The organism is Indolivaga macrotermitis, from assembly GCF_900128985.1.
Taxonomy (GTDB): Bacteria; Bacteroidota; Bacteroidia; order Bacteroidales; family Dysgonomonadaceae; genus Dysgonomonas_A; species Dysgonomonas_A macrotermitis.
In genome coordinates this window covers 57,672-283,998 of record NZ_FQUC01000004.1, presented here as the reverse complement: position 1 = coordinate 283,998, position 226,327 = coordinate 57,672, and the positions used below count along the sequence as shown (strand labels likewise).

The following is a 226,327-nucleotide window of genomic DNA, read 5'->3' as shown; positions in this document are numbered from 1 at the left end:
GGGTGATTCGGTGTTGATGCCTACCTGGGCTTCGAGTACAAACATCGTACTCATGAGCACGAATAATAATAGCAGTTTCTTCATTGTTGTGGATTGAGCATTATTTTATTGTTACTGTTTTTTTCTTATAAGAATGAATGGTTTTAGCTTAAATATGTACTGTTCGAAAATACGTACGGGCAGAAGGATATGATACCCTCGATAGATTTATATTCGAGAGTGAAATGTTTCCACATACGTAAACATAGGTAAAAGCAATGCTGTTGTCTTTCGCAAAAATCACATTAATTTGAATTTATATATCCCTGAATACCTTAATAAAATATCCCCCTATAGTGTATGTAATACACAATTGTGTTTTTTTATAACCATCTAGTATATGAGCTAGGATAACTCTATTTTTTAACCTATATATAGTTCAATACTATTATCTTATTTTTCAGAGTGCGTTATATAGACACACAAAGGTAATGCAATTTTCATTACATGAAATAGGTTAGGTTAAATTCTATGAATTTATAATGTTAATTAACAGGTGTAGGTTTAATGTTTCTTAAAATTCTGTAATTTTTTCTGTTATTGCTTTTCGATTTTTTTTACACGAGGAATAACCAGATTGTCTTCGATGTAAGTGTGTGCAGCCAGTTCTTCTTCCGACATATATAACTCCATCAGTATGTTAGTCATTAAATTCTGGTCTTTTACACCCGAAACATACTTCATTAATATACGTTTCAGGTCAGTCATTTTGCCTTCAATATCATTGTGTCTTTCCTCAAAGATGTTAATAGAATAGATATCCTTGTGCGAATTATCAATTAAGGAATGTACGTAAGGGAATACGGTATTATCTTCATACAGCATGTGCTCCTGTACCTCTTTCATATAATTGTCGAAAAAGTTAAGGACAACTTCTTCGAGTCCTGCTTCTGTTTCGGTAAAGATAAGTTTCAGCTTACGTCTGATATTAGGCAGCCTGTTTTCTAAAAAATATTCGTGCGAACATTTTAAATAGTGGAGGAAAGGTGCTAAAGGTAATTTGTCGAATGCTTCGTGTATGTCGACAATCGGTTTGTTCGATTGGAAATTGGCTAAAAACAAAAAGCATTCTGTGTCGAAATTATATTTTTGACATACTGCATCTACACTTTTATCTCCGAAACCAAGTGTAAATTTGAGACGAGTCAATAACAACAGTAGTTTGTAGTCGGCGTCAATAAGATCCGACATTTTCATTTTCTTATTATACGTTACTGTAATATTACTCATAGCTTTATGTCTTTAATGTCAACTAATTTGTTTAGAATAGCGTAGATTGTAAGTCCCGATACACTGTGTATCTCCAGTTTCCGCCCGATATTACGGCGGTGTGTTATAACTGTATGTATGGATATATTATGAAATTCGGCAATTTCTTTATTACTCATGCCTTTAACTATGCTGATAAGGATCTCTTTTTCCCTATCGCTGAGTTCTTCCTGATCGGCTTTCTTGGAGTGCTCTTTATTGAGGGTGGTAGATAAGACTTCTTCTATTTTGGATTCAGAGTCATTGATTCTTATCAAAGCGTCGTATGATTGATAAAACCGTTCGTCGATAAGATTATATACAAGAGCTATGATTGGGGTATTTCTTTCCAAATCGAGATGTTGTCTGATGTCTCCTCTCACCGAATGTCCCAGAAGCATGGGGTTTATAAGCAGAGCGTCGGGCTTGATGATGCCCAGCTGATAATTGATATCCTCCAATTCTTTAAGTTCTACTACTTTTGCAACAATCGGTAACTGTGAAAGTACATACACTAAACCTTTACGGATAATATATGATGTCTCTGCAACGGCCAAAACTTTGTTCATACTTGCCATGTGCTCTTGCTCTTATCTAGAATCATTCTTTATAGTTACAAATATAAGAGATAAATAGTCAATCACACAAAATTTAACTGTTAATAAAATATTATGTAAAAACCGGAACATCTGTTTATCTATTTTGCTTTTTAAGCACCTTTTAGTTTTTTTTCTGAAAATCCCGTAAATCAATTTTGAGGTTCTCTGCGTTATACATATAGATACTAAATATGATATTATAGATAAGTGCTTATGGAAAGTCAAAATATATTAGTAGTACCAAGTGTGGAACTACGCCGCGATTATCATAAAGGATGTTATTCATCGGTAAGTTATGTCGATAATAAAGATGAATTTAAAGTCGAATTATATGCTCCGGGGTTTAAAGAGCAGGATTTCAATCTGCAAATAGCCGATCAGATGCTGAGTATTTATGCAGAGCAACGGGGAACGGGAAATTGTTTCCGGAGGAATATAAAATTACCGGATACAATAGATGTAGCTTCCAATAGCCTGTATTATAAGCATGGGAGCTTTAAGGTTACTTTTCATAAAAATGTATAGTTGAACCTGGAGTGAGGTAATAAGAAGCGGGATTTGGAATTTCAAATCCCGCTTCTTTTCGTATCATAGGCCGATGTTCTGTAGACTGAATAAGTCCTAGGTAATAAAATCTTTCATTCGGTTTTAATTAGTGTTGTTTATACAATAAATAATTATATTTTTGTATTTACCATTAAATTAATCAATACCCATGAAAAAGATTTTTATCACCATTTATTCGATTTTGTTTTCATTAGCGGTTTTCTCACAGGGGACGGACGTCTCAATCAGGATATATCCCGAAAGAGGAAACCAAGTAATAAGCAAGCACATATACGGACATTTTGCCGAACATCTCGGCTCATGTATCTATGGCGGATTATGGGTTGGCGAAAATTCGCCTATTCCTAATACCCAAGGTTACAGGACTGATGTTCTTGAGGCACTGAAAAAATTACAAATACCTAATCTTCGTTGGCCGGGCGGATGTTTTGCCGATGAATATCATTGGATGGACGGAATCGGGCCCCGCGAGAACAGACCCAAGATGGTTAATAACAACTGGGGCGGAACTGTTGAAGATAATAGCTTCGGTACCCATGAATTCCTTAATCTTTGCGAATTATTAGGGACAGAACCATATATCAGCGGCAATGTCGGAAGCGGCACTGTTGAAGAACTGGCTAAATGGGTCGAATATATGACTTCGGATGGAGATAGCCCGATGGCAAACCTCCGTCGCAAAAACGGTCGCGACAAAGCATGGAAGATTAAATATCTAGGTGTAGGTAACGAAAGCTGGGGATGTGGAGGAGATATGCTTCCCGACTATTATGCCGATTTGTATCGTCGTTATGCAGTATACTGTCGTAATTATGACGACAATAAACTGTTCAAGATAGCCAGTGGAGCAAGCGATTATGACTATAACTGGACAGAGGTTCTGATGAAAAAAATCGGAAATAAAATGAATGGTTTATCGCTGCATTATTACACAGTAAAAGGATGGTCGCCCGGAGTGAAAGGCTTCGCCACGGAATTTACAGACGAAGATTACTACTGGACTTTAGGAAAGTCTCTTGAAATAGAAGAGGTACTGCAAAAGCATATGGACATAATGGACAAGTACGATAAGGATAAAAAAGTAGGTTTGATGGTAGACGAGTGGGGGACATGGTTTGAGGTTGAACCCGGAACCAATCCCGGATTTCTTTATCAACAGAATACAATGCGTGATGCCTTTGTTGCTGCTTTGACATTAAATACCTTCAACAAATATGGAGACCGTATTCATATGGCTAATATAGCACAGGTTGTAAATGTATTGCAGTCGATGATCCTTACAAAAGACGATAAGATGGCGTTAACACCCACTTACCACGTATTCGATATGTATAGAGTGCATCAGGAGGCAACTTCTTTGCCTTTGGATATAATATCGGAAACAAAAGAGATCAGGGGACGTAATGTATCCGTAGTAAATGCATCGGCTTCTAAAAAAGACGGGCTTATACACATAACTTTAGCCAATATTGATTTGAATAAGGCTCAAAATATAAGTATCGACCTGTCGAATACAAAAGTATCAAACGTAAACGGACGTATCCTGACATCTAAAGATATACATGACCACAACACATTCGAGAATCCTAATTTGGTACAACCCCAGTCTTTCAGCGGGGCGAAAGTTGAAAACGGTAAACTGCGTGTACAGTTACCTGCCAAGTCTATCGTAGTACTCGAAATTAAGTAATAGTATGAAAAAACTGCTTGTTAACTTTCTTGCAGTATTGATGTGTGCCGGTACTATTGTTGCTAAAGTACCCGGTGAGAAAGATATGAAAGCGTATCTGCTTGTATATTTTTCCGACGATACCCATAGTCTGCATATGGCGGTAAGTACTGATGGCTATAGTTTCACATCATTGAACGACGGTAATCCGGTAATCGCCGGAGATACTATCGCTGTTCAGAAAGGAATCCGTGATCCGTATATCATGAGAGGTCCCGATGGACAATTTTATCTGGCTATGACCGATCTGCATATTTTTGCACAGAAAGCCGGATATCGAACCACCGAGTGGGAGCGCGAAGGAGAAAAATATGCGTGGGGTAATAACCGGGGGCTGGTATTGATGAAATCGAAAGATTTGATCAATTGGAGCCGTATTAACCTCGATGTGAGCAAATCTTTTCCCGGTCTCGAAGATATAGGTTGCGCATGGGCGCCCGAAATTATTTATGACGAAGATCAAGACCGCTTGATGTTGTACTTTACAATGCGTTTCGGGAATGGTAACAATAGGCTCTATTATGCCTATATGAATAAAGAGTTCACAGCTATGGAAACAGAGCCGAAACTCTTGTTCGAATATCCGAAAGACATATCATATATTGATGCCGATATTACCAAAGTAGGCAATAAGTACCATATGTTCTATGTGGCACACGACGGAGGAAGTGGAATAAAGCAGGCTGTATCCGAATCTATAAATGGTGGATATCAGTACGATCCGGAATGGTACGATCCTGAACCGAAAGCCTGCGAAGCTCCTAATGTATGGAAACGGATTGGTGAAGATAAATGGGTGCTGATGTACGATATATTCGGTATCAAGCCCCATAATTTCGGATTTAGTGAAACGAGCGATTTTATCAACTTTACCAATTTAGGGCACTTTAACGAAGGAGTAATGAAAACAACTAACTTTTCTTCGCCTAAGCATGGTGCAGTTATACATCTGACCGGAGAGGAGGCTCAGCGGCTAGCCGATTATTGGCATACAGCCATATCGTTTTAAAGCTAAACTTCCTCGGATTGTACTGTTTATCCTTAATTGAAGAACCTGCCTGAATTTCAACAAGGTTTTTTACATAACCAATAAAAAGGTCTGAGACCTTAAAGTATAAGATATTATGAGAAAGATTTTATTCTTTATAACAGCTCTTGTCTTATTTATTATGCCATCGATAATTATGGCAGCCGTATCTGAGACTAAAGATGAACCCCGAAAGGCTTATATATTCGCTTATGCCACAACAAAAAATCAAGGGCATAACGGACTTCATTTTGCATGGAGTATCGACGGCGAAAACTGGCATCCGATAGGCCCCGAACATAGTTACATGAAAAGTGATTATGGCCCTTGGGGCAGCCAGAAGAGAATGCTGACTCCGTTTCTTTTTCAAAGTAAAGACGGAATGTGGCATTGCATCTGGAGCCTGAATGAAAAAGATGATGTGTTTGCACATGCTTCATCGGTAGATTTAGTTAACTGGAAACGGCAATCGTATCCAGTGGCATTGAAAGGCAGTAATTGCCTATTGCCCCAAATATCGCTTGGTCGCTCAGGAGCAAATTACATTGTTTCGTGGGCAACCGAAACACCATCCGGAAAACAGGTTTATTCCCGTTCCACTAAAGATTTTAAGAATTATACAGATGCCAATTCTGTGGGGGACGAATTGTCCGATGAAAGGCAGACGGTAATAATAAACGCAGTACCCGAACTGGGCACTATCTATCAGGTCGATTGGGAGACAGTAGACCGATTGATAAAGGCGCAACAAGTATCGGCTTACAGGGCTTCTTTGCATGGCGAACTGGCGAAAGACGATGTAACCCGTTTTGCTTCACTGAAACCTGTTGACGCTACAATAATAATCGATAAGTCGAAACAGAAGAAAATCAGCGAGTTACTTATAGGCGCTTTCTTCGAAGATATAAGCTATGCTGCCGATGGCGGATTGTATGCAGAGTTGGTGCAAAATAGAGGCTTCGAATACGCTCCGAGTGATAGGGCAGGGCGCGAACCTGAATGGAACAGCAAGAAGGCTTGGTCGGTATCGGGCACGGGAATGGAATTTGATATTGACACAATATCTCCGGTGCATGTAAATAATAAGCATTATGCAGTGCTGGGCATTACTACTTCCGGAGCTGCTTTAGTAAATGAAGGCTTTGATGGTATTGCTGTAAAAAGAGGTGATAAATATTATTTTACAGCATTCACTAAAGTCTTAGACGGAAAAGGAGGAAAGATCACAATCCGCCTTAAAGATAAAGAGGGAAAGATACTCGGCGAAACCTTTATAAAAGCAGCTTCAAAAGACTGGAAAAAGCAAGAGGCAGTTTTGCTTGCGAAAGGAACTTCAGCGAGTGCTTTGTTGGAAGTAATGCCCGAGTTTACAGGGAAACTGGCTTTGGATATGATTTCGTTGTTTCCTGAGAAGACATTCAAAGGGCATCGGAATGGTTTGCGTACCGATCTGGCTCAGGTGATAGCCGATATTCATCCCCGGTTTGTACGCTTCCCGGGAGGATGTGTTGCCCATGGAGATGGGTTACATAATATCTATAACTGGAAAAATACAATAGGGCCTTTAGAAGAACGTATTCCTCAGGGAAGTATCTGGCGTTATCATCAATCGATGGGATTAGGATATTTCGAGTATTTCCAATATTGTGAAGATATGGGAGCCGAACCTCTTCCTGTAATAGCGGCAGGTGTACCCTGTCAGAATTCGGGTACAGGTAGAGCCGGTCAACAAGGTGGAATTCCTATGGAACAAATGGGGCAGTACGTACAGGATATTCTGGATTTGATCGAATATGCAAACGGTGATATTAAAACCACATGGGGGAAGAAACGTGCAGAAGCAGGACATCCCAAACCGTTCAATCTGAAATATATCGGCATCGGTAACGAAGACCTGATAACCGATGTTTTCGAGGAACGTTTTACGATGATTTATAATGCAATAAAAGAGAAACATCCAGAGATTACTGTCATTGGTACAGTAGGTCCATTCTCGGAAGGTACCGACTATGTCGAAGGCTGGGATATCGCCACTAAACTAGGTGTACCTATGGTCGACGAACATTATTATCAGCCTCCCGGATGGTTTATACACAATCAGGACTATTATGATAGATACGACCGTTCGAAATCGAAAGTGTATCTTGGAGAATATGCTTCGCATGTTCCCGGAAGGCATAATAATATGGAGACTGCTTTGTCCGAAGCTCTTTATCTGACTTCGGTAGAAAGAAACGGTGATGTGGTAAGCCTTTCTTCGTATGCTCCGCTATTGGCTAAAGAAGGACGTACGAACTGGAATCCCGACCTTATATATTTCAATAATACCGAAGTGAAACTCACTACCGGATACTATGTGCAGCAATTATACGGACAGAATTCGGGAGACTATTATCTACCGTCTGCAATAACATTGTCTAATGAACAGAACAATGTAAAGCTTCGTATTGGTAAATCGGTAGTACGCGATTCGCGAACCAATGATGTGATTATAAAATTAGTGAATATGTTACCAGTACCGGTCAACGCGAAAATTGATTTGGGGGATATTGCAATTTCGGATACTAATGCAGTAAAAACCGTTTTAAAAGGTACACCCGATGATAAAACGGCTAAGCCGATAGTGTCATCATGTACAGTAAGTAAAGAGTTTAGTGACGAATTACCTCCTTATTCATTTACTGTAATAAGGATTAAGGTACAATGAAATATTTATAATTTAGAGAAGGAAAGGGGGGCATCGTATTGGATGCCCTTTTTCTTTTATGAAAATTAAATAGTGAATCTATCAACTGTTTTCAATATTTTCTAACTTTAGGTAATTTATTAAACGATATTTGTGGATAAACTAAGGCATTACTTGAATCAACCTTTTCCTTATAATAATCAACCATGGATTATTGTAGCATTGTCTACAATTATTGTTGTTTTTGTTTTATGGGTATTTCGACCATTTGGGCTTGATAGGATTGTGACTGACAGGTTTCTTGTCTTATTGGGTTATGGTATGGTTACAGCAATCGGAACATCAGTTGTATGTGTTATTTTTCCAATGGTATTTTGTCGGTTTTATGCTGAGAAAAAGTGGACTATATGGAAAAACATACTCAATTTACTGATAATTCTAATAGTGGTATCATTAGGGAATACTTTGTTTGACTATTTTACCTATCATCGACCTGCGGGAATGATACCTTCACTAATAAAAATGTATGTTGTCGCAACAGTTTCAGTAGGAATCTTTCCTATAATTGTTATTACATTTATTGTGCAGAATCAATCATTAAAATATAACCTGAACAAGGCAAAAGAACTAAATTTAACATTATCCTCTCATGCCAAAGAGGACGAAAATGCAGAAAGAATTAAAGATCGTCTGACTTTCATAGGAGATACCAAAGAGTCGCTGACTTTATTGGCAGATAATGTGCTTTATGTAGAAGCAGCTGGAAATTATGTATCCGTCTATTATACGGAAGATGGTATTGCCCGAAGTAAGATGATCCGTTCTACCGTTAAGCAAATGGAAGAGCTTTTGATACGGTATCCTTTGTTTATACGTTGTCATCGAGCCTTTATCGTTAATACTAAACATATTCAGGATATCAGCGGTAATGCTCAAGGCTGTAAGCTGTCTCTGCGTTATGTAGAAATGCAAGTTCCGGTTTCCCGTTCGTATATAAAATCACTAAAAGAACATTTGGTGCTCTGAGAGCTTTGTTATTCGTCCCAAACGATGTGCTTATATCCCACAAACTTTTGAGAGAATATCTTTCCATTTACTTTTGATTCAAAATTTAAAAGTTTATTATGGAAAAGAGTTTGAAGAGAGAATGCTTTAAGAATTATATCCCCCTACTAATAGGAATATTTGTTGGAATTTCGTTATACATAACAGTCGGATGGTGGGGATTCCTGATTATCTTCCCTTGGATTGGCGGCTCTATCAGTATTGGGCTCCATGTATCGAAAGATAAGAAAGGGAAGGGAAAGGATTTAGGAAGAAGGATAACTATTTTAATGATTTTACCTGTCTTTTTGATATTCTTGGGTGTAATACAACGAGAAAATTTACAGTTGGAAGAATCTGTGTTCTATGTGCTTTTGTTTCTTTCTTCGGGATTGTTTATACGGGTGCTGATTCATTACGCTGTAGCTAAATTATGTGGACCTCTAATTTGGGGGCGAGGTTTTTGTGGATGGGCTTGCTGGACTGCGGCTATTCTGGATTGGCTCCCGATTAAAGAAAATCGTGTTATACCACAAAAATATACAAGGATCCGTTATTTGACATTTACTTTGTCTATTTTTGTTCCTATTTTATTTATCCTTGGGGGATATGATTGGAAATATCAACATGTTAACGAGTCAGGAGGAATAATTCAGGAAGGAAAACAGGGTGCTTTAATCTGGTTTTTTGTGGGAAATGCATTATATTATGTTGTAGGAATAATACTTGCTTTTTCGTTTAAAAAGAAAAGAGCTTTCTGTAAAATAGTATGTCCGGTATCATTGGTGATGAAACCTCAGACCAGAATAGCCCTCATTCAACCTAAACCCACCGAAAACAAATGTATATCATGTAATCTTTGCAATAAAAATTGCCCGATGGATGTAGATATTGTGAACTATATTTCGGAGGGAAAGAAAGTCCGCTCAAGCGAATGTATATTATGTGGTATGTGTACACATGTTTGTCCTGAAATGGCAATAAAGATATAAGAAATGCTATAATCGACTAGTTGATTATACTTACCTTTGTACCGGAATCAAAATAACCAAAGTAATGAAATTAAATAAAGTGCATCATATAGCTATTATTTGTTCCGATTATGAAAAGTCAAAAGCTTTCTATACTGGTGTTTTGGGTTTTTCGGTAGAGAATGAATATTTCAGAAGCGAGCGGAATTCTTATAAAACAGATCTGTCTTTGAACGGGACTTATGTTATCGAATTATTTTCATTTCCCGATCCACCGAAGCGTCTGTCTTTTCCTGAAGCAACAGGGTTGAGGCATCTCGCTTTTGAAGTGGATGATATTAATACAGCCATTGCAGAGTTAGATATAAAGCAAATTGTACACGAAAATGTCAGGGTAGACGAATATACCGGAAAAAAGTTCCTTTTCTTCACCGATCCTGATGGTCTCCCTATCGAGTTGTACGAAAAGTAAGTAAGATAGAGTTATTCAGTTTTTGTCTGTATTAGCTCTTTTAGGCTTTGGATCGTATTGTTTTGCTCTTGATTTTCTTTCTTAAGATCAATGACATATAAGGTCAATTCCTCTATTTTTTGTAGAAGTTTTGCCTGCATTTCTCCCAGACTTATACCATTCTCTTTCACTTCTTTTTCAGATGGAATGTCTGGTAGATGTTTGTACTCATTTATATGGTTTTCTACTTCCTGAAGTGTAGGGAGTTTATAGTCTTTATCGAAAACGAAATCCGCCCATCCTGTTTCTACTTTTACTTCTTTTGCACGAATAGTGCCGTTTACATCGAGTTTGTTTTGAGGTGTGTCGGTACCAATACCGACATTACCGAAGCGACTTATCGAAAAGCGTAATGATCCGCCAGTAAACATCTTTATACCGGCATAACCGCTTTGCCAGAGAGTAAACCCTTCCTTGTCCCACGAATCCCAACCCCATTGTAATCCATAATGAAACATATTCTTGCTATCATATGAAAATATATCACTATCCTTCAAGGTCAATATACCAGACGAAAGGAGTAAACGTCGGGTTCTTAGGTCTCCTGCAATATCTAATTTATAAGCAGGGCTTTCGGTTCCAATACCTATATTTCCAGATGGGTTAATAACCAGTCCGTTTAATCCATCTGCACTATTTCGGCTTATGACAAAATTTAATTTAGGAGATCTGCCCACCAGCCAAGAGTCAGTACTTGTTCCTGTGTTACCAGCTGCTCCAAACAATACAAGAGACCACTTATCCGGTGCTTCTTTTATTCTCATTCCTTGAAGATAAGATCCTGATAGTTGAGGGTTTAATGTGAGTGTTCCATTTATTGTTTGATCCTGAGCTGTGATAAACTTTGTAAATAATAGAAGAATTGTCAAGAAGATAACTTTTTTCATATTATAGATTTTGTGTTATTAATAAAATAGATTGATATATCTGAGCCTGTTAGTCTATAAAGATTGGTGTTTTATTTAATATGTAAGGTTGTGCAAATGTTGTACAATTTAAAAATAAAAGAGCCATAAGTTATTGTCTTACAGCTCTTTGTTTGGTTTTAAAAGTGACCTCGACAGGATTCAAACCTGTAACCTTCTGATCCGTAGTCAGATGCTCTATTCAGTTGAGCTACGAAGCCATTGCTTAATTGCGATGCAAAGATAAGATGCTTTTTCTTGTTTTGCAAGCGTAGAGCGCGCTTTTTTTGTAAAAATATTAAACAGGGAACTTAATTGTTTAGTAATTCAATATTTATACAAAAAGAAAGTGGAGTATAATTTTATACTCCACTTTCTTTTTATAAGCTAATAGTTATACATTGTAGGTTGTAGAAGCAGTATCACCACCATGCCCTGTCCAGTTTGTATGGAAAAATTCGCCACGAGGTTTATCTATTCTTTCATACGTATGTGCGCCAAAGTAGTCTCTTTGTGCTTGAAGTAAGTTTGCAGGTAGGCGATCGGAACGTAAACCATCAAAATAGTTAAGTGCAGCAGCTAATGCAGGAACAGGAATCCCGTTAAGAACTGCGTTAGCTATTACCCGTCTCCATCCGTCCTGAGCTTGTTCTATCTTTTCTTTAAAGAAAGAGTCGAGTATTATACTTGGTAACTGAGGATTCTTATCGAAGGCCTTTTTGATATCTCCCAAGAATGCCGAACGGATAATACATCCACCACGCCACATAAGAGCGATACCTCCGTAGTTGAGGTTCCATTTATATTCTTTCGCAGCTTCCATCATCAGGTTGTAGCCTTGAGCATACGATATGATTTTTGCACCATATAAAGCCATTTTCAGGTCATCAACAAATTTTTGTTTGTCACCATCAAAGTTGGGCTTTGTACCGGATATTTGTTTAGAAACCTCTACGCGGAATTCTTTTTGAGCCGAAAGGCAACGTGAGAATACCGATTCTCCGATTAAAGTAAGAGGAATTCCCAGTTCAAGAGCCGAGTCTACAGTCCATTTTCCGGTTCCTTTTTGACCTGCTGTGTCGAGAATAGAATCTACAAGAGGTTTGCCGTCTTTGTCTTTGTATGCAAGAATATCAGCTGTAATCTCTATCAGGTATGAATTTAGTTCTCCGGCATTCCATTTTTTGAAAACTTCATGTTGGGCATCTGCACTCATTCCTAGTAGGTCTTTCATTAATTGGTATGCTTCGGTAATGATTTGCATATCTCCGTATTCGATACCATTGTGTACCATCTTTACGAAATGGCCGGCACCGCCTTCGCCAACCCAGTCGCAGCAAGGAGCACCATCTACTTTAGCGGCAATAGACTGGAAAATCTCTTTTACGTGAGGCCATGCCGCAGGAGAACCTCCGGGCATCATTGAAGGGCCATTCAATGCTCCTTCTTCACCACCCGAAACGCCAGTACCTACATATAATAGCCCTTTGCTTTCAACGTAAGCTACACGACGGTTTGTATCTGTGAAAAGACTGTTTCCTCCATCAATAATAATATCACCTTCTTCAAGGTGTGGAAGTAGCAGTTCTATAAAATCGTCTACAGGTTTGCCTGCTTTTACAAGCATCATTACTTTACGGGGACGTTCTAGCGAAGCAATAAGTTCTTCTATAGAATGTGTTCCAATGAAATTCTTTCCGGCTCCCCTGCCGTTTACAAATGCATCGACTTTTTCTACAGTACGGTTATAAACTGCTACAGTATAACCCTTACTTTCCATATTTAATACGAGGTTTTCACCCATCACGGCAAGACCTATTAATCCGATGTCTGCAAGTTTCTTCATGTTTTATAAATGATATATGTTTATTTATTATGTAATAACGCTTTAATGATGCGATGTGTTTAATCTTAATTTATAAGCCAGCATAAAGTTAAGTATTAGTTTTAAAAGTATACAGAGTATCGTATATAGAATATATTTATATCAAGAGGTTAGATATAGTATTTTTTTGAATTTGACCTGTAATTATAGTGGTCTATATAATGTAGTGAATATATGTGAATGTGTCTTGTGTGTTTGCTTGTGTTAAAATGAAAATATAATATCGTATTTTTGTGTCATATTTATTATTTATATTACATTTGTATGATAATTTGATTTTATTTAATTATTTAATATGTTCTTTTGTTTTTAATGAGTGATCTCTTTTAGCTGCTATGGAAATAGAATGTGTAGTTAATTTAGGTTATAGATAGAAGAGTCTCTTGATGATAATGTAATCCGATTGTCATTGAATCGTAACATCATACAATTTCTTTTGCATCCAATTAAATAGATTAAATTATTTAAACTTATGAGAAAAGTTAGTTTTCTGTTGCTAGTGTTTTTTATCGGACTCTTTACGTCTGTATATGGACAAATTACAACATCCTCTTTGTCGGGTCGGGTTCAAGACGACAGAGAGACTTTACCGGGCGCTATTATTGTAGCTAAACATGAACCTTCAGGAACCACTTATCAGGCTGTAACCAATGAGGATGGCCGTTTTCAGATTCAGGGAATGAGAACTGGAGGACCCTACACTGTTTCCATCTCATTGATTGGCTTCAACAAGTACATCCAGAATAATGTCGGATTGAGATTAGGTGAAACGTATGATATTCAGGCAAAATTGAATTCTTCGGATCAGGAGTTGGGCGAAGTCGTTGTTACTATTGACCGGAATGCCATTTTTGAAGGAAAGAAGACCGGCGCTGCATCTAATTTTAGCACATCGCAAATCCAAAATACTGCATCAGTTTCAAGGAGTGTCTATGATATAACAAAACTAGTGCCTCAGGCTTCAGTTACTGGTTCGGGTATGTCGTTTGCAGGTTCGAATAACCGTTATAACAGTTTTCAGATAGATGGAACAGTGAACAACGATGTATTCGGGCTATCTTCAAGCGGAACGAATGGAGGACAAGCAGGAGCTAATCCTATATCGTTGGATGCTATTGAAGAAATACAGGTAGTAATTGCTCCATTCGATGTTCGTCAGAGCGGATTTACGGGTGGTGGAATCAATGCAATTACTAAATCGGGAACCAACACTTTTCATGGTTCGGCATACGGATATTATAACAATGAGAACTTCATCGGAAAAACTCCCGGAGATGCTAGTGAAAGGTCAAGATTGGGTAAACAGTCATCGAAGACATACGGTGCTACTTTAGGCGGGCCTATTATCAAGGATAAACTATTCTTCTTTGGTAATGTGGAACAGGTAAAAGAAACTTATCCTTCTTCAAATAATATCGGAACTGAAAGTTCGAGCTTAAATGTTGGTGAAGTAGACCAAATTGTAAATAAGATAAAAGACCTGACTGGCGGTTACGATGGTGGTGGCTACGGCCCTCAGGATATAGATACGAAATCGACAAAAGTATTAGGACGTATCGACTGGAATATTAATAGTCATAATAAATTAACCGCACGATATAGTTATCTGGATGCCCGTAAACTGGTATTCTCTAACAAGCCTGCTGCCGCTCTATTAAATAACAGCGGGTATTACATGAACAATAAAACAAATTCGTTCGTCGCAGAATTGAATTCGGCATTTAGCTCGGGATGGTCCAACGAATTGCGTGTCGGATTTACGAGGGTAAGAGACTCTCGTGATGCAGTTGGGCAGCCGATGCCATATGTAACAATTAAGAACTTATCAGGTGGTACATCATTGTCTTTTGGTACCGAAACTTACTCTACAGCTAATAGCCTTGACCAGGATATTTATACATTGACAAATAACCTGAGTTGGGTGAAAGGTAACCATGTATTTACATTCGGAACTCATAATGAGTTATTCAATATGAAGAACTTGTTTATCAGTAATAATTATGGTTCGTATGTATACAGTTCGTTGGCCGATTTCCTGACAGTGGGTACAGCAAACGAAGTTGCCCCCGAAAGTTATAACTACTCGTATTCGAGAGAAGATATAACCGGTACAACTAAATGGGCTCCCAAATTTGGTGCAGCACAATTAGGCTTTTATGTTCAGGACGATTGGAATGTAACAGACCGGTTTAAATTGACATACGGATTACGCGCGGATATTCCGTTGTTCTTTGATACGCCGAGAGCTAATGATGTGTTCAATAGTTCAGATATTGCAAAAGAATATGGACTGGCAACTGACCAGATGCCAAAGACCCGTGTATTATGGTCGCCACGTGTAGGTTTTCGCTACGAAGTAGATCAGGAAAAGAAGACCATTCTGCGCGGTGGAGTAGGTATCTTTACCGGACGTGTTCCGTTTGTTTGGATATCAAACAGCTTCTCAAATACAGGAGTCGAATTTAGCCGTACATCGATAAACAGGACTCAGGAAGGGCAACTTGCCGGCGATTTTGCAGATGGATTCAAGTTTAATGCAGATCCTAATCAACAATATATAAGTTCCGGAAATTTCACATCGGAAGTGGATGTTATGAACAAGAACTTTAAGTTCCCTTCTGTTTTCAGAGCCAATGTTGCAGTCGACCAGATGTTACCGGGAGGAGTGAAAGGTACATTGGAGGGTATGTACTCCAAAACATTGAATAATATTCTTTACGAGAATATCAACTATCAGCAATCCGGTACACTGAACCATGGAGGAGACAATCGTCCGGTGTATACAAAAGCGGATAAGAACTTCACTCAGATTGTATACCTAAAGAATACCAACAAAGGTTTCACTTACAATGTAACCGCTAAATTGGAGAAGGAGTTCGATTTCGGTTTGGATGTCATGGCTGCATATACTTACGGTATGGCCAAATCTTTGAATGATGGAGGTTCTTCGCAAGCATATTCTAACTGGAAGTACAATCCTACCTATTATGGAGACGCAAAGCCTGAATTAACTTATTCCAGCTTTGATGTGCGTAACCGTATCGTTGCTTCTGTTTCCTACACAAAAGAATACGCCCGTAACTTTGCTACTACTGTCAGCTTATTCTATAATGGACAGAACGGAGGGCGCTACTCGTTATTATACAGTAATGATATTAATGGTGATGGCTATAGCGGAAACGATTTGCTTTATATCCCTACCGAAACGGAAGTTGCCGATATGACCTTTACTGATATATCGAATGGAGCTACTGCCGCCGAGCAAAAAGAAGCGTTTACTACTTGGATCAATGCTAATAAGGAATTGAGAGAAAACAGAGGCTCCCACATAAAACGAAATGCAATGAGAATGCCATTCGAGCATCACTTCGATTTCCATATTGCACAACAGTTCTATATGAATGTTGCAGGTCGTAGGCATACTCTGGAAGTAACATTCGATATACTGAATGTCGGTAACCTCTTCAACAAGAAATGGGGAATGTATAACCAGACAACTACCGGTTATGACTTAACTCCGGTTAAGACAAGCACAAATACTGCCGGTGTAACAACATACAATTTCTATGATCCGGGTAAGATGTATACAAATACAGACATAACATCTCGTTGGAGATCACAAATAGGACTTAGATATATATTCTAATTGTTATTATAGTAGTTAAGCAGAAAAGCCGGTAATCAGTAATGATTGCCGGCTTTTCGTATTATTATATTCAAGAATCAACACTTAATATTCAACTCATTAAGTATCAGTCTTATCTTTTCAAATGTAGTGATACGGGTAGGAACAAGCGGTAGCCGGAGTTTGTTCTCGATATAACCCATCATGTTCAGCATCGATTTTACCCCTGCCGGATTGCCATCAACAAACAACAAGCTGAATAATTCGCTGAATCCGTGGTGAATAGTAAGGGCACTCTGGTAATCGCCTTCCAGAGCCAAGCGGGTCATTCTGCTGAATTCTTTCGGAAAAGCATTGGCTATAACAGATATAACACCTACAGCACCCAATGTAATAAGGGGGAAGGTAATTCCGTCGTCTCCCGATATTACATCGAAGTTTTCGGGCTTACGTTTTATGATGTCATCCATTTGGGTCATATCACCTGAGGCTTCTTTGATAGCAACCACATTACTGAACTCGTTAGCTATACGCAGTGTAGTTTCGGCAGACATATTCACCCCTGTGCGCCCCGGAACATTGTATAAAATGACCGGAAGTCTGGATGCTTGCGCTATAGCTCTGTAATGCTGGTATATGCCTTCCTGAGAGGGCTTGTTATAGTATGGCACTACAGAAAGAATAGCATCGATTCCGTCAAAATCCCCATTTTTAAGGTAGTCAACTATTGCTCTTGTATTGTTTCCTCCGACACCGAGTATAACAGGGATACGTCCGTTAACCCGGTTGATGACTGTTTCGACAATCACCTTTTTTTCATCTTCAGTCAGGGTAGGGGTTTCGGCTGTAGTTCCCAATACAACAAGATAATCGGTATTATTCTGTAATTGGTAATCAACAAGTCTGATAAGAGCATCAAAATCAACACTCTCATCCTCTTTGAAAGGGGTTATTAAAGCAACACCTACGCCTCTTAGATTTATTCTTGACATAATTATATTTTGTCTGTTTGCTTGCTGATTGAAACTAAGGTCTCAGACCCTTTTTATTGATTTAGTAAGTAAAGCAGCAATAACCGGTTATACTCCGAAAATGTGTCATTAAATACTTGCTTTTACTTATAAAGTATCGTAAAGTTAAACAATATTTAAAATTACTGTATATGTGCCAGATAAATTTTTAGCTGTTCGTATGTTTCCGCTAACGTTTTATCATTTTCGTGGAAAAGTGTAAAATCATATAATTTCTCATACTCGGCTTCGGTAATACCGATACAAAAGCGGCTTTTGTTGCGTACCAAAAGTGACAATATATATTTATTTTCCTGAGTCGAGAGGTCGATTAATGTATCGTACCTTAAGTTAGCGAACTCATTAAAGACTTCAGGGCGGAGTACCCGCATCCAGTTCAGCTCTTTATTCAGATCCACAGCTTTTACCGTTTCCGGAAGATCGGTCGAATGCGTTTCCCCTTTAGCTAGCTTCGGTAATACAGTCCAGGCAAGTACATTTTTTCCGTTTTGTTCCAGATCGGCAATAATTGGCTGTACATCTTTCCAGTCTTTCGAATCGAAAAGGATGAGCACATTTTTCATACCATCGAAATTCAGGAATTGGTGTTCCCGTTTGTTATTCTTGAATCCCGATTCTATATTCTTTTGTATAAAGCGTTCTAACATATACAGATATTATTCTATCATTTTCAAAAAATCCTCTTCGTTGAGAATCGTTATTCCTAATTTTTCGGCTTTCTCCAGTTTGGCCGGTCCCATATTTGCCCCTGCCAGTACATAATTGGTCTTGGCAGATATAGAGCCACTGTTTTTTCCGCCATTAGATTCAATCAGGGCTTTGTATTCATCTCTCGAATATTTCTCGAAAGTTCCGCTGATAACTATGGTCAGCCCTTTCAGCTTATCGGAGCCTTGTTCATTCGATGTTTGTTTTGATTCAAACTGGATTCCGAATGACTTAAGCCTATCTATAATCTCAAGGTTCTCTTCCTTATGGAAGAAGTCGACTACACTTTGGGCAATTCTTTCGCCAATTTCGTCTACTTCAGTTAGCTGTTCTACCGTAGCTTCTTTAAGTAAATCGATAGACGGAAATGCCGAAGCTATCTTCTTGGCAACAGTTTCGCCCACATACCTGATACCGAGAGCGAATAAAACTCTGGAGTAAGGAACCTGATTAGAATTGGTTATACTTTCAATTAGGTTTTTAGCACTCTTTTCCGCCCAGCGTTCCAGATTGGCTACTTCTTCCCATTTCAGGGTATAAAGGTCTGCTACATTGTGTAGCATTCCGGCATTGAAAAGGTGCTCTACAGTTTCCGACCCTCCGGCGATATCCATTGCCTTGCGGGTAAGATAATGCTCGATCCGCCCTTTTATTTGCGGAGGGCAGCCCATATAGTTAGGGCAATAGAAAGCGGCTTCGCCTTTGTCCCTGACCAGTGGTGTACCGCATTCGGGACATTCGTGTATAAATTCGACCTTAGTACTACCTGCTTTTCTGGCTGAGGTTTCGACTTTAGTCACTTTAGGGATAATTTCCCCTCCTTTTTCAACATAAACCATATCGCCTATATGCAAGTCGAGGGCTTCTATGGAGTCGGCATTGTATAACGAGGCTCTTTTGACCGTTGTACCCGATAGTTTTACGGGTTTCAGATTGGCTACGGGTGTAACAGTTCCTGTACGTCCTACCTGATAAGATACCGAGAGCAATTCGGTCAGTTCCTGCTCTGCCTGAAACTTATAAGCGATAGCCCAACGGGGGAATTTAGAGGTATATCCCAGATTCTTTTGTTGAAGCAGAGAGTTTACTTTCAAGACTATACCATCGGTAATAACGGGTAAATTCTTCCGTTCCACATCCCAGTATTTGATAAAATCGAATACTTCTTCTATAGTCGAGCATTTGCGTGTGGCGTCAGATATCTTAAAGCCCCATTCTTTGGCTTTCTGTAAGTTCTCGTAATGTCCGCCTGTAGGCAGGTCTTTACCTAGCATATAGTAAAAATAGGCATCGAGTTTACGTGCTGCTACCGTTTTGGGATCTTGTAGCTTAAGAGTTCCTGATGTAGCATTTCGAGGATTGGCGAAAAGAGGTTCTTCCTGCTCTTCTCTTTCTTTGTTAAGCTCTTCGAAGACTTTCCAAGGCATAAGGATTTCTCCCCTGATCTCAAATTCTTCGGGATAATCGTTTCCCCGTAATACCAAAGGGATACTGCGTATGGTTTTTACATTGGCTGTAATATCGTCGCCCTTTACACCGTCTCCACGGGTTACGGCCTGAGTCAGCCGTCCGTTTACATATGTCAACGAAATAGATGCTCCGTCATACTTGAGTTCACATACTATTTCAAAATTGTCATTTAAGTCTTTCTTTACGCGGTCGAAAAAGTCGGAGACCTCTCCTTCCGAATAAGTATTACCCAACGATAACATAGGGTACTTATGTGTAACCTGATTAAAGCTTTTGGTAATATCACTACCAACCCGCTGACTGGGCGAATTAGGATCGGCAAACTCAGGATGAGCAGCCTCCAGCTCCGTCAGTTCTTTCATCTTCATATCAAACTCAAAGTCTGAGATAGTGGGGGTAGACAATACATAATAATTATAATTATGTATATTCAGTTCGTCTCTTAGAGCTTCGATGCGGTGTTGGATAGATTCCATTGATTTTATTAAGATTTTATCAACAAAAATAAGAATTAATTTGGATTCGTTTTCATACAGTATAAGTCAAAACATAATCATCAGAGATAAAGTACTGTATGTTAAAGCAAAGCTGTTTTTCCGAAAAAGTTTCTTTGGCTGCAATTATACCGGAATCGGACGGGATAAATTTTTCTATAATAAAATCCTCATTCAATACTACACCCTCCCGGCTCAGGGCTTTATACATTGTTTCCTTTGCCGACCAGTGGAGTAGGAGGTGATTGATTTCATTATCAGGGTCGATATATTCTTTCGCTGAAATAAATCGGGATTGTATCCGCTTTACCCTATCTGATATATATTCGATATCGATACCTGAGCGCTCACATCCGGACAGGATAACAGCTGCATATCCTTTTGTATGACTAATGGATATATTCCGGCTATCGTTCTCCAGATAAGGCTTTCCGTTTGGTTTATATAGAATACGAACACTGCTTCCTATTAGTTCGTTGAGTAAAAGCTTCGTAGCTGCTTTTTCCAGCAGACGGTTTTCGGATGTATATATCCGGCGAAAATCTTCGCTGGTATCTTTATCGAGTAACGAAAGCAGGGTATCCGCAGATTCTTCTATCTTCCAGATACCTAATATGTAATTGTCATTTGTTTCTTTATAAATAAGCATAATTCAGAGTTTCTTCGAAAAGTGACAAAAGTGACACTTCTGTTTAGTTTGTCACCTTGTTAACTGTTTTATAACTAGTTGTTTATGGTGTATAAAGTGACAAAGGTGACACCAAAAACAAATTTTTATCACTCTACATTATTAATGTGTTTATTGTTAGCGAATTGTATGATTCTCGTGCTTCAAAAAGTAACAAACTATGTCACTTTCTTGTTTAGGTTGTCACTTACCCGGTTAGTCTGTAAAGATCGCTTTAGGTATAGATAAATATCCGCCGTGCACTGATTTTATTTTATAAGTCAGTAGTTGCAATAATTTCCTAACAAATATAGCCAAATATACCTCACAAAGAAAGGACGAAAGAGAGAAGATAAGCTTCAGCCTCTTTCGTCCACATGTAAAAAACGAAACTAACTTATGTGTTTATTACCTTTTGTGACTATATAGCCAGGGAGTAAGTTCTGTACTGTTGAATACATTGATCCAGCTGCCATGATTTACACCCGGATATTCGGTATACTTCACCTCATTACCGGCAGCTTTAACTTCGGTATACATATCTTGCGAAAATTGTACGGGAACAACACTATCATCATCACCATGGAATATCCATAGGGCTGTATTGGCAGTACTTGCGGCTACTTTTCGCGTATCACCACCTCCACATATGGCAAAAGCCGCGGCAAAAGTATCGGGCATACGCCAAAGCAATTCGTATGTACCCATTCCTCCCATTGAGAGCCCGCCTGCGTATACGCGGTGTGTATCTACTTTGCCCGATGCTACCCAGTTGCGGATCAGATAAGTCAGGGTTTGCATAGCAGGGGTAGGCGTATCGGTGAGTCCGAATGTAAATGTAGTTTTATTATCAACTGTACTTCTTTCCACATTTGCCCAATATGTATTGGCTGGACATTGGGGTGCGATAACTATAGCCGGATATGTTGACTGAAAGTTATTCACCAGAAAGTCTTTACCGTTTGCCAGTTGCTTTTGGTTATCATCGCCACGTTCTCCGGCTCCATGTAAAAATACAAGTAACGGATATTGCTTCGAAGCATCGTAATCTTTCGGATACATTACCAGATAGGGTAGGGTATAGCCGTTGATCATATACGATGCCGCTTCGAACTGAGCATAACACCATGTGCAACAAATAATAAATATCAGTAAAAAAGAAAATCTAGTCTTCATCATATAACTATTGTTTAAAAGGCTTCTGCCTTAGTCCATGTAGAAGTACCGTTTTCGTTAATAGCTTCGATGGCGAAATAATAAGGCTTGGTCCTGTCCATACCCTTATAATAATATTCGTTGGCATCATATACCATTACGCTACTGTATAACTTATCGGGTTCGATACCGATATATATATTATACGCATAAGCATTATCAACAGGTTTCCATTTCAACCATCCGCTACGCTTATCGGTTTCGGTACGGAGAACGATTAACTGCTCTACCGGTTGAGGCTTTTCGCCTTGTCCTAGTCCGAATGCACGGAATCCCGATATAGCGAACTTACCTGTCGGCATATGTATATTTTCGAGTTTCAGGAAACGGGCTTTTACCGGAGTGCTTAGCTCTACGTAATCATGAGGAACATCTGTTGTGTTCTTACTTTTATCGATAAGGATTTTCCAGTTTTTACCATCTAAAGAATACGATACGATGTACTGATGATACTTACCTAAGGTTTTACCCATAAATTCGGCATCCTGATCGGCATAGTTTATCTGAATAGCATGTACAGTCGATATATCACCTAAGTCGGAAATCAACCATTCGCCTTTGTTTGCAGTTTTGGCAGACCAGTATGTCTTGATATTTTCATCCACAATATTGTTGGCATTGAATGTACCCAGTGTAGACGATACCTGTACCGGCTTGTTATAGTTGAGCAGCATCCAGCCTGTAAACTGGCTTTTCAGGTGATCGGCTTTTCCGTTGGGCAGGTAATGAGGATAATCGCCGAATGCAGTGTTGCAGTACATATTATCTTCGGCATCGAATCCGGCAGGCCATAAGCCGATCCGGCGTTCGAAATTATTTTTGGTATTGATAACCATTGTAGAAGTATGCCAGTAATTTCCCCAGTTGTCCTGAAATGTTGCGCCGTGACCTGCTCCTCGGATAAATCCTCCGGCTTTCATACTCAATGGTAATGATGCATGTTCGAAATAACCGAGAGGTTCATTACTAACGGCATATCCGTCGGCATAATGGCTGAATTCTGTACCGGGACCTCCCCATTGAAGGTAGTATTTGCCGTTATGCTTGGTCATCCATGCACCTTCCATAAATGGTTTCAGGAATGTATTATCCATATATTCGCCAAACCGGTGCCAGCCTATGCGCTCGTCATCGGTCAGCAGCATTTCTTTGCGTGTGCCTATCGGCTGGAATGTTTTCCTGTCCAGTTCGATACCGTATAGCGGATATACATTGCTGCTACCGTTATACATATACAGGCGGTTGTCGTCATCTACAAAAAACGCAGGATCCCATCCGCCGATATCGAAATGCTCTACAGCTTTTTCCCATTTGTTTCCTTTGGGATCGGTGCTGATCCATATGGGGAATATACGCGAATAGGTAGATCCGAATACACATAAGGTATCGCCTTGTACCCATGCAGCCGGAGCGCAAAGGTCGTCCCATTTATTGGGTGTTTTTTCTATCGCTTCTTCGGTAAGGAAAGGGCGTGATACAAAGTGCCAGTCCGACAGGTCGCTGCTCCACCAATATCCGCTTTGGTTGGTGCCGAACAAGTAGTAGTCGCCTTTGAAATTGACTATAACCGGATCGGCCGATGTACGGTGTTTTCCCCATTCGGTAAAGTTGGGTATCGGACAATATCCATAATCGACATTGACCGGGTTACAGTATGTTTTTTGCTGGGAAAATACGGGAGCTATCCCTACCAAAAGGCTAAGTGAAAGTAATGTATGTTTTAAAAGGTGCATAAGGTATTGTTTTATTTACATTTAGGTCGGAGTGTTGTCTTTTGACCCAAAGAACTCCGGTAGTAATATTTTACAGCAAGTTATCCTTAAAGATTTGCACATTCTAAAAAACGGTAAGCTTGTAAAATAAAGACTCCGGAGTTCTTCCTTTCCAACCATGAAAAGTATTCTTTTACATCAGGTGGGGACTGTCAAATCCAAGTTTTTTCAATCCCTTCTGTACATCCGGATGACTCATAAAGAGTTTCCAGAGTAATTGAGTACGGTGGTTTTCGATCATTACGGCAATCGGTCCCTGATCTATAGCCAGATAACGTTGCGGATACCAGTTGTCGGTTTCGCTGTAAGCGTCATAAAAACCATATTTGCCCCATATCTTATCGCCCTTGTTATACAGATAACGCATAACCTGCATAGACTCTTTAGGAGTGTATACAATAGACGACAGAGCTGCGGTCGGAGAGATTACTCCCTGGTCTTCACTCTCGTTCGGTGCATGTGCCGCATATCCTTTAACAGAATAGCTGGCAGTAAGCCCCCAACTGTTTTCGCCATAGTTTTTATAACCTTTCGGGTTGCGGATACAGTATGCCCTGTTAACGAGAGTATAGTTTTTCATTTCGTCGAAGTAGTTGGCATATTTATCCTGTAACCCCGTAGGATCTAATCCAAGGAATGAGTAATGTGCCCAGAATAACGGACCGGCTTGAGTTCCCTGATAACGCAGTTTTAGTTCGTAACCTTCTACTGTATGAGGAGAAACGATAGCTCCGTTCTCTGCCCATCCTTCGGTATATACTTCTGCCGGAACACCGTGTGTTGGAGAGGCTGCCGCCAATACATACATAACCAGGCATTCGTTAAACCCTCTTACCGGGAAATTCATTTCCCAAGCGTATTCGGGGCTCCAGTGCCAGTAAAGAACATTCTGTCCGTTGCGGTACCAGTCCCATTCGACGGCTTTCCATAGCTTGTCGATACGTTCGGCCAGTGCTTTTTCAGCATCCGAACCGTTTACATAATACTGATGTACGGCAAGTAAACCTTGTATAAGAAAAGCTGTTTCGACAAGGTCTCCTCCGTTATCTTTCTGTCCGAAAGGTTTTACTTTTCCGGTTTCGCCATCCCACCAGTGGGGAAATGCTCCATGAAATTTATCTGCTCTTTCGAGAAATCCTACTATTTGGGTCATTCTGGCTAACCCGTCTTCGCGGGTAACATATCCGCGGTCGATTCCGGAAAGAACTGCCATGATTCCGAATCCGCTACCTCCGGATGTAACAATATTGGGTTTGTCGTCGCCAATATATTGTCCGTCTATATGGTAGCGTTCGCGTGCCATTCCACTGGTTGGTTCTGCTCCGTCCCAGAAATAATTAAATGTGCGGTATTGTACACTATCAAGTAGTGCTTCGTCCGAGATCTCAACTTTTGTAGAATCCCCGTCATTATCGCCATCCTGATTGTTGCTTGTCTTACAAGACCAGGTTGAGGCCAATAGGGCTAAAGTGAGGGTTGGTATAATTACTTTTTTCATAAACGATGGTATTATAAGTAACAGTAAAAACTAAATGATACATTCCTAACCATTATAAGTTATTGCTCTATGCTTATGCTAAGGAGGCTTGATACCTAAAAAAAGAAAAAGAGATTGCCGGACTTTCGAAGGTTCGACAATCTCTTTCGTCGATGTTATATATGGATGTGTGTTTAATCTGTAATATTCTTACTTTAATGTAAAGCGTGCGGTCTTAACGTCTTTACTGTCTCCGCCGATCATCACATCAAAGTCTCCGGGTTCGAATACATATTCCAGATCATAATTATAGAACTTCAAAAGTTCGGGATTGATCTTAAAGCTGACAGTTTTTGACTCACCGGCTTTTAAAGCTATTTTTTCGAAACCTTTCAGTTCTTTTACAGGGCGTGTAACACTACCTACTATATCTCTGATATATAATTGAACAACCTCTTTACCTTCCACTTTACCTGTATTAGTAACTGTTACACTGGCTGTGATTTCGCCATTTTCGTCAAGAGTAGCCGAACTTAAATTCACATCGCTGTAAGAAAACTGAGTGTAGCTCAATCCGTATCCGAAAGGATATAACGGATCGTTGCTTACATCAAGATAGTTGCTGCGGAATTTTTCGAACCATTTTCCTTCGGCTAATGGGCGTCCGGTATTCTTATGATTGTAGAAAAGAGGAATTTGTCCGACATTCTGAGGGAATGTCGCAGGAAGTTTTCCGCTTGGGTTTACATCTCCGAAAATAACATCGGCAATTGCAGGAGCAGCCATGCTGCCACCGAACCATACGTTAAGTATCGCAGGAACATTTTCGTTTTCCCAGTTAAGAGTCATAGGACGTCCTGCAAATAATACAAGAACTACAGGTTTACCTGTTTTTACAAGTTCGATAAGAAGTTCTTTCTGAACATCAGGTATTCCTATATCTGTACGGCTGCTGGCTTCACCACTGAATTCAGATGATTCGCCTAAAGCGGCTACAATTACATCAGATTGTTTAGCTGCGTCCAAGGCTTCTTTCAATAATTGTTCTTTTGTGCGGTTATCCCTGTTCAGTCCACGTCCGAACATTGTCGCATGGTTTTCCAGAGTAGCATCGGCAACAAGATTACTGCCTTTTGCATAAATAACTTTGCCGTTTTTACCAATAGCCTGTTCGATACTTTCTACTACTGTAGCTGATTTGTCTAATGGTACGGCAACACTCCATGTGCCTGCCATATTAACGGCGGACTTGGCAAGTGGGCCTACTACGGCAACTGTTCCTTGTTTCTTCAAAGGAAGCGTATTATTGGCGTTTCTAAGAAGAACATAACTTTCAGAAGCAATTTTGCGTGCTTCTGCTAAGTTGGCAGGAGTATATATTTCTGTTTTGGCTCTTTTAGTATCCATATATTTGTATGGATCTTTAAATAAACCCAATTTGTATTTTGCTTCCAGAATACGGCGGCAAGCCTGATCTATATCAGCCTGGCTGACTTTACCTTCTTTCAGAGATTTAGGTAATGTGGTAAGTAATCCTTCGCTTACCATATCCATGTCGATACCGGCTTTTAATGCACGTGCCGATACTTCCTGTAAATCGCCGATACCATGCTCGATCATTTCGCTGATTCCTGTATAGTCAGTAACCACAAATCCGTCGAATCCCCATTGTTTACGTAAAACATCGGTCATCAACCATTTGCTGGCGGTAGCTGGCACTCCGTCCACCTCATTGAACGAAGCCATAACGCTACCTACACCGGCTTCTACAGCAGCTTTGTATGGATACATATATTCGTTAAACATACGGATGCGACTCATATCTACAGTATTGTAGTCGCGTCCTGCTTCCGAGGCTCCGTATAGTGCGTAGTGTTTTACACAAGCCATGATGTGCTTGTTGTCTGAGTAAGTGTTATCGCCTTGATATCCTCTGATCATGGCTTTTGCTATTTGACCTCCTAGAAAAGGATCTTCGCCGTTACCTTCCGATACACGCCCCCAACGAGGGTCTCTTGATACATCTACCATCGGGCTGAATGTCCAGAAAATACCATCGGCACTGGCTTCGGTAGCTGCAATACGTGCCGATCTTTCGATAGCTTGCATGTCCCAGGTTGCGGCCATACCTAATGGTATAGGAAATCCTGTTTCGTAACCGTGGATAACGTCCATACCGAAAATCAAAGGTATTTTAAGACGGCTTTCTTCGACTGCTACACGCTGAACGTCTCTGATTTTGTCCACACCTTTTATATTGAACAAACCACCGACTAATCCTTGTTTGATCTTTTCGGCAATGTCGCTGCTCTTAGCCTGACCGGTAGTTATATCTCCGGCACTGGGCAGATTGAGCTGTCCAATTTTTTCCTCCAATGTCATTTTACTCATCAGGTCATCGATGAAACGGTTCATCTCCGCATTATTGGATGCGTTGTTCTGAGCCGACAGGGAAAGACTTAATAAGCAAAAAGCTCCGATAAATAGTTTTTTCATGATTCTATAGTTTCAAAAGTATTGCACTCAGTATTATCCAAGTGCAATACTTTTATCATTTATAAATAAACTCTGTCTTTTATTCCAGAAGTTCTTATTACCAACCCGGGTTCTGAGTGATGGTCGGAACTTCCAATATTTGTTTATTAGGAATCGGGAACAACTCGTGTTTGCCAACAACAAATGTTTTACCTGCTTTAGCCATTGCTTCAGCAGCTTGTCCGGTACGGATCAGGTCTGCCCAACGGTCGTGCTCCATAGCAAGTTCTAGACGGCGTTCGTTCCAGATAGCTTTACGTAAGTCATCTTTATTGGTTGTAGTTACGTTAGCCAATTTTACTCTGGTACGTACTTTATTCAAAGCTGTAAGAGCTTCACTTGTTTTTCCCAGTTCATTTGCAGCTTCAGCTTGGATCAGGTAAACTTCAGCCATACGAAGCATACGGATGTTTTTATCAGTATCATCCGATCCTGCATTTGCACTTGAATAAGCTTTGTAGTTATACATCGGATTTTCGGTGGCACCTACAACTCTTCCGTCCCACAGTGTAGAATTTCTGAAGATGATAGTTGCATCACGACGTACTACGTCACCTGCTGCGTTGAAAGCATCCAATAAGTTTTGAGAAGGAGTATTGAATCCCCATCCCCAACCGGTTTCACCACGGGCACCTTGTGTCTGAGAGTATTGTTGCACACCGTGAGCGATAGATTCACCTCTGGCTTGTATCTCGAACAACGATTCGATACCGTTCTCGGTAGAAGCACGCCAAACAGTTCCGTAATCAGCTTCCAGTCCGTAGATACCTGAGTTAGCTACAGTAGTTGCATAATCATATGCCTGTTGCCATTTGCTTTGGTACAAATATACTTTTGATAATAGCCCTTGTGCTGCACCTTTGGTTGCACGTCCAAGGTCTTTGCTTGCATATTCATTCTTCGCAGGAAGGACATCGATTGCATCCAACAAGTCTTGCTCTATGTAAGCATACACTTCTTCTTTAGGAGCTCTTGTACTAAGGTCTTTATCCTGAATTGGAATATCACCCCATCCTCTCACTAAATAGAAGTAACAAAGAGCTCTTAAGAATTTAGCTTCACCTATCAACCTGTTTTTATAAGCAGCGTCAGTTAAACCGTAGCTTTCAGTATATTCGATAGCCTGAGTCGCGCGTCCGATTGTTTTATACCAACGTTTCCACATAGACTCCAACGATCCTGCAGTACTTGTATATGTCAGGTCATCGAATAATTGTTTGTCACCTCCGGGGTCACCAGGAGAACTCCCTTTATCTGAATTATCAGAAACCATATCTGTTATAGCCAGATAAGAGAATGCATAATCCCAGTCGGTAAACATACCATAGGTACCGTTTATAAACATCTCGGGAGTATATACTTCATCACTATCCCCAGCGTCTACCTTTTCTCTGGAATCGGGATTAAGGAAGTCGCTACATCCTGACAGAAAAGCCAGACTTAGTATCGATAGTATTCCTATATATATTTTTTTCATGATTCGTTTTATTTAAGTCGTTTTTAGAATGATAGATTAACACCAAAAATAAAGTTACGGGTAGACGGATATGCTGCTAATTCGATACCGGCTGTACCGCTAGGGTCTCCGTTCGAGATAGTAGGATCTGTTGAGTATCCCGAAATTTCAGGAGAGAATCCAGAGTATCCTGTGATGATAAATGGATTTTGAGCAGTGAAATACAGTCTTAATCTTGATCCGGAGAATACAAGGTCATTGAAGGTATATCCTAATGTGATGTTATTCACACGGAAGAAAGCACCACTTTCAAGGAAATAACTTGATGCGTAAGAATCTCTGTTAGCACCCGGATTAGAGTTGCTTGTACCTTCGCCTCTCCATCTGTTTTTGTAAGTATCGTAAGTGATGTTTTCTCCACCATCTATTCTACCGTGTTTCAAACCATTGTAGATCTTATTTCCACCAACTCCGTAACCATCAATACTGAAATCGAAATTTTTATAACCTAAACCTAAGTGGATACCATAGTTGTAAGTTGGTAGATAAGATCCAAAGAATTTTTTATCTCTATCGTCAATCTCTCCATCGCCATTTTGGTCTTTATATCTGATATGACCAGGTTTAGGAGAACCCTTTTTCGCATTATTAGGATCGTCAATTTCTGCTTGGTTTTGCCAAATTCCGTCAGCTTCTAGCATCCACCATCCGTAGATAGGTTGTCCTTTTTGCAGACGTTTTGTGATTTCACCATCCGCAAGGCTACCTCCGGTTGCACCGTCGTAAGTAGGAACTACCGATACTACTTTGTTAGTATTGTGAGAGTAGTTTACTCCGATTTCGTAAGTCCATCCATCACCGAATTTATCGCTCCATGCAAGAGCTGCTTCGATACCACTGTTTCTAACTTTAGCACCGTGTGCATAGAAGTTATCTTCATAAGGAGAGTTAAGGGTAGGAGTTACTTTCAGGATTGCGTTGGTATTGGTTTTGTTATAGTAATCGAAATTACCGCTCAATCTGTTATCAAAAAGAGTGAAATCTGTTCCGAGACCCCATTCACGAGTAACCTCCCAAGACATAGGTACAGCTGGTGTTCCGAATGCCGATCCGAATACAAGACCTTGATCCGATCCGAAAACATAGTTGTAATTATTATTGCTTGATCCCGGATTAGTTAATATCTGCGATACATTTATTGGCACATTTTGGTTACCTAGTTTACCCCAGTTACCTCTAAGTTTCAAATAATCAAGGAACTTAACATTACTCATGAAATCTTCGTTAGAGATAGTCCATCCTAAACCGAAAGAAGGGAATGTTGCCCAATAGTCGCCACCTTCTCTGAAGGTACTTGAACCGTCTCTTCTTATTGTTCCGGTTACATAATATTTGTTATCGAAGTTATACTGAATACGTCCGAAGTAAGAAGCCAGAGTTCTTGGAGTATACGAATATTGACTAACCTCGTTAGTATAAGCGTCAGATGCCATACCTATGTTCCAGTATTGGCTTTTTGCAGGAACATCATAACCTTTCAATGTTGTGATATCACCAACACCAATCTTTTCGCGTGAAAGACCTGCTACCGCATCGATAGTGTGTTTGTCGAACTTCTTGTTAAATGTAAGGAAGCCTTCCCATACCCAACGGTAAGTTTCGATATCTTCAAGTCTCAAAGAGTTGTTAGCATATGTTGTAACAGAAGGATTTGCTTCTTTCAATGCATCAAATTCAGAATCAGTTCTGCGAGGGTCGGCATTTAACCAAGCGTTTCTAACATCAGTAAACTGACGGTCTTTGCTGTAATATTTAGTAGCACCGAAACGAGAGTTAACTTTCAAAAAGTCTGTTAGTTTAAATTCACCTTCGATACCTCCTTGTATAGTTAGGGTTTTTCTTCTTTGATTTGCATTGTCAAGAGTAAGAAGAGGGTTACCAATTGAATTCAGTTTACCGATTTCGTCTCCTGTGTTACCTTCGTAACCTACAACTCCGGTTGTTTTGTTTACGAATGATGCTCCGTATCTGCCATTTGCATATTTTGTAGGAACAAGTGGAGATTGACGGTATGCTTCATTGAACGCGCCATATGGTTTGATATCTTCGTTAGAAAAAGATATATTCATGTTTTGGCTGAATTTCAAACGATCGTTGAAGAATTTGTATGTATTATTATTACGGATAGTAGAACGTTGGTAGTTCTGTCCGTCTAATATACCGCCTTCATCGTAGAAGTTATAGCTGACGAAATAATCGACATTTTTTCCACCACCTGATAACGATACAACGTTATTTGTAGTGATAGCTGTTTTAATCAATTCGTCGTACCAATCAGTATTATAAGCCTGTTCACTTGCAGGTGCCAGATGATATGCACCCAATACATCCTGATTTTGATTGAAGTACTCAATATACTGAGATGCATTAGCCATCTTCACCTTTTTCAGGATAGACTTGATACCCACGTAAGATTCTACGCTGATTTTAGCTGCACCTTCGCGTCCTTTTTTAGTTGTGATAAGGACAACACCATTAGCAGCTCTCAAACCATAGATAGAGGCCGAAGAAGCATCTTTCAAGATGTCCATTGAAAGGATGTCGGATGAACTGATATTTCTGATATCGTCAACCGGAAATCCGTCTACTACATACAGAGGGTCACGTCCACCAAGTGCGGTACCAAGACCACGTATAGCAATACTCGGAGTTGATCCCGGAGCATCGTTACTGATAATACTTACCCCGGGTAGCTTACCTTGAACCGATTGAACAGGGCTTAGAGCAGGCTGTTTCATGATCACATCAGCAGTTACACTTCCGATAGAACCTGTTAAGTCTGCTTTCTTGGCAGTACCATAACCGATAACAACAGTTTCGGTTAGTAAATGGGTATCATCTTCAAGGATAACATTAATAGTGGTTCGTCCACCTACCGTCACACTTTGGTTTTTCATTCCTAAGAATGAGAACTCCAACACGTCAGATTGTTGGGCGTTGATAGTGTATTTTCCGTCGATGTCAGTAATAGTACCGTTAGTAGTACCTTTAACAACGACACTTACCCCTGGGAGCGGTTCTTTCGATGCGTCGGTAACAGTACCTGACACCTTTGTTTGAGCAAAAGCTCCAAGAAGCCCGACCGAGAAAGTAAAGAAAAGAAAAAGAAAATACTTTTTCCAAACACCTGTCTTAGGGATTGATTTGTTTTCTTTCATGGTTTTGTTTGATTTACTAGTTTGTTTAATGATAGAATTTATTCGATCATTGTCTCAAAATGTACTAGGTTTAAAGATTTGATTAGTTAGTAAATTGTTTAAATCCATTTTGGGACTAGATTCGAAACAAATGTAAAATAGTAACAAGCAATCCTTAAAAAAAGTTACTCATAACAAACTCACCACTATATGTTTTTAACAAATAATGCACCTCACAGTTACCTCTCATGTGGAGGTAATTTGTTGAAAATTAGATTTTTTTAAAATTGTAAAAAGAAGTCGCTCAAATGTTGGTTCTGTGGGATATCCAGCTTTTTTCTGAGCCTCGACCTGTTATTTTCGACTGCACGGACAGAAATGTTCATCAGTGATGCTATTTCTTTCGAGTCGAGATTTAGCCTCAGGCAAGCACAAAGTTTCAGATCATTTGAAGTAAGCTGTGGATATATTTCTTTTAATTTCTTAAAGAAGTTGGTATGTTTTTGTTCGAATTTGATAAGGAACATTTTCCAGTCTTCCTCTGCATCGAGGTCGCTGCTCAAAGCCGCAGATATTTTTTGATACAGGGGCTGCAGTGATTTGTTATTTTGTTTTCTGAAAAAGTCTTCGACTTCGTTTTTAATACCTATGATAATTTCGTTGCGCTGGATAATTGATGAAGTTTGAGTCAGAAGTTCCGCATTCTTTTCTTCCACTTGCTGTTGCAGTTCCTCATTCATCATGCTCAGGCGTTTCGATTCCAGCAGTCGTAGTTTTCTGATATGTATTTTGTTGTATCTGTATTGAATATACTTTGTTACAGCTGCGAATAATAGTATTGTAAACAGTATATATACAAGGATAGCCCATTTCGATTGATACCAAACAGGAAGGATTTCGAATTCAAATACTACTTCCGGAGAAGTTTGTCCGTACCGGTTTATCGACCGTATCATAAATGTGTAGTCGCCTTGTGCCAACCGTTCGAAGGTAATCTCATTGTCTTTATCTATTGTTTTCCATTCATCCGACAATCCTGATAACTGATACTGAAAAGTAATGTTACGGCTGAAAGTACCGTGTGCCGTAAACTTGAAAGAGATTGTATTATAGGAGTAATTAATCCGGGAGTTGTTCCTTCCCAGATGTATAAAGCTACCGTCCGATTTAGATATCCTGATCGATTTGATGTAAGGTACCGGTACTTCCTCCACCTGCTGAGTAAGAAAGTTAGAGCAAATCAAAAAACCGTTATCAAGACAGATAAAACTAATACTGTCATTCAGTGATACGATGTTTTCATAATTGTCGACCATCGAAAAGTTTTTGTATCCTATATCGATAATCGAAGTGATACGCGAATTTTGTTCAATGTATTTCACATTATAGATCAGCTTATCTCCGATAATCCAGAATTGGTCAGGTGATATATTTACTACATTTTTTAGATTCGGTATACCGTTAAAGGTCTTATCGAGGGTAGGTTCCGGTACGATCCGCCCGTTTATGTCGTCATATGTGTAAAATTTATCTTTTCCTAGAAAGGCTATGCGTCCGCCTATCTTGAATAGCTTGAGCTTGTAAGGTATAGTATCGTAAGTATCGGTGCCTATATATTCCAGAATTGTGGTACGCGAGAAGTCGTTATATTCTCGCCCCCTGTAGACTCCTTTATTCATATGTTGAAGCCATATGTTTCCCGCATGGTCGTCTTCGACTCTGTCAATCGGTTCCGAAAGATTTTCTACTTGTTTGATAGTACCTGTTTTTATATCTACAACCTTTAAGCCGGTATAAGTTCCTAAAAGGATATTGTTTCCGGATGGCTTTATGGTGAACACCCCTGTATGCAATGGGTAAGGGTAAGCAATGTTCATTTGCTCATCTATAGTATATATACCTTGGTTATGTGCGCAGTATAATTTATTACCAATAACAGCCAGACTCCAGACCTGTCCGTCAATTTGAGGTATGAATTTAAATTTACGGATAGCATCCATGCTCGAAAGTTCGTGCTTATCGATATAATATACGCCCTGATTGGTACCTATAAATAATTTATTGTTGTATAACGCGGCAGAATATACTGCTCCGATTGTTCCCGAAGGGTCTGTAAAGCAGCTTATTCCGTTGATGTATTGTATGCACGATACACCCCGGTCTAATCCGGCCCAGATATTATTGGCGCTATCTTCGTATAATGAGAGTACTGTGTTGTTGTTTAAATAAGTTTCGGTATTAAAATGGTTTACGATCTTACCCGTTGGAGATATTTCATATATCCCGTTGAGTATTGTTCCAAAGAAATAATTACCCGATTTACTGTATATGCCACAGTTTATATTGCTCGTTTTCAGTTCGTCAGAAGTATTCCAAGGCAGGAATTCTTTACCATCATATATATAGATTCCCATAGTAGTGGTCGATATGATGTATTTTTTATCCTTGGTTGGCAGTATTGATTTTACTTCCGTCTTTGAGAATATCTCACTTCCCGGAATTTCTTCGTAACTATCTTTGTTCACCCGGAAGAGGCTTCCTGCCATTTCCTGTATCCACAATTCATTATAAACTTTATTCAGAAGCAAAATTATTTTACTTTGGGGCAACTGATGCACTTTTTGTAAATCGTAGATATATATTCCGCTGAATGATTGGAAATAGATCAGCCTGTCTTTTTCCCATATTCTCCAGATATCATCGTTATGCATAGCGCCTTTGGGCAGCAATGAACTCAAGGAGGTATATTGGAGTTTTCCGCTGACATCGCGGCTCCATACCCCGAATTCTTCGTATCCTCCGGTGAAGATTAGTTTGTTGGAAGCGGCATACACTGCTCTGATGAGTTCGCTTCTGGATGTTTTATATAAAGACCATTCTATACCGTCGAACTCAAGCAATCCGAGATCGTTACCTATATAAATGATCCCTTTATCATCTTCCGAGATAGACCAGTTCTTATTTCCGGCGCTATAATCGGAACGGTTGAAGTTGATAATGTTGGGATTGCTGGCATGCAGATCAATCCAGCAGACGTTTAGTATAAGCAGTGTACAGATAACCTTTATATATGAGAACTTCATATGAGATGATTTGAATACAAAATTAAATAACTCAAATTAGAGACAATTGTTTGCTCAATATCGATTTTATCACAATAATAGATCAATTAGGTGAAATCCTATGCTAATTTCTTCTGTAAAGAAACTTTAAGATACGAGAAAATGCATTAAATTTACACATTGAAATTATTAATGCATGATACATTATAACGAGGCTACAAATATAAGCGATATTTTGGCCCATTTTCGAGTTTCGACCGAAGATCTACAAAAAGTCCTGAATGAATCCTTATCTAAAGGAGGTGACTACGCCGACTTATTTTTCGAACATACAATAAACCACAATATAGCACTTCGCGATGGCGAAGTTAACAGAGCATCATCCAATGTCGACTACGGGGTGGGTGTACGGGTAGTCGTTGGAGATCAGACCGGATATGCATATGTAGAAAATACTACATTGGAAGATATGCTTCGTGCGGCAAGAACAGCAGCGGGCATCGCAAAGATGTCTCACCATGATAATTCTTTAAAAATAGAAAGCACCAATTTTAAAAATTACTACAAGATACAAAAATCATGGGAAGAAGTATCGGTAAACAGCAAAAAAGAATTTGTAGAGAAACTAAACTCCCGCATTTTTGAATTGGATACAAGGGTTGTGAAGGCTTCGGTTAGCCTTTCGGACTCTACCTCCTATATTCTGTTCTTCAACTCCGAGGGTGTTCTTACATGGGATTACAGACCCATGGCCATAATGTATGGCAGTTGTACGATGGAAGATAATGGGAAGATCGAAAACGGATATTCGTCCAGAGCTTATCGAAAAGGATTTGAGTTTCTGAATGATGATCTGATCGAAACTCTGGCTCGGGAGGCTGTAGAGCAAACCTCGTTGATGTTTAAGGCAATAAAACCTAAGGGTGGTGAAATGCCTGTTGTGATGGGTGCCGGTAGTTCGGGCATATTGTTACACGAAGCTATAGGACATGCTTTTGAAGCGGACTTTAACCGGAAAAACGTATCTATTTTTTCAGACCTGCTGGGAAAGAAAATTTGTAACACCGATATAAATGTCGTTGACGATGGTACAATCGAATATGCACGGGGTGCAATAAACTTTGACGATGAAGGTGTGGAGAGTCAAAAGACATATATCGTACGTAACGGTGTGCTCGAAAGTTATCTTCATGATCGTATCAGTGCTAAATATTACGGACTGAATCCGACCGGAAACGGACGCCGGCAATCTTTCAGATATGCGCCTATGCCCCGTATGAGGGTTACTTATATGGAGTCGGGCACGTCGCGCGAAGAAGATATGATTGCTCAGGTTAAACAAGGTGTGTATGTAGATAATTTCAGCAACGGACAAGTTCAGATCGGAGCCGGGGACTTTACTTTTTTCGTAAAAACCGGTTATCTGATAGAAAATGGAAAACTGACACAACCGATTAAGGATATCAATATTATAGGAAACGGGCCGAAGGCTTTAGCTGATATTACCATGGTCGGAAATAATCTCCGCGTAGATGAAAGCGCCTGGACATGTGGTAAAGATGGACAAAGCGTACCGGTAGGGCAGGGGTTGCCATCGGTTTTGGTAAGCAAACTGACAGTCGGAGGCGAATAATTTATATAGACCGGAAAACACCAAGGATAAAATAAACAATGAATCATTTAGAAGCAATAGCCTGTAAAATAAAAATTATCAGCGAGTTTCTGGCAAAGCGTGATATCCCGGCACTGAATAAAGGCGAGCTGCAAAAAAAATACGGAATAGATCAGGCCGATCTGCTGATCTTATTCGGAGCGAGCATTATATACGGTTGCGAACTAGCGGCACAAGCTTTTTCGGAAGGTATTGCGAGTAAAATGATGATCGTTGGAGGTGAAGGGCATACAACCGATACATTGAGATATATAATCCACAAAAGATGCCCTGAATTCGAAACTAAAGGAAAAGCCGAATCTGATATAATAGCCTACTATATCGGAAAGAAGTATGGTATAAAAGGATGCTTGATAGAGCGGGAATCGACAAATTGTGGTAATAATGTTAGCAATGCCCTGAAAGTAGTTGAAGAAAGCGGACTAAAACTACAATCTGTTATTATCATGCAAGATTCGTCGATGCAACTTCGGATGGATGCCGGATTCCGTAAAATATGGGATCATAAAAATATAGAGCTTATCAATTTTGCATCGTACAGAGTTAAACTTGTAGTGAAACAGGATGAGTTGTGTTTCGAAGATAATAATATCGAAGGGCTTTGGGATGTAGAACGGTTTATAAATCTTCAGATGGGTGAGATTCCCCGGTTAGCTGATACCGGAGAAGGGTATGGACCTAACGGAAAAAACTACATAGCACATGTCGATATACCTGTTGAAGTACAGGGTGCATTTGATTATTTGCAAAAACACTATAGCGCATCTATTCGCGAAGCCAATGAAAAATATAAGTAAGATGCATCAGTTTAAAATCAATAACCTGTTATAGTTCGAAGATATATCATTCAAAATACTTGCATTATTTAATATATTATAACCGTGAAAAAAATCTTTATCTCTTTCTTCTTCCTGCTATCAGCCGTAGGAATGTATTCTCAGGAAATTCAATTGCACTTCGACCCCCGGCACGCTTTGCATAGCGATGTTGCCCCCCGTAATTATTTTACAGCGACCTTTCAGATGTTCAAACCCGACAAATGGGGGTCTACATTTGCTTTCGTTGATTTGGACTTTAATCAAAGCAAAGGAAATATCGGATTGGCTTATATGGAAATTTACCGTAATATAAAGATCGGAGACTTTCCGCTGATGCCTCATATCGAATATAACGGAGGTATTGTCAGAGGCGATAATTATTCCGGATTCTCTATCCCGAATGCCTATATGGCGGGGGCTTCGTTTGCCCGTTCCTTCGGTAAAGTAAATATCGAAACTTATCTGGCATATAAATACAATGCTTTCGATAAAGTAAGTAACGATATACAATGGACAGGTATCTGGAATGTCAACCTGTGCAATGATAAATTAACCGCAACCGGGTTTATCGATATCTGGACAGAAAATAAAGACCGTACTAAAAGCGGAGGAGATAAGAAAGTGATCTTATTGACCGAACCTCAGTTCTGGTATAATGTAGACAAACATCTGTCCTTCGGTACCGAAATAGAAATCTCAAATAATTTCTATACCGGATATGAGAATAAATTATATATCTGTCCTACCATAGCCGGTAAATGGACTTTCTAAAGCAGACCCTTACATTTTTATTATACTATTTCTATGTTAGAAAAGATCTTTAAACTGAAAGAAAATAATACGACAGCCCGTAAAGAAATCGTGGCCGGTATTATTACCTTCCTTACCATGTCATATATACTTATAGTCAATCCGAATATATTGGCTACAACAGGTATGGACAAAGGAGCTCTATTTACAGCTACGGCTTTGGCCACTGTGTTGGCTACATTGTTTATGGCATTCTTTACCAATCTGCCTATAGCTCAGGCTCCGGGTATGGGATTGAATAACTTTTTTGCTTTTACCGTTGTACTTACCATGGGATACTCATGGGAGTTTGCACTTACAGCAGTATTTATAGAAGGGATTATATTTATCGGACTGACGTTCTTCAATGTCAGGGAATTGATAGTAAAAAGCCTGCCGAGAGTACTGAAAGAGGCTATTCCGGTCGGTATTGGTCTTTTTATTACCCTGATAGGTTTGAAAAGTGCAGGTATAGTAGTCGGAAATGAGGCTACTTTGCTGTCAATCGGCGACTTCTCTACTCATCATGTCTGGATTGCTATGCTGGGACTTCTTGTTACAGGCGTACTTCTTGCTTTAAATGTAAATGGGGCAATTCTTATCGGTATACTTGTTGCTGCCGGATTTGGAGTCGTATTAGGAGATGTTCATTTACCCGATGGCAGTTGGATAAGCTTACCTCCATCTATTATGCCCGTATTCTTTAAATTTGACTGGAACGATGTTCTTTCCTTCGATATGGTTATTGTTGTATTTACTTTCTTATTCGTAAATCTTTTCGATACAGTAGGTACTTTAATTGGTGTGGTATCGAAGGCCGGATTTACCGACGAGGACGGCAATTTCCCTCAAATAAAGAGAGCTTTGTTTGCCGACGCATTAGGTACAACATTTGGAGCTGTATTAGGTACAAGTACAATTACTTCGTATGTCGAAAGTGCTTCGGGAGTTGCTGCCGGAGGACGTACGGGATTGACGGCCGTGAGTACTGCTTTAATGTTTGTTCTTGCATTGTTTCTTGCACCTATCTTCTCGATAGTCCCTGCTTCAGCTACCGCTCCTGCTCTGATCATTGTAGGGTTGTTTATGTTTACGGCGGTTGCTAAGATAAACTTCAATGATATGACCGAAGCTATTCCGGCATTCATAACACTGATCTTTATGCCGTTTACGTATAGTATAGCACAAGGTATTGTGTTTGGTATTATCAGTTATTGTTTATTGAAGTTATTTACCGGAAAGTTCAAGGATATTACAGCAACGGTTTATGTAATGACTGTACTGTTCCTTCTAAAACTGGTTCTGGATTCGATCCATATCTTCGGATAATTGAGTAATACTCTTATAAAATAAAAACGATCCCTTTTAAGCAGAAAGGGATCGTTTTGTTTCTTAGTTATCGTAAGATTCCGCTATCGGAATCTGAGTTATTCAGTTTCTTCTGTCCGGCATCGTGCTTCCGTCCGAATGAAATATTCCAAGAAAAGCGTAAGTATAGCATTTGTCCGTTTTCCTTTATATAGCTCCATGATTTGGAAGGTGCTATGTCTGATAAATTTTTACTTCCGGCACTCCAGTATTCATCAAAAGGTAAAGACATGCCTATGGCTATTTTAGCATCGTTGTATTTATATCCGGCTTCTACGTAACTCCATTTCTCTCCGTAATTGATTCTTTGCCCCCATAAGTTGTTGTAACGTGAGTTGAAGCCGCAAACCAACGTATAATTCTTGTATATAAGGTTAGACTGCAAGCCTCCGTATAAATTAGAGTAACCATATGAGTCCGAATTACTTTTTGATTCAAAACGATAAGAACCAATCCAGCCATTTATTGTCCATATATCCTTAATGATTTTTACGTAGGTATCCAGGTAGCCTCCCAATTGTTGAAATGATTTATAATTATCTGTATAAGAAATAACCTTGTCATTCTCCAACTCAAATATACTCATAAAAGGCTTGTGCATATAAGCATGAGTCAATGTAAGCTCAGTATTCACTATCCCCTTATTGTATGAAAAAGTAAACCTGTTTCTGTAGGTATTATATGGCTTTAGATTGGGATTTCCGCGCGAAGTGACGAATCTGTCGGTTTGCTGTTCCACATTACTTAATTGACCTAAAGAGGGTGTTGATGTACTTACATTGAATGTGTATTTTATATTCAGGTTATTGTTAACAGGATAGGACAATTGTAACGACGGACGAAGAAGGTAGTATGTCATATCTTCGCCGTCTTCTTTAAACCACACACGGGAGCCTCCCAAACCTAAGGTATAGCCTAGCTTATCTTTGATCTTACCTTGTATCTGGGCATAAATATACGAGTCTGCGTTTTGCATACTGGTAGTGGAATTATTTGTTCCGGTGTATTTATTGTCTGTGTATCCCTGCGTATGCTTTCCTCCCGCAGTAAATGTCATTTTATCGAACTCTTTATTATACAGGATTTCACCGATAATAGAGTGTTTCTTTCCTTTGACTCTGTTATAGATAGACGAGAGTATCTCGCTGTTTTCGGTTTCATCATACCAGCTTTCGCTATCAGAATTGATGTATGTACCTACAGCATTAAATGTGAGTGACTGCTTGTTTTTTAGTTCCTGCCGGTAATAGATATCCAGAACCGGACTATTACTATAAGGACTGCCTTTAGAGTAAATATATGTTTCATCTTGGCTATTGGTATAGTAGCTATTGCTGGCGTTGGCATAGTTTCTATTTAGTATTTCGTCTTTTAAAGCTATATTGAATACATATTTATCAGGTTGGGTTAGATTATAAGTCAGATTGAAGTAATGCTCCTGATAATGCATCGGTTGCTCTTCCCCTTTCCGGATACGGTTAATTTGGTTTTCAGGGAAATTATAACTTTCGGTCATATCTGTCCATCGTTTATCATATCCTCTGTAACTGATTGAATAGTTTAAAGCGAACTCGGAAGCCTTATAATTTGCTTTCATCGAGATCTGGTCATCCCCAAATTCAATAAAAGGAGCATTTCGTCCGTCCAAAGATATATATCCTCCTGAGTTTCTTTTTCGTAATACAATCAGGTTAAGTATGGCACCTACATTTTCGTTGCCAAAACGCACACCCGGTTCGTCAAAATACTCTACACGGCTTATGTCTTCGGCTCTTAAAGCCAGAACCTCCTGAAGGGTGACTTTTATTCCGTTAATCCTGAGTTGTACATCTTCGCCTAATGCTGAGATTGTTCTGTTTACCGGGTCGATCGATAGCCCGGGCAAAGAGATTCTGTTTAGTAAATCGAAACCGTTGACCGAGCTTTTTACTTCCATCTCACTGGGTAGTATTATTTGTCGGTCTACTTTGTTTATAATCCTGTTAGCAGTTACTGTCACCTCCTTAATGGAGTGAGATGCATTTGTCAAGTCCATATCTCCTAACTGGATATTGTCTTTCAAGTTACCGATACGGACAATGCTGGTATTATAACCCAGATATGTGATTTTCAACAAATAATCTGCTTGGGGGTAATTTCCCGCAATAAGGAAAGATCCGTTTTCGCCCGATTGCGAACCGCTAACAAAAGTAGAATCATTCTTAAGCAGGGCTATTGATGCGAACTCAATTGGATTGCGGGTATCGAAATCAATAATTCGCCCTTTAATGTCAATTGCATAACTTGTAATAGTATAAAGTAATACAATCAGGAGGAAAAGAAACTTTTTCATTATTTATTATTAATAGATATTATTTTCAGTGATATGGTATTTGTACTAAGACTCTGATTATATCTTAAATGTTACAAATTATATGTAAAATCAATTCCAGCCTAAGAATAGACTGGAATTGTGATTGGCTATTTGTATTTAATGTTGCTTTATAAACAAAGGTAGTTAAATTTTCTCAATATGACCAAATAGCCTATTTCAGAGACGAAACTTACGATTAGTAGTAATTCATATAAAATAGGTAAAGGAAGATTTGAACTTTACTGATTTAATATAGTTTCTCTTCATGATTTATAACTTAAGACGTTAACGGCGGTTAATTTGTTACAAAGCCAATCAGTGAGGTTACTGTAAATAAAAGATTAAACTGATTGTATATCTATCTAATCTATGTAATTTTGCACCTTAAATGAAATATAAAGTATGATTACTCCGGAACATAAAAATATAGCACAATGGGCAATGGATACAGCTTTGAAAAACGGTTGTTCGGCAGCCCGGGTATCATTAACGGTGTCGATGAATAATTCGTTCGAGTACCGCAACCTACAACTGGATAAATTGCACCAGAGTTCCGAAAACAAGTTATATATAGAATTGTATGTAGATGGGAAATATGGAACATTTTCGACCAATCGTTTAGATAAGGACGAATTGGATGTTTCTATAAAAGAAGGCATCGCTTCGACCCGCTTTCTTGCACCCGATGCTTGCAGGGTTTTACCTGATGTAAGCCGTTATTATAAAGCGAAAAAAACGGATAATCTTGATCTGTTCGATAATTCGTATTACGATTATACAGTTGACCAGAAATTAGCTTTAGCCCGTTCTACCGTTGAAGAGATAAAAGATGCCGATAGTCGTATTGTATCTGTAGTCAGTAGTTACGATGACGGATGCGGAGCCGAATATATGATTGCCAGTAACGGTTTCGAAGGAATGATACAGGACTCGGTCTTCAGCCTCACTGCCGAGGTTGCATTAAAGACCGAAGGGGATGCACGTCCCGAATCGTATTGGTATGACAGTAAACTCTATTGGAATGACTTACAGAAAGCAGGAATTGCCCGCAAAGCTTTGGAAAGAGCATTGCAAAAATTAGGTCAAACTAAAATTAAATCGGGCAGGTATAATATGCTGCTGGATAATACAGCTTCATCGCGATTACTCTCTCCTTTGGTATCGGCAATGTATGGAAGTGCATTACAACAAAAGAATACATTTCTTTTGGATAAGTTAGGATCTAAAATCGTATCGGATAAGCTGACTATAAAAGACAATCCGCATATGCCTTGTACATTTGGTTCACGTTGGTACGATGGCGAAGGTGTAGCTACCCGCGATCAGGTACTGATTGACAAAGGTGTGCTTAATACCTATTTTATCGATTCTTATAACTCCCTGAAGTTAAATATGTCACCTACTATTGCTTCCCCGTCTGTTCTGACCATAGAACATGGATTGAATAACTGGAACCAGTTATTGAAAGTGATGAATAATGGCATCTGGGTAACAGGTTTCAATGGAGGAAATACGAACTCGACTACGGGAGATTTTTCTTTTGGAGTAGAAGGTTTCCTTATAGAAAACGGTAATTTGTCAACCCCTTTAAGTGAGATGAATATCACAGGCAATATACTCGATCTTTGGTGTAATCTCGTAGAGGTCGGAAATGATCCTTTATCAAAAAACTCATCAAGGCAAATACCTTCGTTACTATTCGAGAATGTAAGTTTCAGTGGACTATAAAATAAAACGGGGATACTTAATTATGAGTATCCCTGTTTTTTGTATAAAAAGAATGTTATTTCTTTTTCTTCCGTTTTTTCAACCAAAGAATAAAGCCTGTTACAGGCAAGCTGGCAATAATCAGGCTGGTGAAAAATACAATAATCTTTCCCGGTAATCCGGCTATGGCACCGACGTGTATATCATAGGTCATACGATAGAACTTGTCACCTGCTGCCGAATCTTCATACTTCATTCCGTATAAACCTCCGCCACCCTCAAGTTCTACTAACGAAGTCTGGTCGAAAAACCTGAAATGCCTTTTATAATAAGTATCGTCATTCGCCGGGTTATATCCGATTCGGAAAGCATCTGCTTTCTTAGTAGGGAAATCGAACATAAATGTACCTTCTTTTCCGATAGGATATTCTTTAGCCATTTGCTGCCATAGCCTATCGCTTTGATTTGTGTCGGTCGAAACTAGCGTTGTATCAGATTGAACAACTTTCCACTCCTTAAATTCATTTCCTGCCGAAACAACCGCATAGTACGATTCCGAAAACCAGTTGAAGCTCCATGTCAGTCCGGTGATGGCAATAGCTAGGGCAATAAAAGCTGCATAGAAACCAAGTACATTGTGCAGATCATAAACGAAGCGGAACGAATCTTTGTTACGTTTTATTGTCAATCTCGGTTTCAGCGATTTTTTACTCCATCTTTTAGGTATCCAAAGGATAAGTCCTGTAATAGTTACTATCACGAATACCAGAACCGACCAACCTACGATTTGATGTCCAATAGGATAGGGTAGCCATAAGCTACGGTGCCCGGCGAGAATAACCCGGAAGAAATCGTCTTTTAAAGCTTGTTGCGCAATATAGTCTCCGGTGTAAGGGTTAAGCAGCATGATTGTATAACCTTTATCATAGTGGTTATAGGCCAGAATTATTGCTTTATCCTGCTTGCCGTACGTCACTCCGTAAATAACATTACTGCTATCAGCCGGAGTTACATATATGTACTTTTCGGCTTTTTCTTTCAACTCTGCGGGTGAGAGGAAAGGCTTATCCTGTACTTCCACATACTGGTACGGTTGCAGTAGATTCCTTATTTCGGTCTGAAAAGTATAGATACATCCTGTTATTGCAACAATAAAGATGATAATTCCGGATATGAGTCCCAGCCATAGATGAAGATAATAGCTTATCTTCCGGAATGAGGGTTTTGCCATTTGTAAATTATTTAAAATATAATCCTATAAAAATAGGGCTTGCAAATATAATCAGAAATTGTAAGTTACATTAAATTTGTAATTAACAGGAGATTCTGTTTGCCAGTAATAGGCAGGTGTTTGACCTATTGTATAAGGTGTTCCCGAATACAAATATTTATCGAATACGTTATTTACCAACAGGTTTATAGATAATGCTCCGTTAGTCCAGCCGGCACCGGCATCTACACGGAAGTAATTAGGCAGTTCCATCATGGCACTTCCGTTATCGGCCCACCACGAAGAACGGTCGATCATAGAAGTACATCCTGCCTGAATATTGAATCCGTTGAGTGCACCCGATTGGAATTTGTATCTCAGGTTGGCATTGATCGTATGTTTAGAGACGCCCGGTAACCGTGTTCCTTTTTCGTACTGAGAAGAACTTTTCGTTACAACAGATTCGTTGAAAGCATAGTTTGCAACAAGAGTCAAACCCTTAACAATCTCACCTTGCATATCGAATTCTACTCCTTGGTCACGGGTTTGCCCTACTTCCACTACATATGGTTCGCCGGCAGCATTGTCGGGGTCGGAAGCCAGCAGGTTATTTTGGATAATACGGTATAACGATAGTGTGGTATTAAACCTTCCAGCAAACCATAGTTTTTTTGCTCCTAATTCCATATTATTTCCGGTGACGGGTTTGATTCCTTTACCATCGCGGCGGACACCGTTTTGAGGAACAAATGTTTTATCATATAAAGCATATACCGAAGTATTCGGGTCGAACGAGTAGCTCAATCCTACACGGGGAGTAAACTGACGTTTCTCTACAATAGTCCCGTAAGAGTTACTTTTGACATAGGTATATCTTCCGGCAAGGGTCAGTCGTAGCATTTCATTAAAAAATCCCAATTCATCTTGCAGATAGATAGAGGTATAGGTTTGAGTTGTCTGTGGACCTCCCGAACGCTCTTTGATACTTTTGCTTCTGTCGAATACTGGATAACCGAGAGCTGGTTTTCCGTTATTTGGATTATAGATATTAAATGAGCCGATAGTGTCGAGAAGAGCCGATTGTGACCAGTCTGCCCAATATTCCTTATTTCCCATATCGAGTCCGGCAAGAACACGGTGCTTCACATTACCGGTATTGAATTTACCATTAACAAATACCTGTCCGAACTTCATTTCGTTCACGGCATCCCACACCGAAGCCCTGCGGTTGATGTAGCCTGCTTCATTGATAGAATCGAGCCACATAGAGCTTCCTACCTGATTGTAATTGAAATAAGCGGCTTGTGCAGTCAGTTTCCAGTCGGAAGTGAAATTGTGCTGCAAATTAAGGATAGCCGTGTGGTCATTTATCTTAGTTGGTTCCATCCCTGAGGCTAACATGGTGAAGTTACGGGGCAATGATTTGTAACCCTTGGTAGAAAAACTGTAATACGAGCCTACATTAGACATTTCTACATGTTGTAATGTATATTGTGCTGTAATTCTTGTGTTATCATCTACGATATAAGTAACTACCGGAGCAATACTGTATCGGTTGTTGAATTCATTCTTACGGAATGAATTTTTCAATTGCCCCATCAGGTTAAGGCGGTAAAGCAGTTTACCGGAATTATTCAGTTTCCCGTCGAGGTCGACACTGGCTCTATATAAGTCATAACTGCCAAAAGTTAGTGACGCTTGCCCCTTGGTTTGCCCCGAAGGTTTTTTAGTCACCACATTATATATACCTGTAGGATCTCCGTTTGACATCATAAATCCTGCCGGTCCTTTTACAAACTCAACAGACTCAACAAAACTCATATCCTCGGTCAGAGGACCCCATGTCGAGGTAATATTCATTCCTTCACGAAACGCAGCGGCACGTCCGCCTCGCATATTTACACGTGTATAAAGATCGCCCCAGTGTTCCTGACGGGATACTCCGCTGACGTTACGGATAATACCGTCGCTCATACTTAATATCTGTTGGTCGGCGATAATCGCACTGCTGATAACTTGTATGTTTTGCGGAACTTCTACCAATGGTTCATTTAAACGGATGCTGTTTGCCGGATACTTTGTTATATAGTTGTTGGCTGAAGCTGATACAACAACTTCATTCAGAGATTGATTTGATTGTTCTAGAGTGATAACTCCCAAATCGGTAGTCTCGTTATCTACATGAATTTGAAAAGTTTTTGTCTGGAAGTTGATGAGGTTTACACTCAGAGTATATTGTCCGGGATGTAGATTCTTCAGGAAGAAGCTACCTTCCGAATTGGTCGTTGTTCCCCGGTCTGTACCTTCGACCCTGATCGTAACATATTCGAGGTTGTCTCCTGCATTATTTTTTACTAATCCTCTGATATTTCCGGCGAAAGAGGCCGTTGAAATAAATATCAGTAGCATTAAAACGAATTTTGATTTCATTGTTTTTTATTAGATTATTGAATATTAAAAAAAACTATGCAAAAGAATTCTAATTTTATAGAACGGTCAATAACATATAATAATGATATTAGAGGCAAAAAATCACTATTATTAATGAGTTCGATTTAATGGAATAGTTTCTAGTCTTTATGTTTTTTTGTACTTTTGTATTCATTAACCAAAAAGCTTGAGAGCCTTTTTGTTATATAAATACTTACATTCACAAAAAATATAATATAAATTATACATAGAGATTATGGGAAGAGCGTTCGAATACCGCAAAGCAACGAAAATGAAACGTTGGGGTAATATGGCCCGTGTGTTTACTAAACTAGGAAAACAGATTACAATTGCCGTAAAAGAAGGTGGCCCTGACCCGGATACGAACCCACGTTTGCGCGTTTTGGAACAACAGGCAAAAAAAGAAAATATGCCTAAGGAGAATGTCGAACGTGCCATCAAAAAGGCTATCTCTAAAGACGAGTCAGACTATAAGGAAGTTGTATATGAAGGTTACGGCCCATTCGGTATCGCTATTGTAGTGGAAACGGCGACGGACAACCCTACACGTACTGTAGCAAATGTACGGAGCTACTTTAACAAGCATAACGGGTCTTTGGGTACATCGGGCAGCCTCGAATTTTTGTTCGATCATAAATGTGTCTTTAAAATTGCAGCAAAAGAAGGAGTGTCTCTGGATGAATTGGAACTCGAACTGATCGATTATGGCGTAGATGAGATAGATCACGATGAGGAAGAAAACGAAATAGTACTTTATGGAGAATTCAAGTCATATTCGGATATCCAGAAGTATCTGGAAGAAAATGGTTTCGAAATCCATAGTGCAGAGTTTGAACGTATCCCGCACGAACTGAAAGAGGTGACCGAAGAGCAGCGTGTATTACTGAATAAACTTCTTGATAAGTTCGAAGACGACGAAGATGTACAGAATGTATTCCATAATATGGCTCTTGAAGCCGAATAAAACACAGACATTGTTTAACTAAAGAATTAAGGACTATGGTATTACTGCAAATAAACTTCAGCTTTCCTCCGGAAATGATGGGAGAAGCTTTGACCGAAAATGCAAGGCCTTTGGCTGAAAGTATAAATAATGAGCCGGGGTTTATTTCCAAGATATGGATCGAAAACCCTGAAACCGAACTGAGTGGTGGTATTTATCTTTTTAAGGATATGGAGTCTGCCCATAATTATGCGGAAATGCACTCTAAACGGGTGGAAGCTATGGGGGCTGCTAATATCGATTGTAAATACTTTAATGTAAACGAACCCTTGTCTAAAGTAAACAAGGCTTTTTGATTTATACTGAATTATTATAAATAACAATAGGTATATTTAATTACTATTGTATTTATAAAACCGACAAAAAGGTCAGAGAACTTAAAAGGTCTTATTTTATATTAATAAGACCTTTTTTTTATTTCGTATAATCAAGTAAGTCTATTTTATCCGTATTTTTATAGTCTATTTATATAAATAAAAGTGAAATGACAACGCTAAAGAAAGTTATATTATTTCTCTTCGGTATTGTGTTAGTTGTTTTTGGTAATAAGGCGGCAATCAATACTGTTTTCGGGGCTGGTGAGGATAAAGATACAAAGGACGAACCTGCGAAAACAGAATCTGCTGTACAAGAATCTGTAATTACAGAAGAGGTGGAGCCTGTTGAAGTAAAAGAAGTACAGCCTTTAACCGAACAGCCAAAAGCTGCGTCCGAAAAACCGAAAGAAATCAAAACACAGGCTCAACCTAAGGTTCAGGTGAAAGAAAAAGCTGAGGTTACCTCTAAAGCCGAGAAAAAAGAAGAAGTAAAAGAAGCACCCAAAACAACAGTTGAACCGGCTTCATCCGAAGAAGCTACAGCTACAGAGTGATGCTTGCATACAAAGCTCAGATACGAAAACTTTTCCATGCCCATATCAAGGTTAAGATACCTGCGTTCAGTGACGAAAGGTTATTCGACGAGTTTTATGGAGTATTAGAACAGATAGACAAACATTACAACTCCTATAGTGAAGGCTCTTTTTTTGATAAGATAAACCGTCAGGCAGGAGAATTTGTAAATGTCGATGACGAGACCTTACATATATTAGAACAGGTTTTGTATTTTTCTGAATTATTCGATAGAGAATATGATATAACCATCATGCCGTTGATTCGTTTATGGGGATTTTACAAGGATGACCAAAGGCGCATACCCGATTCAGGAGAAATAGCACAAGCAAAACAACTCATAGATTACAAAAGGATAGAAATAAAAGATCATCAGGTGAAAATTGGACAAGGACAGGAGATTGTTACCGGATCATTTATGAAATCGTATGCCGTAGATAAACTCGCTAAAGCGATCAGGCGTGAACAGATAACCGATGCAATAATCAATGCAGGAGGCAGTACTATTCTGGCAATCAATAATAAAGTACATCCCGAATGGACGGTAGATGTAAAAAATGCACAGTCCGACGGTTATTTATTTAAATTGAAGCTGTCAAATGCCTGTTATTCAACTTCAGCACAGAATAAGATATTTGTTGAGATAGACGGACAAAAATACGGTCATATCCTGAGTCCTGTCACAGGTTATCCGTCAACAAATAAGCAGATCGGAATTATAACCGAAACATGTATGATAGGTGATATAATATCTACCGGATTGTTTAATCAATCGGTGGATGGATTTATAAAGAAGATGAAAGAATTGTCGAAACAATTTCCTGTATCGGGGTTTTTGGTCGATAAGGATAACAATATAGCCTTTACCGAAGGATTTGAAAAAAATATAATAGCATAAACATTATGATGCATATTTTTTCGATGAAGCGTGATACAAAGAAGAAGTCTATTGAGAAAATAGACAATGCTCCGCTTTTGTATCTTTCTTTATCGCAACATATAGGAAAGCCTGCCGAGCCTGTTGTCGCAATAGGGGAACAGGTGAAAAAATATCAGATAATTGCTCAAGGAGCCGGTGTTATGTCGGCTAATATACATGCTCCGGTTTCGGGAATAATACAATCTATAGGAAAACATCCTCAGGCTGAAGGCTCGATGACGGATATGATTGTTCTGGCTAACGATTTCAGATACGAAGAATTAGTATTACCATCTGATGATGTAGCGGGTTTAACTCCGGAACAGATTATTGCTCTTATAAAGGATGCCGGAATAGTGGGAGAGGGTGGTGCTCAATTTCCAACCCATATTAAATATACTTTACAAGGACATAAAATAGATACTTTTATTATCAACGGAACAGAGTGCGAACCTTATCTTACAGCCGATTATATTCTGATGAAAGAGTATACTTCGCAACTTTTCGAGGGTATCACTATTGTTAATAAAATATTGAATGCTTCGAGAATAGTTCTTTCTATCGAAGAACAGAACAAAGATTTACTGGATGTGTTCCGTCCGTTTCTGGCAAAAACAGAATACAACCATATTCAGGTAAAGGTATTACCCAACCAATATCCTCAGGGAGGAGAATTGCAACTGATCAAGTCGGTCACAGGTAAAGTATTGCCTCGTGGGGTTTTACCTCGCGACGAAGGTATTATTGTGAGTAATGCCGGTACTGTATATGCTGTTTATAAAGCAGTAGCCGAGCGTAAGCCCTTGACAGAAAGAATTGTGACTATATCGGGCGAAGAATCGAAACGGATCGGAAATCTGGAAGTAGCTATCGGTACTCCTATAAGCCATATATTGCAATCGCAGGGCCTATCGGGTATTCCCGATGAAGATATTGTTGTATTGGGGGGACCAATGATGGGCAAGAATGTGGTTGATACCTCTGCTCCCGTAACAAAAGGCTCTTCGGGGGTTTTATTATTCAGGAAGAAAGAGATTAAGCGGAATAACTGTATATCGTGCGGATACTGTGTGGATGTCTGTCCGATGCACCTTATGCCGATGAAGTTTGAAGAAAATTACCGGAAAGAAAAATATTCACAACTCGAAAAATACAGTTTAAGCCTGTGTATCGAGTGCGCTGCCTGTGAGTATATCTGTCCTAGTGATGTGCCTTTGATAGAAAGCATTAAAAAAGGAAAACAAAAACAGAGAGAAATAAACAATTAAGACTGTGCCTGAAATGCCTACTGAAACAATAAATAAACCACAACCCTTATATACGCCCTTCGTTAGAGCCCGCGATAGTGTATGGGAAATAATGTCTGACGTATTGCTCGCGCTCGTACCCTGTGCAGCCATGTCTTATTTTGCCTATGGCGAAGCACCTTTTCTGGTGATGTTTGTAGCTGTAATCAGTGCAGTACTTGCTGAATTTGTATTTGCTGCTTTCTTCCTCAATAAGAAAGATACATTGAAAGATGGTTCGGCTATAGTAACAGCCATACTTTTGTCTTTTACATTGGCTCCTTTCACACCATGGTATGTTGTAGCTTTCGGGGCGGCAATGGCTGTTATCTTCGGAAAGATATTGTGGGGCGGTTTAGGGCGTAATATACTGAATCCGGCTTTGGTCGGACGTGAGTTTATGACTGTATTCTTTCCGGCAATAATGACTTCCGGAAGTATCTGGTATAATAAAGATTACCTGAACTTTAAAGAGCTGTCCGTCTTCAATATATTCGGTGATAGCGGTTTGATTACATACCTCAATTCACTTTTCTTTAAATCTTCGGGTGCGATTGGTGAGTATTCGGTTATCTTCCTTGTACTTGGAGGTGTGTATTTATTGCTCCGCCGGCGTATATCGTGGCATATTCCATTTGCACTACTTGTTACATTTTTTATTCTATTACAGGTGTTTGCATATAAGGATATCCGCTTTTCTGTAGGGGGGCTTTTACTGGGAACCATATTCATGGCTACAGATATGCCTTCGAGTGCGTCTACTAAAAACGGAAAATTATATTACGGAGCGATGATCGGTTTGGTCGCAATTTTATGCCTGCTGAATGATGTGAGACACGAGTATATGTCGTATTCAATACTTTTGGTAAATGCTTTTGTTGTTCCTATAAACTGGGCATTCAAGCCTGTCACATGGGGGAAGAAAGCTAATATCAAATCTCTTATAAAATGGGTAACGTTAATAACTGCCGGTATTGTAGCCGCAACTTATGCTTTGATTTATTTGCATCATGTAGATTGCGTCAGATATCTTGTCTTTGCTTATATTATCTTTTTAATATGCCGGTTCTGTTTTATGACGATGAAAGATATAGAATATCCAAAAAGTAATTAAAATAACAATGAAAGCTCTTTTAATTGTAGACATGCAAATCGGATGTTTCAAACCTTATACTATCCGGCATAATACGTTGCAGACAATCGAACGAATTAATTTGCTATCAGTAAAGTTCAGAAGTTTAGGTTATCCGGTGATATATATTCAGCATGATGGAACAAAGGAAGATTATCTTTTTCCGGGTACAAACGATTTCAATATATTGCCCGAATTGATTCAGGAATCATCAGATCTGGTTGTTATAAAAGATGCAAATGATGCTTTCTATAATACCGAATTGGAATCGTTACTTAGTAAGGAAGGAATAAATGAACTGTATGTATGCGGATGTGCTACTGATTTTTGCGTAGATTCTACTGTAAAAGCAGCTTTGGTCAGAGACCTCAAAATATATATTGCCTCGGATGCCCATACAACAGCAACACGTCCGCATATAGATGCGGTTACAATAATACAGTATTATAACTGGTTATGGGAAAATATGACCCCAACTAAAGATAAAATCACCGTAGAAACTACCGCTCAGCTTATCTCTTCTCTATAATTGTTCCGATGATTGTTTTGATCTCAAAACGTTTATATCTCCGTCCAATTTATATTTCCTGCCGTCAGATCCTTCAGCAGTAATTATATAGAAGTATACGCCTGTAGATACATAACTGCCTTTGTACTTACCATCCCAGCCTTTTGCAGGGTCGGTCCATTCATAAATTTTGTTCCCCCAACGATTAAAGATACTACACTTAAATTTTACCAGCGATTTGTAATATACCTTGAATTCTTTATCCCCTCCAACAGCGAGGTAATTAGGCGCATCCAAAGCTGATTCTGAAATGCTGAATTGGATACTTGTGGTATCAGGGCATGATGATGACCTGTTAGCCACTTCGAGAATAATAGTGTAGTCTCCCGAATTATTAAAGGTATAAGTAAAACTCTTATCCATGTATCTGGCTACAAGATCGTCCGGATTTTTCGAATTGTATATAAACCACGTGTAATATAAAGCCACGGGTTCATTGGCATAGCCAGTGAATTGTATTTGGGCAGGCGCTGATCCGCCTAAATCTGTAGAATCCTGACTGTTATCAGTTGTAGATATTTGCTCTGCTTCTATAAACCCTTTCACAGCAACAGCTGTATATTCTGCGCTTTCTATTTCTGTTTCGATCCCGAAATGCTTAGCAATCTGATCTCCCGATAAAATAAATTTTGTATCGGCCAGAGGAGCATCCACCGTTTGTTCTGTTCCGATCAGGATCGATTCGAATTTATTTGTTGTTTCTGTAAAATCTTTGGTGCTCGAATCCAATGTCTGATATTGCAGGTCGTACAGCCTGTCTAAGGATAAGGCTCTTCCTGCTGGAGTATAAAATAACAGCTCGTCGGATTTGTCTATCTGTAATCTGACAAAAATACATTTGTCGTCCGATTCTGTGACAGATATAGAGTTTAATACAGGTTTATGAAGATTGTAATCCAATACCCCTACTACAGCACTTGTGCTACCATTAGTTTCGGCTACATAACCTTTACCATCTTGTATGTTGGATATGGTGTAAATGGTCTGATTGCCACTACTGCTTGTGCTGATATCAGAAAGGGAAACCGGTTGTTTATCGGATAGGCTTGTTGTATAAGTATAAAATGTAACAATATCAGAACTCGAAGTTGTGTATAAAATTGTAGAACCTGTTAAGCCATTGAAAATATATATCTTTTCGATTCCGGTACCGGATAAGCCGGAGGTGTACTGAAAAGGATCACCACTCGCACCAGACGCAGAGAAACCGGCTGATACATAGTGGTTGAATAATAATACCGTGAAGCAAAATAGGATATAACGTTTCATGATTTCGCCTAAAAAAATAAATAACCCCTATTTCTTTAAACGAAACAGGGGTTGACTTATTATGTTGATGCAAATTATGCTTTTTCTACATTCTCAGTGAGAACACCCATTTTCCGGAAAAGTTTACCAATCTTATCTAAAGCAATATCTACTTGCTCTTTAGTATGGGTAGCCATTAACGAGAACCTGATCAATGTATCTTTAGGTGCAACTGCAGGAGATACAACCGGATTAACAAAGATACCTTCTTCAAACAGAGTACGTGTTATAATGAATGTTTTCTCATTGTCTCTGATAAATAAAGGAATAATAGGACTGGAAGTGTGACCTATTTCGCAACCTAACGAGCGGAAGCCATCCAATGCGTAATTGGTTATTTTCCAAAGATTAGCTACACGCTCCGGTTCTGATATCAGAATATCGAGGGCGGTACTGGCGGCAGCTGTAGCTCCCGGAGTGATACTTGCACTAAATATATATGGACGCGAATTATGTCTCAGGTAATCAATAATTGCTTCTTCGGCAGCGATAAATCCTCCGATAGATGCCAGCGATTTACTGAATGTTCCCATGATAAGATCCATGTGTTCGGTTAAGCCGAAATAGTCATGTACACCCTTACCGTTGTAGTTTTTACCAAAAACGCCAAGACCATGAGCTTCATCAATCATGATATTGGCATTGTATTTTTTAGATAGTCTGACGATTTCTGGAAGATTGGTAACATCCCCTTCCATACTGAAAACACCGTCTACAACGATCAACTTTACTTTATCCGGCTCACATTTTTGAAGTTGCTTCTCTAGCGACTCCATATCATTGTGCCTGAATTTAAGTTTATTTGAAAGCGAAGCTCTGTTTCCTTCTATAATGGAAGCATGATCCAGTTCGTCCCAAATAATATAATCTTCGCGACCAGTCATACAACCTACAACTCCCTGATTTACGTTGAAGCCTGTAGAGTATACCAAGGCATCCTCTTTTCCAACAAAGGTAGCCAACTTTCTCTCCAATTCGACATGGATATCCAATGTTCCATTGAGAAAACGAGAACCGGCCATACCTGTCCCGTATTTTCTGATAGCAGCAATTGACGCTTCTATAACTTTCGGGTGATTAGTTAATCCGAGGTAGGCGTTGGAGCCAAACATCAGGACTTTCTTTCCGTTTATAATAACTTCAGTATCCTGATCACTTTGGATTTCCCTGAAATATGGATAGATACCGGCAGCGCGTGCATTGCGGGCAGCATCGTATCGATATAATTTCTCACTTAAAAGGCTCATACTTAATTTATAATAAATAAAATATATTGATTATAACTGCCAAAAAGGACATAGTTCCCTAAAAAGCAGGCTGCAAAAATAACTAAAAAATAATAAATGGAAGTTGTTTGTTCGAATTATTTTAGAAAGGAGTGATTTATTGATGGTAAATTATATTTCTTTATAGAATTATAGTGACACCCAAATTCGTTAACTTTATTTCTTTTATTAAATTTGCAGTTCTGATTATATCATTCGGCTGTTTTTACAGCTGTTTGTGTGTAATGATGAAAGAGTATAAGTACGTCTAATGGTATTGGATGACAAAAAAGAGAAAAGATAAAAACCGACATAGTATCTGGAAACGGATGCATTTCAAATACCGCTTGTCTATTCTGAATGAGAATACATTAGAGGAGGTTTGGAAACTTCGTGTTTCGATGTTTAACGGGATCATGTTGTATGCAACATCATTGTTCCTGCTGATGGTCGTATCGTCGGTAATTATTATATCTACCCCTCTGCGAAATTACTTACCGGGATATTTAGACTCCGAAATCAGGGAACAGGCTATTAAAACGGCTATGCGGGCAGATTCGCTCGAGCAGCAGCAATTGTACCAGAATGCGTACCTGCAGAATATAAAAGATATATTTGAAGGGAAAGTTCAGCCCGAATCTCAGAGTAAAGTCGATACGGTGATGATCGCAGAAGACGATAAATCTCTCCAGAGTACCAGTCGTGAGAGGAAATACAGACAGGAATACGAAGAGGCTGAGAAATATAATCTGTCATCTATATCGACTAATGATATGACTCCTACCGAAGGAGTCACTTTCTTCCGTCCGATAAGAGGCGTTATAACAAGTCGGTTTAATCCGTCGCTAAGACAATATGGCTTACAGATAGCCGCTGCCGGTGAGAATATAGTGGCAACTCTCGAAGGATCGGTTGTTTTTGCCGGATATGATCCGGATGCCGGGTATATGTTGCAGATACAGCATAAAAACGGATTTGTCTCGGTTTATAAAGGAGCTTCCATGTTGTTGAAAAAAACAGGGGATAAAGCACGTACCGGAGAGGCAATAGCCATTATCAGCAGCTCGGACAAAGAAAAAGCAGACGATAAAACGGATAAAAATAAAGAGAAGGACAAGAATAAGAAAGAAAAAGAATCCGCCACCAAGCGTATTTTACAGTTTGAATTGTGGTACAAAGGTAGTCCGGTTAATCCCGAGCTATACATATCATTCTAATTAAAATAATGAAACGTAAACTCGCAATACTAGGATCAACAGGATCTATTGGAACACAGGCTTTGGATGTAGTTCGCGAACATTCCGACAAGTTTGAAGTATATGCCATTACTGCAAACAACAGTCTGGATTTGTTGATACAGCAGGCCCGTGAATTTCAACCGGAGATAGTTGTAATAGCAAACGATGATAAATATCCGGCCTTGAAAGAGGCCTTATCAGACTTGCCGATAAAGGTTTGGGGCGGATCGAAGTCTATAGAGCAAGTCGTTCAGGACGAAGCTATAGATATGGTTCTGACAGCTATGGTCGGGTATTCGGGTCTGGCGCCAACGATTAGTGCAATAAAAGCTAAAAAGCCTATTGCATTGGCTAATAAGGAGACATTGGTCGTTGCGGGTGAATTAATTACGTCATTGGCTTTGGAGTATCGGGTACCTATTCTTCCTGTAGATTCGGAGCATTCGGCTATATTTCAATGTCTGAACGGCGAGAACAGTCCTATTGAGAAAATCTTATTGACGGCCTCAGGAGGGCCTTTCCGTACTTTTACAAAAGACCAGTTACAGAAAGTAACTAAAAAAGAGGCTCTGAAACACCCCAATTGGGATATGGGAGCCAAGATAACTATAGATTCGGCAACAATGATGAACAAAGGCTTTGAAATGATCGAGGCCAAATGGTTGTTTGATGTCGCACCTTCCCAAGTGGAGGTTGTAGTACATCCACAGTCAATTATTCATTCTATGGTTCAGTTCGAAGATTCTTCTATAATCGCTCAATTAGGTTTGCCTGACATGAAATTGCCGATACAATATGCTTTTGGTTATCCGAACAGGCTGAAATCGAAATTCGAGCGTCTGGATATTTTTAAATTGGCAACTATGACGTTTGAGAAAGCAGATACAGACCGTTTTCGGAATCTGGCTTTTGCCTTCGATGCAGCTAACAGAGGAGGGAATATGCCTTGTATTGTAAATGCGGCAAATGAAATTGTAGTAGATGCTTTTCTGAAAGACAAAACCGGATTCCTCAAAATGAGCGATATTATAGAGAAAACAATGCAGAAAGCAACATTTATAAATAAACCAACGTACGACGACTATGTGCAGTCAAATGCAGAAGCTAGGCGTATCGCTACGGAGATGGTTCATTAACAAACATTTTAAAAGACTGAATGGAAACTTTTTTGATAAAAGCGTTACAATTAATTTTAAGTTTATCGATACTGGTTATCGTACACGAATTCGGGCATTATTTGTTTGCCCGTTTATTCAAAATTCGTGTCGAGAAATTTTATCTGTTTTTCGATATAGGTTTTTCGTTGTTTAAATTTAAACCGAAAAACAGCGACACAGAGTATGGCGTAGGGTGGTTGCCATTGGGTGGATATGTGAAGATATCCGGAATGATAGACGAATCAATGGACAAGGAGCAAATGCAGAAACCTGCTGAAGCATGGGAGTTCAGGTCTAAACCAAGCTGGCAACGCTTGCTGGTTATGGTCGGAGGTGTCCTTTTTAATATCTTGTTGGCTATTGTTATTTATGCCATGATTTTATTTTCGTGGGGAGACTCGTATATTCCGTTTAAAGATATAACCACAGGAATGGAATTCTCGAAAGAGGCTCAGGATGCCGGATTCCGCAACGGAGATAAACTAATAAGTGCAGATGGTAAAGAATTACGTTACCATATGGACAAGACTCTGGATATGAATACCCTGATGAGTTTTGCAAAAGCAGACGAAGTTGTTGTAGAGCGCGATGGCAAGCAACAAACGATTGTGATGCCTGCTGATTTTGCAGACAAAATGATAGGGTCTAAAAGAATGGCTTACGAAGTTCGCGTACCTGCTATTGTAGATAGTGTAATGCCAGATTCGGAAGCAAAAAAATGTGGGTTGATGCCCGGAGACAGTATTGTTTCTGTGAATGATAAATCTGTAATCTCATTTGCTTCTTTAAGGAAGTCCTTAGGAGAGAATCTCAATTCGGATGTAACGGTTAGCTTTTACCGCGAAGATTCTTTGTATTCAACTACAGCTCATGTGGATAGTACAGGGGTTCTGGGATTTTCGTCAGGGCCTTTCAATAAATACTTCCAGATAAAGCACGATAAAGTAGGGTTCTTCTCCTCTTTTCCTGCCGGATTGAAACTGGCAAAGGAAACGCTGCAAGGCTATATTGCCCAGTTTAGTTTTGTGTTTACAAAAGAAGGTGTTTCTAACTTAGGAGGTTTTGGTGCAATCGGAGGTCTGTTTCCTGCAACATGGGATTGGCAGGGATTCTGGTTTATGACAGCATTCTTATCTGTTATTCTGGCAGTGATGAATATTTTACCTATTCCGGCTCTTGACGGGGGACATGTTATGTTTTTACTTTATGAAATGATTACCCGTCGTAAACCGAATGAGAAGTTTATGGAGTATGCACAAGTTGCGGGTATGGTGTTTTTGTTTGCATTGTTGATTTATGCAAACGGAAATGATTTGTTCAAAGCGATTTTCAAATAAGGGCTAACCCTGTTTATTACGAAAAAAAGAAAAAAACGACATATGAAAGTTACAGATCTGATAGCTAAAAATAAAGGAAAAACAGCTTTCTCATTCGAAATACTTCCGCCTCTGAAAGGCAATAGCATTGAGAAAGTATATAATATAATAGATAAGCTGATCGAATTCGATCCGAAATATATTAATATTACGACGCACCATAGCGAGAATATCTATAAAGATATGCCCGATGGTAATGTGCGTAAGGTTAACGTACGTAAGCGTCCCGGTACGGTGGCTATTGCAGCTGCTATTCAGGCTAAGTATAAAGTTACCGCAATTCCTCACATGATATGTAAAGGTTTTACCCGTGAAGAAACCGAGTACGCGTTGATCGACCTGAATTTCTTAGGTGTTCATAATCTGCTGTTGCTGAGAGGTGATGCAAACAAACTGGATGCAGATCAGATGATTGGCAATTTTAATGCACATGCAACAGATTTACAGATGCAGGTAGAGCAATTTAATAAAGGAGTTTCGGCGGACGGTACCACTTTCGATAAGTTTACTACGCCGTTTTCTTACGGGATGGCCTGCTATCCTGAAAAGCATGAAGAAGCTCCTAATTTCGAGTCGGATATCTACTATTTGAAACTGAAACAGGAGCAAGGAGCAGAATATTTGGTTACTCAGATGTTTTTCGACAACAAAAAGTACTTTTCATTTGTTGATAAATGTCGGGCAGAAGGTATAACCATTCCGATTATACCGGGAGTAAAACCCATCTGTCTGCAAAATCAATTGACCGTATTACCTCGTATCTTCCGTTCGGATATTCCAGAAGAGCTGGCATCTGAACTGAGGAAATGCAAAAATGATGCAGATGCGAAAGAAATCGGAGTTGAATGGGGAATTCAGCAGACCAGAGAGCTGATCGCAGCAGGTGTACCCAGTATTCACTTTTATTCGTTGATGGCTACCGAAAGTGTACGCCGTATAGCAAAAGAAGTATATTAAGGATTATTTGATAAAGGTGTGTTTTATAAAGATATAATCGGACAACAAGAAATAAAGGAGCAACTGATCAATTCCGTAAAGAAAGGGATTGTTCCGCATGCCCGGCTTTTTTGTGGACCCGAGGGAGTCGGAAAGCTTCCGTTGGCGATAGCTTATGCCCAATATTTAAACTGTCTTGATCCGCAGGAAAATGATTCGTGCGGAAAATGTGCATCATGTTTGAAATACAAACATCTGGCACACCCCGACCTCCACTTCGTTTTTCCTGTTATCAAAAAAGATAAAAAAGAGATATGTGACGATTATATTGCCGATTGGCGCACGTTCGTAGACGGGCATTCGTATTTTGGTTTGAGCCAATGGCTGAATTATATCGGAGCAGAAAATGCACAGGGCATGATATATGCCAAAGAAAGCGAAGAGATAATCCGTAAACTAAGTCTTAAAATATATGAGGCTAAATACAGGGTTATGATTATCTGGCAGCCCGAAAGGATGCATGAGGCTTGTGCTAATAAATTATTGAAGATCATAGAAGAACCGTATGATAATACGGTATTTATATTAGTGTCTAATAATCCGGATCAGATTATCGCTACCATACAGTCTCGATGTCAAAGGGTTAATATTCATAATATAGAAAAGCAGGACATAATACAGGCTTTAGAATCCGATTATAATATTCAGCCGGACGATGCAGCTTCGGTAGCTCATATTGCTAACGGCAGTTATTTGAAAGCGATTGATACAATAAGCTTGAACGAAGAACATAAATTCTTTTTCAATCTTTTTGTTACAATGATGAGATCATCATATGCCCGGAGTATAAAGGATATAAAGTCGATAGCAAACGAGATAGCTTCGGTAGGAAGAGAAAGACAAAAGAATTTTTTAGTATATTGTCAGCGGATGATCAGGGAGTACTTTATAAGTAATCTCCAACACCCCGAAATGGTATATTTGAAATCGGACGAAGCTAATTTCGGTATACGTTTCGCTCCGTTTATAAATGAGCGGAATATTATAGACTTCACAGATGAACTGTCTTTGGCCGAAAGACATATCGAGCAGAATGTAAATGCCAAGATGGTATTTTTTGATCTGTGCCTTAAAATAACGATGCTGCTGAAAAGATAAGGATCGTCAGGACATTGAAATATATAACAAGATCCGGATATCATGTCATAGAGGTCTTGGTTATCTAAAATATAAACCCACAAAGTCGTGAAAGGGACTTTGTTTTACTTACAATTAATTATATACAATGGAGTTCAGTTTAAATCAAGATAGAGGCAGTAAACGTATAAACGACTGCAAAGGAACCTGTAAAACCCCAATAGGATGTACATGTAAAGGAGATAAGGTAGCAGAACAAGGAGAAACAAGTATAGGCACAGCTATAAAAATGGCGTCGACTATCGAAAATAATCTTTGTACATGTGGTAAAAATCCCGGAGGTGCATGTGGTTGTAAAACAGGTGAAGGCTGTGGATGCGGAAGCAGCAAATCGGGAGAAAGTAAAGGATGTGGCGGATGTTCGAAAAAATCGAAATGTTGTTGTACAAAAGGTACACATAAACTCGAAGTATTCGATTGGCTATCAGATTTACCCGAGGCCGAAGCAAGTTCTCAAATGGTAGAAGTACAGTTTAAGAATACCCGCAAAGGGTATTATTTGAATAGTAATAATCTGGAATTGTACAAAGGTGATGTTGTAGCAGTTGAAGCAACACCCGGGCACGATATCGGTGAGGTCACCCTAACGGGAAAACTCGTTCCTCTGCAAATGAGAAAGAATAACTACCGGTCACAAACAGGAGAACATAAGCGTATTTACCGTATCGCGAAGCCGGCTGATATTGATAAATACAACGAAGCTAAAGCCCTTGAGCATAAAACGATGCTACGTGCGCGCGAAATAGCGGAAGAGTTGGGCTTGCAAATGAAGATCAGTGATGTCGAGTATCAGGGTGATGGCAATAAAGCTATCTTCTATTATATCGCAGATGAGCGTGTCGATTTTCGTCAATTGATTAAAGTATATGCCGAAAAATTCCGTGTAAAGATCGAGATGAAACAGATCGGAGCCCGTCAGGAAGCTGGCAGGGTAGGAGGTATCGGCCCTTGTGGGCGCGAACTTTGCTGTTCGAGCTCTATGTCTAACTTTGTTTCAGTATCTACGTCGGCAGCCCGTTTTCAGGATATTTCGCTAAATCCGCAGAAATTGGCAGGACAGTGTGGTAAGCTTAAGTGTTGCCTTAACTATGAGGTAGATACCTATGTAGAGGCTCAGCGTAAACTTCCGTCAAGAGAAACTGTATTAGATACAAAAGATGGTTCATATTTCCATTTTAAAACGGATATCCTTTCCGGAACAATGACTTATTCGACTGATAAGAACTTCGCTGCCAACCTGGTTTCACTACCGAAAGACAGGGTGTACGAAGTAATCAGGATGAATAAAAATGGTAATAAGCCGGTAAAACTGACTCTGGATGAAGATGAGGTAAACGAAAAATTGCAGCCGAAAGATATCCTTGAACAAGAAAATATCAATCGCTTTGATAATAAAGGTTCGCGAAACAATGGAAAAAAGAAAGTTGTAAGAGGAGACAAGCGTCAACCGGAAAATGAAAACCGTGCGCAAAATCAGGCTCCACGAAACAAAGACCAGAATTCCAATAATAATCAGCGGGCTAATAATAAAGAAGCTGTAGCTACTAATAATAACGAGCCACGCAATAATGCCGAATCGCAGCAAAGAAACCGGAACCGTAATAACCGGAATCGTAATCGAAACCGTAATGGTGACAATCGAGCTCAGGGAAAGGAAAATAACTCTCCGAATGAAGGATAAAGTAATATATATTACCGCAATTATAATGTCATTAATATGTCTCTCGTGTAATCAACGGGAGGCATATTATCAGTTTATAGAGCTACCCGATGTAAAATGGAGCAGGTTTGATACTATTACTTTTGAGGTCGATTCGGCGGCTGTCATTCCCGGAATACCTTATGATGTCAATCTGGAGATTGTAAATACGGCAGACTATGAATATCAGAATATCTGGTTATATACCAAAGATAATTTTTCGAAAAGAGATTTTATCGCATACGAAATTGAGTATGCATTGGTCGATGATAAAGGAAACTGGCACGGTTCGGGCTTTGGTTCTATCTATCAGGTATCGGTAGTATATAAAAGAAAACTGATATTTGACGCTAAACGCAATTATACATTAAAAATAGTTCAGGGTATGCGGGATGAACCATTATCCGGAATAGAAAAAATCGGAGTGAAGATAGTTCCTTCTGAATAAAATACCGGCATTGATTTTCACGCTCTTTAAAACAATACTACAAATGAAATTACTACTGGTTGAAGATGAGATAGACTTGCAAGAGTCCATCGTAACATATTTGCAATCGGAAGGATTTGCAATCGAAACAGCATCTACTTACCCTGATGGAGAAGAAAAAGTATCTCTTTACAATTACGATTGTTTGATTATAGATATCACTTTGCCGGGTGGAACAGGTTTGGATTTGATCCGCCTGCTAAAAGAAAAAGATACCGATGCCGGAGTGATTATTATATCGGCAAAGAACTCATTAGACGATAAATTAGTAGGCTTGGATATCGGAGCCGACGATTATCTGACAAAGCCTTTCCATCTGTCGGAGCTCAATGCACGTATAAAGTCTATTATCAGACGACGCAATTTTAAAGGAGGAAATTCGTTGGAATATAAAGAAATAACAATATTCTTTGATGGCCGTAAAGTTACGGTTTTAGATAAAGAGCTGATCTTGACTAAGAAAGAATACGACTTACTGCTTTATTTTATAACGAATCAGTCGAAAGTGATGGATAAGGAAGCTATTGCCGAACATCTCTGGGGCGATAATATGAGCTTGGTCGCCGATTCGTATGATTTTATATATACCCATATAAAGAATCTGCGAAAGAAGCTGATCGATGCAGGGTCTAAAGATTATATACATACTGTATACGGCATAGGCTATCAATTTGGCGAACGATGAGGCTTTTTCATGTAATACGCAAATATCTTTTGCTGACTCTTTTCTCTATAATGATACTGGGAGGAGTCTCCATATATTTTATCTTCAAGATATTCATTCATCAGTCTACAGACCAGATACTGAATGAATATAAAGACCGTATCGAGAATTATGTAGCCCTGAATGATACCATGATCGAATTTTCGGCCTCGGTTATTCAGCCGCAGAGGGTAGAGCAACGTATAATCCTGCCAACCGACAATTATTCTCTCGGATTTAGAGACACCCTCTTGTATAATGAAAATTCGGGTGCTTTTCTCCCATACCGCCAATTGTATTTTACTGTCCATTATAAAAATAAGCAGCACCTGATTAATGTAAACCAGCAGACATTCGAATTTGACGATTTACTTTATATTCTGATCGGTTCTATTATTGCATTGTTTCTGTTATTCTTTATATTTACTTATCTGGTCGACTATTACCTGAAAAGAAAAGTATGGTCTCCTTTCTACCGGACATTGGAAAAACTGGATGATTATGACCTCGAAATTGGGCACAATTTGGGGCTTAAAGATTCGGGAATTAAAGAATTTGATAAACTCAATGAGGTTGTCAATAAAATGGTCGGTAAAATCAATTATGATTACGAGAATACTAAAAACTTTGCAGATGATATATCGCATGAGATGCAAACCCCTTTAGCTATTGTTAAATCAAAGCTGGATATTATCCGTCAGCAAGATAACCTTAGTAACGAAACTATCAGTTCAGTTGCTTCTATATCTAAGGCTGTTTCACGGTTGTCTAACCTGAATAGATCGTTATTGTTGCTGACTAAAATTCGTAATGACCAGTTTCACGAAATTAAAGAAATTAAGCTCAATGAGGTTATAACGAATTTAGTAGAGAATATAGAAGAACTGATCGAAGCCCGAAATATCACACTCGAAAATACAATTCGGGAAGTATCATTGATGATGGATTCTAATCTGGCAGAAATACTGATTTCGAATCTTATGATCAATGCTATCCGGCATAATATAGAGGGCGGTTCTATCCGGATAGATTTGAATTCCGCTTATCTGCTAATTGAAAACAGTTGTACGAAACAGGAAAATGAGAATAACCTTTTCGACCGTTTAGTAAGTAATAAATCAAAAGATTCTACCGGATTAGGATTAAGTCTGGTGAAATCTGTCTGTGATAAAAGCGGATTTAAAGTAGACTATCATTTTATAGAACATACACGCTTTCAGATACATATTCAGTTTACCAAAAAGTAATGTGATAAGCACTTAATCTTTACCCAAAAAGTCCCCATTAAAACTGAACATTAGCTCAGCAGAGTTAGAGAGATCGATTTTATAACCGTATTTTTTCTTCTTAATCTGTACAATAGGACGCCTCGGATAATTATTTGCTATATACGCAGTCGCTTTTTGAGGGAGTAAATCTATGATTGACTTGGGTAGAGGGCTGTATTCTCCTTCTATATCAATCCAATTACCTCCGGCATCAAATTCTATTTCATGCCCACTGCGTAGTTTCACCTCATACTTTCCATCGTCGTACTCAATTTCTTTAATCGGAGTAGATTTGAAATGTACTTGCAGAAACTGCTCAGCCTTTTTGGGTAGCGCTGCATTTCTTTGATATTCTGCTCCTAATAAGAAAGGAATGCAGAGTAAAATAGCTAATATGGATACGTTCAGTTTCAATAGATTGCAGTATTTTATTTGACAAAAGTAATAATAAATTGATTATTTACAGGATAAAACAGAGACCCTTGTTTATGAAATCAAGAGCCTCCGTTCTTTCCCGTTATTTATTTTTAATAATCAACTTTTACAATTTCTCCTTTTGAATTGAATTTCAGGTCAATATCACCTCCTGCATTAACTAACTCTATCTGATATCCGTATCTCTCTTTCTTTATCTCGGAAATCTGCCAGTCAGCATAGTTTTGATTGATATATCCGATTGCTTTTTTAGGTAAAAGGTTTAAGATGTCACGAGGCAGTGTTGTGTGGTTGCTGTCTATATCTTTCCATTGCCCCTTGCTGTCGAATTCAATTTTAACACCATTATTTAGTATAACCTCATATTCACTCCAATCTTTTTCGACAGTTAATATGTTCTGGTCTTTAAAATAGGTAGAGATAAGAGTTTTTCCATTCTTCGGAAGTTCCGATGCCGGTACATAACGGTCGTTCGATAAATTAAAAGCTGATGAAGTGAAAGCTACTAATAAGCAAATTGCGATTAAACTAAATTTTTTCATAAGACTAAGTTTTTTGAGTGTTTAAAAATTAATTATACTGCAAACTTAGTGACCAAATCTAAAGAGATTCTGGAATACGAAAAAAGTACCGTTTTTTATTATTATACCTTACCTGCTATAATCTTAATAAGTTCCTGAACCCAGAAATCTTCGGCATTAAGTCCTGGAACGAAATGAAATTCTTTGCCACCGTTGCTTTCAAAGGCCTCACGTGCAACTATATCGATATCGTATAACGATTCAAGATTATCGGCAGGGAAACCTGCAGTAAGAGCAATTACCCTTTCGGTTCCCGATTGAGCCAATTGCTTCATCGTTTCTTCTAAATCAGGTTTTAACCATTTACTGCCTATTGCTGATGAGTAAACAATACGGTTTTTCTTCGGATCGATACCTAATTCTTTGGTGACGAGCCTCACTGTTTCTTTTACCTGATACACATAGTCGAATTCTTTACCTTTATTCCATCCGATCTCTACATGGGCTATAGGCAAACTATGGAAACTGAAAACCAACTTATCATATCCCTTTTCGATAAATGGCTTTATGCTTTGTGCTAAAGATGAGATGTATCCGGGTTTATTATAGTATGGTTCGACGAATTTGATTCTGAATGAATGTGGTTTGATCAGAAAACAGCGTCCGACTTCATCTACTGCAGTCTGATACGATGATTGTGCGTATTGAGGAAACATCGGTACCACTATTACCTCATGCAGTGTAGCGCATTTCTTTTGTAATCTGGCAAATGCATCAGGGACAGACGGATTACCGTATCTCATTGCTATCTCGGTTGGCATACCTGTTGCTGCCTGGATTTTCTTTGCCAATTCCAGAGAATTGTAAATCAAGGGTGATTCATTATGTTCATTATCCCATATAAGTTCGTAATGCGAAGCCGAGTTGGAAGCCCGTAGAGGTGCAATAATTCGTTTGGCAAGTATATCCCTGAACCAGTTGGGTACAGTAGACATCACAAGAGGATCGGATAGCATAGCTCCGATAAAGAATTTTACATCTTCCCTGTTTTTTGTTTTGGGACTTCCTGTATTTAAAATTAAGATACCTCGCATTTTCCTCTAACAGATTAATGTTGTAAATCTTTTTTTTCTTATTTATAGCCAATATAAATAAGAAAAATTACCAACCCAAAGGTATAAAAATAAAGCCACTAAATAATGGCTTTTGTTTTTTCAGTTTAAATCAAAATTTATTCGAATTTAAATCTGGTTTATGAGGAGCTACAATAATTCATCATCGGCCTCATATATTGCAAAACTGACTGCACCTAATGTGATTAATCCGACGATATATGCTGTTACTGATGATGATGATGGTATCTGCAGCAGGCTCAGAGATGAAACTAAGCTGCTAATCTGCTCAATAAACATATCTATACTTACTATACTTAGAGTAAGAAACAAACCCAAAACAGCACAAATAACAATAATCAGATAAGATAATATATTGATCCGTCCGGGTAATTTATACATCACCCTATGCGAAAACCCGTTATCGGGTATATCATTCTTAGCTGATTTGAAGAAGTCGTATAATTCTTTATCGTCTGACATACTTCTTATATTTAATTTGATATGAATTTTTTATCTATCGTAACCGGAATCTTTTAAATAATCCGCTATTTTTTTCTTTCCCCTGTATAGGTGGGATTTGATTGTTCCGGAAGGATAAGCCATTATCTTGGAAATCTTATCTATGGTCAAATCCTCCATATAATATAATAACATTATGACCCGCTCATCTTCTTTAAGAATTGCCAATGCCCGTGTAAAATCCATATTGATATCCCTATTTGTAGATTCTGTATATATCTCTTTATTGATATTCTCGATACTCTCGAAATTTGATGCGTTCTTTTTACTTCTGGCATGGTCGTAAAAAGAATTATACGCAATCCTGTAAAGCCAGGTAGAGAATTGAGATGCAGCGCGAAAAGATGAGATATTGAGCCATGCTTTTATAAAAGTCTCTTGGGCAAGGTCTTTACTCAACTCTTCATCGCCATTTGTGAGATTCAGGAAGAATCTTCTTATAGGTGACTGGTAAAACTCTACAAGTTGGTTGAAAGCTTTCCTGTCACCTAATAAAATTATACGGGATACAAGTAATGTATCATTCTTCATCCGTATAGCCTTTTTTCTTCCAGATGAAATGTACAACTAAAAAACCGATTCCCAGAAAAAACGGAATTATTCCTCCGGACATATTTTTTAGTGTAAACCCATCATTAGCTATTGCACCTAAAAATATAGATATTCCTATACCTATAAAAACGAGAATAATCCCTGTCCTTAACGACTTATTTTTATTCTTAGCTTCAAATAGATCGGTAGGTAACTCTTTCCCATTTTCGATTGATTTTTGATATAAGTCAGCCATTAGCTCATTGTTTTTGCGTTTTTCCATGCTTTTTATATATACTATCAGTAGTGTAAAGAGAAATGGGACAACCATAATGATTACGACAATAAAGATTGATTGATCGTTCATAAGTCTTCGTTTTTAATAATTAATAATGTTGATTTTACTGTTAGACGTAACAATGGCTGCATTTGGTTGCAAGAGCTAAAATATTTATATGAAAAACAATATAGAGGTAAAGATTGCTTTACCTCTATATTGTTTAAAGTTTATTGATATTGCTTTTTATGCAAAAGTTTCCAATAATTGCACCGATCCTTTGGGAGTAATTGTAATGTTTCCAGTATTGGCAGCAGGAATCAATACAGTCGTTCCTTGTTTTACATCGATTTTGGTTTTGCTCGAATCTTCAATTTCGCAAGCACCATCCATACAAATGTAAATGATAAATGAATCTTTGGCACTATGGTCAAAAGATTGCGGCTTATCTAATTCAAGAAGGTTGGTGGTAAAATACTGGCACGACTCTAACTGTACAGACTCATTTTCTTTATGGCTGTAGTTGAGTTTGTAGCTATCATACAATTTATAATCGATAGCATCCTTAGCCAGTTCGGTATGTAGTTCGCGACCATTGCCATTTGCATCTTTACGATTATAGTCGTAGATACGGTAAGTTATATTAGATGTCTGTTGGATTTCGGCTATAAAAGTACCTGCGCCGATGGCATGTACACGTCCGGCAGGAAGGAAGAACGAATCACCTTTCTTGACATCATGTTTTGCCAGATAATCGACAAAGGTATTCTCTTCGATACTCTTTACATACTCATCCGGAGTTAACTGCTTCGCGAATCCGGAATACAAAAATGCGCCCGGAGCAGCATTTATAACATACCACATTTCAGTTTTACCGAAAGAGTTATGTCTTTGCATGCCTAACACATCATCTGGATGAACTTGTATAGATAAATTATCTCTGGCATCAATAAATTTGATTAGTAAAGGAAAAGTTGTCCCGAATTTTTCGAAATTATGTTTTCCCACAATCCGGTCTTTGTATTCTGCAATCAGTTCTTGTAAATTTTTACCTTTTAGTGCTCCGGAATCTACTACAGATATATTTCCTTCTACGCTTGATACTTCCCAACTTTCTCCTATACCGTCTAACTGGGGTTCAATACCTTTGAATTTACAGATATCGGCTCCTCCCCAGATAATAGATTTCAGGATAGGGTCGAATTTTAGTGGATATAGATTCATTCTTCTTTATTTATGCTACTTTTATTTTGATTACTATTTTGATTACGGTTCCTTCTCCGATACATGGGGCGTGTCCATCCTGAGGAAAGAATATAGCGAAGTTTCCGGGTTGAAGATCAAAATTCAATATGGGTTTGTCTTCGAAGAACTGAATGTCTTTTGTTTCATCAAAAGGAGCAGTTTCTTTCTTCAGTTCGCTTCTTCCGATCCATCCGAATCCTTCGGCTTTGGAAACAGGTATTTGTATATCTATATAATTGTTGTGTACTTCAAGCTTAGCTACATCTGGAGTTTTCAGTTTGCTTTCGCTGATACTGGCAAATACATTTTTTCCATCAATTTCAAATTTTCCTAATTCAGGATTTTTCAGATCAAGAGATTTAATAAACTCGATTGCTTTACCAAAATGAGGGTTAAGCGTTGCATACTCCGCTAGTTTCGAAAGGTTATCTATTATCATGGTGTAAAAAAATAATGGTTTATACAAAAATAGGAAATATTTGATAGAAGCTTGTACTTTTGTCCTTTGTTTCTTTTTAATTAAAATATAAGTGATCTTATTTACCTTATCTTTGTTTTATAGGATAATTATAAGGGTAGAAAATAGTAGAAATGCAGAAAGATATTGATTTAAGAATAAGCCCCCGAGAGGCGTCAGATATAAGTATAGTAAAATCTTTAGCCGCATCGAAAGCCGGTGTAAAAGTAAACGATATAACAGAAATAGGAATTGTAAAGCGTTCGATAGATGCCCGGCAGAAGTTGATATTTATCAATCTCCGCGTACGGCTATATATAGGCGAATCCCAACCGGAGATTGCATATACACCAACTCACTATCCGGATGTAAGCAAAGCTCCTCAGGCAATAGTTGTGGGTGCCGGACCGGGAGGATTATTTGCTGCACTAAAACTGATCGAATTGGGAATCCGTCCGATTCTTGTTGAACGTGGAAGAAATGTACGTGACCGGAAGAAAGATATGGCTACCATCAACCGCGAGCATATTGTAAATAACGAATCGAATTACTGCTTTGGCGAAGGTGGGGCAGGAGCCTATTCGGATGGGAAACTCTATACACGAAGCAAGAAACGGGGAGATGTGGATAAGATATTAAATGTCTTTTGTCAGCATGGAGCCGTTACGGATATTCTGGTAGATGCCCATCCTCATATCGGGACAGATCGTTTGCCTGCCATTATTCAGCGGATGCGCGAGCAGATTATCGCATCGGGCGGCGAAGTCCATTTCGATACTAGAATGGACGAACTGATTATCGAACAAGGAAAGGTCAAAGGTATCCGTACTAATACAGGAAAAACATTCGAGGGCTATGTGATTCTGGCTACTGGTCATTCTGCACGCGATGTATATTACATGTTGCACGACAAGAAGATAAAACTTGAGGCCAAAGGTTTAGCAGTGGGGGTGCGTGTAGAACATCCTGTACATCTGATAGACCAGATTCAGTACCACTCGCCGGAAGGCCGTGGCGAATATCTTCCGGCTGCCGAATATAACTTTGTAGTGCAGGCCGAAGACCGCGGAGTATATTCGTTCTGCATGTGTCCCGGTGGAATAGTGGTAGCTGCGGCCAGCGGACAACGTCAGTTGGTGGTGAATGGAATGTCGCCTGCCAACCGGGGTTCGAAATGGTCGAACTCGGGTATTGTGGTCGAGATTCATCCTGAAGACTTTCCCGAATATGCCAAGTACAACGAACTGGCGCTCCTCAAGTTTCAGGAAGATATAGAAGAAAAAGCTTGGATAGCCGGAGGTCAGCGTCAAACGGCTCCTGCACAGCGGTTGTACGATTTTGTGAATAAGAAGAAAAGCAGCTCGCTGCCTGTAACGTCTTATGCACCGGGTGTAGTATCATCTAACTTGCACGAATGGCTGCCGCCCTTTATCTCGAAAAGGTTACTGAACGGATTGCAGCAAATAGGTAAGAAATACCCGGGCTTTCTGACCAACGAAGCCATGCTTCTGGCTGTAGAAAGCCGTACTTCGTCGCCGGTTAGGATATTACGCGACAAGGAAACAATGCAGCATGTTGAGATTAAAGGGCTTTACCCTTGCGGAGAAGGAGCCGGATATGCCGGAGGTATTGTTTCGGCAGCGATGGATGGCGAACGTTGCGCCGAAGCTTTAGCCCAATATTTGCTTAAAAATAACTGATTATAAGGAATTATGGAAACTGTAATTACAGATAGATTAGAGATAATAAAATTGACCCGAGATAGACTTCAAAAACTATTAATAAGTTTAGTCGCTGTGGAGACCGATTTAGGATTAACTCTCTCCGGAAAAGAATTGGATGAAGAAACACAAACGGCAATGGAAATGCTTTATAACAGAGCTTTGCAGGATATGGATGTATCTAACCTTTGGAGTTCTAGCTGGCAAATTGTATTAAAACAGGAGAATAAAATAATAGGAAGTGTCAATTTTAAAAATAAGCCGAATGAAAAAGGTCAAGTTGAAATAGGATACGGTATATTCGAAGATTTCCAAAACAAAGGCTATATGACAGAGGCTGTAATAGGTTTATGTAAATGGGCATTTAGGCAAGAGGGGATAAAGTCTGTTATCGCAGAAACTTATTCAGATAATCTTGCATCTCAAAAAGTGCTGAAAAAATCAGGCATGACCACCTACGCTCAGGATGATAAGAGCATCTGGTGGGAAATTAGAAACTCACAAGAAGATATTAAATAATGGCGGGAATGCTGAAAGCAGTCTGCAATCAGCATTTCACCGTTTTATTGATAAAATCAATATGATACTGCTCTTCACCGTATTTTTTCTCATTATCGGTAATCGTACCTTCTGTGAGGGTGATACGTAGAACGATTGAGTTCGGATTATCTTCGTCACCCACTTCATCGAACCAATCAAAAACTTTTTTAAATTTCGCTCTGATCTTTGCATTTTTCTCATCCTTGACCCAGCCAAGATTTTCGGCAGTACCATAGAAAGCGAACCAATCTAATCCACTGACGGAAACTTCGTTGTTTTTCTCAATCTGCAAAGATTTGTTTTTCCTCGCATCAGTTGAAACATAAAACACACCATCTTCATAATAAGCACAGACCATGCGGACAGCAGGCCGGGGATTACCGTTGGCATTCGGAGACAATGATATTGTCGCAAGGGCAATGATTACTTCTTTGTCATTTCCACAGCGTTCTTCCATTATTTTGATAGCGTTGTCGTATTTATTCATTTGTTGTTCTTTGTTTATATATGATATCTATCAATACCTGTTTTTCCATAATTTTCGAAGATGCTCTACAGTACGGCTTTCGGCAGGGTTTTCCTGAGGTTCCCAAAAACGGCTGTTTAGTATTTCTTTTGGTAAATATTCCTGCTGAACAAAATTGTCTTTGTAATCGTGGGCGTATTTGTATTCTTTCCCATAATCCAATTCCTTCATCAGTTTAGTAGGTGCATTACGCAGGTGTAAAGGGACAGGTAGGTTACCTGTTTCTTCGACTAAAGCTAGAGCCTTGTCTATAGACAGGTAAGCCGAATTGCTTTTGGGTGAGGTTGCCAGATATACAGTAGTCTCGGCAAGAAGAATGCGTCCTTCGGGCCAACCTATTTTTTGTAAGGCATCGAAACAAGCATTCGCTAAAAGCAAGGCGTTAGGGTTTGCTAGGCCTATATCTTCGGCAGCCGAAATAACTAAGCGGCGTGCTATGAATTTAGGGTCTTCGCCACCGGCAACCATGCGTGCGAGCCAGTAGATAGCAGCATCGGGGTCGCTACCGCGTATCGACTTGATAAAAGCAGATATAATATCATAGTGCATTTCGCCGCCCTTATCATAAGCAGCCGGATTTTCTTGAAGGCGGTCGGTAACAATTTTGTCATTGATAACAAATGAGTCTTCCGACTCGGCCGATACTACCAAATCCAGAATATTCAATAATTTACGGGCATCACCTCCCGAATATTTCAATAAGGCATCTGTTTCCTGAAGGTCTATGTTTTTTGTTTTAAGTATAATATCTTCACTGATAGCCCTGTTTAACAGTTCCAGCAGGTCTGCTTTATCTAACGATTTGAGAACATATACCTGACAACGGGAGAGAAGCGGGCGTATTACTTCGAACGAGGGGTTCTCGGTAGTAGCTCCTATCAGGGTGATAACTCCTGTTTCGACAGCGCCGAGTAACGAGTCTTGTTGTGACTTGCTGAAACGATGGATTTCATCAATAAACAAGATCGGGTTACGGGCATCGAAGAAAGTATTCTTTTTAGCTGCATCTATAACTTCCCGCACATCTTTTACTCCCGAATTAATAGCACTCAGGGTGAAAAAAGGTGTATCCAACGTATTGGCTATAATCTGGGCGAGGGTAGTTTTACCTACTCCGGGAGGCCCCCAGAGTAAGAATGATGGTACACGTCCCGAGTCTATCATTTTACGCAAAACAGCACCTTCACCGACCAAATGTTTTTGACCGATGTATTCGTCCAGAGATTTAGGACGCATGCGTTCTGCTAAGGGTTGACTCATATTTTTTTATTTATCAAAAAAAGAGATTACTTCGTCTAATTGTTCCGCAAAATGAGTATTGCCGTTCCTGCTATCGAACCGGGTAGCCAGATCTGTCGCCAGATCCAGATAGTAATTATATATATCCATCAGCCGGTAAGTATTGTCAGATCTGTAGTAAGGTTGTTTATTACTTATGGTTTCTATTATGCGGGTACTATCGTCTTTCAAGAGATGGAGTACAGAGGCCGCAAAATCGAAACGGACGGCCGCTTCGGCTTCCATTTCCAGATTGACAAACTTTTCGAAATATACCCATGCCCGTTCTTTGTTACGCTTCGACATGTAATACATCATCAAAGTTACTTCATATAATTGAAAAGGCATCACCGATAGTTTTGAAAATTCTTCGTCGGCTTCGTTAAAATATTTAGTAACCCTTTCGTCATTCATCTTTCCGCCAAAATAATAGATCAGTCCGCTGTATACAGGGATAGGGTTCATCTTGTGGCTGGACTGATTGGCTACAAATTCGCTGATATGTGTAATTGCTTTATCGAAGTCTCCTTCGAACATTTCTACATAGATGGTCGTGATCATATCATTACTCCAAGACCCTAAGGTATCGGTTTCTTCCTTGTCCCGTAAATCGAGGTATTTGCGGGCGGCACTTCTGTCTCCTAAAAAAAGAGACCAGTTGGAGAGGATATTGTAATACTCGCGCAGGCTGAACCCGGCTTTGGAACAACGGCTCTTAAAGTCTTCGAAGATTGCCTCTATCTGCTCCCTCGATATCCGCAGGTTATTGTAAGATACAGCGGCTAGCCATTTATATTCCTGAAGCATTTCTTCTTCAGAACACATATCAGGATTGGAATCGTATGCATTTAGTATCCATGCAAAGGCTGGAAAACTCTCTTGTAAATGAGCTGTAAACTGTTCGGTACGGACTAAGTCCATCCGTAAGTCGAATCCCCAATCTTCATCATTATTAGCATCGGCCATTTGTATCGCCTGTTTAAGCAAAACCATCTGGTCTTCGGCATTTTTCAGATTCTGAATCTGTAATAATATTTTTTGAATTTCTAGATTGTGATTCATTTTTTAGTTTACTTATTGCTTTAATACTTCTTCCAGCTCAGCCGTGAACTTATTTGTTCCGTTTCTGGCATCAAACCTCCGGGCTAAATCTGTAGCTTTATTATAGTAATATTGATATAGCTGATTGGTATCATATATATTGTCGGAAGAAAAGTAGGGAACTTTTATATTCAGTTTCAATTCTTTCTGTCCTCCGTCTTTCAACAAAGGTAGTGCGTTTTTAGAGAAGTCGAAACTGACGGCATCTTCGGCATCTACTTCCCAGTCTGCATATCTTTCGAAATATTCCCAAGCCTTGGTTTTGTCCGTTAATGTAAGGTAATACAATAGGTCAGATACCTGTGATATTAAAGATGTATCGTTTTCTTTCAAAGCAGCTATTTCTTCTTCGGCTTTCGGTAAAAATTCAGCAGCACGTGCATCTCCGGCTTTACCTAAATAGTATGTCAGATTACAAAATGTAACTAAAGGCATTACCCCACAAGTCAGTTTTTTTGTTATCAGGTCATTTGCTGTCGTCAGTGCTTTGTCGAAGTTTCCTTCGATAAGCTCTATTTCTACCTGAGTGTCTAATTCGCAGGCAGGACAATGTGACATTCGGTCTCTGGCTATGTCGTTACGTAATTTCAAGAATTTTTTAGCTTCCTCTATTTCTCCCGTAAATAGATACCAATATATCATTACACTATAGTATCCACGAAGAGTGTATCCGTTGCGTTCCATCCTTATTTTAAGATCATCCATGATAGATTCGACCTGTTCTTTCGAGATGTTTACATTACGGCGGGCAGCCCCTGCCATCCATTTATATTCCCAGAGAAAATCGCTTTCGTCAAACATTTCGGGGTTTGTATCACGGGTGTTCAGTAGCCATGCAAATGCCGAAAAGCTGTCGACACAGTGGGATGTGTCTCTTTCTTCGAAGATCAGATCGAGCCTCAAATCAAATCCCCAGTCAAGATCGTTATTGGCATCTGCTATTTGTATGGCTTGTTTCAATAGATTGATCCGGTCTTCGGGGTGTTGTACGGTATCTTTTTTTAATAATAGTTTTTGTATTTCAAGATTGTGGTTCATGTTATATCGTCGTTTGTATTAAAAAAATATTCAGTCCTGAGATGCAAAGAGCTTGTAATCGTCCTGCACTTTGCTGTATTTTTCATTTAACTTGTCAAAAAGGTTATCTAAAGTACTATCGAATTTTTTCTGTTCTATACAATCCAATATTTGCCTTACTATACCTATACATTCATCTGTGGCTGAATAGAAGCGGCTATAGACATTGAGGTATGATTCGTCCTTCAATTTCGACTTGTCTTTTCTTGAATAATCCTTGTGTATATCAACCATCGCCTGAAGGTCGTCAACATCGAGCTTCAGAATAATGGCACTCAACTGCTGAGAATATACCTGATCAATTATCCTTTTCAGTTTGTCGGCATCTTCTTTCATCGGAACTACAAATGGTGCGACTTTCTTGCTTTGCAGAAGTTGTATCTCTGCGGCATCCTGGATATTCGAATTTAAGTCGGTAACCTTCTTCCACGAATCCAAAGCTATACTTAATGATGCCTGCAGGCTATCTCTTAAAGCCGGATATTTGGAAAATGATGCATCTTGCACAAATTTTTTATTAGAGAAATAATTACTTAATACCAAACAGTGTTTTTTTACCCTTTCAGTATTTGATTCGGCTTTACTGATAAGGGTTGTAAGTTCTTCCTTATCAAAGAAATCTTTGGTGTTATACTTTACTGAAAGATAGTTTTGAGAAGGTATCTGGTTATCTTCGGCCGGGCTTTTAGGTTCGATAAAGTAGATGGCATTCTCCGGATTTTGATTTAAAATCTGGATATTGAAGTCTGCCATATATACGGGCCTGTTCTGGTAATAGCTAAGTATTTCGTGATAATGATTTCGGAGATCGGTAACAGCCGTCGTGAAACGGATTGTTTCAGAAGCCGTTTGGCCGGTTTGCCCTTGAGCGGGTATTATAGTAATTAATAAGACAGCTATGATTGTTAAAAGATTTCGGCACATGGAGTTATTGTATAAGTGATTGTTCGTTTTATTTTTATGCTTTTTATCCGGAAAGTGTCTCTTTCGGAATAAAAGAGCAGTATCCCTCAAATATTGAGTGTAAAAGTAAAAAATCTTATTCTTCCGAAAGAAAAATACATCGTATTTATACCGAAGATAAACAAAAAAATATCATTTTTCATATCTTTGCATTTACTTACCGGCAATAGCCTTCGATGATTAATTCATGTGGTATATTATATGTTGGTTTAGAACTGGGTAAGCCGGAAAGAATAGTCTTTTGTTTCCTAACAGGCAAATTAGATGTTATCAAAAATTACAGAAGAATTCGGGCTTCATATAGAAGAAGCTGCATTGAGATTAAAAGAGGTTGTGAAACAGACACCTCTGGAGATAAACCAGTCATTATCCCGCCAGACAGAGTCTAATGTGTATCTGAAAAGAGAGGACTTACAGGTTGTACGGTCATACAAACTTCGTGGAGCATATAATATGATGTCCAGTCTGGATGACGACCAGTTGCGGAGAGGAGTTGTTTGTGCAAGCGCCGGAAATCATGCGCAAGGTGTTGCATATAGTTGTAATATGCTGAAAACAAAAGGTGTAATATTTATGCCTAAGATCACACCCAAGCAGAAAATTAATCAGACACGTATGTTTGGTAACGGTAATATCGAGATTGTTCTGACAGGAGATACTTTCGATGACTGTGCGGAAGCAGCAAAGGAATATACGCAAAAACACAATATGATCTTTATTCCTCCGTTTGATCATACAAAGATTATTGAAGGGCAAGGTACTATCGCTGCCGAAATACTCTCCGGGATGGGAGATCAACCGGTAGATTATATTTTTATTCCGATAGGTGGTGGTGGCTTGTGTGCCGGAGTAGGAGCATATATAAAAGATCACTCGCCTAATACGAAAATTATAGGAGTGGAACCTGTTGGAGCTCCCAGTATGACAGCTGCTATTGAAGCCGGGCATCCGGTAGTGTTATCCCAGATCGATAAGTTTGTAGACGGTGCGGCTGTTAAAAAAGTAGGAGAACTGACGTATCCTATTTGTCATAAGGTTGTAGATGAGGTTTGTTTAGTACCCGAGGGAGAAGTTTGTACGACTATACTCGATTTGTATAACCGGGATGCAATAGTTGTAGAACCCGCTGGTGCATTGTCTATTGCTGCATTGAATCACTATCCAGAACAGATCAAAGGTAAAAATGTTATTTGTATCGTTAGCGGAAGTAATAATGATATAAACAGGATGCAGGAGATCAAAGAACGGTCTCTTATTTTTGAAGGCCTGAAATATTATTTTATTGTTGACTTTCCTCAGAGGACAAATACATTACGTGATTTTGTTAATCAGGTTTTAGGTAAACATGACGACATTGTCCGGTTCGAATATATGAAAAAGAATGATCGTGAGAGCGGCCCTGCGCTGGTTGGCATAGAGGTCGATTCGCGAGAAGAATATAAACAGTTGATTGTACGCATGCAGGAATATGGACTCGATTTTACTCTTCTGGATCCAATAAGTGATGTCGGAAAATACATCGTTTAACAATAAAAAGAGTAAAATTTAGTTATATATATATCGTTTATCTAAAAAAAGAATATAAAATGTGTGGAATTGTCGGATATATAGGATTTAGGGATGCATACCCTATTTTAATTAAAGGTTTACATCGTCTTGAGTACCGGGGATATGATAGTGCCGGAGTTGCATTATTGAATACAGATAAGGAATTATCGGTTTACAAAGCTAAAGGCAGGGTAAACGATTTGGAAGAATATGTGAAAGACAAGGATATTAGCGGAACTATCGGTATTGCACATACCCGTTGGGCTACACATGGTGAGCCTAGTAATGCTAATGCACACCCTCACTATTCGCAAACGGAAAGTATAGCATTGATACATAATGGTATAATAGAAAATTATGCTGTCCTGAAAGCCGAATTACTAAAAAAAGGTTATAAATTTCAGAGTAGCACTGATACCGAAGTTTTGGTACAATTTATAGAATATGTACAAAACCTGAATAACTGCGATTTATTCTCAGCTGTTCAGATAGCCTTGAATCAGGTAGTTGGGGCATATGCAATTGCGATAGTAGAAAAGGGAAATCCTGACCAGATAATTGCTGCCAGAAAAAGTAGCCCGTTGGTAATCGGTATCGGTGAGGGCGAATTCTTCTTAGGGTCGGATGCATCTCCTATTATTGAATATACAAATAAGGTTATTTATTTGAATGATGAAGAAATAGCCCTGATCAAGAGGAACGATGAGCCTAAGGTATTCACAATATCGAATGTAGAAACAACTCATGAAATCAAAGAATTAGAGTTGAACCTGAGCGAACTCGAAAGAGGTGGTTTCCCTCATTATATGTTGAAAGAGATATATGAGCAGCCTCAAACCCTGAAGAATTGTATGAGCGGCCGTGTTAATGTTGAAGGCACGAATATAACCCTTTCGGGAATAATTGATTACAAAGACAAATTCATCAATGCACGACGTATCATTATCATAGCTTGCGGTACATCGTGGCATGCAGGACTTATAGGTGAATATTTGTTTGAGGAGTTTTGCCGTATTCCTGTTGAGGTTGAATATGCATCAGAGTTCAGATACCGTAATCCGGTAATTTACGAAGATGACGTGGTTATTGCTATATCGCAATCAGGAGAAACAGCCGACTCGCTGGCTGCCATAGAATTGGCTCGTAAGGCCGGAGCTTTTGTTTATGGGGTTTGTAATGTTATCGGGTCATCTATTCCACGTAATACCGATTCGGGTTCATATACACATTGCGGACACGAAATAGGTGTGGCTTCCACTAAGGCATTTACAGCTCAGGTAACAGTGCTTACAATGATGGCTCTGGCTATAGCAAAAGAGAAAAATACAATTGAGGAGAGCCGTTATCTGGATTTAATTAAAGAATTGCAAAATATTCCGGCTAAAATAGAAAAGATTCTGGAGCATGATGACAAGATAAAGCAATTGTCCAAGATTTTTACTTATGCACAGAACTTTATCTATTTGGGACGTGGATATAGCTATCCTATAGCATTGGAAGGTGCATTGAAGTTGAAAGAAATTTCGTATATACATGCCGAAGGGTATCCTGCGGCTGAAATGAAGCACGGTCCTATTGCTTTGATCGATAATGAGATGCCTATAGTTGCTATTGGTACCAATAATAATATTTATGATAAGGTAGTTAGTAACATTCAGGAGATAAAAGCCCGCAAGGGTAGGGTAATAGCTATTATAAATGAAGGAGATGAGGATATTAAGAAAATGGCAGACCATTATATTGAGATACCTGCCACCGAAGAATGTCTTGACCCTCTATTGTCATGTATTCCTCTGCAACTGTTAGCTTATCATATTGCAGTGAATAAAAACCGGGATGTGGATATGCCCCGTAACCTCGCCAAATCGGTTACTGTAGAATAAGATAGATATAAATAAAGTTAAAAAAATAAAGAAGATGCGGGTTAGTGTCTTCTTTATTTGTTTAAAGACAGCAAATCTCCGTTGGAGTATTACATTTGCCTTAATTAAGCTGAGTCTGGCTTTTATTCAATTAGTAATTGACAATCAATAATGAACTCGAAAAGAAGATTTGTTTTTTTTCTTTTATCAATAACCATAAGTTCTTTGGTATTTTCTCAGGAAGTAAGAGAGGCACGAACTCTGGCGGATAATCCTATTAATTCTAAATTTCCATTATTAAAATTCCTCGATGTCGAATATGAACAGTTCTCCGCTGCAGATTATAAGCTGAAACGGGATGATCAGAAGTATGAAGATGGAAGCATACATTCGCAAAAAAGGCTAAGGGCGAGTGTTATGGTGCCGGTTCTGATGAAGAAAAAGTTTGTCGTATTTACTTCTCTCAGATATAAATACGAAGTGCTGGACTATGAAAATGTAAAATATTACCTGATAGATAAGCCTTTTTTTACACACAAGGCAAACGAGGAAAGCCATTATCTGGCAGGAACGGTTTCTTTCAACTATATCGACAGGATATTCGGTAAAAGGTTGTTGGTTAACGGAAATGTCACAGTCGATGGTTCGGACAGAGGCTATGAACGAATGATGGGAAGTGTTTCGGCTTTAATCAATATCCGCGAAAGTGCCCATACAACTTTTGCAATCGGAGCCTATGTGTCCAGTTCGCGTTCGTTGGTATTTCCTATATTTCCAACTTTGCGATATCAGCATATGTTTGTGGGTACACCCTGGATGATCGACGGTATTATGCCTCAATATTTTTATGCCCGCAGGATGATAGGGGAAAACGGGCGGTTCTCTTTTGGCTTTTTGCTGGATAGCGGAATGTTTTTCGAATATCCGGGGCAGGAAGGATTTAAGCACGTATATACCTTTGATAAAGTTGCCGGAAAACTGGATCTGGTATACGAGCATAACCTGACCAAGTCGATAATGTTGCGGGCTAGCGGAGGTCTCTCGAAGACGTATAAAGGTGTATTCCGTGAAAAAAATAAGAAAGATGACTTTGCCGAAATGTCTCAGGATTGGAATGGATATTTTTCGTTAGGAGTCAGCTACAACTTGGGAAGGCGTAAATAATCGTAACAAAGTTGTTCTAGATTGGTCGGTTTTTAGTAATTTTATAATCACTAATCGTAATCTTTTGTCAAGAATGAAACAGTTTATTATTGGAGCGCTACTTTTCGCAAGTAGTTTGTTGGTTAATGCGCAGACGTTTAATGTTGCGACGTATAATTTAAGGAACGACAACCCTTCGGATGTCGGTAATATGTGGGTAGACCGCAAAGCTTATGTAGCTAAACTGATAGTCTATCATGACTTTGATTTTTTCGGTACACAGGAAGCGTTACCCAGTCAGTTGGAAGATATGGTAACACTGCTGCCAGCATATGAATATTACGGCGAAGGCCGTGATGGACATAACCAGGGAGAACATTCTGCTATATTCTATAAGAAGGATAAATATAGGGTGCTCGAAAAAGGAGATTTCTGGTTGTCGGCAACTCCCGATGTTCCATCGAAAAGCTGGGATGCACCATGTTGTAATCGTATTTGCACATGGGTGAAACTGGAAGAAAAAGCATCAGGAAAAAGTTTCTATGTATTCAGTGCCCATTATGATTATGAAAAAGACTTTGCACGTAACGAAAGTAGTAAACTGGTATTATCCAAATTGAAAGAAATAGCCGGAGACGCACCTGCCATATTTGTCGGAGACCTCAATGGCGACATGCGTACATCGTGGTGTCGTATTATTCACGAGTCGGGTATTCTTCGCGATACATACTATGACGTGAAAGCGCCATATGCAAATAACTCATCTTACAACGCATGGGGTAAAAAAGTGGATAAACTCGATCAACTGGATAACAATATTATCAGTAGCGGAGATATTCTGGATCATATCTATTTTACGAAACATTTTAAAGCTGAAACATGGGGAATGTTGACTGATACATACAGTTTGGGGGACAATGTTGCTAAATTCCCATCCGATCATTTTCCTGTAGTAGTAAAAGCCCGTTGGGTTGAATAAAAATATTCGAATATAAGAATAAGAAGAGCGTGCCGCATCAGGGTACGCTCTTTTCTTTTCCGTGTTATCTGAAAAGCTTTATATTTGTGTTTTTCTTATAAATAAGTTATCATCGGAACAACACTTTTTTGAATATGAATTACAGAAATATATTTGTATTGTTGGCTTTTATTGTTGGGAGCTTGTGCATTACAAGCAAAGCGCAGAAAATTAATGATGTAATGTTCAGGCAAACATCAAAATATACTTTCAACCTGCCCCAACTCGATGTGTGCTTGTCTTTACCTAAGGATGCCGGATTCAGGGTGCCCATAGCATCCGGAAAGAGTGCGGATCTGGATATTGGAGAACAAACATATTATTCTTTTGAAATAAATAAGGATAAAAATATATTCAGGTTTAGCCTTACTCCAAAGGATAAAGAATATATACAGCTACAGATAATGAAATTGCCGGGTAATTTTAAAGTACTGGAATACAGAGCAAAGGTAAAACAGGCTCCTAATTTCAGAGGAATTATGGATCCGGTAAAAGCTAAAATAGGAGAACTATATTCATACAAATTATCATCATCATCTGATAAAATCTTTTATGCATTTACTATAGAAGACGGAGGCTATTTTTATCAGTTTGTGGTTGAATCATCCCTGTTTGAAGAGAACAAAGCGAAGTTCACAGACTTTCTCAAGTCATTTTCGAAGAAAGATTTAAGTATTGCCCTTATAAAATATAATAACCGTCTAAACTCGGGGTATTATGATACAAAGGCAAAAAATCGGCCGGATATTGATCCCGAGAACCTGTTTGAAACTAAAGAAGGGAGGTTGCTATCGGAAACGAATCTGGATATCGAATTGTATAATACCAGCTTCTGGTTACCGGCTGAAACAAACTATTCGATGAAAAGCAGAAAAATAAGTTTGTCGGATAATGGGAATACTCAAGTTGAAATATATGAACCCGACACAATTAATCATACTTATTTTGCCCGTTATGTACGTGAAGGATTAATATATGATTTCCGGTGCAGTTCTTATGATTTCCGGGATGGGATTGCTCCCGAATCAGGAGGGAAAAATTATATAAAACAAACGATAAATCTGGATGGGGCAGAAGCTGCATTCGTATACAATGGGAGTGATTATAGTGGAAGTATCCTTATCAGTTTGAAAATAAATAACCTGTTTTATTATTTCAGCTTTATGGAATTTACTTACAGGGATATAAAAAATATAAGTGAGATTGTTGCGAGTATAAAGCTGCCGGAGTATGCGAATAGAACTGCTAAGAATAAGCCGGTATCGGTTGAGAATCTGATAAGTTTGAAAGAGACACCGCAGCTTCCGCTTGCAAATTTTTCCTTACGGAAATATACAAGTTTGGATTATGGAATTCAGTTTAAATTAAACTTTACAGATGCAGGTATCAGTATGGTGGTACCGGGAATGATGAAGAACTATCTGATCAGGCCGGAGACTAATCTGACAACAATAAGTGATACAGAGTGTAGTCTATCGGGATATCCGACATTGATGGGAGGATGGTTTGGTGCAACCAGTGGTCCGGTCTGTGCTACATTAGAATTTTCGAAGTTTAAAAATCCGGAGGAATATCTCAATAGCTGGTATTGGGCATTAGACTCGCGAAAGAATACAACCAAAGTTATACCTTATATAAAGAAGATAAATGGAAAGGAATGGGCTATAATAACCTATGAAAATAGCTCAGGGTCGAATTTTTCGGCATATGCCGCATATGTAATGCCTGAATGTACTGTCTTCTTTTTGATAGAATCAACAAACAAAGAAGCGCGAGATAAACTTTGTAATTTGATACAATTGGTGACATTTAATAAGTAAAATTTTATCTATAAATAAATCCGATTGAAAGACAGTAGAAAGAAAATAAAAAAATACAATATTTGTCACGAATGTCACTTTTTTGAGGGCAATTTGCTGATTTATAATGGTTCAGTAGGGTGACAAAAGTGACACGGGTGTCACCTTTTTGTATACTTTGTATAGGGAATAAACCAACTGACGATTTGTCAGTATTATATTTTGGCACAGATTTAGCTATAACGAGAATAGAATTAGAAATCATAAACTAATAAAAATATTTTAATCATGAGTATTAAACCATTAGCAGACAGAGTGCTTATTAAGCCTGCTGTAGCCGAAGAAAAAACTGTAGGTGGAATCATCATTCCAGACACCGCTAAAGAAAAACCATTGAAAGGTAGTGTTGTAGCTGTTGGTAACGGTACTAAAGACGAAGAGATGGTATTGAAAGCAGGTGATAGTGTACTTTACGGTAAATATGCCGGTACAGAAATCGAATACGATGGCGAAACCTATCTGATTATGCGTCAGTCTGACGTTCTTGCTATTATTTAATCATTCATTCTTCAAAAAATAAAAAAAACAGAAATAGAGCTATGGCTAAAGAAATTAAATTTAATATTGATGCTCGCGATCAACTGAAAAAAGGTGTTGACGCATTGGCTAATGCTGTAAAAGTGACATTAGGACCTAAAGGACGTAATGTAATTATCGAAAAGAAATTCGGTGCACCTCATATTACTAAAGACGGTGTATCTGTTGCAAAAGAAATAGAACTGGAATGCCCGTTCGAAAATATGGGTGCTCAACTGGTAAAAGAAGTGGCATCTAAAACCAATGACGATGCTGGTGACGGTACTACTACTGCAACTGTTTTGGCTCAGTCTATCATTAGCGTAGGATTGAAGAACGTTACTGCCGGTGCTAATCCAATGGATTTGAAACGTGGTATCGACAAGGCTGTTGTTAAAGTTGTAGAGAACCTGAAAGCTCAATCGGTAGCTGTCGGCGATGACTTGCAAAAAATAGAACATGTAGCTAAAATATCGGCAAACGGTGACGAAACTATCGGTAAACTGATTGCTGAGGCTATGGGCAAAGTGAAAAAAGAAGGTGTTATCACTGTGGAAGAAGCAAAAGGTACTGAAACTTACGTAGATGTAGTAGAAGGTATGCAGTTCGACAGAGGCTATATCTCTCCTTATTTCGTTACTGATACCGAAAAAATGGAAGCTGACTTAGAGAATCCATATATCTTGATTTATGACAAAAAGATATCTGTATTGAAAGACATCCTTTCTATATTGGAAGCTGCTCTTAAATCAGGTAAACCTTTATTGATCATCGCTGAAGATATCGATTCTGAAGCATTGACTACTTTGGTTGTAAACCGTCTTCGTGCAGGTTTGAAAATCGCTGCGGTTAAAGCTCCAGGATTCGGCGACCGTCGTAAAGAAATGCTGGAAGATATCGCAACTCTTACAGGTGGTGTAGTTATTTCGGAAGAAAAAGGCTTGAAGCTTGAAGCTGCTACACTTGATATGTTGGGAACTGCCGATAAAGTGACTATCAACAAAGACAATACTACAATTGTAAACGGTGCAGGAGATAAAGCTGCAATTGCTGCTCGTGTAGGTCAGATCAAAACTCAAATCGAGAAAACGACATCGGACTACGATCGCGAGAAACTGCAAGAACGTCTTGCTAAGTTGGCAGGAGGTGTAGCTGTTCTTTATGTAGGAGCTCCTTCAGAAGTTGAAATGAAAGAGAAGAAAGACCGAGTAGACGATGCTCTTTCTGCAACTCGTGCAGCTATCGAAGAAGGTACTGTAGCCGGTGGAGGTACAGCATATATCCGTGCATTAGATGCATTGGAATACCTGAAAGGTGAAAATGACGACGAAACTACAGGTATCGAAATCGTGAAACGTGCTATCGAAGAACCTCTTCGTCAGATAGTGAATAACTGTGGTAAAGAAGGTGCTGTTGTAGTACAGAAAGTACGCGAAGGTAAAGCTAACTATGGCTATAATGCCCGTACAGATGTATATGAAGATCTTGCTGCATCGGGAGTTATTGATCCTACTAAAGTTACTCGTGTAGCTCTTGAGAATGCTGCTTCTATTGCAGGTATGTTCTTAACTACAGAATGTATTATTGCAGATAAAAAAGAAGATAATCCGGTTCCGGCAATGCCTCCAATGGGCGGTGGAATGGGTGGAATGATGTAATTCCATTATATCTATATATAAAAGAAGTCCCTCGAAATATTCGAAGGACTTCTTTCTTTTTATCATATGATTCGGTTAATAGGCCTTTGCGAATACAACTCGTTGTGCAGAAGGATTTCCTGTAACCATACATTTACCGGGCGTTTTATCTCCATCTAATGGAATACAACGGATAGTTGCTTTAGTTTCGGCTTTGATTTTCTCTTCAGTTTCCGAAGTTCCATCCCAATGAGCCATGATAAATACTCCTGTTTCTATCTTCTCTTTAAACTCTTCGTATGTGTCTACTGAGATAGTCCGAGAAGTTCTGGTATCTAAAGCTTTCTTATATATATTCTCTTGAATATCATTTAATAGATTCTTAATATAGACGTCAATATTATCGCAAGAAACAGTCTCTTTAGTCAGAGTATCCCGGCGGGCAACTTCTATAGTGTTGTTTTCCAGATCGCGTCCTCCCATGGCAAGGCGAACTGGTACACCTTTTAACTCATATTCAGAGAACTTCCATCCCGGTTTCTTATTATCTGCATTGTCGTATTTGACTGAAATACCCAGATTCTTGAGTGCAGTAACAATTCCGGCAACTTTTGTATCTATCTCGGCAAGTTGTTCCGCACTACGATATATAGGTACTATAACAACTTGATAAGGAGCTAATTTTGGAGGAAGGACAAGTCCATTATCGTCTGAGTGAGCCATTATCAGAGCACCGATCAAACGGGTTGAAACTCCCCACGAAGTAGCCCATACGTAATCTTGCTTTCCGTCTTTATCTGTAAACTTCACGTCAAAAGCTTTAGCGAAGTTTTGTCCCAAAAAGTGAGATGTTCCGGATTGAAGTGCTTTCCCGTCCTGCATCATTGCTTCGATTGTATATGTTTCAACAGCACCGGCAAAACGTTCATTAGCCGATTTCACTCCTTTGATAACAGGCAATGCCATATGATTTTCAGCGAATTCAGCATATACATCCAGCATTTTACGAGCTTCGATTTCAGCTTCGTCTTTGGTTGCATGAGCTGTATGTCCTTCCTGCCAAAGGAATTCAGCTGTACGAAGGAACAGGCGAGTGCGCATTTCCCAGCGAACTACATTTGCCCATTGGTTACAAAGTATAGGAAGATCGCGGTATGATTGTATCCATCCCCGGTACGTATTCCAAATGATAGTTTCTGATGTTGGACGGACAATAAGTTCCTCTTCGAGTTTAGCTTCAGGATCGACAACCACGCCTTTTCCGTCAGGATCATTTTTAAGACGGTAATGAGTAACTACAGCACACTCTTTAGCGAAACCTTCGACATGATCGGCTTCTTTACTTAAGAATGATTTAGGGATGAATAAGGGGAAATAGGCGTTAACATGTCCTGTTTCTTTAAACATATCGTCTAGTTGACGTTGTACTTTTTCCCAGATTGCATATCCATATGGTTTGATGACCATACAACCCCTTACAGCAGAATTTTCTGCTAAATCAGCTTTAAGTACCAGATCTAGATACCATTGACTGTAATCCTCACTGCGCTTAGTCAGTTCTTTAAGCTCTTTTGCCATGTTTTATATTATTCTTTGCTTTGTTTCAATTTTGCAAAGGTATGAAAAAAAGCCTGCTTTATATTAATCCTGTTTATAGATAAAAGATTGCGAGCTTTTCCTTTTCACTATTTCAGGGTAAACACCACATTCACGAAGGCATCATAATTCGGCAAGGAATTCACCCTATAACTCATCACCCCCGCTTCACTAATGCCCGTCACCGTAATACACGGATCACAATAAGTCACATAATAATTCAACTGCGAACCATTAAAAAACGGAATCACAGCCGGCGCACCCGTACTCTTCACCCTCGGAGAATTAAACCCCGTATAATACACATTATAAAGATTAATAGACTGAGTCCCCACCAATAAACTCCCCGAACCATCCGAAGTCGGAATATTCACCGAAGGCATATACAAAAAGTGGCGGTTATACAAAGTCAGACAAGACCACGAAAAAGTCCCCGGATTAGCAGGCGTATCCTTATACAGAGAAACACACCTATAATCCGTATCATATACCATTAAGCCCGAAGCCGGACTAACAATAGCCAGTTTCTGAGCAGTCGTCATCCGAGGAATAAGCAACCCCTTATCATTGCTGTACCCATTCAAATCAAGTACAGAAGAGCTATTCGGATTATCCGTATTCACCCCTATCTGAGCCGATACATTATATATCCCCAAAGTGACATATGTGACAATAGCTAATAATCTTATATTCAAATATTTCATGTTGTTTCCATTAAAAAAGTATACAAAAGGAGTCAAAAAAGTGACACTTGTGTAACCCATGTTACTTTGCTTTGTTGTTTATTATCAATCAATTACCTCTAAAAAAGTGACAAAAGTAACAAAAGTGACACTGTTTTCTTATTTTTTTTATTCTTCATTATTCATTCCTTATTCTCTGTTATAGATAAAACTATTCAGAGAGTTGTTTGGAATTCAGCAAATCCGAGCGGGTCATTCTATTCGCCTTCAAAGAACAATCAACAATATTCGCCTCCATAGTAATAGGCGTCAGAGAAGTTCCATCCGCTTTATACGGAGTAACCGTAATCGTATACAATCCCGAATTATTATACGAATGCTTTAGCGAATATTCACTTTTCGAAGTAGTAACCGATTGATTCACCCTAGCCGTTCCATCCCCGAAATACCATTCGAGTCTGGCCGGAGCATTTCCACCCGACAGGTCTACCTCTACCGTATAAGTCCGGTTATGCGCCGTACAGGCAAAAGGTTGTTCTTTAGGAATAATACGGATAAAGCCGGCGGCAAAGGAGGGGAGACCAAATGCAGCATCATTTAATAAATAGTCGGTGAAATGTTTGATATCGGTGCCCCCGGTATCGGGATTCAGTACTATTGCTAGATTCTTAGTCGGAGTCTCTGTGGGGGTATTATTCAACTGTATACCATATAATCGATTATCCAAAGCTGTTTTTACGTTTGAGAATCCCTGATCTAGATAAGTCATAGCATTACCTGCTCGAATATTATCCCAGGTATTGACATAAAGTTGTCCATAATTAAAAAATCCGGTTCCAACATATAAGTATTGATTGTTAGGTGAAAAGGTACCCCCATAGGTGCTGAATGAACAATTCAATACTCTTATATCGGAAATCTGACCTGTTGTAGGATTAAAAATAGCGGATGCTACTTGTTTTCCTCCCCAGTTCAAAGAAGCTATTTTTGTAAAATCTGAGGATACTATCATTTCTCCTTGCGGATTTATGGATGATCCGGAACCGATGTTAATGAGAGTATTTGTTATACTAAAATTGGGTGTAGTTGATATTCCGGCAGAAGTAATAGCCCAGACATAAAAAGTCTGCAAGGTGCGGTGTATCAGCCAGTAATCTTTACCATTGGTGTTGGGCACGGCTGCTATGTTTTCATTTACAGAACCTGCTAAGATTGGATTGTTTTTTGATGTTACTTCTCCAAGCCCTCCATTTAGGGATATATCTATAATTGAATAGTTTAAGCCATCAGTGCCACCCATGGCCGGAACTGTCACAACATAATACTCAGTAGTACTTCCGGGTTTAGGAACAACTATTCCTGATTGTGTAGCTGAATAATCACCTAATAATCCTGTCCCGTTAATCATTATATTTCCGTTTTTATCATAAACGGTAGAGCCATCCGACGAAAATAAGAGCTGTCCGTCATAAGTAGATACAGTAAAGCAACCCTCTCTCGTATTCAAAGGTCCAATAATAGGTTTAGGCATATCAGTTACAGTTGTAGCATCATCGGCAGTAGCATCATTTAATATATTGAAGTTTAAACCAGAATAATATCCGAAGTGCCACCAGCTGGTTTCCTTCTGAGCATAAGAATTTATCGAAAAGCCTATTAATAGAAGGCATACATATATCAGTTTCTTCATTAAATGTTTATTTAAAAATATGTGTTGTTATTTCTGTAGGGATAGGAATTTGCTCTATCCGGTGTCAATATCCGGGCGAAGCAAAGCCTCGCCCCTACACGATGTTTATTTCAGTACAAACACCACCGTCAAAAACGAATCATAATCCGACTCCACCTTAATATCATACGTCATCACCCCATTATCATTAATCGAAACATTCCCCATCACATCCATATCATAGTTGGTAATATAATAATACAAATCCGTCCGGTTCGTAAAGTAAGGAATATTCACCGGAGCCGAAGGATTCTTAGTCGGAGCCGTAAACTGAGTCAGATACTCATTGTAAAGGTCGATAGTCTTGCCTGTCACTACAGTTGAAGCATCCACAGCAATAGTCGGCATATAGAAGAACCCATTCTGCGCATCCCTCTGTGACAAACACACCCAAGCCGGAGAAGCAGTAGTCCCCGCATTCTGTGCAATACAACGCAAAGTCGTATCATACACCAATAAACCCTCCGCCGGAGCAACAATCGCCGATTTCTGCACAGTCGTCATTCTCGGAATCAGAATCCCCTTCTCTGTACTGACGATATCCAAAGCCGCCGACACATTGGGTGTACTTGTGTTTATACCCACCTGAGCCCGTAAAGCCGCCATGCCCAAAAAGCACAGCAAAATCATAAAAAAATACTTTTTCATTGCAATAAAATTGAGTTGTTCTTAAGACCCGAAGTCTTTTTGTTGTTTTTATAAAGAGTGATTGTTTTTTTGAAACGCAATAAAGCAGCAGAGTGCACACACTGCACCCTGCTGCAAAATGTAGCTGACTCCTATGTAAGCCGTAATCCGAAGAAGTTTTCGAACGACAACAAAACAACAATGATCCTACCGGACACAGCCTACCCAGCCAACTTAATATTTGGAAATGAATATATACAACAAAGCAAACGAAAGCATAAAAAAATGTCCCGTTATTTTGACACAATAGAAAATTTTGTTTAGTTAACGCGGGGTAATGCGTCTCTCTCTAATATTTCAGCACACAAAGGCAAATCTAAACTGTTAAAATTTAGAGGGCTGTTTATGTTTTTATGTGTGAAAATATTGGTCATTCCTTATTGGTAAAGGGTTGTTTGGTGTGGCAAATATACAGAATGTTTTGGTTTTTGCAAAAAAAGGTCGAAAGACTATCTTCCAACCTTTTAGTTTTTGTATGTAAAGGCCCTGTTACATCAAGAAAAATGTAACGGAGGGTCTTGTATAAACAGGACTAACTGCGGATGTCCATGTTGCTCCGGGAGTTATTGTTATTTCAAGGTAATCACCCGGTACACAATTAGCCATAAGCGCCACTGTTAGCGAAAAAGCGGTATTAGCCTCTGTTGCAATATAATATTGTACAGTATCTACTATGGTTCCGTTTTTTAGTAGCCGGATATAGGCTTGAGTTCTACTGCTTGATACAGTTGCAGATTTACCCCACCAACGTAAATACACGAGGTAAGGGCCTTCACCCGTAACGTTATAGCGGGTCGTAGTTCCGGTAATATAAAGTGTTCCTCCGGAGGTTGTAAAAGACTGTGCAACAGTAGAAGTGAAAGTCTCACCACCACTACCTTTGATAGCACCCCATGTGGCGCCACCTGTTGCGTCGGCAGATACAAGTACCCGGTCGGCTTTCTCGTTACCATCTTCTATTCTTAAAGCTGTTTCGGACGAAGATACATTCAAATGTAATTTAGCCTGAGGACTTATGGTTCCTAGTCCAACATTTCCGGCTGTTGTAACTACTACATCATCAGTAGTAACTGTAGCACTGTTTGCCTGAGGGTCAATATGCAATATTCCCGTTGGAGATTGTGTATTGATGCCTACTTGTGAAGTTGCAGGCAGTATGAAGCATAAACATATGCCTGATAATATAATTATTCTTTTCATCTGATTAAATTTTGAATACAATTAAACTCGGGTTAAAGACCGTTCCGTTATTAATTGCACCGATAACCCAGTTAAATGTTCCGGCAGTAGAAGCAGGAGTTGAGGGATTTATCCATAGCTTGAGATATCCGGTTGATGCACTTACTTTCCCATACAGACTGGTCGTAAAGCTAAAATAGCTATTAGCGACAGAATAACTCACATAGTGTTCTACACCATCAAGTTGGGAACCATAGTCTGAAGCTGCTGTAGTAGTGGCATATGTCAGGTAGATATATGCACTGATATTTTTATTTCCGGTGTAATAAGTTGTACAGCTACCCCACCAGCGAATAAACATCAGGTAATTACTTGCTTCTGTTACCGGTATGGAAATTAATAAAGTACGGGTTGCATTAGGCAGATTTCTTTGCCCTGTGTTCAGGTAATAAAAAGTAGCAGAGGAGGCAGGTTGGTCTGTCCATGACAAGTTGCCATTGGCATCTTTACTGTACAACATTTTCTTAGATCCCTGAGTACCATCCTGAAGCTTTAAAGGGACATCGTTGGTAACGATATGAAGCTTCGCTTTTGGAGATATGACTCCCACTCCCACATTCCCGTTGCTGTCAACCACAATATCGTCAGATACGCTGGTGGTGCCGGACGTATTTCTGGCTGCATCTATATGAAAAATCTGTTGGGGGGACTCAGTATTAATCCCTATTTGTGCAAATGACTCCGATACGAGTCCTACTTGCACGGATGCAAGTAATAGTAATATATATTTCTTCATTATTTTTATACTCTAAACATGACAATACTGGGGTTCCATAAAGGTTGTGTGGTACTCGCTGATCCGATAGTCCAAGCTCCTCCGGCGGATACACGAATATACAATTTGATATACTGGCCTTTAGTTGCCTTAGCAAATAGGGTGGAACTAAAACATGTATATGCTCCGGCCATAGTATTGGCACAGTACTCGGCTTGATCTTTAAGATTAGCTTGGTCGGCAGTCCAACTATTAGTTGTATTAGCCGACGTAGTAGCATAAAATACAGCGCAGACCAGATTAGTTGCAGCTACAGAAGCGGAGGTTCCCCACCATCTAAGAGAAATCATATAATTACCCGTTTCGGATATAGGCATTGCCTTTACCAAAGTATAAGTATTATATGCATAAGTGGTTTTAGCAGAGCCTGTCAAGTTATATATGACCCCTCCCGGAACAGGCTTTTCCATCCACGAGGCATTACCGGCATTGTCTGATACCAGAATATAGTTTGTTCCTTGTTTCGTATCCGTGATTCGCATAGGAGCAAGCGTCGAACTGCCTACCGAATGTATCTTGGCAGTAGGGCTCAATGTTCCGAGACCAATATTACCGCTAGTATTAATTAACACATCATCTGACACATTGCTCGTTCCTGAAGTGTTGCCCTGCCCGTCGATATGAAGGACACCTTGTGGGGTATTCGTATTTATCCCTACCTGTGCATTGATTATCCCGAAAGAGAATATACCCATCAGCAAAAGAATTTTCTTTTTCATTGTTACTTGTTTGAGTTGTTGTTTTATGTTGTTTATGAGTTGTCCGGAAAAGCGGAAAGATGCAATCACTGCATCCTGCCGCATAAATAAGTTGGCAGTTAGACAAACCTTGTTCAGGACTAAAATTCGAACGACAACAAAACAACAATGATTTTGTCCGGTCCGGTTTGCCCTGCCTACATTTAGTCAAATTGATATATATGATTAGAGATGTATTTATATAAAAATATATTGTGTAAATAAAACACAATAAGAAGAAAATATAATAACCTGCAACTAAAAAAATCAAATTATTTGTTATATCATTTATACGTGTGCGTCTCTCTCTCTCTCTCTCTCTCTCTCTCTCTCTCTAATATTTCAGTACACAAAGCCAAATCTAAACTGTTAAAATTTAAATCGTTTTTGAAGTATTTATGTGTGAAAATATTTGTCATCAAGTGTTCACGAAGAATTGTTTTTGCACGACAAATATAACGAATGTTTTTATTTTAGCAAAAATTTAACAAAAAAGCAGGAAATAATCTAAAATGAAGTTTTTCCTGCTTTTTCTGTTTATATCCCCATAAATGTGATTATGCTAAGGGGATTATCGGATGACATAATGTTAATTTGGTAAAGAGAATTTTCTATGGATTATATTCCGTTTTTTATTGTTTGTATTAATTTCCACCCACTGCTACAGCCCAGATGTAAGACTCGGTATTACTTACATCATATTCTAAATAATCGGAAGAAGATAAATCTCCTACCGCCCTGAGCCAGATATAAAATGTTCGCGCCGTAGTAGAATACGGAACTGCATATACTGCTGCTATCGTAGCATAAGTTATAGCATTGGTTGTACTGATAGAAGCAGAGCTGCAAACCTGTCCCAGACTGCCAAAAGCAGTTGACGATTCGGAAAGGTCACATTCGATATTCGCTATTTTCCCTATTACCGGATTCTTAAAAGCTGTAACAAAGGTTATCTCATAAGCACCTCCCGGTACTGTAATATTTACACCGCTATATTTACGGCTGTTGGTTACCCTGAATGGAGATAAAATAGAACTCAGTTCGGGTTCAATGTATAATTGAGGATATGGTTCTATGGCCCAATTCGCAGTACCTGCGACATCTTTTGTAACTAAAACTTTATCAGGCATTTGATAGTTGTCATTCAGCCTGAAAGTTCCGTTAATATCCAATCTAGTATTAGTAGCCGGTGTGGTATTGCCAATTACAATTGCACCATCATTAGTTATGACAATATCGTTGTTGAAACGGTTTGTATTAGCTGTTTCGACATTGTCGCTACCTGCGTCTATATTAAATATACCGAATGGTGTTTCTGTAAATATACCTATCTGGGCATAACTTATATTAAAGCTATAACATATAATATAACAGAAGATTATTACTGTTTTTTTCATTTTAGATAATTATTTGTTTAACTATTTACCGGTATCGCCCACAATAAGGCATTTCCATAATACTTAATATAATCTCCTGTTATTGTAGATGGTATTATAAGGATGTTTCCCCATAAGTAATATGTTTTATCGGTGGAGGTATCATTATCTACAAAATACATAGCAGATGTTTGTACTAAACTCCCTGATACAGCCATATAACTAAGAACCCTTCCTCCTACAGCAGTAGAGTTTTTAGTAGTATCCGAATCATCCAGATCCCACCATATACAATAACTGTATGCCGAAAGATTAGTATGCGTACAAACAAAATGAACTTCCCACTGTCCAGGAGGAATGGTGATATAAGCTCCCGAATATTTAAAAGAAGCGGCTCCGAGTCCATTTGTTTGATTTAGAGCATTAATAGAACCCTCAATCCGGTTGCCGATGTTCTTCGGCTTCCATGTTCCAACACCGTTATTATCGGATGTAAGCATGAAATTTTTTGTTGCCGTTCCGTCATCTATACGAATGGATTGCCCTTCTGCATTAATATCCAGTGTTTGTGTAGGGGTAATAGTTCCTAAGCCCACACTACCATTGGCTAATACGACAATATCATCCGAAGTATTCGAGGTTCCGTTAGTGTCCCCTTTAGGATCAATATGGAAAACTCCTTTTGCTGAGTTATCCATTATGTTTATTCCGACTTGACCGAATAAGCTATTGGCTATCGAAAAAATCAATATTGTGATATATATGTGTTTCATTGCGATTATTTTATTTGGTGACAGGTAATGCCCACATCCGGGCTTCGCCTGTATATCTTAGGGAATCTGTAGCCGGAATATTGAGACACTCAACATGTACGTAGAATGTTTGAGGTGAAAGAGTTGTATTCTCAAGAACAAATAACCCTGTAGTAGGCATGTATATTTGATTGTTATTATAGACTTTAGATTGTTCGAGACCCGATGAACTAAACCTTTTACCGACAATTGTACTCGGGCTTAGTATGGTCTGGGAAGTTGATAGATACCAGATCAGATTAGCCGGAGGGAGTTCTTCTGTCGCTCCCGTCTTCTTTCTCCCGCCGAAAGTGGCATTATAAATTACCTGCCAGGTACCTTCACCTAATGTGAGCGAAACTCCCGTATATTTAGTTTGTCCCCCATAAATACAAAAATAGTTAGCGATGTTGGATGATAAATTAGTAAATACGTTTTGCAGTTTTCCCGAAGAATCATCGGCTTCATTCGCAACTACTAAACTGCGCCCTGTTGTAGGTCCCCAATATGCATTGCCGGAAGCATCCGATTTCAGTACATAACCATCGCTTTGGGTTCCATCTGCAATGCGTATTTTGCCCCTCACATCTAGTTTCTCTGTAGGAGCAGCAGTGCCTATACCGACTTTTCCTTCATTAGTAACAATAACGTCATCCGAGTCGTTAGACGGTGAAGATGCTGTTCCTCCGGTATTCCCTTTAGAATCGACATGGAATATTCCAAACGGATTCAGGGTGTTTATTCCTACCTGTGCATTGAGTATACCTAATGAGAATACTCCCATCAGTAAAAGAATCTTTTTTTTCATTGTTGTTTTTATTAAGAGTGATTGTTTTTGAATGTATTCGTTGTAGTAGCAGAGTTCTGCCGATAATAACTTTTTGGAGATAAAGCAGAGCCTTACCCTTGCAAGGAACCTTTGTGTAAACCCTTTGTATCTTTGCGCCTTTGTGTTTAAAATGCTATTAACCATTTGAAAATAAAGCAGCAAAGTGCATACACTGCACCTTGCTGCATGGATTAGTTGGCCAAAACATAAACTGTTATCCGAAATAGTATTCGAACGACAACAAAACAACAATGACTCTACCCGGTACAGCTTACCGAGCCAACTTATAATTTGAAAATGGATATATATAACGAAGCGAACGAAGACATAAAAAAATGTCCCGTTATTTTGACGCAATAGAATTTTTTGTTTAGTTAACGCCCTGTGATGCGTCTCTCTCTCTCTCTCTCTCTCTCTCTCTCTCTCTCTCTCTCTAATATTTCAGCACACAAAGCCAAATCTAAACTGTTAAAATTTAGAGACTTGTTGACGTTTTTATGTGTGAAAATATAGTTCATTCCTTATTTGTAAAGGGTTGTTTGGTGGATCAAATATAGGAATTGTTTTTATAAATACAAAAATTCACAATTAACCTTGTATTTTATAGTGTTTTCAATTTAAAAGAGAAGAATCGCAATTATTATAAAAAAACGGTTCTTCTCTTTTAAATTCTATTTGGAAGCTTCTTTATTGAAACTGTATTCCTACCATTGTATTCTCAGCATTAGCTGTACCTGCTACATTCGTAAAAGTTCCATTCCCTTGACTGGTGCTTATCTGGACTAATGCCCCGAACATATAGTAATAGCGTTTGGTTGCGGTTGTTGTATTTATTATTATAAAACTACCAACCAATACATTATATGTGCGTTTGGTAATAAGCTTTGCTATTTGTTTTGCATCCTTCACATCTGCGGATATGTTAGCGGCCGCCAAAGCTGTACCCATAGATGAACTTTCGGTAAATGAGGCATGGCAAAATTGCTTATCCTGAATAGTTGTTGCGGCCGGAAGCCCGCTAGTACCTACCAGCAAAGTATTAACCGTTACATACCATTTGCCGGGAGGAAGGTCAATATAGCTGCCTGTATTATAAAATGCCCCAACATTGGTTGCTATACCCGGGGCACTGGGGTTACGATAAGCGACCAAAGCCGAAGGAGTCGGAGCGTTTTTCCAAGTACCAATTCCATTCACATCCGAAATCAATACTTTGTTCAATCCCTGATCGCCATCTTCTAAACGCAGGCCAACCTGTGGCGAGGTTTCGGTTCCTCCGGTTACTATATGTAACTTCCGTTTAGGAGAAATAGTACCTATTCCCATATTTCCGGCTGATGTTATCACTACATCATCTAATGCTTGTGAATCGGTTGGCGCTCCCGAAGCATTGTTGTTTCCTAAAGGATCTATATGCAAAAGAGCTTGTGGTACTTCGGTATTGATTCCTATCTGGGCAAACGAGCACAAGCCCGATAAACAGACCAAGCAGCCTGTTACGGTATTTTTAAGACTTACAATATTCATAATCAATTGCTGTTATAATTTGTTCCTAAATAGGTTGCTGTAACAATAGACTCATTACCCGTTCCTCCTAGTTTGTACTGGGTAGCTGTCGGTATAGTGCCATAGATACTTAAACCGCCATACCAGAGATAATAGGTCTTTGAAGCTTTTGTCTTATTGTTTATAAAAAATACCCCCGACAGCATATTATAGGAAGCATTTACACTATACAAAAAGTCGCAAATCAGGTAAGCCGTATTGGGTATGTGGTCGGATGATATTCCCCATGTAGAGGCAGAGTCGCTTAAGCCAAGTTTAAACCAAGCCCTGTTGTTAAAGGTTGTACTGTTGGTTCCGGTAGCCGTATTTCTAAAGACAAGCATTTGTACATCGATCATCCAGATACCGGGATCTAAAGAGACCGGAATGTTAGCATTCAGCATAGAGCCGGTAGCAGCCTGAGCTTGAGCCACCGTAAAAGAAAGCTGTGTTCCAAGATTTATTTGCTTAAGGGTATAAGTTCCGTACGGATACCATTGCGAAGTTCCATCTAATGATGAATAAAGGGCATATCCATCTTTCTGTGAACCATCGTCAATACGAATAGCTGCCTGTGATGCCGCCGATTTGATGTGAAGCCGGGTACCCGGAGATGTAGTTCCAATTCCAACTCGTCCGGCATTAGTTATAACCACATCATTCTGAGCCTGAGCTGTTGATGGAGTAGTCGAATTATCATTCGCCCCATCAATATGCAGCATCATACCACTAACTTTATTCGACAAGTTAATACCTATTCCCTGCGAATATGTCTTACTTAGTACAGATAGGCAAAAAGTAAAAACCAAGTATATATATATTCTGTTTCTCATAATAATCATTCTTCTACACGGTATGCATAAATAGAGTTTTCGCCCGAAGTGCTTAACCCTGTTCTTAAAATAGTCTGAGGCGTTGCTCCGTCATAGGAGTCTATCCAGCCGATCACTAAATAATACGTTTTCGAAGACGCAGCCATAGACCTGTTATCTAAAAGGAAAGATCCGTAAATGACTCCACATGATCCATATAGCCATAGTAATGTAGATGCCAAAGTATGATTTGTCAACAAATCAGTGGACATCTGATAGGCCATTCCTCCAGCTATGCCAAAAGAAGAATCGTCCGCTAAAGTTGTACGTGCCCATATCTGTCTTCCATCTATAGTAGTCGCTATAGCCGAAACATACAGACTACATCTTACCCACCAGAGGCCTTTTCCTAAAGTAATTTGTCCGGTTGTTTTCACTCCATTGTTCGATGCCCTGGCCGTTATACCGTAAGTAGAGTTTACCAAAGTAGGATCAGGCGAAAAATAAATTCCGGCTCCGAACTTACCGATAGTCAATCCGAAATCCATGTAGTTCTTCCATGTTGCATTACCTGAAGCATCAGAGACTAATAGTTTACCGATACCTTCATTGCCATCCTGTAACTGAAAAACCGGTTTGTAATTACTGACGGTCCCTCCATCCGAAAGATTAATTTTGACATCTGTTCGCGGTAATTGTCCTACTCCGATGTTTCCTGCTTGATTAATTATAACATCGTCCGTAACATTTACTGTGCCGACAGTATTGGTATTCGACAGCGGATCTACATGAAAGATACCCAACGGACTTTGTGTGTTTATTCCTACTTGGGCATAGATAACCCCGAAGGAGAATATGCCCAGTAGTAAAAGAGCTTTCTTTTTCATTATCATTTACTTGAGTTGTTGTTTTTAGGGCCATAGGCTCCCTTGTTGTTTTTATAAAGAGTTGTTTGTTTTGTGTAAAATAAAGCAGCAAAGTGCATCTACTGCACCCTGCTGCATAAGTCAGTTGACCAAAGCATGATCTGTTATCCGCAATAGTATTCGAACGACAACAAAACAACAATGATGCTACCGGACACAGTCTGCCCAGCCAACTTATTAGAAAATGGATATATATGACGATGTAAACGAAGGCATAAAAAAATGTCCCGTCGTTTTGACACAATAGAAAAATTTGTATTTTAGAAAAATTCTGTTTAGTTAACGCAAGTGATGCGTCTCTCTCTCTCTCTCTCTCTCTCTCTCTCTCTCTCTCTCTCTCTCTCTCTCTAATATTTCAGCACACAAATACAAATCCAAATTGTTAAAATTCAGATTGTTATTGATGTTTTTATGTGTGAAAATATCGGTCATTCCTTATTTGTAAAGGGTTGTTTGATGTGGCAAATATAGGAATTTATTTTAATTGTGGCATCCTTTTAATTAATTTCAGGTAAAGAGATCTAAAAAAACAGGCAGCGTACAATCACTTGCACGCTGCCCCAGCTGATTAACTTAAAATTCGCTATATTAACACCAAAGCGGATATTTTAATAATGCGAAATGATCATAAACGTAATTTCCGCATCAGCTTTATTCATCTTCACTATAAGCGATCTCACCATGTTGAGAAATATCCAGTCCGATTGCTTCTTCTTCTTTAGTGACTTTTAGCCCAACAGTCTTATTTACAATAAAGAATAAGATAATTGTACCTACAGCACTATATGCTATTGATGCAGCACTAGCAATAACCTGTATCCAAAGCTGGTGCCAGTCGCCATATAACGCACCTTGCACACCTTCTGCTCCGGTAATAAATTGGGTAGCAAATACTCCAGTAAGAATAGCTCCGACGAGTCCACCTATACCGTGTACACCAAATGCATCCAGAGAATCGTCATATTTCAATTTAGGTTTAACATAAGCAACCATAATATAACAGATGGCTGAAGCTATAAGTCCTATAAATAATGCACCGAATACATCAGCTGTGCCTGCTGCCGGTGTGATGGCTACCAAACCAGCTACAGCTCCTGTACAAATGCCAACTATGGTTGGTTTTTTATTGATAATCCATTCCAGTGACATCCATGTAACGGCGGCAGCCGCAGTCGCAAAATGTGTTACTAGCAATGCATTGGCAGCTAATCCGTCGGCAGCGAGTCCGCTACCGGCATTGAATCCGATCCAGCCCAACCAAAGCAAAGAAGTGCCTATTACTACAAACGGAATGTTGTGAGGTGTAACAGGATGACCTGTAGTACGGTAGCCTTTGCGCCGCCCGATCATAATAGCCATAACCAGAGCCGAAATACCGGCATTGATATGTACTACAGTACCTCCGGCAAAGTCTATAGCTCCCATTTGTTGCATCCAACCGCCGCCCCACACCCAGTGTGCCATTGGGTTATAGATGAACAGAGCCCATAGTACCGAAAATAGTAAGAATCCCGAAAATTTTATCCTTTCGGCAAATGCACCGATAATAAGAGCGGGCGTGATAACTGCAAACATACACTGAAACATAGCAAAAAGCAACTCGGGAATGTCTCCGGCTGTCAATGTGTCGAGCGTAATTCCCCGTAAAAAGACTTTGTCGAGCCCACCTATGATAGCACCTAAACTACTGCCGTCCATAAATCCGGTACCGAAAACCCAGCTATAACCAATAATAACCCATTCGATGCTGATAACGGCTGTCAGTATAAGACATTGCATCATAATACTCAGTACGTTTTTTTGACGGACAAGTCCTCCGTAAAAGAATGCCAGTCCCGGTATAGTCATCATCAGTACCAGTACAGTAGCAACAATAATCCATGCTGTGTTACCCGAATTTAAAGTAGGTGCAGTTTCCGTAATAACTTCTTGTGCAGCCAATAGGGGCGAACACAGTAATAAGCCGCCTAAGGCGATATATTTAGCGAGTCTTTTTTTCATAATAACTAATTGTATTTTTCTAAAAATGGATATGATAACTTGATATTTTACGGAATTTTATTCTTCGTCCTTGTTGTAAAGCGATTCATCTCCATGATCTCCTGTGCGGATACGGATAGACTGTTCGATACTGGAAACGAATATTCGTCCATCACCACTTTCGCCGGTATAGGCAGAATCCAGAATTGCCTTGATCGATTTTTCTACATTTATATTCCTTACCACAAAAGAGATATAAATACGGTCGATAGCATTAATATCGTAAGCGATTCCTCTGAATATGAGGCCTTGTTTGGCATCACCCTGACCTTTAACATCCCACCACGAAAGGAAGTCAATATCTGCTTCGTGCAGAGCCTTGCGTACTTCATTAAATTTCGATTTGCGGATAATAGCTTCGATTTTTTTCATACGGATTTTATTTTTAGTTTATGAATTACAAAAAGTTACCGGATAGTGATCCCAAATACAAAATGTATATCTTCTTGTGCCGGATTGGCTATAATATTAGCGAAAACAGGAACACTGAAACGGTCGTTAATCTGGACTACTTTGGATGCTCCTACCTGAATAGATGTGAATTTGAACTTGTCGGTAGGATAAATAGGGCTCTCCCAAGGTGTAAAACCTGTGGCGACTTTGAAATCGACTCCTTGAACAGAAAAGGGATATGCTACTTCGACATAGGTAGAAAATGCATTGTCGCCATTTGCTTTTTTATTACCCTTGCCAAGAACAAATGTATTCCATGCAATACTTAAAGGAAAAGATTGAGGAAAGGTATACGCCAGACTTGTTTCGAGAGAATGTCCTGTATAACCATCGTTGGGACCGCTGAAATACCTGTGTGCTCCTTCGCCATCCCACCAGTAATCAGTAACTGTTAAGGCGAATCCCGAAGCGGCATAAGACAGATAGAAGTCGACCTCTTTCTTATCGTTTCCGGCAATATCTGTCGAACCCCATGCACCTAATGTAAAACCTTTGGCTGACACAGATAAAGCAGGTTGTACACTAGCTCCTGCTTGTTTAAAACCTCGCCAGACATAGCTACTGACGAGGTCGCCTGATAAATTAACACTAACTGGGGAATCTGGTTGTGCAGACGTTTTCCCAACTGATAGAATAAATAAAATAACCAAACCTAAAACAGCCTTTTTGTTTTTCATTTTAATTGTGCTTAAAGATGTTAATATATTAATTATACTGTCTTTTTGAAAGTTTAATTTAAAATAAGTTATCAAAATGACTTATTTTTATGCAAATGTATGTTATTTGTTTTTTATATGAAAATATTTCATAAAATAATTTTGTTAAAAAGTTTGTGTTTGGCTGTATTTGTTTCTTAATGATTGTGTTTGTTGTATAAATATCTCTAAATGATTTAATGTATTCTATTTTAGTATCTATTTGCTTAGGATGAAAAGCTGCGCATGTGTCTGTTTATGTCGTATGCTATAATAGGGTGTTAGGTGGGCTGTTTTTTATCTTCTATCTCCTTTTCTTAAAAATATATTGATAAGCGATATTGCGTATTTCACTTATTTTAGTATTTGATTTTGTGCTGTTTGAGTGTGCAAGAGAATGCAATGAGTTGAATTTGATATTTTGAAAAAAGCATCTGTTTCCAACTTTTAAATTTTTGACATATAAAATGGTTTATATACGTTTGTAACATCAATTATAATGATTCACAGTCTCTTTTATAATAACTTGGTATGAATAATAATATGTGTAAATATGTTGAGGCAATACCTTGGTTTGCAACAATCAATTAAGCTTGTAAGTAAATTTTTGTAATATTCTGTAAAACTAGATTTTTTAGTAAAGTCAACATTGTATATTTTTTATGAAAAAAAGATTAATTGTTTTTTTTGCTTGGTTGTTTATATCAATCACATTACTTAATGCTCAAGTAGGGATAAATACCGAAACGCCCCACCCGAAAACAGTATTGGACGCGACAACACTTTCTACGGATAAAAGTAAAGGAATAATGATTCCGAGAGTAACCCAAGACGAAAGAGATGCTATTCTGACGGGGATGTCGGACGCTGAGAAAAAGGAAGTGAACAGTATTCTTGTATTTAACACAGACGAGGATTGTTATAATTTCTGGAATATAAACGAAACCGAATGGAAGAGTGTCTGTGGCGCTATGGGTAAAGCAGAATTTAAACCTCTGCTTTGTTCGAATATTACAGTATATGGAAACTATATTGAAGGAGTGTCTGTAGATGCAAGCCATTACTTATCGCTCGTAGTTGATGTACAAAAAGCCGGATCATATACTATTTCTGTAACAACAGGGAATGGATACAACTTCTTCTTTTCATCAGTAGTTCTCGAAACAGGCCTGCAACAGATAAATATTCCTTGTCAGGGTAAGCCTGTAAATGTAGGGACAGATATTCTTTCTTTTGATGGCATAACCTTGGAAACAGGATGTACACCGACAATTACAGTAGGGTCGGCGGTTGCCATATATGCATTGAATTGTTCCAGTGCCCTGGCAAACGGAAAGTATCTGAAAGGTACGGCTCTGACCGGACAAACAGTAACGTTAAATGTAAGTGTAACTACACCAGGGTCTTATTTGATAACTACTCCTAAAATTAATGGCATCAGCTTTAGTGCTTCCGGAAATTTTACCGTTGCAGGAAATACTCAGGTTACATTGGTTGGAACAGGTACGCCTACTGTTAATACCAACTTTGAAATGACTATCAATGCCAATACACCCGAAGGAAGCAATACGTGTTCGGTTACTATCCCTATGACATTGCCGGCTATGACTTATGCTATTATTGGAACCGGTGACTACTCTTGGGCCAGTGATCATCGTATCAATGCTCTAACTAACGGCGGGGTCAGTTTTGGTACAGGTGGTACTGTAAAGATAGAATCATTTACCCAATTATGGTCTACGGCTGCTGTTGGTACAGCAGCAGGTTATCTTAATAACGGATATGGAGGAAAGCAGCCTGATGTGGTTTTGTACTTTGCTTATGGAGCAGCACCTACGGCAGAAATTACCAGTGCATTGATTAACTATATTAACAAAGGTGGATGCGTAATATACGGATCTTCTGATAATACAGCATCTGCCGTAAATATTCTAATGAGCGGTGTATTTAACATGGCTACAGCCCAGGCTCAAGTAACAGATGGAGATGATGATGTGTATCTGATTGCTGTAAGTCCGGGTGATCCGGTTATAAATGGCCCCTTTGGTAATCTGTCCGGAAAATATTGGGGAGAGGATAATGCATCGTCAGGCTCAGTTATTATGACTTCACTGCCTCCTAACTCTGTACAGGTTTGTACCGCCGCTTCAGCGAAAAAATCATCATTGTCAAGTCCCGTAGATACAGCTTATTCTATTGTGTGGTATAATGAAGGTAAAAACTTCTTCTACATTGGAGATAGTGTAGCTTCTACTTATACATATATGGGATCAGATGGTTGGCCGGCATTGTATACCAATTCGGGATTCCCCAGATCAAAATCGTATGGTCCGGGTACATCTACAGGTTATAATCAATTAGTGTATAATGCGGCTTTAGAATTGAATGCTGTGGCATGGGCTGTAAAGAAAGCCGCAATCAGTGGGATAAACCCGCATTGATGATATTTCATTCTGCTAGTATTTGAAAAAAAGTTAATTAACAATCTCTTGTCTTATAAATGTTAAAATTATAGCTAAAAGAATCTGTTTAATTTTGTGTATTCATATTTTTTTATTTGTTTCGTTTGCTTTTAGGTTAGTCTGTGATTTTTGATTAATTGTATTTCGATGAATTTCTATACCTAACCAAAAGCTAGACCCGATAAAAAATAGGATAGATGAAAAAATATAGACGTTATTCCTTCTTAAAAGAAAATAAGCGTATAGAATTAAACGAGTATATTTTTTACTGAGAATATTAAACTTCCCTAGAACTTAATTTCTTTACTGAAAAAGTTCAGGGGAAGATTTTTTTATAGCGATTAGAGAGCATTCATAAATATTTTTCACCTCACATAATAGAACTGCTAGTGGATGAAACATTTTGTAAATAAAATAAAACACTTATTGTCGGAGCCCGAAGATGGCAGGCTTTTTGAGGTATATTCTGTTTCGAACGAATTACTAAAGGAAGTTTGCTTTAAATATGTTTGTTCTATTATAGTTATTCTTTTCTCATTTACTGTCTTGTATTTTTATGAGAATATAGAGCCGCTTAACTATCTTACAGGCTTCTATACTATGTTTCATTTGTTCTTGTTTTTTATACCGTATAGGTTAAAATATGAATCGATACGTTCGTTGATTCCGATATATTTTATATTTATATCGATAGCCCTGTTTCCAATGGTGACACTGTTTTGGCAAATAGGACGGGTTACGGCGTTTTTTTGGTATCTATTGCTTCTTCTCGCTTCCGGATTATTTTTTACAAACCGTACTACCATATATTGGTGTATATATGTGCTGTTCTTTATTTGTATGATATTCGTTGTAGTCCCCATGGTTCCAGAGAGATTTACTTTAGTATGCACCCGGAAGCAATTGCTTATAGTTAATATGATGACTATATTGAGTTGCTTGTATCTGGTGTTCTTTTTCTCGTATTATATGAATAAGATTTATCAGATAAGAATAAAAGAGCTAGTAAATACAGAACCTGTCCATATTCAGGAGCATCAGGTCATAGAAGAGGGAAAGGAGACAGACAAAGAAAAGTATGACAAAATATATCAGAATATAATACGCTATTTTGAAAAAACGAAACCTTATTGCGATTCAGAATTTACCATATCCCAATTAGCTATAGTTCTCAATACCAATGTAACGTATATTTCTAAAGCTATAAAAATAAAAGAGGGAGTCAATTTTAATGTGTTTATAAATACACACAGGGTCAATAAAGTTAAGAATATGCTACAGGATGACTATCACAATAAATATACGATGAGACACATTTATACATCTTCGGGTTTTAAGCATCAGTCTACATTTAATAAAGTATTTAAACAGACCGAAGGTATTACCCCGTCAGAGTATATTAAAAAGCTGGAATCCGATAAAAACTAAATAAAGGATGAAACAAAAACGAGATTGCCATCTGACAATCTCGTTTTTATTCTATGATTTTCTTGATTTATTTTTTGCTGAATAATCTGAAAAACTCGCCAACCCAAAGAACTACAGATGTAACCCCAAGTATGATCAGCCAATCTTTGATTTGTAAAGGAACAGTACGGAATACATCTCCACCAAATGTAACGATAAGTATCTGACCTACCAGAATGATACATGCTACCGAGATAAAGCCGAGGCTTTGCCCCATGCCGGCGAAAGCAGATTTACCTGTGCCGAAAGCTTTTGCGTTAAACATGTTCCAGAATTGAAGGATCACGAACACTGTAAAGAAGTACGAAAGGAAATACTTGAACTTGTCTCCATCAACATAGCCAAAGAATGAATCCAGATTAACCGGGTTGTTGAAGTAGAATAACATACCCATCAATACGATTACAAACAAAATTCCGGTAAAGAGAATATGTTTACGCATTGGAGGAGATATGATAAAGTCCGTATTTTTTCTCGGTTTCTCTTTCATTACGTTCGGATTAGGAGGCAATGAAGCTAATGCTCCTGCAGCAAATGTATCCATGATCAGATTGACCCAAAGCATTTGTGTTACAGTCAGAGGAAGCTCGTGACCGAATATCGATCCTAAGAATACAAGAAGTAATGCAGCCACATTAATCGTGAGTTGGAATAAGATGAACCGTTGTATGTTTTTATACAAAGAACGTCCCCACATTACAGCTGTAGCAATACTGCTGAATGAATCGTCGAGCAGGGTAATATCACTGGCTTCTTTAGCAACCGAAGTTCCCGATCCCATCGAAAGGCCTACATCGGCATGGTTAAGGGCCGGAGCATCATTTGTTCCATCACCTGTTACGGCCACAATTTCACCTGATTGTTTCAATAGCGAAACCAATCGTTGCTTGTCCGTAGGACGTGCACGACACATTATTTTGAGGTGTGTCACTCTCTTCAAGGCTTCTTCGTCAGACAATGCTTCGAAGTCGGGTCCGGTTATAATATTCAGATCCGAATCTTCCGAATCCTTCCAGATTCCGATCTGACGGCCAATTTCACGGGCGGTAGCATATGTGTCGCCTGTAACAATTTTCACACCGATTCCGGCATTCAAACAGTCATTAACCGCATCCGGAACGTCCGGACGGACAGGATCGGATATCGCGGTAATACCCTGAAATATTAAATCGTTGGAAAGAGAATCGATAGATGTATTATCGTCCACAATCTGGTATGCGAAACCTAAAGTACGCATAGCCTGATTCTGGTATTGGAGCAATTGCTCTTCGATCTGCTTTTGCATATCTTCTCGAGGAACATTTTTTGTCGATGTTTGTATATGAGAACATTTGGCCAAAACAATTTCGGGAGCACCTTTTATATATACAATTTTCTTTCCGCCGCCCAAAGCATTCGATCTTACGATTGTTGCCATGTATTTACGTTCGGTAGAGAAGGGTAGTTGTTCTACAATCGGTGTGTTTTCTCTCTCTGTCAGATAGTTGATGTTTTTACTGTTTAGCCATAGAAGTAAAGCCCCTTCGGTAGGGTTACCTAAAGCTTTGGCTTTCGCAGGGTCAGAAAAATCAAGGAAGGCAGTAGAGTTTGTTGCAATATTTTCTACAACCATTTTACAGGCATCGCTGTCATCGATTGATTGCTCGTTCAACCCATAAAAATTAGTTTGTGCAACCTGCATTTGGTTTTGAGTCAATGTACCCGTTTTATCAGTACAAATAACAGTAGTGGCACCCATTGTTTCGCAGGCGTGCATTTTACGTACAAGGTTGTTCGCTTTAAGCATGCGGCGCATACTTAAGGCAAGGCTAAGGGTTACACTCATCGGTAATCCTTCGGGTACGGCAACCACTACCAAGGTTACTGCTACCATGAAGTATTGAAGGATGTGCCCTGCCGTTTCCAACGATACCCACGATTCGGGTAGCAGAGGATTCACTCCGAATAGAAATCCTACACCGGCCAGAACAGCAAAGGTTATCGCGCCGATACCGATCCATTTAAGCCAGCCGCCGTTTTCAACACTGGCGGGCATTTCTTTATCTTTACCCATCAGGTCGTATGCATCGTAAAGAATAGGCATCCATACTTTGATAAGTGCAACAATACCCCCTATAATAACAGCGCCGACTAAACCTAATTGACCTAAAGAATAGTCGTTGGTCCCCAGAAATATATCCTTAATGAATAGTACCGAAAAAGTAAGTGCGGCCAGAACCATACCTACTACTCCGATAAACTTAGCAAGAGAGTCGAGCTGACGGTTCAAAGGTGTTTCGCCTTCAACCATTTCGGCTGCTTTTTCGGCAACTTGCCCGAATTCGGTCGCATCACCTACCTTACTTACACGCATAGTTCCGTGTCCGTTGATAACTTTCGTTCCACGCAAAACCCAGTTGGATGGATAAGTTACCCCTTCTTCGAACTCGTTCGGATCAGTTGTTTTGTCGATACTCGGTTCTCCGGTAAGGCACGACTCATCCATTTGCATGGTTACCGCATCGAGTAACTCTCCGTCGGCAGGCACTTCGTTTCCTATTTCAAGCAGTACGATATCACCTACAACAATTTCACGCTTCGGAACCTGGCAAACATTGTTATTGCGGATTACCATTATTAGGTCGTCGTCGTTGACTTGGTTCAGCACATCGAACTTTTTGTTAGCATCAACTTCGAACCAAAAGGCAACACCCGTAGCTAAAAATATAGCACAGAAAACACCAATTGTTTCTTCGTAATGAAGTCCCTTTCCGGTCACATGATTTACAATAGCGATCCCTAAAGAGATGAATGCTGCTATAAGTAAAATACGAATAATGGGATCTTCGAATTTTTCGAGAAAAAGCTTCCACAATGGTTCTTTTTCAGGGGGAGTCAAGATGTTCTCGCCATGCTTTAGGCGACTCTCTTTGACTTGGTCATCGGTTAAACCGGTGTAATGGTGTTTTGATTCCATAAAATTTAATAACGATAAAAATTAAATGTTATACAGTTTAGTGTAGGCATGGTAATGATTTGTGTTATTTGAGCGTTTGGTATTTGTGGCTTTTAGTGTGGTAAGGATTGAGTTTCAATTCTGTATCCAACTGCTCCCTTATTTCCGATAGCTGGGCCAGATTCTGCAATGTCAGGACTCCAATACTTTCAATCTTTTTCAGAAGGGGTTCCGCCTTGATATATTCTGTTATTTCTACATTCACCACACCTTTTCTGACCATATCTATAGCCGAGGCAGCAGCGAAAGACAGGTCTATGACCCTGCTCTTGATATGAGGTCCTCTGTCTATAACTTTAACAATAACTTCTTTATTGTTGTCAGTGTTTTTTACCCTAAGCAGCGTCCCGAAGGGATATTTTTTGTGTGCACATACCAATTCTTCCCTATTATAAATTTCTCCGCTGGCAGTACGTCTGTTATGAAACTTACGTGCATAATAAGTTGCGGCACCGGTTTCCGGCTTTTTTTTGTTTTGCGAAAACATAAACGCAGAGCTAAAAAACAGGAATAAGAATACAAATAGAATTGTTCTCATCGTTATTTTTTGACTTTGTACGAGGCAAAGATAAAATATTTAACGAATGTTTGGTAGATAAATATTCTTAATACAAAAAGAAACAGCATTTTTTTTTGATTATTCGCAATAATCCGTATTTTTGTGTTGATTTAATTATTTTATGACAGAAAAGCATGAAAAATTGCTCGCTGATCTTGAATTCAGATTACACCAGTTAATGTATCTGTGCGATTCCTTGAAGTCTGAGAATCAGAATCTGAAAGCTCAATTGGAGGAGAAGAATAGTGAGATAATTCGTGTGAATACTGAGTTAGAGCAGTTGAGTCAAAAATACAATAATCTGACGTTTGCCAATACACTCTCCGGATCGGATATGGAAGGAATAGAGATGGCAAAGAACAGGTTGACCAAGTTAGTGCAAGAGGTTGATAAATGCATTGCATTGTTGAAAATTTAAAAACAAATAAGCAATGAAAGAGCATTTTGTCATAACGTTGCGTATTCTGGATAGGGTTTACCGGTTGAAAATACACCGTAAGGACGAAAAAAAATTCAGGGATGCAGCAGTTGCTATTGAGAAGAAAACAAATCAATATAGGTCTCATTTTGCCGGAGCCGAATCGAAGAGTTTATTAGACCGCGATTATCTGGCTATGACAACTATTCAGGCTTTGTCGGAAACGGAGGCTTTGGAGGCTAAAAACAAGCTTTTTGAAGATAAGATACAATCTCTGATCGATGAGTTGGATGTATATCTGAAACAAAACAGGTAGTTTTCGGAAAATATAATTAATAGTAAAATAGTAAGCACTAATTGGAAGTAATCGGCATTGGTTCCGGTCGCTTTTGATTAGTTTTTTTATTGTTTGACTCGAGATAACAAAACAATACCAAAAGATGGTATTTTATAAATGTGAAATTAAATAGAACAATATGGACATAATATTAGTAATAGGCGGACTGGTCGTTGGAGCAGTAGTCGCTTGGCTAGTCCTCAATTTTGTGACGAATGCGAACGTAAAGCGCCGCATTGAAGAAGCTGAACGGGATGCCGAAGTAATAAAGAAAAATAAGTTGCTCGAAGTAAAAGAACAGGCTCTTCAAATGAAGGCCGAGTTCGAAAAACAAGTCAATAGCAGAAACTCAAAGTTGCAGGTTGCCGAGAATAAGGTAAAACAGCGTGAGCAGACATTAAACCAGAAGATAGAAGAAGCTCAACGCCGTAAAACGGAAGTGGATACTATCAAAGAGAATCTGGATAGTCAGCTCGAAATTATAGAGAAGAAAAAACTGGATTTAGATAAACTACACAAGCAAGAGGTCGAACGCCTTGAAGCTTTATCGGGGCTGTCAGCCGAAGATATCAAAAACAAACTTATCGAAGCTTTGAAAGACGAGGCGCAAACAGATGCCCAGTCATACATCAGCGAAATAATGGAGGAAGCGAAAATGACGGCTAATAAAGAAGCCAAGAAAATCGTTATCCAATCTATTCAGCGTGTAGCAACAGAAACCGCTATCGAAAATGCCATCACAGTATTCCATATAGAATCGGACGAAGTTAAAGGACGTATTATCGGACGTGAAGGGCGTAATATCCGTGCTTTGGAAGCGGCTACAGGTGTCGAAATTGTAGTAGACGATACCCCTGAAGCAATTGTAATTTCGGGATTCGATCCTGTAAGGCGCGAGATTGCCCGTCTGGCACTTCACCAACTGGTGGCTGACGGACGTATCCATCCTGCGAGAATCGAAGAGGTTGTATCGAAGGTGAAAAAACAAATCGAAGAAGAAATAATAGAAACCGGTAAACGTACGGCTATCGACTTAGGTATACATGGTTTGCATCCTGAGATGATCCGCCTTATCGGTAAAATGAAATACCGTTCGTCATACGGACAGAACTTACTACAACATGCCCGCGAAACAGCTAATCTATGTGCTATTATGGCAGCAGAGCTTGGCTTGAATGTGAAAAAGGCAAAACGTGCAGGATTATTACACGATATAGGTAAAGTGCCGGACGATGAGCCCGAATTGCCACACGCACTGCTGGGTATGAAACTGGCTGAGAAATACAAAGAGAAACCAGATATTTGTAATGCAATAGGTGCCCACCACGATGAAATAGAGATGACCAGTCTTCTGGCTCCTATTGTTCAGGTGTGTGATGCTATATCAGGAGCTCGTCCGGGAGCACGCCGTGAGATTGTAGAGGCATATATCAAGCGTCTGAATGATCTTGAGCAATTGGCAATGTCTTATCCGGGTGTATTGAAAACGTATGCTATTCAGGCAGGACGCGAGCTTCGCGTAATTGTCGGAGCAGACAAGGTCGATGATGTCGAAACCGAAAAGCTGTCTTCAGAAATAGCAAAACGGATTCAGGATGAGATGACATATCCCGGTCAGGTTAAAATTACTGTAATACGTGAAACAAGAGCAGTAAGTTTTGCGAAATAAAAGTTAAAATAAATATACTAATAAAGAGGTTCCTTTTGTAGGAATCTCTTTGTTTTGTAGATAACCCATAAATATTTTCATATACTTTCGAGCAGGTAATCTGTTCTATAAAGTTTAGGATTAAAGCATATTTTCTTATTTTTGTACAGATAATCAAGTTTTATCACCAATAATATAAAAATTATGGCATATAAAGTAGCTGTTTTTGATGCTAAGCCCTATGATCAGGAAACTTTCAACAGAGTGAATGAGGAATATGGTTTCGAGCTGATTTACCATAAAGAACATTTAGACAGGCATAATGTAGTATTGGCCGGAGGTTCGGATGCCGTATGTATCTTTGTAAATGCAAACGTAGACAAATATGTAATTGATAAACTCTGTGAAATGGGAGTAAAACTGATTGCATTGCGTTGTGCCGGATTCAATAATGTAGATATAGCATATGCTGCCGGAAAAATCAAGGTGGTGCGTGTGCCTGAATATTCGCCCCATGCGATTGCAGAGCATACATTGGCTTTGATGTTGTGCCTGAACCGTAAAGTTCATCGGGCATTTCTTCGTACCCGTGACTGGAATTTCTCGCTGAATGGATTTATGGGATTCGATATGAACCAGAAAACTGTTGGTGTAGTGGGTACAGGAAAGATAGGTAGAACGGTTATCGGAGTATTGAAAGGCTTAGGTATGAATATTCTCGCTTATGACCTTTATCCGGATAATGCTTTTGCCGAAAAGAATGACATAAAATATGTGACTCTGGATGAGATTTACCGCAATTCGGATGTAATAACTTTACATTGTCCATTGACAAAAGAAACCGAATATATGATTTCGGAAGAATCGATTGCCAAAATGAAAGATGGTGTAATGATTATTAATACCGGACGTGGAAAACTAATCCATACAAAACATTTGATAGAAGGGCTTATCAGCCGCAAGGTAGGTTATGCCGGTCTCGATGTTTATGAAGAAGAAGGTGCATATTTCTATGAAGACTGTTCGGACAGTGTTTTGACAGACGATGTATTAGCACGTCTGCTGTCGTTCAATAACGTAATCGTAACATCGCACCAGGCATTCTTTACAGAGGAAGCTATGTCTAATATTGCCCATACGACTATGGGAAATATTTCGGATTACTTTTCGGGTGAGGAATTGAAGAATGAAGTTGTTTTCCAAGGTAAATAAAACAGCGGATCTAATATTATATTAGGGATAATATAGGTAAGTATAATCAGGCAGGTACTGATTCTCTGCTTAATTTTTTTAGTACTAAAATAGAATAAGTCGATAGGTATTCAGTGACTTGATATGAAAAAAATAATTATAATTTGTACTTTATTGCTGCTCGTAAGTATAAATTTTTCAGTATTTCCGGCAGATAAATTTGTAGTAGTTATAGATGCCGGCCATGGAGGAAAAGATGGCGGGGCTGTCCGGGGAACATACAAAGAAAAAGAAATAAACCTCGGTGTGGCATTAGCTCTGGGAAGGCTTATCGAAGCGAATATGAGCGATGTGAAAGTGGTATATACCCGTAAGACGGACGTTTTTGTCGATTTATATAAGCGCTCCGAAATAGCAAATAAAGCAAAGGCTAATTTATTTATTTCGATTCATACCAATTCTACAGCAGCAAAAACAACCACTGCATCGGGTGCAGATACCTATATTCTGGGGTTAGCCCGAAGCGAAGAAAACTTGGCAGTAGCGAAACGAGAGAACTCGGTGATCCTTCTTGAAGATAATTATAATAAAAGATACGAAGGCTTTGATCCGAATTCACCCGAATCTAATATTATATTCGAATTCATGACGGATAAGTATATGGAACAAAGTTTACAATTTGCGACCCATGTACAAAGTGGATTTTCGAAAGTCGCAAAGCGTGTCGATAGGGGAGTGCTTCAGGCAGGATTCTTGGTACTTAGAGAATCGGGTATGCCCAGTGTGTTGATCGAGTTGGGATTTATAAATAATCCGGCAGAAGCTAAATATCTGACATCTTCATTAGGACAAAGGTCTATGGCGAGTGCTATTTATTCTGCATTGGAGAAATATAAAAAAGATTTTGATAAGAAACAGGGGCGCGTAGCGATTGCAGATGAAACACCTAAGAGAGACACACCCAAGAAGGAAACACAAACTAAAATAGAACCAAGTAAGGTTAATAAGGATCCGGAACCTGTACCGGTTACGGTATCCTCAACCGGAACACCGGATACAACTAACAGTAAGCCGGAGACTACCACTTCTAAAAACGCATTTATATCCAAAAATAACGATGTTAATAAATTAGCAGCGACTAACCAGCCCAAACCATCGGCTAATAAAGCATCGGAGGCTCCCAAAAAGAATACAGCAAAAACGGAAGCAGCTCCTGTGAAAAAAGCAGAGACAAAAGTTTCTACTAAGGCCGAAACAAAAATTGCGGCAGGAGTGTTAGAGTATCGCGTACAATTTTTAACAGCCGGATCAAACCTGCCTAAAAATTCGTCGGCATTTAAAGGCCTGTCTCCTGTCGATTCTTATGTCGACGGAGGTGTATTTAAATATACTTATGGGTCTACAACAGATGAAGCGGAAGCCGGTCGTTTGCTGAGAGAAGCTAAACCGAAATTCAGTGATGCTTTTATTGTCCGTTTCAGAGACAATGTTCGGGTTAAATAAAGTATTGACTTTTACTGCTTTTTAGGCAAAATAACAGTAGCAGGTTCTGTTTTTTGGTACCAGCTATTACTTAATAAATCAACAGTTAAAGAAATAAAGAATATTACATATGAAAAAAGTGTTTTCGAAAGAAGTAAAAATTGGAATAGGTTTTCTTGTAGCACTATTCTTGTTATATGCCGGGATAAATTTTTTGAAAGGAATAAATATATTCAAACCGGCTAACTCTTTTACTGTCGTATTTGACGATGTAACCGGTCTGGCTCTTTCTACTCCGGTCTCACTCAATGGCTATCAGGTAGGACTGGTATATTCTATGGAATTGGACGAGAAAGAAGATAGTAAAGTACTGGTAGTGCTTAATCTTGATAAAGGAGTGAAAATTCCAAAAGGCAGCAAAATAAAATTGGATGTATCACTGATGGGTAATGCTACTGTTATCATAGATAAGAACCCCGAGTCACAAGAGTATTACTCTTCGGATGACAGGATTCCCGGGACACGGCAATTGGGCATGATGGAATCTATGAGTCAGGAGGTATTACCTCAGGTAGGCAATTTGGTACCTAAGATCGATTCTATACTCATGGCAGTACAATTGTTAGTTAGTAGTCCGGCTTTGGTGCAATCATTGGATAATATGACTGTAATCACAACAGAACTGACCACTGCCTCTAAACAATTGAATCAGATGATGTCTCTGATGAACCGCGACCTTCCCAAGCTTTCTAATAATATGACAACTGTCACATCTGATCTGGCTCAGGTATCGGGTCAATTCAAGGCAATGGATTTCCAGAAGTCATATCAATCTATAGACTCTACCCTGAAAAATATGGAGCTGCTGACAACAAAACTTAACAGTAAAGATAACTCTGTAGGGCTTCTGATGAACGATCGTCAATTATATGATAGTTTGGTCTCAACAATGAGCAATGCTTCGTTGTTATTAAAAGACGTCAAAGAAAATCCGTCTAGATATATCAACGTAAAAGTTTTCTAAAGAAAAACTAATTATCTAGAATGATTCTAAATAGTATAAAAGTGTAACTACACCTTAACAGCAAGATATTTGCTGTTTATAAGAACTCTATTTTAGGCTGATGTCTGTTAATTGCTTGAAGTATAAAAACTTACATAGATAGAATAACTGTAATTGGTAAGTGGTTGATTTTTAGATGATTGATTTAGATTTTAAAATGCAAATTTATTTAGGTTTGTTTAAACTGAAAATATTTCCAAAATTTGCATTACGATATAGTTAAGAGGAAAATTAAAATAGAGTTTCGACTTTTTTTACGATGAATAATAGTGTAAATATTTTATGGAATAAATGTCTGAATGTAATCAAGGATAATGTATCCGATATTACATTTCAAACATGGTTTTCGCCTATTGTACCACATTCTTATGAAAGTAATGTGTTTACAATTCAGGTTCCAAGCCAGTTTTTCTATGAATATTTGGAAGATAAGTTCGTGGATCTTCTACGAATGACTCTGCATCGCGAAATAGGAAAGGATACTATTCTTAATTACCGGATTCTGGTAGAAAATACTACTAATACGCATGTTGATTACAGAGGTGATGCTAAATCGTTAAGCGTTGAAAAAATCACCCCTAAACAAGCAAATAAAATTCCGAATCCTTTCCAAAAAGTAGTTCCTACGGATTTCGATTCTCAACTGAATCCGAAGTATACTTTTGATAATTTCTTTGAAGGCGTGAGCAATAAACTGGCAAGAACAGCCGGTGAAACCATAGCTAACAATCCTGGGAAAACAGCGTTCAGCCCATTGTTCCTACACGGAACATCTGGCGTAGGTAAAACTCACCTTTGCCATGCTATCGGCACACGTATTCTGGATCAATATCCAGACAAAAAGGTACTGTATGTATCAGCTCACCTGTTCAAAGTACAGTATACGGATGCTACCCGTTTCAATACGGTAAACGACTTCATTAATTTTTATCAGGGTATTGATGTACTGATTATCGATGATATTCAGGAATTGGTAGGACTGGAAAAAACACAAAATACATTTTTCCATATATTCAACCACCTGCATCAGAATAATAAGCAGTTGATTCTGACATCGGATAAGGCACCTGCCGAATTGCAAGGTGTGGAAGAGAGGTTACTTACCCGTTTCAGATGGGGATTGACAACTAAACTGGAAAACCCGGATTTTGAACTCAGAACAAAGATTCTGAAAAATAAGATATTGCAAGACGGACTCTCTATTCCCGAAGATGTCGTTACATTTATAGCAGACAATGTAACAGAAAACGTGAGGGATCTGGAAGGTGTGATAGTATCTTTGATGGCTTATTCTGTTATCTACAACAAAGAAGTAGATATGGCTTTAGCCAAAAGAGTAATCGGGCAGGCCATCCGCAAAATAGAGAAAAAGAAACTCACAATAGACAGTATATCGGAGGTTGTTTGTAAGCATTTCAATATAAAGACAGAATTGTTGCAGACTGCTTCAAGAAAGAGGGAAATCGTACAGGCACGACAGGTTGCCATGTATTTGTCTAAGCTGTATACCGAGTTATCGCTGGCACAGATTGGTGCTGTAATCGGAAAGAAAAACCATGCAACGGTATTACATGCCTGTAAAACAGTGAAAGATCAGTTGGAGGTTGACAAGACCTTCAGGGATGATCTGGAAGAAATAGAAAAGATTTTGAAAAAATAAAATAGAAGAGCCGATTCAGAGAGTCGGCTTTTTTTATGGCACAACTTTTGTTTTATTAACTTCTAGCTAAACAACTTTTTACATTAAGTGTTTAAGAAGTATATAAGCAACAGCAAGTATTTGATGATTGATATATTCTCGAAATATAACCGGTTATTGTTGTTTTATTTACTAAAGTAATAAATAGGTCTGGGACCTTAATCAGGATTTAAATTGTAAAATACATGAAAAGAGTAAACATTATCTTTCTATTAGCCATTTTGGTATCTACTTTATTTTCGAGCTGTTCGTACAATACGATGGTTGAAAAACAAGAGGCGTCATCCGCCCAATGGGGACAAGTTCAGAATGCGTATCAACGCCGAGCCGATTTAATACCCAATCTGGTTGCGACAGTTAAAGGATATGCATCTCACGAAGAAAATACGCTGACAGCTGTTGTCGAAGCAAGGGCTAAGGCTACACAAGTAACTATAAATGCAGATGATCTGACCGAAGAGAATATACAAAAATACCAACAGGCGCAAGGGCAGCTTAGCGCGGCATTGGGTAAATTGCTGATGGTGCAGGAACAATATCCCGACCTGAAAGCAAACCAGAACTTTCTGGCATTACAGGATGAGCTGGCGGGAACGGAAAACCGTATATCTGTGGAGCGAAATAAGTATAATGAGATCGTGAAAGATTATAACCAGTATATCAGACAATTCCCTCAGACCATATGGGCCGGTTGGTTTGGTTTTTCGAAGAAAGGATACTTCGAGGCTGAGGCAGCTAGCCAGACTGCGCCTACGGTACAATTTTAATTATCCGATAAAGATTTAAATCAATAAATAAAATAGGTTCGGTATAGCATGCCGAACCTATTGTTTCGAATTTCTGTTTTTATGAGACATATTTGGCAGATTATAGTTTTCTCCTTCCTGTTATTTTCGGGAAATACAGTTTTCGGGCAGAATATACCGGAACCGATGTCTCCACCCCGTCTGGTCAACGACTTTGCCGGAATATTCAATCAGGCAGAACGGGATGATCTGGAACGTATGCTTTTGGCATATAATGATACTACATCTACCCAGATATATGTAGTAACGTTAAAAGATCTGGAAGGATATGCGGCTTCGGATTATGCTTTTCGCTTAGGTGAAAAGTGGAAAATAGGCCAGAAAGGAAAAAATAACGGGGCTGTAATATTGATAAAGCCCAAGATCGGAAATAGCAGGGGAGATGTCTTTATTGCAACTGGATATGGATTGGAAGAGAAACTGAACGATGCCCGTGTCGGACGTATCATTGATAATTATATGTTGCCTCATTTCAGGGAAAATGATTATTATTCGGGTACAAAAGCAGCGATTGGTGCAATGATAGGATATCTTTCCGGACAATTTCAAGCCGACGAAAAGGATGATGATTCGCCGAGTACAGGCGAAACTATTATCAGCATCATCTTCATATTATTATTCATTTATTTTATGAATAAGATCAATCGGAATAATAGGGGAAACCGTTCTTCGCGGGGAGGAACTTTCTTTCCTCCTATTGTTGGAGGTGGCTTTGGTAGAGGTTTTGGCGGAGGATCACGTGGTTTCGGAGGTGGCGGAGGCGGTAGCTTTGGCGGTGGTGGTGCCGGACGTAGTTGGTGATAGAAAATTTCTATGAAAAGAAATCTGTTTTACAGGAAAACATATATCTGTTTGTGTTAAAATCGTATATCTTTGCAAATAGTCAAAAGTCATATATTATTCACTTACTAAATTTGTCATTATGTTAAGTAAGAAAGTTCAGGATGCTTTAAACAAGCAAATTAATGCAGAGTTTTGGTCTGCCCAGTTATATTTATCCATGTCTGCTCATTTCGCAAAAGAAGGAAAGAACGGTTTTGCAAACTGGTTCAAAGTACAGGCTTTAGAAGAAAATGACCATGCTATGAGATTTTTCAATTATATCGTATCCAGAAGTGGTGAAGTGAAGATTCTTCCTATCAAAGAAGTTCCTCATGAATGGGCTTCTCCACTGGACGCATTTAAAGCTGCTTTGGCTCACGAGAAACATGTTACAGCTCTGATCGATAGCTTGATGACTCTTGCTAATGAAGAAAAAGATTATGCGACAGCCTCTATGCTGAAATGGTTCGTAGACGAACAGGTAGAAGAAGAAGCTACAGCACAGGACTATATCGATAGCCTCGAAATGATTAAAGACAATGGATTCGGTATTTATACTTTAGACAAGGAACTGAAATCCAGAGAATACACTCCGCTTTCGTTCTAAAGAAAACAGAGAATAATCTAAAAAAGGATGGATTGTATTGATCTGTCCTTTTTGTATAAAAAAAAGATTTTAATATCATGATGGATCTTATAAACCAACACTTTATTCAGGTTATAGCAACAGTATTGGTGCTTATAGCTACCCCGGTGATCAGGCATTTGACCAAAACTGTTCTGCGGAAGTATGCTGTAATGAAAGGTAAAACCGAAAACCGGACCGGGCAGGTTGTACGTCTGTTTGCAGTAATAGTTAATTCATTGGCAGTTATTATCCTGATTGTGATATGGGGGGTAGATCCGCATAACCTGTTGGTTGCCATATCTTCGGTATTTGCCGTTATCGGAGTTGCCTTATTTGCTCAATGGTCGATGCTGAGTAATATAACCGCAGGTATTATAATCTTTTTCACAACACCTTTCAAGATAGGTGATAGTATACGGATCGTAGATAAAGATATCCCTTTCGATGCGAAGGTGGAAGATATTCTGGCATTCCATACTCACTTGCGTACAAAAGAAGGGGAGCTGGTTACTTACCCTAATTCATTGTTTTTTCAAAAAGGAGTGATGATCCTACGTATTGATACATGGAATGAAGAAACAGACGAATAAGTAAGGCCTGAGGCCTATTTGTTTCTTTGGTAAGTGAAACAAATATAGTTCGTTATGATTCTAGGAAATATCATAAACCACTTACAGCCACTTAATATCTGAAAAAATATTTTTATATTTGTTATTCTTCAGAATTCAGGTTAAAATCTAAAAAAGAAATATATGTCGGTAAATAAGGTAATATTGATAGGAAATGTAGGAAAAGACCCCGATGTCAGGTATTTTGATAACGGTAGTGCAGTTGTAAACTTTACTTTGGCAACAACTGAAAGGGGATATACTGCTGCCAATGGAACGCAAATACCCGATCGTACCGAATGGCATAACATAGTATGTTGGAGAGGGCTTGCTAAAGTAGCGGAGCAATTCGTAAAAAAAGGGACCCAGCTTTTTGTCGAAGGGAAACTGAGAACCCGTTCGTATGACGATCAAAATGGCGTTAAACGATATGTTGTAGAAATATTTGCCGACAATCTGGAATTACTTGGACGGAGAGGGGAAGCCTCCGGTTCTCCGGATATGAATAATCAAGGTTATGGTCAGCAACAACCGTCTGCACCTCAATCTTCATCACCATCAATGGGTATGCCGCAACAAACTTCGGCAGACGAGGTCGATGACTTACCTTTCTAAATAAGATCTGATAAGAGAGGTTTCTTTATCCTCTAAAATATAAAATATGATAAGTGCAGATAAAGAAGATACATTCTTATCTGCATTTTTTATTCGGAGAATCTAAATGAAACAATTAATAGTGGTATTGGGTTTGTGTTGTATCTTTTTTACGGGTTGTGATAATCAGCCTGTGCCGAGACCTAAAGGATATAACCGGATAGATATTCCCGTCTATAAATATTTACAAGGCGATATTTCGGATTTTACGTTTGAATATTCAGCTCTGGCAAAGATTATAGTTAAAGAGAAAAAGCCGGGAAATAAAGAGGTCTGGTTCGATATCCGTTATCCGGATTATAATGCGGTGTTGCATTGTACCTATCTGGCGATAGATAGAAAATCGTTATCGAAAGTACTGGACGACAACCACCGGCTGGTTTACAGCCATGTTTCTATGGCAGATGCGATAGATCAGAAAGTATATGAGGATACAGAAAATAAAGTCTCCGGAATTCTGTATACCATTGAGGGAGACGTTGCTACTCCGGTACAGTTTTTTGTGACAGATAGTGTCGCTAATTTTGTAAGAGGGTCTTTGTATTATGAGTCCGTAACATCTGTCGATTCTAAAATAGAGACAGACTCGGTAACCCCTATAACCGAGATGGTAAAAAAGGATGTCAGTCACCTGATGATGACATTGCGGTGGGAAAAAACAATAGAATAGAGCCGTACATCTACAACTAAATGTATCAGTACGGCTCACAATCAAAAGTAGTAATAAAGAGGTTGTTCTGTTATAATTATTTAGCCTGTGCCAGTTGATTGTTATTCAGGTTATCCAATAAATATTGATCACCGTCGGCAACATCAACAATTGCATATTTTCCGATATTACATATTTGCATTTCGTCCAGAGTTTTTACTAATGTGCTGTAATTTGCCTTGCCGGTTGGTTTTACAATAACAGTCAGGTTGTCTTTCGATTTCTTTATTTCGGCAATACCTGCTTTGTATTCATTTTCTGTAATCTGCTTGTTGCGCCTTAGTTGCTTTAATTCTGCTGCTTGAGCGGTTACATCAGTATTCCTTTCGAGTAAAATATTACGCAATCCGTTATCGATATTTGTTTCTTTCAGGGTAAGCGGATCCGAGTAATCGGGGATTCCCCAATAGTAAAATACCCTTCCGTTTTCGCTAAGAAGCAATGTTACTGTTCTTGATTCCGGAGTTTGGGTACCGGGTTCATTTGTTTTTGCCGGCATAACCACATCCATAACCTGTGGCATAGAAAGTGTTGTACAGAACATAAAGAATGTTATCAGCAACATGTTCATATCCACCATTGGAGTAAAATCTACCCGAAGGTTAAGTTTGGTTGGTTTACCTTTTTTATTGCTGCCATTATTGGAGCCTGTATCGATTGCTGCCATAGTTTTAAGTTTTAAAAGGTTTATATTGTTTTTCTTTTTATCTAATAGAGTAGATAGTTCAAAAAATTCCATAAAAAATTTAAAAATATTTTACTTCTCTATCTTTTTTTGAAAAAAAATTTTCTAAAAAAAAACAAACACACTACATTTACATCCGAATTGATCTCTCATTCAGATGATTAGTAGTATTAGGAATAAAAACAACGCCAATAGTAATCTAGATTTATTAAATTTAGATTTCGTTTTGTGCATTGAAATACTAAATGGAGAGAGACAAACAGAGAGACAGAGAGAGCTAAACGTGTGCACCTACAAGCTAACATTTGCTAAATGGGAAAACAATAAATAAAGATCCCCAGAACACTCCTATTTTACATTTATTATATCTAAGGTTTTATCGGTAATATTTTATCGAGCGGAGCCTATGGGTATCAGTGTCTATCATATACATGATATTCGTATTTTGAATTTATGAAAAAGTTCTCGTGATATATCCGTAACCTAATTATAGGCTGGTTGGACCGTTTATACCGGATAATAGAGTTGTTGCTCTATTCCTAACCAGTAAAAAAATACTCACTCAATAAGAAAAACAAAAGGGTCTATAACCCTGAAATGGCAAATCAATGTAAATAATCAATGAAACAGAAACTATTATTACTCTTGGGTATATTTTCTTTCGGTATATCCCCGGCGCAAGTAGGAATAAATACACAAAATCCTTTGGGTATATTTCAGGTGGACCCCCTTAGGTGATACCTCCACTGCCGGAACCAGTGGCTATACAGATGATGTATATGTAGATGATAAAGGTTATCTGGGTATAGGAACTCTAGACCCCGATGATCAGGTACATATTGATAAAGGAAATGCAAATTCTTTTATCCGTATCGAGGATACCAGCGAAGGCACAGGCGATAAGTTTTTGGCTTCTGATGCTGATGGCGATGGCACATGGATACCGCGTGTATCGTTGAACGGGAAAGTATACCGTATGACTTCTCCTTCACAAGTGTCATTTCTTTTTCCTGCCAATACGGATACCCCTCTGCTTTTCAATAAGTTGAAACCCGATACCGGTTCTATTGTCGATAATCCGGATGCAGGATATATCCGGATCGATAACGATGGCAGTTATGTCTTTACTTTTCGCTGGTGGGGAGCAGCTCAATCATCTGCTATATCAGGAGCCAATATGAAGTACAATGTTATTCCGGCCAACCTTAAAATTCGCAAAGTAGTAAGTGGTATTATCCAGCCTGAAAATATCGAAAATATTATGATATTTCCGAATATTCAAGGTGTTTCTGCTGGCAATCCCCGATTTTCTTTTACTATATCCATGTTTGCTTCCAATTTAAAGAAGGGCGATTTATATTGTATCCTTGTTAATCCATTTACAGATTGGATACTTGGGCTTGGACTGGACGCGCCTACAGGCCAATTCGATAATGTTATTTATTTTCCGAGTGTAATGGTTTATAATATTTGAAATGATATGAAAAGATATATACTACTCACATGCTCCCTGTTTTTTACAATATTATACATCCCGGCTCAGGTAGGGATTAATACACAGAATACACAGGGAATATTCCATCTCGATGCCACAGGAGACGATGCCGCATCCGGAACAATTACCGCTGCTCAATCGGTGAATGATATACTGATCGACAATACGGGAAATGTCGGAATCGGAACCCTTGCACCAACAGCCCGCTTACATCTGAAATCGACCGCTCCGGGAGAGGCTTTCCGCTTGACAGACGGAACACAAGGCGAAAACAAAATACTCATGGGAGATGCAGATGGTAACGCATGGTGGGGTATCACAAAAGGGCTCGGAGGTTATATCATTAATCTGGCTCAGGGAACATATACTTTTCCCAACGGGACAGCGGTAAGGTTTCCTTTAAATACAACTGGCAATCAAATAGCAATATCCAATGACGGCTCATACGCTTTTATGTTCCGGAGCAATGTAATGCTGATGAAGACAGGAATGTTGGAAACAGACAACACTACCATGCGGTCGCGACAAGTCGATGTCCGTTATGAACTAGTCAGAAGCAGAACCGGAGTAGCCGATGTGATTTGTCAAACGGTGGATGCCAAACCATTTATGCAGATATTTGATTATACGACACTTTATGTGTCTTTGATTGCTACGGATATACTAAAAGGAGATTTCCTGTATATCCGTATTACATTCTTAGGGAATGCAGATACGGATTCTTCATCCTTGTATTTGCTACTCGATTATAATACCACTTACAGCTCTTATAGCCACGAGGCCTTCAATATGAGTTCTGTTATTTTTTATCAATTATAAAGATTCTATTAATATGCGAATTATGTTCTTTTGGGCAACCGTGATTGCCTCTTCTATATATAGTACTTTTATCCGGTCTCAGATAGGAATACAGACTGATTTTCCAAGAACGCTGTTTCATATAGACGGAGCAAAGGATAATCCACAAAATTCAAACTCTGCCATAACGGTGGCGCAGCAACAGAATGATATAGTTATCGATAGTAACGGAAGGTTGGGTGTAGGTACTATATCACCGGAAGCAAAACTGGATATAGAGCACAGCAAGGATATAACGGGAGATGAATATGGCTTAAAGTTAACCCCCGGGTATGGAGGCCCTGCAATACTCGTTTTAGAAAACGACGGACAAACCGTGCAGTGGGAGGCTAACCCATCTTTGGGGCAATATGCCCAGTTTCAGGTACAACCAACTGTGTTTCCGTATGCTACGTATGAAACAGTTCTATTGACTAAGTTAGACGGATCCCTATCATTATCTGGAAGTGATAAGATAGTGATACCAACGGAGGGGCGTTTCCTCCTGAATCTTGATATGATGGGATTAACAACTTTAGGTTCAGGGTTTGCCACATATCCGCTTCCGGTCCAGGCAAGTATATACATATACTTATATAGGTACAATGCATCAACCGGAACAACAGAAGAGGTTGATGTCATAGAGCATTATATGGCGATAACTCGAGTGACTGGCGATTATATGGCATTTTCAACAGCACTGTATGCGGGATACTGCCACCCGAACGATTATTTATATATTGTATTTAGAACTGCAGTAGCTTATGAGCTCGATGGAAATTATGCAGTTACTAGTGATAAGCCTTGTATTGTCACAATATATAACATATAAACACTAAAAAATAAAAACAATACAAATTAACAGGATGTAGAAATCCGGAACTATTCACTATTTTATAACAAAACGGATAGGCTTTGTAGAAAACACAAAAAGTATTCGGATGGAAAGCAGGTTTAGGTTATAAATAATCAATGTTATGGTGATGGAATGGAAATCACGAGGAAATATGCTTACGCCTATTGATTATGTGTTTGCAGGGATGTGCCGAATATATTTATCTATACTAAAGAGATAAAGAAACAGAAACGAAGAATGAAAAATAAAAAAAGTAAATTTTGTGTCACTTGTCACTTTATGGTGAATAATTGCCTGTATAACAGGTTGTAAGCAGGGTGACAAAAGTGACACGGATGTCACCCTTTTGTCACCTTCCATAATGAATAAATATAAAATAACTAAAGCAATATAATATAATGATAATGTATTTTAATTACACACTTTTAAACTTACTGTGCAGTTTAGGGGATTATCATAATTTTTTATGACAAATTGATAATTTTAATATCTTAAATTGTTCTGTTAATTGAAAGTAAAATTTTAAATTTGTAGTACCTTTTGTAAGGCTAAAAAATACAATAGAATTCATTATATTTTAAGACCGTTTTCGGCTAAGAAAATATTCGTTTTCGGTCTTTAACTTTATATACATAACTATGGGAAGAGAAATCAAATTCAGTCTCGTTTATCGTGATATGTGGCAATCGTCAGGTAAATATCAACCACGTGTTGACCAATTGACCCGTATTGCTCCGGTGATTATTGATATGGGCTGTTTTGCGCGTGTTGAAACCAATGGGGGTGCTTTTGAACAAGTAAATCTTATGTACGGCGAAAACCCGAATAAGGCCGTACGTGAATGGACTGCTCCTTTCAACGAAGTAGGTATCCAGACACACATGCTTGAGCGTGGATTAAACGGTTTGCGTATGAATCCCGTACCGAAAGATGTACGCCAGTTGATGTTTAAGGTAAAGTGTGCACAAGGAACTAACATTTCTCGCTCGTTCGACGGATTGAACGATGCCCGTAACTTAGAGCTTTCAGTGAAATATGCAAAAGAAGCCGGGATGATTTCCCAAACGGCTCTTTGTATAACTCACTCTCCTATACATACGGTAGATTATTATGTGAATTTTGCTGATAAGCTGGTAGATTTTGGAGCAGATGAATTTTGTTTGAAAGATATGGCAGGTGTTGGACGTCCTGCTTTCTTAGGCAAACTGACCAAAGCTCTTAAAGACAGACACCCTAATATACCTATCGAATATCACGGACATACAGGTCCCGGTTTCTCAGTGGCTTCTATGTTGGAAGTTGCCCGTGCCGGAGCTGATTATCTCGATGCAGCTATTGAGCCTCTATCTTGGGGTATGATCCATCCGGATATCATTACATTGCAAGCCATGCTGAAGGATGCAGGTTTTTCTGTGCCAGAAGTGAATATGAAAGCTTATATGGAAGCCCGTGCTCTGACACAAGAATTTATGGACGACTTTTTGGGATACTTCATTGACCCTTCAAACAAGTTGATGAATTCTTTGCTTATCGGTTGTGGTCTACCCGGAGGTATGATGGGATCTATGATGGCAGACTTGCGAGGAATGCACTCGGCTATCAATATGGCTCTTCGTAACAATGGTAAAGCAGAAGTTTCGTTAAATGACCTGGTTATCCAGTTGTTTGATGAAGTTGCATATATTTGGCCTAAACTCGGTTATCCTCCATTAGTAACTCCATTCAGCCAATACACTAAGAATATTGCTTTGATGAATATCTTCTCAATGGCTCAGGGACAACCTCGCTTCTCTAATATCGACAAAGATAGCTGGAACATGATCTTAGGAAAAGCCGGTCAGCTTCCGGGCAAACTGGATGATGAGATTATGGAACTGGCAAAATCTAAAAATTTGGAGTTCTATACAGGTAACCCACAAGATGAGTATCCTGACGCTCTTGATTCATTCCGTAAGGAAATGGATGAAAATGGATGGGAATACGGACAAGACGATGAAGAATTGTTCGAATTAGCTATGCATGACCGTCAGTATCGCGACTATAAGTCGGGCTTGGCAAAAGAACGTTTCAATGCCGAATTAGAGAAAGAGAAAGAGAAAGCCAATGCACCTATTATCTCTGTGCGTCCTGTAGTTGAAGTTCCTAACTTCGATGTAGAGAAGGTAACAGAGAAATATCCGAATGCTCAACCTGTTCAGACTCCGGTTTCGGGTCAGGTTATCTGGCAGATCGATTTGGCAGATGCATCTACAGCTCCGGTTGTAGGAACTCCGGTTAAGGAAGGAGATATTATCTGTTTCATTCAGGCTTATTATGGTATTGAAGAAGTGAAAGCTTTAAAATCGGGTAAGATTGTTCAGATTGAAACCAAACAAGGTGATAAAGTTCAAAAGAACCAGATATTAGCATTTATAGACTAATCGAAGTTTTATATATCTAAATAAAAACCGGACGCCTTTTTTAAGTGTCCGGTTTTGTTGTTTATAAGAGAAGGTCATTTTTATTAAGTCTTGATTGATTCTTTACTCAGTAGATAAAAAGTTAATATCTTATTTTCTCAGGGCTATTTTGTTATCTTTGCATATCCATATATACAGGGTAATACGAATGATATTAGAGCGGCTATCAATACTCGATTATAAAAATATAATACAGGCAGATCTGTCTTTTTCATCAAAATTAAACTGCTTTTTAGGCAATAACGGGATGGGGAAGACTAATCTTCTGGATGCTATTTATTATCTCTCATTTTGTAAGAGCCACAATAACCTGATAGATTCTCAGAATATAAAGCATGATGCCGATTTTGCCCTTATACAAGGATATTATTTAGAGAACGAAGGGAAGGTCGACGAATTCTTTTGCAGCCTCCGCCGCCGTCAAAAGAAACAGTTTAAGTATAATAAAAAGGAGTACGAAAAGTTCTCTGATCATATTGGACGGCTTCCTTTGGTTATGATATCACCGTCCGATTCGGAACTTATAACAGGAGGCAGTGAAGAGCGGCGTAAATTTATGGATGTAGTATTGTCTCAATTCGATAAAGAATACCTCCAATCCCTTATCCGTTATAATAAAGCTTTGCAGCAACGTAATGCCTTATTGAAATCCGATATTCAGGCTGACGAATCATTATATGAGCTCTGGGAAGAGCAACTCGCAGCAGAAGGTCAGATTATATATACCCGTCGTCAGCGATTTATACAAGAGTTTATTCCCACATTTCAGTATTATTACAGTTTTATCTGCCAATCTAATGAAGAGGTGTCATTGGCATACGAATCCCAGCTATCGGAAGGAAGCTTGCTTGGTTTATTGAAACAGAAGCGAGAGAGAGACAAGATACTCGGGTATACAACAGTAGGCGTCCATAGGGATGATCTGGATATGCGTCTTGGCGAATATTCTATAAAAAAAGTAGGATCGCAAGGTCAAAATAAAACTTACATTGTAGCGATGAAATTGGCTCAGTTCGATTTCTTGCAGAAGTCGCAACAGATAACACCTATTCTCTTACTCGATGATATTTTTGATAAATTAGATTCATCCAGAGTAGAGCAAATTGTAAAATTAGTTTCAGGAGAAAATTTCGGGCAGATATTTATTACAGATACCAACCGGGAGCATCTGGATGAGATATTGAAAGGTATTAATAGCGACCATCATTTATATGAAGTAAAAGGAGGAGAAATCAGCCGTTTGTAAAGTAATGAGAAATGAGAAAACGTAATACCGAAAGTTTAGGAGAAGTCATCAGGCAGTTTTTTGAGGAAAATCCTTTTATCCGAAGAAAATTGGCAGAAAGCCGTGTTATCTCCGGATGGGGTAAAATATTAGGTACTTCGGTTTCATCTTATACAACGAATATCTATTTCAAGAACAATATATTATATGTGCAACTCTCTTCGTCGGTATTAAGGGCTGAACTTATGATGAATAAAGAACGGATAATACAAAATCTGAATACCCATGTCAGCATGGATGTTGTACAAGACATTGTATTTAGATAAAAAGAATATAAGATTAATTATAAATGATAACAACAGAAAGAGAAATCACCGAAGAGACATTTCGGCATACATTGCCCATTCAGATTCGGTTTAATGATGTGGATTCGATAGGGCACATTAATAACAATATTTATTTTAGTTATTTTGATTTAGGGAAAATCAATTATTTCGAAAATCTCAAAGCGTCTTATGTAAGTTGGATCGACGGCATTATTGTTATTGCGCGTATTGAAGTTGATTTTATAGCACCGGTCTTCTATAAAGAGGATATTGTAGTGGATACAAAAATAGTAAGAGTCGGAAATAAGAGTGTGACCCTTTTGCAACAAATACGAAATAGTCTTACCAATGAGATCAAATGCCGTTGCAACTCAGTGGTTGTGACATACAATCCGAAGGAGCTGGTTGCGATGAAGGTTCCTCAGATATGGAAGGAATCGATAATAGATTACGAAGGGCTAGATATAAAATAAAATAATAGCCTCTGATCTTTTGATCAGAGGCTATTTGTGTCATATAAGTTTTATTAGTAAGAGTGTACGCTTACTTAAATGTTTTAGATATATTGTTTCAGGTCATTAACCCAAGCAGTTATACGTGAGTCAGTTTGATCATATTCGTTGTCTTCGTCAATAGCCAGACCCACAAATTTACCATCTACAACAGCTTCCGAATCATCGTATGTATAACCGTCAGTAGATACAGCGCCTACAATCTCCGCTTTCTCCTGGATAGCATTATATATTTGCGCCATTCCGTTTACAAATGTGTCTGAATAAGAAGAACTGTCTCCCAGACCAAATAAAGCAACCTTTTTACCTGAAAAGTCTAATGCTGCAAATTTAGTAAGTATAGAATCCCAGTCATCCTGAAGATCTCCGTAACCGGTTGTAGAAGCTCCCAAAATCCAGAGATCGTAAGGCTTTAATTGATCAAGGTTTAGATTTGCAATATCATACAAATCAGCTGCACCTAATGCTTTCTGAATTTTCTCAGCTATATCTTTAGTCGCTCCTGTTGAGGTTCCGTAAACTATTGCTATTTTGCTCATGATTTAATTTGTTTTTTAGTCTTTATAAAAAAATACTGTTATTTAGATTGATTTCAAATAATAACAACAAAGTTATTGATTAGTTTTGCATTTCAGAAAATTTTCGGATTACGGACAAAAAAAGGGGTAGATTTATTAATCTACCCCTTATATACTGTTGAAAAACAGGCTTAATCGATCTCGTTTAAACTATTATCGATTGTATCTATTTTTTGAACAATTAAGTCAAGTTCATTCTTTAAATCTTGAATTTTATGTTCCATATCTTTAAGTAAGCCTCCGGAGCCTTTCGATACAGATAAAAATCCCATATTATTTTCGTATGTCTGTAAATCGGATTTAACTTTATTGAACTGATACATCAGTTTCTCACGTTCTTTATATAGGCGACCTTTAGGTTTATCCGATTTGGTAATATCATCAAGGTTTGACTTGAAAGACTGGAAGCGTCTTTCGGACTTGCCCATCTTTAAACGGTCGAACTGAACATCTAATGCAGCTTGGTATTCTTTGTAAATCTTGTCTTTTTCTTTGAATGGAACAAAACCAACTGCATGCCATTCATTCATGTATTCACGAAGAGTTGACATCTCGTCCGAAGAACCTGCTTGCTCCAGATTCTTAACTTTTTCGATAATGGCTTTTTTCAGCTCAAGATTAGTGGTTTCTTCTTCTTTTTGAGACGATGAGTTCTTATTCTTTTGTTCGAAGAAATAGTCACAAGCCGATACGAATTGTTTCCAAATAACGTCCGAATATTTTCGGGGTACAGGCCCGATGGTTTTCCATGTTTTCTGTATCGCAATAAGTTCATCAGCCGTTTTCTTCCAGTCAGTGCTATCTTTCAAAGATTCAGCTTTTTCACATAAAGCCCGTTTCTTTTCAAGGTTAGCATCCATTTCATCTTTCTGGTGTTTGAAGAATTCTGCTTTCTTTTCGAAGAATGTGTCGCATAAAGCCCTGTATTCTTCAAATATCTGGTTGTTGAATTTACGGGGAACAAAGCCAATGGTTTTCCACTTGGCTTGCAGGTCGATAACCTCTCTACTCTTTTCGTCCCATGTTTTAAATGAGTTGAGAGTAGAGTAATCTATTGTTTTCAGCGTTTCGCAAATTGCAGTTTTCTCAGCCAGATTGTTTTCTTCCTGACCTTTAAGTAGTTCGAAATGAGCCTGGTGTTTTTTGTTGATCTCAGTAGAAGCGGTCTTAAAGCGCTCCCAAATTTGCTCGCGCAATTCCTTGGCAACCGGGCCTATTTCTCTCCATTGCTGATGGAAATTTTGTAGCTGGTGAAATGCCGAAACAACATCCGGTTCGTCTTGCAATTTCTCAACAGCCTCACAAATGGCAGTTTTTAGGTCAAGGTTCTTTTTGAAATCATAATCCCTGAATTCGTTATTGATCTTGATCAGATCATAAAATTTTTCGGAATATGTTTGATATGATTTCCACAGTTCATTTATTTTCGCTGCCGGAACTTGCCTTATTTCGTTCCACTGCTGTTGCAGATCCTTGAACTCTTTATATAATTTATTAAAATCGTCGGTACTTTCAGTCAGATTCTTCAGAGAATCTATAATCCGGTACTTTTTAGCGAGATTTTCTTCCTTCTCTTTTTCCTCTTCGGCCAATGCCAGAGCTCTCTTTTCTTTGATCTGGTTCAGGAGTGTTTTCAATTCTTCTTCCAGTGGATCCAATGGGGCAATAAAGGAGTCGGATTCGCCTCCATCCGCTATGAACAGATTCTTGAGATTCTCGTTTTCGCTAGATTTAAGTTTGTAAAATGCATGCTTTAAACCCTCAGTTTCGTTTCTGGGAGGCACATGCTCGTGTTTTGATAGTTCTTGGAGTTTAGTTATAATATCTTCTTTAGTCAAAGACTGGTAGTCCGGCGTTTGAAGATCATTAGTAGTTTCTGCTTGCTCTGTGCTGGCAATTACATTTGCCTCTTCCTCAGAGTTTAATGCAGGATCAAGATTCTCGTTCATAATAGAGTAAATTAGGTTCGGTATTCCACTTCGTTGAAGAAACAATTCCTATTATTTGTATATAATTTTCGGAAATAAAAACAGGTTGTTCTTATAATAAAATATCAATATCCAAAAATACAGATCGTTTCTTTAAATTCTAATAACACAAATTAATAAATTTTTTTTCGTATTCCGGCTATTTATCTTTTTCTTTTTTGTATTTAATCCGGTTATTTAGTGTAAAAAAATACACTTTTGTCATATGTTTGTCCGTTTTGGGTTTCATATTATACATTGGTTTATTTTTTGATGCGTTTCAAATCAAAAAACCGCTTGATATATTATCTTTGTGATTAAATCTAAGCGGTAATAAATATTTAATAATACTTTTCTGAACTATAACTGTTTGTTGTTGTACTTACCAAAAGAATAGATTAGGATTGAGGACTTAATTAAAAACATAAAGTTATGAATGAAATAATAATAAATTATAATGATTCGAAAGCACAAAAGACTTTACTTCTGATAGTTGGAGGTTATATTGCCTTATTTGGGCTATATATATGTGTAAAGCAGGCAATCTCCAACGTATTTTTATTTGATTTTTATGCCGGGTTACTGGCTATAGTCTTAGGGATAGTTCTCGTTCTGAATGTAACAATCTGGGCATCGAAGCCTGTTTTAAAGCTAAATTCAGAGTCAATCTATGTAAAGATGCCGGAACAAAAAGCAGCATATCTTTCGGAATGGATCAATATTAAAGAAGTTGCGTTTGGCATCAGTTACCTGAAAATGTCAGAAACGGATGGTAAAATCTATACCGTAGATATCAGTGGTTTGAAGTACAATGACCTGAAATCGATAAAAAGTAAAGTTGTTGAACTCTGCGAATCGAAGAACATCCCTTATAAAAATGATTAAGAATCGAAGACTATTCGATATGCAACCGGAAAGCTTTTATACAGTTCTTCCGGTTATTTAATTTATTAAAGAGTCTTAAAGGACGAAGACGCATTGAACCTTACATTGTATCTTTGTTGTTAATTAGAGAAATTAAGGTTTTGGAGTTGTATGAAACTAAGTCGAAAGCATTTAGCGATACATGTCGGTAGGGGGGTAAAATATACAGTATTAGCTTCTAATATTCTGTTTATGCTGCTGCTTATATTATCTACTTATGCTACTTCGGTTTCTCCCTTCGACTATGTACTGGTATCCTATCTGGGCATGGGATTTCCTATCTTGTTGCTTATCAATTTTTGTTACCTGTTATTATGGTGCATTTTTCTTAAGTGGAAATTTGCTATCCTGCAAATTGTGGTATTCCTGTTTTGCTGGCAATCAATAGATACATACATACCGACAAATTCGCGGGTTGAAGACGTTCCCGAAAAAGCATTTAAGATAATGTCTTATAATGTGCGTGGTTTTAATTGGTTAACCGGGGAAGAAGCCCGGGAAAACCCGATTCTGCCATATATAGTACATAGTGGTGCTGATATTATTTGTATGCAGGAATTTGCCGTAGACACTAAAAAGGATATGGAAAAGATTATATCCCTGGCTGAATTTGATGATGTCATGGTAGATTATCCTTACCGTACCATTATCCGGTTGGGAGATACGATCAGTTCTACGATGTATGGTCTTGCCTGTTATTCAAAATATCCGATCGAAAGAGTTGCCCGGATTCCAATAGAGAGTGCTTTTAACGGATCGGCTATGTATGAGATAAAGATAGGAAAGAAGTATATAACTATAGTGAATAATCACTTGGAATCCAACAGGCTGACTGCTGAGGATAAAGAACTCTATAAAGAGCTGGTTGTAGATCAGAGAAGAGATAGGTTAGGTGCCGTAACCGAAAATATCCGTAGCCATCTTGATCCTGCATTTAAAACCCGTGCTCTTCAAGCTAATATTATTGCAGACTGTATACGGCTACAAAGAGGAAAGACTGATGCCATGATTGTCTGTGGCGATTTTAATGAGCCTCCTATTTCGTATGCTTATCAAAAAATAAAGGGCAACTTTCTGGATGCCTATAAATACACCGGATCGGGTATCGGGATTACATACCACGAAGACGGATTCTATTTCCGGATCGATTATATTATGCATAGCCTTAATCTACAGGCTTATAATTGTACGGTAGGTACTGTTAAGTATTCCGACCATTACCCTATCTGGTCGTGGATTAGTTTCAAGTAAAAACTTTCACATAAACACATCATCGGGATGAAAATACTTCTATTAGGAGAATGTAGTAACATGCACTGGACGCTGGCACAAGCTTTGCGGCAATCGGGGCATGATGTAACAGTTGCTTCTGACGGTAGTAAATGGATGGAAAATAACCGCGATCTGGACTTAACCCGTAATGGATATAGCTTTAAGGATTCGTTGCGATATATATGGCATTTATTCCGGAATTTAGATAAACTGAAGGGATATGATATTGTACAGATAAAGAACCCTTTATTTATTGATATGAAAGCCGACCGTAACCTATGGTTATATAAGTATCTGAAACGGAATAACGGAAAAGTGTTTTTAGGAGCATTCGGCACTGATTATTATTGGGTAAGCGCTTGTTTCGATCGTAAGACATTCCGGTATTCTGATTATTTTATTGGTAATGAACCGAACAATATCGAGATAGCAGTACAGCTTGCCAAAGAATGGCAAAGCAAAGAGAAAAGGCAGCTAAATGAATATATCGCCGATACATGTGATGGAATTATAGCTTGTTTGTATGAGTATTATGCAGCTTACAAACCTTTGTTCGACGGAAAACTCACATATATCTCCGAGCCCGTAAACACACAAGAACTCACATTTATAGAGAAGAGTGTGGTAGACGACAAAATCCGCTTTTTTATAGGTATACAGTCCGATCGGCATCAATTGAAAGGGACGGATTTACTGATGAAATGCCTGAAAGAAATTCATCGTAAGTATCCGAGGGAAGTTTTGATCAATAAAGCAGAAAATGTTCCTAACAAAGAGTATTTGAAGTTAATGGCCCAATCGGATGTTTTGTTAGATCAGGTATATTCTTATACTCCCGGAATGAATGCTTTGACAGCAATGGCACAAGGGCTGGTTGCTGTTAGCGGTGCCGAACCCGAAATGTATACATTGTTGGGTGAATCCCTAAATATGCCGATAGTCAATGTACATCCGGATGAACAGGATATCTTTGATAAACTGGAAAAGATTGTCCTCCAAAAAGAAAGGTTACCGGAACAATCGGCTGCCAGCAGGAAGTTTGTTGAAAAACATCACGACTCCTTTATGATCTCCCGCCAATATCTTGATTTCTGGAATAAGTAAAGAAAACTATCATTATTTAGTTAATCTATCCGATTTTCGAACATTTAATACCTTTCTGTAATCCTATATTTCGCTTTTTGGTTAACTTTGCTTCATAAAACAGATCTTATGAAGAAATTATTTATTGCGTCAGTCGCTTGGGTGGCTGCATTTTCGCTATCTGCTCAAACAGAAGCAGAACAGGCAGGTTATCAATTTTCGGTGGTAAAAGAAAATCCGATCACATCTATTAAAAATCAGGGAAGCAGTGGTACTTGCTGGAGTTTTTCAGGAGTAGGTTTCCTCGAATCGGAATTACTGAAAGCAGGAAAAGGTGAACACGATTTGTCTGAGATGTACATAGTTCGCCGTAACTACGAAGACAAAGCCCAGAAGTATATCCGTCTGGATGGTGCCCTTAATTTTTCACAGGGAGGTTCGTTTGCCGATGTTATAGAAACCATCAACGAATATGGTGTTGTGCCTAACAGTGTAATGCCGGGAACAAATTATGGCGAAACAGGTCATAAGCATGGCGAAATGGCAGATGGGCTTACCGGTTATCTGGAAGGTATTCATAAAAAAGGAAATAAGAAATTCTCGACAGCTTGGTTTGCCGGATTTAAAGGGATTCTGGATGCATATCTCGGAGAGAAGCCCGAATCGTTTACATATAACGGAAAGAGCTATACACCACAAAGCCTGGCTAAAGAATTAGGTTTGGACAGTAATAATTATATTTCTCTTTCATCATTTACCCATCATCCTTTTTACGCGCCTTTCGCAGTAGAAGTTCCTGACAACTGGCGATGGGCACTGTCCTATAATGTGCCTATGGATGAAATGATTCAGATTATGGATAATGCTATCGAAAAAGGATATACTATAGCATGGGCTACAGATGTGAGTGAAACAGGATTTACCCGTAATGGCATTGGTGTATATCCGGATGATAATGCGCCGGAAAATATAGGATCTGATCAGGCACACTGGCTGGGGCTTTCTGCAACAGAGAAAGTATCGTCTATGAGAAAGAAAATAGAAGAGGGGCCTGTTAAAGAAATAACAGTTACTCAGGAGATACGTCAGGCCGGATTCGATAATCAGGAAACGACTGATGATCATGGAATGCAAATCTATGGAATTGCAAAAGACCAAAACGGAACTAAATATTACATGGTGAAAAACTCATGGGGCGAAACCGGAAAATACAAGGGCATCTGGTACGTGTCCGAGACTTTTGTGAAATATAAGACCATAAGTTTTGTTATAAATAAAGATGCTTTGCCTAAAGATATTGCAAATAAACTGAAACTGTAAAATCGCAGTTTATTAGACAAGGATTAAAATACCGGGATGTGTGGCTATCACACACATTTCGGTATTAATATATCTGTTTCTGAGTTTTTTTATATAGCTTTGTAAGCATTTTTTTAAATCTTTCACATATGAGCCCCAAAGTCAGAGTACGCTTTGCTCCCAGTCCTACCGGTCCCTTACATATAGGGGGTGTGAGAACTGCACTGTACAACTATCTTTTTGCAAAACAACATGGCGGAGATTTTATACTCCGTATCGAAGATACCGATTCACAACGATTTGTTCCCGGTGCCGAAGAATATATAATAGAGGCTTTAACATGGCTGGGGTTAAACTTCGACGAAGGAACTCATGTCGGAGGTGCATATGGGCCATACCGCCAGTCGGATAGAAAAGATATCTATAGGAAATACGTAGATCAGCTACTCGAAAAAGGCGCAGCTTATATTGCATTTGATACACCGGAGGAATTGGAACAGAAAAGACAGGAAGTTGAAAACTTTCAGTACGATGCGTCTACCAGAAATCAGATGCGCAATTCCCTTACATTATCGAACGATGAAGTACAATCTCTTATTGCCAACGGAACGAATTATGTAGTCCGCTTTAAGATAGAGCCCAATGAGGATGTTGCGGTAAATGACCTGATCAGAGGGAAGGTCGTTATTAACTCATCGGAACTCGATGATAAAGTGCTGTACAAATCAGCCGATAAGCTACCTACCTATCATTTGGCGAATATTGTCGACGATCATTTAATGGAGATCACACATGTAATCAGAGGCGAAGAGTGGTTACCCTCCGCACCTTTACATGTTTTATTATACAGAGCTTTCGGTTGGGCCGATACTATGCCTCAGTTTTCACATCTGTCATTGCTGTTGAAACCGGATGGCAAAGGTAAATTGAGTAAACGTGACGGCGACCGTCTTGGTTTTCCTGTATTTCCACTGGAATGGAAAGATCCCAAGTCCGGCGAAATATCGTCAGGATATAGAGAAAGCGGTTACTTGCCCGAAGCAGTAGTCAACTTTCTGGCTTTACTCGGGTGGAATCCCGGAAATGATCAGGAATTAATGTCTATCGACGAACTGATAAAGGTTTTTAATATTGAAAAGTGTAGTAGAAGCGGGGCTAAATTCGATTTCGAGAAAGGAAAGTGGTTCAACCATCAGTATATACAGTCAGCGTCTAATGAAGTAATAGCCCGTTATTTTGAAAAATATCTTCTGCAGGAAGGTATTCATTCTCAACCGGACTATGTAGAAAAAGTAGTAGGCTTGGTCAAAGAACGCGTGAGTTTATTACCGGAGCTTTGGGGGCAATCATCATTTTTCTTTGTTGCCCCATCCGCATATGACGAAAAGACTGTCAAAAAGCGCTGGAAAGAAGAAACTCCGGCTCAATTAACAGAATTGGGTGAGGTGTTGTCAGGTATATCTGATTTCTCATCAGAGAATCAGGAGACCATCGTGAAAAAATGGATTGAAGATAAAGGTTATCATCTAGGTAATATTATGAATGCTTTTCGTCTGGCAATAGTAGGCGAGTCGAAAGGTCCGCATATGTTCGATATCACAGCTACAATAGGAAAAGAGGAGACTTTGAGCCGATTGAAGACAGCCGTTTCAACCATAGAATATAAAGCATAAGCATGTATAATTTTGTAATAGGTCTTTACGCGCTTATTGTCAATCTGATATCGCCATTCCATCGCAAAGCGCGCCTGATGGTCAAAGGACATAGAGAGGTATACCATAAACTAAAGGATAAAATAGATTCTAATGCCAAATACATTTGGCTGCATGCTGCATCATTAGGAGAGTTTGAACAAGGCCGGCCGATACTGGAAAGAATAAAGGCTGATCATCCGGAATATAAAATTCTATTGACTTTCTTTTCTCCTTCCGGATATGAAGTTCGTAAAGATTATGATTTAGCGGATATAGTTTGTTATCTGCCTTTCGACAGAAAAAGCAATGTAAAGCGGTTTTTGAATCTGGCGAATCCGGCTATAGCAGTATTTATAAAGTACGAATTTTGGTACAATTATATAAATCAGTTACATAAGAGGAATATACCGACATATATGATTTCGGCCATATTTCGCCCGAACCAGATATTTTTCAGATGGTATGGAAAAGCATACGGGAAAATATTGTCATTCTACGAGTGTATCTGTGTTCAGGATGATAACTCGAAAGAATTACTTGCCGGTATTGGTGTTAACAATGTAGAAGTATGCGGAGACACCCGATTTGACAGGGTGCTTGATATCAAATCCAAAGCAAAATATCTGCCTATAGGTGAAGCTTTTTCTAAAGATAAAGACGGAAACAGGCAATTGACCCTCGTTGCGGGTAGTTCATGGCCTAAAGATGAAGATATCTTTGTTGAGTATTTAAATAATAATCCTAACCTTAAGCTAATAATAGCTCCTCACGAAATACACGAGGCTCATCTCAGCTATATCGAAAGTATACTGAAGCGCCCTTCTGTCAGATATACCAAAGCTACACCGGAAAATGTACAGCAGTTCGATTGCCTTATCGTAGATACATTTGGTCTGTTATCATCACTTTATCGGTACGGCTCAATGGCCTATGTCGGTGGAGGTTTCGGGGTCGGTATTCATAATGTACTCGAAGCGGCAGTCTATAACATTCCGGTTATATTCGGACCTAACTTTAAAAAATTCAGAGAAGCTAACCAATTATTGGAAACAGGAGGAGGATACTCTATCCACGATGCTGAGACCTTTGAAAGCCTTATGGATGAATTTCTCGAATATCCTAAAGTGTTGGAAGCTGCTGGTAACCATGCCGGCGAGTATGTCGAACGTAATGCCGGAGTGGTTGACCGCGTGATGAAGATCGTTAAATTTGACTAGGTCTTTGCCTCTCCCGATATATATAATGATAATGAAAAAGTTTTTTTTATTGTTATTGGTAACTGTCTTTACTACTTGTTCACTTTTTTCTCAGATAAGTTATTCCGGTTTTATTCATAAGTATCCCATACAAGTGGTTATGTATCCCTATTCGGATGGGGTCGTAAATGCCTTTTATGCTTATGACAAATATGACGAACCAATCATTGCTGACGGCAGATTTGATACGGAGTCAGAAGAACTAATTCTAAAAGAAAAGGATAAAGAAGGGAGAGTACGGGCAACATTGACTTTCGAAGATTATAGCGAAGGTAGTGCTGTATTATCCGGAACATGGAAGGATACCCAAACGGGAAATGAATTGAATATTCAATTGACCAAGAGCTTTGATATCGGCTATGGAGAAGAACTCGAATGGGAATCAAAGGAATTACTACAATCTGTTTCTTTATATGATAAATATTTTAAAATAATAATATCGAAGCAAAAAGACGATTTCTATGCACACGTATCGGGGCTGAAAATATTTGAAAAGAGAACCGATAAATTACTTCAATATATAGAGCTTGAATGCCAGCTTATGGGGATTAACTGTCTTGAAGTAGATGATTACAATTTTGATGGCGTAGCAGATTTTTCGGTATTTGAGGCAAGTTATGCCGGACCTAATACCTCCAGATTATATTTTCTCTTCGATCCTAAAACAGGAGAATACTTTTTAAGTGATATCGGAGGTGTTTCGTTAGACTTTGATCACGAAAAGAAGAGAATTTATGAACATAATCAGTGTTGTGCCGGTCGAAACCATATGAATGCTGAATACAAATTGGTAAACAATCAAATGGTTTTAGTAAAAAAGACCTGTGTCGAATATAATGAAGACGTGGAAGATTTTATAGAGGTTAATTGTGATTAAATCTTCAACTCTTTAACCGGACAAGTATTATGTATGTAGTTGTTTGAAAAAATCCCAGATAACTATTCCTGCCGTTACAGACACATTTAGCGAATGCTTTGTTCCGAATTGAGGTATTTCGATACATCCGTTACATGCATCTACAACTGATTGCTGTACACCCTTTACTTCGTTTCCCATAACTATAGCATACTTTCCGGAAGGATCGAGCTTTAATTCATCCAACATGACACTATTCCGGACTTGTTCAATGGCAAATACATGACACCCTCCAGTCTGAAGGCTTTTCACAGCTTGTACGGTGTCGTCAAAATACTTCCAATCCACAGAGTATTCTGCGCCTAGTGCGGTTTTATGAATTTCGGCATGGGGTGGGGTGGCACTTATTCCACAGAGATAGACCGATTCTACAAGGAATGCATCTGAAGTCCTGAATACCGACCCTATATTATTCAAACTGCGTATATTATCCAGTATAACTATTAAAGGTATTTTAGGGCTTTCTTTGAACTTTTCTGCAGAGATACGGTTCAGTTCTGTTATTTTTAGTTTCTTCATTTTTTAAGTAACTGTAAGTATTTAATGTTACATTAACAAAGGATAGTAGCCTCTTGTTGTTATGCTTACAAAGTCAATAAAAAGGTCTGAGACCTTACTTCCTTTCATCTATCAATAGTACACTTGCAGAATCTAGATCTGCCCCCATCGGAGGATTGTTTTTCGATAATTTCAACTCGATAGTCTCGATTGCGGGAAATTCCTTTCTTAAAGCCAAAATGATACGTCCGGCCACATGCTCTAATAATTTAGATGGTATTTCCATTTCCTTTTTTACTATCTCAAAAACGGTTGCATAGCTGATTGTGTCCTCTAAACAGTCTGATTGAACGGCTTTTGCAATGTCTATTTTGATTTTCAGATTGATCAAAAAATGGTTTCCGACACGGGTCTCCTGTATTCCTACCCCGTGATAAGCGTATAATCTCAGGTTTTCGAGTAATATGTAAGTTTCCATACTTCGAATATATTAATGATAGAATAGAGGTGCAAAGCTAAGTTTTTTTTTTACATTTGTTATTCTTAATAACCTCATTTAGAAAATTGATATATGTTGAATCGTAAGGAAGTCGTGCCTACCCCTAGTGGCATGCATAACGTTCTCTCAGCCGGAACAGTTTTAACCGGAAATCTTGTTACTCAGGATGACATTCGTATAGATGGCGTTATAGAAGGCAATATAATAAGTAAAGGAAAAATCATAATAGGTAATAACGGCCATGTATCGGGTGATGTAGAGTGTACCAACCTCGATCTTCTCGGTAAAGTTTCGGGAAATGTTGTGTGTGAAGATACTATTGTACTGAGAGCTACGGCAAACCTTATAGGAGATATTACAACCCAAACTATAGAGATAGAGCCGGGAGCCAGATTCTCAGGTTCTTGTAGAATGAAAAATTAAAGGTCGCAGGCCTTTTTATTGTATAGGCAAGTAGTGTTTACAAAGCGGAAGTGTTTTTGTAATGAGTTATCCATACTTGCTGTTATTTAAAATTTCTGTTATGGCAAACGTTATACATCGTCGATTGTCCTCGTTGAGACAATTTTTAGAGGAGAAAGATTTACATGCATTTATTATTCCGAGTACCGACCCGCATTTGAGTGAATATCCTGCATCTCATTGGGCTTCGCGCGAATGGATAAGCGGATTTACAGGTTCTGCCGGAACGATAGTAGTAACAAGAGATAAAGCCGGACTTTGGACAGACTCGCGATACTTTCTTCAGGCAGCACAACAGCTAAACAATTCGGGTATAGATCTTTTTAGAGAAGGTTTACCCACAACTCCAACAATTGAAGAATGGCTGTTAAGCGAATTATCAGAAGGGAATAATGTTGGTATCGATGGCAATGTATATGCTGCACATGATGCTTATCAGTTGACTGCACGATTGAATAGCAAAGGACTTCATCTGATTGCCGATTATGATCCATTTACACAGATCTGGAAGGATAGGCCGCAAATACCGACAAACACAATATTCGAACTACCTACAAAATACAGCGGAGTTTCGGCTTCGGATAAAATAAAAGAAGTCCGTCAGTTCTTAAAAAAAGAGGGGGCTGACTCTATTCTTATATCATCACTGGATACTATTGCATGGCTTTACAACATACGCGGAAACGATGTGCATTGTAATCCTGTTGCAGTATGCCATGCATATGTTTCGAATAACGAAGCTGTAATTTTTATTGATCCGAAGAAATTAACTCAGGAAACCGTACAACATTTTCAACAAGAGGGAGTTGCTATTGCAGACTATACCAAGGTTGAGGATTATGTGTCGAATATAACAGAAGATTCGAAAATCTGTTTACAGAGTACTAAAATATCTTTCAGCCTCTATAATAGAATACCCAAATCATGTCGTATTATAGACATTCCGTCTCCTGTCGATTTGATGAAGAGCGTTAAGAATGAGACCGAAAAACAAGGCTTCCGTAATGCTATGGAACGTGATGGAGTAGCATTAGTGAAATTTTTCATGTGGCTTGAGAAAGCTGTCCCCGCAGGCGAAGTAGAAGAGCTTACTATTGTCGAAAAACTTGTAGAATACCGGAGCCAGCAAGACTTGTTTGTTGGTGAAAGTTTTGATACTATTGCAGGTTATATGCCTAACGGAGCTATAGTGCATTATCACGTAACACCCGAAAGTTCGTTAAAAGTAAAACCGGAAGGTTTATTACTTATTGATTCGGGAGCTCAGTTTTTTGACGGAACTACTGATATTACCCGTACTGTAGCTGTAGGCACTATTAGCGAACAGATGAAGAAAGACTACACAATGGTACTGAAAGGGCACATTAATTTGGCTACGGCTATTTTTCCTCAGGGAACACGTGGTAGCCAGTTAGATATCTTAGCCCGAAAAACATTGTGGGATAATGGTTTGAATTATCTGCATGGAACAGGACATGGTATCGGACATTTTCTGAATGTGCACGAAGGACCCCAAAATATACGGATGAATGAAAATCCGACAACATTACAACCAGGTATGGTTACATCTAACGAGCCGGGATTATATAGGGCAAATCAATACGGAATCCGTATCGAAAACCTTATACTGGCAAAAGAAGAATGCGTGACAGAATTTGGTGCGTTTTATTCTTTCGAAACACTGACCCTTTGTCCGATAGATACAGCCCCTATTATAAAGGAAATGTTGACAAACAAAGAAATAAGTTGGTTTAATAACTATCATCAATTTGTATTTGACCGTCTTTCGCCTAGCCTTACAGAAGAGGAAAAGGCTTGGTTGAAAGAAAAGACAAAAGCGATTTAAGAATACTCATATTTTAGATATCATATAAAAACAAGATGGCTTTAATAAAAGAAGTTAGAGGCTTTACACCACAAATAGGAAAAAATGCATTTCTTGCAGATAACGCTACTATTATAGGCGATGTTATTATGGGAGACGATTGCAGTGTATGGTTTAACGCCGTACTGCGTGGTGATGTTAATTCGATCCGCATAGGCAATCGGGTTAATATTCAGGACGGAAGCGTTTTGCATACTTTATATCAAAAGTCGACAGTCGAAATAGGCGATGATGTTTCCATCGGTCACAATGTGGTAATACACGGAGCGAAAATCGAAAGTGGAGCTTTGATCGGTATGGGAGCGATTGTTCTAGATCATGCCGTTATAGGCGAAGGCTCTATTGTTGCTGCCGGATCGGTAATTCTAAGTGGTACTATAGTAGAGCCGGGAAGTATTTATGCGGGAGTACCAGCTAAATTTGTGAAGAAAGTAGATCCCGAACAGGCAAAAGAAATGAATCAGAAAATAGCCAAGAATTACCTGATGTATTCGGGATGGTTCAAAGAGGAGTAAGAAAAAATACAATAGATATTTTAAAGACGAAGCTGATTTTTAGGCTTCGTTTTTACTTTACGATATATCGGATGAAGCGATTTTTCTTAAAATGGATAGACCGATACAGGACAGCTAAACTGAAATACCGGATTAGTATCCCTGTTATGCTGATACTTAGTATCTGGTATATCTTTTGCTTGCCTTCACCTTTGTTCGATGTGCCATATAGCACTGTGGTATCCGATCGGCACGAGGAGCTACTCGGAGCACGTATTGCCGACGATCAGCAGTGGCGTTTTCCGACAGTAGATTCAGTTCCGGAAAAATATAAAACATGCCTGATTGAGTTCGAAGACCAGTATTTCAGGTATCATTGGGGAATTAATCCAGGATCTATACTTAGGGCGGTTAAACAGAATTTTTCGGAGAAAAGAATTGTTAGTGGAGCCAGTACTATTACTATGCAAACGATCCGTCTGGCAAGGAAAGAAAACCGAACGTTCGGAGAAAAATTCCTTGAGATGATTATGGCCACCCGCCTCGAATTTTCGTATTCGAAAGATGAGATTATCAACCTATATGCTTCACATGCACCAATGGGAGGTAATGTAGTAGGTATAGAAGCTGCATCATGGAGATATTTCGGGCATCAGTCTTCAACTTTGTCGTGGGCTGAGGCTGCAACATTGGCTGTTTTACCCAATTCGCCGGCTATGATGCACTTCGGACGGAACAGGTCGAAGCTATTGAGTAAGCGTAACAACCTCCTGAAAAAATTATACGAAAGGGAAATACTGGATAAAACCGATTATGAGTTGGCTCTGGCAGAACCACTTCCCTTCGAACCTTACGCCTTACCACAGATAGCGCCTCACTTGGTTACCAAAATCTATAAAGAACAAGGAGGAAAGCAAATACGTACCACAATAGATAAGCAGCGGCAATTACTCATTGAGAATATTTTATCGAGATGGAATGCCGAGTTTGCACAAAACGAAATTAAAAATATAGCAGCCATTGTTATAGATGTAGAAAAGAATGAGGTGATTGCTTATTGTGGCAATGTGCATTTCGATAAATCAATATCGGCCAATCAGGTTGATATCTTACAATCGCCCCGAAGTACAGGGAGTATCCTCAAACCGTTCCTTTATTGTGCAATGATGGATAACGGACAGTTACTTCCCAATCAGTTATTAGCAGATATTCCTATTAATATAAACGGATTTACACCTAAAAATTTCAGTTTGAATTACGATGGAGCTGTTCCGGCATCCGAGGCTTTAGCCCGTTCACTTAATATTCCTTTTGTGACATCTCTCCGTAAATATGGGGTTACTAAATTTTACAACCTGTTGAGAGATGCAGGGATGACAACACTGTCACGTTCGCCCGATAATTACGGGCTTTCGCTTATATTGGGAGGGGCAGAAGGTAAACTTTGGGATATAAGCCAGATGTATGCGCATATGGCACAATCTTTGAACGATTATAACAGAGAACAAAGTTATTGGAAACGCAAGCCGGTTTCATATATATATGACGAAGACAATGACAAAACTGAAGAACATATTACCGACCCTTTATTCAAAGCTGGAGCTATCTGGTTGACTCTGGATGCGCTTACAAATCTGAATCGTCCGGAAGAGATAGACTGGCGTTCTATCCCTTCAATCCAGAAGATCGCATGGAAAACCGGAACCAGTTTCGGGTTTCGTGATGGATGGGCTGTAGGTGTCAATCCTAAGTATACGGTAGGAGTATGGGTTGGTAATTCGGATGGGGAAGGTCGCCCCGGATTGACAGGAGCTCGTACTGCCGGAATGGTAATGTTCGATATTTTCAACGCACTACCGTCCTCTAAATGGTTTACTGCTCCTATTCGCGATTTGGTTAAAACGGAAGTTTGCAGGGAAAGTGGATTTTTGACAGGAGTTAATTGCCCTGAATCTTCGAAAGACACATTGTGGGTAACGAAGAAAGCATTGGAAGCTCCGGTTTGTTCATACCACATAAAGGTAAATGTATCGGAAGATTTTAAGTATAGGGTTTACGAGGATTGTGCCGGAGGCAGAGGGATAGTACAAACATCGTGGTTTGTGTTGCCTGCATCGTGGGAGTGGTTTTATAAAGAGCATCATCCTTCTTACCGTTCATTGCCGCCATTTTCACCCGAATGTCAGGCAGACGATAATACAAAAGTAATGGAGTTTATTTATCCGGTGAATAATGCCGTAGTAAGTATTCCCAAACAGTTGGACGGAACCCAAGGGCGGATAATATTTGAATTGGCACATCGTAACCCGCAATCTAAAGTGTTCTGGCATTTGGATGAAGATTATATCGGAGAAACACAAAATTTTCATAAGAAAGAATTATCTCCACTCAAAGGCAATCATAGGTTGACGGTGGTGGATGAAGCCGGAAATTCGGTATCGATCCGCTTTATAGTAAAATAGCTTGTTCTCGACTTTATGGCTGAAATGCCTAAACAAACAGGTTATAAAAACGTTAAATAGAAAAACATAAACATATGGCTTTTATTGATTATTATAGTGTGCTTGGGCTGACAAAAACAGCTACTGCTGATGATATAAAGAAGGCTTACAGAAAACTAGCCCGGAAATATCATCCGGATGTAAATCCCAACAACGAAGAAGCTCATCAGAAGTTTCAACAGATAAATGAAGCAAATGAGGTTCTTAGTGATCCCGAAAAAAGAAAAAAATACGACGAGTACGGAGAAAACTGGAAGCATGCCGAAGAATACGAGAAAGCCCGTCAGCAACAATCGCAGCATGGAGGCTTTGCCGGATTTGGCGATGGTGGCGGAGGGTATTCGTATAGCTTCTCCGGAGGTGATGATGGCGAATTCTCCGATTTTTTTGAGTCATTGTTCGGAAGTCGGGGAGGACAGAGAACCGGAGGGCGTAGCCGGGGATTCAAAGGTCAGGATTTCGGCGCCGAGTTACATTTGACATTACGGGATGCAGCGCAAACGCACAAACAAACTTTAACCGTTAACGGGAAAACTATCCGTATAACTGTACCTGCCGGAATAGCAGACGGGCAAGTAATTAAGCTTCCCAAGCAAGGAGGACCGGGAGCCAATGGAGGACCCGATGGAGATTTGTATATTACATTTGTAATAGAAAATGATTCTGTATTTAACAGGGTAGGGGATGATTTATATCTGAATGCTCCTCTGGATTTATATACAGCGGTTTTGGGAGGAAATACAATGATTGACACATTATCGGGAAAAGTAAAACTGAAAGTAAAACCCGAAACCCAGAATGGCACCAAAGTCCGCCTCAAAGGCAAAGGTTTCCCTGTATATAAACAAGATGGTCGCTTCGGGGACCTGTATGTAACCTATTCGGTGCAAGTGCCGATAGGGTTGACTGACGAACAAAAAGCATTATTTAAAAAATTGGCAGAATCTAAATAATACGGCTATGGAAACAGGACTAATTATTATAGAAGAATATTGCAGGAACTCGCGTATCGAATCGTCTTTCGTCTCTTTACTTGCAAGGGAAGGGCTTATCGACATTAAGGTTGTTGAGGAGACGATGTATATACATGAGTCTCAATTAGCCGATTTAGATAGGTTTGCTAATATGTATTACGATCTCTCGATTAATATAGAGGGTATAGATGTTATACATAACTTATTGCAGCGCATAAACGGTTTGGAAAAGGAACTATATAGCTTACGAAAATTGTTCGGACATAAGGATGACTTATGGGAAGATATAGAATAGAAGAAAGACTGCTGATTCAAATAAATCAGCAGTCTTTCTTTTTTAGAATTTCCAGTAAAGCATACTTGCCCTATTTGAGTTAATGGCTCCTTCAGTGGAATGTACAAGATAACATGTTGTTGTTGTAGCTTGATCATGTGCCCAGTAGAAACATACTTCATCATTCGCTTCCAAATCAGCATAAAATGTAGCAGTATAGGATATTGGGCGTCCCGTATATACGTAAAGATCTATCTGAATACAATCAAGGATACTTGTCGAACCCGCTTTAGTCATGTACACATAATATGTTTTATTAGCAGGTGTTGGTGTAAATGTTCCGGGTCCTCCATATAAACGAATGGAAAAACCGTAAGAGCCTTTTTCGTCGATAGTAATCGTTCCTGTTGAGGTAAATTTCAATAGAGTACCTTCTGCTATCCCAGTCGGAGTATGAGGAAGACTATAGGCACGCTCTAATAAATTATTAGTGCGTACTGAAGTGTTTTCATAAGGAGTATCCTCTATACGTAACCACATATATCCCGAGTAATAATGCATATAATTGGTATTAGTATCGTAGACGAAAAGTCCTTTTCCGGGAGAAGGTACAGTTGTTATATCTGTTGTTGAAGTTAACGCAACTCGATTAAGCCCTAATGCTTTATTGGTATCATAGAGCCCAAATTGGCTGGATGTATGCCCTTCGGAACCCATATTGACATACATCTCTCCATTAGCATCAACCTGAGCTATCAGATCATTTTTTAACTGCGCGACGGTCGGGGTGGAGGCATTGTCTCCGTTTCCGTCTATATGAAATACCCCTCTCGGGTTGCTTGTATTAATTCCAACCTGAGAATAAGAATTAAGCACTAAGAAAAAAAGCACGGATAATATCAATAGATTTTTCATTTTTCTTGATTATTTATATTTTCCAATATATTAAGCTTGTTAAGTTGGCAGAAGTGGTACTTCCTCCATATAAAGTCCACACTGGATGATCCTTAGCGTTGCCCAGATAAATATAAACTTCGTCGTTCGCTTGCAACGAAGCTCCAAGGGTTACCATATAAGCCATTTCTTTTGTACTAAATACACTCAAATCTAATTCGGCACTATCCAGAATTGTCAGATCGCTTTTTTTAACAAGGTATATATAGTAGTGGTATACAGGGTTGTCCCTTCCAACTGGAATAGTAAAAGCCGGTACACTACCATATAGGCGAATACAAAAAGCATAAGCAGATGTAGACGGAACTTTGATTGCACCGTCAGCGGACTTAAATTTGAGTAATGCTGTGCCAACGTGTGTACTTGTTGAAGAAATTGTAGTAGTAGGGGTATTATTCAGCAATGTTGATAACGTTAGTTCGGGTAGGGAAGTGTTAGTATCTACCCTTAACCATTGGCTATTATTATGAAAAAAGACCCCTTCCGATATGGATGCCGAGGTATTGGTATTGGTGTTATACACTAACATTCCTGAACGGGGCGTTGGCACAGTAGTAATATCAGTAGGGCTGCTGAGTGCTACTTTATTTAAAGTGAATCCTTTGGTGCTCGATTGTAAATCGAGTTGTGCATTAGTACTTGGTATCTTACCGATTCCAACTCCTACACCTCCTGCACCGTCATTTTGGATAATAATATCGTCAGTTAACTCAGATGTTATTGGGCTTGCAGGAGTATTCCCTAACCCGTCTATATGGAATGCACCGATAGGATTCAGGCTCCTGATCCCTACCTGGGCATATACCATCGACGATAGAGCGAGGCAAAATATATATAATAAATTTTTTTTCATGTTGTTATAAGTAATTATTATTCAGGGAAATTGAAAGATCAATATAATTTCCAGTAGAACATGGAAGTTGCGGCTATCACACTCGGAATACTGGTATTTGCAATAAGGGTCCATGGTACTGCATTAGCAGAGTTATGTGCCAGATATATTTCGGCTTCATCTCCCTCTTCGAAGGTACCGGCCAGACAACCCGGTTGAGAAAAAGTGGGTTCTAAAAACGGAGTCATGGTCATTCCATCTAATAGGGTTGAAGGGCTTCCTTTTTTAACAAGAAATAAATAGTATAAGCCGGGTACTCCTCCTCCGGCAGAACTGCCATACAAGTTGACCATAAACACATATCTCCCTGTATTGCTGATTGTAATAGAGCCGCCTGAAGTAAAGGATAGCCGTGTACCACCGTATCCTCCGGCACTAACTGTTGCCGTTGTAACAGATGTTGAAGCACCATTCGAAAGCAGATTGAGCCGTGTTGTCCCCATCTTACTCGACCGCATTATATGCCAACTGCTTCCATTAAAATAATAATAACCCTCGTTCATATTGTTATTATATGCCGTATTGTATATGACCGTACCTTTCTCAGGATTGGGAACAGTTATGATATCGGTAAGCGATGTCAAAGCCACTTTGTTAAATAACAGTCCTTTATTCGGAGCAAGTAAGTCAAGTTGAGTATTATCGGAGGGTACTCCGCCTATACCGAGGTTGATACTGCCTGTCGAGCTGACTTTCGCAACCACATCGTTTAATAATTGGGTAGTGGTAGGTGTAGCCGAATTATCCCGTCCGGCGTCAACATGGAATACTCCTAATGGGTTTTCCGTATGAATACCAATTTGAGCAAAGGTTATTCCGAAAGCGAATATACCCATCAGTAAAAGAATCTTTTTTTTCATTATTGTTTTGAGTTGTTGTTTTTAGGGTCTTAGACCAGTTGGTTGTTTTTATATTAGTGAAGTGTCTGCATGATGTAAATAGAGAATACAAAGTGCATATATTGTATTCTGCTACGTATGAAATATGGCATAAGGGTAAGTTGTAATAAGGCTTTGAATTCGAACGACAACAAAACAACAATGACTCTACCAGATATAACTTACCCTGCCAATTTTTGTTTGATATATAAAAAATATTGAGACACATGTACACCGCAAATGTATAGCGTTTTTCTGACACAATAAAATTTAGGTGTAATATTTGATAAGGAAAAAAAATATAAATTAACGCGTTACGCGCTTCTTTATTTTTATTTTGTAAAATTAATGCGTGTGTGTGTCTCTCTCTCTCTCTCTCTCTCTCTCTCTCTCTCTCTCTCTAATATTTCAACACAGACAAGCAAATCTAAATTGTTAAAATTTAAATTGTTTAAAGATATTTTATGTGTGAAAATATTAGTCATTTAGTTTGTAAAAGAACCGCATTGATGCAGCAAATATAGGGATTATTTTTATAATAGAAAGAATTTGAAAAAATAATGGTTGTTTAGTAAACAAAAAAGGTTAACTAGTTGTCAACCTTTTTTGTTGGTGTTATTACTTCTTTATTCTGTTTGTAACATTTTTATTCGTTATAATATACTTTTTACTGGAACAGTAAGGTAGTTCATTATCTCCTATTGTATTCAGAAATGCGTTTTGAAGACAAATACCATCTTCGGCTTCAGTATTCAGGTCAAACCCGATACCCATGGGGTAATATATCGGATTTCCATCTACTGTCTCAAATTCCAAATCCGATAATCCCGGTGCTACTATTGTATAAGTAATAGTCGTCGGGCTGCCAGTTGCATTTCCGGGCAAGGTAAATCCTTTCACTATTGTGTATCCGGGTATCGGAGTATTGCTTCCGTCATCTTCGATCTCTACATATTCAGTCGCATTTGCAGCAACAGTTCCATTTATTTTGAAAGAACCCGCTTTATAATGAAAATTCTCATTATAACCTATTTCCAGAAACATATCGGGGATACTCGCATTCGGATTATCGATTTTTAGAGTTACTTCTATTTCATTATTTTCTCTAAAACAGTCAGACGGTTTTAGTTCCATCTGTGCAGATAGGTACTTATAGTCGCGGGCATCATCAATAACGAATGTCGGTGTACGCTTATCTGTATCAACACCTTCTATGAAATAGGCATCGGTGCTGAGCAGCGATTCGCTTTCCTGATTGTCTTTCCGAACATAAGTTATTTTACTCTGGTTGTAATACGTTTGATTGATCGGTGCATCTTCCTTGAAAATAGCCTGAGCCCGGAAAGTAATTGTTTTTCCGTTACCGGGAAGTTTTAATTTATCGATTATCATTCTATTATCTTCAAGAATGATACTGTTGCCACCGGATTCTTCTATAGTTGTATCAACCAGATTTGCATCAATGGCCAGTGAATTTGCCAGCCATTCCATCTCGATAGGCAAGATGTCTTCAAAATACACACGTGCGGAATCACATTCGTTATTTGCATTTAATATAGTAAAGGTGTAATCAACGATACCGCATACATGTGTTTCGAGAGTGCCTTTCTTTTGCATCGAATACCCGGCCTCATTAGGTGGAGGGAGTGGTTGTGGGCACGAAAACTGCATAGCAAATAAGTCTAGGTAGCGAGTCGAAGCTCTGGAACTCGAATATTCGATAACGATTTGTTCTACGGCAAATCCAAAGTCGAAATGTAGCATTGCTCTTGGATTTCCCCGTCCGGGCGATTGTTTACCATTACCAACAGCCTTACTGTTTCCAACAATATCAAATGTATAGCCCCGCCTTTTATTAGCTCCTGCGAGCGGCTCTCTGTAGACATTGGCCGGATATACTCTGACTCCGTTACAATAACCGTATACTTCGGCAGTCTCATAAAGATCGATATCTCCTATTGCAAACGATACGTTAGCGGGCATCGATAAAGTATATGTGATTGTAGATAAAGCATTAGCTGATCCGCTGGAGTTGAGATTTACCGCTCCCCGGTTGCCTCCCGGACGGATACGCATACGATTAACACCGGATGCTATTTTAAATTCAACATCCATCGTAAGGTTTCCGTTGTCGGTTGCCAGTCCTGTTTTAATAACAGGGCTGCTAGGCGATGTGATTGTAACACTGCTCGCACCCAGATTACTTCTGGTAAGGTTAAACCCATCATCCCCTTTGAATGTACACGATTCGCAATTGCCCGGTAAAGCTTCGAATGCTAAGGCAAAATATGTATATTCGTTGGTAAATGTATAATCAAACCTGTGATAACCATCTTTGAAAGTACCTGGAATTACTAGTTTCCATGCATCATTATCAAAATCACTTTCGTTATCCGCAACCAAAAGATATGCCTGATATCCATTATTCATATAGTTGTCCAGAGAGCTACCCCCGGCAGCACCCGCGAGTATGGTTACGGTCATTTGGTTCAGGTTTGTTTTTTGGACAAGCCATACGCGGGAAGTTCGTGTTGAAAAAGCATAACAGTCCTCTTCTGTATATGTTATTGTATTATTGATCTGATTATCACCCCAGAACAGGCCGCTAAGATTATTAGTGAAACTTTCTGATACAGCATCTCCTTGTCCACAAATATCATGTCCTTCCACCATCATTCCGATAATACCTTCTTTACTGGTTGACTTAGCTTTATTGATGAAGATTGAATTATCGTCACGTACTAATCCTGCAATGTTGTTATGAAATCCTTTGTTAGGCGAAGAGTTACCTTTCCAAACTATAGTAGAACCATCGGATAGAATATAATTGTAATTCAGATCAGGATTGTTGTCATCCGCATCAAGGGTTATCGCATATTTGATACCCAGATAAGTTCTTATTTTATCTTGTTCCGGTTCGGTAAGTGCCTGCTCATAAAAAAATACTTCAGAGATTAAACCCTGAAAGCTTCCGGATGTTATACTCGCTCCGCCAAGAGTTCCCCCTGATGCCATCTTGAACCCCGTACCAAATAATCCGGTAGCAGATACTTTTTCTTGCCATCCGCCAAAATCGTGTATCGCATAACCACTGTTATTAACCGTTCCTGCACTATGGGTATTTATCATTTGGAGTGCGGTCGTGAATTTTTCGAATCCGACCAAAGTTCCATCCACGTCCGTTTGTCCGGGTGCACCATTACTGTTACGTACACGTCCTACTCCATCTCCGGGAGCAAAGCCCATGGCCGGAGTACGAGTCGTAATAGCTCTCGGATTATTAGAACCGAATCCATGCGTGTATAGCCTGTCGTTACTGGCATATGCTGTTGCATAATAGCTAACGAACGAAGTGAAATCAGTCGGAGCATCCTCCTTCATGGGGCCTTCTTTCCGGGCTAAATAAGAGGTTATGGAAAAGTCTACAGCTGCGTGAAAGTTCATCTTTTCGTCGCATTCTACATATTGCGGATATGTTTTCCCTGTATAAGCTACATCTGCGTAACTATAGTCGTTGCCATTATACGTCTGATCTTTCCAAACAGAGACATTATTGTCGCCTGCCAGAACTATACTAGCGGGATCATCCGCTTTGAGCCATACTCTTAGATTCTGAAATACCCCTCCCGGTGCAGTTATAAATGTGGCGAAACCTACGAGGTCTCCATCGTTAATCAGTACATCTTTAGCAACTTCATTTTCAACAAGGTATATTCGGGTTTTGTTGGGAGCAAAAGTAGGATCGTCCGGTGACACTAAAACGTATTTTGAACCGACATGTGGCTTAATATTAACAGTGTAGCTCGATTGCCCGGTCGTTTGGGCTTTTAATACTATGTTTTGTACGGCATTTAATTCTTCGACGATTGATCCGTTTAGATAAGCTGTCCCTTTGGCTTGTGTGTAAGCAGATACTTCGGAGCCCGTATTTGAACCAAACATAAGAAAGTTCCCATCGGCAATTGTTCCTGCATTGTTTGAGTTCAGGTCTTTCAGCTCGTCAACAAAAACGGTTGCAACTTTCTTGTCAAAGCTATTAGATTGTTTCTGGTCTAATCCCGATCCGGAGTCTTTACCTATCCCGAAAACATTATTTTTATATCCATCATTTAATGTTCCGGTTCCATCCCATACAACAGTTCCATCCGATGATATAATATTTTGGTTCTCTAAAGTAATTCCATATTTGATAGCTAAATAGGAATGAATCTTTTCAAGGTCCAGATCACTTATGTATGTTCCTGCATCTGCTGATACTACAATGACCTCCAGTATTTCGCCGAAAAAATAGTTGGTTGTGGCAGTACTGCTCGATTTACCAATGATGGGGAAAGTATTTCCCGGAGAGAGTTGTGCCCGGCCGGTAGTTGCTGTACCTAGTTGTCCGTTATGATATAACCTGATAGGATTAGCAGTGACATAGTCGTTTGGCCTGATTGAAGTTCCTATTCCATAAAGCTTTCCTATCCCTGTGGAATGATAAAAGGAGCTTCCTCTATAGTTCTGCATCCAAATATTTTTATTGCTGGTGGCATTTCGCCATCCATCATTGTCCGAAGTACTACCACCATAGTTAATAACGGTTGCCAAAGAGCTTGACTGAGTATCATCCATTACCGATACCCAGAAAGTGTAATAAGCCTTATTGGATGTTACGGTCATTGCTGTTTCGGCGATCATGCTCCGGTTCCGTTCTGCAGTGCTCGCATTACCTTCTTCAACATCAGTGTAAAATTCTATTGATGGATTATAGTTCATTGCCGAATATTTTATTCTCGGAACCAGTAACGCTGCATTCTGCTTAAAGTGAATATTGTTAGATGATTTGTCTAACCATTGTGTAATATTGCTTCCATCAGCAGGTATCGTATTCTGTACTTTGTCGGCCTGTAGCCAAAGCTCTATTGTTAGAGCTGTGCCACCGGGTGTCTGAGCATACATACCGTTAACAAATGATGAAGCTAATATTATCCACAAAGACAATATCAGATAGTTGTATATTTTCATTTTTTTTTGCTCCCTGAGTTTTGTTAATAACCTTATTTTAAAACGAATACAACGTTTATGAGAGTTTCATCAGTGGCAGCTCCTATAACTTTATATTCCAGAATACCTGCATTACTGATATTTACTATCTGAAAAACATCTTTAGAATAGTATGTTATATAGTAATATAAGTCCGTTGCTGTAGGAAAATAAGGAATACTAGCCGGAGCTCCAATACTTGCCTTAAAGGTTGTAGGGTCGGAACCTAAAAATTGCTTTTTATATTCGTCATACAAGTCAATAGTAAGGCTGGTTGTTGATATTTCTTCTGTGGATATGGCTATAGATGGCATATAAAACCAACGCATTTGAGATGGTATGGTAAGACATATCCAATTAGAACCTGTCGTAAACTGAGATACGCACTTCAGATCCGTATCAAATACCAAGAGTCCTGAAGCCGGGCTGCTTATTGCTTCCTTTTGTATGGTAGTCATTCGTGGAATAAGCATACCCTTCTCTGTGCTGACAATATCCAGGGTCGCACTGGGATCAGGAGTTTCAGTGTTGATTCCAACTTGTGCGTTGACCGAGTAAATACTAGCAAGTGTTAAGATTAATAATGTGATTTTTTTTTTCATTTTGCTTGATTTGTTTATTGATTTTAAGTAGAAATTTGAGATAGTATAAGAGGTTTGTGATTTTTTTTATATATTTCTTATACTAGAAATTAGATAGGTAACATCTTCGCAAAGATTGAGACTTGGGAGGTAATAGAATAAATAAACTATTCCAGATTCAAATTTTTGCATGAACTGATATTTATTAGAAATGCCGAAAAGGACACAATATAAATATCATCGTGTTGATTTGACGAAATATAAACCTAAACATCTTTTATTAGTTAATAATACTTTGTACATCTTTTATCTTCTTACAATTATAATAACTATCGTGTTTTCCTGCTTGTAAGAATGATAGGCTATTCAATTAGCCGTATTTTAAGAGTTTTTCAATTTTGTAAAATTAAAAATTATCAATAAATGTTATTGTTAATATTTTACAAAAATAAAAGCGTATATGTTAACAAATAAAAAATGAATGAGGGTTTATTTTCTGTTTTTATATCGGTAAATCTGTCCGTTTATTCAGTGCATATTTTTGATATACTCCTCGCTCTTTGCAAATCTGTTCATTGCTAGTCGATTAGAGTGCTAATCTTACTCAGTGTGTTATCGAATATTTTTATACTTGTACTCAGACTCTTTCTCTTGTAATAGTCCTTAAATAGAAAGAAAGTACTTCCAATATTAGTTTCTGTATTTATTTTTTTATCAGAATTGCCAGAATGATCGATAAGGGTATAATCTAATACATTTCGTAGATACCGGGTATTAGTCCCAGTAAGGGTGCAATTTACCCCGAGGGAGAATATCCCTGTGGCTAAAAGATTCTTCTTTTTCATAATTAATCTAGTTTGAATTGTTGTTTGTAGGGCTGTGGCCCCTTTTGTTGCTTTTATGTTAAATGATTGTTTCTTAAAAAGATAATAAAGCAGCAAAGTGCATGCACTGCACCCTGCTGCAATAAGCAGTTGGTTTATTGGTAAATGATTGTCCGGAGTAGTATTCGAACGACGACAAAACAACAATGATTTTATCCGGTACAATTTACCGAACCAACTTATTAGGAAATGGATATATACGACAAAGCAAACGAAGACATAAAAAAATGTCCCGTTATTTTGACACAATAGAAAATTTTGTTTAGTTAACGCCCTGTGATGCGTCTCTCTCTCTCTCTCTCTCTCTCTCTCTCTCTCTCTCTCTCTAATATTTCAGCACACAAAAACAAATCTAAATTGTTAAAAATTAGACTATTTGTTGATTTTTTATATGTGAAAATATTAGTCATTTTCAAATGAAATTATGCTTATAATGCTGCAAATATAATGAATGTTTTCATTCTGACAAATAGAAATTATAGATATAAAAGAAAGTCCCTTATAACATGATGCCATAAGAGACTTTTCATCCAAATACATGTTAATCTAATTGTTGAGTATTTTTACAGCTCCGAAATGCGATCCTCCATACCTATTTCTTACTGTATCATATATATCGGCAATAGCCCATATCTCGAGCTCAGCATTTGCTGTAAAAGTTATTAGTTTTACAAACTGAGGCTTTGACCAATATCCTCCTTCGTATTCATGCAAACTTCCGACAGTCTCCAATACTTGCCCGTTGGTCTTATTTCTTAATTGTATCCAAAAGAAGGTAGGACCTGTAGTTGTTGGTGAGCCATAGCCATTAGCAGATACAGACGAGTATATCAACCAAGTACCGGGTGTAACTTTTATACTAGTTCGAGTTATGTTAGTCCATGTGGAAGTTATAACCAGAGATCGGCTGGGATCTTCTACATTGGGATCAGCCAAGCCTGTAGGGTCACCATATAAAAGACCATCTAAAATACTTTCGATTGGAGTTAAAATATCATTGATATCTTTCCATGATGCATTACCATTGCTATCGGATAGCAGGCGCATATCTGCTTTAAGATTTGTTCCGGATAAGAAAAGAGATCCTTTAATATCCAATTTTGTGGTCGGAACAGTCCCTACTCCAACATTTCCGGATCCATCAATAATGAGGTCATCACTTAATTGTGTAGATGTGGGTGCTGAATTATCTGGGTTATTACCCTTCCCGTCCAGATGAAACAGGTATTGAGGATTATCGGTATAGACTCCAATCTGGGAAAATATGGTATGCCCCGGCGAGAGGAGCATTAAGCATAATGCAAAGAAGTATAAATTATATCGCTTCATAGTAGAATCAATTTTATTGAAGTTTAATAGCATAAAAATATGCTCCTGATAAATTTGAAGTTAATCTGGGGGATGTATAACTAGGAGACGGACTCTTTACGTATATAGAGTATTCCCTCTTCTTTTGGGATATTCCCTCCAGAGGGATCGATACAAAGCCGGTAACCATAGGTGTACAATAATATTGGCTATATACACCTGTCCGTATCATATGGGGGAGCCCTGATTCGCTAATTGTTTTAGTTGTAACAGTACCCTGTGTGTCGGTCGTCTTCTCTTCTATTTTTATCCAAACGAATTGAGCTCTGTCTTCCGTGCCTGTAGCTGTACCTACAACATCGACCCGCCCTACTATCATCCATAATCCTCCTTTGAGGTTTAGAGGGGTAGATGTTACATTAGTATAAGTTGTGGCCAGGTTTTGGGTTGTCATTATATTCCCCAATGCAATCCTTCTTCCGACCATGTCTGCATCGCGCCAGGAACCTAATCCGGTTGCATCCGAGACAAAAAAAGCACCCTCCTGCTGTTGGCCATCTACAATACGTAAACCACCCCTGACTTCGACTTTCACACTTGGCGCTGTCGTGCCAAAACCGAGATTGCCATCCGAAGTTATTACCAGATCATCTGTTACTCCGGTTGTTCCCGAAGAATTATTTAATGGGTCTATTTGCATACGGATTCCGGAAGTTACCCCATTTATTTTTACCACCTGAGCATTCGAAGGATTAGCAAAGAGTATTAAAGCACAGAATACACCCAGATATATTGTATTTATTTTTTGACAATAAATTTTTCTCATAACATAAATTACTTTAAGATAGTTTTATTGCATATAGATAAGAGCCTCCCAGATCAGGAGAGGTATAAGTACAATTGGACCAGTTCTGTCCCTGTAATACCACCTTCTTGGTGCCACTGGTAATATCTATGACACCCACAGTCTCCACAATATCATAGTATGCTCCATCGTAAGAAGGTCTTCCTCCGGCTGCGTTGATAGCATTTCCTGTGGAAGCATCCAGTAGACGGAGCCAGGTAAAATATGTAGAAGCACATGCGTTTTTAGTTACTAAACGTGCCATTAACATCCATTTTCCAGCTGTAAGTTCTACCTCTGGTGTAACTGCCAGCCATGCCGCTCCATTTCCACCCGGCAATAGTAGTCCATCATAGACACTGGACTCTATAATTTGAAATTTAAAAGTTTCGGCCCAGTATCCAAGTCCGGTACCAGCTGTGGTAAAGATTTTACCTTCAGCCTGTGTCCCATCGGCTATGCGTACACTGCCTCTGACATCAAGTTTTGCTGTTGGGGTCACTGTTCCGATCCCAACATTACCTGTACTTGTGACAATAACATCATCTTCATATCCGTTGGTTCCAGTCACATTAGTATTCGCTAAAGGATCTACATGGAATACTCCTAGTGGATTTTGTGTGTTTATTCCTACTTGTGAGCATATAATTCCGGAGGAAAAAATACCCATAAGTAAAAGGATTTTCTTTTTCATTGTTGTTTTGTTTAAACTATTTAAGTGTGTCGTTATTTTTCTTAAGAATATAAAGTACACGCATTTGTACTTTGTTAACTATAATGTTGATCTTAATATTTGAAACGAAAACAAGAATATCCTTATCAGGTTCGGCCTATTAAACTCACTTGTGAAATCATATAAGAAATTTACCGGGCTTACTTTTCGGAATATTCAGTGCCTGTATATTTTTAGGTTTAGGTTACTCAATAAATATACATGGGAGTCTTATAGTATAGATGTTTATTCTAATAATGAGCAGTGAGTTTACTATGTAAAACTGCATACATCAAAAGTGTTGTTCCTTACCGGAGAATAACAATCTGCGCATATCATGATTGTTATCTTTTTTAATATACATCCAAGCTCTATTCGTTTGTTCTTTTGAGTCAGCCCGATGCCATATACGCTTGAGGTGCTATAGCTATGTCTTCATTAATTCCATATAAATGGATAATGCTATTTTTAGAGTGTCTATTGAATGCCTTTAGACAATTTTTAATGATTGTTTCCAGTCGAATACAGGCTATTCTGTAAGAGAATATACCTGTCGGTAAAAAAGTGTTCTTTTCTATCATTGCTTTTTTGAGTTGTTGTTTATGTCGTTGTCTATGGATTATTCTTAAAAGCAGCAAGATACAATCCCTGCATCCTGCTGCATTAGGTAGTTGACAGTTTGACAAATCTAGTATAAAACAGGAATTCGAACGACAACAAAATAAAGATGATCCTGTCTGTTGCAATCTGTACTGGCTACTTTTTATAGTGTGAAAATGACGCAGTGAAAAGTGCGTACAATTATGTACTATGAAAAAATTATAATTATTTATCATAATATTTATATTATACGTGTGCGTCTCTCTCTCTCTCTCTCTCTCTCTCTCTCTCTCTCTCTCTCTCTAATATTTCGGCACACAAAAACAAATCTAAATTGTTAAAAATTAGATTGCTGTTATTTTTATGCGTAGAAATAGGACTCATTCCTAATAGGTCTGGTGTTGATACCGCAAAAGTAGAAAATATTTTTAGAAAACAACTATAAAATCAGGTAAAAGACGAAGAATGAGCATCTTCGTCGTGCTTTTTAGCTTCTTTAGATAGTTCAGGATAGGTTATACGGGAATGATAAATAGTCATCAGTTTTTCTTTAAATATAGTTTTAGCAGTTTCTATATCTAAGAATGTTATAGGCGCATTTTTTAGTAGTCCATCAGCTAACTGGCTGTTTATGAGTTTTTCAACAAGATTGGATATTGTTTCTTCAGTATATTCAGACAGGCTTCTCGAAGCAGCTTCAATCGTATCGGCCATCAGCAGAATAGCGGTTTCTTTACTAAAAGGGTTAGGCCCCGGATAAGAAAAATCAGCTTCATTTACATCTTCATCGGGATGGGCGTTTCTGTATGAATTGTAGAAATACTTTACTTTACCTGTTCCATGATGAGTAGCTATAAAGTCGATAATCTGCTGAGGCAAATTGTACTTTTTGGCTATTTTAATACCTTCCGATACATGGCTGATTATTATTCTCGCACTTTCTTTGTATGAGAGAGAGTCATGCGGATTCATTCCCGGAATCTGGTTCTCTGTAAAGAAGGCAGGATTAGTCATTTTACCTATATCGTGATACAACGCTCCCGTACGAACGAGCTGTGCATTTGCTCCGATCCGGCTTGCCGCCGCTGCTGCAAGATTGGCTACTTGCATCGAATGTTGGAATGTGCCCGGAGCGACCTCAGATAGTTTTTGTAATAATGGCTTGTTTATATTGGAAAGTTCAATCATACTCACTCCCGATATAAACCCAAATGCTTTTTCGCACATATATACAAGAAGGTAAGCAAACATTACGAACATGAAATTGATAGCGAAATATAGGAACATTAACGGGTCGATTTGTTTAATATCTCCTTTTAAAGCCAGTGTAACGCCGATATACAAAGATGCATATGCCAATAGAATAAAGAAAGATGCTTTGATAAGTTGAGACCGTTCCGACAAATCTCTCAGGCTAAATATACACACAAAGCCTATGGGGATTTGCAACATCAGAAACTCTTGAGGAAAGGGTACCATCAGGGAACAGATCAGCGATGTAACTAAGTGTGTAATCATAGCAGTCCGCGAATCGATGAAGGTACGCACCATGATGGTTGCTATAGCAAATGGTATTACATAGACATTGATTCCGACTTGTATGAAGAGGCTTGTTAGTACACAAAACAGAACTATCATCAATAACATAAACAGCACGTTACGCCGGTTATGATATTCTCTGCTACGGAAGAATTGGAGATAGATCATGAATGCCATGATAAAGGCTGTTATTAATATGATATCTCCGGCTACCATCCAGTTTCGCCGGGTACCCGATCCTTCCTTTTGCTCCGTTATTTTTTGCAGCGAATTCAGTATGTGAACAGTTTTCGGTGTTACTATCTCGCCCCGGTCAATAATTTTCTGTCCGGCTAATACATTGCCTTCCGCAAAAGGAACTTTCATGAGTAGTTCGTCTTTGGCTTTCTTTGATAATTCGGCATCCTGAATAATATTGTCAAACAGGTAATTATTCAGATTCAGAGACTGTAATGTTTGTATATGCAGTTCGTCTTGCGGTGCATCATTTATAAGCTTTTCATATGCCAACTTCGAAGTATAGAAGGAATTTATTGCCCTGAGGTCGGCTATATTATCATTTCCGATCAGGTATAGCTGTTTGAGGTTACTATTTCCTATTTTTTCGTAATCATCGGCCGAAATTAATCCGACTGAATATATTTCGTTCATCTTCTTCTGGACATACGAAATGTACTCGGATGCAACACCAGCGGCTTTAGCATCATTAGTAAATATCGTGATCGAGCGTTCAGCCCGGGTTTTGTCTTGCGAATAGTATCCTATATACTGACGCATTATACTGTCGCGCTCGTGTTCCAGTTGGGCATCGGGCTTATAAATCGGGAAGTCGAAAGGAGCGGTGACCAAACCGTATCTCCAAGGTTTACCTTCAGTCTCATCATAACTGATTTTGGTTTCGCGCGGAGCAAAGTATGCAATAAGTATTATTGCGAGAACGAATAATACGATTGTGGGTATCTTTATTTCTTTCTTTAAAACTTCCATAAATTCAATAAGCAAAAAGGCGATGTGTAAACCTTAGTTTTTTAATAGAAAATCAAAATCATCTTTTGACGTTAATTCGACCGGTGCCACTCCGTATTTGAAAATACGGGCAGAGCGATCTCCCAGTAAAGATAATTTTCCATCTTCAAAATGCAAAATAGTAGATTCCCTCAATCCTACAACATAAACGTCGGGGTTCTGTATTATAAATTCATTGATCCGCATTTCGCGCGTCTCTCCTCCATGATTGGCAGGATTATCGTCCAGGTAATGAGGATTGAGCTGGAAAGGCACAAAGCTGAATGTATCAAAACTCAAAGGAGCAATTATAGGCATATCATTTGTTGTGCGAAGGGTCGGGCAGGCAACATTAGATCCTGCGCTCCATCCGATATATGGCGTTCCATTCAGAACTTTCGAACGGACGCAGTCTATAAGATTATTATCTTGTAGCGTACGGGTAAGTTTCCATGTATTACCGCCACCTATCATGATAGCATCGGCTTTTAAAATTGCATCTGTGGGATTATCAAATGTATGGATACCCCGTACTTGTATATTCACTTCCTGCAAACTGCCATTGACTTTATCGACATATTCGTCATACGAAAAAGTCACTGCGGCATATGGTATAAACACTATATTTAATGGCTGTTCGCCTAAAAATGATTTGATCGCTTGTTTAGGATAACCCAGATAAGATTCTCCCGGATTGGTTGAATTACTCAACAATAATAATTTCATAAAGCTTTTTTATTTAAAATACTATTACAAAAATAACTATAATATAATTGATTGTGTGTGTTTTGTAAGATAAAAGTAAAGATAAGCAGCTTTTCCGTTCGTAGTATCTATCTAAATAAAGCAATCAGGCAAAAGCTATAAGTTGTTCTTTTTCGCTATATTTGCATAAACTCAAAAGTTAAAATAACATGGTTAAACATATTGTATTTTGGAAGTTGAAAGACGAAGCAAATGGCAATGATAAAGCTGCTAACGCCCGTCTTATTAAAGAAAAACTGGAAGACCTGCGTGGAAAGATAGAAGGACTAGAAAAGATTGAAGTAGGTATCAACTTTCTCGATTCGCCGGCCAACTATGATGTTGCCCTCTATTCGGAGGTAGTATCGAAAGAGGCCCTTGATTTTTACCAGAATCATCCTTTGCATCAGGCGCTATTGCCATTTGTACGCGAGGCTGTGTCAGGAAGAATAGCAGTAGACTACGAAATATAAGATGCAACACGAAGATACTATACGAGATATTCGCAGGAGATGCCGCATGGCTATGAATGGCATTGCTTCGGCAAGTATGCGTAACCATGGTTTAAGCTACAAACTCAATTTTGGCGTTGATATCAGCAAAATTAAAGATATAGCAGCACGCTATACACCTGATGCTGAGCTGGCAGAGCTACTCTGGCAAGACGGTACGCGCGAATTGAAGATATTGGCAACACTGCTTTATCCGGTAGACGGCTTTACATCTGAGGCGGCCAACAGGTGGGTGGCTCAGATTCCCAATCAGGAAATCAGGGAGCAGGTAAGTCTCAACCTTTTTCAATCGCTGCCCTTTGCCGGTAAACTGGTAAAGGAATGGATCAATAATGCCGGGGAAGATATCAGGACTTCCGGTTATTGGCTTGCGGTCAGGCTTATGCTCACAAAGAAACAGACTGAGGATATATGTGTAGAGACTCTTTCATTTGTCTTCGATGACGCAGTCTCGGGACAGGTTTCGTTGCGCAACGCAGCTTTACTGTTTCTCAAAAATGCGGGAAAGCAATCGCCTGCTGAAGCCGAATATATTATTAAGAATCTGACAAAATACAAAGATTCGGATGATGCTGTACTGAGAGAGATTTACGATAGCCTGTCGTTCGAATTTGAGTTCTATTACGACCGCTAATCCAGTATATATCTGACTTCTTTGAATCCGTAATTACGGATTTCGCCTGTTTCGGTTTCGAGGCATAGCAAACCAATGTCTTTAACGTTCTTAATGCGAGCGAAAAAGAAGCCTTCTGCATCAGCAAACTTATACAAACCATTCTTCCGGAATAGGGCATCTTTGTATGTGTCCCTTATTCGATGTGTTGCAGCCGTGTCATTCAATAGTTTATAATAGGATGACAGCTTTTCCAGAATAGATATCAGAACAGATTCGATATTGCACGTTTTATGCGTAATCTGCTTTAACGAAACCGGATTAGGTGCATCGCTTTTGAATATATCCTGATTCAGATTCACTCCGACTCCGATTATCGATTTGGATATGTAATCCCCCATAATGTCGTTCTCGATAAGCATACCTGTAATCTTACGGTCTTTCCAATATATATCGTTAGGCCATTTAATGGAGATGCCATCAGTATATTCACTCAATGTATCGTAAATAGAAAGAGAGACTATCTGAGAAATAAGGAACTGGTTTTCAGCTTTTAGTTGCACAGGATAAAGTATCGTGCTGAATGTAAGGTTCAGCCCTTTTTCCGACTCCCACGAATTGCCCCGCTGTCCCCGTCCCGCAGTCTGGAAATCGGAATAGACCGAAAACCCGTTTGGCAATGTCTTTTCCTCCGATAGTTTACGCAGGTATAAGTTGGTCGACTCAGTTTCTTCTATATGTAATATTTTAGCTTCGGGCATAAATCATTCGTTCTTCATAGCAGCATATTCTTCCTGTTTTTTCTTAGGAAGCTTCTTTATCACTTCATCTACAGAATGCCTGATCCAAGCTTTGATTTCGCTATCGGGCATATCACCATCTATATAAATGGTATTCCAATATTTCTTATTAGAATGATAACCGGGGATTACGCTTTCATACTTTTCTCTTAATTCAACGGCTTTATCCGGATCACATTTCAGGTTTACTCTGAAACCGTCGTCTTGGCGTTCCAATCCCATATAAGCGAACATCTTACCCATAACCTTAAATACAATTGTTGTATCATCAAAGGGAAAGCATTCTTCGGCTCCTTTTATCGATAGGCAATACTCTCTTACTTCTTCTATATTCATATATTTTCTTTTAAATATCCATTAACGGCCTTATGCAACATATTTATTCTATCTTTTTCTTTAAGAACGTATTAAGTGTTTGAATATTTGAGATTTGGTAATTGTTTAAGTTTTTCGAACTCTTCTTGAGGATAATTATACGAAGAGCTGAAGTTTATCAGTTTCTTCAATTCCAACAGTGGAGTAAAGTCTTTTGTGTTTGCTCTTGTATTGACAAATGAAAGGTACTTTAAGTTAGTCAACTTAGAAACGAACTCGAAATTGTCGATTTTTTGAGCAGTCCACATGCTTCCGTCTATGGCAAGCTCCTCTAAGTTTACAAGATCAGATAAAATGTCAAAATTCACAATTTTCTTTGCATTTTCAATGCATAATACTTTCAGACCTTTTAGAGTTCCTAATACTTCAATATTATCAACTTTAGTTATACCGCAGATATTTAAATATTCCAAATTACTTAATTTACTCAATGAATCGATGTTCTTAACACTTGTGGTTTTTAGCGACAATCCAATAAGGTTGGGCATATTACAAATAGCCTCAAACATTTGTTGATTTACATTCGAGCTTACCCACAAAATTTTGACATCAGTCAGGAGAGGTAATTCTTTAGCCCACTTTTTCTGGTCTCTAGGTTCATTCGTCCAAAAGTTTAGAAATTCCGCATGATCATATTCTTCTAAGTCTCTTATTGCCTTTGGAGGAAAATTGTCATTTGGTCTGTAATACCAAAAACTTCTTTTATAGTCTTTTCTAACCATGCCTGTATTTTCAATTTAAAGGAGGAAGAAAAGCATCCTCTATATGTTCTATATGGGTTTGTTCCTTATTTAATAATACGGCAATGATGTCGAACCTGACAGGTAAGTCACTATCATGGATTTTCAGATAATAATCGGCGGCGGCAATCATCCGTTTGATCTTTGATTCGGTAACAGCTTCTTCGGGGCGACCCCAGTAGGACGATGACCGGGACTTAACCTCGATAAAGATCAGGAAATTGGTATCAGTAGCTATAATGTCTATTTCGTGCCTCTGTCCGATCCAGTTTCGTTCGATAACACGAAACCCCTTGCCAGTCAGATAACTTACAGCTAAGTCTTCGCCTTTCCTTCCCAGATTGTTGTGTTGAGCCATTGGAATCATCTTATGTATTACAAATATACTGATATCTCGGTAGCAACGTATACAAAGGTGACATTAAGTAAACAAAAGTATACATAAAAGGTGACAAAAAAGTGACACGTGTCACCTTCTTAATGTCGCTGTGTATCAGTTGGTAGTGTCTTGAAAGGTGACACAATTCCCACTTGTATTCATTTTTTTTAATATTTGCCGGATAATAAAGATGCATAACATTTGGTTTTACTTATAGATAAACTCAAACCAATGTTAGCCGATAGCTGAACAAAACCCTGTGCACAATGTTTTAAAATAGATAATAAGAACTAATACTCAATTTATTGCTTCGGCAAATACTGCCACCGGTTCGAGTAAATCAGAAACCCATAAAAGGATAAAAATATGTTGGATAATATTATTAAATTGGTAAAAGAGCAAGCCTTGGGAGCTATTTCCGGAAATGCTCAGGTGCCTGCCGATAAACAAGAGGCAGCAGTGGAAACTACTACAACATCTATCGTGGACGGATTAAAAGATCATTTTACACCGGATAACCTTTCGGCTATAACTAATCTGTTTTCGGGTGGAGCATCCGATATGGAGGGTATCAGCAGTAGTTTGCAAGGTTCGGTGGTATCCGCTCTCAGCGAGAAGGTAGGTCTAAGTAAAGAGGTTGCCAACAGTGTGGCTTCGGCAGTGATTCCTGCGGTAATAGGCATATTCTCGAAAAAAGCCAACGATCCCAATGATTCCGGCTTTAGTGTAGAGTCTCTGATAAAAGCATTCTCGGGAGGCAAAGGCGGCGGAGGTATATTCGATGCCCTGGGTAGCTTGTTCGGCGGAAATAAATAATATAATATAAAATTTGTAGCCGTAATACGAAATGAATAGCGTATTACGGCTATTTCTTTGCGGTTTTTTCAGGGAAAAAATTATCTTTGTGTTGCGTAAAAAATAACAAGGAAAAAGGATATTGAGGTTTCAGTACTATTTGTTACTTAGGTAAATAAAATAGCAATTAGTTATATCATTAAATACTTATAATACTCATATCCCGATCCTGAAATTTGAATAAACAAAACTATCTGAACCCGGAAAAAGATGAGAAAGATAATTTTACTATTTATATTTATTTTGGCGATGACAACTCATAATACCTATTCGCAGGAGCAAGATTCTCTTGTATTGATTAAGACCGAGTATGGGAATATCAAAATTAAGCTTTACGGAGATACACCGGGGCACCGCGATAATTTTCTGAAACTGGTACGTGAAGGTTTCTACAAAGACCAGATATTTCACCGGGTGATAAAGAATTTTATGATTCAGGGAGGCGATCCCAAATCATTGGCATCCGCTGATTCTACAGCTTCAGATAATAATATGGCTGATTATACAATTCCGGCAGAAATAGTATTTCCTAAACATTTTAATAAAAGAGGAGCTTTAGCAGCTGCCCGCACAGGCAATGAGGTGAATCCCGAAAAAGCTTCTTCTGCTTCGCAATTTTATATTGTGGTCGGCAAAAGCTATTCGGAGAAGGAGATAAACAAAATAGAAACCGAACGGATCGAAAGGCGTACACAATCGTTGTATAATGACTTGCAATCTGAAAATAAGGCGAAAATAAAAGAATATTATAGCAGCGGAGACCGCGATGGCCTTGCAGCTTTCCGTCAGGGATTATATGCACAGGCGGTAGAAACTGCCAAAACAGATTCTACATTGGTATTCACTCCCGAACAACGGTTAGCATATACTAAAGAAGGAGGCGCTATGCATCTTGACAATGAGTATACCGTTTTCGGTGAAGTTATTGAAGGCATTGATGCCGTAATGAAAATACAATCTGTGAAAACAGATAAGAAAGACCGTCCCGAAACCGATATCAAAATGGATATTGTTGTTATATCCCAATAAATACAAAGGCTTTTGAAGCCTGCCTCCTAAATTGAATATCCCTTATAATGTAAAACTTATAAGGGATATTTATTGTATATATATACTTTTGATAAGTAGATATAGCGAAAAGTAGTATCTTTGTAAATCAGAAATAACAAAAGCGAGAGAATATCAGCTAAGTGGGATAGGACACTCGCTATAATCAAGGAATAAACATATCTCTGTTTTGCAGAATGGAAACAAATTTAGATTCAAATAAAGGGACGTTGGCAGCTTTAGCCGAATTACATGCCGGATACACAATGAAAGAAGCGATAGACGAAGCAAAGCGCTGTCTGAATTGTAAGAATCCCTTATGTGTACAAGGTTGTCCTATAGAACATAAAATACCCGAGTGGATACATCAGCTGTCGAAAGGAAATATTGGCGGCGCTATGGAGTTGCTGAACGAAAAAAGTAATCTGCCTGCTATTTGCGGACGGGTTTGTCCGCACGAAAAACAGTGCGAAGGACATTGTATACTGAATAAAAAAGGTAACCCCGTACGTGTTGGTAAACTTGAGCGTTTTATAGCAGACTTCGATAGTGAGATGGGGTTGTCTAAAGAACGGTTGAAAGCTAAAACCAGAGGTAAAGTTGCTGTAATAGGATCGGGTCCTGCCGGATTGACGGTAGCCGGAGACCTTGCCCGAGACGGATTTAATGTTACCGTTTTCGAAAGCCAGAAAGAGCCGGGAGGAGTACTGCTATACGGTATTCCCGAATATCGTTTACCAAATGAAATTACCCGTCGCGAAGTAAAAAAGATAGAAGCATTAGGAGTTACCTTCCGTAACAATTGTGTAGTTGGTGAAGGAATAACCGTAGATGCCATGTTTAGTGAAGAGGACTTCGATGCAGTGTTTATCGGATCGGGTACAGCCCTGCCTCAGACACTAAGTATCAAAGGCGATAATTTGTATGGAGTGGCACAGTCAGCCTATTTTCTGCGGATGGTAAGTTTATTTGCCAGTGATGATATTCCGAGAACCGAAGTCCCCCTCAAAATAGGCGAAAAGGTGGCTGTAATAGGCGCAGGTAATGTGGCAATGGACACAGCCCGTACGGCATTGCGGATGGGAGCGGAGAGCGTAACTCTTATTTACCGCCGGAAAGAAGAAGATATGCCAGCCTTGAGGTCGGAATTTCTCGAAGCTCAAAATGAGGGAGTCCAATTTATGTGGGAGTCTTCTACTCAGGAGTTGATAGGAGAAGAAGTAAACGGAAAACAGAAGCTTGTCAGGATGCGTATAGAAACCCCTGCAGGGGAGGTTACTATACCTATGGACAGGGTTTATCTGGCTGTAGGTTCTAAGCCAGCCAATCGTATTGTTTCCACTACATTAGGTATCGAGGTCAACGAAAAAGGATACATAACCACATCCGAATATCCGTATGGGATGACTACCCGCAGGGGAGTTTTCGCCGGAGGTGACGTGGTGCATACCCCTCAGACAGTAGTACTCGCAATGCGCGAGGCTAAGAAAGTGGCTGTAGGCATTGCCCAATATGTGGATGCCATTAAATTACTGGGAGTGAAAAGTTATGAATAAAGAAACTAAAACTGCTATATTGTTAGGAGCCTCCGGATTAGTCGGAGGTTTTTTGCTTGATATGCTGCTTGATAGTGGTATGTATGACGAGGTAAATATATTTGTGAGGAAGCCGCTCGATAAAACTCATCCGAGGTTGAAACAGCATATCGTGGATTTCGATAATCCCGCGACATTCAAGCATCTGGTGAAGGGTGATGCGTTATTTTGCTGCTTAGGCACTACTATAAAAAAAGCAGGATCGCAGGCCGCTTTCCGGAAGGTCGATTACGAATATCCGGTTCGCTTTGCCGAATTGGCAAAAGCGAATAGTGTGCATCAGTATTTGATTATTACGGCTATCGGGTCGAAGGCTTCATCTTCTATTTTTTATAACCGGACTAAGGGAGAGTGTGAAGATGCTATACGAAATACAGGCATAGAATCGGTAAGTATATTCCGTCCGTCATTGCTCTTGGGTAAAAGAGATGAATTCCGTTTAGGAGAGAAGCTCAGCGAATATTTGATGAGGGGATTCTCGTTCCTAATGCTCGGTGCAGCAAAGAAATACCGTCCGGTAGAAGCCTGGCAGGTAGCTAAGACAATGATGATCGTGTCGGAACAGTCTCAATCTGGCGTTTCGATATATGAATCGGACCGTATTCAGTCATTTTAGACAAATTCGGGTATTTATCCGGGCAAAATAACGAAAAGTCCTGCGTCTTAAGAACAAATTATTTACCTTTGCACTACTAAATCAAGATACATTAAAGAAACGATGCAAAAACCTTCAATCGTAAAAGGAACGCGTGATTTTTCGCCCGAAGAAATGGCTAAGCGCAATTATATTTTTGATACTATCAGAAGTGTATACAACCTATTTGGATACAAACAGATAGAAACTCCCGCAATGGAAAGCCTTTCTACCCTGATGGGTAAGTACGGCGAAGAGGGAGATAAGCTACTGTTTAAGATTCTGAATTCAGGCGATGTTCTGGCAGGCTTTGAAGATGAAGAATTACTGCAGAAAAACTCCAATAAGTTTGCAGTAAAGGCATGCGAAAAAGGTCTTCGTTACGACCTTACAGTTCCTTTTGCCCGTTATGTGGTGATGCATCGAAATGAAATATCATTCCCATTCAAACGTTATCAGATTCAACCCGTTTGGCGTGCCGACCGTCCGCAGAAAGGCCGTTACCGCGAGTTCTTTCAATGTGATGCCGATGTGGTAGGTTCCGACTCATTGTTGAACGAGGTAGAACTTATTCAGATTATCAATGAGGTTTTCGGCCGTTTCGGGATTCGTGTTTCTATTAAGCTGAACAACCGGAAGATACTGTCGGGGATTGCTGAGATCATAGGTGCACCCGAGAAAGTGGTTGATATAACAGTAGCTATAGATAAGCTCGATAAAATCGGCCTGGAAAAGGTAAATGAAGAACTTCAATCGAAAGGTATTTCTCAGGATGCAATAGATAAACTCCAGCCTATAATCCTTTTAGAAGGAACAAATAAGCAGAAACTGGAAACATTGAAAAGCAGTTTGGCTGTATCAGAGACCGGATTGAAAGGTGTCGAAGAACTGGAATTTATACTGTCTAAAACGGAGTTACTTGATCTGAAATCCGATCTGGAATTGGATTTGACTCTTGCCCGTGGATTGAATTATTACACAGGAGCTATTATAGAAGTAAAAGCTCTTGATGTACAAATAGGAAGTATTACAGGCGGAGGACGCTACGATAACCTGACAGGGATATTCGGGCTACCGGGTGTTTCGGGTGTCGGTATCTCATTCGGAGCCGATCGTATATTCGATGTGTTGAATCAACTGGATCTTTATCCGAAAGATTCGGTACAGGGAACTAAAGTTTTGTTTGTGAATTTCGGAGAGGCTGAGGCTGACTATATATTGCCGGTTATTAACCGTTTTCGTTTGTCCGGTATTTCGACAGAGCTTTATCCTGAATCGGCTAAGATGAAAAAACAAATGTCATACGCTGACTCTAATAATATTCCTTATGTAGCTATTGTTGGAGAAGATGAAAAGAATGCACAAAAGATAATGCTGAAAAATATGCATACTGGCGAGCAACAATTGCTTAGTGCAGATGAATGTATTAATATACTTCTCCGGTAGACTTACTTAGGATGCTGTCTGCGAGTTGTTTAGCTCGGTTGATGCTTTTGTCATCCTTAATATTGATAGATTTAGCAGAAAGGCGTGGTATTTTTAATACTATGCCTTTCGGTATATTTAAGGGGTTGGTTATCTGATCTTTGTTTTCCAGATAGATATAAGGCCAGAAAGCTGAATTCTGATAAAAGGTTTCCGCTACATCATTTATTCCTATATTCTCGTTATATATTACAGACGCTTCATAATTAGCCGAATCACTATTTTCAACAAGTGTATATTGGGGACTGCCAACTTCTCCGGTCAACGGTGCGGGAATGTAGTTCTGTGGAGTTTCCTTTTCTGTTTTTTCTATATAATAATAACCTGCACCAAGAACACCTACTACAAATAGGAGTATATAAATATGCTTTAGGTTCGCTTTCTTTTTAGAGGATCTTCTGCTCATAAAGATGTATAAAGTAGTAAGAAAATGGTTTTGTTGTTGTTAGGAACGTACTCCGGTTCTGGCCTTTATTGCTTTGCCTGAATACTTGAAAGCAGATTCAGACGGGCTAATCGTTACGCTCGACCTTGATGATGTCTGTGGCAAGGCTTTTTAGAGAAGTCTTGAGCTTTCCGTCGTGCAGATCAGCTAAGTCGACCGATATACGTGGAATTCTGATAACGGTACCACCTCTGACTACCAGATTTTTATTTGCCGCGTCCTTATTAGCTATAAAGACATAAGGCCAGTATATTTCGTCGCCGTAATATATTCTCGCAATATACTGAAGAGAGACATCTACCTGAGGTACTACCATTTTGTTGAAAGCCAAAGTATCGGTGTTCTCAATATCTCTAAAACCAATATCCCTCAGGCTCTTCTCGTCAGGTTTCGATGATGCTCCCGATATAAGTATATATCCGACACTAGCCAGTAATAAAATAGCCAGTGCAATGATACATGTTTTTATCAGGTTCATTTTGCGGTTAGCGATATATGTATATTCAGAATTCTGAACGTTTTTCCGGGGTTCACCCTGTGGCAGGTTTTTTGACTGATTATGTTGAGGATAACGCTCTTCGAAGCTTTCGAAGAGTTCATCTGCTCCTTTATCATTATAAGAATCTGAGTCGAAGCTTATATTATCGCCGATAGCTTCTGTTGTATGTGTATGTTTATTGACAACTGTCAGATCAATCTCTCCTTCGAGACGCGTATTGCTGCCAAGATATAAAATCCGTTTGTTTTCTCCGCTTTTTATAACACGTAACAATCCTAACCCTTCTATTTTAATGAAAGAGTTAGCGATCAGTTCTTTTTCAACCTCATTGAATAGTTCTTTGATGAAAGCATCTGCAACGCTCAGCTCCGACCGGGTTTCTCCGGATACAGCCTCACTTAATTTGGTATGTACTGTTTGCTTATTCATCTTCTTTATTTATACGATCAGTTAGTCTTTTTTTAGGAGAAAAAAGACTAACCGAAGCCTGTTCTGTTTTTTTCTTCCAGAAAGACCCGAAATCAGGAATGTCTATAACTTCTCCTTCATCTGTCAGATCGTACAGTTTCTGAACAGTTGAGATGTACAGGTTTTTAATTTCCTGATCCGAAAGAGAAATTCCTTGTGCTTCCAGATTTTTCTGAATCGATTCGCACAATTTATTATCCATTACAATCAGTTATTAGCTTATCTGCTAGATAAGAAGTTGATTTCTTTTTCAATGAACGCAACATCTTCAGTATCGATCCTTTCTAAGATACTGTTTAAGATTTCGACCGTAGGATTCAGATAGTTAACGTAGTATTCGTCATATGCTTCATCCATTAATCCGTCATTATCATGTAAACTTTGTACGGAATTTTTATAATTACGCGCAACATTAGACATATCTTCTCTGAAGACTTCAAGGGTTTCTTTAAGTCGGTTGAGTAGCTCCTTTTGATAAGTGTACGAAGTTCTACTAGCCATTTGTTGTAAACTTTAGGTTGTTCTAAAATGTGAATATTAAATATACCAATTACAAAAATAAAAATAAAAAGATATAAATCGGAATATCTTCCGAATAAAATTAAGATTAATTCGAGATCGATAGGTTTATTCTGCTCTTATTTATTAGATCTACCTTCTTTTATGTCTGTTTTAAATGTTTATAGATGTTAACTCCTTTAATTTATTTATATTCCGGATATAACTGTCGAACTTATAATATTCGTTGCCTATACTGTTAAATAACAGTTGAGAAACAAATTTAGGGGTACGTCTTTCAATGAACTGATCGAACTTTTCGGGAGATGCATTCAGTATATATTTGACTACCCGGGTATTGAATGTGAAATCCTCACCTGTGATTATTTTCTCGATGTCATCGAGACCGGATACACTATGGTTATTCAGGTAATTTTCGAATTTGGGTGATATATCCTGATTGACTAGTTCTGCAAAATAGAGCATGTACGAATCATTAGATATGCCGTATTCATTTAGCATCTTAATTATGATACGCTCATGCGTTCCGGTGATTTTAATATCATCAAGAAAGAGTAGTACTTTATCACCGAGAAATGTCTTATCTATATGGAATTTATCTCCACTGATAAGATTGTATCTGTCTTCGGCAGACATTTCGCCATAATCTTCGCGGTAAGTAACAGAACGGACAATCTTGGTTTCCTGTACTACAGGGAATCCGTTTTCGTACAGATACATATTCAGCCTTTGTACAAAGTAGCGCATCATGAAAAACGATGCCGTAGGAATATACGAATAAGCGCTAGGCACAATCACAATTTGCTTGCCTGTATATGAATCTTTAAAACAATCTCTTATAAAGCGTTCGGCCAGTTCATACCCGAATTTCCGTGCTATATTTTCTGCTCCGTGTTTGAACTTGGAATAATCGTCGGCAGAGAATCCGAAATCGTCATTGTTCTCAATTAGAAATCCGCTATAATGAGTTATTTTACCCTTATAACTTTCGTTTGACATCATCAATTGTATAATTATTGTTAGTGATCAGTAATGCGTCGAAACCAAAGCTTTTAGCGCCTTGATAATCCGCTTTAGGATTATCTCCTATATGCAATATTTCGTGTTTATCTACATGTGCATTTTCAAATACTGTCTGGAAAAAATAAGACGAAGGTTTGGATGCATTGATTTCGTCCGAAAAAACCAGAAAATCGAAATAATCGATAATACCCATCCGGCTCAGGGTAGGGCGTAAAATATCTCCCTCGATAAAACCTGTATTGCTCGACAGGTTGATGGTATACCCGTCTTTCTTTAATTCGGATAATATGTGTGGAATATTTTCATTGAGGAAAACCGGTGGATATTCGATAAACAATTCATCCGATTTTTTCCTGAGTTCGATAGCATTATCCAATGTTACAGCCTGTGCGTCGGGTACTACCTTTTGCAAGACTTTGCAGTACATGACATTGGCAGACAGCTTCTGTCCGCTGATCATATTCTTCCGGTCGAAAACTTTATCTACAGAGCGAACAAAAGAGTCTATGTCTTTAGCTTCTTTATCCTTTATCCCGAACATATCAGCAATAAGCTGTGCGCGTTTCAGTTTAAATTCGGGATGGGATTGTATCAATGTCATCCACAGATCGAAAGAAATATGCTTTATCATAATAACCAGAAAACTTTAGTTGTTTACCATTTGTACGACAATCAACCTGCCGCCATCTTCTTTCGATAAAAGTATTTGCTTATTATCAGTTAGCTCGACTGCCTCCCCGAAGCCGATCTTTTTACCTTCGGTTTTATCTTCCAGATCAGTCAACCGCTGGTTGATCAGTAGCCATTTGTTTTGGTGGAAAACAAAATAGCCCACAGGTTTTTTATCTTCTTCAGCTAACCGTTCGTTAGGCCATACGTTGCGGTTGGCGTGCCACGGGTACAGATACTGGTTGTTATACACCATCAAACGGTAATTGTCCGGAGTGAATGTCCCTTCCTGTCGGGGCGAGTATAAGTTGAGTATCGGCAATTGCCCCTTATAATCTGTACCGCAGAACGGACACTTCGGCTTGGTACTGTTATCGAATACGAACCACTTATGCCAGCATTTGGGGTTTTGGCAAGGTTGAACCAGGTCGACAGTCTTCAGTAGAGCATCTTCCCATTCATTAGCGGTAGGGCGCACATTCGGATTATGTAATCCATTTATAAATGCCCTGTCGAATAGTTCTTTCAGATAAGGGCCGCATACAGTGTACGGTATTTTGACAGGATCGGCCTGTGGTAGCTGGCTGTCTTGTAATTGAGCCGGCTTCACACGGTTCGAAGCATCGGTGGGGTGTTCAATAAATAATGCTTTTTCGCCCATCGAAAGTTCTTCGTCTTTACTGGCTTCCATTGCATTTACTTTGCCTCCCCGTAATGGATGTCTGTAAAGGAGATACATATATATCATAACGGCCAGTGCATGACGGTCGGTTGGAATATTGGGCAGTTTACGGTTAGGGTCATCCATTTTCAGGTGCTGGGTCATAATAACCTCAGGCGCGATAAAATCGGGCGTACCCAATACGTCAGGTGCAAACTTACCTGGAACAACCAGCCCGTCGATATCTATAATGGCAGCCCGTCCGGAGGTAGGGTCTATCAATACATTCTTATAAGACAAGTCTGAGTGAGCCAACCCTGCTGCATGCATGCGTTTTACAGCACGGCTTACACGGATACATATCTGTAGGTATTTAAACCAGTCACCTCTCTCTTCGGGAGCGAGAAACTTGTTTTGGTTTTTGGCCGAAGCAAACCATTTACCTTCCTTTTCTTTTCCTTTGATTCCGAGAAAATCATTATTTATCGAACCATATTTAAAGAAAAAGCATGCCTGATATGTAGGGCATACCAAGCCCAGTTTCCCTTTATGTTCTACAATTTTGGTAGGCCAGCAGAAAAGGTCTTTCCAATAGTCGCCGCCCTGTTGCGAGAATATCCGTTCGCGGTATATTCCGGTAATGGTTTGTAGGCGGTCTTTTGCATTAAAGTCCTGCTTATCGCGGAAGAAACCGACTACGTAGGATTTGTCGGGGCTGAAATAAACATCTTTCATTCCCCCCGATCCGATTATTTCATCAACAAATTCGACAGTAGAGCCGTCGCTCGCTTTTAGTGTAATTGTTTTAGCACTCATCTCTTAGTCTTACTGAAGTAATAAAAAAGGGTTGAAACTTTTTTAGTATATAATCGCAATAGTACGGTCGTCGTGGTTTCCGGGTGACCAGAAGTCGAGCCACTTGAGTAACTGTTGGGCAGATGCTTCATTGTCATCCGTCAATTCTACTTTCGAGGTGATATCTTTCCACAGTGCATCCCATTTCTCGGGTTTCTGTAAATTCGAATCAGTCTCGAACTTAGGGTCTGTTACACCGTCAGTCATTAATACCAATGCTGTAAAATCTTCGACAATTTCGAACCGCAACCGCTTGTAAATCTCGGTGGGTTGCATTACCTCACCCATTGTCAGGAAACGTGTCTGGCCGGCAAAATCTCCACCGTCAGGTTCTCCCATGATTTTCAGGTATCCGGTTTCTTTGTTGTATATTCCGATACCACCATCACCTACCCAGAATGTAGCGACAAACCATCCGAATTTATATTTTTTAGAAAGGGCGACTAACAGGGTCGTTGAATAGTCTTTCAATTGGGCATCATTACCGACGGCTTCCTGTTCGATATTTTTATATGCTTTGAAAACAGCCGATCCGAGTATATTGTATAAAGCGTCACCCAGTTTTTTACGTTTACTATCCGAGTTATCTCTATCGAAATCTTTGATAAGTTCGTCTATTTCTTTGCTATACTTTGTCAGATGCGTATCACATACTTCGGATACAGTCCGGCAGGCAATCTCCGAACCTTTTCTCGAATATTCGGCAGAGCCTGCTCCGTCGGCTACTATTGCCGTATACCATTCGGTATTATCATTATGGATTATACTGAAATCGTCATCCCTCGGTTTACCTTCGTGAGCATGTGAACGTCCACGTTGGCTTGCGGCAACCATATCTTTACGGTTTTCGGCACCCATTCCCAAAAATCCTTTTGTTCGTCCAATTTTTACATATTTACAATCCGAATCGGGTTTGTAATAAGGGATGTCTTCCGGGGTAGGGATACTGTTCCATAATGCCCGGGGATCGGGGTTGATTATCAATGTTACGGGTTTTTCGAACACAGGATCACCTTCCTTCCAATCTTGAAGATAACATTGGAGTTTTATTTTAAAGTCACCGGATGTCGTAGGAATACCTTCTACCAAACAGGTCTCGGGATTGAAATTCAGTCCGATTTCATTTAAACCGATAAACTCTAACCTGCCTACCTCAGGCATACCCAGATCCATAACATCGAGTAACATCTGATATGGCTGGTTGACTTTTCCGTTCTGGAATTGGATATGTGTACCTTTTAGTTTCCGGCTAAACATCTCGTGTCTGGTTTCCGAAAACAGAGATTGATAACGTGCTCTTGTTTCTTCGTCATCTGGTATAGAAGGGATAAATGGCATATCGACAGGTGTTTCAGGATTCGTTACTGTTTGTATTTCTTCCGGTTGTACGGATAATGGCTGCTCATCTGTATCTTTAGGTAAAGTGACTTCCGTATCCGTATATTCTTTCCATTTTTCTGAAAGGAATGATTTAATGTCTTCCCTCCCGAAAAATTCTTTCAGGGATTCTTCTTTATCAGCCGGATCTAAATAAGGTACTATATCGTTGAAATTCATAATCTGTTCAATAATAAATTGTAGCGTTTACCCCCGTGTACGTCCGATATCCATACCTCCGCCCGATTCTTTGAATGAGAGTTGTACACCACACCAAGGACATGTACTGGTTTGTTCGTTACCGACACACATAATATTGCCGCACATACATAAGCCTATGGCTACCTGATTGGCACAACAAGGGCAGGATGGAAATCCAACCAACTCACTCGTATTAATGCGTTTTCCGGTGAGGTTTCCGTTGGCATAGCCGTCAACCATTTCGAAGTAGCTATTATCGATAGGATATGCCCCTACGAATTTGAAATGCCGTCCTCCGACGCGGGTCAAATACGAAAAGTCATCTTTATCTACCCTTTTCTGGTATTTCAACAGGTAAGGTTGTTTGGTATTCTGGCATTTACCGAGGATTACGGCAAAGTTTTCGTCTACTTTGATCGGCATACTCATTTCCTGTTCTATCTTAGTCAGGAAATCGTCCGAGAATGGAGCCAGTTTCAGATCGTCGCTGTTGAGGCTGGCAATACTGACACTGGTTGTTTTGATAGAGGCTGTAACCCACTTGAAAAAAGCTTTGAATGATACTTCGTCCGTATCTTTCAGTTGGAGTACATTTTCCGAGATTTCTTTTAAAACTGCAGTGTCCATATTATCCCCGATAGAAATGGCTATGAGGTTGGCACTACCTTTGTACTTGTTGTTCCAACGTTCGAATGCCGCTGTAGTATCATCGGTCGGTGCACCATCTGTAAATAAGAAGACGATAGGTTTCCAGTCGCCTTTGGTGTCTGCTGTAGTACGCTGAATGGTCGAATCTATATCATTCATCAAAAAGTTGAGCGCATTACCCAACGATGTTCCGCCACCGATAGGTAGTCGGGGAGGGTAGAAGCTCGACAGCTCCTGCATCGAGCAGAGTTTCTTAGCTCTGCCTGCAAATGCTATAATAGACAGGTAAACAGTCTCTAAGGCATAAGGGTCGGTACGAAGTTCCTGTATAATGGTTTCCACACCGTTTTGTACGTGAGAAAGAGGCTCTCCGATCATTGATTCGGATACGTCTATAAGAAAATATATAGGTAGTCGTCTCATAAAAATCCCTGTAATAACGTATTGAAAAAGTATTGTTATATAACTGTATGGATCTCCGGTGGAGGAGGTGGTAATGCTATATCGTTACTGGCGCCTACACTGCGGTTACCCACACTGACAGATGCCGATACCCATTTGAAGAACTGACGGAAAGTAGAACTGTCGGTTGTGTCCAGTGAGTACACCTGATTAGTCAGTGCAAGCAGAGGTTGTGTGTCGGCTTTTACACCGGCGGCACAGGCAATGATTCCGGCAAAATTACGGTTCCTGACTTGAGGTATCATCTGGTTATACTTTTGAAGGTCGGAAGGCTTCCCGTCTGTCATAATAAACAGCAAGGGCATCCAGTCTCCTTTTTCGTCAGCCGAACTAAGCTTTACTTCCGAGTCTACTTTCTGGCAAAGCATTTCCAATGCTGCTCCCAGATGTGTAGGACCCGATTCGGGTGTTACGATCTCAGGCAGTTGTAAATGCTCTAATGCTGTCAGCGGTAATAGCTGTTTCACATCGCGGTCGAATGTAATAATACTGATATATACCGATTCGAGGGCGAATGGATCTTGTCTGAGACTGGCGACCATCGATTCTAATCCGACCTTCACCGATTCGATAGGTTCGCCTCGCATCGAGCCCGATGTGTCTAATAATAAATATACAGGTAATCGTCTCATATTTTGAATTTTATTTTAATTACATATTAACAATCCCGGTTTATAATACAATATTTACTTCGGGTGGAGGAGGAGGCAGCTCGCTCATTCCGGCTATTTCCTGATGAGTCGATTCTACTTTCTGGCTACCAAAGCTAACTGATGCCGATACCCATTTAAAGAATGCCTTGATGGTCATGCTATCGGCAGTATCTAAAGAGACTACAGTATCTGTAATTTTTTTCAGGACTTTGGTTTGAGCACTTTGTCCGGCAGCACAAGCTACTACCATAGCGCACTTGGTTTTGCGAAAATCTTCCAGACCTCTTTCCCAGTTATCAGTTGGTGCACCATCTGTCATTATAAATACTAGTGGACGCCAGTCGCCTTTCTTTTCGGCGGTACTTTTGTGTACTTCCGCTTCGATACGTTCTGCCAACAGACTCAAGGCTGCACCTAAGCAAGTTGTACCATTGGCTGTAAGGCTTGGCAACTGGAACATCGACAGTTCGGTCAAAGGCGATACTTGTTTTGCTCTTTCATCGAATGTGATAATACTGAGGTGGGCAGTTTCCAGAGCATAAGGGTCTTGACGCAGTGTCGAAACCAATACTTGTACACCGTTCTTTACGGCTTCGATAGGTTCTCCGTGCATCGATCCTGAGGTATCTAATACAAGGTATACAGGAAGTTTTCTCATATCTGTTTAAATTTTATGTTGTTCTTAAAGTAGTTCTAAATTTATTCTTTTCTGATTGTTATATTTTTATCGTTTTCGACCATTTCAATAAAGTGTCGCATTATTCGCGATTTATCGTAAGAGTCTACCGGATCGGAAGTAAGCATACCGAGTAGAATATATTCTGCATTTTCATATTCGAAATCATACATTAACCTGATACTGTTCCGGAAATCGTAATAGTCAGAATAGCGTGGTTCTGTTAAACGTGCTATTCTTTTCATTTTTTGAAGGTAATAATTTTTTGCTTCCGATGCATATTTATCTTGTATGATAGGCAATAAACTTTCCTTTCCCTTTAGAAACATATTCTTAGCCCTCAGTATTATCTCGTCATCAAAGTAATTATCTTTCTGAACAATACCTTGTTGTATATAGTACTCAATAAAATCGTTGTCAGGGTAAACTCCATTATCAATAAACCAGTTTACCGATTGCTTGTATTTCTCTTTCGGATCTTTTATCGAATTGATCTCTATAAGCCTTATTATCTGAGGAATGTAATACCCTTTGGCTCTGGATATTTCAATTCCATTTAATTCAGCTAAGTTCCGGTACTCTTTCCCGGTCTTCTTAAGAAAAAGAAAGTTGACGTACACCGAGTCACTATCCAGCATCCCTAAAAGTAAACATCCTCCACCTTCCTGTATCGAATTAATAAATACATCTTCTCCTTCTACTAAACGTTGAAGCCTGTAATCTCCTTTCTTGAATTTGGTTTTATTTACCAGTATGGTGTCTATATTTCTGTCATAGATAGAGTCGAAATATACTGTTGTATAATCTGATACAATATCTTTCTCTCTCTCTAAATATGAATTGTATACGAGAATAACATCGCTTTTCAACACCAACTTGCGGTGTGCCTCTTTCATCTGTGCATGCACTACTCCCGAAAGCAGGAATAGTATCAATACTATTGAAAAGAAGTAAATCCGATTTATCATGGGTTGTTGGTCTTAATTTTTATAATACCTATCAGATTGCCAATTGACAGGATTTGATGATATATAATCGGCTATTTGTATTAGCGATCTGTCATTCCTGATAATATGCTCATAATAATTCCGCTGCCAGATTTTTTGTCCGGTAGTGTGGAATGATTTATTGCGTATTTTAGTTGTTATTGACTTAAATGCACAAATGATATCACTTAATGTAGGGGCAGGGTTCTGCTCTGTCCTGATATGTATAATCCCATGAAAGTGATTCGGCATTACAATAAAATTAAATAATTCTATTGTCGGAAATCTTTGGGGCAAGGATAGCCATTGGTTTTGAACAATTACGCCAATATCAGATAGATGTACAATTTTAGAATTGAGGGCAGAGCAGAGCCCTGCCCCTACATCACTATCTCTGTATTCTATCTTCCCATCTGTAACCTCACCGAAAATACACTTCATATTCTGTGTACATATGGTAACGAAATACAATCCTTCACTAGAATAGTCATATCCCTGAAGGCGGATGTTTTTCCGTTTGCTATATGTTGCAGAAGTATAAGTCATATCATTTTGGTTTCGAGCATGGCTTTCAGGGTATTCGCCTGAATATCTACATTCTCCAGATCGGCAAGAAAATCTATGTCGGTAATCTTTTTCAGGTTTTCTTTCAATAGTTCAGCGATATCCTCGTCCAGCTTCCGGATATTGGTTTTGATATTCTTCTCCAGTTCGATATTCTTAAGGGTAAGCTCTTTTATTGACGATTCCTTTTTCGATAAAAGGGTTATCCATTCGTCTTTTTCCGGAAATAACGACATTTCTACCTCCAGAAATAGGTTTTTTGACGGAACAAACAGAAAAAACATTCCATGATTACGTATTCTGTATATTTCGGCCATAAGATTACCTATACGAATACCTGCGAAAAAATCTATCGCATAACTATTAGCAGCCAGATTGGTTAGTAATGTCCGGCCAATAGCTCCATATGAATTACGGTAAACATCCGAGCTCGAATAACTGATCAGTACATCGAGCAATTGAGGGTCTACTTCGAAAAAATATTCTTTATAAAACTTTAACCCGAAAGCAGAGGTATTCTCCATAAAAGGGTAATCCCTTGATTGGGATGAAAGTATTTTATGGAAATTATATATCGAGCGCGACACACGAAGCGCCTGTTGCACTTTTTCACCTTCGAAGCTTCCTTCAAGGGCAATAGCTTTGCGCAACTTCTGCATCATATCGTTATTCAACTCGATTTCCGATTTCATCATACCTACAAAGCGCTCATTCTTCTTCTTTATTTTATCGAGAAGTTCTATTAACGTCATCGTAAATTGTATGTGGTATAATTCCAGCTTATTAACATCCATATCCTCGTTGTCCTCAAAAAGTTTGTGGATAACTTTATTTTGCAGATAGATGTTCATAATGGTCTGGTCTTCGAAAAAGACGACCAGTTCCCCGAGTTGTTGAATTATACGATCCGATGTTTCGAGTATATTGGCTCTGTTTTCGTCCATTACCGGTTATCAGCGAATTCCAGTCACGTTCTTCCTTAATTCAGTTTCAAGGGATTGTAACTCTTTATCCAGTACCTGACGATTGCGCATACCTTCTTCATGTATACGTTTTACTTCGTCCAAAGTACTTATCAATGATTGGGTTGTCTTCTTCAATGTTTCTACCGAAACTACGGTGTTTTCGTTTTCGCGGGCTACCTCTATACTGTTTTGACGAAGCAGTTCGGCGTTCTTCTCCAATATAGTATTGGTTGTATCAGCCACTTTACGCTGCATTTCTACATTTGCTTTCTGACGGCACAATGCAACAGCAATAGTTAACTGGTTTTTCCATACCGGAATAGTAGTGGAGATAATCGATTGAGCTTTGTCTGCAATAGCAACATTGTTGTTTTGCACAACACGTATTTGCGCAAGCGACTGCATCATTACATAACGGATGATCTTCATATCAGCCAGACGTTTATCGAGGCGTGATATAAATTCGCGCATATCGCTTATTTCGTAATCTTTGTAGTTAGCAGGATTACCCTCCATCTCAGCTAGTTTCACTTGCAAATCCTGCATCTTTAACTGACCGGCAATAATCAGTTGCTCGATCTGTTTGATATATTCCACATTATTGTCGAACATCGTTTGCAGGGCAGTATTGTCTTTCAGTGAGTTGATACGTCCGGCTTTTATCTTATTTGATATTTTGTCGACATTGGAAATAACCGTATCGTATTTCTGAAATATCTTTTTGACATTTACCACCAGATTCTTTACCAACGGAATTTTACTGAGGAATGCTTTGAACGGACTTTGGTTCAGTTCATCTACATCAATATAATTGAGTTCGGTAAGCAGTTCGTTTATATGCGCACCCACTTCGCCCGAGTTGAAAGTCCGGACAGATGTAAGGAAATCGTTACTGTATTTTTCCATAGTAGCCTGTAGGTCGGCTCCATAGTTCAATACCGAATTAACGTCTGTAACAACTAAACTGCGGTTGAGTTGCGACAACTTATCTATTTCGTTCTGGCTTAAATTGGCCAAATCAACATTACCGTCTCTATCCATACGTTGCAGAGCCGGAGCCTGATTAGGAGTCGGGTTTAGCGGAGCCATTTCAGGCATAGTGTTCATATCCATATACTGTATTCAAATTTAATAAAAGCGTCTATTAATGCTTTATATGTCAATAAAACAATGAGTTTCGTTGTAAAAATACAAAATCCTTTTGGCTTATATATTAAAAAGCAAAAAGGATTAAGAAATTTTTGTAAGATTATCATTCCGATAGTCTTCTTTTGTCTGAAAGTAGTAAATTTTTCTCAGTATTTTAGAATTAATAAAAAACACCGTTCACCTTTTCTCTAACTGATTAGATTAAGATGAACAGTGCTTGTAAGGTCTGTTTATATGGTATAACCAGCTATTATTTAGCGTAGTTTTGAGTAATACGTTGTATGGTTTGACCTAAGAATACATCTTCGAATGCATCGCCGATAGCATTGAATTTCCAATCTTCACCTTTTTTGTATAACTCGCCCATGATAAGAGCTTTCTTCCCTCTGTATTGAGGCTCGGCAACGACATTATATTCAGCGTATACGCTATCTACCTTAACCGGTGTTCCTTCGTACATTCTGATTTTTGCATAAGGAACCTGAGAGAAGTCTTCTTCACCAACGTTATTCAAAAAGAAGAAAATACGATGGATGTTACTTCCCAGTTTAGTCAGGTCTACAGTGATAATTTCATTGTCAAGTCCATCGTCACCACCTTTATCTCCTTCAAGGTCATCCCCTGTATGGCGCATGGCTCCGGTGATAGAAATCAGCTTACCTGTGTTTAATCCAAATTGAGCTAACAATTCAGGACGGTAAAGTGGCGAATATAAGTGATCGCACAGGTTTCCGTTCTCGTCGTACATAACGCAGCTAAGGTCTAAGTCTACATCTTTGGTTTTGGTCACAGTTTTTTTTCCAAATCCAAGAAATCCGCCTTCCTCAGCTTGATATTCTATTCCGCCCCAGTTAACGCCTACACAAAATTGTGTTAATTTAGCTCCGGAACTTTTCTCAAGGTTTATTCTTTGTCCTTTCTGTAAATTAATTGCCATGATTGGTTACTTTTTTTAGGTATTAAGTAGTATTCTTTTTAATTATATTTTTGGAGATAATCGGCTAGTCCGCCTTTCTGTCCTACGCCTACAGCTTCGAATTTCCATTCGCCGTTACGTTTGTATAAGCGTCCGAATTCGACAGCAGTTTCGACCGAAAAGTCTTCTTCCAACTCATATTTCAGAAGTTCTTCTTTGTTATCGGGATTGTAAATACGAACAAAAGAATTACGTACCTGCCCGAAGTTTTGCTTGCGGTCTTCTGCTTCATGGATAGTAACAACAAAGCAAAGTTCACTTACTCTGGAGTCTATTTTCGATAAGTCTATTTTTACAGATTCATCATCACCGTCACCTTCTCCTGTCAAGTTATCGCCTGTATGCTCTATAGCGCTATCAGGAGATTTCAGATTATTATAAAATACGAAAAAGTCATCGGCTACGAGTTTACGGTTTTCACCCAAAGCAAATACCGAACAGTCTAAGTCGAAAGCCTGTCCTGTACTTGATGTGTTTGTATCCCATCCCAGACCTACTATAAATTTGGGTAACTTCACCTCGGTGCGTTGACCCTTCTCTAGATTTATTGCCATGTTGAATATTATTAGTTTTATGCGTATTTGTCGACAAAGTATTGTAAACCTCCTTTATAGCCGATACCCATAGCTTCGAATTTCCATTCGCCGTTACGTTTGTACAAGCGTCCGAATTCAACAGCAGTTTCTACCGAAAAATCCTCGTCCAGTTCGTATTTGGCAATTTCTTCGTTAGTCTGTTGGTTATATATACGGATGAATGAATTGCGTACCTGTCCGAAATTCTGTTTACGGGTTTCGTAGTCGTGGATAGTAACTGTGAAAACTATTTCTTCGATTTTCGGATCTATTTTAGCAAGGTCTACTGTCAATGTTTCGTCATCACCGTCACTATTTCCTCCGGTAAGGTCGTCACCCGACGATTCAACAGCTCCGTCCGGCGATAGCGGGTTATTATAAAAAACGAAGTATTCGTCTAACGGTAACTTCTTGTTCGAACCTAACATAAATGCGCAGGCATCAAGGTCAAAATCATGTCCCGTGCCTTCGTTCGGATCCCATCCAAGACCAACACCTACTTTAGATAAGCCAATCTCTATCCGTTGGCCTTTCGTCAAATTAATTGCCATGTTAATAATGTCTTATATGTTATTTTTTAGCTTGATATCGCTTTGTATATCCCTATACGATAATGACAAAGATAATAATTACTTTGATATTTGAAATATATATCAGGGAAGTTAAATAGTGACAGGAATTAATTTTAAAACATATACTTTTGATTTGTTAATTAATGCTAAATAAGACGAGTCGATGCCAAAAAAAATGATTGCAGACTGTTATACAACATATACATTATATTTTTGAGAATAAAGACAACTTTTACAAACGAATTATGAGTAAAAAAGTAGCAGAACAATTAATCGAAACAATTAAAGATGCCGGAATCAAACACATCTATGCTGTAACCGGCGATAGTTTAAATGAAGTAAATGAAGCTGTAAGAAAAGACAAAGGCATCAAATGGATACATGTTCGCCATGAAGAAGCCGGAGCATATGCAGCTTTAGCCGAGGCTGAGCTAAATGGTATAGCATGTTGTGCCGGAAGCAGTGGTCCCGGACACGTACATCTTATCAACGGGTTATATGATGCACAACGTGCCAATGCTTCTGTTTTGGCAATAGCTTCTACTTGCCCTACAGGTGAGATCGGATCATCGTTTTTTCAGGAAACGAATACAATTAAATTATTTGACGATTGCAGTGGTTATAACCAGATAGCAAATACCCCAATGCAGTTTGCGCGTATGTTGCAGGCAGCATTGCAGCATACAATACATAAAAAAGAAGTTGCAGTATTAGGTTTACCGGGGGATTTAGCAGAATCTGAAGCGTGCGATATACATACATCAACACAGTTGCTCCCTTCCAAATCGGTATACCGTCCGCAGGATTCCGAAATAGCAGCTCTGGCAGAGTTGATTAATACATCCAATAAGGTTACAATATATTGTGGGATTGGAGCAAAAGATGCTCATACCGAAGTGGTAGAATTATCCCAACGAATAAAAGCTCCGGTTGGTTATAGTTTCAGAGGAAAAATGGGCGTGCAGTACGACAATCCCAATGAAGTAGGTATGACCGGGCTCTTAGGCTTGCCATCGGCTTTTTCGAGTATGAATGATGCCGAACTGCTTATCTTATTAGGAACCGATTTTCCTTACGCATTATTTATGCCCGACGATTGTAAAATTGTACAGGTAGATGCGCGCCCCGAACGGATCGGACGTAGAGCAAAGGTTGATATGGGATTGGCAGGCAATGTGGATGATACGCTAAAAGCCCTTTTGCCACTGATAAAAGCTAAAAGTGATGACAGTTTTTTGCAGGATCAGTTAAAGCTTTATTCTAAAGTGAAGAAGAACCTTGCTGCAATGGCCGATAAAAAAGGCACAACAGATAATATTGCTCCCGAATACGTAGCAACAATTATAGATAAGCTGGCTAATAATGATGCGATATTTACCGTAGATACTGGTATGTGTTGCGTATGGGGTGCCCGTTATCTTCAAGCGACAGGTAACAGAGAGATGTTAGGATCATTTAGTCACGGATCTATGGCTAATGCTATGCCTATGGCTATAGGAGCAGCATTGGCACGTCCATCACAACAAGTAATCGCACTGTGTGGCGATGGTGGTTTATCTATGATGATGGGCGATCTGGCAACGATTGTAGAATATAAATTGCCTATAAAACTGGTTGTTTTTGATAACCGCTCATTGGGTATGGTCAAATTAGAAATGGAAGTTGCCGGATTACCCGACCACGAAACGAGTATGTATAATCCTGATTTTGCAGCTATTGCTCATGCTATGGGAATGAAAAGCTTGTCAGTCAATGATCCTGATAAAGTAGAAGAAACTTTGGCAAAAGCATTTGCGATGGAAGGGCCTGTTCTTATTTCGGTAAAAACCGACCCCAACGCATTGGCAATGCCTCCTAAGATTGAGTTTGTGCAAATGAAAGGGTTTGCAAAATCTATGGCCCGGTTGTTGTGGGCAGGACGTATAGACGAAGTTTGGGATACAGCAAAAAGTAATCTAAAACACTGGAGAGATTTAGTATAAAGTAGAAAACTAATTATTATGGTAAAAAAGAGAAAAATAGGGAAGTCGGATCTGGAAGTTATACCCTTCGCTTTCGGAGGAAATGTATTCGGATGGACAGCCGACGAGAAGGCATCTTCTGATATACTGGATAAATACATTGGAGCAGGATTCGATTTTATCGACACGGCAGATATTTATTCAGCATGGGTTCCCGGAAATAAAGGCGGTGAGTCGGAAACTATTATCGGTAAGTGGCTGAAAAAAACAGGAAAAAGGAATGATGTGATTATATCGACCAAAGTAGGTGCCGAAATATCGGAAACCCACCGTGGATTGAAAAAAGAGTACATCTTACGTGAAGTAGAAGAATCGCTTAAACGTTTACAAACAGACCATATCGATCTGTACTTCACTCACTTCGATGATCTTTTGACTCCTGTAGGTGAAACTCTGGAAGCTTATGCCCAATTAGTTAAGGAAGGTAAAGTCAGATATATTGCGACCTCAAATATGAGTCCCGACCGTATCCGCGAATCGTTGAAATATTCAGCCGATAATAACTTGCCGTCATATATCTGTTTGCAACCGCAATATAACCTGTATGACCGTCAGGATTATGAAACGAAATACGAACCCTTAGTAAAGGAAACAGGTTTAGGTGTAGTTAGTTATTATTCGTTAGCCAGCGGATTCCTTACCGGAAAATATCATTCGGTAGCAGATATAGCAGCAAGTGCCCGTCAGGGTCAGTTAAAGAATTATATCAACGACAGGGGTCAGTCTATTCTGACTGCTTTAAGTGAGGTGGCTAAAGAATATAACGCTACTCAGGGACAAATAGCATTGGTGTGGTTATTGGCTCGCCCGTCTATAACTGCACCTATTGCGAGTGTGTCAAAAGTAGAGCAGTTAGATATTCTGGGTGCTGTAAATATTGACTTAAGCAAAGAAGCTATAGATAAGTTGAATGCGGCAAGCCGTTATTAAATAGTATAGACTGAAACAAGAACGGTTGCACCAGTGAAGGGGACAACCGTTTTTCTGTTTATCTAGAGTGGCTTTTCCAGTTCCTTATTTACATCTCCGCTATAGTCAGAATATTAAGGGAACCGTCTGTGGACATGGTAACATTAGATTCAAGCCAGTTCATATACACATATACAACTAATTCTTGACCGGCTGTCAAATAAACGAGCGATTTGCATACATTGGTCAATTCCATAGATTCAACCTTGCTAAGATAGGGTACCGTACTTTTGAGTTTAGTATTAAGGGTTACGTTTCTAAGCCATAATTCGTATTGAGCACCTGCGGTCATCGATATGTCGGTGAAGACTGCTGTGACAGATGCACTGTATACTCCGTCACGGGGAGCCTTAAATATGCCCGTAACAGGATTGAAATTTCCATTCCTGTCATATATTGATGTCCAATTAGCTATAGTGGTACCTATTGTGTAATAGATATCATTAGTCCATACGGGTATATATGTTTGGCCATATGAATTTTGTGCTATAACCATCGCTTTATTAGGATTGACTTGCAGCCTAAACCAATCGGTTCCATCAGAATACTCTAAAGCCTGCACTGTTTCGTTATAACGGATAGCTCCTGCTCCTGCATCTGTTGCAGTTTGGGTTGTATTTCCGATCCCTAAAGCATTTTCGATGGCCAAAGATGAAGATCTGAGATCCAGTTTTACTAAGGGATCAAGAACACCCACCCCTATGTATCCATTATTTTGTATTTGCAGGGTTTCTATGTTATCTGAATTACTTGTGATAAAAGCTTTCCCTGCTGAGGCCGTTGTAGATGATACTACTTCCAGTAACGCAGAGGGTGCGTCTGTATTAATACCGACTTGGGCATATCCGGAAATAGCGAAAGATAATGCCAGAAGTATAATAGTTTGTATCTTTTTCATAAAAATAAATTTATAATTTCTTTACTGGGCAAAAATTGATAATTCATTAAATCCTACATCAGAAGAACTTCCGAATACTCTAAGGGTTTTAACCCTACCTAGGTTATGCCATACTTCTGGCCATATTTTTTCTCCAAGGGATAGCCTGAGGGTACCTGAGCAGGTAAAACCGGCTTGTCCACTACCTGCATCCGGATATGCCTGTATGCATTTTATACTTTCGCCATTTTCTGCAACCCATCGCCCTTCGATATAAGTATTGGCAGCAATAGCAGATTTTGTAAAAGAGAAAGTAAAGGAAACGACATACATCCCATCTATCGGTGCTTCATATTCGGAAGTAGCCATATCAAAGGCTCCATGACTATCGTATATTGGAACGAAGCCAATTAACCTTGTAGTTGTACCATCTGCATATGAGCCGGCAATATAATCGTTAGGGGCAACCATACAAGGACGCAATGCATTTGATTGCAACCTGAACCATTCCTCCCCGTCAGAATAATGTAGTTCTTTAGTCCCCTCCATATATCGTATAGCACCACCACCTACAGTCGAAGCCAGCTTTGTTGTTGTTCCTATCCCGATAATGGGATTGTCGGATGTGCCTCTGAGATCGAGCCGTACAGCAGGTGAAGATTGTCCGATCCCCAGACGCCCATTATCGAGCATAGTAAGAATTTCTCTGTTTGAGCCATTTATAATTCTTAAAGTTGTGTCAGTCGCATTCGAAAACCCTTTAACTTCCAGAGCAGCACCGGGTGTATCAGTATTTATCCCTACATTTTGCGAGTATATGTAATTCCCTGTTAAAATACATAGAAGATAAATTGTGGATATTATTTTTTTCATTGTATTCATACCTGATCAGAGTTCCACTATTGTTAGATTATTGTATTCGACCTTTATATTTTTAGTACTACCCAAATTATGCCAAAGAGAAGTCGAAAGAGTTTCATTAAGAGCCAGATTAAAATTTCCACTGCATTGTACTCCCGTAGGAAGTGTTCCGGCTGTATTAAACGTGGTGATACACTTTACCTCCTGTCCTCCGGATGCTTTAATACTAGCCTGTAACTGAGTACGTGCATTAACAGCTCCATCATCAAGAGTAATATTTAAGGATACAGAATATACCGAAGACCTTTTAGCTGTAAAAATACCGGATAGGGGATTGAAACTATTAGTCTGATCGGATACTATAGTCCAGTTACTGATAGTATTTGTTGTATTGTTGGCAAAATTCTGTGATGCGTTGGTTATATCAGCGACAACAAACGCTTTGATATAATCAGAAGCTAATACATTCCAATTTATTCCATCCGATAAATACAACGATTTAGCGGAAGTATCGTATTTAAGAGCTCCTCCTCCAGCAATAGCTCCGGTTTGATTACTTTGCCCCACTGCCACTATTGAGTTATCAGTTCCATCACGTAGGTCGAGCAATACAGATGGAGTGATAACACCAGCAGTAATGATACGCCCGTCGTCCCGGACACTGAAGATTTCAGTTCCAGTATTGTTTTTGACGATTAAAGCTTTTGTAGAAGTAGTACTTCCCGTAGAACGGATATCTAATACAGCTTCTGGATTCAGAGTGTTTATCCCCACTTGAGCACAGCTTATTCCGATGGAGAATATTCCCATCAGTAAAAGAATCTTTTTCTTCATTGTTGTTTTTATTAAGAGTGATTGTTTTTGAATGTATTCGTTGTAGGGGCAGGGCTCTGCTCTGCCCGGCAATGTATTTTTTAGGGTAAAGCAGAGCCTTACCCCTACAGTATGTCTTTGTGTAAAACCTTTGTATCTTAGCGGCTTTGTATTTAAAATACTATTCGATAAATCTCGAAAATAAAGCAGCAAGATGCATACACTGCACCCTGCTGCAAAATGTAGTTGACCCCTATGCAAGCTATAATCCGAAATAGTATTCGAACGACAACAAAACAACAATGATCCTAGCGGACACAGCTTGCCCAGCCAACTTATTTGGAAATGGATATATACAACAAAGTGAACGGAGACATAAAAAAATGCCCCGTTATTTTGACACAATAAAACTTTTTGTTTAGTTAACGCTGGTGATGCGTCTCTCTCTCTCTCTCTCTCTCTCTCTCTCTCTCTCTCTCTAATATTTTAGCACACAAAGACAAATCTAAACTGTTAAAATTTAGATGGTTGTTTATGTTTTTATGTGTGAAAATATCGGTCATTCCTTATTAGTAAAGGGTTGTTTGCAGGGCAAATATAATAGTTTTTTACAAAAGGCGAAGAATAATCTTTGCTTTTATCAAAATATGTTCCGGTTTATAAATGGATTGTCTATAAACCGGAACACAACTTATTTTATAACAAAGACAATATTTAGATAGTCGTCATAATTGGCTTTTTTAGTAGTAGTATAATTCATAACTCCATTGGCATCAATACTGTTAATGGTGATACGTGTGGGATCGTGATAGCTTATATAGTAATAGAGACTCTCTCGTGACGGAAAGTAAGGTATTTCGGTTGGAGCTCCGGTGCTTGTGTACATTGGAGTACCGTATTCTGTCTTATATTGAGCATACAAATCTATATTGAAAGTACCTAAGGTTGTAGTTTCGATATTAATAGAAGGCATATAGAAAAATTTACGGTTGAATAATGTAAGACATGTCCATTTCGGAATAGTTTCGGTACCTAGATTCTGAGAGATACACTTTTGGTCGGAATCATATACCAATAAACTATGGGCAGGACTGGTTATGGCTTCTTTTTGCACTGTTGTCATCCGTGGAATTAGTAGCCCTTTGGCTCCGCTTGCCGGGCTATTTATGTCGAGGACACTACTGACCTCCGGTGAATTTGTATTTATGCCGATTTGTGCAAAAGAGCTTGCACTAATAAAAAGCATAACCAAAAGGAATATTTGGGGTAATTGGTTTGTTTTCATTGTTCTATGTGTTATCTGTTTGTGGCTTTTGTCGCTGTATTCTGAATATCCAATCTTATCATTCGGTTGGTCTTGAAGGCACAGTCTATAACATTTGCGGGTAATTTGCTTGCTGTTAGCTTGGTACCATCCGATTTATATGGAGTAATAGTAATGGTATAAGCTCCATTAGTTGGATAATTATACGTTTGCTTATAGATTGTAACCCCGGAGACAATAGCCTGTTCTACAGGGGTAGAGCCATCGCCAAAATCCCAAACCAGTTTAACGGGCAGATCTGAGGCCGACGTACCTTCGAGCATAGTTATTTCTACTGTATATTTGAATTCGTTTCCGAGACAAACGAATGACTTGGCACTGGCTTTAGCACTAAACCAGTTAGCTGCAAATGAAGGGATACCGAGCATTGAAGTTCCTGTCCCGAGAAAACCGGCCGGAAATTGATAAAATCTCAGATTTTCATAATCATCAGGATTATCAATGAAATAGATGACCTTTTGATTAAAGCCGGATCCATAAAGCCTTCCGTCGGGTCCGTTTTGCAAAGCTGTCACCCCTGTTGTCCCCTTTTCAAAGTTTTTTTTGGCAACAGTATTAGGATTAGTAGCTGCTAGCAGGTCTTCGAATATAAAAGCTTCAATAGCACCGTTTCTTCCGACAAACAGTATTTTTCCCGATGGAGAAAATTCTATACCATAGGTAACGGTACTGAATCCTGTTCTTTGCTTTATGTTACTAAGTACTCCTGTCGAATTATCAAAATCACCGAATATGACAGAACTGTTAGGGTTTGTGCCGAATGCAAAGTGTTTACCATCCGGTGACACCTTAATATATCCATACGCACCCACAGTTTCATTTGTTGATATTCCGGTTGCTGTAGATATTACCGGAGTTGCAGCTGCTCCGTCTTTGGTGAACTTCCATACGTTGAACCGGGTGGGATTCCCCCTTCCCGGTACTATTATCCAATAATCTTCTCCGTTGGCATGGCGAATAGATGTAACAGTCTCGCTCATAAATCCTTGCCCACCTAGTAGATCAATGTTTTTTGTTATAACACTCCCCAGACCGCCATCCTGAGTCATATCTATTACCGAATATGCCAGTTGGTACTCCCCGGCGGCACTAATACTTACAGCAACATATTTGTCAGTTTCGCTGGGGTACGGAAAAATAATACCTGATTGGGCTGAAGAATTATTTCCTTTCATACCCGTACCGTTAGGCATTACAGCATGGTTCTTATTCCAGATAGTCATACCATCTGAGTAAAATAAAAAATTGCCGTCGCTATCCGACAGGCTGAAACACCCCTCCGTTGTATTGATAGAAGAAGTAAAAATAGTCGGCAGATTATCGAGAGTTGCATCCGGTGTACCTTCTAGCCCCACAACCGCCAGGCTTTGAGTTGTATTCCAAGTTAAACCGGCTTTTTGACCGAATGCCCAGTTCCATGTTTCAGGAGCTACTAACTGAGATAGCAGTGTTGTACAATAAAAGAATAACAAAGCTGTTGCTAATAATATTTTTTTCATGACTTTTATCCGCTACATTATTATTTAACTACAAATACAACATTCATAAATGTATGATAATCGGCTTCCCTCAATATATCGTAATTCAATACACCCGAAGTACTCAGGCTATTGATCTTTAAGACCGTATTGTCATAAAAAGTAATATAATAATAGAGGTCAGTAGCACTGGTAAAGTAGGGGATACTTGTAGGAGCCCCCGAACTGATAATAGTAGGAGTATAGAATTGCTTCTTATATTCACCATATAAATCTAATGTCTGACCTGTAAGTACCTCCGATGCATCAATAGCTATTGAAGGCATATAGAATGATTGGGTCAGTGTACTTTCTCCGGATAGACAAACCCATGCTGGAGATGCTGGCGTTCCGGCATTTTGTGCGACACATTTCAGGTCAGTATCATATATTAGCAGGCCCGACGCCGGGTTTGCTATAGCTATTTTTTGGCTTGTGGTCATTCTGGGTATCAGCATCCCCTTATCGGAGCTGGTAATATCTAGTGCTGCCGAGGAATTGGGAGTTGAGGTGTTGATTCCCACTTGTGCTTGTAGTAATGTTATCCCTGATAAACATAGGATAAGACAAAAGACTTTTTTCATTATTATTTATTTGAGTTGTTGTTTTTAAGTATATTATATTGATGTTATCTATATCAAATAACTATGCGTGAGGTGTATAGAAAAGGCGCAAAGTATATTGGTTACACTTTGTAGTATAGAGTTATTCGGCTGGCGTATGCTTCTATAGAGAATCATATGAGAATGAGAATGACTATAGAATAGGGTGGCTCTATTCGATACGACGAGCTTATCCAATCCGGGTTGCGCATTGATAAATATATTAGAGTACATGTATGAACAAATTTATTGCGTTTTTCCGACGCTATGAAAATAAATTATACCATTTTTCTGTACATCTTTTATAGATAATCGTACTGCAAAATCCCAATAGCTGAACCTGACTATATTGCATTATTTAAATTTTCGGAAGTTAACATATAGTCTTGGTTGCTATACCATTATTGATTTCTAGAGAGTTTTGTTTATTTACCTCTGCTTGTACTCTGGACATTGATGAAGAAAAAATACCAGTGAATAAAATGAATTCTGTTTTCATTGTCGTTTCTGTTTGAGTTATTGAAGTCATAGATCTTTTTGTTGTTTTTATAAAGAGTGATTGTTTTAGAAAATGTTTGCTGTAGGGGCAGGGCTCTGCTCTGCCCGATAATGTGTACTTTATCACAAAGGGCATAAAGAAGGCTCCATCTTGTTTTTCTATACAATGGGCAAAGTTGAACCTTACCCCTACATCTCTTTGAATATTATCTTTAAAACCTTTGTTTTTTTGTGTCTTTATGTTAAAGTCCTCAACAATAGCAAAATAAAGCAGCAAAGTGCAAGCACTGCACCCCGCTGCATAAAGTAGCCGACTCATTTGTAAACTGTTCTTCAGAGTAGTATTCGAACGACAACAAAACAACAATGCTCCTAGCGGACACAGCCTGCCCGGCCAACTTATTTGGAAATGGATATATATGACGAAGCAAACGAAAGCATAAAAAAATGCCCCGATATTTTGACACAATAGAAAATTTTGTTTAGTTAACGCTGGTGATGCGTCTCTCTCTCTCTCTCTCTCTCTCTCTCTCTCTCTCTAATATTTCAGCACACAAAGCCAAATCTAAATTGTTAAAATTTAGATGATTGTTTATATTTTTATGTGTGAAAATATAATTCATCCTTATTTGTAAAGGGTTGTTCGCGGGACAAATATAGGGATTTATTCAAACAAAACAAATACTTCTACCTAACAGATAGAAGTATTTGGAGTCTTTATTTAACGACAAAAACAATATTAATGTAAGTGTCATAGTCTGATTTTCTGATAATGTTATACGTGACTTTTCCTGTATTATCTATATCTATAATATCAAGCACATTTTTGTCATAATAAGTAATGTAATATTCCAGATCAGTAGCAGATGTATAGTAAGGAATTGAGGTAGGGGCAGAAATGCTTTTCGCCAAAGGGGTATTGAATTGCTTAACATATTCGGAATACAAATCGAGAGGAGTACCAACAGAACCTACCGCAGGAGTTGGGATATTAATAGAAGGCATATAGAAAAAACGTGTTGCATCTTGAATCATACAAACCCAGACAGGAGTGGTTTCATCGCCATGATTCATAGATAAACATTTCTTGTCTAGGTCGTACACCATTAGCCCCGGAGCAGGGGTTGTAATTATTTCTTTTTGACCAGTTGTCATCTGGGGTACAATTACTCCTTTAGACTCTGAGTTAATATCGAGTTCGCTACTTAAGTGGGGAGCCTCCGTTCCAATTCCTATCTGACTGTAAACTCGATTTATTTGTAATGGTAATAAGAGTATAATTATTATTAATTTATTCATAGATATTGTTTTTACTGGCGATTTACATTTCGTCTTATCATTCGGTTAGATACAATACTGCAATCAAGGATATCGAAACTTTTTTCACTTGTTTTATCCGAATCTTCATATACAACTCCATCACCATCATCTATACCCGGAACAACCCTTACTGTATAAGTACCCGGAGAGGTATAGATGTGATTATAACTATATGTACCGCTGGTACTACCTGCAGGCAAGTTTTGTGTAATAATGGTTCCGTCTCCGAAATCCCATTTGAGTGTAGATAAACGGGCTGTACCTGTCAGGTTTACCGTTATTTTATAAGCATTACTTATTCCGGCACAGATAACTTCTTTACTTTCTACGGGCGCAAGATTGAAAAAAGAGATTGCAAATACAGGTAATCCGTACAATCCGGATGTTCCACTAATTAAATAATTGGTAAGTGTAGCCACTTTTCCATCACCGGAATCAGGATCCAGTACAATATAAATGTTCCTGCTTCCGGCAGCTATACCGTATATTCGACCATCTGATCCCATTTGAATACACGAAGGTCCGGCCATGAGCCTTGTCACCGGAAATGCAGTCAAAGACAGATCCTCAATGTCTTCCATTTTCGCCATAATCAGTCCATTATATGATAAGGATTCTATAGAGGAAAAATAGACATATTCTCCGCTAACTGAAAATTCCAAACCATAGGGATTTGATAATTCGGGGCTATTCCGCTCTTTAAGGTTGGAGATAATACCGGTGGAGCGGTCAAAATCGCCAATAGTTAGTCTGGAAACGGAGTTATTCTGGTAATTATGGTCTACATGGATAAATTTCGTTCCTTCAATATTAAATTTGAGATAGCCTAATCCCTGAGCATAATGTGTACCGATATTATATAAACCTTTGTACACAGTAGGTTCGGATATTCCGGTAGACGTAACTTCCCACACCAGCAGTACATCCCTAAAACGCGATAGCAGCCAATAGTCTGTACCATTTGCGTGTTGTACAGCTCCAATATTTTCTCCGGCATAAGGATGTGAATATCCGGATGTACCGAACGAAAGAGAAACATTTTTCCTGAGGGGATCTATTCCTCCTAACCCTCCATCCAAAGTCATATCTATCACAGAATAATATAAGCCGGGAGTTTTATTTCCGGCAGAAGTTGCTCCAACCGAAATCACATAAAATAAGCTTCTGTCTCCGGGGTAGGGTATCAGGACACCGGAGCTTGTCGAAGATGGATCACCTTTTAAGCCGCTGCCATTAGGCATTACAGTCCCATTCTTATTATAGACGGTCATTCCGTCAGAAGAGATCATTAGTTCTCCGGTCGATTTATTCGAATAAGTAAAACATCCTTCTGTGGTGTTGAAGAAACCCACAATCGGAATCGGTACATTATCTATTACACCTTGGTTGGAGGAAGTGACAGATTGCATGGTGTTAAAGTTGATACCTCCTTTGTTTCCGAAATGCCATACATTAGTATTTTTTTGAGCGGGTACAACTATTGGTATGGCAAGTAATAACAATACGATTATATTTTTCATAAGAAGCTTATTTTACAACAAATACGACATTCATAAATGATTGGTAATCGGCCTCTTTTAATATATCATAACTAACCTTACCATCATCGTCTACAGTATTGATCTTTATGACAGACGGGTCATAATAGGTTATGTAGTAATATAAATCATTGGCAGAAGGAAAATAAGGTATGCCACCGGGCGCACTTGTACTTTTAGCATCCGGACTTCCAAACTGAGTTTTGTACTCTGTGTAAAGGTCCAGAGTTCGTCCGGTCACTATGGTTGAAGCATCAATAGCAACAGCTGGCATATAGAAAAAACGGGTTTGATTCTGTGTGAGGCATATCCAAATGGGAGATAGCTCGGTTCCTACATTTTGCGATAAGCATTTTTTGTCTGTATCGTAAACGATCAAACCTTCTGCAGGTGATGTAATTGCCTGTTTCTGGTTTGTATTCATACGGGAGATAAGTACACCTTTGTTATTTCCGGGGCTTACTACCTCAAGTGCAGCACTTGCATGAGGTGTTTGTGTGTTTATTCCTACTTGGGCATAACTTATCCCGAAGGATATTATACCCATCAGTAAAAGCATCTTCTTTTTCATTGTTATTTCTGTTTGAGTTGTTTGGGTCACTGACCCTTTTGTTGTTTTTAAGGTCGCAGACCTATTTGTTGTTTTTATAAAGAGTGATTGTTTTTTAATACAACGAGTAAAGCAGAATCTTACCCCTACAGTATTTTTTTGTATAAAACCTTTGTGTCTTTGCGCCTTTGCATTTGAAAGACTATTGACAAGTTTGTTCCTTCTTGAATGATAAAGCAGCAAAGTGCACAGACTGCACCTCGCTGCAATATTTAGCTGGCTCATCGGCAAACTGTTTCCCTGAGTAGTTTTCGAACGACAACAAAAAAGTAATAATGACTCTACCCGGTACAGTTTACCGAGCCAACTTATAATTAGGAAATGGATATATACGACAAAACGAACGAAGACATAAAAAAATGTCCCGTTATTTTGACACAATAGAAAATTTTGTTTAGTTAACGCTGGTGATGCGTCTCTCTCTCTCTCTCTCTCTCTCTCTCTCTCTCTCTCTCTCTCTCTAATATTTCAGCACACAAAAGCAAATCTAAACTGTTAAAATTTAGATGGTTTACTGGGTTTTTATGTGTGAAAATATTTGTCATTCCTTTTTGTAAAGGGTTGTTTACACAGCAAATATAGGGAATGTTTTGGTTTTAACAAAAAATAAATATCACGCAAGCTGCTTGCTTAATCAATTACGGCTTGCTTATCCGGATTATTCTTGAATTCATACATCAGGTCGATTTGGCTTTGTACAGTGCGTTCTTCTGATAGAGGAGGAATCTCGTTCTGTTTGAAGAATCCTTTATCCAGAATATCGAATGCAGGAGCAAATTCTCCACCTAAAAGTTCACACAGTATAAATATCTTATATGCATAATGCGGCGCAGGAGGGTGGGGTTGGCAACGCTTATCGTGTATGGCAACTACACGTATCGGGTGAACGTCGAGCCCTGTTTCTTCTTTCACCTCTTTTACTGCTATTTCGGTAGGCGAGTAACCTACATCTGCCCAACCTCCGGGTATAGCCCAACCTCCATCGGCTCTTTCCTGTACCAGAAGAATCTCATTTTGGTCATTAAAAACAACCGCCCGTATATCGACTTTAGGGGTAACGTAATCAGTTTCTATCCGATAGCAGCTTTCTATGGACGAGATATCGTTATCTGTAACTAAGGCGGTAATCCGGTTACTGAGATTCAGCAATTCTTCATACCGTTCAGTATTATATTCATCAGTTGCATATACCAGTCCGGTTTGAGACAATGCCCTGATACGGGAGGCTATAGTAAGTATTTGTTTTTCGATATCCATATTCAACAGAGTTTGAGTAGACAATGATACGTAAAAAATGCTCAATAATCAAAAGGATAAAGGGATACAAGCGAATGCCTGTACCCCTTCGAAATAATTCTCATTAATTGCTATCTAGTAAAACACAGTTTATTTGACATCAAGAGTAATAGTGGATGTTTTCAATCCTTTAGCTTTAGCCTCGAATGTTATAGTTCCTGCTGATTCGCCTGTCTGGACAATAGCTGTCAACTGTCCGCTGAATGCAGGCATCTGCGGTAAGTGAAAAAGGTCTAGACTTGTAGGATCACCATTTGCTGCGGCACGATATTTACCGGCACCTTTTACCGAGAAGTTAACCATTGTAGAGGCATCCGGACAAAGGTTCCCGTCTTTATCTACCACGCGTACGGTGATATATGCAAGGTCTTTACCATCAGCCGATAACTGAGTTCTGTCAGCAATCAGTTCCATATGGTGAGGAGCGCCTGCTGTACGTACGGTTTTTTCTTCGGCTACCTTTCCGTTAGCATCATAAGCTACAACTTTCACTTCGCCCGGTTCGTAGACAACATCCATCCACATCAGGCGGTAGCGGTTCTGTACAGTAGAGTTATTCTTGCTTTGTTTTCCGTAGCTTTTACCATTCACGAATAGTTCGGCACTCGGATAATTGGTATAAGCGAATACAGGCGTTACCTGTCCTTCGCGACCTTTCCAGTTCCAGTGAGGAAGTATGTGAAGTGTATTTTCATTCTTATTCCAGATACTGCGGTACAAGTAATAACGGTCTTTGGGTATGCTTGCCAGATCGATAATACCGAACAATGAACTGTGGTTAGGCCATGCATCAGTATCGTAAGGCGAAGGTTCGCCCAGATAGTCAAAGCCTGTCCATACAAACTGTCCCATAGTCCATTCGTGATCGTCAGCCAATGCTAGGTCATCATCAGGTACATTTGACCAGGAGCAATACTCAAGATCGTAAGACGACGACTGATGATCGTCATATAACGCATCTGCTCTCTTTTCAACAGGGAATTTATAAACTCCGCGTGAGCTAACAGTAGATGAAGTTTCGGCACCCAGAACTATATTTTGAGGTAGTTTTTCGTAAGCTTCTTCATACCGATGAGCACGGTAGTTGAATCCGGGAACGTCGAGCATAGCTGCGAATCCATTATTCAACACACATGTCACCTGATCCATTCCGCATGTAACGGGGCGTGTAGGGTCTTCGCGGTGGCATATATCCTGTAAGAATGATGCTACCTGATATCCTTTCGGGCTGCACTGTGTAGGAACCTCGTTACCGATGCTCCACATCACTACGCTGGCATTGTTGCGGAAATTACGGAGCATATTCACCATATCTTTCTCAGCCCACTCGTTAAAGAACCGATGATAACCGTTCAGACATTTGGCAATATCCCACTCATCGAAAGGTTCTACCATCATCATGAATCCCATTTCGTCGCAAAGCTCAACCAACTCAGGAGCTGGCATATTGTGTGCGGTACGGATGGCATCACAACCCATATCTTTCAACATAGTTAACTGACGACGCAATGCAGCCACGTTGATAGCAGCACCCAAAGGTCCCAAATCGTGGTGGTTACATACCCCTTGGAATTTACGACGTTCGCCATTGAGGAAGAATCCTTTATCGGCAATTACTTTGATATCACGGATACCAAAGCGGGTCGAATATTCGTCTACCTGCTGATCTTTTACATATACTTTAGACACTGCATGATACAGGTAAGGATTTTCGGGCGACCACAGTTGTGGATTATCCACAATGAAGTTCTGCTCGAAAGGTTTACCATGATTTATTTTCAGTGTATTGTCTTTCGTTGACACTACTTTTCCCGAAGCGTCTTTGATCTCGGTCAGGATGCGTATATCCTGATTGTCGCTGTTCAATATTTCTGTTTTCAGTTTTACCGAAGCATACTCTTTCGATACAAAAGGAGTAGTAATGTATGTTCCTTTTACCGGTACATGTACATTATTTGTAACTACAACATGTACATTACGGTAAAGACCTGCACCGGGATACCAGCGCGACGACTGAGGCTTATTCTCCAGACGTACGGCAACTATATTATTCTTGCCATCACTGTTCAGAAGGTCGGTAACATCGCAGTTGAATGTGTTGTAACCGAAAGGCCAGAAGATAGCTTCTTTTCCGTTTACATATACCCGGGCTTCGCTCATTGCACCGTCAAAGATAAGGGTAACACGGTTGTCTCCCTTACGGTAGTTATCTACATCGAAAGAACGCCTGTACCAGCCTATACCGACATATGGTAACCCTCCGGTACGCCCTGTTTTGACACTCGCTACCTTTTCGTTATTTTGGGTAACGGCTACTTCCTGCAAGTCATGCTTGCGGTCGAAAGGCCCGTAAATAGCCCAATCGTGAGGAACGGCTACGGTCTCCCAATTATTATCATTGAAATTGATCTGGTTAGCGTCCTGAAAATCTCCTTTACTGAATTTCCATCCTTTTTCGAGCAGAAATTCGTTTCTGACCGTCTGTGAATGTATATTCGTGCAAATAGAAAAGATCAGACAGATAGTTGCAAAATATTTAATCATAACGATAGTATGTTGTTTGTCTGTTATTTTTATTTGAATGCGTCTAAGGCTACAGTTGGCTTACCGGAGTTGTCAAAAGCTCCTAAAGTATAATCGTTCCATCCGTTATAAGCTTGGGGCTCCCAATAGAAAATACCTAAACATTTGTCATTAGCGATAGCCTTACATTTGGTTATCAGATCTGTAAGGAAATCGCGCGATTCCTCGGGGCTATCCCATGACATACCTACTTCGCAAAGCATTACTTCAGTATCATAGCGGCTGATCATATCGGCCATATTATTCAGGCAGGCGGTATTCATAGCTTCCCATGTATCCGGTTCGGGATAAAGAGACATACCTATTACATCCCATTTCCCACCATTATCTTTCAGTCCGTCAAACATCCAGCGGAACATTTCGTTATCGTCGCCGCTTTGTAAATGAACGATTACTTTAGCATCGGGAAAAACTGCTTTTACCGCATCATAGCCTGCATTGTTTAATTCAGCATATTGAGCCATATTGGTCGATGCACGTCCGTCTTCCCATAACATTCCGTCTCCGGTTTCGTTACCGACCTGTACCCATTCAGGAGTAATATTCAGTTCCTTCAAGGCAGTCAATACATCGGTTGTATGTTCTGCAACAGCGGCTTTCAATTCGTCATACGATAGGCTCTGCCATGCGACCGGTTTGGTTTGTTTACCCGGATCGGCCCAAGTGTCACTGTAATGGAAATCTATCAACAGACGCATGCCTAAAGCGTTGGCACGCCATGCCTTTACAAGCATATCACTCTTATTACACCATCCGTCGGTAGGATTGACCCATACACGAAGGCGTATCGAGTTCATTCCCAAATCGCGTAAGAGGGACATACACTCGGTTTCCCTCCCGAGTGTATTGTAAAATTTAGCCCCCGATTTTTCCATTTCTGTCAGCCAGCTAACATCGGCTCCTTTGGCAAAACCGGTCATATCGTATACGGGCGGTTCTACACCTCCCTTGTTATTATCGTCGTCACTGCATGCCGCAAAAGTAAAGAATACCGAGGCTACAGCTATAAGTATATATTTTAGATTTTTCATTTTATCTGAATGTTAGGTTTAACAAGATTATTTAGTGATGCTGTATGTGCCGTTTACCAGATTCACAGTCAGTACATACGTTCCGGCAGCCAGTGTGGCATCATCGGTAATATTATTCTTGCTCTTATAATAGAGATTTCCTCCCGAACCTCCGAAATAATGGTTCCACGAGATATCGGTATGTATTTGGAATCCATATGTAGAAGCTTTGGTAATGTTGATAGTACCCCTGTATTCGCCTGTATTGGCACTTGCGGCAAGTGTTGTTCCAAAATCCCAGGTGTCATTCAAACCCGATACATAGATTGTATTACCTACGGCCGAAAGGTTATAAGTAAACCCTTTCATCGAAGCATCGATAAGATATAATCCGGCGGTAGGAGCAGGTATATTGGTTTCGCTCTCGGCAGATATAGTACCGGAGAAAGCATCGCCCGAAGCTAGTTTGTAAGCGCTGCTCCAGTTGTCTTTTTCGGTATAGAAAGCATATCCCCAAAGCGAATTGATGTTAACTACACCTGCATAGGCAAGCTCATCTTCGTTATATAGGGTCAGGAAGTTTTCGAATGTCCAGCTTCCACCATTGATACCATCATCGGCTCCCGAAACGTACAGATACTGGCTGATCTCGATAGGGCCGGTCGATCCGCTTACAGCCTCGCATGTCCATGCTTGCGGATTGCTGAGATCTACAGTCAGAGTATATTCTCCGGCTGCCGGAACGCTAACCGAAATCTCTCCTGCCTGAGAAGCCATGCTCAAAGTAGTTCCGCTTTGGGTAAATGCTACCGGAGTATCTATCGCCAAAGCATCTTCTGTTCCGGTCGAGTAGTCATATTGTTTACCAGTTCCGTTCAGTTTTATAGTCAGGGTTTTAGCCGAAGTTGCAGTAAATGTGGTTGTCCATTTCACATTCGGACGGTCAAATACCATTTCGGCATTTACATCACCGCTGACAGTCAATGTTGGAATATACAGGGCAGACCAAACTTTTTTAGGTGTATTTACTTCTACATAATAACATCCGCCAAATCCGGGGAACCAGAAGTTCCAGCGTTTGTTCGCATCTTCTTCCGAAGACATCAGGAAGGCAGTGCCTTCTACTCCATCGTTACCCCATGTAGTACCGTCTCCTTCTCTCAGGAAGAAGTTATACCATGCGGTAGCGCCCATAAATCCGGTATAAACACCGTTTGCTGTAGGCGAGTATAATGTTGATGCAGTTTCTTCCATTTTACTGTCAAGCACATATCCTATTGTCATATCAATAGTGTAAGGAGTAATCTTTACCTCTACAATGTTACTGTATACAGGATCCATGTTGCTGCCGACACTTCCTTTCAATCTGAAATAGACAGTTGTAGCCACATCTGCTTCCAGCGAAAGATTCTTAGCAACGGTGTTCAGTTCGGCTCCGGTATATGCTTTAGAAGTATTTGCTTCAAGAGACTCTACAATATTAGACGAAAAATTGCTTGAAGTAGAAGCCTGAATATATGTAGTAAGGATATTAGGAACATCCATGTTAGGGTTGGTAAGAGACAATGTACTATTGCTCCATACGAGCGACAACGCTAATTGCTTGGAAGCAGCTTGTGTAAGAACAGCCTCGTCTTCTATAGCGACCAGTACGCCACTTTCGTTTCCGGTCAGGTAAATAGTATCTCCGTCTTTGTCGCAGGCCGTCATAGTAGCTATAAGGGCTACTAAGGCGAAGATCGCTTTTATTGCTTTTAATGCTTTCATATATCTTTATTCTTTTAAAAAGTTATATAAATATAAAGGTCTGCGACCTTAATAATTCTCGTTATATAAGTTAGGGTTTGCTGTAAGGTCGGTAGTAGGGATAGGGTAGATGTTATATTTGCTGTCTACCGCACGTCCGTCTTTAGTTCCGCCTTTCCATTGCCACAAATAAGAAGAAGTAGTGAATTTTCCGTAACGGATCAGGTCTGTACGGCGTACACCTTCCCAGTAAAGCTCGCGGGCACGTTCGTCAAGGATAAAGTCTGCTGTAAATTCGGCTTGTTTAACAGTACCGTCTGTTGCGTAGTCGCTACCGAAAGCACGTTGGCGCAAAGCATTTACATAATTCAAAGCATCTGCCGTAGAACTGCCCGATCCTCCGCGCACAACCGATTCGGCAAGCATCAGGTATACATCTGCCAGACGGAATACAGGAAAATCAGTATTCACACCACCATCTACAGTATTGGATGCTGTTGCACCGGCATCGGTAAGGTTAGTCCATTTTTCGACAAAGTAACCGTTGCTTTGGTTGTCTATTACATCCAGATATTGAGTTTGTCCTTCGGTAAAGAACAAGGCACGTCCGTCTTTGTCTGAGAATAAAGCAGGAACTTCGCCCCTGATACGGAACATACCCCATCCGCTGGTAACACCGTAATCTTCGGGTTTCTGATAGTCTGAAGTATTACTTACAGCCCCACAAATAATATAGGTTGTACTTCCCCATGATACGGTATGTGTAGCATCAACCGGAAATGCAAAGATAATTTCGTTGGTGCGCTTATTATTATCGGCATTGAATAGTTTTTTATAATCGGATTCCAGAGTATATCCTTCGGCTATAACCTTGTTACAGTAAGTGATACAATCTGTATAGTGTGCTGTACCTGTGTATACTTCGGCGTTCAGATATAGTCGTGCCAATAGAGCATAAGCAGCAGCTTTAGGTGCACGTCCGTATTCGATGGTATTTTTGTTTAACAAGTCATCGTCTATTGCGATCAGTTCACTTTCGATATATTCAAATATCTGAGATGCAGTGTAACGTGGAGGAATATAAGTACCCACAGGGTCGTTTTCGGTCACAAACGGAATATTACGGTACATATCCAGTGCATGGTAGTACGCCAGTGCTCTGATAAAACGTGCTTCGGCACGGTAATGGCGGATATCGGCTTGTTCGCTTTCCGTAAATTTAGATATCTGGTCGTCGCCTGCATTACGTAGAAATTCGTTACACAAAGCTATAGTATAAAATATGCGGTAATACATATCGGATACCCAAGGATCGTTGGCATCCCACGAGAGATAAGTAAGATCATATACTTTATCGCCTTCGAGCCATGTTGAAGCGACTTCGTCGGTTCCGGCTTCTTGTAAGTTGAAGTAGCAACGCATATAATCCTGACCGCTATTGCTCTCGAGATCGAGATTTCCATCTTTTTCTTGTCCGGTTGTAACAAACGAAGCATATAGTTTAGCTAATACAGCTTTGTAGTTTTCGGCTTTCGAATACACATCCTTCGATGTGGTATTGGTATGTGGAGTCTGGTCGAGGTCGTCGGTACATGATGCGAATATCAATGTACAGGCAAACAGTAATATATAGAATGATTTTTTCATCGTGATATCGTTTTTAGGTTGAACTTAGAAATCGAGACCTATACTGATCGAATAGGTACGTGGACGTGGATAGAACGAATTGTCGATACCGTTTGGTACTTCGGGGTCTACACCACTGTAATTGGTTATGCAGAATACGTTTTGTACCATAGCACTCATATTCAGTGAGAACCATTTGCTTACACGACCGAAATTGTATCCCAGCGAAAGGTTATCGAGTTTCAGGAACGAAGCGTTCTCCACATAATAGTCAGACAGGTACTGACGGCTTTGAAATCCTGTTTTCAAGTAGCTCGAAGATAGGTTGTTCAGCTGGTAAGAGTTGTAGCTGACGGTGCTCCATGCACCCGAATTCATAGCCATACCGTTGTAAACATAGTTTCCTACATTGGCACGGAAACTCATACCCAGATTCCATTTCTTGTAACGGAGCGAAGTGCTCAATCCAAAAATAAAGTCGGGAGCCGGAGAGTGGTAACGGTAAAGGTCGTCTGAGTTGATAACACCGTCGTTATTCAGGTCGGCATAAGCACCTTCGATAGGTTTACCTGTTTTTTCGTCATATAACTGATGGTATACGTAAAACATATAAGGTGCATAACCCTCGGTTAATACCTGAAAGTTATAGCTGTCGATAGTAGGCCCTACAAGTGTATTGGTCTGGCTGCCGCCCTGCACAAGCGAAAGGTTTTTCACCTTCATTTTCTGCCATGTCATATTATAGCTTACATCCCATGTCCAGTCCTGAGTTTCGATAGGAGTTGCATTCAGTGAGACTTCGATACCGTGACTGTCTACATTGCCTACGTTGGTCAATATCTTTTTGCCGAAGTTTGTACCGGCCGCTATGGGCACGGTTGCCAACAGGTCTTTGGTCTGACGGGTATAGAAGTCGAAGCTACCTGTAATACGGTCTTTTAGGAATCCGAAGTCGAATCCGAAGTTCCACGAAGTAGTAGTTTCCCATTTCAGGTTTTCGACATAAGCTTCGGGGCGGTACGAGTAGTACCATTGGTCACCGAATTGTACTTGCGCACCGTTCTGGCTGAAAGTATATACCGGAAGGTAATTATAGTTACCGATTCCGTCTTGCTGTCCTGTAATACCGAAGCTGGCACGCAGTTTCAGGTTGCTAAGAACTTTATTGTCGGCAAGGAACGATTCTTCGGTCAGTCTCCATCCTAATGCTACGGAAGGGAATGTACCCCAGCGGTTGTCAGGATTGAAGCGTGAAGTACCATCACTACGAACGGTAGCAGTTAGCATATAACGAGAGTCGTACGAGTAGTTCAAACGTCCGTAATACGAAATCAAAGCATGGCGTTCGTCTTTGGCTGCTGTTGTTTTCTGTATATCTCCCACTGTATTATACTCAGAATAGGCAGGAGTAGTAGTTTTCCAGTACTGGTGATCGTAACCGGCTGTTATATCTACATTACTCTTGATAGAAGAGAATACTTTGTTGTAGTTGAAGTAGGTAGTCAGCAAACGGTTTGTCATTTTCTGAGGCCCGTATGTATAATCACGTCCCGAAGTAGTATAGTATTGAGCGGCTTCGGATGGAACGTATACCGATCCTTTACCTTCGGCATAGTCGTAACCTAAAGTAGCGTGAAAACGCAATTCAGGAAGGAAGTGCATTTTATAATCAGCATCCAGATTGGTGATCATACGCTTAACCTTGCTGTTCGCGTCATATTGCTTTACAAGTCCCCTCGGATTGAATACCGAACCGTTTACCGGATTGCCTGCATTATCAATTGCTTCGTTGTATCCGCCGAACGAATCGTTGCCCGAATAAACAGGTATTGTAGGATTGTATGTAGAAGCAGCCCATATAGCAGAAGTATTGCCAAACTGGTTATTATTGATAGAACCCTTCATGTTAAGGTTCACTTTCAGGTAATCGTTGAAAAACGAAGGCGAGAAAGACAAGTTTCCCGAGATACGCTCGGCGTTATCACCGATCAACAAACCGTTTTGATTATAATAACCTAAAGATACACGAATTGGCATATTCTCGGCAACACGTCCGGCAACGCTTACATTATTGTCGGTACCGAATGCTGTTCTGAAAATCTGGTCGTTCCAATCAGTTGACGAATCTCCTAAAAGAGCTACCTGCTCTGCTGTGCCATTCGCATTGATAACATTCACAAACTGGTCGCGGCTTAGCATATCTGCCATCTTGGTACGTGTCTGAAGAGAGTTAACCGTGTTAAAGCTCACTTTCAGTCTGCTGTTTGTTCCTTTTTTAGTTGTGATAATGATTACCCCGTTAGAAGCGCGCGAACCATAAATGGCTGTTGACGAGGCATCTTTCAGGATACTCATACTTTCGATATCCGAAGGATTGATAAGGCTGAGGAAGTTTCCGGTGTTTCCGCTGATACCACCACTTTCCAAAGGCACACCATCCAATACGATCAGCGGGTCGTTGCTGGCATTCAGCGAAGCCCCTCCACGGATACGGATAGTACTACCGGCAGTAGGCGAACCACTGTTCGACATGATTTGTACCCCCGATACTTTACCGTTGATAAGCTGTTCTGGCGAACTGATAAGCCCTGCATTGAAATCTTTGCTGCTTACATTACTAACCGAACCCGTAAGGTCGCTTTTGCGCTGAGTACCGTATCCGATCACGACCACATCGGTCAGGATATTCGAATGCGGCATCATCTTTACGTTTACAGTAGCAGATGTAACAGTTATGGTTTGGGTTTCGCATCCCAGAAACGAGAAACGGAGTTGGTTTTTTCCGTCGGGTAAAACAATTGTATATTGTCCGTCAAGATCGGTTGTAACGCCGACTGTAGTTTCGGGAACAGATACGGTAACCCCTATCAGAGGTTCGTTTGCATCGTCGGTTACGACTCCCGATACTTTTCTGGATTGAGCCATTGCTGCCAAAGGTATCATCAGCAACAACGTCACTACCAGCAAAAAGGTGCGGATTGATTTATTGTTCTTTTTCATGGACATAAATTATTAATTAATTTAAAGGTATATTTTTAATTGATTATTTGTATTATCGCGATTACAGCGATAACAAAAAGGTCTGCGACCTTTATTTTAAATAGATGTTGTTCAATTCGAGGGTTATTTCATTTTTATTGGTTTGATCTGTAGATAATTCGATACTTTCTATTTTAGTGATGTCGAACGGAATTCCGGTATCCGGCGTAAAATACCTGTCGAGGAATGTAGGGTAGGGAGCCGGTAACAAGGTTGTTGCACCTTGCTTTAAATCAGCTAACGGTATCCGGTATGTTTTACTGTCTGCACCAACGGCTATTTTAGCAGAATAAGACAATCCGTCCGAAGTAATAAAACCAACATTCAGGTTATCAATATTGTGGGTTCCGTTCAGGTTGACGTATATTGCCTGTGCTTTTTGCAGGGCTTCTTTGCGGTTTGCCACATCGTCTTTTATATATTTCTTCCAGAAGAAACGGGCATCCGTATCCTTCTTATGTGATTTGAATACCAGCGCCTTTGATCCCTTCAAGTCGCTGTCATCGAGTTGCGATGTCATATAAGAAGTTTCGGGAATGCCGTATGTTTCTATCCGGCTGTATGAATCTGTAATCTTAACAAGCTGTACAGGGCTTTCGGGTGCTACAACCTGTGTGGAGAAATAGCTGTTCTTGTAAAAATCCCAATCGAGGGGATTACCTTCTACATTGGCAGGGTAAGTATAGTTTTTGCCACCTTTACAAACGATAATATTATAATTGACAGCGCTACCCCATAGCATATCAACAGGAATAACAGCCTGATATGTATAGCCTTTCACACGGTTCATTTTTACATACGGGTTCTTATCTGCCCAGAAAGACACTTTATCGGTATATATTATTACCGAATCGGGAAATGATGGGCCTACAATCTGAGCTTCTATCTGTAACGGTTTTCCGTTCTCTATAATAGTTGCAGGAGTATGTGCTACCGAAAAAGTATTCGTACGGGCTTCGGGAGCTACATATTCGCCCAACCTAATACGGTTCCATTGCGAATTGGCTGTCCAGTTCTGTGCAGGAGTGTAGTCTGATCTGCTCAATAGATACACACCCGGTTTTACAGCAAAGCTGTTTCCTTTGGCTGTACTTTGTATATTGTTTCCTGCATTGATTGCTTTTACTGTAAAATCATTGCCTAACGAGGGTAATTTTACAGTCATATTCCATTCGTTCCAAGCAATAGTTACTACTTCTTTCTTCAACGAAGGTTTTTCAAACGGGTCTTGTATCTGTACGGCATCAGGCATTACTTCGAGTCGCCAAAGCCCGTCTTCGAGCCTGTCGAGGAAATACGCTCCTGTACCTTCGTAACTGATGATAGGTGAATCGTTGTAGCCCGCAATCTCCTTCAGATCATTTACCGAAACGGGCGAAGTGGTAGTTTGGTTCGAATAAAAGAACTTTTCGGGAGTATTCATCTCGCTCAGGTCGTTATTGTAACTCACCCTGAAGTTGTCAAAGATGGTATCATTCGGATATTGCGCATACTTTTTATTCATCGGAACAGCATAAGCAACTTCGGCTGCAATCTTCATACTTATAGCCTTCTGAGGTGTATAAGCCAGATTGAGAAAGTGTGTCTGGTACTCGGTATTTGCCCAAGCCATATCTATGGGATCGTAGGCAAACTGGGTTATCCACTGGAAACCATTCGACCGGAATGTGCGTGCCATAGCCGGATGTATGTATGAGTACATATTGTCGGCAGGATCGTATTCGTATACAGCTTTAGCCTTGTTATTAAATCCTTTGGCATTGGAGAAGGGTATATCGTAATTATCGACAAAGGGCAGGAAATTACCTTTGCGGGTATGTCCGGCCACCAGTCCTACGGGATACCATTGATAAGTTGTACCCTGTACAGCGGTATTGTAATATGCCTGCACATGACCCGAATTGTGACTTACATTGTAAAAGACAGGCTTTTTGTTACCTGCTTTTTTCAGTGCCGAAAGCATCTGGTTGATATACTCTTCGGTTTGCTTAGGTGTATCGGCGTGGCAGGGTTCGTTATTGATTTCGAATCCTACAATATAAGGGTCGTCTTTATACGATTCTTTAGTATAAGGGTTTACATGCTGAACCAGTTGACCGATATAATTCTGTTGTGCAGCAATGGCTTCGGGTGTACTGTGTACTTTACATTTGTCGTACAGATACGAAAATGCTCCTGTATTGATATTCCTTTCGGGATAACCATTACCGAAGTTTGTCATGGTGGTAATGAGTACCCGTATATTACGTTCCCTTAGTTTGGAGATAAGGTAGTCCAGTAAATCGAGATGATCGTTGGTAAGAAGCTGCCCTTTACCATCCGATATTTCGACATCCCATATGTGTATGCGGTATGCGTTGAAACCCAGACGGGCAAAATGATATACATCTTTATCGATAGCTGCTTTGTGATCTTTGCCCAGATAATTCATAGCCCGGTAAGCATGGGCAAAAGGCAAGGTGTAATTGACTCCGTAGAAGGATGCTTCGTTGTTGGTATCAGACCAACGCATAACACCGTTCTTATCGACATGGATAGTCGGAATATCGGTTTTGCTTTGAGCCGATATGCCGGCAAAAAGAGAGAGACAGCACAAGGCTGCAAATGTTTTTTTCAGGCTTTTTATCATGGTATATTCAGTTCTAGGTTTCCGCGGTTGACGGATATAGCAAATATAGCCACAAAGGAGGTGTTTGATGTGGTAGAAATTGGACGTATCAGGAAATAAATTGGACAAAGCGGATATTTAACTTCTCTCTGTCTGAGGTATTTTGTTTTGTTTATCAGTTTATTATGTGTTTTCTTCCAGAAATTGCTTAGGTGTTTTTCCGAATTCAGCCTGAAAACATTTGGCAAAGTATGAAGGGTTGGAAAAACCGACCATATACATCACCTCGGCAATAGTAAATTTGTTTTGAGTGAATAAAATCGCTGCTTTCTTCATCCGTATTTTGCGAATATATTCCACAGGCGACATGCCCGTAAGCTGTTTTAGTTTCCGGTAGATCTGTTTCGATCCGATACCCGATATAGTACTTAGCGAGTTGACGTTGAGGTCGGGGTCGGCTACCTTATCTTCTATGATGCGGGTGATTGACGAAAGGAATTTCTCGTCGGGCGATGTCGCTTCTATAGCCTGAGGGGTAGATATAGTTTCGATCCGCAGCTTGCTTTCTAGTTGTTGCTTACTGCTGAGCAGTTGTTCCGCTTTAGACAATAGTATCTCGGGATCGAACGGTTTGGGTATAAAAGCTTCTACATGTAGGCTTATACTTTCCAACTCGGTGTTTTTGTCATCCTTAGCAGTCAGCATGATCACGGGAATGGTAGACGTGGGTATATTCTTGCGCATCTGGCGTACCATCTCCAACCCGTCCATTACAGGCATCATAATATCTGCGATAACCAGTTGAGGGAGGGTTTGCAGGCATATGTCTAGCCCCTGCTTCCCGTTGTGGGCAATCCGGCAATTGTATTTTTCCGAAAGTGTATCGAATACAAAGCCGGCAATCTCAGGATTATCTTCTACAATAAGTACCGATGGCAGGTCTTCCGATAACGGGGTGGCATCGGTTTCTTCTTCGGCGATAACCTCTTCCGGGTCATCGTCGTTTGCCGGAAGGCTGACGATGATAGTAGTACCTTTATTTTCTTCCGAACTGATTTTTACAGTTCCGTTGTGCTGGTCGGTATACGTTTTCACCAGATAAAGCCCTATACCTGTACCTTCTTTGTCTTTACTGGTTTTTGATGACTGGTAGAAACGCTCAAACACATACGTGGTTTCGTCCTGAGGTATTCCTATACCTGTGTCGCTTACCTCTATATCGAGCATACGGGTATCTTCGTGATAGGTAAGTGTCAGGCTGACAGCTCCCCGTTCGGTGTATTTGCAGGCATTAGAGACCAGATTGTTCAGTACGGCTTCTATTTTAAGTACATCCATATAGATGTAAATCTTTTCTTTGTTGGACGTGAAAATAAACGACAGGGGTTTATCCTTGTAGCCGTCTTCGTATACAGAGAACAGGCTTCGGGCAAACTCAACAAATTCTACCCTCGACAGTATGAGCCCCGAACTGATATTTTCGGTACGGTTAAAGTCGAGTATCTGCCGGATCAGCGAGTTAATTTTCAGTGCATTCTTTTGTATAGCTTCCAGTTGCCTCTTCTTTTGTACGTCTTTTGTCTCGTGCAGAAGCTTGCTTACAGGAGCAATGATCATACTCAGCGGGGTTTTGAACTCGTGCGAAACGTTGGTGAAGAAATCCATTTTCAGGTTTGACAGTTCGAGCGTTTTCTCTTTCTCTATCCGCTCTATCCGCAGGTTGTTGCGTACCCTGAAAAAGTTGATAATCCAGAGGATAAGACCCAGTGCGAGTAATACGTACACTGTTTTCGCCCAGATGGTGTAATACCACGGGGGAGTTATCTCGATACGGAAAGTGAAGGCTTTGTCCGACGGCTTACCATAAGCATCCAGTTTGCTTATTACGAGTTCGTATTTTCCGTATTCGAGGTTGGTATATGAGATACGGTTCGAATTGTGTTTAATACCATTCCATTTATCTTCGAAACCTTCGAGCTTGTAGACATACGAATTGGCACTTCTCTCCGAAAACAACAAGTCCGAAAATTCTATCGTAATACTGTTTTGCCTGTAATTGAGCTTAATATGGTCGAGGTAACGTATGCTGTTCCCTGTGTAGTCGGTTCCGGCTTCGTACAACTTGTCGTTTACATAGAGGGAAGTAAGTACTACCTGATGGCTGTACGCCTGCTTTTGCAGGATATCGGGCGACAATATTGTGTATTGGTCTGCTCCTCCCATGTATATCCTGTTAGCTTCCTTATCGTAATACGAGCAAGTATAGGCTCTGTTGGTAATATCGAGCTTTTGTATACTGTATGTTTTCCGGTTTACCACCCAGATGCCTTCGGTAGTAGATACCCAGATATGCTCGCCCACTTCGGTCATAGACAATACTTCGCTGTAGCTGAATGTTGTGAACCGCACTGCGTGGGATATATTGTTGACCGGATTGAGGCTTGCCACTCCACCTCTGTAACCTACCCAGATAATACCGTTACGGTCGGATATCAAATAGTTGGGTAATGTTCCTTCGGGTATGTCGTCAATAGGTATTTTGTCTATCCTGTTGTTCTTTATATCTATTTTGATGATGCCGTTATTATGGAGCAATGCCCATACATTGCCATAACTATCGGGCAGTATCTGGTTGATAAAGTTTCCGCTCAATCCGTTTTGTGCGGAATAGTGCTTGTCGGCAACGTACGTTCCCTGCGAGGCTATAAGCCTGTCTTTATTAACGACGAATAAGCCTCCGAGGCAGGTGGCTATCCACAATTGCCTTTTGTCGTCTTCGAAAATATAATATGCCCAGTTGGAGTTGAAAGTACCTGTACTGTCGGTTATGCTGTAGTGGACAAACTGGTTACGGTTGTAATCGTAGCGGCTGATACTGCCGTCGGTAGCTATCCACAGGTTATGGCCTTTATCTTCGTATATATGCCTGATGCGGTTGTGGGAGATCGGATATTCTTTGTCGCCCATACGGTACCAGATCGTTCTCTTGGCGCTGCCGTTCGTATCCGGATCGAATATCAGCCCGTTGGAACCTCCGAACCAGAAGTTTCCGCGCGAATCTTTAAAGATGGAATGGAAGCGGTTGCCTTCGCCTATGCCCGTCAGTTGCGATATACTGATAGTCTGGACGTCGCGGTTGTAATGAGCGAGCGATATTCCGTAATCGGTTCCCAGCCAGATGTTTCCCGAGTTATCGGCAAAGATATTCCATACGATGTTGTTACTTAGCGATTTGCTGTTCCGTGAGTCGTGTACGATATGCTGGGTGCTGCTATTGGCTTCGTTGTATATGTACAACCCGTTGTCGGTGGCGACAAGCAGGTCTCCTTCGTTATCGACGGACAGCGATTTAACCGAATTGTCGTGAAACTGGCTTGTCTCGCTGACAATCCCCGACGCAGGGATATAGTTGTACAGCGCACCTTCGGTTCCGATCCATATATGCCCTGTCTTTTTATCTTCGAAAAGGGAGTTGATAAAGAGATTGCTTCGTTTTCTGTCAACGGGTAGTTTTACCGTTTCGAAATGGCTTCTGCCTGTCTGTAACCTTGCCAGTCCATCATAAGTTCCTGCATAAAGGGTATTGTCTTTCGACACAATCAGTGAATAAATGGTTTTGTGAGGAAGCCCCGATACTGTTCCTGTGGGAATCATATCCAGTTTTTTACCCGAAATGCGGTATTTGTATAATCCGTTGAGTGAGCCTATCCAAAGCAGGTCGCCCTGTTGAGCGATTGCCCTCACATCGGTGAGGTGAGACAGTGCTTCGGAATCTTCGTACTGGTCTGTTTTGCAGTTGAACTTTAGGATACCATTGTCGGTTCCAAGGTAGAGGTAAGTATCGTCAAATACGAGTATGCAATGTACCTGTGTATTAGACCGGTTATTGTACGAAAAATGGTTGCGGGCAGTATAGCCGTTGTAACTGAAAAGCCCTTTGCTGCTCCCTATCCAGATGATGCCTTGCTTATCCTGTGCAAAGCAGTTGATAGACGAAGCCTCGGTATCGAGTATAATGTTATCGAAGTTTTGGTAATTGATGTTTTGTCCCACAAGCATTACCTGCGAGATATACCAAACAGAGACCAGCAATAATATTCGATACATATTATCCAATTGACAAAGGCAAATATACTCTATCTGATAAATATAACAATAAAATACTGTTGATGAAAAGTGTTTAACGGTATTTTAGAATATAAAAAAACTCCCCGGAAATGTGTGTACCGGGGAGTGGCGTGATATATTCACGAAAAAAAGTGTTGTTTTAAGTGTTGATTGAATAAATTAGCCCAGAATTGATTTGGGTTTCGATAATCTTACCTTCTACGGAAAGCTTTTTGAGAATGGTTTCCGCTTCCCGGAAGGATATGTCCGATAGTACGGCATATTCTTTCACGGTGAGGGTAGGATATAATTTGAATAAAGACATATTGTCTGAAATATCTATTGTTTTTTTCTTCGCATCCGGAAAGATTCTCAACAGTACCGCTTCGTATTCGCTGTAGGTTCTGATACCGTAAGCAACGATCCGGTTATTGTCGGCATCGGTAAAGAACAGGGTGGGGAAGCCCCTCACACCCATTTTGCGCGCAATGTCCAAATCTTCCTGAAAGAGCCGGCGTGCTTCACCATCATAATCTTCTTTCAGTTTATAAGTATCAAGCCCCGATTGAGTAGCGGCCAGCTGTATATTTTCCCACTTGGCTATATTCTTTTTCCCGAGGAAAAGCATTTCGCGGAGTATCCGCAAGAAATTCACAGCTTTATCCTCGTTCTGTATCTGGGCTGCTTTGAAAGCAATGGATGGCGGATAAGACGAATCTAGCGGATCTTCGAGCCAAACGCCGCCGTCTATCGGCATCGCGTAATATTCGCCTAGTTCTTCCCAGTGGTGCGCCACGTCGGACGGTTTACTTATGCCACCTCCGTTGTAGCTCCAGTCGGGCAACAAGCCCCCCATACGGTAATCGATATGCAGATAAGCACCGTATTCGGCTTTCAGTTTACGCAATTGAGGTTCGATAGCCCAACATGCCGAACATATAGGATCGGTATAGTAGACAATGCGTACCGGCTTTTCCGAAGCCTGTAATTCTGCTTTGCCTCCGGTGGCCGTAGCTCCGGGTATTTCGCATAATCCGTTTTCGGGATCGCATTGTAAAGGGTTATTATTTTTCGATTCCATCGGTGTCGTTTTTGTTTGCCCGTTGCATCCGGACGAAATACATATTGCTATCAAAAATATGATTATCTTAGAATTCATTATCGTATTGTTCGGATGCAAATGTCGATAATAAAGAAATACGAGTCAATTAGTCAGAAAAACATGACCACCTATGGATGCAATAGAAAATAAGGAAACCTGCCCTGCCGAAAGCTTGCTGAAGTTGCTTTCGGGAAAATGGAAATCTCAGATAGTACGTCTTGCTTTTGACGCTCCTGTGAGGTTTAATTCATTATTGAGACAAATCGAAGGGTTGAATAAGCAAACGCTTTCGATAGCACTGAAAGAGCTCGAAGACAACGGTATCTTCAATAAAAAAACAGTTAGCGAAAAGCCATTGCATATAGAGTATAATTTGTCGGAAAAAGGAAAAGCCCTGATTCCCATTTTAAGGCAATTAGAGCTTTTATCGTAAACGGCTGAATGTTATAGATTAATTCAATCCGCTATAATATCTTTCCATGTAATACCTGCGAAGTTATTGATCACTTTGTCGCATTTGCCCGAAAGGGTATTTGCCGGATGGGTTGTGGCCACACCTATGGTAGTCATTCCGGCGGCATTGCCTGCTTCGAGTCCGGCGAACGAGTCTTCGAAAACGATGCAGTTTGCAGGATCGATACCTATTTCTTTGGCAGCCATAAGGTAGCATTCGGGATTCGGCTTTCCGATCTTGACCCTCGATGCAGTAACTATCGTATCGAATAGCTTATCGAACTGTCTTACCTTGTTTACGGCATCCATCTTTGTATCCGAAGAGCTGGTTACCAACCCGACCTTTATGCCTTGTTCTTTCAGTGCCTGTACGAAAGCGATGGAACCCGGTATTTCGGGAAAAGACATATGTTCTTCGAAACGGTCGTGGTCTGTTATAAGTTCATTGATCTTGCGGTTCGGTATATGGGCGAAATACTTTTTCAGTATGTTGGGCATTGTTGTGCCTTTTATCAGGGTCTCGAAGTTGGCAATACCTACTTTGTACTTCTCTCCGGTTTGTTTCCAGAATACGCTGTACTGGGGTTCGGTGTCTATCATTACACCGTCCATATCAAATAGTGCGCAGGTTATATTCTTCATTTTTTATATAGTTAGTTTATAGTCGATTTAAATTCATCAATCCATCTACGGGTATGTTTGCCGGTTGCCCATTCGTGCATTACCAGTTTGTTGTAGGTGGGGATATTCTTTTTCAGTAACAGCTTGTTACGGGTTTTATCGTATACGGTTACCTCGTTTCCGGAAATAGAGATCAGTGTTGTATTGTCTGCCGAAACAAAATCGAGAGCCTTATCGGTCTTCACGGCAGGTTGTTTCAGAAAGAAACGGGACAATATACTTTTCCCGTCGATAAACTCGGCACGTTCGAGAAAACTCCTGTGCGAATTTCCGTTCAGGGGGATCAGCGGTTGCACCTTGATGCGGTTATTGGCGAAAACAAATGTAAACTGTACATCGTCTTTGTTCTTAATCAGTGGTCCCCACGGTAGCTGGTAATTCTCATCACTCTCGCCTGATCCGTATATATCGCTTCCGTATATCTCTAAAGCAGCTTTGAGGATAATCTCATTCAGTGTCCTACGAGGCAATAGGCTGTCTATGTAGTTTGATAATCCTCCGGCTCTGGAGCTGAGGGGTATAAAATCTGTTTTCTCGGTAGCATCAAACCACGATGCTCCTCCATGAACTTCGGAATTGAATCCTTCGGTAATGTAAAAGTCGGGAGTGACGAATGATATCGCTTCATATTCGGTAGATATAGCTCCGGCAAATTCAGGTTGCTGCGAACGGATAAAGTGTTTTATCTCCTGCTTATCCTGGAATATACGGGGTAAAGATCTGGAAGTTCCAATCGTGTATTCGAACATAAAAGATAGCATCTCACGCTCTTCGGGATCTATATTTGTAGTGTCATTCGGTATTTCGTCTACTTGTTGTGTAATATATACAAACCCCTGATTGGTAGGTACGATCAGATAGTTTTGGATAAGAAGCTCTACCTTTTCGCCGTCGCGTACTACTGCTAGAGTGAAATACGGTTCGTAGACTCCTCCATCCCATGTGGGAATATCTTCTTCGGCATTGAACAAAACGGTATAAGAGTTTTTGGCATAAGCGCTGCTATCAGCTTGAAAACCAAAAAGGTGTATCTCTTGCGCCGAAGTGTAACTGCTAAGTGAGAGTATAAGGAGGGATATAAGTATACGAACGGTTGTCATAAGCTTTACCCGATTGTTTTTTCGAAGATATAGTCTTCCAT

At 39.4% G+C, this 226,327-nt stretch carries 192 protein-coding genes, 1 tRNA gene and 1 pseudogene (1 of these 194 running past the window's edge); 83 read left to right on the top strand and 111 right to left on the bottom strand.

Annotated elements, in window-relative coordinates; translation table 11 throughout:
* Nucleotides 1-576: 576 nt before the first annotated feature.
* Both BUC12_RS08180 and BUC12_RS08175 read right to left on the bottom strand, forming a co-directional pair.
* Complete coding sequence (locus BUC12_RS08180) at nt 577-1,269, bottom strand: hemerythrin domain-containing protein (RefSeq protein WP_062182152.1); 693 nt, start codon at nt 1,267-1,269, stop codon at nt 577-579.
* Nucleotides 1,266-1,865 (bottom strand): LuxR C-terminal-related transcriptional regulator, encoded by a 600-nt coding sequence (locus BUC12_RS08175; protein WP_062182149.1) that lies wholly within the window; start codon nt 1,863-1,865, stop codon nt 1,266-1,268. The genes BUC12_RS08180 and BUC12_RS08175 overlap by 4 nt, the downstream gene beginning before the upstream one ends.
* A 234-nt stretch (nt 1,866-2,099) precedes the next feature.
* On the opposite strand from BUC12_RS08175, the gene BUC12_RS08170 reads away from it, so the two are divergent.
* From BUC12_RS08170 to gloA2, 7 genes and pseudogenes are all read left to right on the top strand, one after another.
* Nucleotides 2,100-2,411, top strand: coding sequence for an Hsp20/alpha crystallin family protein (locus tag BUC12_RS08170; protein WP_062182146.1), 312 nt, complete (start codon nt 2,100-2,102; stop codon nt 2,409-2,411).
* A 190-nt stretch (nt 2,412-2,601) separates the two neighbouring features.
* Nucleotides 2,602-4,143: an alpha-N-arabinofuranosidase gene (locus tag BUC12_RS08165; RefSeq protein ID WP_062182142.1), complete on the top strand. Its 1,542-nt coding sequence runs from the start codon at nt 2,602-2,604 to the stop codon at nt 4,141-4,143.
* A gap of 67 nt (nt 4,144-4,210) precedes the next feature.
* Nucleotides 4,211-5,191: pseudogene (locus BUC12_RS08160) on the top strand (glycoside hydrolase family 43 protein); the annotation flags it as partial.
* A 115-nt stretch (nt 5,192-5,306) separates the two neighbouring features.
* On the top strand, nt 5,307-7,916 hold the full coding sequence (locus BUC12_RS08155; protein ID WP_062182139.1) for an alpha-L-arabinofuranosidase C-terminal domain-containing protein: 2,610 nt from the start codon (nt 5,307-5,309) through the stop codon (nt 7,914-7,916).
* A gap of 132 nt (nt 7,917-8,048) precedes the next feature.
* A complete protein-coding gene (locus BUC12_RS19730; protein ID WP_139262033.1) occupies nt 8,049-8,921 on the top strand; it encodes a LytR/AlgR family response regulator transcription factor in 873 nt (290 codons plus the stop codon).
* 98 nt (nt 8,922-9,019) lie between these two features.
* Entirely contained in the window at nt 9,020-9,931 is a 912-nt protein-coding gene (locus BUC12_RS08145) for a 4Fe-4S binding protein (protein ID WP_062182133.1), read from the top strand.
* 64 nt (nt 9,932-9,995) lie between these two features.
* On the top strand, nt 9,996-10,382 hold the full coding sequence (gloA2, locus tag BUC12_RS08140) for an SMU1112c/YaeR family gloxylase I-like metalloprotein (protein ID WP_062182130.1): 387 nt from the start codon (nt 9,996-9,998) through the stop codon (nt 10,380-10,382).
* An 11-nt stretch (nt 10,383-10,393) separates the two neighbouring features.
* On the opposite strand, the gene BUC12_RS08135 is transcribed toward gloA2, so the two are convergent.
* The 3 genes from BUC12_RS08135 to gnd form a co-directional block, all read right to left on the bottom strand.
* Nucleotides 10,394-11,308 (bottom strand): hypothetical protein, encoded by a 915-nt coding sequence (locus tag BUC12_RS08135; protein ID WP_062182127.1) that lies wholly within the window; start codon nt 11,306-11,308, stop codon nt 10,394-10,396.
* Between the two features lie 165 nt (nt 11,309-11,473).
* A tRNA-Arg gene (locus BUC12_RS08130) sits at nt 11,474-11,547 on the bottom strand.
* A gap of 173 nt (nt 11,548-11,720) precedes the next feature.
* Nucleotides 11,721-13,172 (bottom strand): decarboxylating NADP(+)-dependent phosphogluconate dehydrogenase, encoded by a 1,452-nt coding sequence (gene gnd, locus BUC12_RS08125; RefSeq protein WP_062182125.1) that lies wholly within the window; start codon nt 13,170-13,172, stop codon nt 11,721-11,723.
* Between the two features lie 511 nt (nt 13,173-13,683).
* Between gnd and BUC12_RS08120 the strand changes: the two genes are divergently transcribed.
* On the top strand, nt 13,684-16,857 hold the full coding sequence (locus BUC12_RS08120; protein WP_062182121.1) for a TonB-dependent receptor: 3,174 nt from the start codon (nt 13,684-13,686) through the stop codon (nt 16,855-16,857).
* A gap of 77 nt (nt 16,858-16,934) precedes the next feature.
* Here the strand turns inward: BUC12_RS08120 and dapA are convergent, their stop codons facing one another.
* From dapA to BUC12_RS08065, 11 genes are all read right to left on the bottom strand, one after another.
* Nucleotides 16,935-17,828, bottom strand: coding sequence for a 4-hydroxy-tetrahydrodipicolinate synthase (gene dapA, locus BUC12_RS08115; protein WP_062182118.1), 894 nt, complete (start codon nt 17,826-17,828; stop codon nt 16,935-16,937).
* Nucleotides 17,829-17,989: 161 nt separating this feature from the next.
* Nucleotides 17,990-18,514 carry a DUF6913 domain-containing protein gene (locus tag BUC12_RS08110; protein WP_062182115.1) on the bottom strand — a complete coding sequence of 175 codons (525 nt, stop codon included), beginning with the start codon at nt 18,512-18,514 and terminating at the stop codon, nt 17,990-17,992.
* Between the two features lie 9 nt (nt 18,515-18,523).
* A complete protein-coding gene (gene ligA / locus BUC12_RS08105) occupies nt 18,524-20,521 on the bottom strand; it encodes an NAD-dependent DNA ligase LigA (RefSeq protein ID WP_062182112.1) in 1,998 nt (665 codons plus the stop codon).
* A 52-nt stretch (nt 20,522-20,573) separates the two neighbouring features.
* Entirely contained in the window at nt 20,574-21,188 is a 615-nt protein-coding gene (locus BUC12_RS08100) for a 4'-phosphopantetheinyl transferase superfamily protein (RefSeq protein ID WP_062182109.1), read from the bottom strand.
* A gap of 426 nt (nt 21,189-21,614) precedes the next feature.
* A complete protein-coding gene (locus BUC12_RS08095) occupies nt 21,615-22,385 on the bottom strand; it encodes a carboxylesterase family protein (protein WP_062182106.1) in 771 nt (256 codons plus the stop codon).
* An 11-nt stretch (nt 22,386-22,396) separates the two neighbouring features.
* A complete protein-coding gene (locus tag BUC12_RS08090; protein ID WP_062182103.1) occupies nt 22,397-24,154 on the bottom strand; it encodes a family 43 glycosylhydrolase in 1,758 nt (585 codons plus the stop codon).
* A 172-nt stretch (nt 24,155-24,326) separates the two neighbouring features.
* Nucleotides 24,327-25,691, bottom strand: a complete 1,365-nt coding sequence (locus BUC12_RS08085) for a glucoamylase family protein (protein WP_062182101.1) — start codon at nt 25,689-25,691, stop codon at nt 24,327-24,329.
* Between the two features lie 189 nt (nt 25,692-25,880).
* Nucleotides 25,881-28,166, bottom strand: a complete 2,286-nt coding sequence (bglX, locus tag BUC12_RS08080) for a beta-glucosidase BglX (RefSeq protein ID WP_062182098.1) — start codon at nt 28,164-28,166, stop codon at nt 25,881-25,883.
* 97 nt (nt 28,167-28,263) lie between these two features.
* Entirely contained in the window at nt 28,264-29,682 is a 1,419-nt protein-coding gene (locus BUC12_RS08075) for a RagB/SusD family nutrient uptake outer membrane protein (RefSeq protein WP_062182094.1), read from the bottom strand.
* A gap of 23 nt (nt 29,683-29,705) precedes the next feature.
* Nucleotides 29,706-32,879, bottom strand: coding sequence for a SusC/RagA family TonB-linked outer membrane protein (locus BUC12_RS08070; RefSeq protein WP_062182091.1), 3,174 nt, complete (start codon nt 32,877-32,879; stop codon nt 29,706-29,708).
* Nucleotides 32,880-33,139: 260 nt separating this feature from the next.
* Complete coding sequence (locus tag BUC12_RS08065) at nt 33,140-35,941, bottom strand: triple tyrosine motif-containing protein (protein ID WP_062182088.1); 2,802 nt, start codon at nt 35,939-35,941, stop codon at nt 33,140-33,142.
* A gap of 175 nt (nt 35,942-36,116) precedes the next feature.
* Here BUC12_RS08065 and BUC12_RS08060 point away from each other — a divergent pair, with 175 nt between their 5' ends.
* The 4 genes from BUC12_RS08060 to BUC12_RS08045 all read left to right on the top strand — a co-directional run bounded on the left by BUC12_RS08060 (nt 36,117) and on the right by BUC12_RS08045 (nt 40,528).
* On the top strand, nt 36,117-37,553 hold the full coding sequence (locus BUC12_RS08060; RefSeq protein WP_062182086.1) for a TldD/PmbA family protein: 1,437 nt from the start codon (nt 36,117-36,119) through the stop codon (nt 37,551-37,553).
* A 38-nt stretch (nt 37,554-37,591) separates the two neighbouring features.
* On the top strand, nt 37,592-38,389 hold the full coding sequence (locus BUC12_RS08055) for a hypothetical protein (protein ID WP_062182083.1): 798 nt from the start codon (nt 37,592-37,594) through the stop codon (nt 38,387-38,389).
* Nucleotides 38,390-38,473: 84 nt separating this feature from the next.
* Nucleotides 38,474-39,181 (top strand): DUF5020 family protein, encoded by a 708-nt coding sequence (locus BUC12_RS08050; RefSeq protein ID WP_236689403.1) that lies wholly within the window; start codon nt 38,474-38,476, stop codon nt 39,179-39,181.
* 33 nt (nt 39,182-39,214) lie between these two features.
* Complete coding sequence (locus BUC12_RS08045; protein ID WP_062182080.1) at nt 39,215-40,528, top strand: NCS2 family permease; 1,314 nt, start codon at nt 39,215-39,217, stop codon at nt 40,526-40,528.
* Nucleotides 40,529-40,595: 67 nt separating this feature from the next.
* Here BUC12_RS08045 and BUC12_RS08040 read toward each other — a convergent pair whose 3' ends face one another.
* Nucleotides 40,596-42,899, bottom strand: a complete 2,304-nt coding sequence (locus BUC12_RS08040) for an outer membrane beta-barrel protein (protein ID WP_062182077.1) — start codon at nt 42,897-42,899, stop codon at nt 40,596-40,598.
* A gap of 423 nt (nt 42,900-43,322) precedes the next feature.
* Between BUC12_RS08040 and BUC12_RS08035 the strand changes: the two genes are divergently transcribed.
* Nucleotides 43,323-44,648 carry a TldD/PmbA family protein gene (locus BUC12_RS08035; RefSeq protein WP_062182074.1) on the top strand — a complete coding sequence of 442 codons (1,326 nt, stop codon included), beginning with the start codon at nt 43,323-43,325 and terminating at the stop codon, nt 44,646-44,648.
* 55 nt (nt 44,649-44,703) lie between these two features.
* Here BUC12_RS08035 and BUC12_RS08030 read toward each other — a convergent pair whose 3' ends face one another.
* Together BUC12_RS08030 and BUC12_RS08025 are read right to left on the bottom strand one after the other, a co-directional pair.
* Nucleotides 44,704-45,858 carry a PepSY-associated TM helix domain-containing protein gene (locus tag BUC12_RS08030; protein WP_062182071.1) on the bottom strand — a complete coding sequence of 385 codons (1,155 nt, stop codon included), beginning with the start codon at nt 45,856-45,858 and terminating at the stop codon, nt 44,704-44,706.
* Between the two features lie 51 nt (nt 45,859-45,909).
* Nucleotides 45,910-48,267, bottom strand: a complete 2,358-nt coding sequence (locus BUC12_RS08025) for a TonB-dependent siderophore receptor (protein WP_062182068.1) — start codon at nt 48,265-48,267, stop codon at nt 45,910-45,912.
* A gap of 256 nt (nt 48,268-48,523) precedes the next feature.
* On the opposite strand from BUC12_RS08025, the gene BUC12_RS08020 reads away from it, so the two are divergent.
* From BUC12_RS08020 to BUC12_RS07990, 7 genes are all read left to right on the top strand, one after another.
* Nucleotides 48,524-49,252, top strand: coding sequence for a YebC/PmpR family DNA-binding transcriptional regulator (locus BUC12_RS08020; protein WP_062182065.1), 729 nt, complete (start codon nt 48,524-48,526; stop codon nt 49,250-49,252).
* A 35-nt stretch (nt 49,253-49,287) separates the two neighbouring features.
* Nucleotides 49,288-49,587, top strand: a complete 300-nt coding sequence (locus BUC12_RS08015; RefSeq protein ID WP_062182062.1) for a monooxygenase — start codon at nt 49,288-49,290, stop codon at nt 49,585-49,587.
* Between the two features lie 188 nt (nt 49,588-49,775).
* Nucleotides 49,776-50,162, top strand: a complete 387-nt coding sequence (locus BUC12_RS08010; protein ID WP_062182058.1) for a hypothetical protein — start codon at nt 49,776-49,778, stop codon at nt 50,160-50,162.
* Nucleotides 50,162-51,079, top strand: a complete 918-nt coding sequence (locus BUC12_RS08005) for an FAD:protein FMN transferase (protein WP_236689402.1) — start codon at nt 50,162-50,164, stop codon at nt 51,077-51,079. The genes BUC12_RS08010 and BUC12_RS08005 overlap by 1 nt, the downstream gene beginning before the upstream one ends.
* Before the next feature lie 5 nt (nt 51,080-51,084).
* Nucleotides 51,085-52,368, top strand: a complete 1,284-nt coding sequence (rsxC, locus tag BUC12_RS08000; protein ID WP_062182052.1) for an electron transport complex subunit RsxC — start codon at nt 51,085-51,087, stop codon at nt 52,366-52,368.
* 13 nt (nt 52,369-52,381) lie between these two features.
* Nucleotides 52,382-53,500, top strand: a complete 1,119-nt coding sequence (locus BUC12_RS07995) for an RnfABCDGE type electron transport complex subunit D (RefSeq protein ID WP_062182049.1) — start codon at nt 52,382-52,384, stop codon at nt 53,498-53,500.
* A gap of 7 nt (nt 53,501-53,507) precedes the next feature.
* The gene (locus BUC12_RS07990; RefSeq protein ID WP_062182046.1) at nt 53,508-54,047 is read left to right on the top strand and encodes a cysteine hydrolase family protein; all 540 of its coding nucleotides are present in this window, start codon (nt 53,508-53,510) and stop codon (nt 54,045-54,047) included.
* Here BUC12_RS07990 and BUC12_RS07985 read toward each other — a convergent pair.
* Nucleotides 54,042-55,355, bottom strand: a complete 1,314-nt coding sequence (locus BUC12_RS07985) for a T9SS type B sorting domain-containing protein (RefSeq protein ID WP_062182042.1) — start codon at nt 55,353-55,355, stop codon at nt 54,042-54,044. The two genes, BUC12_RS07990 and BUC12_RS07985, sit on opposite strands and share 6 nt — an antisense overlap.
* A gap of 74 nt (nt 55,356-55,429) precedes the next feature.
* Nucleotides 55,430-56,641, bottom strand: coding sequence for a serine palmitoyltransferase (gene spt / locus BUC12_RS07980; protein ID WP_062182037.1), 1,212 nt, complete (start codon nt 56,639-56,641; stop codon nt 55,430-55,432).
* 299 nt (nt 56,642-56,940) lie between these two features.
* On the opposite strand from spt, the gene BUC12_RS07975 reads away from it, so the two are divergent.
* From BUC12_RS07975 to porY, 9 genes are all read left to right on the top strand, one after another.
* On the top strand, nt 56,941-57,876 hold the full coding sequence (locus BUC12_RS07975; RefSeq protein ID WP_062182034.1) for a murein hydrolase activator EnvC family protein: 936 nt from the start codon (nt 56,941-56,943) through the stop codon (nt 57,874-57,876).
* A gap of 8 nt (nt 57,877-57,884) precedes the next feature.
* Nucleotides 57,885-59,033, top strand: a complete 1,149-nt coding sequence (locus BUC12_RS07970) for a 1-deoxy-D-xylulose-5-phosphate reductoisomerase (protein WP_062182031.1) — start codon at nt 57,885-57,887, stop codon at nt 59,031-59,033.
* 20 nt (nt 59,034-59,053) lie between these two features.
* On the top strand, nt 59,054-60,391 hold the full coding sequence (rseP, locus tag BUC12_RS07965; protein WP_062182028.1) for an RIP metalloprotease RseP: 1,338 nt from the start codon (nt 59,054-59,056) through the stop codon (nt 60,389-60,391).
* A gap of 42 nt (nt 60,392-60,433) precedes the next feature.
* Nucleotides 60,434-61,387, top strand: a complete 954-nt coding sequence (locus BUC12_RS07960; protein ID WP_062182025.1) for a methylenetetrahydrofolate reductase — start codon at nt 60,434-60,436, stop codon at nt 61,385-61,387.
* 18 nt (nt 61,388-61,405) lie between these two features.
* Nucleotides 61,406-62,524 carry a DNA polymerase III subunit delta' gene (holB, locus tag BUC12_RS07955; RefSeq protein ID WP_062182021.1) on the top strand — a complete coding sequence of 373 codons (1,119 nt, stop codon included), beginning with the start codon at nt 61,406-61,408 and terminating at the stop codon, nt 62,522-62,524.
* A 127-nt stretch (nt 62,525-62,651) separates the two neighbouring features.
* On the top strand, nt 62,652-64,244 hold the full coding sequence (gene ricT / locus BUC12_RS07950) for a PSP1 domain-containing protein (RefSeq protein WP_062182018.1): 1,593 nt from the start codon (nt 62,652-62,654) through the stop codon (nt 64,242-64,244).
* A complete protein-coding gene (locus BUC12_RS07945; protein ID WP_062182015.1) occupies nt 64,234-64,710 on the top strand; it encodes a gliding motility lipoprotein GldH in 477 nt (158 codons plus the stop codon). The genes ricT and BUC12_RS07945 overlap by 11 nt, the downstream gene beginning before the upstream one ends.
* Before the next feature lie 43 nt (nt 64,711-64,753).
* The gene (locus BUC12_RS07940) at nt 64,754-65,434 is read left to right on the top strand and encodes a response regulator transcription factor (protein ID WP_062182012.1); all 681 of its coding nucleotides are present in this window, start codon (nt 64,754-64,756) and stop codon (nt 65,432-65,434) included.
* Nucleotides 65,431-66,699, top strand: coding sequence for a sensor histidine kinase (gene porY, locus BUC12_RS07935; RefSeq protein ID WP_062182009.1), 1,269 nt, complete (start codon nt 65,431-65,433; stop codon nt 66,697-66,699). The genes BUC12_RS07940 and porY overlap by 4 nt, the downstream gene beginning before the upstream one ends.
* 12 nt (nt 66,700-66,711) lie before the next feature.
* Here porY and BUC12_RS07930 read toward each other — a convergent pair whose 3' ends face one another.
* The 8 genes from BUC12_RS07930 to BUC12_RS07895 all read right to left on the bottom strand — a co-directional run bounded on the left by BUC12_RS07930 (nt 66,712) and on the right by BUC12_RS07895 (nt 71,802).
* Nucleotides 66,712-67,134, bottom strand: a complete 423-nt coding sequence (locus BUC12_RS07930) for a PepSY-like domain-containing protein (protein ID WP_062182006.1) — start codon at nt 67,132-67,134, stop codon at nt 66,712-66,714.
* 113 nt (nt 67,135-67,247) lie between these two features.
* Entirely contained in the window at nt 67,248-67,697 is a 450-nt protein-coding gene (locus BUC12_RS07925) for a PepSY-like domain-containing protein (RefSeq protein ID WP_062182003.1), read from the bottom strand.
* A 101-nt stretch (nt 67,698-67,798) separates the two neighbouring features.
* On the bottom strand, nt 67,799-68,770 hold the full coding sequence (hemH, locus tag BUC12_RS07920) for a ferrochelatase (protein WP_062182001.1): 972 nt from the start codon (nt 68,768-68,770) through the stop codon (nt 67,799-67,801).
* Nucleotides 68,771-68,938: 168 nt separating this feature from the next.
* A complete protein-coding gene (locus BUC12_RS07915) occupies nt 68,939-69,271 on the bottom strand; it encodes a DUF5056 domain-containing protein (RefSeq protein WP_062181998.1) in 333 nt (110 codons plus the stop codon).
* A gap of 30 nt (nt 69,272-69,301) precedes the next feature.
* Complete coding sequence (locus tag BUC12_RS07910) at nt 69,302-69,847, bottom strand: RNA polymerase sigma factor (RefSeq protein ID WP_087880264.1); 546 nt, start codon at nt 69,845-69,847, stop codon at nt 69,302-69,304.
* Entirely contained in the window at nt 69,831-70,208 is a 378-nt protein-coding gene (locus BUC12_RS07905) for a DUF6249 domain-containing protein (protein ID WP_062181993.1), read from the bottom strand. Before BUC12_RS07905 ends, BUC12_RS07910 begins: the two co-directional genes overlap by 17 nt.
* Before the next feature lie 156 nt (nt 70,209-70,364).
* Entirely contained in the window at nt 70,365-71,342 is a 978-nt protein-coding gene (locus BUC12_RS07900) for a type I phosphomannose isomerase catalytic subunit (RefSeq protein ID WP_062181991.1), read from the bottom strand.
* 10 nt (nt 71,343-71,352) lie between these two features.
* Nucleotides 71,353-71,802, bottom strand: coding sequence for a NanQ anomerase/TabA/YiaL family protein (locus BUC12_RS07895; RefSeq protein ID WP_062181988.1), 450 nt, complete (start codon nt 71,800-71,802; stop codon nt 71,353-71,355).
* Nucleotides 71,803-71,954: 152 nt separating this feature from the next.
* Between BUC12_RS07895 and BUC12_RS07890 the strand changes: the two genes are divergently transcribed.
* The gene (locus BUC12_RS07890) at nt 71,955-73,520 is read left to right on the top strand and encodes an NAD(P)/FAD-dependent oxidoreductase (protein ID WP_062181985.1); all 1,566 of its coding nucleotides are present in this window, start codon (nt 71,955-71,957) and stop codon (nt 73,518-73,520) included.
* Between the two features lie 12 nt (nt 73,521-73,532).
* The gene (locus BUC12_RS07885) at nt 73,533-74,060 is read left to right on the top strand and encodes a GNAT family N-acetyltransferase (protein ID WP_062181983.1); all 528 of its coding nucleotides are present in this window, start codon (nt 73,533-73,535) and stop codon (nt 74,058-74,060) included.
* Nucleotides 74,061-74,088: 28 nt separating this feature from the next.
* Here the strand turns inward: BUC12_RS07885 and BUC12_RS07880 are convergent, their stop codons facing one another.
* Genes BUC12_RS07880 through BUC12_RS07860 form a run of 5 tightly spaced genes read right to left on the bottom strand, consistent with a single transcriptional unit; the run spans nt 74,089 to nt 78,987 of the window.
* The gene (locus BUC12_RS07880) at nt 74,089-74,568 is read right to left on the bottom strand and encodes a pyridoxamine 5'-phosphate oxidase family protein (protein ID WP_062181978.1); all 480 of its coding nucleotides are present in this window, start codon (nt 74,566-74,568) and stop codon (nt 74,089-74,091) included.
* A 30-nt stretch (nt 74,569-74,598) separates the two neighbouring features.
* Nucleotides 74,599-75,867, bottom strand: a complete 1,269-nt coding sequence (locus BUC12_RS07875) for a replication-associated recombination protein A (RefSeq protein WP_062181975.1) — start codon at nt 75,865-75,867, stop codon at nt 74,599-74,601.
* A gap of 6 nt (nt 75,868-75,873) precedes the next feature.
* Nucleotides 75,874-76,947 (bottom strand): hypothetical protein, encoded by a 1,074-nt coding sequence (locus tag BUC12_RS07870; protein ID WP_062181972.1) that lies wholly within the window; start codon nt 76,945-76,947, stop codon nt 75,874-75,876.
* 12 nt (nt 76,948-76,959) lie between these two features.
* Nucleotides 76,960-78,024, bottom strand: coding sequence for a hypothetical protein (locus tag BUC12_RS07865; protein ID WP_062181969.1), 1,065 nt, complete (start codon nt 78,022-78,024; stop codon nt 76,960-76,962).
* 30 nt (nt 78,025-78,054) lie between these two features.
* Entirely contained in the window at nt 78,055-78,987 is a 933-nt protein-coding gene (locus BUC12_RS07860) for a hypothetical protein (protein WP_062181966.1), read from the bottom strand.
* 303 nt (nt 78,988-79,290) lie between these two features.
* Between BUC12_RS07860 and ilvA the strand changes: the two genes are divergently transcribed.
* The 7 genes from ilvA (at nt 79,291) to groL (ending at nt 88,630) form a co-directional block, all read left to right on the top strand.
* A complete protein-coding gene (gene ilvA / locus BUC12_RS07850) occupies nt 79,291-80,553 on the top strand; it encodes a threonine ammonia-lyase IlvA (protein ID WP_062181959.1) in 1,263 nt (420 codons plus the stop codon).
* 59 nt (nt 80,554-80,612) lie between these two features.
* Nucleotides 80,613-82,457, top strand: a complete 1,845-nt coding sequence (gene glmS, locus BUC12_RS07845; RefSeq protein WP_062181956.1) for a glutamine--fructose-6-phosphate transaminase (isomerizing) — start codon at nt 80,613-80,615, stop codon at nt 82,455-82,457.
* Nucleotides 82,458-82,607: 150 nt separating this feature from the next.
* Nucleotides 82,608-83,600 (top strand): hypothetical protein, encoded by a 993-nt coding sequence (locus BUC12_RS07840; RefSeq protein WP_062181953.1) that lies wholly within the window; start codon nt 82,608-82,610, stop codon nt 83,598-83,600.
* Between the two features lie 73 nt (nt 83,601-83,673).
* Entirely contained in the window at nt 83,674-84,558 is an 885-nt protein-coding gene (locus BUC12_RS07835) for an endonuclease/exonuclease/phosphatase family protein (RefSeq protein ID WP_062181950.1), read from the top strand.
* Nucleotides 84,559-84,692: 134 nt separating this feature from the next.
* The gene (locus BUC12_RS07830; protein ID WP_062181947.1) at nt 84,693-86,417 is read left to right on the top strand and encodes a hypothetical protein; all 1,725 of its coding nucleotides are present in this window, start codon (nt 84,693-84,695) and stop codon (nt 86,415-86,417) included.
* Nucleotides 86,418-86,684: 267 nt separating this feature from the next.
* A complete protein-coding gene (locus BUC12_RS07825; protein WP_062181944.1) occupies nt 86,685-86,954 on the top strand; it encodes a co-chaperone GroES in 270 nt (89 codons plus the stop codon).
* 41 nt (nt 86,955-86,995) lie between these two features.
* Nucleotides 86,996-88,630 (top strand): chaperonin GroEL, encoded by a 1,635-nt coding sequence (groL, locus tag BUC12_RS07820; RefSeq protein WP_062181940.1) that lies wholly within the window; start codon nt 86,996-86,998, stop codon nt 88,628-88,630.
* A 75-nt stretch (nt 88,631-88,705) separates the two neighbouring features.
* Here the strand turns inward: groL and proS are convergent, their stop codons facing one another.
* From proS to BUC12_RS07735, 16 genes are all read right to left on the bottom strand, one after another.
* A complete protein-coding gene (proS, locus tag BUC12_RS07815) occupies nt 88,706-90,187 on the bottom strand; it encodes a proline--tRNA ligase (RefSeq protein ID WP_062181937.1) in 1,482 nt (493 codons plus the stop codon).
* A gap of 107 nt (nt 90,188-90,294) precedes the next feature.
* Nucleotides 90,295-90,909, bottom strand: a complete 615-nt coding sequence (locus tag BUC12_RS07810; protein WP_139262032.1) for a hypothetical protein — start codon at nt 90,907-90,909, stop codon at nt 90,295-90,297.
* 190 nt (nt 90,910-91,099) lie between these two features.
* Entirely contained in the window at nt 91,100-92,578 is a 1,479-nt protein-coding gene (locus BUC12_RS07805) for a PKD domain-containing protein (protein WP_062181931.1), read from the bottom strand.
* 105 nt (nt 92,579-92,683) lie between these two features.
* Nucleotides 92,684-93,265, bottom strand: coding sequence for a hypothetical protein (locus BUC12_RS07800; protein ID WP_062181927.1), 582 nt, complete (start codon nt 93,263-93,265; stop codon nt 92,684-92,686).
* 528 nt (nt 93,266-93,793) lie between these two features.
* The gene (locus tag BUC12_RS07790) at nt 93,794-94,504 is read right to left on the bottom strand and encodes a hypothetical protein (RefSeq protein WP_139262031.1); all 711 of its coding nucleotides are present in this window, start codon (nt 94,502-94,504) and stop codon (nt 93,794-93,796) included.
* Nucleotides 94,505-94,508: 4 nt separating this feature from the next.
* Nucleotides 94,509-95,279 carry a hypothetical protein gene (locus BUC12_RS07785; protein WP_062181918.1) on the bottom strand — a complete coding sequence of 257 codons (771 nt, stop codon included), beginning with the start codon at nt 95,277-95,279 and terminating at the stop codon, nt 94,509-94,511.
* 5 nt (nt 95,280-95,284) lie between these two features.
* The gene (locus BUC12_RS07780; RefSeq protein ID WP_139262030.1) at nt 95,285-96,037 is read right to left on the bottom strand and encodes a hypothetical protein; all 753 of its coding nucleotides are present in this window, start codon (nt 96,035-96,037) and stop codon (nt 95,285-95,287) included.
* Between the two features lie 662 nt (nt 96,038-96,699).
* Nucleotides 96,700-97,452 (bottom strand): hypothetical protein, encoded by a 753-nt coding sequence (locus BUC12_RS07775; protein WP_062185300.1) that lies wholly within the window; start codon nt 97,450-97,452, stop codon nt 96,700-96,702.
* A 17-nt stretch (nt 97,453-97,469) separates the two neighbouring features.
* A complete protein-coding gene (locus BUC12_RS07770) occupies nt 97,470-98,204 on the bottom strand; it encodes a hypothetical protein (RefSeq protein ID WP_062185304.1) in 735 nt (244 codons plus the stop codon).
* A gap of 10 nt (nt 98,205-98,214) precedes the next feature.
* A complete protein-coding gene (locus BUC12_RS07765; protein WP_062185308.1) occupies nt 98,215-99,030 on the bottom strand; it encodes a hypothetical protein in 816 nt (271 codons plus the stop codon).
* Between the two features lie 708 nt (nt 99,031-99,738).
* Complete coding sequence (locus tag BUC12_RS07760) at nt 99,739-100,578, bottom strand: hypothetical protein (protein ID WP_062184170.1); 840 nt, start codon at nt 100,576-100,578, stop codon at nt 99,739-99,741.
* A 2-nt stretch (nt 100,579-100,580) separates the two neighbouring features.
* Nucleotides 100,581-101,429 carry a hypothetical protein gene (locus BUC12_RS07755; RefSeq protein WP_139262029.1) on the bottom strand — a complete coding sequence of 283 codons (849 nt, stop codon included), beginning with the start codon at nt 101,427-101,429 and terminating at the stop codon, nt 100,581-100,583.
* Between the two features lie 5 nt (nt 101,430-101,434).
* Nucleotides 101,435-102,295 (bottom strand): hypothetical protein, encoded by an 861-nt coding sequence (locus tag BUC12_RS07750; protein ID WP_139262028.1) that lies wholly within the window; start codon nt 102,293-102,295, stop codon nt 101,435-101,437.
* Between the two features lie 690 nt (nt 102,296-102,985).
* Nucleotides 102,986-104,335, bottom strand: coding sequence for an ammonium transporter (locus BUC12_RS07745; protein ID WP_062184160.1), 1,350 nt, complete (start codon nt 104,333-104,335; stop codon nt 102,986-102,988).
* A gap of 57 nt (nt 104,336-104,392) precedes the next feature.
* Nucleotides 104,393-104,746, bottom strand: a complete 354-nt coding sequence (locus BUC12_RS07740) for a P-II family nitrogen regulator (RefSeq protein WP_062184157.1) — start codon at nt 104,744-104,746, stop codon at nt 104,393-104,395.
* Between the two features lie 35 nt (nt 104,747-104,781).
* Nucleotides 104,782-105,504: a TorF family putative porin gene (locus tag BUC12_RS07735; RefSeq protein WP_062184185.1), complete on the bottom strand. Its 723-nt coding sequence runs from the start codon at nt 105,502-105,504 to the stop codon at nt 104,782-104,784.
* 680 nt (nt 105,505-106,184) lie between these two features.
* On the opposite strand from BUC12_RS07735, the gene BUC12_RS07730 reads away from it, so the two are divergent.
* Both BUC12_RS07730 and BUC12_RS20270 read left to right on the top strand, forming a co-directional pair.
* Entirely contained in the window at nt 106,185-107,963 is a 1,779-nt protein-coding gene (locus BUC12_RS07730; RefSeq protein WP_062184154.1) for a hypothetical protein, read from the top strand.
* Between the two features lie 414 nt (nt 107,964-108,377).
* On the top strand, nt 108,378-109,412 hold the full coding sequence (locus BUC12_RS20270) for a helix-turn-helix domain-containing protein (RefSeq protein WP_062184151.1): 1,035 nt from the start codon (nt 108,378-108,380) through the stop codon (nt 109,410-109,412).
* A gap of 67 nt (nt 109,413-109,479) precedes the next feature.
* On the opposite strand, the gene BUC12_RS07720 is transcribed toward BUC12_RS20270, so the two are convergent.
* Nucleotides 109,480-112,407 carry a calcium-translocating P-type ATPase, PMCA-type gene (locus tag BUC12_RS07720; RefSeq protein WP_062184148.1) on the bottom strand — a complete coding sequence of 976 codons (2,928 nt, stop codon included), beginning with the start codon at nt 112,405-112,407 and terminating at the stop codon, nt 109,480-109,482.
* 64 nt (nt 112,408-112,471) lie between these two features.
* Nucleotides 112,472-112,984, bottom strand: coding sequence for a septal ring lytic transglycosylase RlpA family protein (locus tag BUC12_RS07715; RefSeq protein WP_062184144.1), 513 nt, complete (start codon nt 112,982-112,984; stop codon nt 112,472-112,474).
* Between the two features lie 142 nt (nt 112,985-113,126).
* Between BUC12_RS07715 and BUC12_RS07710 the strand changes: the two genes are divergently transcribed.
* The 13 genes from BUC12_RS07710 to gldD all read left to right on the top strand — a co-directional run bounded on the left by BUC12_RS07710 (nt 113,127) and on the right by gldD (nt 125,031).
* Entirely contained in the window at nt 113,127-113,423 is a 297-nt protein-coding gene (locus BUC12_RS07710; RefSeq protein ID WP_062184141.1) for a hypothetical protein, read from the top strand.
* 13 nt (nt 113,424-113,436) lie between these two features.
* Entirely contained in the window at nt 113,437-113,739 is a 303-nt protein-coding gene (locus tag BUC12_RS07705) for a cell division protein ZapA (RefSeq protein ID WP_062184138.1), read from the top strand.
* A 160-nt stretch (nt 113,740-113,899) separates the two neighbouring features.
* Nucleotides 113,900-115,429 (top strand): ribonuclease Y, encoded by a 1,530-nt coding sequence (gene rny, locus BUC12_RS07700; protein WP_062184133.1) that lies wholly within the window; start codon nt 113,900-113,902, stop codon nt 115,427-115,429.
* 183 nt (nt 115,430-115,612) lie between these two features.
* On the top strand, nt 115,613-116,620 hold the full coding sequence (locus BUC12_RS07695) for a 2-hydroxyacid dehydrogenase (RefSeq protein ID WP_062184130.1): 1,008 nt from the start codon (nt 115,613-115,615) through the stop codon (nt 116,618-116,620).
* A gap of 123 nt (nt 116,621-116,743) precedes the next feature.
* Nucleotides 116,744-118,102: an N-acetylmuramoyl-L-alanine amidase family protein gene (locus BUC12_RS07690; protein WP_062184127.1), complete on the top strand. Its 1,359-nt coding sequence runs from the start codon at nt 116,744-116,746 to the stop codon at nt 118,100-118,102.
* Between the two features lie 109 nt (nt 118,103-118,211).
* Nucleotides 118,212-119,105 carry an MlaD family protein gene (locus tag BUC12_RS07685; protein WP_062184124.1) on the top strand — a complete coding sequence of 298 codons (894 nt, stop codon included), beginning with the start codon at nt 118,212-118,214 and terminating at the stop codon, nt 119,103-119,105.
* 298 nt (nt 119,106-119,403) lie between these two features.
* On the top strand, nt 119,404-120,804 hold the full coding sequence (dnaA, locus tag BUC12_RS07680; RefSeq protein WP_062184121.1) for a chromosomal replication initiator protein DnaA: 1,401 nt from the start codon (nt 119,404-119,406) through the stop codon (nt 120,802-120,804).
* 224 nt (nt 120,805-121,028) lie between these two features.
* Nucleotides 121,029-121,610 (top strand): LemA family protein, encoded by a 582-nt coding sequence (locus tag BUC12_RS07675; protein ID WP_062184118.1) that lies wholly within the window; start codon nt 121,029-121,031, stop codon nt 121,608-121,610.
* 81 nt (nt 121,611-121,691) lie between these two features.
* A complete protein-coding gene (locus BUC12_RS07670; protein ID WP_062184182.1) occupies nt 121,692-122,450 on the top strand; it encodes a TPM domain-containing protein in 759 nt (252 codons plus the stop codon).
* Nucleotides 122,451-122,571: 121 nt separating this feature from the next.
* On the top strand, nt 122,572-123,078 hold the full coding sequence (locus tag BUC12_RS07665) for a ferritin (RefSeq protein ID WP_062184115.1): 507 nt from the start codon (nt 122,572-122,574) through the stop codon (nt 123,076-123,078).
* A 77-nt stretch (nt 123,079-123,155) separates the two neighbouring features.
* Entirely contained in the window at nt 123,156-123,689 is a 534-nt protein-coding gene (locus tag BUC12_RS07660; RefSeq protein WP_062184112.1) for a mechanosensitive ion channel domain-containing protein, read from the top strand.
* A gap of 162 nt (nt 123,690-123,851) precedes the next feature.
* Nucleotides 123,852-124,322: a single-stranded DNA-binding protein gene (locus BUC12_RS07655; RefSeq protein ID WP_062184109.1), complete on the top strand. Its 471-nt coding sequence runs from the start codon at nt 123,852-123,854 to the stop codon at nt 124,320-124,322.
* Between the two features lie 106 nt (nt 124,323-124,428).
* A complete protein-coding gene (gldD, locus tag BUC12_RS07650) occupies nt 124,429-125,031 on the top strand; it encodes a gliding motility lipoprotein GldD (RefSeq protein ID WP_062184106.1) in 603 nt (200 codons plus the stop codon).
* Nucleotides 125,032-125,107: 76 nt separating this feature from the next.
* Here the strand turns inward: gldD and BUC12_RS07645 are convergent, their stop codons facing one another.
* The gene (locus tag BUC12_RS07645) at nt 125,108-125,737 is read right to left on the bottom strand and encodes an ExbD/TolR family protein (RefSeq protein WP_062184179.1); all 630 of its coding nucleotides are present in this window, start codon (nt 125,735-125,737) and stop codon (nt 125,108-125,110) included.
* A 925-nt stretch (nt 125,738-126,662) separates the two neighbouring features.
* Here BUC12_RS07645 and BUC12_RS07640 point away from each other — a divergent pair.
* From BUC12_RS07640 to BUC12_RS07610, 7 genes are all read left to right on the top strand, one after another.
* Nucleotides 126,663-127,229 (top strand): hypothetical protein, encoded by a 567-nt coding sequence (locus BUC12_RS07640; protein ID WP_062184103.1) that lies wholly within the window; start codon nt 126,663-126,665, stop codon nt 127,227-127,229.
* A 6-nt stretch (nt 127,230-127,235) separates the two neighbouring features.
* The gene (locus BUC12_RS07635) at nt 127,236-128,069 is read left to right on the top strand and encodes a hypothetical protein (protein WP_062184100.1); all 834 of its coding nucleotides are present in this window, start codon (nt 127,236-127,238) and stop codon (nt 128,067-128,069) included.
* Between the two features lie 13 nt (nt 128,070-128,082).
* A complete protein-coding gene (locus BUC12_RS07630) occupies nt 128,083-128,919 on the top strand; it encodes a hypothetical protein (protein WP_139262027.1) in 837 nt (278 codons plus the stop codon).
* A 662-nt stretch (nt 128,920-129,581) separates the two neighbouring features.
* Entirely contained in the window at nt 129,582-131,363 is a 1,782-nt protein-coding gene (locus tag BUC12_RS07625) for a biotin/lipoyl-containing protein (protein ID WP_062184095.1), read from the top strand.
* A gap of 187 nt (nt 131,364-131,550) precedes the next feature.
* Nucleotides 131,551-132,648 (top strand): DNA replication/repair protein RecF, encoded by a 1,098-nt coding sequence (gene recF / locus BUC12_RS07620; RefSeq protein WP_062184092.1) that lies wholly within the window; start codon nt 131,551-131,553, stop codon nt 132,646-132,648.
* Between the two features lie 11 nt (nt 132,649-132,659).
* Nucleotides 132,660-132,953 carry a DciA family protein gene (locus BUC12_RS07615; protein ID WP_062184090.1) on the top strand — a complete coding sequence of 98 codons (294 nt, stop codon included), beginning with the start codon at nt 132,660-132,662 and terminating at the stop codon, nt 132,951-132,953.
* Between the two features lie 23 nt (nt 132,954-132,976).
* The gene (locus tag BUC12_RS07610; RefSeq protein WP_062184087.1) at nt 132,977-133,426 is read left to right on the top strand and encodes an acyl-CoA thioesterase; all 450 of its coding nucleotides are present in this window, start codon (nt 132,977-132,979) and stop codon (nt 133,424-133,426) included.
* A gap of 83 nt (nt 133,427-133,509) precedes the next feature.
* On the opposite strand, the gene BUC12_RS07605 is transcribed toward BUC12_RS07610, so the two are convergent.
* Nucleotides 133,510-134,004, bottom strand: coding sequence for a flavodoxin (locus tag BUC12_RS07605; protein WP_062184085.1), 495 nt, complete (start codon nt 134,002-134,004; stop codon nt 133,510-133,512).
* Nucleotides 134,005-134,174: 170 nt separating this feature from the next.
* On the bottom strand, nt 134,175-135,992 hold the full coding sequence (locus BUC12_RS07600; protein WP_062184082.1) for a DUF349 domain-containing protein: 1,818 nt from the start codon (nt 135,990-135,992) through the stop codon (nt 134,175-134,177).
* Between the two features lie 450 nt (nt 135,993-136,442).
* Between BUC12_RS07600 and BUC12_RS07595 the strand changes: the two genes are divergently transcribed.
* From BUC12_RS07595 to BUC12_RS07565, 7 genes are all read left to right on the top strand, one after another.
* Nucleotides 136,443-136,895, top strand: coding sequence for a hypothetical protein (locus BUC12_RS07595; RefSeq protein ID WP_062184080.1), 453 nt, complete (start codon nt 136,443-136,445; stop codon nt 136,893-136,895).
* A 150-nt stretch (nt 136,896-137,045) separates the two neighbouring features.
* Complete coding sequence (locus BUC12_RS07590) at nt 137,046-138,185, top strand: endonuclease/exonuclease/phosphatase family protein (protein WP_062184076.1); 1,140 nt, start codon at nt 137,046-137,048, stop codon at nt 138,183-138,185.
* A gap of 27 nt (nt 138,186-138,212) precedes the next feature.
* Nucleotides 138,213-139,310, top strand: a complete 1,098-nt coding sequence (locus BUC12_RS07585) for a glycosyltransferase family protein (protein ID WP_062184073.1) — start codon at nt 138,213-138,215, stop codon at nt 139,308-139,310.
* Between the two features lie 108 nt (nt 139,311-139,418).
* Entirely contained in the window at nt 139,419-140,609 is a 1,191-nt protein-coding gene (locus BUC12_RS07580) for a C1 family peptidase (protein WP_062184070.1), read from the top strand.
* 128 nt (nt 140,610-140,737) lie between these two features.
* A complete protein-coding gene (gltX, locus tag BUC12_RS07575; RefSeq protein ID WP_062184067.1) occupies nt 140,738-142,261 on the top strand; it encodes a glutamate--tRNA ligase in 1,524 nt (507 codons plus the stop codon).
* A 2-nt stretch (nt 142,262-142,263) separates the two neighbouring features.
* Complete coding sequence (locus BUC12_RS07570) at nt 142,264-143,499, top strand: 3-deoxy-D-manno-octulosonic acid transferase (protein ID WP_062184066.1); 1,236 nt, start codon at nt 142,264-142,266, stop codon at nt 143,497-143,499.
* Between the two features lie 31 nt (nt 143,500-143,530).
* A complete protein-coding gene (locus tag BUC12_RS07565) occupies nt 143,531-144,415 on the top strand; it encodes an XAC2610-related protein (RefSeq protein WP_201780497.1) in 885 nt (294 codons plus the stop codon).
* 27 nt (nt 144,416-144,442) lie between these two features.
* Here BUC12_RS07565 and BUC12_RS07560 read toward each other — a convergent pair whose 3' ends face one another.
* Entirely contained in the window at nt 144,443-144,973 is a 531-nt protein-coding gene (locus tag BUC12_RS07560; protein ID WP_062184060.1) for an RNA methyltransferase, read from the bottom strand.
* A 94-nt stretch (nt 144,974-145,067) separates the two neighbouring features.
* The gene (gene folB / locus BUC12_RS07555; RefSeq protein WP_062184058.1) at nt 145,068-145,430 is read right to left on the bottom strand and encodes a dihydroneopterin aldolase; all 363 of its coding nucleotides are present in this window, start codon (nt 145,428-145,430) and stop codon (nt 145,068-145,070) included.
* A gap of 93 nt (nt 145,431-145,523) precedes the next feature.
* On the opposite strand from folB, the gene BUC12_RS07550 reads away from it, so the two are divergent.
* From BUC12_RS07550 to BUC12_RS07525, 6 genes are all read left to right on the top strand, one after another.
* Nucleotides 145,524-145,874, top strand: a complete 351-nt coding sequence (locus BUC12_RS07550) for a bactofilin family protein (protein WP_062184056.1) — start codon at nt 145,524-145,526, stop codon at nt 145,872-145,874.
* Nucleotides 145,875-145,974: 100 nt separating this feature from the next.
* Entirely contained in the window at nt 145,975-147,759 is a 1,785-nt protein-coding gene (locus BUC12_RS07545; protein WP_062184176.1) for an aminopeptidase P family protein, read from the top strand.
* 35 nt (nt 147,760-147,794) lie between these two features.
* The gene (locus BUC12_RS07540) at nt 147,795-148,313 is read left to right on the top strand and encodes a gamma carbonic anhydrase family protein (RefSeq protein ID WP_062184054.1); all 519 of its coding nucleotides are present in this window, start codon (nt 147,795-147,797) and stop codon (nt 148,311-148,313) included.
* A gap of 71 nt (nt 148,314-148,384) precedes the next feature.
* Nucleotides 148,385-150,754, top strand: coding sequence for a penicillin-binding protein 1C (pbpC, locus tag BUC12_RS07535; RefSeq protein ID WP_062184173.1), 2,370 nt, complete (start codon nt 148,385-148,387; stop codon nt 150,752-150,754).
* 74 nt (nt 150,755-150,828) lie between these two features.
* A complete protein-coding gene (locus BUC12_RS07530) occupies nt 150,829-151,746 on the top strand; it encodes a DnaJ C-terminal domain-containing protein (RefSeq protein ID WP_062184052.1) in 918 nt (305 codons plus the stop codon).
* Between the two features lie 7 nt (nt 151,747-151,753).
* The gene (locus BUC12_RS07525; protein ID WP_062184049.1) at nt 151,754-152,062 is read left to right on the top strand and encodes a chaperone modulator CbpM; all 309 of its coding nucleotides are present in this window, start codon (nt 151,754-151,756) and stop codon (nt 152,060-152,062) included.
* Nucleotides 152,063-152,104: 42 nt separating this feature from the next.
* On the opposite strand, the gene BUC12_RS07520 is transcribed toward BUC12_RS07525, so the two are convergent.
* From BUC12_RS07520 to pepE, 10 genes are all read right to left on the bottom strand, one after another.
* A complete protein-coding gene (locus BUC12_RS07520) occupies nt 152,105-152,956 on the bottom strand; it encodes a hypothetical protein (protein ID WP_062184046.1) in 852 nt (283 codons plus the stop codon).
* A gap of 13 nt (nt 152,957-152,969) precedes the next feature.
* Entirely contained in the window at nt 152,970-153,848 is an 879-nt protein-coding gene (locus tag BUC12_RS07515) for a hypothetical protein (protein ID WP_139262026.1), read from the bottom strand.
* 38 nt (nt 153,849-153,886) lie between these two features.
* Nucleotides 153,887-154,747, bottom strand: coding sequence for a hypothetical protein (locus BUC12_RS07510; protein WP_062184040.1), 861 nt, complete (start codon nt 154,745-154,747; stop codon nt 153,887-153,889).
* Between the two features lie 636 nt (nt 154,748-155,383).
* Nucleotides 155,384-159,772 (bottom strand): hypothetical protein, encoded by a 4,389-nt coding sequence (locus BUC12_RS07505; RefSeq protein ID WP_062185154.1) that lies wholly within the window; start codon nt 159,770-159,772, stop codon nt 155,384-155,386.
* Between the two features lie 32 nt (nt 159,773-159,804).
* Complete coding sequence (locus BUC12_RS07500) at nt 159,805-160,392, bottom strand: hypothetical protein (RefSeq protein ID WP_062185152.1); 588 nt, start codon at nt 160,390-160,392, stop codon at nt 159,805-159,807.
* A gap of 1,409 nt (nt 160,393-161,801) precedes the next feature.
* Nucleotides 161,802-162,584 (bottom strand): hypothetical protein, encoded by a 783-nt coding sequence (locus tag BUC12_RS07490; RefSeq protein ID WP_139262025.1) that lies wholly within the window; start codon nt 162,582-162,584, stop codon nt 161,802-161,804.
* 13 nt (nt 162,585-162,597) lie between these two features.
* Entirely contained in the window at nt 162,598-163,389 is a 792-nt protein-coding gene (locus tag BUC12_RS07485) for a hypothetical protein (protein ID WP_062185146.1), read from the bottom strand.
* Between the two features lie 13 nt (nt 163,390-163,402).
* Nucleotides 163,403-164,101 carry a hypothetical protein gene (locus BUC12_RS07480; protein WP_062185142.1) on the bottom strand — a complete coding sequence of 233 codons (699 nt, stop codon included), beginning with the start codon at nt 164,099-164,101 and terminating at the stop codon, nt 163,403-163,405.
* A gap of 1,065 nt (nt 164,102-165,166) precedes the next feature.
* Nucleotides 165,167-167,245, bottom strand: a complete 2,079-nt coding sequence (locus BUC12_RS07470) for an HD family phosphohydrolase (RefSeq protein WP_062181619.1) — start codon at nt 167,243-167,245, stop codon at nt 165,167-165,169.
* 33 nt (nt 167,246-167,278) lie between these two features.
* Nucleotides 167,279-167,989, bottom strand: coding sequence for a dipeptidase PepE (gene pepE / locus BUC12_RS07465; RefSeq protein ID WP_062181617.1), 711 nt, complete (start codon nt 167,987-167,989; stop codon nt 167,279-167,281).
* Nucleotides 167,990-168,177: 188 nt separating this feature from the next.
* On the opposite strand from pepE, the gene BUC12_RS07460 reads away from it, so the two are divergent.
* Nucleotides 168,178-168,480 carry a Dabb family protein gene (locus BUC12_RS07460; RefSeq protein WP_062181614.1) on the top strand — a complete coding sequence of 101 codons (303 nt, stop codon included), beginning with the start codon at nt 168,178-168,180 and terminating at the stop codon, nt 168,478-168,480.
* Nucleotide 168,481: 1 nt separating this feature from the next.
* Nucleotides 168,482-169,153 carry a DNA alkylation repair protein gene (locus BUC12_RS07455; protein WP_062181611.1) on the top strand — a complete coding sequence of 224 codons (672 nt, stop codon included), beginning with the start codon at nt 168,482-168,484 and terminating at the stop codon, nt 169,151-169,153.
* Here the strand turns inward: BUC12_RS07455 and BUC12_RS07450 are convergent.
* From BUC12_RS07450 to BUC12_RS07435, 4 genes are all read right to left on the bottom strand, one after another.
* Complete coding sequence (locus tag BUC12_RS07450; protein WP_062181608.1) at nt 169,150-169,893, bottom strand: biotin--[acetyl-CoA-carboxylase] ligase; 744 nt, start codon at nt 169,891-169,893, stop codon at nt 169,150-169,152. The genes BUC12_RS07455 and BUC12_RS07450 overlap by 4 nt on opposite strands.
* 3 nt (nt 169,894-169,896) lie before the next feature.
* Nucleotides 169,897-170,268: an MmcQ/YjbR family DNA-binding protein gene (locus BUC12_RS07445; RefSeq protein ID WP_062181605.1), complete on the bottom strand. Its 372-nt coding sequence runs from the start codon at nt 170,266-170,268 to the stop codon at nt 169,897-169,899.
* Nucleotides 170,269-170,339: 71 nt separating this feature from the next.
* Nucleotides 170,340-171,029 (bottom strand): leucine-rich repeat domain-containing protein, encoded by a 690-nt coding sequence (locus BUC12_RS07440; protein ID WP_062181603.1) that lies wholly within the window; start codon nt 171,027-171,029, stop codon nt 170,340-170,342.
* Nucleotides 171,030-171,039: 10 nt separating this feature from the next.
* Entirely contained in the window at nt 171,040-171,405 is a 366-nt protein-coding gene (locus BUC12_RS07435) for a YraN family protein (RefSeq protein WP_062181600.1), read from the bottom strand.
* A gap of 387 nt (nt 171,406-171,792) precedes the next feature.
* Between BUC12_RS07435 and BUC12_RS07430 the strand changes: the two genes are divergently transcribed.
* From BUC12_RS07430 to hisS, 5 genes are all read left to right on the top strand, one after another.
* Nucleotides 171,793-172,242 (top strand): DUF937 domain-containing protein, encoded by a 450-nt coding sequence (locus BUC12_RS07430; protein ID WP_062181597.1) that lies wholly within the window; start codon nt 171,793-171,795, stop codon nt 172,240-172,242.
* A 249-nt stretch (nt 172,243-172,491) separates the two neighbouring features.
* Nucleotides 172,492-173,310, top strand: coding sequence for a peptidylprolyl isomerase (locus BUC12_RS07425; protein ID WP_070808601.1), 819 nt, complete (start codon nt 172,492-172,494; stop codon nt 173,308-173,310).
* A 215-nt stretch (nt 173,311-173,525) separates the two neighbouring features.
* Complete coding sequence (locus BUC12_RS07420; protein WP_082141922.1) at nt 173,526-174,884, top strand: NAD(P)-dependent oxidoreductase; 1,359 nt, start codon at nt 173,526-173,528, stop codon at nt 174,882-174,884.
* On the top strand, nt 174,877-175,539 hold the full coding sequence (locus BUC12_RS07415) for an oxidoreductase (RefSeq protein ID WP_062181594.1): 663 nt from the start codon (nt 174,877-174,879) through the stop codon (nt 175,537-175,539). The genes BUC12_RS07420 and BUC12_RS07415 overlap by 8 nt, the downstream gene beginning before the upstream one ends.
* Before the next feature lie 102 nt (nt 175,540-175,641).
* The gene (gene hisS, locus BUC12_RS07410) at nt 175,642-177,003 is read left to right on the top strand and encodes a histidine--tRNA ligase (RefSeq protein WP_062181591.1); all 1,362 of its coding nucleotides are present in this window, start codon (nt 175,642-175,644) and stop codon (nt 177,001-177,003) included.
* Here hisS and BUC12_RS07405 read toward each other — a convergent pair.
* The 18 genes from BUC12_RS07405 to BUC12_RS07320 form a co-directional block, all read right to left on the bottom strand.
* Complete coding sequence (locus BUC12_RS07405; RefSeq protein ID WP_062181588.1) at nt 176,984-177,448, bottom strand: LysM peptidoglycan-binding domain-containing protein; 465 nt, start codon at nt 177,446-177,448, stop codon at nt 176,984-176,986. The genes hisS and BUC12_RS07405 overlap by 20 nt on opposite strands.
* 106 nt (nt 177,449-177,554) lie before the next feature.
* Nucleotides 177,555-178,415 (bottom strand): hypothetical protein, encoded by an 861-nt coding sequence (locus BUC12_RS07400; RefSeq protein ID WP_062181586.1) that lies wholly within the window; start codon nt 178,413-178,415, stop codon nt 177,555-177,557.
* Nucleotides 178,408-178,656 carry a hypothetical protein gene (locus BUC12_RS07395; RefSeq protein ID WP_062181583.1) on the bottom strand — a complete coding sequence of 83 codons (249 nt, stop codon included), beginning with the start codon at nt 178,654-178,656 and terminating at the stop codon, nt 178,408-178,410. The genes BUC12_RS07400 and BUC12_RS07395 overlap by 8 nt, the downstream gene beginning before the upstream one ends.
* Nucleotides 178,657-178,673: 17 nt before the next feature.
* Nucleotides 178,674-178,955, bottom strand: coding sequence for a hypothetical protein (locus tag BUC12_RS07390; protein ID WP_062181580.1), 282 nt, complete (start codon nt 178,953-178,955; stop codon nt 178,674-178,676).
* A gap of 171 nt (nt 178,956-179,126) precedes the next feature.
* On the bottom strand, nt 179,127-179,975 hold the full coding sequence (locus tag BUC12_RS07385) for a phosphoribosyltransferase family protein (protein WP_201780493.1): 849 nt from the start codon (nt 179,973-179,975) through the stop codon (nt 179,127-179,129).
* Nucleotides 179,953-180,627 (bottom strand): HAD family hydrolase, encoded by a 675-nt coding sequence (locus tag BUC12_RS07380; RefSeq protein WP_062181574.1) that lies wholly within the window; start codon nt 180,625-180,627, stop codon nt 179,953-179,955. The genes BUC12_RS07385 and BUC12_RS07380 overlap by 23 nt, the downstream gene beginning before the upstream one ends.
* Before the next feature lie 15 nt (nt 180,628-180,642).
* Nucleotides 180,643-182,142, bottom strand: a complete 1,500-nt coding sequence (locus tag BUC12_RS07375; protein WP_062181571.1) for a helix-hairpin-helix domain-containing protein — start codon at nt 182,140-182,142, stop codon at nt 180,643-180,645.
* A gap of 42 nt (nt 182,143-182,184) precedes the next feature.
* Nucleotides 182,185-183,738, bottom strand: a complete 1,554-nt coding sequence (locus BUC12_RS07370; protein ID WP_062181568.1) for a PP2C family serine/threonine-protein phosphatase — start codon at nt 183,736-183,738, stop codon at nt 182,185-182,187.
* A gap of 27 nt (nt 183,739-183,765) precedes the next feature.
* Nucleotides 183,766-184,830, bottom strand: a complete 1,065-nt coding sequence (locus BUC12_RS07365; RefSeq protein WP_062181565.1) for a TerY-C metal binding domain-containing protein — start codon at nt 184,828-184,830, stop codon at nt 183,766-183,768.
* Nucleotides 184,831-184,865: 35 nt separating this feature from the next.
* A complete protein-coding gene (locus BUC12_RS07360; protein WP_062181562.1) occupies nt 184,866-185,501 on the bottom strand; it encodes a vWA domain-containing protein in 636 nt (211 codons plus the stop codon).
* Between the two features lie 40 nt (nt 185,502-185,541).
* A complete protein-coding gene (locus BUC12_RS07355; protein ID WP_062181559.1) occupies nt 185,542-186,180 on the bottom strand; it encodes a vWA domain-containing protein in 639 nt (212 codons plus the stop codon).
* 41 nt (nt 186,181-186,221) lie between these two features.
* On the bottom strand, nt 186,222-187,166 hold the full coding sequence (locus BUC12_RS07350) for a hypothetical protein (protein WP_062181556.1): 945 nt from the start codon (nt 187,164-187,166) through the stop codon (nt 186,222-186,224).
* A 12-nt stretch (nt 187,167-187,178) separates the two neighbouring features.
* A complete protein-coding gene (locus BUC12_RS07345; RefSeq protein WP_062181553.1) occupies nt 187,179-187,730 on the bottom strand; it encodes a transposase in 552 nt (183 codons plus the stop codon).
* The gene (locus BUC12_RS07340) at nt 187,727-188,692 is read right to left on the bottom strand and encodes a hypothetical protein (protein ID WP_062181550.1); all 966 of its coding nucleotides are present in this window, start codon (nt 188,690-188,692) and stop codon (nt 187,727-187,729) included. Before BUC12_RS07340 ends, BUC12_RS07345 begins: the two co-directional genes overlap by 4 nt.
* Nucleotides 188,693-188,701: 9 nt before the next feature.
* On the bottom strand, nt 188,702-189,826 hold the full coding sequence (locus BUC12_RS07335; RefSeq protein ID WP_201780492.1) for a toxic anion resistance protein: 1,125 nt from the start codon (nt 189,824-189,826) through the stop codon (nt 188,702-188,704).
* 286 nt (nt 189,827-190,112) lie between these two features.
* Nucleotides 190,113-190,799 carry a TerD family protein gene (locus BUC12_RS07330; protein ID WP_062181547.1) on the bottom strand — a complete coding sequence of 229 codons (687 nt, stop codon included), beginning with the start codon at nt 190,797-190,799 and terminating at the stop codon, nt 190,113-190,115.
* Nucleotides 190,800-190,837: 38 nt separating this feature from the next.
* A complete protein-coding gene (locus tag BUC12_RS07325) occupies nt 190,838-191,392 on the bottom strand; it encodes a TerD family protein (protein ID WP_062181544.1) in 555 nt (184 codons plus the stop codon).
* 17 nt (nt 191,393-191,409) lie between these two features.
* Nucleotides 191,410-191,964, bottom strand: a complete 555-nt coding sequence (locus tag BUC12_RS07320; protein WP_062181542.1) for a TerD family protein — start codon at nt 191,962-191,964, stop codon at nt 191,410-191,412.
* 266 nt (nt 191,965-192,230) lie between these two features.
* On the opposite strand from BUC12_RS07320, the gene BUC12_RS07315 reads away from it, so the two are divergent.
* Together BUC12_RS07315 and BUC12_RS07310 are read left to right on the top strand one after the other, a co-directional pair.
* Nucleotides 192,231-193,967: a thiamine pyrophosphate-dependent enzyme gene (locus BUC12_RS07315; RefSeq protein WP_062181539.1), complete on the top strand. Its 1,737-nt coding sequence runs from the start codon at nt 192,231-192,233 to the stop codon at nt 193,965-193,967.
* 18 nt (nt 193,968-193,985) lie between these two features.
* On the top strand, nt 193,986-194,936 hold the full coding sequence (locus BUC12_RS07310; RefSeq protein WP_062181536.1) for an aldo/keto reductase: 951 nt from the start codon (nt 193,986-193,988) through the stop codon (nt 194,934-194,936).
* 88 nt (nt 194,937-195,024) lie between these two features.
* On the opposite strand, the gene BUC12_RS07305 is transcribed toward BUC12_RS07310, so the two are convergent.
* From BUC12_RS07305 to BUC12_RS07215, 19 genes are all read right to left on the bottom strand, one after another.
* Nucleotides 195,025-195,873 carry a hypothetical protein gene (locus BUC12_RS07305; RefSeq protein ID WP_062181533.1) on the bottom strand — a complete coding sequence of 283 codons (849 nt, stop codon included), beginning with the start codon at nt 195,871-195,873 and terminating at the stop codon, nt 195,025-195,027.
* 21 nt (nt 195,874-195,894) lie between these two features.
* The gene (locus tag BUC12_RS07300) at nt 195,895-196,725 is read right to left on the bottom strand and encodes a hypothetical protein (RefSeq protein WP_139262024.1); all 831 of its coding nucleotides are present in this window, start codon (nt 196,723-196,725) and stop codon (nt 195,895-195,897) included.
* Nucleotides 196,726-196,740: 15 nt separating this feature from the next.
* On the bottom strand, nt 196,741-197,547 hold the full coding sequence (locus BUC12_RS07295; RefSeq protein WP_062181525.1) for a hypothetical protein: 807 nt from the start codon (nt 197,545-197,547) through the stop codon (nt 196,741-196,743).
* Between the two features lie 670 nt (nt 197,548-198,217).
* The gene (locus tag BUC12_RS07290) at nt 198,218-198,811 is read right to left on the bottom strand and encodes a hypothetical protein (RefSeq protein ID WP_062181520.1); all 594 of its coding nucleotides are present in this window, start codon (nt 198,809-198,811) and stop codon (nt 198,218-198,220) included.
* Nucleotides 198,812-198,822: 11 nt separating this feature from the next.
* The gene (locus BUC12_RS07285) at nt 198,823-200,349 is read right to left on the bottom strand and encodes a hypothetical protein (RefSeq protein WP_062181518.1); all 1,527 of its coding nucleotides are present in this window, start codon (nt 200,347-200,349) and stop codon (nt 198,823-198,825) included.
* 20 nt (nt 200,350-200,369) lie between these two features.
* Nucleotides 200,370-200,951: a hypothetical protein gene (locus BUC12_RS07280; RefSeq protein ID WP_070808600.1), complete on the bottom strand. Its 582-nt coding sequence runs from the start codon at nt 200,949-200,951 to the stop codon at nt 200,370-200,372.
* 391 nt (nt 200,952-201,342) lie between these two features.
* Nucleotides 201,343-201,786: a hypothetical protein gene (locus BUC12_RS07275; protein ID WP_062181512.1), complete on the bottom strand. Its 444-nt coding sequence runs from the start codon at nt 201,784-201,786 to the stop codon at nt 201,343-201,345.
* Between the two features lie 398 nt (nt 201,787-202,184).
* Nucleotides 202,185-202,766, bottom strand: a complete 582-nt coding sequence (locus BUC12_RS07270) for a hypothetical protein (protein WP_062181509.1) — start codon at nt 202,764-202,766, stop codon at nt 202,185-202,187.
* An 11-nt stretch (nt 202,767-202,777) separates the two neighbouring features.
* On the bottom strand, nt 202,778-204,307 hold the full coding sequence (locus BUC12_RS07265) for a PKD domain-containing protein (protein WP_062181506.1): 1,530 nt from the start codon (nt 204,305-204,307) through the stop codon (nt 202,778-202,780).
* A 7-nt stretch (nt 204,308-204,314) separates the two neighbouring features.
* Entirely contained in the window at nt 204,315-204,896 is a 582-nt protein-coding gene (locus BUC12_RS07260) for a hypothetical protein (protein ID WP_062181503.1), read from the bottom strand.
* Between the two features lie 669 nt (nt 204,897-205,565).
* Nucleotides 205,566-206,192, bottom strand: a complete 627-nt coding sequence (locus BUC12_RS07255; RefSeq protein WP_062181499.1) for an NUDIX hydrolase — start codon at nt 206,190-206,192, stop codon at nt 205,566-205,568.
* Between the two features lie 129 nt (nt 206,193-206,321).
* On the bottom strand, nt 206,322-208,775 hold the full coding sequence (locus tag BUC12_RS07250) for a DUF4982 domain-containing protein (protein ID WP_062181496.1): 2,454 nt from the start codon (nt 208,773-208,775) through the stop codon (nt 206,322-206,324).
* Between the two features lie 29 nt (nt 208,776-208,804).
* A complete protein-coding gene (locus tag BUC12_RS07245; RefSeq protein ID WP_062181493.1) occupies nt 208,805-209,845 on the bottom strand; it encodes a glycoside hydrolase family 53 protein in 1,041 nt (346 codons plus the stop codon).
* 27 nt (nt 209,846-209,872) lie between these two features.
* On the bottom strand, nt 209,873-211,591 hold the full coding sequence (locus tag BUC12_RS07240) for a DUF5114 domain-containing protein (RefSeq protein WP_062181490.1): 1,719 nt from the start codon (nt 211,589-211,591) through the stop codon (nt 209,873-209,875).
* A 48-nt stretch (nt 211,592-211,639) separates the two neighbouring features.
* Nucleotides 211,640-213,217 (bottom strand): RagB/SusD family nutrient uptake outer membrane protein, encoded by a 1,578-nt coding sequence (locus tag BUC12_RS07235; RefSeq protein ID WP_062181487.1) that lies wholly within the window; start codon nt 213,215-213,217, stop codon nt 211,640-211,642.
* A 24-nt stretch (nt 213,218-213,241) separates the two neighbouring features.
* Complete coding sequence (locus tag BUC12_RS07230) at nt 213,242-216,196, bottom strand: SusC/RagA family TonB-linked outer membrane protein (protein ID WP_062181484.1); 2,955 nt, start codon at nt 216,194-216,196, stop codon at nt 213,242-213,244.
* 91 nt (nt 216,197-216,287) lie between these two features.
* The gene (locus tag BUC12_RS07225) at nt 216,288-218,864 is read right to left on the bottom strand and encodes a cellulase family glycosylhydrolase (RefSeq protein WP_082141921.1); all 2,577 of its coding nucleotides are present in this window, start codon (nt 218,862-218,864) and stop codon (nt 216,288-216,290) included.
* A gap of 162 nt (nt 218,865-219,026) precedes the next feature.
* Nucleotides 219,027-222,950: a hybrid sensor histidine kinase/response regulator transcription factor gene (locus BUC12_RS07220; RefSeq protein ID WP_062181482.1), complete on the bottom strand. Its 3,924-nt coding sequence runs from the start codon at nt 222,948-222,950 to the stop codon at nt 219,027-219,029.
* Between the two features lie 160 nt (nt 222,951-223,110).
* A complete protein-coding gene (locus tag BUC12_RS07215) occupies nt 223,111-224,109 on the bottom strand; it encodes a DsbA family protein (protein ID WP_201780491.1) in 999 nt (332 codons plus the stop codon).
* 73 nt (nt 224,110-224,182) lie between these two features.
* On the opposite strand from BUC12_RS07215, the gene BUC12_RS07210 reads away from it, so the two are divergent.
* Nucleotides 224,183-224,485: a winged helix-turn-helix transcriptional regulator gene (locus BUC12_RS07210; protein WP_062181479.1), complete on the top strand. Its 303-nt coding sequence runs from the start codon at nt 224,183-224,185 to the stop codon at nt 224,483-224,485.
* 23 nt (nt 224,486-224,508) lie between these two features.
* On the opposite strand, the gene BUC12_RS07205 is transcribed toward BUC12_RS07210, so the two are convergent.
* The 3 genes in view from BUC12_RS07205 to BUC12_RS07195 are tightly spaced (at most 11 nt apart) and all read right to left on the bottom strand, a layout consistent with a single transcriptional unit that may run on beyond the window.
* Nucleotides 224,509-225,147 carry an HAD family hydrolase gene (locus BUC12_RS07205; RefSeq protein ID WP_070808599.1) on the bottom strand — a complete coding sequence of 213 codons (639 nt, stop codon included), beginning with the start codon at nt 225,145-225,147 and terminating at the stop codon, nt 224,509-224,511.
* Nucleotides 225,148-225,158: 11 nt separating this feature from the next.
* A complete protein-coding gene (locus BUC12_RS07200; RefSeq protein ID WP_062181472.1) occupies nt 225,159-226,286 on the bottom strand; it encodes a hypothetical protein in 1,128 nt (375 codons plus the stop codon).
* A 5-nt stretch (nt 226,287-226,291) separates the two neighbouring features.
* Nucleotides 226,292-226,327, bottom strand: partial view of a GNAT family N-acetyltransferase gene (locus tag BUC12_RS07195; protein ID WP_062181469.1) — the final stretch only. It continues 465 nt past the right edge of the window; the window shows 36 of its 501 coding nt (coding positions 466-501); its start codon lies off the right edge, out of view; the stop codon is at nt 226,292-226,294.

Excerpts from the sequence above, each read along its gene's own strand:
- BUC12_RS08180 (WP_062182152.1), bottom strand. The coding sequence starts at position 1,269 with ATGAGTAATATTACAGTAACGTATAATAAGAAAATGAAAATGTCGGAT.
- BUC12_RS08175 (WP_062182149.1), bottom strand. The coding sequence starts at position 1,865 with ATGGCAAGTATGAACAAAGTTTTGGCCGTTGCAGAGACATCATATATT.
- BUC12_RS08170 (WP_062182146.1), top strand. The coding sequence starts at position 2,100 with ATGGAAAGTCAAAATATATTAGTAGTACCAAGTGTGGAACTACGCCGC.
- BUC12_RS08165 (WP_062182142.1), top strand. The coding sequence starts at position 2,602 with ATGAAAAAGATTTTTATCACCATTTATTCGATTTTGTTTTCATTAGCG.
- BUC12_RS08155 (WP_062182139.1), top strand. The coding sequence starts at position 5,307 with ATGAGAAAGATTTTATTCTTTATAACAGCTCTTGTCTTATTTATTATG.
- BUC12_RS08145 (WP_062182133.1), top strand. The coding sequence starts at position 9,020 with ATGGAAAAGAGTTTGAAGAGAGAATGCTTTAAGAATTATATCCCCCTA.
- gloA2 (WP_062182130.1), top strand. The coding sequence starts at position 9,996 with ATGAAATTAAATAAAGTGCATCATATAGCTATTATTTGTTCCGATTAT.
- BUC12_RS08135 (WP_062182127.1), bottom strand. The coding sequence starts at position 11,308 with ATGAAAAAAGTTATCTTCTTGACAATTCTTCTATTATTTACAAAGTTT.
- gnd (WP_062182125.1), bottom strand. The coding sequence starts at position 13,172 with ATGAAGAAACTTGCAGACATCGGATTAATAGGTCTTGCCGTGATGGGT.
- BUC12_RS08120 (WP_062182121.1), top strand. The coding sequence starts at position 13,684 with ATGAGAAAAGTTAGTTTTCTGTTGCTAGTGTTTTTTATCGGACTCTTT.
- dapA (WP_062182118.1), bottom strand. The coding sequence starts at position 17,828 with ATGTCAAGAATAAATCTAAGAGGCGTAGGTGTTGCTTTAATAACCCCT.
- BUC12_RS08110 (WP_062182115.1), bottom strand. The coding sequence starts at position 18,514 with ATGTTAGAACGCTTTATACAAAAGAATATAGAATCGGGATTCAAGAAT.
- ligA (WP_062182112.1), bottom strand. The coding sequence starts at position 20,521 with ATGGAATCTATCCAACACCGCATCGAAGCTCTAAGAGACGAACTGAAT.
- BUC12_RS08100 (WP_062182109.1), bottom strand. The coding sequence starts at position 21,188 with ATGCTTATTTATAAAGAAACAAATGACAATTACATATTAGGTATCTGG.
- BUC12_RS08095 (WP_062182106.1), bottom strand. The coding sequence starts at position 22,385 with ATGATGAAGACTAGATTTTCTTTTTTACTGATATTTATTATTTGTTGC.
- BUC12_RS08090 (WP_062182103.1), bottom strand. The coding sequence starts at position 24,154 with ATGCACCTTTTAAAACATACATTACTTTCACTTAGCCTTTTGGTAGGG.
- BUC12_RS08085 (WP_062182101.1), bottom strand. The coding sequence starts at position 25,691 with ATGAAAAAAGTAATTATACCAACCCTCACTTTAGCCCTATTGGCCTCA.
- bglX (WP_062182098.1), bottom strand. The coding sequence starts at position 28,166 with ATGAAAAAACTATTTATCGGAGCTTTTTGCTTATTAAGTCTTTCCCTG.
- BUC12_RS08075 (WP_062182094.1), bottom strand. The coding sequence starts at position 29,682 with ATGAAAAAAATATATATAGGAATACTATCGATACTAAGTCTGGCTTTT.
- BUC12_RS08070 (WP_062182091.1), bottom strand. The coding sequence starts at position 32,879 with ATGAAAGAAAACAAATCAATCCCTAAGACAGGTGTTTGGAAAAAGTAT.
- BUC12_RS08065 (WP_062182088.1), bottom strand. The coding sequence starts at position 35,941 with ATGAAGTTCTCATATATAAAGGTTATCTGTACACTGCTTATACTAAAC.
- BUC12_RS08060 (WP_062182086.1), top strand. The coding sequence starts at position 36,117 with ATGATACATTATAACGAGGCTACAAATATAAGCGATATTTTGGCCCAT.
- BUC12_RS08055 (WP_062182083.1), top strand. The coding sequence starts at position 37,592 with ATGAATCATTTAGAAGCAATAGCCTGTAAAATAAAAATTATCAGCGAG.
- BUC12_RS08045 (WP_062182080.1), top strand. The coding sequence starts at position 39,215 with ATGTTAGAAAAGATCTTTAAACTGAAAGAAAATAATACGACAGCCCGT.
- BUC12_RS08040 (WP_062182077.1), bottom strand. The coding sequence starts at position 42,899 with ATGAAAAAGTTTCTTTTCCTCCTGATTGTATTACTTTATACTATTACA.
- BUC12_RS08035 (WP_062182074.1), top strand. The coding sequence starts at position 43,323 with ATGATTACTCCGGAACATAAAAATATAGCACAATGGGCAATGGATACA.
- BUC12_RS08030 (WP_062182071.1), bottom strand. The coding sequence starts at position 45,858 with ATGGCAAAACCCTCATTCCGGAAGATAAGCTATTATCTTCATCTATGG.
- BUC12_RS08025 (WP_062182068.1), bottom strand. The coding sequence starts at position 48,267 with ATGAAATCAAAATTCGTTTTAATGCTACTGATATTTATTTCAACGGCC.
- BUC12_RS08020 (WP_062182065.1), top strand. The coding sequence starts at position 48,524 with ATGGGAAGAGCGTTCGAATACCGCAAAGCAACGAAAATGAAACGTTGG.
- BUC12_RS08015 (WP_062182062.1), top strand. The coding sequence starts at position 49,288 with ATGGTATTACTGCAAATAAACTTCAGCTTTCCTCCGGAAATGATGGGA.
- BUC12_RS08010 (WP_062182058.1), top strand. The coding sequence starts at position 49,776 with ATGACAACGCTAAAGAAAGTTATATTATTTCTCTTCGGTATTGTGTTA.
- BUC12_RS08005 (WP_236689402.1), top strand. The coding sequence starts at position 50,162 with ATGCTTGCATACAAAGCTCAGATACGAAAACTTTTCCATGCCCATATC.
- rsxC (WP_062182052.1), top strand. The coding sequence starts at position 51,085 with ATGATGCATATTTTTTCGATGAAGCGTGATACAAAGAAGAAGTCTATT.
- BUC12_RS07995 (WP_062182049.1), top strand. The coding sequence starts at position 52,382 with ATGCCTACTGAAACAATAAATAAACCACAACCCTTATATACGCCCTTC.
- BUC12_RS07990 (WP_062182046.1), top strand. The coding sequence starts at position 53,508 with ATGAAAGCTCTTTTAATTGTAGACATGCAAATCGGATGTTTCAAACCT.
- BUC12_RS07985 (WP_062182042.1), bottom strand. The coding sequence starts at position 55,355 with ATGAAACGTTATATCCTATTTTGCTTCACGGTATTATTATTCAACCAC.
- spt (WP_062182037.1), bottom strand. The coding sequence starts at position 56,641 with ATGAGCCTTTTAAGTGAGAAATTATATCGATACGATGCTGCCCGCAAT.
- BUC12_RS07975 (WP_062182034.1), top strand. The coding sequence starts at position 56,941 with ATGACAAAAAAGAGAAAAGATAAAAACCGACATAGTATCTGGAAACGG.
- BUC12_RS07970 (WP_062182031.1), top strand. The coding sequence starts at position 57,885 with ATGAAACGTAAACTCGCAATACTAGGATCAACAGGATCTATTGGAACA.
- rseP (WP_062182028.1), top strand. The coding sequence starts at position 59,054 with ATGGAAACTTTTTTGATAAAAGCGTTACAATTAATTTTAAGTTTATCG.
- BUC12_RS07960 (WP_062182025.1), top strand. The coding sequence starts at position 60,434 with ATGAAAGTTACAGATCTGATAGCTAAAAATAAAGGAAAAACAGCTTTC.
- ricT (WP_062182018.1), top strand. The coding sequence starts at position 62,652 with ATGGAGTTCAGTTTAAATCAAGATAGAGGCAGTAAACGTATAAACGAC.
- BUC12_RS07945 (WP_062182015.1), top strand. The coding sequence starts at position 64,234 with ATGAAGGATAAAGTAATATATATTACCGCAATTATAATGTCATTAATA.
- BUC12_RS07940 (WP_062182012.1), top strand. The coding sequence starts at position 64,754 with ATGAAATTACTACTGGTTGAAGATGAGATAGACTTGCAAGAGTCCATC.
- porY (WP_062182009.1), top strand. The coding sequence starts at position 65,431 with ATGAGGCTTTTTCATGTAATACGCAAATATCTTTTGCTGACTCTTTTC.
- BUC12_RS07925 (WP_062182003.1), bottom strand. The coding sequence starts at position 67,697 with ATGAAAAAATTTAGTTTAATCGCAATTTGCTTATTAGTAGCTTTCACT.
- hemH (WP_062182001.1), bottom strand. The coding sequence starts at position 68,770 with ATGCGAGGTATCTTAATTTTAAATACAGGAAGTCCCAAAACAAAAAAC.
- BUC12_RS07915 (WP_062181998.1), bottom strand. The coding sequence starts at position 69,271 with ATGTCAGACGATAAAGAATTATACGACTTCTTCAAATCAGCTAAGAAT.
- BUC12_RS07905 (WP_062181993.1), bottom strand. The coding sequence starts at position 70,208 with ATGAACGATCAATCAATCTTTATTGTCGTAATCATTATGGTTGTCCCA.
- BUC12_RS07900 (WP_062181991.1), bottom strand. The coding sequence starts at position 71,342 with ATGAATCTATATCCACTAAAATTCGACCCTATCCTGAAATCTATTATC.
- BUC12_RS07895 (WP_062181988.1), bottom strand. The coding sequence starts at position 71,802 with ATGATAATAGATAACCTTTCGAAACTAGCGGAGTATGCAACGCTTAAC.
- BUC12_RS07890 (WP_062181985.1), top strand. The coding sequence starts at position 71,955 with ATGCAGAAAGATATTGATTTAAGAATAAGCCCCCGAGAGGCGTCAGAT.
- BUC12_RS07885 (WP_062181983.1), top strand. The coding sequence starts at position 73,533 with ATGGAAACTGTAATTACAGATAGATTAGAGATAATAAAATTGACCCGA.
- BUC12_RS07880 (WP_062181978.1), bottom strand. The coding sequence starts at position 74,568 with ATGAATAAATACGACAACGCTATCAAAATAATGGAAGAACGCTGTGGA.
- BUC12_RS07875 (WP_062181975.1), bottom strand. The coding sequence starts at position 75,867 with ATGAGTCAACCCTTAGCAGAACGCATGCGTCCTAAATCTCTGGACGAA.
- BUC12_RS07870 (WP_062181972.1), bottom strand. The coding sequence starts at position 76,947 with ATGAATCACAATCTAGAAATTCAAAAAATATTATTACAGATTCAGAAT.
- BUC12_RS07865 (WP_062181969.1), bottom strand. The coding sequence starts at position 78,024 with ATGAACCACAATCTTGAAATACAAAAACTATTATTAAAAAAAGATACC.
- BUC12_RS07860 (WP_062181966.1), bottom strand. The coding sequence starts at position 78,987 with ATGTGCCGAAATCTTTTAACAATCATAGCTGTCTTATTAATTACTATA.
- ilvA (WP_062181959.1), top strand. The coding sequence starts at position 79,291 with ATGTTATCAAAAATTACAGAAGAATTCGGGCTTCATATAGAAGAAGCT.
- glmS (WP_062181956.1), top strand. The coding sequence starts at position 80,613 with ATGTGTGGAATTGTCGGATATATAGGATTTAGGGATGCATACCCTATT.
- BUC12_RS07840 (WP_062181953.1), top strand. The coding sequence starts at position 82,608 with ATGAACTCGAAAAGAAGATTTGTTTTTTTTCTTTTATCAATAACCATA.
- BUC12_RS07835 (WP_062181950.1), top strand. The coding sequence starts at position 83,674 with ATGAAACAGTTTATTATTGGAGCGCTACTTTTCGCAAGTAGTTTGTTG.
- BUC12_RS07830 (WP_062181947.1), top strand. The coding sequence starts at position 84,693 with ATGAATTACAGAAATATATTTGTATTGTTGGCTTTTATTGTTGGGAGC.
- BUC12_RS07825 (WP_062181944.1), top strand. The coding sequence starts at position 86,685 with ATGAGTATTAAACCATTAGCAGACAGAGTGCTTATTAAGCCTGCTGTA.
- groL (WP_062181940.1), top strand. The coding sequence starts at position 86,996 with ATGGCTAAAGAAATTAAATTTAATATTGATGCTCGCGATCAACTGAAA.
- proS (WP_062181937.1), bottom strand. The coding sequence starts at position 90,187 with ATGGCAAAAGAGCTTAAAGAACTGACTAAGCGCAGTGAGGATTACAGT.
- BUC12_RS07810 (WP_139262032.1), bottom strand. The coding sequence starts at position 90,909 with ATGAAATATTTGAATATAAGATTATTAGCTATTGTCACATATGTCACT.
- BUC12_RS07805 (WP_062181931.1), bottom strand. The coding sequence starts at position 92,578 with ATGAAGAAACTGATATATGTATGCCTTCTATTAATAGGCTTTTCGATA.
- BUC12_RS07800 (WP_062181927.1), bottom strand. The coding sequence starts at position 93,265 with ATGAAAAAGTATTTTTTTATGATTTTGCTGTGCTTTTTGGGCATGGCG.
- BUC12_RS07790 (WP_139262031.1), bottom strand. The coding sequence starts at position 94,504 with ATGAAAAGAATAATTATATTATCAGGCATATGTTTATGCTTCATACTG.
- BUC12_RS07785 (WP_062181918.1), bottom strand. The coding sequence starts at position 95,279 with ATGAAGAAATATATATTACTATTACTTGCATCCGTGCAAGTAGGACTC.
- BUC12_RS07780 (WP_139262030.1), bottom strand. The coding sequence starts at position 96,037 with ATGAAAAAGAAAATTCTTTTGCTGATGGGTATATTCTCTTTCGGGATA.
- BUC12_RS07775 (WP_062185300.1), bottom strand. The coding sequence starts at position 97,452 with ATGAAAAAAACAGTAATAATCTTCTGTTATATTATATGTTATAGCTTT.
- BUC12_RS07770 (WP_062185304.1), bottom strand. The coding sequence starts at position 98,204 with ATGAAACACATATATATCACAATATTGATTTTTTCGATAGCCAATAGC.
- BUC12_RS07765 (WP_062185308.1), bottom strand. The coding sequence starts at position 99,030 with ATGAAAAAAAAGATTCTTTTACTGATGGGAGTATTCTCATTAGGTATA.
- BUC12_RS07760 (WP_062184170.1), bottom strand. The coding sequence starts at position 100,578 with ATGAATATTGTAAGTCTTAAAAATACCGTAACAGGCTGCTTGGTCTGT.
- BUC12_RS07755 (WP_139262029.1), bottom strand. The coding sequence starts at position 101,429 with ATGAGAAACAGAATATATATATACTTGGTTTTTACTTTTTGCCTATCT.
- BUC12_RS07750 (WP_139262028.1), bottom strand. The coding sequence starts at position 102,295 with ATGAAAAAGAAAGCTCTTTTACTACTGGGCATATTCTCCTTCGGGGTT.
- BUC12_RS07745 (WP_062184160.1), bottom strand. The coding sequence starts at position 104,335 with ATGAAAAAAAGACTCGCTAAATATATCGCCTTAGGCGGCTTATTACTG.
- BUC12_RS07740 (WP_062184157.1), bottom strand. The coding sequence starts at position 104,746 with ATGAAAAAAATCGAAGCTATTATCCGCAAATCGAAATTTAATGAAGTA.
- BUC12_RS07735 (WP_062184185.1), bottom strand. The coding sequence starts at position 105,504 with ATGAAAAACAAAAAGGCTGTTTTAGGTTTGGTTATTTTATTTATTCTA.
- BUC12_RS07730 (WP_062184154.1), top strand. The coding sequence starts at position 106,185 with ATGAAAAAAAGATTAATTGTTTTTTTTGCTTGGTTGTTTATATCAATC.
- BUC12_RS20270 (WP_062184151.1), top strand. The coding sequence starts at position 108,378 with ATGAAACATTTTGTAAATAAAATAAAACACTTATTGTCGGAGCCCGAA.
- BUC12_RS07720 (WP_062184148.1), bottom strand. The coding sequence starts at position 112,407 with ATGGAATCAAAACACCATTACACCGGTTTAACCGATGACCAAGTCAAA.
- BUC12_RS07715 (WP_062184144.1), bottom strand. The coding sequence starts at position 112,984 with ATGAGAACAATTCTATTTGTATTCTTATTCCTGTTTTTTAGCTCTGCG.
- BUC12_RS07710 (WP_062184141.1), top strand. The coding sequence starts at position 113,127 with ATGACAGAAAAGCATGAAAAATTGCTCGCTGATCTTGAATTCAGATTA.
- BUC12_RS07705 (WP_062184138.1), top strand. The coding sequence starts at position 113,437 with ATGAAAGAGCATTTTGTCATAACGTTGCGTATTCTGGATAGGGTTTAC.
- rny (WP_062184133.1), top strand. The coding sequence starts at position 113,900 with ATGGACATAATATTAGTAATAGGCGGACTGGTCGTTGGAGCAGTAGTC.
- BUC12_RS07695 (WP_062184130.1), top strand. The coding sequence starts at position 115,613 with ATGGCATATAAAGTAGCTGTTTTTGATGCTAAGCCCTATGATCAGGAA.
- BUC12_RS07690 (WP_062184127.1), top strand. The coding sequence starts at position 116,744 with ATGAAAAAAATAATTATAATTTGTACTTTATTGCTGCTCGTAAGTATA.
- BUC12_RS07685 (WP_062184124.1), top strand. The coding sequence starts at position 118,212 with ATGAAAAAAGTGTTTTCGAAAGAAGTAAAAATTGGAATAGGTTTTCTT.
- dnaA (WP_062184121.1), top strand. The coding sequence starts at position 119,404 with ATGAATAATAGTGTAAATATTTTATGGAATAAATGTCTGAATGTAATC.
- BUC12_RS07675 (WP_062184118.1), top strand. The coding sequence starts at position 121,029 with ATGAAAAGAGTAAACATTATCTTTCTATTAGCCATTTTGGTATCTACT.
- BUC12_RS07670 (WP_062184182.1), top strand. The coding sequence starts at position 121,692 with ATGAGACATATTTGGCAGATTATAGTTTTCTCCTTCCTGTTATTTTCG.
- BUC12_RS07665 (WP_062184115.1), top strand. The coding sequence starts at position 122,572 with ATGTTAAGTAAGAAAGTTCAGGATGCTTTAAACAAGCAAATTAATGCA.
- BUC12_RS07660 (WP_062184112.1), top strand. The coding sequence starts at position 123,156 with ATGATGGATCTTATAAACCAACACTTTATTCAGGTTATAGCAACAGTA.
- BUC12_RS07655 (WP_062184109.1), top strand. The coding sequence starts at position 123,852 with ATGTCGGTAAATAAGGTAATATTGATAGGAAATGTAGGAAAAGACCCC.
- gldD (WP_062184106.1), top strand. The coding sequence starts at position 124,429 with ATGAAACAATTAATAGTGGTATTGGGTTTGTGTTGTATCTTTTTTACG.
- BUC12_RS07645 (WP_062184179.1), bottom strand. The coding sequence starts at position 125,737 with ATGGCAGCAATCGATACAGGCTCCAATAATGGCAGCAATAAAAAAGGT.
- BUC12_RS07635 (WP_062184100.1), top strand. The coding sequence starts at position 127,236 with ATGAAAAGATATATACTACTCACATGCTCCCTGTTTTTTACAATATTA.
- BUC12_RS07630 (WP_139262027.1), top strand. The coding sequence starts at position 128,083 with ATGCGAATTATGTTCTTTTGGGCAACCGTGATTGCCTCTTCTATATAT.
- BUC12_RS07625 (WP_062184095.1), top strand. The coding sequence starts at position 129,582 with ATGGGAAGAGAAATCAAATTCAGTCTCGTTTATCGTGATATGTGGCAA.
- recF (WP_062184092.1), top strand. The coding sequence starts at position 131,551 with ATGATATTAGAGCGGCTATCAATACTCGATTATAAAAATATAATACAG.
- BUC12_RS07615 (WP_062184090.1), top strand. The coding sequence starts at position 132,660 with ATGAGAAAACGTAATACCGAAAGTTTAGGAGAAGTCATCAGGCAGTTT.
- BUC12_RS07610 (WP_062184087.1), top strand. The coding sequence starts at position 132,977 with ATGATAACAACAGAAAGAGAAATCACCGAAGAGACATTTCGGCATACA.
- BUC12_RS07605 (WP_062184085.1), bottom strand. The coding sequence starts at position 134,004 with ATGAGCAAAATAGCAATAGTTTACGGAACCTCAACAGGAGCGACTAAA.
- BUC12_RS07600 (WP_062184082.1), bottom strand. The coding sequence starts at position 135,992 with ATGAACGAGAATCTTGATCCTGCATTAAACTCTGAGGAAGAGGCAAAT.
- BUC12_RS07595 (WP_062184080.1), top strand. The coding sequence starts at position 136,443 with ATGAATGAAATAATAATAAATTATAATGATTCGAAAGCACAAAAGACT.
- BUC12_RS07590 (WP_062184076.1), top strand. The coding sequence starts at position 137,046 with ATGAAACTAAGTCGAAAGCATTTAGCGATACATGTCGGTAGGGGGGTA.
- BUC12_RS07585 (WP_062184073.1), top strand. The coding sequence starts at position 138,213 with ATGAAAATACTTCTATTAGGAGAATGTAGTAACATGCACTGGACGCTG.
- BUC12_RS07580 (WP_062184070.1), top strand. The coding sequence starts at position 139,419 with ATGAAGAAATTATTTATTGCGTCAGTCGCTTGGGTGGCTGCATTTTCG.
- gltX (WP_062184067.1), top strand. The coding sequence starts at position 140,738 with ATGAGCCCCAAAGTCAGAGTACGCTTTGCTCCCAGTCCTACCGGTCCC.
- BUC12_RS07570 (WP_062184066.1), top strand. The coding sequence starts at position 142,264 with ATGTATAATTTTGTAATAGGTCTTTACGCGCTTATTGTCAATCTGATA.
- BUC12_RS07565 (WP_201780497.1), top strand. The coding sequence starts at position 143,531 with ATGAAAAAGTTTTTTTTATTGTTATTGGTAACTGTCTTTACTACTTGT.
- BUC12_RS07560 (WP_062184060.1), bottom strand. The coding sequence starts at position 144,973 with ATGAAGAAACTAAAAATAACAGAACTGAACCGTATCTCTGCAGAAAAG.
- folB (WP_062184058.1), bottom strand. The coding sequence starts at position 145,430 with ATGGAAACTTACATATTACTCGAAAACCTGAGATTATACGCTTATCAC.
- BUC12_RS07550 (WP_062184056.1), top strand. The coding sequence starts at position 145,524 with ATGTTGAATCGTAAGGAAGTCGTGCCTACCCCTAGTGGCATGCATAAC.
- BUC12_RS07545 (WP_062184176.1), top strand. The coding sequence starts at position 145,975 with ATGGCAAACGTTATACATCGTCGATTGTCCTCGTTGAGACAATTTTTA.
- BUC12_RS07540 (WP_062184054.1), top strand. The coding sequence starts at position 147,795 with ATGGCTTTAATAAAAGAAGTTAGAGGCTTTACACCACAAATAGGAAAA.
- pbpC (WP_062184173.1), top strand. The coding sequence starts at position 148,385 with ATGAAGCGATTTTTCTTAAAATGGATAGACCGATACAGGACAGCTAAA.
- BUC12_RS07530 (WP_062184052.1), top strand. The coding sequence starts at position 150,829 with ATGGCTTTTATTGATTATTATAGTGTGCTTGGGCTGACAAAAACAGCT.
- BUC12_RS07525 (WP_062184049.1), top strand. The coding sequence starts at position 151,754 with ATGGAAACAGGACTAATTATTATAGAAGAATATTGCAGGAACTCGCGT.
- BUC12_RS07520 (WP_062184046.1), bottom strand. The coding sequence starts at position 152,956 with ATGAAAAATCTATTGATATTATCCGTGCTTTTTTTCTTAGTGCTTAAT.
- BUC12_RS07515 (WP_139262026.1), bottom strand. The coding sequence starts at position 153,848 with ATGAAAAAAAATTTATTATATATATTTTGCCTCGCTCTATCGTCGATG.
- BUC12_RS07510 (WP_062184040.1), bottom strand. The coding sequence starts at position 154,747 with ATGAAAAAAAAGATTCTTTTACTGATGGGTATATTCGCTTTCGGAATA.
- BUC12_RS07505 (WP_062185154.1), bottom strand. The coding sequence starts at position 159,772 with ATGAAAATATACAACTATCTGATATTGTCTTTGTGGATAATATTAGCT.
- BUC12_RS07500 (WP_062185152.1), bottom strand. The coding sequence starts at position 160,392 with ATGAAAAAAAAAATCACATTATTAATCTTAACACTTGCTAGTATTTAC.
- BUC12_RS07490 (WP_139262025.1), bottom strand. The coding sequence starts at position 162,584 with ATGAAGCGATATAATTTATACTTCTTTGCATTATGCTTAATGCTCCTC.
- BUC12_RS07485 (WP_062185146.1), bottom strand. The coding sequence starts at position 163,389 with ATGAGAAAAATTTATTGTCAAAAAATAAATACAATATATCTGGGTGTA.
- BUC12_RS07480 (WP_062185142.1), bottom strand. The coding sequence starts at position 164,101 with ATGAAAAAGAAAATCCTTTTACTTATGGGTATTTTTTCCTCCGGAATT.
- BUC12_RS07470 (WP_062181619.1), bottom strand. The coding sequence starts at position 167,245 with ATGGAAGTTTTAAAGAAAGAAATAAAGATACCCACAATCGTATTATTC.
- pepE (WP_062181617.1), bottom strand. The coding sequence starts at position 167,989 with ATGAAATTATTATTGTTGAGTAATTCAACCAATCCGGGAGAATCTTAT.
- BUC12_RS07460 (WP_062181614.1), top strand. The coding sequence starts at position 168,178 with ATGGTTAAACATATTGTATTTTGGAAGTTGAAAGACGAAGCAAATGGC.
- BUC12_RS07455 (WP_062181611.1), top strand. The coding sequence starts at position 168,482 with ATGCAACACGAAGATACTATACGAGATATTCGCAGGAGATGCCGCATG.
- BUC12_RS07450 (WP_062181608.1), bottom strand. The coding sequence starts at position 169,893 with ATGCCCGAAGCTAAAATATTACATATAGAAGAAACTGAGTCGACCAAC.
- BUC12_RS07445 (WP_062181605.1), bottom strand. The coding sequence starts at position 170,268 with ATGAATATAGAAGAAGTAAGAGAGTATTGCCTATCGATAAAAGGAGCC.
- BUC12_RS07440 (WP_062181603.1), bottom strand. The coding sequence starts at position 171,029 with ATGGTTAGAAAAGACTATAAAAGAAGTTTTTGGTATTACAGACCAAAT.
- BUC12_RS07435 (WP_062181600.1), bottom strand. The coding sequence starts at position 171,405 with ATGGCTCAACACAACAATCTGGGAAGGAAAGGCGAAGACTTAGCTGTA.
- BUC12_RS07430 (WP_062181597.1), top strand. The coding sequence starts at position 171,793 with ATGTTGGATAATATTATTAAATTGGTAAAAGAGCAAGCCTTGGGAGCT.
- BUC12_RS07425 (WP_070808601.1), top strand. The coding sequence starts at position 172,492 with ATGAGAAAGATAATTTTACTATTTATATTTATTTTGGCGATGACAACT.
- BUC12_RS07420 (WP_082141922.1), top strand. The coding sequence starts at position 173,526 with ATGGAAACAAATTTAGATTCAAATAAAGGGACGTTGGCAGCTTTAGCC.
- BUC12_RS07415 (WP_062181594.1), top strand. The coding sequence starts at position 174,877 with ATGAATAAAGAAACTAAAACTGCTATATTGTTAGGAGCCTCCGGATTA.
- hisS (WP_062181591.1), top strand. The coding sequence starts at position 175,642 with ATGCAAAAACCTTCAATCGTAAAAGGAACGCGTGATTTTTCGCCCGAA.
- BUC12_RS07405 (WP_062181588.1), bottom strand. The coding sequence starts at position 177,448 with ATGAGCAGAAGATCCTCTAAAAAGAAAGCGAACCTAAAGCATATTTAT.
- BUC12_RS07400 (WP_062181586.1), bottom strand. The coding sequence starts at position 178,415 with ATGAATAAGCAAACAGTACATACCAAATTAAGTGAGGCTGTATCCGGA.
- BUC12_RS07395 (WP_062181583.1), bottom strand. The coding sequence starts at position 178,656 with ATGGATAATAAATTGTGCGAATCGATTCAGAAAAATCTGGAAGCACAA.
- BUC12_RS07390 (WP_062181580.1), bottom strand. The coding sequence starts at position 178,955 with ATGGCTAGTAGAACTTCGTACACTTATCAAAAGGAGCTACTCAACCGA.
- BUC12_RS07385 (WP_201780493.1), bottom strand. The coding sequence starts at position 179,975 with ATGATGTCAAACGAAAGTTATAAGGGTAAAATAACTCATTATAGCGGA.
- BUC12_RS07380 (WP_062181574.1), bottom strand. The coding sequence starts at position 180,627 with ATGATAAAGCATATTTCTTTCGATCTGTGGATGACATTGATACAATCC.
- BUC12_RS07375 (WP_062181571.1), bottom strand. The coding sequence starts at position 182,142 with ATGAGTGCTAAAACAATTACACTAAAAGCGAGCGACGGCTCTACTGTC.
- BUC12_RS07370 (WP_062181568.1), bottom strand. The coding sequence starts at position 183,738 with ATGAATTTCAACGATATAGTACCTTATTTAGATCCGGCTGATAAAGAA.
- BUC12_RS07365 (WP_062181565.1), bottom strand. The coding sequence starts at position 184,830 with ATGAGACGACTACCTATATATTTTCTTATAGACGTATCCGAATCAATG.
- BUC12_RS07360 (WP_062181562.1), bottom strand. The coding sequence starts at position 185,501 with ATGAGACGATTACCTGTATATTTATTATTAGACACATCGGGCTCGATG.
- BUC12_RS07355 (WP_062181559.1), bottom strand. The coding sequence starts at position 186,180 with ATGAGAAAACTTCCTGTATACCTTGTATTAGATACCTCAGGATCGATG.
- BUC12_RS07350 (WP_062181556.1), bottom strand. The coding sequence starts at position 187,166 with ATGATAAATCGGATTTACTTCTTTTCAATAGTATTGATACTATTCCTG.
- BUC12_RS07345 (WP_062181553.1), bottom strand. The coding sequence starts at position 187,730 with ATGACTTATACTTCTGCAACATATAGCAAACGGAAAAACATCCGCCTT.
- BUC12_RS07340 (WP_062181550.1), bottom strand. The coding sequence starts at position 188,692 with ATGGACGAAAACAGAGCCAATATACTCGAAACATCGGATCGTATAATT.
- BUC12_RS07335 (WP_201780492.1), bottom strand. The coding sequence starts at position 189,826 with ATGGATATGAACACTATGCCTGAAATGGCTCCGCTAAACCCGACTCCT.
- BUC12_RS07330 (WP_062181547.1), bottom strand. The coding sequence starts at position 190,799 with ATGGCAATTAATTTACAGAAAGGACAAAGAATAAACCTTGAGAAAAGT.
- BUC12_RS07325 (WP_062181544.1), bottom strand. The coding sequence starts at position 191,392 with ATGGCAATAAATCTAGAGAAGGGTCAACGCACCGAGGTGAAGTTACCC.
- BUC12_RS07320 (WP_062181542.1), bottom strand. The coding sequence starts at position 191,964 with ATGGCAATTAATTTGACGAAAGGCCAACGGATAGAGATTGGCTTATCT.
- BUC12_RS07315 (WP_062181539.1), top strand. The coding sequence starts at position 192,231 with ATGAGTAAAAAAGTAGCAGAACAATTAATCGAAACAATTAAAGATGCC.
- BUC12_RS07310 (WP_062181536.1), top strand. The coding sequence starts at position 193,986 with ATGGTAAAAAAGAGAAAAATAGGGAAGTCGGATCTGGAAGTTATACCC.
- BUC12_RS07305 (WP_062181533.1), bottom strand. The coding sequence starts at position 195,873 with ATGAAAAAGATACAAACTATTATACTTCTGGCATTATCTTTCGCTATT.
- BUC12_RS07300 (WP_139262024.1), bottom strand. The coding sequence starts at position 196,725 with ATGAAAAAAATAATATCCACAATTTATCTTCTATGTATTTTAACAGGG.
- BUC12_RS07295 (WP_062181525.1), bottom strand. The coding sequence starts at position 197,547 with ATGAAGAAAAAGATTCTTTTACTGATGGGAATATTCTCCATCGGAATA.
- BUC12_RS07290 (WP_062181520.1), bottom strand. The coding sequence starts at position 198,811 with ATGAAAACAAACCAATTACCCCAAATATTCCTTTTGGTTATGCTTTTT.
- BUC12_RS07285 (WP_062181518.1), bottom strand. The coding sequence starts at position 200,349 with ATGAAAAAAATATTATTAGCAACAGCTTTGTTATTCTTTTATTGTACA.
- BUC12_RS07280 (WP_070808600.1), bottom strand. The coding sequence starts at position 200,951 with ATGAAAAAAGTCTTTTGTCTTATCCTATGTTTATCAGGGATAACATTA.
- BUC12_RS07275 (WP_062181512.1), bottom strand. The coding sequence starts at position 201,786 with ATGAGTCGGCTACTTTATGCAGCGGGGTGCAGTGCTTGCACTTTGCTG.
- BUC12_RS07270 (WP_062181509.1), bottom strand. The coding sequence starts at position 202,766 with ATGAATAAATTAATAATAATTATACTCTTATTACCATTACAAATAAAT.
- BUC12_RS07265 (WP_062181506.1), bottom strand. The coding sequence starts at position 204,307 with ATGAAAAATATAATCGTATTGTTATTACTTGCCATACCAATAGTTGTA.
- BUC12_RS07260 (WP_062181503.1), bottom strand. The coding sequence starts at position 204,896 with ATGAAAAAGAAGATGCTTTTACTGATGGGTATAATATCCTTCGGGATA.
- BUC12_RS07255 (WP_062181499.1), bottom strand. The coding sequence starts at position 206,192 with ATGGATATCGAAAAACAAATACTTACTATAGCCTCCCGTATCAGGGCA.
- BUC12_RS07250 (WP_062181496.1), bottom strand. The coding sequence starts at position 208,775 with ATGATTAAATATTTTGCAACTATCTGTCTGATCTTTTCTATTTGCACG.
- BUC12_RS07245 (WP_062181493.1), bottom strand. The coding sequence starts at position 209,845 with ATGAAAAATCTAAAATATATACTTATAGCTGTAGCCTCGGTATTCTTT.
- BUC12_RS07240 (WP_062181490.1), bottom strand. The coding sequence starts at position 211,591 with ATGAAAGCATTAAAAGCAATAAAAGCGATCTTCGCCTTAGTAGCCCTT.
- BUC12_RS07235 (WP_062181487.1), bottom strand. The coding sequence starts at position 213,217 with ATGAAAAAATCATTCTATATATTACTGTTTGCCTGTACATTGATATTC.
- BUC12_RS07230 (WP_062181484.1), bottom strand. The coding sequence starts at position 216,196 with ATGAAAAAGAACAATAAATCAATCCGCACCTTTTTGCTGGTAGTGACG.
- BUC12_RS07225 (WP_082141921.1), bottom strand. The coding sequence starts at position 218,864 with ATGATAAAAAGCCTGAAAAAAACATTTGCAGCCTTGTGCTGTCTCTCT.
- BUC12_RS07220 (WP_062181482.1), bottom strand. The coding sequence starts at position 222,950 with ATGTATCGAATATTATTGCTGGTCTCTGTTTGGTATATCTCGCAGGTA.
- BUC12_RS07215 (WP_201780491.1), bottom strand. The coding sequence starts at position 224,109 with ATGAATTCTAAGATAATCATATTTTTGATAGCAATATGTATTTCGTCC.
- BUC12_RS07210 (WP_062181479.1), top strand. The coding sequence starts at position 224,183 with ATGGATGCAATAGAAAATAAGGAAACCTGCCCTGCCGAAAGCTTGCTG.
- BUC12_RS07205 (WP_070808599.1), bottom strand. The coding sequence starts at position 225,147 with ATGAAGAATATAACCTGCGCACTATTTGATATGGACGGTGTAATGATA.
- BUC12_RS07200 (WP_062181472.1), bottom strand. The coding sequence starts at position 226,286 with ATGACAACCGTTCGTATACTTATATCCCTCCTTATACTCTCACTTAGC.